Here is a 230686-nt window from a genome sequence, read left to right as displayed (position 1 = left end):
AAATACCTGACTTCCCTTGCGCAGATACTGGCTGGCAATTTCGCCCAGTTTGCCAAACAGCGTGATATTGTGCCATTCAGTTCGGGTCTGGCGCTCGCCATTACGGTCACGCCATTGTTCATCAGTAGCAATGGAAAAATTGGTTACGGCATCGCCACTAGGCATATAACGCGTTTCAGGGTCTCGACCCAAACGGCCAACCAGGATGACTTTATTAACAGACATGGTGGTTTCCTAATAATAAGTGCAGGCTGTCTTACAGGACAACCCATGTTAAAAGTAAATATGTGCTATTGCAGAATGGGTTCACGCCCATTGCCAGTGCCGCTGCCAAGCGCTGATAACCGCATTTGAATAAGTAGTCCGTCCTAAACTACCATTATACCGCGCAAGCGCGCGAGCCATATTACCATTCTCACGATTGCGATAATATCGCAGAATGGTACAACCATAGCGTAAGTTAGTGCGAATATCGAATAAGTTATGTTCCGGCCGACCAATCTGTCTGACCCAGAATGGCATAACCTGCATTAAACCGCGTGCGCCAACGCCGGAAATTGCATATTGACGGAAACGGCTTTCTACTTCTATCAGACCGAGTATTACCTGCGTATCCAGACCGGCGCGCATGGATTCGTATTGAATATTAGTCAGTAAACGTTTGCGCGCATAATTATCTGGAACATATGGCGTCAGTCGTGTTGACATCGCGTTTAACCAACGACTGGCCTCTGCCGCAGAAGCAAATATAAGCCGTGGCGGATTAGCATTGCTCACTGCATTCCGCATTACAGAAGCCACATCGTCAGAAAGTGTTTCCTCGCGTTGTGCACCAGCCATAGCAAAGCGAGGTAGAGTTGCTCCAAATACCGCTGCACTGCCTGCTAGAAGCAAATGTCGACGCGATATTGACTTACTACTGTACTGCATATGGATAAATTCCGAATCTATACGGTGGACAAACCGTTTTGAAATTTTGGGTATACATTAGGTGTGATATTTTAAATCATGTTATTAGGATTAAAGTATTGGTAAGAGAATATAGTTTAACAGATAAGCAAAAGGATTTTTCAATACAACAGAATAAGGGCTGAGAACAGTCAGGGAATGCAAAAAAGCCGATGCATAACATTGGCTTTTTTAATAAATGATTTCTCTAGTTTAATTTAAGGTAATTGGTACAAAAGCTTCTCGTGCCAGTTCTTCCTGTGCTAAATCAGTGACTACTGTGGAAATTTTTATTCCAAACCAGCTTTTGAATATCTCCAGATTTATGGCTGGCCAGAGATTTTCATCCTCACACCAGTCCGCCAGCTCTGCAGCAAAGATATCCTGATAACGCTCTTCTATTTCCACCCATAAGTCATCTATATTTTCACAGGCAGAAGTCAGATAAGCATTTGCGTCCTGCTGTAATACTTCAAGTGACAATTCATCCAGATCTATATTCGGCAGATTTTGAAGCCATATCCAAAAAGGATCAAGCGGTACAAGCAAAAATACACTGCGGTTAACTTCATACATATTTGTATTCCTGTTGTGCTATGAGCTGAATTTCAATTAATAACTGGCGTTTTAAAAAGACAGTATACAGCTTTAGTGTATATCCCAGTAAGATGAAACAGATGTCGCTGCACTATCTGGTTGAGTTTTATCGGCTGATTCATCTGAAATAGTTTCAGCCTTATCAGCAGCAGTGTTGTCAGTAGAAACAGCTGCTTTATCGGCTTTCACAACCGGAGCTTGGTCAACCTGTTTTGCAGATTGCGGCTGAGTATTAGCTGCATCACTGTCAGGAGCGACCAGAGTATCGATATCATCATCATCGTCATCGTCATCATCTGGAAACAGTGTTCCGCCTACCTGCTTATTGCGTAATTTCATATACACATCACGCATATAAGTGTATCGATCTAACGCAGCATCATTCAAACTGTCAGTTACATCCAGTAAGCTTTCACGAGTGGCAACACCATTCAATCCGGCCAGACTCCAACGTACTGCATCATCCTTAAAAATGGCATTTTCAACAGGAAAGGCGTCTGTAATTGTGCTGCCAATACTATCGCGCACAGTAGACGGTCCAAATATCGGATAAACAAAATAATTACTGTTTTTCCAGCCCCAAGAAGCAAATGTGTCACCAAGAGTATTTTTATTATTTGGAATTTGGCCTGCGTCAGCAATATCCAATAATCCACCCAAACCAAAAGTAGTATTGATCCCTACTCGAACAAAATCTGTACTGGCTTTCTCAATATCCAGTCGCAGCAGATTACTGCCGAAACTAACTACATCTCGCAGATTATTGAAAAAGTTGTTCACTCCGGTTCGTACCGGAGAAGGTGTAACTTTACGATATCCACGTGCAACAGGTGTCATGATGTATTGATCCAAGTGATCATTGATATTAAACATCACTCGGTTATAACCTTCATACGGATCTTTATAGGGCTGATCTTCAGCCCAGCCCGCCTGACACAGAAACAACAACAGTGTGGTAGCCAGTAATTTTTTTTTACTCATTGTAACGATTCCTCTACACCGTACAGTGCCATTAGGGTAATCAGCCCTGCCGGTACACCTGCGATGTGCAACATAAATTTCTGTCTGTGTGCCAATCTTTTAGCAGCCACGAGTAAAGCTACACAGGCTGAATCGGCTTCGGTCACCCCACTGACATCCACTTTTTCAACTTTACCACTGCGGATACAGTCACTGAACTGCTTATAATCGTTTTCTCCTACTGTACTCATGGTGACTTTGTCATGAATCATCAGGGTTTTTCCCTGCACAGTGGTTTGCATAATTATCTACCGTTTTTAGCGCGTAACTCAGCTACCAGACCATCGATACCTTTCTGGCTGATGGTCTGATTAAATTGGTTACGGTATACAGTAACCAAGCTGGCTCCTTCTACAGCAACATTATAAATCCGGTACATATTGCCAGACTGATACATTGTGTAATCCATACGTACTGGCTTACTGTTAGGAGTAGTGACATCCACACGTACAATAATTTCACGCCCTTTTTTATTAACAACAGGATTGTTGTAAACATTCGCTTTTGCGTTTCTGAATTTGAGCATGGTACCGGAATAGGTACGAATCAGTAGTGTTTTAAATTCTTTTGTCAGATCCTGTTGCTGTGCAGGTGTAGCAGTACGCCAAGGTGCTCCGACAGCCAGAGCAGTCATGCGTTCAAAATCAAAATAAGGAATGGCATAATTTTCCGCCTGACGCCGTACCTGCTCGTCATTTTTACCATTAGCGGCCCCCAGTATATTCAGTACTTGAGTAGCATTCTCCTTTAGCTGGCTTACAGCCTGTTGTGGCGAAGCAATAGCCATGCTGATACTCATGATACAAATGCTTAATGCACCCAAAAATTTAGATTTGTTTAGTTTCATTATAGATAAGCCTTAAAATTAAATTTTATTAGATTTACAACTTCAATTGCTTTTATTCACTGGCAGCAGTACTGTTAGCTGTTTTTTTGTGATCATCTTTAGCGTTGCCTTCAGCAAAATTGGTCATAAATTTTCCAATAAGCTGTTCCAGTACTAAAGCAGAGCTAGTAATGGTAATGGTATCTCCGTCGGCAAGATTATCTGGATCTCCACCCTGCTCTAGCCCAACATACTGATCACCGAGTAATCCGGAAGTCAGAATTTGCGCAGAAGTATCTGTACTAAATTGGTACTGTTTATCAATTTTTAAAGTTACTTTTGCCCAATAGGTTTTTGGATCAAGTACTATTTTGTCTACCCGTCCTACCACTACACCAGCAGCTTTAACTGGGGCCTGTGCTTTGAGCCCGCCAATATCACTGAATGATGCAGATAAAGTATAAGTAGGCTGTGAAGAACCGATACCATTTCCACCTGCTACACGAAAAGATAAAAACAATATTGCCACGATGCCTATTAAGACAAATAGACCAACCAGCATTTCTAGACTGTTTTTTTTCATATCATTATCCTGTTAATCCATATCTTATTTGGTAAACATCAGTGCAGTCAGCATAAAATCCACTGCCAGAATGGTCAGGGAGCTGGATACCACGGTTCGCGTATTGGCACGCAGAATACCCTCTGAAGTCGGTTGTGCATAAAAACCCTGATAAACTGCAATCAGTGTGACGATCACACCAAATACCAGCGATTTAATCAGGCCGTTTACCACATCATAATAGAAATCCAGATTATTCTGCATCTGCCCCCAAAATACACCGTCATCCATACCAAAATATTTTACGCCGATCAGATATGCACCATAGACACCGGCTACATTAAAGATGGAAGCCAACAAAGGCATGGAGAGCACACCTGCCCAAAACCGTGGTGCCACAACTCTAGCCACTGGATCAATGGCCATAACATTCATGGCTTCCAGCTGCTCTGTTGTTTTCATTAGCCCGATTTCACTGGTCATGGCACCTCCTGCGCTGCTGGCAAATAGAATGGCTGCCAGTACAGGTCCCAGTTCGCGCAGCATAGCAGCAGCTACCATATATCCCAATATATCAGCAGATTTAAATTTCGCCAGCTGTGTATAAGCTTGTAATCCCAGCACCATACCGACAAATAGGCCAGATACGGCAATGATGATAATGGAAAGTACCCCAGAAAAATACATTTGCCTTATCATCAGTCCCGGCCGGCGTAACACTGTTCCGCTGCGCAACAACGCAGCAAACAGAAATAAAGTGGCGCGCCCAAGGTGCTGGACAAAACTGAGGGTTTTTGCACCCAGTTCTTCTATAGCTTTCATCACGCGATGTCTAAATCCTGTTGTAAGGTAGTGGTTGCCGGATAGCGAAATGCCACCGGCCCGTCAGCCTGACCATGTATAAACTGATTTACCCATGGTGAATCCAGTTCACGCATTTGGTGTGGTGAACCGGAAAAAATAATTTCCCCATGTGCCAGAAAAACCACATGGCTGGCTATATCCAGTGATTGCTGTATATCGTGTGTCACCATTACACTCGTGGTTTGCAAAGCTTTGTTTACTTTACTTACCAAGCCTGCTATTACGCCCAGCGAAATTGGATCCAGACCGGTAAATGGTTCATCATATAGCAATAAGGCCGGATCAAGTGCGATAGTGCGTGCTAGTGCCACTCGACGGGACATACCGCCGGAAAGTTCGGACGGCATTAATTTTTCTACGCCACGCAAACCTACCGCATTCAGCTTCATGATTACCAGATCATGAATCATGCTTTCGGGTAAATCAGTGTGTTCGCGCATCGGAAAAGCCACATTATCGAAAACCGACAAATCTGTAAACAGCGCACCAAACTGAAACAGAACACCCATATTGCGGCGATGATGATACAACTCTTCGCGGCTGAATTTAGCAATATCGCGGCCATTAATCAGCACCTGTCCCTGCTGCGCGGTAATCTGACCAGTAATCAAGCGTAGCAAGGTGGTCTTACCGCTACCAGAACTGCCCATGATTGCGGTAAAACTGCCTTGCTCCAGCTTAAAATTTATGTTTTTAAGAATGGGGCGATCGCCATACGCAAAAACCACATCCTTCATTTCAATAAACGGCGTAGCCATATCAATATTTTCCATGCCGTACGTTAATCTGATTTTATGATGTCTGCCCGTATTTATCAATTACGGATAAGTGCATTATTCGAACTTACTTCTGTGACACATTTCAATCGCACTGCTGACCGCGGCAAATAAACTGCCGCTGCTGGCTTTCCCCGTCCCAGCAAGGTCCAGAGCAGTGCCATGATCTACTGAAGTACGTATAAATGGTAACCCCAGAGTGATATTCACTCCTTCGCCAAAACTGGCATATTTTAATACAGGCAGTCCCTGATCATGATACATAGCCAAAACCGCGTCTGCTTCTTTAAGCATAAATGGCTGAAATAGTGTATCTGCTGGAAAAGGGCCGCTGACTTGCATATTTTGCTGTTGCAACTTCTTAATCACAGGAATGATAATAGTATTTTCTTCATGTCCCAAATGACCATTTTCTCCGGCATGCGGATTGAGTCCGGCAACAAGAATACGTGGTTGTGTCAGACCAAATTTATGCTGTAAGTCACGATGCAGGATAATAAGAACTTCTGTCAATAATTCAGCCGTCAGCGCATCAGCTACTTTTCGCAATGGTAAATGAGTTGTAGCCAGAGCTACTTTCAAACCACCTCCAGCCAGCATCATAACCACTAAAGGCGTATCACTTTTTGCTGCCAAATATTCGGTATGTCCACTGAAAGGTATACCGCTATCATTGATGATACCTTTGTGTACAGGTGCAGTGACCATGGCCGCAAATTCACCCTGTTCAATACCTGTATATGCTCTATTTAGCAACTGCAATACATAATCTGCATTGTGAACATCCAATAAACCGGCCTGAACTGGTACTTGCACGGGAATATGACAAACTTCCAGCATCCCTTTTTTCGGTTGAGTATCTCGCTGATAAGACTGAATGAAAATATGTTTACCCAATAATGCAGCCCGCTGCTCCATCAGCTGTTTGTCACCCAGAACTACAATGCGTACCGGCAAATCAGCGCCAGCCAGATCCAAACAGATATCCGGACCAATTCCTGAAGGCTCGCCACTGGTAATGGCAATCACAGGCTGCTGATGAGAAAAATTCACCCCTCTCACCATTTTCAGTCCTGAGGTCGAACATTGATATATGCCTGATCCTCCAATTGCTTCAGGAAATTCTGTAATAATAGTTCTCGTTTTTCCTGCACCAGCACTGCACGCATGCCATTACGCTGACGTTCTGGTGGAGTGTCATTGCTTCTGACATCAATCAATCGAATTACATGCCATCCGAATTGAGTACGAACTGGCATCGATATCTGTCCCGGCTGTAAAGATTTAACAGCCGCCTCAAACGGCGGGACAGTTTCACCATCTATAATCCATCCCAAATCACCACCATTTTGAGCACTGCCATCTTGAGAATACTGGCGAGCTAACTGTTCAAACGATGCACCAGAACGTGCCTGCTGGGCAATCTGCTCAATCAGTTTGCGAGTAATATCATTATCATTTTTCAAAAGAATATGTTGCACATGATAAGAATATGCTGTGATAGGAGGTGGTAAAGGACGACCCTCCTGCTGAGCACGGGCAATGGCATCATCAATTTCAGCATCACTTACCTGACTTTTACCCATCACTTCACTCTGCTCTATTTTTTGAGCTAAAAGATTTTCAGTCATGGTGCGTCGCAGTTGATTTTCACTGATACCTTCTTTGGCAATACGCTGAATTAGCTCTTTAGCCGTCATATGGCGCTGAGCGGCAAATTGTTCAATTGCTTCATTTACATCGGCATTACTCAAACGAATATTGGCACGTTTGGCCGCTTGTACCAATAAATCTTTGCGTATCAATTGTGCCAGTGCCTGCTGCTCTAAATCAGCTGCACTAACTGATTTGCCTTTAGGCAGTTGTGAACGCATCTGATTAGTCACCAAATCCAGCTCTTGCTTAGTTATTACATCATCATTGACGACGGCAACAATGTTATCAACCGGTTTGATATCTAGTGCCAGTGCAGAAGGTATGGCCACGGCCATTATGCTTGTTGCCAACCATTTATGTATGCGCTTCATTAATGTTTTACCTCGTAAGTATTGCTGTAACCGGGAATTTGTGAGCCAAGCTGGCTAAGAGGACCGTTACCCACTCCGGTCAGGTCTCGCAACTGTAATTGAAATAATACGGCGGTTTTACGTTTTTTATAGTCATCTGTATAGCGAGTACCAACTAGGCCCGCACTCCAGCAATGGCAAGGACTCTGATATTCCAGACCAATGGTCTGATTAAGAGTGACACTGTGAGCAAAATCATAATTCTGACGTGCAACAAGATAATAATTGCGGCTTACCGGCCACTGCACTCCTACATCAATAGAACGCATTTTGCCATAAACATCATCATAGAGATTTTCATCACGACCATATTTGTAACGAACACTAACGGTTTTACCAGGCTTTGGCGTATAACGGATGCCAAAATTATAACTTTCAGATGTTTTCAGATCCTGATTGTAATGCCATTTAGATTCAGCTGTAATGTGATTACTCAGAGCCGCACGACCAAAAGCCACCATGTCTGAGCGTTTGCGTTCTTTGTTTTTCGGAGTGTTTTCATTCAGTTTAACATTATCATCCTGAAAATAAAAACGCTGACCAATACCAGCCGCAAATCGTTCAATGCCAGTAGTACTATCATATACACGTGATTGCAAAGCAGTAGTCAGAAAATTAGCCGCATTGATTCTATCCTGACCGGAATACCGGTTTTCACGGAACAATTGATCATAAGTAAAACTGTTTTCAGCTGTATCAAATAAGGGCATATCTTCTTGATTGCGTCGTGGTATATATGTATAGAACAAGCGTGGTTCCAGTGTCTGAATAAACCCTTTATGCATGTTTTTAGTTTTCCACAACCGCTCAAACGTCATACCTGAATCTACGCTGAGCAAAGGAACTGCACGATCCATGCTGCGTTTATCCTGATTATTCTGTTTGCTCATATCGTAATGTGTGGCATGGAAACTCAGCTTAGGCCGTACATATCCCCATGTGGTAGAGTAATCAGCAGTCAAAGATGGAAATAATACCAGCCGCGTACCATTCGGATATTTATTCAGCCAATCTTTATGACCCGTTTCTTTGCCTTCAAATCGGGTAGCTTCTGCATATACATTTACGGCGTAATGGTTGCCAAAGTAACGGTTCCATGTGGCAGATAGGCGTGGCAGGCGTGAATAAGGTTGATCTTTATAGCCACTGGTAGAAGCCAATGTCTGATATTTTTGCACCATCAGGTTACCGTCAAATGTACCACCCCATATATCTTGATGATAATTTAGCCAAGCCTGTCGGTTCAGATTTACACTACCACTATCACCGCTCCAGAAATCTCGGCGATAATCATCATCTGAAACCTGATGATAATCAATGCCACCGCTTAAGCCTTTTGCTAGCTGTTGTGTGTGGGTGAAATCTACTTCAGCACGATTTTTGTGGCTACTCTTCTGGTCACTGGGTACCCAGTCAGCACTAAGCTGTCCCTGATATTTCGGTTGTAGATAGCGAAAATCACCTCCGAGTTGGATACCACGGCTACTGATTAAATGGGGTCGGATGGTAGCATCATAATTTGGAGCCAGATTCAGATAATAGGGGGTCATCAGCTCAAAACCATCAGAACCGCCCTTAATGGTTGGAGCAAGAAAACCGCTCTTACGGCTGCCATTTAGTGGAAAATCAATCCATGGTGTATAGAATAGAGGCACTCCGCCAAACACCAGTGTTGCATTACGAGCCACACCAACGTTTTTATCGTAATCCAAATCAATACTACCGGAACGAATATACCAGCTGTCATCACCTGGATTACAGGTATTGAACTTGGCACTTTGCAAACGATAGCGATTTTTACCGCCCATCTGTATTTCGTCACCAACGCCTTGTAGACGACGGTTGTCCTTTTCCATTTCAAAGCGGCCGGCATCACCCACTCCGGTACTTTTAGCCATGTCATAAGTTACATGCTCGCCGCTGACGCGGCTTTCACCATTATCAAGTGTAAAGTGGTCTCCAGCTTTGATAATCTGGCTTTGCTGATCATAATCAGCCCAGTCTGAGTTCAGGGTGACATCATTACGTTCTATAATCACATTGCCTTTGGCATGCACTTGCACTTGTGATTGTCCATTGACGTCATCAGCCACAACCCGCGTTACGTCTGTACCCGGATCGGCTTCACCACTGCTTTGCACAGGTTTGACAAAGTGTTTCGGACGCTGAGGTGCGGTACAGACATTACCCTCACCCATAGAAAGAGGAGAAGCAGCCAAAGCTAGTGCTGGAAAGGCACAAAACACAGTCGTTAAGGCCAAGGCCAATGGTTTGGGGGAAAATATGTAGGACAAAGTATCACCTAAACGGCTTTGCCAGTTAAAATAGCGTTTATTTTAACCTGAAAAATGCCATGCAACGAGAATCCGAACTAAAAAAATGGTTACATACATGTTATCCGCAACAGGATTTTGTTCTTAGCTTTGCTGCTGCTGATGCTGATTTCCGCCGTTATTTCCGAGCTGTTTTCAAGGATAACCACAGTGTAATCTGTATGGATGCGCCACCTGATAAAATGAGCATTCAGCCTTATATCAAGGTCCAGCACCTTTTTCAGGCCATAAATGTACCCAAAATCTATCATGCAGACGCGCAAAAAGGATTTATGGCACTGGAGGATTTCGGACATACGCCCTATCTGGCAGCACTATTGCAAGATAAACGTCCAGAAGTGCATAAAATACTATTACTGGAAGCAGTTGATGAGTTAATTACCCTGCAAAAGGCTAGTCTACCAGATCAACTACCAATATATGATGAAACGGTCATGACACGAGAAATGCAACTGTTTCCAGAATGGTATGTACAAAAAGAACTTGGCTTATCTCTGACTGAAAAACAGAAACATCTGTGGCAACAGGCTGTATCTGCCGTTTTACCGGTCATTCTGGCTCAACCACAGGTTTATGTACACCGTGACTACATTGTACGTAATATTATGCTTACTCGTGGCCGCCCCGGTATTCTGGATTTTCAGGATGCATTATACGGTCCAATTACTTATGATTTAGTCTCGTTGCTTCGCGATGCTTTTATTGAATGGGATGAAGAATTTGTACTGGACATCGTTATTCGGTACTGGGAGAAGGCTCGGGCTGCCGGACTACCGGTTCATAATGATTTTGACCATTTCTACCGTGATTTTGAATTGATGGGCGTGCAGCGTCATCTGAAAGTAGCCGGTATTTTTGCCCGATTGTATTATCGTGATGGTAAAGACAAATACCGTAGTGAAATTCATCGCTTCCTAAAATATTTACGTAATACTAGCCGACGTTATCATGAATTGCGCCCATTATTGCAATTAATCACTGAATTGATCGGAGCTGAAGAAATTCAGACTGGCTATACTTTCTGAAAATATTTTGCAATAATCAAGCAAGCTGCTAAATGATTAGCAGCTTTTATTAATTATTCAATGGGTATTTGTAACAAAAACTTTAGTCTCTGCCAAAACCCCATATTCAAATAATGATTTAAACGGGTATTCAAACTCCATTCTCTTTGCTGCATATTACTCATCATTTGATGCAGATTGGACACATTGGCTTGCAATTTTTCATATTCCTGATTCAGCTGTACATATTGATCAAATAGCTGAATATTATTCAGATGTTTTAACTGTTCTAGTTCAAGTAAAGTCTGTTCATATAAAATTTCAAGATTGTTTATTTCATTTTGATGATATTTTTTTGATACAGGATCCGAACGGATTTTGCCATACACTTTTTTTGCAAATATTTGTTTCAGCGCATGGTAATATTTTTTAACTTCATCAACTGTAAAATTTATTTCTCCACAAAATTCTGTATCAAGTTTTAGTTTTTTTGAGATGCTGACTTCGATAATGGGAATATGATTTTTCTCAAATGATTTTATTTTTTTCTGATAACAGGGATTAGTAAAAACTACTTCAATCGCCAGACATCCATTCCATTTATCGTATAATTCACAGTCTTCACTAAAATAACCGACTAAATCCGGATAATATTTTTCTTCATTTTTATCAAAATGTTGAAATTTCAGGCATGGTTCAACTAGGAATTTTGAAAAACTAAAATGATAATTATCATTATCAATTGTGAAGTTTATTTCAGACATTTCCTGCAAAACCAGCATTGCTGTTGAATGATATATTGATTCTTGCCTGTTCTTATCAACTTCATCCGATTGATATCTGAAAAATCCATATTCTGTTGGTATTAATTCCTGCCGGTTGATTTCATCAAATTCGGTTGAATAAAACTTGAATCCTGAATAAGCTTCAGGGTGTTGCTGTTTTAATTTCAGCACATCCCAGATATAAAAGATTTCAAGCTTTTCCAATTGCTTGTTGTAAACAAATTTCTCATGTTCATCTTTGGCGTAGGCCCATATTTTTCTGGCCATTTAATATTCTCCCCTATGCTACAAAATTGCTATATTAGTGACTCTTTTCTAAAAAATGCTGCCTAAATAAATTATAATGGAATATACCCATCAAAACGCGTGGTTTTGCCTAAATACTGAAAAGCTGGCTGTTTTTCTGCCAAAAATCTACCATTAGCTGGCCGTTTCACAATCACTCGTTTACAAGCAAGTTGTTGTGCTGCCAGTAATAAATCCATATCGTTATTCTCATCAGCAGTTCCCAGCAGCTCATGGAAATAAGCCATTTCCTTTTTTACCGCCGCTGATTTCTGCTTCTGGGGGTACATTGGATCCAGATATATCACATCTGGCAAGGAATCCGTTTTTTTCATTGCCGCTTTACTAGTAATACTGCCATATTTCAGATCAATCCGCTGTGCTATCTGAGCTGTATGATGATCTGCTAGTGCTCTTTGCAAACCGTCTGCCAACAAAGCATAGACATAAGGATTGCGTTCAAATACCACCACCTTTAATCCCATAGAAGCTATTACAAACGCATCCCGACCCAGCCCACCAGTAGCATCCCAGACCAGCGGCTGAGTTTTAGCCTGTACGGCACGAGCCAGCAGCTCACCACCACCAAACAGGCGCCGGTGCCTAGCTGTTCCCTGCACAAAATCCACACGTACAACACCCTTATTTCCGGCTTTAGCCAGAGCAAGGCCGTAATCATCATAATATAAGTACAAACCATGCTCAGGTGGCTGCGGCTGATAGTGCAGTTTTTCTGTCTCTAATAGATTTTGCAGAGGCATGCACAACTTAGTCAGGTTTACAATCTGCCCAGTTAAAACCATTGCTTGTATCATTAGGCAATACCCAATCGTTCCATCCGATAACGCATTGATCTAAAGCTGATTCCCAGTAGTTTTGCCGCTTGTGTACGGTTATAACGGGTTTGTGCCAGCGCCTGCTGCAGAATATGACGTTCTACATCGTCAAGATAGTCCTGAATCTGGGTGTGACCAAACTGAAAATCTGTCCTTGCGGGATTTTCCCCGGCAGAATTACGGACACTATCTACTGATAAATTACGCTGATTATCAAATGAGAGACTTTGAATCTGTAAATCATCAACTTCGATAATATGATTTTTTGATAAAGCAATTGCTCGTTCTAATATATTTTCCAGCTCGCGGAAATTGCCGGGATAGCTATATTGCAATAAAGCTTGCTCAGCTGCCGGGCTCAGGGTCATGGTTTCATCACGTAGAATACGTTGCAACAAAACCTGAATCAGTTCTGGTAAATCATCACGTAATTCACGTAAGGGGGGCATGGTTATAGAAACCACATTTAGACGGTAAAACAAATCCTGCCGAAATTGTCCCGATTCTACCAAAGCATTCAGGTCTTTATGAGTAGCACAGATAAGACGGACATCAACCTGCTTTTCTTCCATTTCACCAATCCGGCGAACAGCTCGTTCCTGAATGGCACGCAAAAGCTTTACCTGCATGGATAATGGCAAATCAGCCACTTCATCCAAAAATAATGTTCCACCGTCTGCATGCTGAAAAAATCCTGCTCTGTCACTGTCTGCGCCGGTAAAACTCCCTTTTTTATAACCAAAAAACTCACTTTCCATCAATGCTTCAGGAATCGCCCCGCAATTGACTGCAACAAATGCTTTATCTTTACGAGCTGATTGTTCATGAATACTGCGTGCTGCTTGCTCTTTTCCACTACCGGATTCCCCAGCAATATAGACGGGTACATTGGATTTAGCCAGTTTGCTTATTAATTGTCGCACTTCAGCAATTAAAGGGGAGTGACCAAGCAGTCGCTCTTGAGCAGCACTTTGGTTCCCTCTACCGGGCTCAGAAACATTCTGGGATTTCACTTCAGTTTGTTTAGTGGTTGTAGCTGCTTTAGTGATGGTGTCGGTATCAGAGCTATGGTTGATTGTCAGCACAGATTTAACTAATGTGCGCAGTTGTGCCAGAGTAATGGGTTTTTGCAGATAATCAAAAGCACCATTTTTTAGTGCCTGCACTGCTTGCACTGCATTACCGTAAGCAGTAATCACAGCAATCGGAATATCCAGATTGTGTTCGGTTATATAATCTACAATTTCCAGACCAGATCCGTCTGGCATGCGCATATCAGTAAGTACCAAAGAGAAAGCATGATTACGTAATGCTTTTTTGGCTTCAGCCACTCCGGCAGCGGTCTGGACAGATAAACCCATTTTTATCAGGGTTAATTCCATTAAATCACGAATATCAGCTTCATCATCTATTACCAGCACTGGCTTTTTTAATTCTACCTGACTATTCATCAACCATCCTTGGCAAAGTCAATTCAAATCCATTTAATTGCGGACTGTAATTTAACTGTCCGTGATTGGCTAAAGCCAGTTCACGCGCCACATACAGCCCCAGCCCCGTACCACTGGGCTCAGTAGTAAAAAATGGCTCAAATAGATGTAACTGATTCTCTGCACTCACACCCGCACCATTATCTATCACTATAATTGAAATTTTCTGCTGCAATTCTTTGCGCATGACAACCCGAATAGCCTCTTTATTCTGCCGGCTGTGTCGCCAAGCATTATTCATTAGATTCCACATTATCTGTTGCAAATGTATTGAGTCACAGCTGACTACCAAAGGTTCACTGTCGGCTTCAAGCTGAATACAATGCAAAGCCTGAGGTTTAATCAGTATGAATTCCTGTACAAACGCAGACCAGAAAACACGCAAATCAATAACCTGCCTGTTTTTCTTATCACGTTTATTTAAGACGCCGATGTCTTCAAGCATTTTATCAATCCGACTGATATTATTGTCTACAATATGAAACAGTTTCAGCCGTGCCGGATCGTTTTCTTCCTCCTGCAATAGTTCATTGGCCTGACGTACAGCTGACATCGGATTGCGTATTTCATGCGCCAGATTAGCGGTTAATTGCCCTAGAGATGCCAGTTTGAGAGCCATAGCCTCCTGATCTATTTCAGTACGGGCACGCATAGACAACATCAATAAAGGCGTATTGGCCTCCTGTAGCAGTCGCGCATGTACCCGCATCGGCAAACCATTGAGAGTACAGTTGATTTCAAATATATTTTTCTGCTCTGTGTGCCAGTAATGCATAATCTGACGAAAAATAACTGTGCGAGTATCCACTACCAGCGTAGGAAAATATTTCTGTGCTTTACGGTTAATTAACCATATCATGCCACTTTCATCTAATACCACTACCCCTTCCTGCACATAATTAAAAGCACGATCCAGCAGGTGGCGATAACTGTCGAGCATCTTTGATTGCTGATATTGTAGATTTTGCGAGCGGGCTAGTGAAGTGGCCACATAAGCGGTCAGCCCAGCCACAAGGTAAACAGCTGCAATCAGCATGAACGCGATGGTACAAATCCGCATACTGATATTTTCAAAACCATTACGGCTAATTTGCAACCAAGTAATGATTACAATCAGTAAGGTGACATATCCTGCATATATTAGCGGATAACGACCACGGCTAAACAAGCAAGCGGCAGCCACAAATGGCAACAACAAAATACCAAAGCCGCTGTCCACACCACCAGCCATACTCATCAGCCATGCAATCATGGTGATGTCTACAGCCGCATTAACATTAGGTAGAGCGTCCGGCTGATTTTGCCAACGCGGTACCAGCATCGAAAACAAAATAAGAAAACCGTAAAGTGCCGCCCAGCTGTAGAGCTCAGGTTTATTGAATATTGGTACGCTTAGTCCCGGTTCATCCATGTTTCGAGTCAGGACGTAAAAAGTCATGATAGAAAACAACAGGCTCATGCGGGCAATATTAAGTAAGGCAGAAAGCCTGTCCAGATATTGCGGCCAGCCATGAATACGGGTTTTCATACTGGCTTAATTTCCATTATTCAAAGTAGCGTATATAGCCAGAATTGCGCCCGAAACGTTTAATTCTTTACCTTTGTGTCCTCTTCTGTTACTGATATCCTGTACACGCAGTGTTTCCTGATGACGGCCACCTCGTTTACCTTGAGTTTCCAACGTAAATTCTGGTGAGTCTGACAGCACAATGAAATTTAATGTCTCATCAGACGGCAAACTCATGATTTGCAGACCGCGCCCTTTAGCCATCACCTTGAGTTCAAGTAAAGGAAAAGCAAGCAGACGGTTAGCACTGGAAACAGCAATCAGCTCGGTTTGGCTACCGGCAGACAAGGATTTGGCCGGCACCGGCAGAGGTGGCAATAATGTTTCATTATCATTAACCGTCATCACCACTTTGCCGTTTTTAGTACGGCTAACCAAATCTTTGAAGGCAATCAAAAAACCATAGCCACCACTGTTGGCCAAAAGGTAATGCTGCTGAGGTAAGGCAGTGAGCATTGCAACGATTGTGGCCCCTTGATCAAGCTCAACTAGCGAACCGGCCGGCACGCCATCACCGCGACCACCAGGAATGCTGGCTGCATCAACGCTGTAGGCACGTCCGTGCGAGTCCAGCAGGATAACCGGCCATACCGTACGACCTTCCACGGCCTGCATTAGTCCATCGCCCTCTTTAAATGTGGTCTGGCTCAAATCCAAATTATGCCCAACCCGCGTTTTCAGCCAGCCTTTCTTTGATAATACCAGCGTAACCGGCTCATCAGCTGTCATCTGAGTAAGTGTAGCGCGCTCTGCCGGCTGAATCAGAGTGCGGCGGTTATCGCCATAAAGTTTGGTATCAACCTCAATTTCCTTAATTACCAAATTTTTCTTGGCAATTTCATTTTCCAGTAACGAAACTAATTGCTCACGCTCCTGCTGCAGTTTATTCAATTCTGTTTCTAGTTTAATCCATTCCAATCTGGCCAACTGACGCAAACGAATTTCCAGAATATCATCCGCCTGTATCTCACTTAAGCCGAATGCCGATATCAATTCTTGTTTTGGTTCATCTGATTCACGGATAACGCGAATAACTTCATCTATATGCAGGAATACAGTCTGCCTGCCTTGCAAAATATGAATACGTTTCTCTACCTGCTCTAACCGATACTGTAAACGTCGTGTAACAGTCAGAATACGAAAATCAAGCCACTCACGCAGAATCTGAACAAGGTTCTTTTGCGCAGGTTTATTATCCTGCCCCATCATTACCAGATTAATCGCTACATTTCCCTCAAGACTGGTTTGAGCCAGTAATGTATTCATGAATTCATCCGGCTGAATGCGACTGGATTTCGGTTCGAATACCAGCCGCACCGGAGCCTGTCCATCTGATTCATCTCGCACCCTTTCCAGCAGCGAAAGCATCAGTGTGCGCGTATTCATTTGCTCCTGAGTCAGATTTTTTTTACCGGTTTTAGGTTTAGGATTAGTCTGTTCTTCTATCTCTGCCAAAATTTTTTGCGCAGACGTACCCGGAGGTAGCTCGGTTACTATTGCCCGCCAGTGTCCCCGCGCCATCTTTTCTATTTCGTACCGTGCCCGTACTCGAATACTGCCTTTACCCTGAGCATAAATAACCTGAATATCCTCCGGTGAAGTAATAATCTGCCCGCCGCCAGCGAAATCAGGGCCAGGTAGATGCTGCATTAAAGCTGCAGTATCTAAAGTAGGTTGTTTTAATAATGCTATAGCTGCCGCGCTAACTTCACGTAGATTATGTGAAGGAATTTCTGTGGCCAGACCAACTGCAATACCAGAAGCGCCATTCAACAAAATCATCGGCAGTCGAGCTGGCAAAACCGTAGGTTCAACAAAGGCACCATCATAATTGGGAATGAAATCCACCGTGCCCATGTCGATTTCGGACAGCAGCAATTCAGCAATCGGAGTTAAACGTGCTTCTGTATAACGCATGGCAGCAGCACTATCACCATCGCGTGATCCGAAATTACCAATACCGTCAATCAATGGATAGCGTAAAGTAAAATCCTGAGCCATGCGTACCATCGCATCATAAGCAGATGCATCACCATGCGGATGATATTTACCCAGAATTTCACCTACCACGCGCGCCGATTTCACTGGCTTGGAGCCATGTACCAAGCCCATATCTTTCATGGCATACAGAATGCGCCGCTGTACCGGTTTTTGACCGTCTGCCACATCCGGCAATGCCCGACCTTTCACCACACTCATAGCATAGGCTAGATAAGCACGCTCAGCATACTGCCCTAAAAGGAGATAATCTTCACCGTGGTCTGATTGTTGGATTACGTCACTCATATTATTCTGACTTTACTAATTTTTTATCTGAAACAGATTAATTTAGCTATCTATTGTAAGGGATTTCAGGTTTCCAGCCCAACCTACATATTTCTGACTATATAATTTAAAACTCTTGAATTTCCTTACAAATAAATTATTGCTTTGTTTCGTAGTTTTAGATCACACCCTACAAATTATGTCTGCGATCAAAAACATTTTTGCAATAAATTTTTTCGGTTTATTTAGCTAGAATCAAAAATAGCGTTTCTTTGAATTCAAGAAAACAAAAAGCCGTCCAGAATTTCATTCTGGACAGCTTTAATATTTTTATAAATATTAATCTGCCTGTCGACGAATCACAGCCGGAATTTCAAAATCATCCAGAACGGACTGATTAGAAAAATCAGCAGCAGCCAGATTCATACTTCGTGCACTGCGGCCAGAGCGTACAACGCTACCAATATCCGGATAGGCATCTTCGGTACCAGTAGCCTGTACCGTTTGCAAAACACGCAGATTGCTTTGCTGCTGATGATGCAAAACTTTCTGTTCTTGTAATCCAGTAGCAATAATGGTAACGCGTATTTCACCTTCTTCCATGCTGGCATCTTCAGAAGTGCCATATTTCAACGCAGCTTCGTCATGAGCATATTCATCAATCATGCTCATGATTTCTTTGTATTCTGACATTTTCAGACAACCTGGAGCAGTAGTAATGTTTACCAGCACACCCTGCGCACCATCCAGTGTCACGTCATCAAGCAGCGGGCTGGCAATAGCCTGCTCAGTAGCAATACGGGCACGATCAACGCCATGAGCACTGCCTGAACCCATCATTGCCATACCCATGATGCTCATCACATTTTTCACATCAGCAAAGTCAAGATTGATGATACCCGGATTGGTAATAACCTCAGCAATACCAGCCACCGCATTGCGTAATACATTATCTGCGGCACGGAACGCTTCACGCATGCTGACATCTTCGCCCAATGCTGACATCAGTTTATCATTCGGAATCACAATCAGAGAATCAACGGTATTTTTCAGAATTTCTATGCCATTGTTCGCCACCTGAATACGCTTACCTTCATATTCAAACGGGCGGGTCACCACTGCAACGGTCAGAATACCCATTTCCTTGGCCAGCTCAGCCACAACAGGTGCTGCGCCTGTACCAGTACCACCACCCATACCAGTAGTGATAAACAACATGTTGGCACCGCGGATAGCATCTGACAATGCTTCACGGTCTTCCATGGCTGCATTGCGACCAATTTCTGGATCAGCGCCAGCTCCGAGACCCCGGGTTAGATTGTTACCCAGTTGAATGCGTTTTGAGGCTTTACTGTTTTGTAAAGACTGTGCGTCAGTATTAGCACTGATAAACTCAATACCGGCAACCGCATTTTCAACCATATTGTTAATAGCATTACAGCCACCACCGCCAATACCAATGACTTTGATAACGGCAGCACCGACTACTGTCTCCACAACATCATATACCAATTGCATTTATGTCTCCTGACAAAACATGCGCATAATCATTTTAAACCCTTGTATAACTATCATTATATCGACAGTTATACACAATGCGCAAAAGTTCTGTCATTTATTGTGTTAGATAAGTTAAAAATTGTTTTTAAACCAAGCTTGTAATTTGGAAAGCCATGACTCTTTCGGTTCGGCAGCAGTGGCAACAGGCAGGTCATTTTTACTGTCATCTTCACATGCTGCCTGCAATAGGCCAATTGCGGTGGCATAACGCGGGTTGCGAATCCGCTCGGATACACCGCCCATTTCCTGTGGAACGCCAATACGCGCCGGCAGATTGAATACATCTTCAGCCAGCTCTACCATGCCGGGTAATAATGACGCACCACCAGTTAATACCACACCGGACGTGAGCACATCTTCCGGAAAGCCAGAACGACGTAATTCATTTAATGTCAGCTCCAGAATTTCTTCCACACGCGGACCAATAACACTGGCCAATGTCCGGCGTGAAATCTGACGTGGATTGCGATCTCCAACACTGGGCACTTCAATCATGTCATCCAGTCCATCCATTGTAGCCAGCGCTACGCCATGGTTGATTTTGATGTATTCAGCAGCACTGTGCGGTGTGCGTAATGCCTGAGCCAAATCCTTGGTAATCAAGTCTCCCGCAACAGGAATGACAGCTGTATGCCGGATAGCTCCGTTGGTGTAAACAGCAATATCAGTGGTACCTCCGCCGATATCAATTACACAGACGCCAAGATCCTTTTCATCTTCAGTCAACACCGCTTGTCCGCTCGCCAACGGCTGAAGAATCATTTTGCTGATTTGCAAACCGCAACGATTGACGCATTTCTGAATATTCTGCATGGCAGTGACTGCACCGGTGATAATGTGAATGCGTGTATCCAGACGCACGCCACTCATACCGATCGGTTCGCGTACACCGGGCTGATTATCAATAATAAATTCCTGTACAACAGTATGCAGAATATCGTGGTCAGGCGGAATATTCACTGCTTTAGCGGTTTCAATCGCACGGTCGATATCGGCCTGACTAACTTCACCATCCTTGATTTTTACCACACCCTGCGAATTGAAACTACGGATATGATTGCCCGCAATGCCGGTGGTAACGCTTTCTACCGGTACATCAGCCATCATCTGTGCTTCTTCCATGGCCTGCTTGATAGCCTGTGCTGTGGTTTCGATATTGGTCACCATCCCTGCCTTCAAACCGCGAGACGGCGCTTGTCCCAGACCAACAATGTGGATTTCGTTGTCTTCCTGTACTTCACCAATCAGGGCGATTACTTTTGACGTGCCGATATCCAACGCACTGATGTATTTTTTACCTTTAACCATGGTCATCACTTTAAATTCAAATTATCAATCGGTCTGTCCGGATCAATCCAACTGTGCTTCCTGCTGATCCATTGTTGCAGCATCTTCTGAAAGATTAACGTCAGCAGAAGCTGATACAGCTTTGTTTTTATAACGTATTGCAAAACCATCTGGATAGCGCAAATCCACATAGTCAATAGCAGCGGCCTGATTGTGCAATACCTGAGGCCATGCCCAGACAAAATGCGACAGACGCTGCTCTACTTTTTCCCGCCCCAGTCGCAGTGTCATACCATTAGTCAGTTTCAACTGCCAGGCAGAACGGTCACTCAGCTGTAATTGCTGAATATGCAAGCCGGTTGGTTGTAGCAAACTTTCGAATGTTAGCAAATGTACAGTCATGTAGCGAGCGGAACTGTTGGTTCCAGTAAATAATGGCAACTGTTGCTGACTGGTTGCAGTAAATATTTGTCCATCGTTGTCCACCAGTTGCTGAGCATTCCAACGTGCCACAGGTACCCGCTCTTTAATCTCCAGCTGTACAGTATCAGGCCATATCCGCTTTACCTGAACTTTGGCGACCCATGGCAGTTTAGCTAAAGCCGCCTGTGCAGCACTAACATTCACGGTAAAAATATTACCACGCAAATACTGCTTACTGATTTCTTCAATTTCGGAAGACTGCAAATTTTTCAACGGCTGTAACACTTTTATTTGCCGTACCGGAAAGTAAGGTGAGTGAACCAGCCACGTTCCGCCTGCACCAAGCAGACAGAACAATACACAAACATATAACCAGCGATAAAGCCGTTTTAAGGCCTGCGCATTATCCCAAAGTCGCATGACTTAAAATTTCAACACACAAATCTTCAAAACTCAAGCCAATTTCACGTGCCGCTTTAGGCACCAGACTGTGACCTGTCATGCCTGGCACAGTATTGACTTCCAGAATATAAATCGTTCCGTCTGCATCACGGAGAAAATCTACTCTTCCCCAGCCGCGCCCCCCCAGAGCTTTAAATGCTCGGGCTGTCAGATCCCGCATGTGCTGCTCATCTGGGGGTGTCAGATCTGCGGGACACAAATAAACGGTATCATCACGGTGGTATTTGGCCTCATAATCATAAAAGTCAGTTGCCGGAAGAATACGTATACTGGGCAACACCTTCTCACCCAAAATAGCACAGGTATATTCTCCACCCTCAATAGCACGTTCTGCCAGAATTTCACCGTGATATTGTTTAAGCTCCTGATAAGCCTTAGCCAGTTCACCCGTCTGTCTGATTTTCATCACACCTACACTACTGCCTTCGGCTGCCGGTTTAACAAACAGAGGCAAACCCAGTTTTGCTTCTACATCAGCAAAATCACTATCGTCATGTAATACAATAAAGGGTACACAGGGTAAACCAACACCCTGCCAGATAAGACGGCTGCGAAATTTGTCCATACCTATAGCACTAGCAGCTACGCCGCAACCCGTATAAGGTATACCCAAGGCTTCTAGTGCGCCTTGCACCACACCGTCTTCCCCAAAGGAACCATGCAAGATATTGAAAGCATGTTTAAACTTTTCACTGACCAAGTCAGACAAGGGTCGCTCAGCTGGGTCAAAAGCATGTGCATCCACACCTCGGCTTTTGAGCGCTGTTAAAATTGCCGCGCCACTGGCCAGTGACACCTCACGTTCACTGGAGAAGCCACCCATCAGTACGGCGACTTTACCAAAATTATTCATTACTTTATTTTTTCCTGTATTTCTTTCAATTATTACTATTTTTGCACACGATATAGATTGCCATACCTAAATAGCTGCGGCCATTTCTGTAATCATGGCTGGTACTTTATTGATACTACCAGCACCCATATTGAGCAAAACATCACCATCTTGCAACACATTTAATAAAGTGGGTGCCATTTCATCCACGTTTGCTACATAAATCGGTTCAACTTTGCCTAAAACCCGAATAGCTCGCATTAATGCTTTACTGTCTGCGGCCACAATTGGATCCTCACCTGCTGCGTATACTTCCGTTAACACTACGCCATCAGCTTTAGTCAGTACCTGTACAAAATCTTCAAAAAGGTCACGGGTTCGGGTATAGCGATGCGGCTGAAAAGCCACTACCAGCCGGCGGTCTGGATAGGCACCACGCGCCGCAGCAATAGTAGCAGACATTTCCACAGGATGATGTCCATAATCATCAATAAGTAATGCTTTACCGCCATCCGGCAAAGAAATATCACCGTATTGCTGAAAACGGCGACCAACACCGGCAAAGCTTTCTAGCCCAATCTGTATTGCGGAAACAGAAACACCGATTTCCAGTGCTACACCGATTACAGCAAGTGCATTTAAAACATTATGCTGTCCCGGCATATTGACCGTTACACTGAATGGATTAATACCTTTTTTGCGCGTATGAACATCAAAACGCATCTGTGCACCGCAGGCTTCTATATTGCTAGCATATAAATCGGCACTGTCATCCAGTCCGTAAGTAACAAAGGGTTTCTGAATCAGCGGCAATATCTGACGCACATGTTCACTGTCAATACATAAGAAGGCTTTGCCGTAAAATGGCATTCGATGCACAAAGTCAACAAAAGCCTGATGCAGTTTTTCAACATCATGATCATAAGTATCCATGTGATCAGTATCTATATTGGTCACAACTGTGAATAGAGGAGTGAGATATAGAAAAGATGCGTCGGATTCATCAGCTTCAGCAACAATATATTCCCCTTTACCCAGCTTGGCATTGCTGCCGGCAGCAGTTAAGCGTCCGCCGATAACGAAAGTCGGATCCAGTCCGGCAGCGGCGAGCACAGAAGCAGTTAGGCTGGTAGTTGTCGTTTTTCCATGTGTACCGGCAATCGCAATACCCCGTCCAAAACGCATGATTTCAGCTAGCATCATGGCACGAGGAATAACCGGAATTTTTTGTTCCAGTGCAGCCACCACTTCGGGATTGTCTTTCTTTACCGCGGTTGAGGTCACAACCACATCAGCACCACAAATATTATCTGCACTGTGACCACAGCTAATCTGCACGCCGATAGCACGCAAATGTTGAGTAGCAGCATTATCAGCTAAATCAGAACCACTAATCTGATAGCCTTCATTATGTAAAACTTCAGCAATACCGCACATACCCGTACCACCAATACCCACAAAATGTATGTGACGGATACGGTCTTTCATATTTTCTTTCATACTATATTTACTTTTCCGGCCGGCTCAGGCTATACAACATCTTCCGGCCATTCTTTAATCATTGTTCAAAGCACACTAGCCACTGCCGCTGCTGCAACTTTAGCCGCACTATCCGGCTGAGCCAATGCCCGAGCTTTCTCTGCCATCTGCAAACATTGTTCGCGTGACAAATCAGCCAGTACCGTTTGCAGGGACTGGGCATTTAGGCTAGTTTGAGGCATTAGCACGGCCGCGCCATCCTTAACCATATACTGTGCATTAGCAGTCTGATGGTCGTCAACGGCATGCGGATAAGGCACCAAAATCGCGCCTAAGCCAGCAGCGGTTAGTTCAGCTATAGTCAGAGCACCAGCACGGCATATCACTAGATCAGCTTCACGGTATGCAGAAACCATATCGGTGATAAATTCCACACATTCTGCTTTAACACCATATTCAGCATATTGATGCTGTAACTGTGTTAATTTATTGCGTCCAGACTGATGCAGCAGATTCGGACGTTGCGATTCCGGCAATAAAGCCATAGCCTGTGGCACAACTTTATTTAATATATCGGCTCCCAGACTACCGCCCACCACCAAAATATTCAACACGCCCTGCCTACCAGCAAAGCGTTGTGCTGGAGGGGTTAATGCTGCAATATCTGCTCGAACAGGATTACCCACCAGCCCGTTTTGGTTGGTAAAAACATGCGGGAATGCATACATCACCTGACTGGCAAAATGAGACAGTACTTTATTAGATAAACCGGCAATAGCATTTTGCTCATGTACAATCAACGGCAAGCCGCATAATCTGGCAGCGATGCCGCCGGGAAAAGTAACAAATCCCCCAAAACCGATAACTGCATCAACATTGTACCGACGGATAATTCTCCGTGCGGCAGCAATGGTTTTTACTAAAGTAAACGGCAACAGTAATTTTCTCTTAATTCCGTTACCGCGAATGCCTTTTATAGACAGAGTTTCTAACGGAATGTTGTATTGCGGTACCAGACGCGTTTCCATTGCACCTTCACTACCTAGCCAGACAATACGGTGTCCCTGCGCCAGCAACTCCTGAGCAACAGCAAGTGCAGGAAATATATGCCCGCCTGTACCGCCTGCCATAACCATAAAGGTTTTTACATTCATTGAATATCCGCTTTACTCATTATGTTTGAGGATAAATTAAACTTTAAAACCACGCATGACCCGTCGGTTTTCATAATCAACTCGTAATAGCAAGCCCACGCAAATAAGAATAATCATCACCGCAGAACCGCCATAGGAAAGCAAAGGCAAAGTTAAGCCTTTAGTTGGTAGAAGTCCAATATTGACACCAATATTAAAAAAGCTCTGGATACCCAACCAAATACCAATACCTTTGGCAACAAATGAACCATAAAACAACTCTAGATCACGTGCCTGCTTGCCAATTGAAAAAGCTCTGATCACCAACCAAATATAACAAAACATTAGTACCAGAATACCAACAAAACCGAATTCTTCTCCAATTACCGCGAGGATAAAATCGGTATGAGCTTCTGGTAAATAAAAACGTTTTTCCAAACTGGCTCCAAGCCCGACACCAAACCAGCCACCACGACCGATGGCCATTAATGAATGGGTCAACTGATAGCCTTTACCAAGCGGATCAGCCCACGGGTCAAGAAAACCGGCCACGCGCGCCATACGGTAAGGTTCAAACAGCACCAGCAAAATCATGGCCAGCAAACCGAAACCAACAACCGCCATAAACCAACGAAAAGGTAAACCAGCCAGAAACAGCAGGCCGACAGCAATAACGGATACTACAACAAATGATCCAAAATCCGGTTCCAGCATAATCAGCCCAAGACCAAGACCGACAGGAATACCAGCAAACCAAACCTTTTTGAATTCTTTTAATATTTCCGCTCGACGGGTAAAGAAACTAGACAGATACAGAATAATAGCCAGCTTGAACACTTCTGTAGGCTGAATATTGACCATACCTACATTAATCCAGCGGCGGGCACCGTTAATTTCACGCCCCATCACCAGTACCAGTATCAACAACAGAATACTGAGCAGTAATACTAGTGGTGTAAGTTTTTTCCATGTACGTAGAGGAATACGCGCGGCAATACAACCAAGCAGCCCACCGCACAGCAGAAAAACTGCCTGACGTACTAGATAAAAATAAGTACTGCCGCCATCATGTCTTGCATAAGCAATAGAAGCCGAATACACCATAATCAGGCTAAAACTGGCCATCAGCACTACCATCCATAGCAGTGACTGGTCGAATGTATCGCCGCGGCGTAATAATTTACGGTCGAGTAAACGTGATTCGGTAATCATGCTTGGCTACCCTGCAGCTGTCGCACACTGGCAATAAATACTTCACTTCGGTGGGCATATCCTTTAAACATATCATAACTGGCACAAGCTGGACTCAGTAGCACAATATCACCCGCTTTAGCCAGTGCAAAGGCACGCTGAGTAGCCTGCGGTAAATCATCACAGTATTCAACCGGATAATTTTCTCCGTCCAGAACAGATCCTAGCTGATGTGCATCTACTCCAATAAGCAACACTGCCCGAGCCTTATCACGTAAAGCTGTTTGCAACGGCGAAAAATCCTGTCCCTTCCCTTGTCCACCCGCTATCAACACGATTGGTTTATCCAGACCAAACAATGCTGCACAAGTTGCACCGACATTGGTTCCCTTTGAATCATCAATAAATGTGACACCATTGACTTCAGCTACTTTTTCAACCCGATGCGGCAAACCCTTGAAAGCACCAACATTGTGCAGCAGTTGAGCTCGCGATAAACCTATGGCCTCACATAAAGCAAACGCAGCCAGCACATTGGCAGCGTTATGTTTACCTTGCAGAGGTAATGCATCAAAGGATAGTAGAGCTTCATTACCAGCAGAGAGCACACCTTGATTCAGCCAGTAGTCGGTATTTTTTTGTAAAGAAAACCATTTCACATTATGTTCGTGGCGCAGCATGGCACAACAGAATGTGTCATCAGCATTCAATACCTGCATGGCGTGACCACGAAAAATCCGGTCTTTACTGTGTGCATAATCAAGTAAATCATCATAGCGATTCAAATGATCTTCAGACACATTCAGCACTGTAGCCACAGTGGCATTGAGACATGGAGTGGTTTCCAGCTGAAAACTGGAAAGTTCCAGCACCCACACATCGGCGGTTTTGCCGTCGCGTGCTAGATAAGCTTCAAGAACCGGTGTGCCTATATTGCCTGCAACGACGGTATCCAGACCACACTTTTCACATAAAAATCCTACCAGACTGGTAGTGGTGGTTTTGCCATTTGATCCGGTAATTGCAATTACTTTGCTACCGCTACCAGCCAGTAGTTCAGCTAAAATAGCTACATCGCCAACTACTTGCCCACCGGCACGTTTAAAAGCAACAATTGCTGTATCACGTTGGCTTATACCTGGGCTTAATGCCAGCACATCAAAATGATGCTGATTCAACACTGCCGCCAATTCACCTGTATGAATGTCAACCTGATAATGATTGAGAACTGACTGACGTGTTGCCTCATCCGGCTGCATATCATATGCGGACACGTTAGCGCCAGCTTGAGTCAAAAATGCCAGCATTGAAACACCGGTACGTCCCAACCCTGCAACCAAAACTTTTTTATTACGCCAGTCAGTCATGGCTTAGTCCTACATTTATTTTTCAGTTACACATTCAAGGCCTGAAACTAATATTTTAAGGCCATTATCGTATTTTCAGAGAAGAAAGTCCCACCAGCACCAAAATCATGGTGATAATCCAGAAACGTACCACTACCTGCGTCTCTTTCCAGCCTTTCTGCTCAAAATGATGGTGAATCGGTGCCATCAGAAAAATACGTTTACGCCGTAATTTATATGAACCTACCTGTAGCATCACTGACAAAGCTTCTACAACAAATAAGCCGCCCATAATCACCAGCACAATTTCCTGACGCACTATCACCGCTATCGTACCCAAGGCGGCACCCAGAGCCAATGCACCGACATCTCCCATAAATACCTGTGCTGGATAAGCATTAAACCATAGGAAACCCAGACACGAACCACAAATGGCTGCACCAAATATCATGACTTCATTGGCGCCGGGCACATGAGGCAACTGCAAATAATGTGCAAATTCTGCATGTCCACTCACATAGGCAAAAATAGACAAGCCCGCAGCCACCAGCACTACTGGAAAAGCCGCCAACCCATCCAAACCATCCGTCAAATTAACCGCATTGGATGTGCCAACAATCACAAAGTAAGTCAGCACCACAAAGCCTATACCACCTAAAGGATAAGCAATTTCCTTGAAAAACGGCACAATAAACGTAGTTGTTGAACTTAAATGCGCAGCATAAAACAGCACCACTCCAGCAATTAGCGCTACGGTAGATTGCCATATCATCTTGAATTTGGCCGATACACCATGCGGGTCTTTGTAAACGACCTTTTTCCAGTCATCATAAAAGCCCAGCGCTCCGGTACTGAGCATTACTAGCAACAGCACCCAAATATAAGGATTAGCCAGATTGGCCCATAATAATGTTGTAACCGTAATTGCCAATAAAATCAGCGTTCCGCCCATTGTGGGAGTACCGCTTTTAATTAGATGGGTTTTGGGTCCATCATCTCGAACGGCCTGTCCGACCTTGAGTTGAGTTAATTTGCGGATCATCCATGGCCCAAATGCAAGACTTAGTCCCATAGACGTAAGCGCAGCCATTACAGCACGGAAAGTAGTGTATTGAAATAAATGAAAACCACTTATCCAATAATGAAAAAGTTCAGCTAACCACAAAAGCATGGTTGTTTTTCCTTGCCACAGCTCAGGCCATGACGGTTAATCAAATAATCACTGCTGACGGAAATAATTGTTCCGACAACCTAAACCGGTAACGAAAGCATCAAACAATCAAACCGGCAATCAATGGTTACCGCATTTTATTCTTGCGTTAAAGCCGCAACCACATCTTCCATGTGCATAAAACGTGAACCTTTCACCAGAATAGTCGCCGTTTGCTGATCCCAGGCGCGTAAATCCTCAATAAGCCGGTTTCTGTCCTGATAAAACGCTTCTTTAGCGCCATAAGCTTCGGCAGCATATTGACTGTTATCACCGATAAAAAACGCAGCCTCAATACCTCGTTCACGCATGTAGGCACCAACTTCAGCATGCAAAGCAGGAGCATTATTGCCAAGCTCACCGATGGCACCCATAACAATGACCCGTGGTGCCGGAAAAGCTGCCAGTACATCAATCGCAGCCTTGAATGCATCAGGATTGGCATTATAAGTGTCATCAATAACCAGCGCACCATTCAAACTGTGCTTCTGCTGCAAGCGGCCTTTGGCGTTTTGAAATGCATTCAGTCCATGCAAAGCTGACAAAGGTAAACCTGCTGCCAGCGCCATCGCGCAGGCTGCTACCGCATTGTGTACCATATGCAATCCGGGCACCGGTATATTTATATGTGTCTCACCTTGCGGGCTATGCAGGTCAAAAGCAATGCCTAATGGCTGCAAAACAATATTTTCAGCATGCACATCACCCAGCTTTGTACCAAAGCGAACACATCTTTTACCATGCAAAGCTTTGATATAAAGCTCAGACTGTCCGTCATCAGTCGGAACAAAGCCAATCCCATTAGCATTTAAACCTTGGTAGATTTCACTTTTAGCACATGCAATATCGGCCACATCTGCAAAACCGCAGCCAATGTGAGCACGCAAAGCATTATTAACCAGAGCAAAATCTGGACGCGCCAAACCAGTTAAATAACTCAATTCGCCGGCATGATTCATGCCCATCTCAATTACGGCGTAGCGATGCTGCAGCTTTAATTGCAGCAATGTTAATGGCAATCCTATGTGGTTATTAAAATTACCAGCAGTTGCCAAAATCGCATCTTTACCCGCGTGGCAACGCAGAATAGTAGCCAGCATTTCCTTTACAGTAGTTTTGCCAGCCGAACCAGTCACACCGAAAACCTGTAATTGAGGATTAACAACCATACGCCATGCATGAGCCAGCTGGCCTAAAGCCTGTTGTGTATCAGCCACCACTAAACAACGTGCATTAGTTTTCCAGTCAGAGCAGCTGACAATGCACAACGCTGCTCCTTTTGCCAGCACTTCATCAATAAAATCATGGCCATCAAAGTGTTCTCCCTGAATGGCCACAAACACATCTCCCTGCTGAATCAGGCGACTATCGATAATCACCCTATTTACCGGCTGGTTATGGCTCGGTAATACCTGTCCAAAAGTTTGATAAATAAAATTTAGATCTAAATTCGACATGTTATTTCAATATATGCATTTCAGCAGCCACGCTGCTGTAAAGCTGCCTGCGCTACTTCAAAATCAGAAAAATGATGCTTGTGGCCACCGATATCCTGATAGGTTTCATGCCCCTTACCAGCAATTAGTACAATATCGCCTATGGCAGCATGCTTTACCGCATAATCAATTGCCTTGCTGCGGTCGGCTTCCACCAATGCCGGTTCAGCCACTGCCGGTAAAATATCATTGATAATCGCCTCTGGATTTTCTGTACGCGGATTATCACTGGTTACCACCACATAATCTGCTCCTACTGCTGCAGCCGCGCCCATTAGTGGTCTTTTACCTGCGTCACGATCACCGCCACAGCCGAATACACACCATAAATGTGAACCTGCCGGTTTAATTTCTTGTAAGGTAGCCAATGCCTTTTCCAACGCATCTGGCGTATGTGCATAATCCACCACTACTAATGGCTGTTTATCGCCCATCAAGCAATCCATTCGTCCGGTAGCTGGCCGAATATGCGGCCAGACCGCAAGTACATCTGCGAAAGCAAAACCGTTGGCACATAATACCCCGACACAGGCTGCCAGATTCTGTGCATTGAAACGCCCGAGTAAATGGGTATGCACAAGACCTTCTCCCCAGGGGGTGCTTAATTGTACTTGCATACCATTAGCTGAGGCCTGAAAGTGAGCAATGTGAATATCTGCTTGTGCATGAAAACCATAAGCCAGTACAGTTAACTGCGAACAATCACGATGCAATTGCTGCCATAACTGAAAGCCGAATTCATCATCAATATTAATAATGGCGTGTTTTAGACCCTGCCAGTAGAAAAGTGAAGTTTTACAAGCACCGTAATTCTGCATGCTATGATGATAATCAAGATGATCACGGGTTAGATTAGTAAAGACAGCGCTGGTAAAAGGCACACCCACTACACGATCTTGATCCAAGCCATGACTGGATACTTCCATGGCCACTGCAGAGGCATTTTCTTGTACAAAGCGGCGCAACCAAGTCTGATTGGTTACCGCGTCCATGGTAGTATTGACAGTATCATGTAGCTGCTGCCAATACCCATTGCCTACCGTACCCATAATGGCACATTTCTTACCCAGAATATCTGATGCCTGCGCCAGCCATTGGGATACCGAGGTTTTACCATTGGTACCGGTCACCCCCCAGATAGCTAGTTTGCTGCCCGGATTATCATAGCAGGCAGCTGCTACCAGACCGGCACGCTGGTCTAAATTTGCTACCGGCTCATTTTTTACTTTCCAGCTTTCCTGCCACTGAAAATGGCCATCATCGTCCCAGAAAACAAATTCTGCCCCATTATCGATAGCAGACTGAATAAAATTGCGACCATCGGAATACTCTCCCTGACAAGCCACAAACACATCGCCTGGCTGAACCTGTCGACTGTCCGCACGCAAGTTTCTTCCTGCAACTATCGCGTGTGTTTCAGCCGATAAATGATACTCAGGCAAAGGCTTTTTCAGGGAAAACATAATACTGCCGTTTCAAATATTTTTATTTATAAATAGAAAACAATCTGTGATGACACAGATTGTCTAAAGATTAATGTTTTTCAGTGTGCGCACTTGTCTTAACTGGTCTTGTGGGTGAAACTCCAAGCACATTCAATGTGCCGACCATCACATCATGGAATACCGGACCGGAAACCGGACCACCATAATAGCCATTGGCAGTAGGATTCTGGATATTTACTGCTACAATTACTCGCGGATTGTCTGCCGGTGCAAAACCAATGAATGTAGCCATGTGCTTGGAATCTGAGTAATGACCATCAACAAGCATACGTGCAGTACCAGTTTTAGCTGCAACATCATAGCCATCAATCGCACCTTGCAGACCGGTACCACCTGGTTGGGTAACGGCAATCATCATATGCCGTACTTCCTGCGCCGTTTTCGGCTGGATGATGCGCTCACCCTGCGGTGCTTTGTCCAGTTTCAGAAAACTTACCGGCAATAGTACCCCATCATTAGTAAATATGGTGTATGCACGTGCCAACTGGAGCAAACTCATCTGAATGCCGTATCCAAAAGACATGGTTGCCTGCTCAATAGGGCGCCAGCTATGCCAGTCGCGCACGACCCCTGGTGTTTCACCGGGAAAACCAGAATGCATGCGATGGCCAAAACCGATAGAAGTATACATGTTGTACATTTCTTCCGGCGTAAACATAGCAGAAATTTTACTTGTACCTACATTAGACGACTTCTGAATAATGCCGCGGACATCTAGGTAAGGGTAATTATGTGTATCCCGCACTGTGGCCGGACCAATTTTATACGGTAGAGTATTGAAACCGCTGCTAGGTCTGATTTTACCGCTGTCCAGCCCTTTAGCAATGGTAAACGGTTTCATCGCACTGCCCGGCTCAATCATATCGGTTACCGCACGGTTACGGCGGGCATCACTCTCTGTGGCTCCAGGATTGTTAGGGTCATATCCCGGTGAATTTACCAGTGCAAGAATTTCCCCTGTTTTACCATCCAGTACCACTACCGAACCCGCTGAAGCTTGATGGAATTGCATTGCTTTATTTAAAGACTCATAAGCAATAGACTGAATACGCTGATCAACGGACAGTACCATATTGGTACCATTTCTGGGCGGCTGGTTACGTGGTGAATCCAGACTGTCAACTATGTTGCCTTTGTTATCGCGTAATACCACTTTAGCACCGTCTACACCGTGCAGAACACTTTCGCGGGACAGCTCCAAGCCTTCCTGTCCTTTGCCGTCAATATTAGTGAAACCAATAATATGGGAAAAAATCGGCCCCATAGGATAATGACGCTTACTTTCATGTTGAAATGCCAGGCCTTTTATATTAAGCGCAGCAACTTTTTCGGCAACTTCTGGTGGCAGCTGACGTTTCAGATAGATAAAGTCTTTATTACGGCTGAGACGGCTTTTAATCGTTGCCAATGGCACATCTATCAAAGCTGACAATTGCTGTAGTTGCGCATCGGTCGGCATTTGCTCCATGGCTGAAGGCACTGCATACAAAGAATCAGCCGGCGCACTGATAGCCAGTGCCGCGCCATTACGGTCAGTAATTGTGCCGCGTGTGGCCACCAATGGCAGAGTACGCACAAATCTCTGGTCGCCTTGTTCTTTTAAAAATTCGTGTTTTTCAGTCTGTAAATACACACCGCGTCCGATTAGCATGGCGAAGGCCACAGCCAGAGCACCCAGCACCAATACTATTCTTCCGTTCGTGGTCACAGGTTTTACCTGCTGCACTTCGCGGGTCAGCATGCGTGGCTTATAATCGTTTTTAATTAACATAGTAGTTTGTTCCACTGCTGGATAGTGCTGCCAGTTAGCAGCGTTTCCATTAATCTGTGACCTTTTATTTCATCATTTAACAGGCCGCGGAGCAGCCAGCATCCGTGTCTCGGCCAATGATGGTGAATGCAGATTCTGGCGTGCTGAAGCGTCCTGAATCAGCTGATGATTGGATAGCCGCGCCTGTGCCAATTTCAGCCGGCTGAAATCTTCATTTAAAAGATTCTCCCCTTTTTGAGCCTTATCCAACGCTATAAAAAACTGGCGCGAACGATCTTGTACTGTTACAACAGCAAAAGCTGAAGCCAGTACTAATATCAGCAAAATAATGTTGATTTTATTCATAGCCAATCAACCATAAATCTTTTCCATCAACTACGTTCTGCTACACGCAATACTGCCGAACGGGCGCGTGGATTAGCTGCAATTTCAGCAGCAGCAGGCTTCTGCGCTTTACCAATTAGACGTAGCGGAGGCTGTTCACGCTCCGCTTCCTTAAGCACAGCCCAGCGTGGCAGAGGCGCTGGCCGACTATTTTGTTGCATAAAATGTTTTACAATTCTATCTTCAAGTGAATGGAATGAAATCACTGCCAGCCGGCCGCCAGTATTCAGGCTTTCCAGTGCCTGTGGCAGCACCCCGCTTATTTCTTCCAGTTCACGGTTAATAAAGATGCGAATGGCCTGGAAGGTACGTGTGGCCGGATCCTGTCCGCGCTCACGAGTACGGACGACTTGTGCAACGAGACGCGCCAGCTGGCCGGTTGTGGTAATTGACTTCTCTTCTCTCTGTGCCACAATTGCCCGTGCAATCTGGCGACTAAACCGTTCTTCACCATAATTTTTAATTACCTCGTGTATCGCCTGCTCCCCAGCCACCTCCAGCCATTCTGCAGCCGATTGCCCGCGTGTGGTATCCATGCGCATATCCAACGGTGCATCGAAGCGAAAGCTAAAACCTCTCTCTGCTTCATCAATTTGCGGGGATGAAATTCCCAAATCAAACAGCGCTCCGTTGATCTTGTCGATACCCAACTGCTTCAGTGAGCTGTTTAACGCTGAAAAGCCTTCATGTACTACCTGTACCCGATTATCCAGCTGTGCCAGCTGCCTCGCCACAACTATTGCCTGTGGATCCTTGTCAAACACCACCAGCCTACCATCATTTCCCAGCTGCGACAGTATCTGGCGCGAATGGCCGCCACGGCCAAAAGTTCCGTCAACATAGACACCGTTAGGTTTCACATGTAAAGCAGCAACTGCTTCATTCAGCAGCACTGTTATGTGGCCGCCATTACTCATTGATTTATTCATAATTGCAGCTGGGTCTTGCCCAGCTCTGCTGCCAGCATGTCTTCATCCATATCCAATGCGGCATTATTTTGTTCTTCCCACAGTGCCCTACCCCATACTTCGATGCGATTAGCACGACCTACTACATATACTTCACGCTCAAAATTCACCAACCGACGCAGATGCGCCGGCAACAATACTCTGCCTGCACTATCCAGCTCCATAGTATCTGCATTATGCAAGAGCAAATTCTGATAAGCCTGCAATACCCTGTTACCCGCCACTGGTAGCTGCAAGAGCTGCGCCTCTACACTTCGCCATGATGATTCAGGATAAAGTAATAAATGTGTGCGCTTTTCAAGCGTAGCCACCAGTACTGGAGTGAAATGACGCGCCAGCAAGTCGCGAAACTTAGCTGGTATTGCCAGTCGCCCTTTGCTGTCTATACTTAATTCATACGCGCCGCCAAACATTATTAGCTCCAGTTGAGTGATTCGGGATTATCCCCCACTTTGCCACACCTTTACACACTTATTCACACTATAAGTCAATTTTGCTTGCAGGGTCAATGCAATCAAGTCAAATTTTAGCCACTCAGAAAAACCACTATTTAATGAAAAAATCATCTAATTCAATACATTAATTAACTATTCTTCTAAGCCATAACCATTGTGCCGTTTAGGCATATTGATGCAAGACAGCACAGGCTGAAGGGAGCGTTTATAATGCTCTTCTGTTTACATATTCACCATATAACCTATGGATAATTTACCTATCCCGGATAAACTTGCTGCGGCTAACTCAGCAACACTCACTTCGTTAATTCAGCAAAAAATCAACCAGCAGGGTGGTTGGCTTTCTTTTGCTGATTACATGCAGATGGCACTGTACACACCGGCTTATGGTTATTACACCGGTGGTGCACAGAAATTTGGACAAGATGGCGATTTTATTACTGCTCCTATACTGACTCCGCTTTTTGGTCATACACTAGCACAGCAATTAAATGCATTATTGCCACAAACGGCTGGCAATATTTACGAATTTGGAGCTGGTACTGGCCAGCTAGCTACATCTGTACTGACTGCATTAGATAGTGGACAACTTAAGCATTACTACATCATCGAACTATCCGCCGAGCTGGCCGAGCGTCAGCGCACATATATTCGGACCCATATCCCTGATTTGGCCGATAAAGTTGTTCATTTAAGCTGTTTACCGGCACAGTTTGACGGCATTTTGCTCGGTAATGAGGTATTAGATGCCATGCCGGTACCGATATATCAGCGTGTGGGAAATCAAATAGAAGAAATGGGCGTGAGCTGGCAGGATAACCGTTTGTGCTGGTCTCTTCAGCCCGTCAAAAATCAGCAGATAAAGCAACAGGTAATGGAAACTTTTCCTGTCACTAGCGAAATGTATCAGTCTGAACTGCATCCGCAACAACATGCTTTTGTGACCACTCTGGCGCAGAAACTGCACCGTGGCGCCATGATTTGGATAGATTATGGTTTCGATGCGGCGCAGTATTACCATCCGCAGCGACGGCAAGGCACTTTAATCGGCCATTATCGCCATCACACCATCCATGATCCTTTTTATTATCCCGGCCTAACTGATCTAACCGCGCATGTTAATTTCACCCGCATAGCCGATGCTGGGGTAGAAAATAAGCTCGATTTAATTGGCTATACCACTCAGACAACTTTTCTGCTGAATCTAGGTATTACCGAACTTTTAGCACAAACAGGCCTGCCGGATGAAACAGCGTATATAAAGGCAGCAGCGGCCTGTCATACCCTTCTTGATACACAGGAAATGGGCGAATTATTTAAAGTGATTGCTTTTGGAAAAAATATTGATGTTGACTGGCTGGGTTTTAGATATGGCGATCTGTGCCATAAATTATAGCAATAAATAATTTAAGCATTCTTAGCCAGCACGAATTGGAAAGATACTGTATTAGGAAAAATTTTCAAATTATATCAATCATTTAAATTATAACTCCGATAAAAAAGATACATTAATTAATAAGCTGTGATTTTTATAACTATTTATAAACTGGATTTTAACCTTATCTAAATATGGCTACAGACAAACAGTTCCAGAAAATCACGCTCATGTAGGAACTTAAAAAAAGGAAAACATAATGTCAATCTTGTTATCCCCTATTACCATTGGACAATTGTCACTGAAAAACCGCGTTGTTATGGCACCAATGTGCATGTATGAAGTTAAAAAAGAAGATGGCATTGTCACGCCGTTTCATTTTGCTCATTATGGGGCACGAGCCATTTCTAATGTAGGCCTGATTATGATTGAGGCCACTGCTGTACAGCCTGAAGGACGTATCACCAAACATGATTTAGGTTTGTGGGATGATAAGCAGACTGAAAAATTCACTTATTTGGTGGATTCGTTACATTATCTGGGCAGTAAAGTTGGTGTACAGTTGGCTCATGCCGGACGCAAAGCCGAAGACGCACTCCAGCCACTTGCACCCAGTGCCATTGCCTTTAATTCTAGCTCCAAAATCCCAAAAGCGATTACTCAGGACGAAATCAAACAAATCCGTTCTGACTTTATTGCATCAGCTCGGCGAGCACAGCAAGCAGGCGTAGATGTGATTGAAATTCATGCCGCACATGGTTATCTAATCAGTGAATTTCTATCACCATTGAGTAATCATCGCAGCGATGACTATGGTGGTTCTTTAGCCAATAGATATCGTTTATTGCATGAAATTGTTACCGATATCCGTGCGCATTTTTCTGGTTCACTATGGGTACGTCTGTCTTTATCAGACTACGACCAAAGTGGTCAGCAAAACACAATTGCCGACTGGCAGCAAATAGGCCAGTGGTTAGAACGTGACGGCATTGATGTAATTGATGTATCTACCGGTGGCGTAATGGATTACGCTCCTGATTTACCTTTACACGGCGGCTATCAAACACCGTTTACTACCGCTATGAAGCAAGTTGTTGGAATTCCAGTGGCAACAGTGGGCTTACTGGATAGTCCGGATTTAGCAGAATATATATTGCAAACCAAACAGGCCGACTTGATTATGGAGGGAAGGGTATTGCTCCGCAATACAAACTGGTTGGCTGATGCTGCTCAGAAACTTCACGACCACAACTTCAAGCCTTTTAATGATTCTTATCAGCGTGGACAACTGAAATAAATGTTCACTTGTAGCAGAACGCACAGGCCAGACCATTATTCGGTTTGGCCCGTATACTAATTAATATTTATTCTGTTTCTGTAGCCACGTGCACCGATTGTGGTTGCAGACAAGCCAAATACTGTGGCTGTATTTTTACAAGAAATCCGCGTTTGCCGCCATTTATATAAATCAGTGGCAAAGCATAGATACTCTCTTCAACATATATCGGTAAACCCGCCTTATTACCAAAAGGACTGGTACCACCTACCAGATATCCAGTCCATTTACTGGCCTGCTGGGGACTGGCCGGTTCGATATGTTTCATGCCGAGCTCTCGTGCCAGCTGACGTGTAGAAATATGCCGGTCACCATGCATCAGTACAATCAGTCCCTGTTTCTGCTCATTTTGCAGAACAATGGTTTTAATTACTGCATGCTCATCTACACTAAGCGCCAAAGCAGATTGTGCTGTCCCTCCATGCTCAACGTAAGCATACTCCATTGGTTCATATGGTATCTGATGGTCGCGCAGAAAACGAATTGCAGGCGTGACTGGAAATTTACTTTTACTCATCCGTACACCTCATCCTTTCAGACCAAAATAACTGTGCTAACATCATTTATTTACCTTCATCAGGAACCTGTATATGAGTATCAAATTTTACCAGAGCGGTGACCGCCTTGCTGAAGCCACCATTGCCAATGGTCTGATATTTCTGGCCGGACAAGTACCCACGAATGAAGAAGCAGACATCACCGCCCAGACTGCCAACGTACTGGCACAGATTGACAGTATCCTTGCCGCCTGTGGCAGCGACAAACAACATATATGTGAAGCCGTAATCTACTTGAGTGATTTACAGGATTATGCAGGTATGAATCAAGCGTGGGATAAATGGGTGACTCCTGGCCACACGCCGGCACGAGCCTGTGTGCAGGCTGCACTGGCCAATCCGCAATGGAAAGTAGAAATCAAAATTACTGCCGTACAAAAATAAATAAACAGCCATCAAGCTGATGTTATATCGGCTTGATGGCTAGAATATTACATACATTATATTTAACTGCGGTAATCCGCATTAATGGCCACATACTCTTTAGATAAATCACAAGTATAAATCTTCGCTTGAGCTTCACCACGAGCCAAATCAATTGTTACCGTTATTTCGTCCTGTGCCATAACTTGTTGTCCGGCTTCTTCAGTGTAGCTTGAGGCGCGCCCACCTTTTTCGGCTACCAATACATCACCTAAATACACTTTAATAGCGCTAACATCAAGGTCAGTAATACCGGCATAACCAATGGCACACAAGATACGACCAAGATTAGGATCACTGGCGTAAAAGGCTGTTTTTACCAGCGGTGAACGGGCTACTGCATAACCCACCTGACGGGCTTCAGCCTCCGTTAACGCATTACGCACATCAATAGTAATAAATTTGGATGCACCCTCACCATCACGTACGATAGCCTGCGCCAGCTCCAGTGCCACATCAGCCAGTACCGTTTTAATTGCAGCATAATCCTTGCTGGCTTCAGAGTCGATCCGACCAAGTTCAGTTTTTCCGGTAGCTACCACCACAAAACTATCATTAGTAGAAGTATCTCCATCTACCGTTATGGCATTAAAAGAAGTATTTGCTACTTCAGCCACCATCTGCTGCAACAATGGCTGAGCGATATCAGCATCGGTAAACACAAATCCCAGCATTGTAGCCATGTTCGGATGAATCATGCCCGAACCTTTGGCAATACCGGTGAAATGTACCTTATGTCCATCTATAGAGACTGTACGGCTGGCCATTTTGGGAACGGTATCGGTGGTCATAATCGCCGCTGCTGCCTGCGGCCAGTGTACTACTTTCACTTTAGGTAGTGCCGCCACGATCCTGTCTACCGGCAATGGTTCTAAAATCACGCCAGTTGAAAACGGCAGCACTTGTGCTGCTGCACAGCCAATTTGTTGAGCCACTTTTTCACAGATAAATTCAGCATCGGCCAAACCTTGCCGGCCAGTGCCTGCATTGGCATTACCCGTATTAATCACCAGCGCACGCACACCTGTATCCGTAGCCAGATGCTGCTTAGCAATTTGTACCGGTGCGGCACAGAAACGGTTTTGAGTGAAAACAGCGCCGATGCTGTTGACGCCATTCAGTACTATCAGAGTTAAATCATCATGCTCGGGCTTTTTAACACCCGCTTGTCCCACAAAGACCTGTACACCATCAATGGCTAGAACCTGCCTATCATTTGGCACGGCCAGATTAACAGCCATAGCTATCCTCCTTTATTTCGAATATACCAGCTTATTGTTGTTCCCTTAGTAAATTATTTTTTATTACGATTCGGGCTGAATCTTGCGTTTCGTCAATAAGCGCCAGATAAACATCACATATCCAGACAAACTATAAAGCAAGAAAAAGGCAAACAGCACCACTGATGGTTCCCACGTCACTACCAGCAATGCAATCACCGCCAGAATCATTACAAAAAAGGGTACCTTACGATAGGCATTAATTTCTTTAAACGACCAAAAAGGTATCTGCACCACCATGGATAAACCGCCAAACAAAGTAATAATCAGACATAACCAGTCCAGATGAGGCAGTCCTTGAAAAGTATGACTTACCCAAATCAGGCCAATTACTAGTGCAGCAGCCGTCGGACTAGGAATTCCGATAAACCACTTCTTGCTTACTTTACCTATCAATGTATTAAATAAAGCCAAACGCAAAGCAGCACAGGCACAATAGATAAATGCTACCGAATAGCCAATTTTACCAAAATGGAATAATTGCCATTTATAAGCAATAAGTGCTGGAGCCACACCAAAACTCACCATATCGGCCAGACTGTCTAGTTGTTCGCCAAATGCACTCTGGCTATTGGTGAGACGCGCTACCCGTCCATCCATACCGTCCAGCAGCATAGAAATAAAAACAGCAATCGCCGCAATTTCATAATGCCCATGCATAGACTGAGTAATCGCGTAAAAAGCGGCAAACAGTGCGGCTAAAGTAAACGCATTGGGCAATAGATAAATACTATTATCACGCAGGCGGCGTCGGTACGGCCGATTTGGACGGTTAGATTTCATTACATCAGCTTGTTGTGTCATATTTAGTTTTATCCTCGACAGGCTTCACCAACCCGTCCTGTTCATGATGTGGTGTATGCTTCAGACTGGCCAGTTCTATCATAGCCATACGTAAATCAGTTAGTCCGCTACCATCCTGTACCGAAATATATACAGCCTGAGGGCGCCCGCGAATGTCACGTACTATTCCCTTCGGCCGCTGCTCTGCAGCCAGTCTGTCAATTTTATTATAAATAATCAATTGTGGTATGTTTGCTGCATCAATTTCCGTCAATACAGTATTTACATCATCGATTTGGCGTTCGAACTCAGGATGCGTCACATCCACCACATGCAGCAGCACATCAGCCAGAGCTGTTTCCTCAAGCGTTGCCGCAAATGCAGCCACCAGACCATGCGGCAAATCGCGAACAAAACCAACAGTATCCGATAAAAGCACACTGATCTGCTCATTCAGATACAAGCGACGCACCGTATTATCCAGCGTCGCAAACAACTGATCCTCTGCCACCACTTGCGCTTTAGTTAGACGGTTAAATAAGCTGGACTTGCCCACATTTGTATAACCGACCAACGCAAAAAGCGGTAATTTTCCTTGATTCCGGCTTTTACGTTGCGTAGCCCGCTGCTGTCGAACTCGCTGCAACTCATGGCGCAAGCGCGTGATTTTCTGCCTAATCAGGCGTCGGTCTGTTTCCAGACGAGTTTCCCCCGGCCCGCGCAGTCCTATACCACCACGCTGACTCTGCAAATGTCCGTAACCACGTACCAGCCTGCTGGATAAATGCACCAGCTGCGCCAGCTCAACCTGCAGGCGCCCTTCTTGACTTTGTGCCCGTCGAGCAAAAATAGCCAGAATCAGACCAACGCGATCTAACACTCGACATTGCAGCAATCTTTCCAGATTACGTTCCTGTGTCGGTGTCAGAGCGTGATTAAAGACAACCAGATTAGCTTCCGTCTCAACTACCTGCTGAGCCAGTTCTTCTGCCTTGCCTTTACCTACAAACAATGCAGCATTTGCATGCTGACGTCTGCATGGCACCACAGCCACTAGTTCTGCTCCGGTAGCTCGTACCAACTCCTGCGCCTCATCTAGCGCTGCTTCAAAGAGACTGGTTCGGCGCTCAGCCGTAACCGGAAAATCTTTGTCCAGCAACACACCCACCAGCAGCACTCGTTCAGGTTCTAGTCGAGCAGATAAACTGGCTTTAGATAATTCTTTCATAGACTAGCGTTTGTACAACAACAGGCTGCCTGAACCCGTAAAGAACAGACAGCCTGTATAACCATTAATAACATCATTCCTGAGACAAAACATGCTGTGCTGCCGCAGCAGCCTTAGTGGTCGCATCTTTCACCATATCAGCCTGCTCTCCCGTATTTTGTTCAGCACCCTGTCTTTCTGCCACATCCGAACCTTTTTCAGGTGCCGCTAACGGCAACTTAGCCAATACTGTACTGCTGGCACGAACCTTATCCCCGATGGCCACCAGCGGTGTAGCATCTTCGGGCAGATACACATCCACACGCGAACCAAAACGGATAAAACCATAACGGTCGCCACGGTGCAATAAATCATGGGCATGCACATAACACAGAATACGCCGTGCTACCAGCCCAGCCACCTGCACAAAAGTTACCGGCCGGCCTGTCTTTGTGACCGCCAGTACCGCATTACGCTCATTCTGCACACTGGCTTTATCCACTGCCGCATTCAGAAAACTACCTTTGAAATAATCAACCCGTTCTACCTTGCCATCAATCGGACTGCGATTGGAGTGAACATTAAATACATTCATAAACACACTGATTTTCAGCGCATTCACCCCTCGATAAGGATCAGAGGTTTTTTCTACCACAACAATACGTCCATCCGCCGGACTCAGCACATCCTCAGGATCTGCAGGAATATCACGTGCAGGATCTCGAAAAAACTGCACCACAAATACTGTGATTACCCATAATGGCAGCGACCACCAGCCGCACCAGACAACAGTTAATATGCTCAGCACGAGACTGCCGATAATAAACGGCCAGCCTTCCTTTGCAATCAAAGGATAAGGATACATACGCGACACAAGGCTACTCCTTTACAGATAATCTACTGCGGACAGGTCGCAGCGAAAAACAAACAGAATACTTTGCTGAAATCCACACCATCAAGTCCTATAACTATAAGCAGATTTCACAATCTCAACAATATAAAAACTGCACCAACAATTAATTGAGGCGCACACAAATCACTTAAACACAAACACAGCCAGCAGAACCAACGCAATCACTGCAAGCCAGAAGTTCTGCTGCCGCTGCGTGCGCAGCAGATGAACATAAGCATCACGCCATTCCAACTGGCGCTTTTCATCCACCAACGCATTCAGCTTGCGCGGTAGCGCCGGCAGCATCTGTGCCCAATCCGGGGCTTCCTGTCGCAGCGTTTTCCACAAAGCCTTTATACCAATCTGATTATGCATCCAACGTGTCAGAAAAGGTTTAGCAGTTGCCCATAAATCTAACTCTGGATCAAGCTGCCGTCCCAAGCCCTCAATATTCAGTAAAGTCTTTTGTAGTAACACCAGTTGCGGCTGAATCTCCACATTAAAGCGGCGGCTGGTCTCAAATAGGCGCATCAGCACCATCCCAAAAGAAATCTCAGCCAGCGGCTTATTGAAAATCGGTTCACATACCGCACGTACCGCTGCTTCCAGCTCTTCCACTCTGGTGTCAGGCGGTACCCAACCGGATTCCACATGCGCTGTTGCCACACGATGATAATCCCGATTAAAAAAAGCAAGAAAATTAATCGCCAGATAGCGTTTATCGTAATCAGTCAGCGTACCGACAATACCAAAGTCCAAAGCGATGTAACGACCATCATCCGCCACCATAATATTACCCGGATGCATATCTGCATGAAAAAAGCCGTTATCAAAAACTTGAGTAAAGAAAATTTCCACACCATAACGGGCAAGCTGATGTAAATCAATATTTTTTTCACGCAACCTGTCTAAACACGCTACCGGAATACCATCCATCCACTCAATAGTTAGGACACGGCGGGCACAATAATCATAATAAACTGCAGGGATAATCAGCATCGAACTGTCAGTAAACTGGCGCCCGAGCAGACTGGCATTAGCAGCCTCGCGCATCAGATCCAACTCATCATGCAGATAATTTTGAAATTCTGCCACCACCTCCCGAGGTTTCAATCGCTTGCCATCAGCAAAGAGCCACTCTACCCAGCGTGCGCCCACTGCCATTAGGGCTAAATCCTGATCAATTACTGGCGCTATGTTCGGACGTAATACTTTAACTGCCACTTTCTGGCCTACCCCGCCATCAGCAGCAAACAAATTAGCCTCATGCACCTGCGCAATAGAAGCACTGGCAACTGGCTGCGGATTAAAGTGAGCATAAATAGCATCCAGTGGCTTACCCAGTTCTGCTTCAATCACCTTAATGGCCACATCACTGTCAAAAGGCGGCACTCGATCCTGCAATAATGACAGCTCACGCGCGTAATCAGCAGGTAGCAAATCCGGACGAGTTGATAAAACCTGCCCAAACTTTACAAATATTGGCCCCAGACTCTCCAGCGCCAAACGCAATCTTACCGCAGGCAACTCTTGCCGGTACTGGCGTCCGCGCGGAAACCAGCGTGCCAGTTTTTGCAACCATAACGGTCGAATATGTGGCTGCACCAAATCCAGCAAACCAAATACGTATACCGTATGAATAATTACCCATATTCGTTTAGGCCAACACCACATGCACGCAGCTCCGGTATATCCGCAGAAAACGGCTATTGTACGGGATTTTATCTTTCTTTACCGGCCAATAGCCACGTACAAAAGTATCACACTGTTTTCGCATTCTTTTCCGTTAACTGCACGGCACCAGCCACATCACCTGGCGTAAACACAAAAGCACGTCCAAAACCAGTTACCAGCCGTGCCTTTTCCAGCCGCAACCGGAACAGCATAAAATCTGGCAGTCCACTGAGCACATCAACAGTATTGCCCAGCTTGGTCTTCATTGCCTCCAAAGCGGCAATACCCTCAGTAGTATCTTTTTCAACAGTCGTCACAGCGGCAGCATAATTCATACGTGCACGTGCAAAAATATTGCGCGCAGAAGCTTCATCTTCTATTAGCAGAACATTTGCCTGCTGTTGCTGTTGCAAATTCTGTGTATGCAAAGCCAGACCGGACAACAGAACATACAGATAGCCATCATGCTCGGCAAAAGGTGCATAACTTGCATGCGGTTCACCATCCTGCCCTACCGTAGCCAGCACCAGAGAATCCAGTTGCTGTAACCGCGTGACTGCTGCCTGAAGTTCAGCTACATCGTATTGTTCACTCATATATTGCCCTAAAAAAATTATCCAAAATTAATGATAATAATTTTCATGTTAAAACTCAAATACCATTTATACTCATTACTACAAAAGCAGCAAGCTACCATTACCCCAAAAAGTACCGTACCATAAAAAAAATAAATTCAATTCGAGCATAAAAAACACAAAAACCTACAGTCAGTACTGTCCGCTCCAGACTATAGGTTTTCACCAAACCACAAATAAAATTCAGCTTCAGCACAGTCAGAAATTAGGTAAAATCACCATCCGGATCACAGTCAAGCTTACGGCCAGCTCCAAATAAACCACAGTGGTACAGCACATCATGAATAATCAGCCTCATTCCGCAACCCATTCTTCCACAACCCAGAAACGTCCGCGCCAGTTGAAACAGCGCATACTTAAATTAATATTATTCTGTGGTTTCTGTATTCTGTATATCTTTATCCTAGCCACAATAGATAGCCGCACTGCCAGCAACCACAAACCGTGGCATTCTGATTTAACCATTGCTGCATTTAATCCAGATGGTTCATTTCTAGCCTTACCCTATTCCTATATTCAGCAGCACCCATTGGCCGGCACATCTTTTTTGGCCAAAAACACAGAAGGCAGCAAACAGAAAAATGACAACGATACCTTCAAATACACAATCATCGAGCAAACAGCCCAACATCAGCAGATACGCACTAGCCTGCGTACCAACCGCAGCATGACCATTGCAATCTATCAAGCAACAGCACATACCGTTACACCCATCAAATCCATCAGCTACAATATAGAACAGATATCCATGGCAGCCGTAATGGCTCTTATCAGCGTTTTAATTCTTCAATTTGCATACCGCTTGCTAGGCCGCCGTACTGCTAAAAAGCAGACAAGATAAACATACATTTTCTTCATACAAAACAAATTCCATAAAAAAGCCACCTGCAACAGGTGGCTTTTTGCAATTATGGCGAAGTCATTCCGGCTGGATTAAACTATTAGATGGCATAATCTCAGTTACAGCCTCATCTGAATCCTGTAACTCTGCTTGTAATTTATGCCGCGTATCCTGATACCGCTGAATAGTCTGCACTAACTCCTGAGTGCCCTGATGTGCCAAAGCACTGATTTCAAATACCCGCGGCACAGACAGGTCAAATTCATACTCATCATCCGGCTGCGGATAATCCCAGCCAATATCAGCAAGAAATTGCGCCACCCGTGCTGACCGTTCATCTTCAGCCAGCATATCGATTTTATTCAACACCAGCCAGCGCGGCTTATCATGCAATGTTTCATCAAAACGGCGCAGCTCTTCTACAATCGCCAGCGCCTCGGCTGCTGGATTCACTCCATCATCAAATGGAGCCAGATCCACCACGTGCAGCAGCAAACCAGTACGCGAAAGATGTTTCAAAAAACGGTGTCCCAGACCAGCCCCCTCAGCCGCGCCTTCAATCAAACCTGGAATATCAGCCATCACAAAACTATGATTATCATCACTACGCACCACGCCCAGATTCGGATGTAATGTAGTAAATGGATAATCCGCCACCTTTGGTCGCGCTGCTGAAACTGCACTGATTAAAGTGGATTTACCCGCATTGGGCATACCCAGCAAACCCACATCAGCCAGCACTTTCAATTCCAGCAGCAAACTGCGTGCTTCACCCTCTTCTCCCGGCGTCGCCTGCTTTGGCGCACGGTTAACTGAAGATTTGAAATGAATATTTCCTAAGCCACCCTTACCACCTTTAGCTAAGCATACCCTTTGGCCATGATGAGTTAAATCAGCCACCACCTGCTCCGTATCCGCATCACGAATCAGCGTTCCCACCGGCATTTTTAGCTCAATATCATCGGCACCACGCCCATAACGGTCAGATCCATGGCCTTTTTCACCATTTTTAGCCTGATAGCGTTTAACAAAACGATATTCAACCAGCGTATTGATATTCTCATCTGCCACTGCCCAAACACTGCCACCTTTACCGCCATCACCACCATCTGGGCCGCCTTTAGGCACAAATTTTTCGCGCCGGAAGCTGGCTGCACCATTGCCGCCACGGCCGGCAACTACCTCAATTTTTGCTTCATCAATAAACTTCATAACGTTCTCAGTCTGCAATATTTATGCTCAGGCCAAAACCACATGTCTCAGGGCTAGCGTCGTCATACGATTATAACCAAACTCCAGCAGAATAGCGCTAGCTGTAAATTCCCTGCTGCGTCCCAACAAAAAAGCCCTGCCAGACAGGCAGGGCTTGATAGCTGTAAAAACTTACTCGTCTGCGCCAGTATACGGACGCACACTTACGGTTTTACGGTTCAACGCGCCTTTGACAGCAAATTCCACATAACCATCCACTTTCGCGAATAGAGTGTGATCTTTGCCCATACCTACGTTTTCACCGGCGTGAAAACGAGTACCACGCTGACGAACAATAATAGAACCAGCCGGAATCAGCTCATTACCAAAGGCTTTAACGCCCAAGCGTTTGGCTTCTGAATCACGACCGTTACGGGAGCTACCGCCTGCTTTTTTGTGTGCCATTCTGTTATTCCTTCACTCAATTAGGCAATCGCCACGATTTCAATCTGGGTAAAATTCTGGCGGTGGCCCTGACGTTTCTGATAGTGTTTACGACGACGCATCTTGAAAATGCGTACTTTATCGTGACGGCCATGTGCAACCACTTTAGCGGTTACTTTAGCGCCTTCAATAAAAGGCGTACCCACCTTCACCGCTTCACCGTCAGCAATCATCAAAACTTCATTCAGTTCGATCTGGCTGTCGAGTTCTGCTGGTATCTGTTCTACTTTTAATTTTTCGCCAACGGCAACTTTATACTGTTTACCGCCGGTTTTTACGACCGCGTACATACTCAACTCCAATAGGAATTCAATTAAAAAACAAAAACTAAATTTCCGCACAAAACGGAATTGGCGATTATAACAACCACGGAATTAACTGTCAAAACAATAACAACGTTGTATAAGCGCAGAAGATGGCTACCGCAGCAGGTTTCAGTAAACCATAATACATAGTATTACCAATCATAAAGCAGTGACAAAAACCAGCAACCGTTATTAACTTAAATTTTAAAAGAAATAAACACAAACTGAATAAACAAGCACCTAAAGCAACCGCAAAAAGATTGCTTTTAAAATGAATTATAAGCAATTGAGTAAAACTAAATTCTTTTATTCTTAAAGCCTTGATTAATCACCGCACAGCAAACTATGTTAGCTCAGAATTTCATAGCAAAATGGTCAAAAGAAACGTCAGTTGGCCCTCGTTAAACCTATCGATACCTACAGAAAAACTGCTGTAAGCACAGAAGAAACAAAAAATACATCTTTCCAATCAAAAAGAAAGATGTATTTAAGATTTCTATTTCTAAAAATTTATGCCACCGACAAAATTAATAGGCCACAGGCGGCTGAGGTTCCAGAGGGTCGATAACTTTTGTCGGACCATTTTTGAAAGCACACCAATTAACTCTCAATAAATCACATGGCAGCCACTTTGAAGGCGGTAATTTAACAATCGGATTAGCGATAGATGGTGATTTAAACAAGCTGATATGCACGCCACCCTTATCAGGTGGATTACCTGCATAACAAGAAAAAGAAGCAACACTCAAACTTAAAATACCCAAAACAGTTAACACAGATTTTTTCACAATGATACTCCTTTGGCTAAAGTAAAGAGTTTAAATAAACTCATTGATTACAATACATTTTTTAATATATGTTGTAAACTTTTTATTTAAAGAAACAAAAAAATTGTCTGATTAACACAACCATAAAAAATTCAACCAGCCAGCCCGTAATTTAAAAAAATTTATATATTCCACGTAGCCAACCAATACCAAAAACATAAAATCAATAAAAAGCTTTCCTTTCCTTCACACCAGCATAAAACAAAACCTAAGACAAATACGTTCAAACTACATATACATAAAGATATACAGTCCTATAGCAAGATTGATTTATCTAATCTCACTCACAACCAAAGCCAACAAAAAATATTCAGCGTTGAAATAAATTAATTTTAATCACAACTCACAAATCCTATTACTTTCTTAGGAATACAGATAGATAAATGAAAACTCTACTCAGAAAATAATGAATAAACATACCCTGATTGATCTAGACAGCATTAGCTGGCTTCAGTTCCAGCCCAATTTATCCGAATTCTCCCTAAGCAAGAAATCATCAGAATTTACCCAATCTAACTTTTCTATCCCCTAAATTAATTTCAAGTATAATATTGAGCAATAGTGCTCAGTAGCAAACAGCACATTTTGATTAAAACACACCACCAAAATACGTTGCAGAAACACATACACATGCTTGAAAACCTGCCCTATTTCCAAAAACACCTGCCCGAAGACCTAAGCCGCGTTAATGCTGTCATCAACCGTGCTATCGAATCCGAAGTCGTTCTTATCTCCCAAATTGGCCAGTATATAATTAGCGCCGGCGGCAAACGCTTGCGTCCAATCATCACCATTCTGGCCGGCAAGGCACTGGGCTATGATAAAGACCCACTATTTTCCCTTGCTGCCATGGTGGAATTTATTCACACTTCTACCCTGCTGCACGACGATGTAGTAGATGAAAGCGATCTGCGCCGCGGCCGTGAAACTGCCAACAATCTATTTGGCAATGCCGCCGCCGTACTGGTAGGCGACTTTCTCTATACCCGCGCCTTTCAGCTGATGGTAGGTTCCGGTAGCCTGCGTATACTGGAAGTCATGGCTGAAGCCACCAACATCATCGCCGAAGGTGAAGTGATGCAGCTGATGAATATCGGCAATATTGACGTCACCGAAGAGCAGTATATTCAAGTAATTGAATACAAAACCGCCAAATTGTTTCAGGCGGCAGCACAAGTGGGCGCCATATTAGCCGGCGCCAGCGACAAACAGGAATTGGCACTAAAAAACTACGGTACCTATCTGGGCACTGCCTTCCAGATTATTGATGATGTACTGGATTACACCGGTGATGTAGACACCATCGGCAAAAATGTCGGCGATGATCTGGCCGAAGGTAAACCTACCCTACCCCTGATTTACCTGCTCAACCAAGGCAGCCCTGCTGCCGCGGCCGATGTGCGCCACGCACTGGAACATGCAGACCGCAGCTACTTCGACAAAATCCACGACCACGTACTGAATTCAGATGCGCTGGCTTATTGCACTACGCAAGCCAAAAAAGCGATAGATACAGCCGTAAGCTGCCTAAATGATTTACCGGCTAATGAAACCACACAAGCTATGCGCGATTTAGCATTGGCATCTTTAGCCCGAATCTCATAAAATAGCGGGCTATAGCCGCTTTTGACTATAGCCCTTCATTGTACAAGTCTCGCCGTAGTTCAACGGATAGAACACATGCCTCCTAAGCGTGCGATACAGGTTCGATTCCTGTCGGCGGGACCAAATTTATTCAAATTTTATAAATTTATTAAATACTTAGCAAGTAGAATCATATCTTTTACCGTTTTCTGTACTGCTTAAAACATTATAAGAAACCCAGCAAAGCAGCGACGACACTAAGTTTTTTAAGCATCAGTTTTCTTCCTGATAATAAATTTTGTAAAATTTACGTCCATCTTCATCTCGCCCTTTTTCAATCATATCCTTACCACCGTGTATATAGATATGAAAGTTTTTATCCAGCTTCACTACACTTTTAAAATATTTCTCCTGCTTTTTTACAGCTTTCGGAGAAATATCAAAATTTCTGACGGGTTCCAACTGATTTTCCTGCGCATAATTCTGACTAAAATCCTGATATTTTTGAATCAAATCATCTTGCGCAAATACCTCCTGTTCAAATTGCTGCAAATCGAACTGTTGATTATTTTTAAAATAATCAACAGACCTATTCAGCAATCCGATTTTTTCTGATTTACTGGCCTCATCATCAGCATCTATGGTCTGAGCAATAAATTGCTTAGCTGATTCCATAATATGGGTTGTCTGATGATAGTCGTTGTTAATGGGTCTAATACTTAGAAAATCATCAGTCCAGTATTTAGCTTCCGCACGCCGGTTTGTATTATCCACAATAGCTACCAGATAGCCTTGCTTTGAATGCACATTGAAAATCAGACAACCCTTATCTAGCTTATGAATACTTAACCCCTCAATATCCGCCAAATCATAACCAGTCTGTTTGTCCTCAACCTTCAGAATTTTCTGTTTGTTTTCTGATTTAAAGATACCGATACAATCGACTATTTCATCATCAACCGTACAATCAGCGAGATTAAATACACTCAACTCTCCGGCCTTAATTTGCGGGTGGTTACTTTTTTCATACAAATAACGCCCCATATTTTTAGACTGATTAATAAAATCATCAATATCAGTGTACTCAAACATGGCTTTGATAATGGTATAAACCGGATTGAGCGCCAAATCGGGGAAAAAATGAAACTGATACAATTCATCAAATTTAAAATTGGAAGTGATTAACTTATTAAGTGTTTCTTCCACATTTTCATAATTACTTAACTCATCACACAGCCGCACACCGTCTGCAGTACTTTTATTGCCTATACTGTGTATTATTAATCTGCTGATATTTCCAAGAACAAATTTCGGCATAGATTTAACCATTTTTATAAGAGCTCATTTGGTATAAGAGCATTTCCATCAATAAATTCAGCAATTAATTTAAAATTCGGTAATTTATCCCAATCACTTGGTAATGCATGATCAGTTAAAATGATTTGAAACGAATTTTCATTTTTTATAACCATTTTATCAATAAAAGAATTTAAAACCTCAAAAATTGTATTCAACATTTCTTGGTCTTTTTTATAACTTAAAAATGGAGTACTAGGCTGATCAATGAAAATAATTTGTGGAACATAATCAAGATTCATTTTAGCCATATGCATATGCAATCCCAAAAACATGCATAAATGCAAAAAAACATAATTAGCCTGACTGCCAGTTTCGCTAATGGGCAAAATTGCCGGCATATTTGGTGGGAAAATATCTAACATCAAGTTTTCTTCATTTAATGCTATACAGTATCCTTTATACTCAGTACCTTTATTAAGCCAATCATACACTTCCTGTGCAGCTTTATTAAATGATTTTATATTTTCCAATTTTATACTTTCAAATTGAACAGTATCAGATTGTGAAAATAATGTTTTTTCCTGTTCATTTAATATTTTTAATCGATTTGAACTATCAATTAATTCACTTTCAATTTTTTTAATTTCTTCAGCAGTTAAAATAGATTTTAATTTAGCTTCTATATTACCAATATTGATATAATTTGTATGATTAAACTGAAATTTATCTGATGATTCATTTTTTTCTTTAATTATTTTGTTTATATTGCTTAATTGCTCCTCAAATTTTTTCAAATCCTCAGAAACATCTAAGGGTGAAATTTGTTGTTTTATATTATTTTTGATTGTGTAAAAAGAATCTCGTAAAGTTTGTAAAAATATTTGAGTTTCATAAGATTGGACTAGTTGATTAGATAAATTATTATATAAAAATTCAATTGGCTGTAGACTATCTGCTGATTTTGTTAAATTTTTTTGATACTGATTATATTCACGCTCGTATCTATTCAGCTTGTCTATTTCTAGTTCAATATCATTTTTTTGTTGATTAAGTATTTCATTTTCTTCATTAAATATACACTTACCTTCTGCCATATTTTTGGCGGTACTAATAACTTGCTCAATAAATAATATTGCTTTATCTTCATTTTCAAAAGATTGTGACAAATCAATAAAATTATAATTTTTCGATTCTTCTATTAAAAATTTAACTTTATCTTTAAAGTCTTTAATTTTATTCTCCCCTTCTTGAATGTTGGCTTTAATTTTCTTAATTTCTCTTTCTATTCTTTTTCTAGCTTTTTTTGTGTCTTGTATTTCAGGCTTATCAGCACCTATAATTAATTCAAATATTTGATTTAACATTTTACCTGTAGTATTGTTTTTATAATCATCTTTAAAAAAATGTAGATCAAAATATCTATCTGGTTGAGCAATAACTTTTTCTGTTAAAGAGCAGAAAATTAAAAAATGCCTATAACATAATAAATTGTTATAAGCTTGTTTTAATTCACCAGAAAAATTAAATAATTTATTCAAGCTTGATTTAACTTGTGAAATAGTCTGATTACTCGACGGCATTTCAGGCAAAGGGCCTAACCCAAAATATACATCTTGAGAAACTATACTTTTTTCAGGAGAACTTCGAGCTATTGAAATTTCTTGCTCATTGATGATAAAAGTAATACCAAACCATGAGACAGCATTAGCAATTTTATCTGCAATTTGTGTAATACCAGATAGTAAACAATAATCAACAATGCGCCAGATAGTTGATTTACCGGTGCTTGAAGCTCCTGTTATAACATTAACTTTATTTTTTTCAAAAAAATAGCTTTTCGGTGCTGAAGAGTCATTTTTAAACCAAAGTTTAATTTCGAGCAGTATAAAGTTCATAATTGTATTTTAAATATAAAATATAAATCAGAAAGGGAATAATTTTTAATCAATGCAACAAATTTAGGTATAACATGTTCAATTTTTGTGAATCTTAATCCTAATTCATTAACATCAAATTCAAATTCTTTATTGATTGTTATTGAATCTGTTATATTAATGACATTACTTTTTTGAAGAATCATTAACGAATTAACAGTAACAGGCAACAATGAGAGAAATCTGTTATTAAACGAAGTAAAATATAAACGTTTAGATTGGATAAATTGTTCTATATTTTCATAGTTAGCTTCATCTTTTAATAAATGATTAACTATGCGATTATCTAACAAAAATGGTAAAACTAAAGGGGCTGAAGCAATATCCATGCGTTTTAACTTGGTAATAACAGACATTAAAACCGTGGTAGCAATAGCTTCATTATTATAAATGTAATATAATATTTTCATAAATTTCTATACCTATTTTTCCAGTCATAATGCCAACCTATTTTTAATTCATCTGAAAGTAAATATAAATAACCATTACTTGTATAAATACTAAGAGGAAAAGTATTACCCGGTACAGTCATTTGTTTTTTTCTTAATTCATCAAGAATACCAATCGCTAAAGACTTAATATCTTCTTCTAAATCTTTTATTAAACATCCTTCATTAATCTTTTTTTTAATTTCCCTATATTTTTCTTTAGAGACGTTTCTCCAAGTACCCATAATATTTTCTTCAAACATATCCAAATCAAATTGGTATATTTCATTATTTTCAATCCAATCTGATAATATATTTAATGTATGAAGTTTTTGGAATGTAAAGTCTCTTATTTCGTCAGAATCATCTTGATAAATATCTCCTATATCCAGTAATTGTTGAATAAATATCTGGCTTTCTAAATTGTCTAGAAGATCCATTTCCAATCTTCTTTCAGGTAATGGACAGTTTTTATACATTATTCTCATACACTGACCAAAATCTTTTAAAAAATCATTAAAACTTATTTCATATTTTCCTTCAGAACAAATTTGAATATATTTTTTCTCTTGAAGTTGAGAACAAAAGGAATTAAAAATAGTTTCAGTATATTTATCATTCATGCATTTTTTTAAGATTTCATCTTTTATTTTTTTTATTACATCATTATTTCCAGTTTCAATATTCAAATTATTAAGAAATAGTCTTAAATTGCTTGATGATAATTTTTTAAATTCCGTAATACAATTTGCTATTTCTGGGTTATTTGTAGAAATAGAACTAATCTTGTTTAAAAATATTTGTGTATCGTTATCTTCTTTTGATTTAAAAGCCCTTAAGGCATCTTGAAATTTATTTTCTTTTTCTTCCTTATTTGTTATCAAAATAAATTTACACTTTTCAAGATTTTCAAAATTTGGTAATTGGATTAGCTTTAACCAATTTAATAATGTTTTCCATAAGTCCTTATCAAGGGTAGTAAGATTAACTGAATTTCCTTGTGCCGCTTTTTGTATTGTATGTTTGATTTGAATAAATTCAGTAGTACCATCTGCTTTTTGAATATGTATATCTTCTTTAACTTCGAATCCAATTTTTTCCCCAACTTCCATTCTCAGTAAAAGCAATAAAAAATAGTAAGAATGATAACTCTGGGCTGCATCTTGAGCACCAGCCCCATGATTTTTATAGAACTCTTCAATTTCATTCATGCTGATATACTCTAAATATTATACGGTTAAATCATTATTTCCCAAAGAAAGTTAAAAAAAACAAAATATTTTCTTTTATTTTAAAATATTTTATTTTTTTCATTGAAAAAAATTATTGTATATAAATACAATTATATATTAAATATTTATGTAAAATTTCTATACTATACGCAAATTTCCAGTGGCATTTAAACCACATTTTTTTGATTCAATCACCTCTATAGGCTTTATTCAATTTAACTGAAATAAAACCTGACTGAGATATTAATTTAATAAACTTTATTATCTGCTTCACAATTGTATACTTACTGTATATTTACCTAGATAGTCTATTCTTACTTCGATAAACATTAATGAAAATTATTTTCAAATTTTTAGGAATATAAGCATGTCTGTATCTTTACTTCCCATCACCGAAGTCGCCCGCAACTGCGGCATCCCCGAACAATACCTGATTCCTTACGGCCGTGAAGTGGCCAAGGTAGATTTGAGGGTAATCCAGTCGGAAGCCAAGCAGGGCAAGCTGGTACTAGTGTCGGCAATTACACCAACGCCTTTGGGAGAAGGTAAAACGGTGACAACCATTGGGCTTAGTCAGGGGCTAAATTTTATTGGGCAGAAAGCTATAGCCTGTATCCGTCAACCTAGTTTGGGACCGGTATTCGGGGTAAAAGGCGGTGCGGCTGGCGGTGGTAAGGCACAGGTGTTGCCGATGGAAAAGTTGAATCTGCATTTAACCGGTGACATTCATGCGATTACAGCTGCACATGATCTGGCTTCGGCAGCTTTGGACGCGCGTTTATATCATGAAGAACATCTGGGCGAAAATTTTACGGCACAAACTAAGCTGCCACGGTTGAATATTGATAAAAACCGTATTGTCTGGAAACGGGTGATTGACCATAACGACCGTGCTTTGAGGCGGATTAAGGTTGGCCTAGGTGGCGGCGCCAATGGGGTGGAACGCGAAGACGGATTTGAAATTTCAGCCGCTTCGGAGCTGATGGCGATTCTGGCACTGGCGACAGATTTACAGGATATGCGCCAACGTATCGGCCGCATTATTCTGGCTTATGATACCCAAGGCAAGCCAATTACGGCGGAGCAACTCGAGGTAGCCGGTGCAATGACGGTGCTGCTGAAAGATGCTATTAATCCGAATCTGATGCAGACGGCAGAGCAGACACCGGTGCTGATTCATGCTGGCCCGTTTGCCAATATTGCCCATGGTAATTCTTCGGTACTGGCAGATAAGGTGGGCTTACAGCTAGCTGATTATGTGGTTACCGAGGCAGGGTTTGGTTCGGATATGGGTATGGAGAAATTCTTCAATATCAAATATCGTCAGACGGGTGTAGCCCCATCCTGTTTGGTGCTGGTAGCCACAGTACGCAGTCTGAAATCCAATAGTGGGCGCTTTAATATTAAGCCGGGTCAGCCTTTGCCGGATGAAGTTAGCCAATGCAATGTGGCGCTCTTGGCAGAAGGCAGTGCCAATCTGGGCTGGCATATCCGCAATGCGAAAAGCTATGGTCTGCCGGTAATTGTGGCAATTAATCGTTTCCCTTATGACCATGAAGAAGAGCTGGAATATGTGCGCCAGTATGCACTGGAACAAGGTGCCAGTGCCTGTGAAATCAGTGAAGCATTTACTCAGGGTGGAGCGGGTACGCAAGCTTTAGCCCGCCACGTGGTGGCGGCATGCGCACAGAATAATACAGTTACCCTGCCCTACGCGGACAGTATGCCGCTGGAAGAAAAAATTCAAACTATGGCGAAGAAATATGGAGCACGGCAAGCAAATCTGTCGGAGCGGGCTCAACAGAATATGGCGGAAATCCGTCAACTCGGACTGGATCATTTGCCTTTGTGCATGGTGAAAACGCCGTTGTCTATCAGTGCTGACCCAAATCTAAAAAATGTGCCTATTGATTTTGATATTGATATTGCGCGCTTGCAGGTATCAGCCGGTGCAGGTTTTATTCGTGTATATGCGGGTAATGTGATGACGATGCCGGGTCTGGGTACTTTACCGGCTTACCGTCAGATTGATATTGATGCTGAGGGTAATATAGTTGGTTTGCATTAATGTTGTCTTAGTCGAATAATATTCAGTTGTTTGATTAATGTTATCAAAGCCATAATGGTTACTATGCTGTTGTGGCTTTTTAATTTGCAACTAATAAACAATAGGATGGTATTGTGCAGATAAATCTGAGTGAGGATTTCATCTTTTGTATCAAATAAGTATAAATTTTTAGATGTATTTATATTTAAAGATGGAATAAACATAACAGATACAGTTTGGCCAATGACAAATCTGTCCTGTTATGTTTTCAAATCAATGCTTAAGCCAGTGGTTGTAATAAAGCGTCAAAGGCATCAACAAATTGCTGCAAGCCTTCCTGTTGCAATCTGCTGGCAAGTGATTCGAGGTTGATACCTAGTTGTTCGATTTCAATCAGTACGCTTTTGGCCTGTTGTACTTCCTGAGTAAGGGTAGCTGCTGCGCGGCCGTGGTCAATAAATGCTTTCAGGGTATTGGCTGGTACTGTATTGATGGTATCTGCTCCGATAATGTTCTCTATATAGCAGACATCTGAATAAGCCGGATTTTTGGTGCCAGTAGAGGCCCAGAGCAATCGCAATGGCGCAGCCTGCTGTGCCGCCAGATCGGTAAATTCACGGCTTTGAATAAATTCCTGCCATTCGGCATAAGCGGTTTTAGCCAGTGCAATAGCGGTTTTTCCCTGTAAGGAAGCTGGCAAAGTGATATCCAGTGCACTATCAATGCGTGATAGGAAGAAGCTGGCCACTACTTGAATGCGGTTAACAGGCAAATTCTGTGCCAGTCGCTGGCGCAGGCCTGCTGCGTGTGCCTGCCATGCTTTCTGTAGCTGATCTTTGGAGAAAAGCAGGGTCAGGTTGACATTGATACCTTGTGCCACAAGTGTGGGTAAGGCTTGTATGCCACTATCTGTAGCAGGTACTTTTATCATGACATTGGGGCGTTCAAGCTGCTGCCAGAGGCGTACGGCTTCAGTAATGGTGGCCTGTGCATCATCGGCCAGATCGGGCGCCACTTCCAGACTGACCAATCCAGCTTTGCTATCACTACGTTCATACAGTGGCAGGCAAACATCACAGGCAGCCTGCACATCAGCCACTGCCAGCTGCTCGTAGCGCTGTTTTGGGGTGAGCGCTTGTTGTTTGAGGTGGTCGATGTCGCTCTGATACAGGCGGTCACCCGCGAAAGCTTTCTGAAAAATGGCCGGATTGGAAGTCACGCCACTGATACCGCTTTCCAGCATTTGTGCTAGCTCTCCCGACTGAATCAGACTCCTGGAAAGATTGTCCAGCCAAATCTGCTGTCCCAGTGTGTTGACTTGTGCTAATACGGCCATATTTATTCCTTGTGGTAAATATCTGTTAGATATGTTTTGTTAAGGTTAATCAATTGATTGAACCAGTTACGTTTACGTTGAGGTTTACTCTAACGAGGCTTGGCTATTTTGACAAGTTCCTGATGCAAACAAAATGACCGTTATCAGGTTATAATCAGGTTAAATTTGTTGTGTCTTTGTTTGCGTTTTTCTGCTGCAGATGGTGTTATGAACATTCAGGATAAATATTTGGACTGGGGCAAAGAAGTATTTGCTATTGAAGAACAGGCTGTACGCGAAGTTGCAGCCAGTCTGGATGAGCATTTTACTGCGGCTGTGGCCACGATACTTGATTGTCGTGGCCGTGTGATTGTCACCGGTATGGGTAAAAGTGGCCATATTGGGCGCAAAATTGCTGCTTCGATGGCATCTACGGGTACGCCTGCTTATTTTGTTCATCCGGCCGAGGCGGGACATGGCGATCTGGGTATGATTGTAGATGGCGATGTGTTGATTGCACTGTCTAATTCTGGTGAAAGTGAAGAAATCCTAGCTTTGATACCGGCAATCAAACGCAAACATGTACAGCTCATTTGCATCACCGGCAGAAATGATTCGAGTATGGCCAGACATGCTGATATACATGTGTGCGCTCATGTCTCACAGGAGGCTTGTCCATTGGGGCTGGCTCCAACGTCTAGCACAACAGCGGTAATGGTATTAGGAGACGCTTTGACGGTAGCTCTGCTACGGGCGCGCCAGTTTACGCCGGAAGATTTTGCACTGAGTCATCCGGCCGGTAGTCTGGGTAAACGGCTATTGTTGACAGTGGCAGACGTGATGCATGCTGGTCCGGAAATGCCGCTCGTTCAGGAAAATACTCTGTTGCGACAGGCAATCGTAACCATGAGCGAAAAAGGCTTGGGTATGCTGATTGTGGTAGATGGTAACGGGCAACTTAGTGGTTTGTTTACAGATGGCGATTTACGCCGTCTGTTTCAAAGCAATCAGCAATTGCAAGACTGGGTGATGGCCGATGTGATGGGCCACGCACCAAAAACCATTACGGCGGATCGGCTAGCGACGGAAGCTTTAAAAACCATGCAGACAAACAAAGTTAATGGTTTGGTGGTGATTGATAAACTGAATCATCCTGTAGGCGCGCTGAATATGCATGATTTATTGCAGGCGCGTATTGTTTAGGCGCGTTGAGGAGTGATATTAAGGGTATGTTGATGAATGCAATGATGTCGGCTACTGCACGATTACAGGCTGCAAAGCAGATCAGGCTGTTTATTATGGATGTAGACGGTGTACTCACTGATGGCCGTATCTTTATCAGAGATAACGGAGAAGAAATCAAAGCATTCCATACTCTAGACGGGCATGGGCTGAAAATGCTGCACCGGCACGGAATTCAGACCGCTATTATAACCGGACGCGATGCCCCCTCGGTTGGCATTCGTGTCCAGCAACTGGGTATTAAACATTACTTTAAAGGAATTTCTGATAAACGCAGTTGTTATCAGCAACTGCTCGAACAACTGCAACTTTCAGAACAGCAATGTGCCTACATTGGAGATGATGTGGTGGATTTACCGGTGATGAAGCACTGTGGTTTGGCTGTGGCTGTGCCAAATGCACATGCACTGGTATTACAGCATGCTGACTATGTCACTGAGGCTGCCGGCGGTGCTGGGGCAGTACGTGAAGTATGTGATTTACTGCTGGATGCACAAGGGTTTATGGCAGCGGAAATGGCGGGGTATCTGGCATGAGCGTGCTTCGCAGCCGCGGTAACTGGGCGTTTCCACTGATTCTGGCAGTGGCGCTTGGCGGTGTAAGTTTCTGGCTTGACCGCATTACTGAAGTTAAGACAGTGGAAATCCCGCTCAATCCGAAAGAACCGAAATACGTTATCAATACTATTCACGGTGAAAGATTTGATGATAACGGCCAGCTGAGTGAATCCATCCAAGCCTCTGCTGCACGGCAGTTTCCTCAGCAGACGGTGATTTATATCGATAATCCCGATATGAGTCTGTACAAAAATGGTACTGAGTTGTACCGGATTCAAGCCAAGAGCGGCCAATATTACACCGACAGCCGTAAAGTAGATTTGCTTGGTCAAGTAAACTGGCTCAAACACCAAGTGGGTGATGAACCGGAAGGACATCTGCAAACGAGTATTTTACATGTAGATACTCAGACTCAGGTAATTAAAACTGATGCGCCGGTTGCGTACCGGTATGGTATGTCGAGTGGGACATCACAAGGTTTTGAATATGACAAACAGCGTGGTTTTTTAAATCTTCCCGCGCGTGTAAGGGCTATTATTTATGATCCGCATTCACATTAGTGGTAAAGTTCTAGCAGCCATGATGCTGCTGACTGGCAGCATGCCCCTCTGGGCTCTGGACAGTGACCGGCAACAACCAATACAGATTGAGGCTGATCAGGGCTCTCTGGACAAACAGAATCAGACAACGGTATTCACTGGTAATGTTAAGATGCGTCAGGGCACGATGTATATGAATGCTGCCCGTGTTACCGCCCACAAAGATAATGCCGGCAACCAAACCATCATTGCAGACGGCAAACCGGCAACTTTTGGTCAGCAGCTGGAAAAAGATGGCATGGTATTTGGTCACGGCGATAATGTCCATTACGAAAGCCAGAGTGGCATTGTTACTATTACAGGCAACGCTCAGGTAAACCGCGGGGGAGATATGGCTCGTGGTGCTGTGATTGTTTATAACACCAATACCGAGGTTTATACGGTGAAAAGCGCGCCTAAAGGGCGGGTACACGTGATTATCCAACCGCAACAGAAAAAGAAATAAGCCAATCCCATGAATGAAACTCCTACTGCGCCGCAAAGCCAGCTATGTGTCAGCGGCCTGAAAAAAAGTTTTAAACAGCGACAAGTAGTCAACGATGTTGCTTTGGAAGTAAACAGTGGTGAGGTAATCGGCTTACTGGGACCAAATGGTGCCGGTAAAACCACTAGCTTCTATATGATTGTGGGACTGATTGCAGCTGATGGTGGCTGCATCACGCTGGATGGTCAGGATATAACACATCGGCCGATTTACGAGCGCGCCCGTTTGGGTCTGGGTTATCTGCCGCAGGAAGCTTCGATTTTCCGTAAAATGACGGTAGCACAGAATATCAATGCAATTCTGGAAATCAGCTATCCGCCGGAAAAACGTGCAGAACAGCTGGAATTACTACTGGCAGACCTGCACATAGAACATTTACGTAATAATACTGCTCTTTCGCTGTCTGGTGGTGAACGCCGCCGTGCAGAGATTGCACGGGTGTTGGCGATGAATCCGCGCTTTATTCTGCTGGATGAACCATTCGCCGGAGTAGACCCAATTGCACTGATAGATATTCAGAATCTGATTTCTTTCCTGAAACAACGCGGTATCGGCACCCTGATTACCGACCACAATGTACGTGAAACACTACGTATCTGTGACCGAGCTTATATTATCAATCAGGGTAGCGTTCTGGCTTCCGGCGTACCGGAGGAGCTGGTTAATAATGAGCAGGTACGCGCTGTTTATTTAGGTGAGCATTTCGAGTATTAGGTGCGTATGCAAAAGCCTGCCGCTCAACTCAAACTCAATCTTACCAATCGTCTTAGCCCTAGACTGCAACAATCTTTACAGGTGTTGCAATTATCTGCACTGGAATTACAGGAACTGGTATCAGGCTGGTTGGCTGATAACCCTTTTCTGGAAGAAATTGAAAATTCAGCTGAAGATATTAGCCCTCAGACTCAATATGTACAGCCACCTCAACATGGCTTTATACAAAATGAAAGCGATATCTGGGAAACGCTGGCAGATGAACCCGATATGTATACGCTGCTGCGCCGGCAGGTATGCGAGTTTGATTTAGATGTAGACACAGCAGCACAAGTTTATTTTTTGATTGATAATTTAAATGAACAGGGATATCTGGATTGCAGTCTAACTGACCTTGTAGAAAATTCACCACTGGAATGGCGGCTGGATGAAACCGAGCTTGCTCATGCTCTTTCTATTCTGCAACAGTTTGAACCAGCCGGTGTGGGCGCACGTAATTTGCAGGAATCACTACTATTGCAGGTGGATAACCTGCCAGACTCCCACGATGCAAATAAAAAAAACATTCAAAACTGTGCACGGTTACTAATCCGCGACTATTTCGGACAATGGCTAAGTACCCATCAATTCAAACAACTATGCCGGCAACTACCACAGTTTTCTACCGCCACACTCGAAGCAGCCTGCAAACTGATTAGCTGCCTCAACCCTTTCCCCTGTTATGGTTTACCAGATGGCCACGGTATTCTCGCAATACGCCCAGATATGGAAGTATTTGCTGATAACAATGGCTGCTGGCAGATTCGTATTCTGCGTAATGCGTTTCCTCAATTGCGGATTGAGCCAGCTGCGGAAGATTTGTTACAACAGCCGCATCCGGAAATTGATACCATGTGTAAAAACAAGTGGCAGGAAGCTCAAACTTGTCTACATAGTCTGCAGATGCGCAAAAACACCCTGCAACGTCTGGGAGAATGGATTGTGCAGCAACAGCAGGATTTTTTCAGTTTCGGTTCGCTGGCTTTGGTTCCGTTAACCATTAAGGAAACGGCACAGACACTTGAGCTTGCAGAAAGTACCATTTCCCGCGCCATTAATCAGAAATACCTTACTTGCTCTCAGGGTGTTTTTCCTCTGCGGTATTTTTTCAGCCAATCAGTAGCCGCTACGGATGATGGTGCAGGCAACAGCCAAACAGCAATTAAGTCTTTGCTGCAAAGCATGATAAACGAAGAAGATGCAAAGCATCCCTATTCTGACGCCTATCTGGTCAGCCAGCTAGCCAAGCAAGGAATTAAACTGGCGCGGCGTACAGTGGCAAAATATCGTGAGGCCTTGAAAATTCCGCCGGCGCACCAACGTAAAGTAAAGTTTAAGAATTACTAATTAACTGTTTACCTTCTTTAAAGTTTGTTTGGTCTTCACTAAAACCTTTTATTAAAAGGAGTCAGGCTATGAATCTTAAATTTGTTGGACAGAATCTGGATGTAACCCCTGCTTTAAAGGATTACACACTAAACAAGCTAGAACGCATTAGCCGCCATGCGGATCAGGTAATCAGTGCCACCGTTACATTTTCAGTATTAAAAGTTCAGAAAAAAGCAGAAATCAATTTACATCTTTCTGGCAAGGACATTCATATTGATTGTGTAGACAATGATATGTATGCAGCTATTGACTGTCTTATGGATAAACTAGATCGCGCCGTGATTAAATATAAGGAGAAAAAGCAGCCTTCCCGTGAGACACCAGAAATCGTGGCTGACACTATTAAAAAAACAGACTAGCTGGCCGCCACTCTTTCTCTATCAGAAAACTGCATTATTGTTAATAATGCAGTTTTTCCACCAGACTGTCTTCTCACTGATATAATTAATACAGTAATAATATATTGTTGACTTTCTATACATTCGCCAGCAATATAGCAATATAATGAAGAGTTAATACACACGATAAATCTATTTTCTTACAAAGAGGCATATATATGAAATCTAAAATGAAAACATTAGCTGTAATAGCCGCAGTAGCAGCATCTCTTTCTGCCTGTGCAGATATGACTCCGGCTCAGCGTCACACTGCCGAAGGTGCAGTAGTAGGTGGTATAGCTGGTAACCTGATGGGCAAAGACACAGGTGCCACCTTAGGTGGTGCTGCATTGGGCGGCGTAATTGGCAGCCAGATTAAATAAGCAAGTACGAAATGAAAAAAGCCTGCTGTACTAGCAGGCTTTTTTTATATTCTGATAAATTCAGATTATTCTGATTCAGGAGGTTCAATTTTGCTGATGCGTACTCTTTCCAGCCGATGTCCGTCCTTACTTAAAACCTCAAAACGATAACCGGCATAATCAATGGTATCCCCCACATCCGGAATATCCTGCATTTCTTCCATTATCAGTCCGGCTACTGTGTGATATTCGGCATCTTCCGGCAAAGTTGGCAAATGCAGATGCTGAGCCAATATTGCATATTCAAGGCTGCCATCTACCGTGACACTTTTGTCAGCATTTTGCTGAATACTTGGCGCATCAGCACGCTCATACTCTTCTGGAAAATCACCGGCAATGGTTTCCATCAAATCCTTCATGCTCACAAGTCCGAGTACGGCACCAAACTCATCCACCACGAGCGCAATATCGGCACTGCGTGAGCGGAACAATTCCATGGCATCCAGCACAGTACTGCTGTCTGGTAAAACCAGTGGTTGACGCAGTGCGGCCTGTATATTCAGTGCTTCACCTTTGAGTAGCTGATTCAGAAGATCTTTTTTATTAACAAAACCCAGCGGTTCATCAATACCGGCTTTGCCAACCACCACCAGTCTTGAAAAAGGTGTGTCTTGTAACTGCTGATGCTGCTGCTCACGCGTTTGCGATAAATCCAGCCGCTCGATATCACTGCGCGGCGTCATCACACCCATGATGGGGCGCTCGGCCAGCGTCAGCACACTCCGAATCATGGATTTCTCATTTTCTTCGAAATGCTCATCATCTTCGGTTGGGGTACCATTCTTGGCCAGCTCCTTTTCACGCAGCCCCATCATACCCAGCACACTGTCTGCGGTACGGTAGCGCCACGAACGGCCGATCATATCGTTACGACGGGTATTTCGCGTAGAAATCTGGTTGAAAATCTCAATTAGTATGGAGAAAGCAATGGCCGCATACAAATAGCCTTTGGGAATTTCAAAATGTAGACCTTCTGCAATCAGACTGAAGCCAATCATCAGCAAAAAACCAAGACATAACATCACCACAGTAGGATGGCGGTTTACAAACTCGGTAAGCGGACCACTAGCCCATATCATCATCCCCATCGCGATTATCACAGCCATCATAGCCACAGTGATATGTTGTACCATCGCGACAGCAGTAATCACAGAATCAAGTGAAAAGACTGCATCCAGTACCACTATTTGTAAAACCACACTCCAGAAACTGGCATAGACAGCCACATTGGTAATCGAAGCCATAGCGGTATGGCCTTCAAGGCGTTCATGTAATTCAGTGGTGGCCTTGTACAGCAAAAACAATCCACCGCCGAACATAATCAAGTCCTTAACCGATATACCAAAACCTCCGATATGCACAAACGGCTTCGTCAGGGTGATGATAAATGACATCAGTGCCAGCATCACAATCCGTATCAGTACGGCTAGAGTAAGGCCGGCGATACGAGCATGGTCGCGCTGTTTCGGACTGGCTTTATTCGCCAAAATAGCCACAAATACCAGATTGTCGACACCTAAAACAATTTCCAGAATTACCAGGGTAATTAGTCCCACCCACGTGGCCGGTTCTCCCAACCAGCTAAAATCCATTTTCTTTTCCTATACGTTAAACGGAAACAGGCAGCCTGCTGCACGAGCAAAGCTGCCTGAAAATCAGAGAAAACCAGTCTACACGCACACTCTTGCGGCCCGAGACCCCGTCTTTCATCTGAACATTTCCTAAAAATAAACTTCTTATCAGTTTAGCAGTATGCAACAAAAAATCAAGTACCACACCATTAATCTGGCGTTAACATCTGTTTTCGAAGCCGAATCAGACTTAAAAACATGGTATGCTACAGCCTTATTTTCATATTTTGTTGCTCATGAATCTGTTTCGTCACGCCCGTTTCTATACTACTGTTAATCATTTAAAAGACCTGCCAGACACTCGTGCAGAAATTGCTTTTGTTGGCCGAAGTAATGCAGGCAAATCCAGCGCCATTAATACCCTCACTAACCACACGCGTCTGGCCTACGTTTCCAAAACGCCAGGACGTACCCAACACATAAACTTTTTCGAACTGACAAACGGCGGGTATATGGTAGATTTACCCGGCTACGGTTATGCTCAGGTGCCAGAAGCAATACGCAGACACTGGGTCAGTTTACTGGGAGATTATCTACAGACACGGACTCAGCTTATTGGGCTAATTCTAATTATGGATGCACGTCATCCTCTGAAAGAGCTAGACAAACAGATGCTGGATTTTTTCGCTGTAACCAATCGTCCCGTGCATATTCTTTTATCCAAGGCTGATAAATTATCCAAAAATGAGCAAATTAAAACTTTAGCCTGTGTCAGAAAAGCGTTACAACCATACATTGCTCGCCAGCAGGTTTCGGTACAACTATTTTCCAGCTTAAAAAAGCAAGGTATGGAGGAAGTTAATCAGATTGCTGCAAGCTGGTTTGCTCAGAATGCTACCCTGCCAGCGATTGAAACCGAAACACCTGCCTCCAAGGCAGACGAGTAATTGATGTGCTTCAAGACAAATTTACACTAAAGCTAGAGAATGCTTCAGCTCAACCAGAAATGTTGAGCAATTAGACAGAAAACCGGATAAAGACTATTACTTTATCCGGCTTGATTCTTCAGTAATTTATTAATCAATTCTTATTTTTCTGCCGATTCCGGTTTCTACTTGGCGTAAATTTAGGCAGCAAAAAATGCATACTCAGGCCTTTTGGCTGTTGATTATCTGCGTATATCTTACCATGATGGCGATCAATAATATGTTTGGTTAGAGCCAGACCAAGCCCCGTTCCTGGCTTATTGGCACTGCTGTCCGCCCGATAAAAAGCAGTAAAAATATGCGGCAGCTGGTTTTCAGCAACCCCCGGACCATTATCACTAATATCCACCTGCCATTGCTGCTTACCGCCCTCATGCAGATGAATTTTGATTTCACTACCATCAGGGCTGTAATTTATTGCATTACGAACAACATTATCAAAGGCGCGGTACAAATAGCTTTCGTTCGCCTTCACCATTGCCGTATCCGGAATATCACACTGCCAAGATAAAGTCTGCTGATGCTGCATAGCTACCGCCTGATTGTCTTCAACAATCTGCTTGATAACTGGCACCAAGGCTAGCGGTTCCAGCGTTATAGGTAAATCAGACGTTTCCAGTCGAGACAGAGTGAGTAATTCACCAACCAGCAAATCCATACGTCCAAGTTCACTTTCCAGCCGCTGTAAATGCTGTTCTTGCTTCTGTGGCTGCACCTGTATCAAGCCAATAATTGCCTGCATGCGAGCCAGTGGCGAACGCATTTCATGCGAAACGTGATGCAGCAAATGGCGTTCTTTTTCCACCAGCTTCTGCAATTTATCCGCCATATTGTCAAATTGCACTGCCAATGAATAAAGTTCATCACGTCGTTCTGATAGCTGATGTGACACACGTGTCTGTAGATTGCCATGAGCCAGCCGATCCATACCCCGCCACAACACACGAATTGGCTGGGTAATATTATTGGCCAAAATATATGCCGTAAGCAGACCAACAATAATAATAAAGCTGAGAATTATAAATTCGTGCCAGACCGGTGCAATCGGCAAACCGGGAATAAAAAACGGGCTAGGCGGACGTGGTGTACGCTCATGATTCCAGCCGCGAATCATAAACAGATATTCCTCGCCAAGAGAATTATAGGATATCTGCACCAGTTTCGAATTAGGATGCGACAAGGCAAACTCATGAGCCTTATCAATGTCCTCAGGGTCTATAGGACGTCCAAGAATATCATTTTTGTTATCACCGGTAATAACATAAAGATTTTCACCGCCCGGACTGTTTCCCCATTCCAACAATTGCTCACGAATACCGGCATCACCACGTGCTTGAAAGGCATTCATGGTACTGCTGAGCAAATTTTCTTCAAAATTTCGCTGTTGCTTGAAGCGGGTCTCAGCAAGCGTATTCTGCACCAGCCAAAAAGAAGAGCTGGCCACAAAAATCGCACAAACAATCACTGCGCAGAATGTAGCAAATATACGGGGAAACAGTTTCATAATTTAAAACAGGCTGTTTAACAACAGCCTGTATTCTGGTTCAGTTTTTAACAAACAGATAACCCAGACCACGTACAGTCTGAATCAGACTAGCATTGCCCAGCTTATGCCGGATACTAGAAATATGTACATCAATACTGCGGTCAAATTTGGCCAGTTTGCGATCCAGCGCTTCCAAAGACAAAGTTTCCTTACTTACCACTTGTCCTGCGTGGCGCATTAGTACTTCAAGCAGATTGAATTCTGTGCTGGTCAGCTCTAGTGGTTCTTCATCAATGGTAACCTGACGTTTGGCCGGATACAGCACCACCCCACTGGCTGAAATACTGTTAGGAATTCCATTCTGATCATTGTCTTGACTCTGGTGTGTACGACGTAAAATGGCATTGATTCGAGCCAATAATTCGCGAGGCTGGCAGGGTTTTGGTACATAATCGTCTGCACCCATTTCCAGACCTATAATTCGATCAATATCGTCGCCTTTAGCAGTCAACATAATAATTGGAATCTTACTTTGTACACGTACCGTTTTCAGCACATCCAAACCGTTCATTTTCGGCATCATGGAATCCAATACCACCACATCGTACTGACCGGTTAAAATTTCTTTCACACCTGCTTCGCCATCGGCAACACGACTCACTTCCAGCCCTTCAGCTGTCAAATATTCAGTGAGTAACTCTGTCAACAAATTATCGTCATCTATTAATAACACACGATTCATATCATCCTCCTAAATGGAAGTGCACATTCTGTATTGACTACAGACGTATTTACTATATTTACACTTGATATCTTAACATGTAGGTTGGAATTATCTTTACAATAGCAAGGCTTTTGCTCACTTTTTCATTAAAAACCACAATGTTAAATATCTGTCTGAACACTACATACAATTCATTTTCAGCGCACTTTGCTGCTGATATTTCAGGCAATCCTGCTGCATTTGTTGTATTGCTGCGACGGAATATGGTTGATTTCTGATTCTGCTTATAAAACTAGGAATCATTCCGGGATAGTAATGACTTACCTCTGTAAACCAGTCATTAGCAGCCGTTTTTTGCTGTGCCTGCTCAAGGTAAAGTCCACGTATAAATGTGTTGCTGTAAGGTCGATATCTTCCCGCCAACAATGCCGCTTGTTTACCCCATAATGGTAAAAAAGAATCAGTAACATTCAGTTTTTCGATAACAGCCATGTCAACATAATAACGCATAAAGTACATATGCTTACGCAAATTATGCAATCTGCTCATTTGCTCAGCCTGCGCTATCTGACCATTAGCACGAACTTTTAAAAATTGTTGATACAGCAGCATTTGCCAGATCATCATCAACATGGCGATTAAAGCCAGAATCGCTCCAGCTTGATTGGAGAACTTAGAAACAGGCCGACAGGATTTTGTTAATTGAGCGCTCGTAATCGGTGTCAATGCCATAAATAGAACAAATATAGCAAGAAAATAGCTATACCAAAGCGGATATTCCAACATACTGTGGCATAAAGAAACCAATATCATACTTACTAAAACAATTGAAGCCGGATTAAATCCCTTGCGTAGATGTGGCCAGATCACCAAAGCAAAACAAGCCAACACAATTAACAGACCAGTAACACCGGTTTCTGCCAATAGCTGTAACACCAGATTGTGGCAGTGTGTAAATAGCACCGTGTTTTCATATTGGCGGAAACCATTCGGATACACATCTGCAATTGCAAATCCCTGATAGGCATAGCTACCCCAGCCATAACCAAACCATGGGGCACTTTTAAAAATTAACCATGCCTTATGCCACTCCATATGGCGCCCTGACTGAGCAAACCCACCCTGCTCCAGCCGAGCAGTACCAGACTGAAAACTAATATGAAGAAAAAAATCAAACAGTGGGCTCAATACCAGTTGAAACAGCAATACCAAGCCAATGGCAATAGCCAGTTTCATTAAAAAACGATTAGCAGCAGAACCCGCACGCCAACGCCAGAAAAACAGTGATAACCCGATAACCAGCACATACAGAATAATCGTACGAGAACCAATCAGCCCCATTACACCGGTAAACCAAAATAGCAATGGCCACACCACCCATTTCGGCAGGCGTCGCTGCTGCCACAAAAAACACAAAGCCAGCACGCCCCACATCAGGTAATGTCCTAGATGATTGCGCTGAGCTAGCTGACCATAAATATAATGATTTCCTGGTCCACGCAATATTCCCGGAATCCAGCTATTTACACCCACAAACTGCATTAAACATACTAGAGACTGTAATAGCACCCCCAGTACCAACGCCATAGCCAAAATCGTAACAGCCTGAGTCTGGCCGATGCGAATAACCCATCCACGCGCCGCCCAAGCAAGTATAGCCATTACCACAAAAACTAATGCGGTCAGGTCGGACTGACTAGCATATGTAAGATTCATTACTCGTGCCTGAATCACAAGCAATAGTGCCAACACCAACAGTACAATACTACTGTTGGGCAATGAAAATCTGGTTTTGCGAGTCAGTACCGTCAGCCCAGCAAGACATAGCACAAAAAATAATGTTCCTGTTTCCAGATAAAAACTAGACAGGGTACCCACGCGCCAGCTCGACATAAACGGCACAATGCACAGCGACAACATTCCCAACCACCAGACCCATGTAGCAGAGCGGTAAATATTCGAACACGAATCAATTGGCGACTGATCCATACAATTCTCCATCGAACAACGTCGTTAACTGTCTTGAATTTATTTATAAACAGGCTGCCTGAAAATGTTCAGGCAGCCTGTTTATTTCAGTATAAAAATTAATTTATTGTCTTTGTACCGGATATGATAAAGAGGACTTTTTCTTATCACTGCCAACACAACGACAAAACAAAATCCCGATTTCATAAAGAAAAATTAAAGGGATCGCAAGTAGCGTTTGTGACAGAATATCTGGCGGTGTAACCACTGCCGCCACGACAAATGCACCAACCACAACATAAGGGCGAGCTTTTTTCAACTGAAGCACAGATACTACCCCTATTCTGTTTAACAGAATTACCAGTACCGGAACTTCAAATGTTACTCCAAATGCCACAAACATACCTAATATAAAAGACAGATATTTGTCGATATCGGTAGCCATGCTTACCCCAACAGGTGTAATACCAGTCAGAAAACGGAAAATAACTGGGAAAACCAGATAATAGGCAAATGCCATTCCCAGAGTAAACAAAAAGACACTGGCAATTAATAGAGGCAGTATCAAACGTTTTTCATGACGATAAAGGCCAGGAGCTATAAAGGCCCAGACTTGATATAACGTATGTGGCAATGTTAGTAAAAAAGCAGCCATCATTGTCACCTTCAAAGGTACAAAAAATGGCGCAATCACTTCGGTTGCTATCATATGCTGTCCAGCTGGCAGATTCACCATCAAGGGTTCAGCAACAAAAGTATATATTTTCTGTGCAAAAGGCACCATAATCGCAAAGCATAACAATAGAATAGCCAGAATCCACATCACACGGCGACGTAATTCCAACAGGTGATCTATCAGTGTCAATTCAGTATTTTCATCTACCGGCATTACTATTACTCTGCTCATTTATCCGTGCCGGCGTATACGCAATTTAGGCGTAATACGATGTCGGGGACGCATATCGCGCCGGCGTTGTATCGCCTGCCGATGCAGCGAAACCCGATGCACCAGCGGAGCATCAGACAAATTGGTACCACTGTAGTGCAGTGGCTCGGAAAGGTTCATCTTGGTTTCGGTCTCTGCTGCTTCATCAGTAGCGATCTGACGTTTTAATGCATCTACCTCACCACGTATACTACGTACATTATTATTAACATCAAGCTCAAATGACCGCGCAGCGGCCTCAATACTGTCACGTGCTTGTCTAAATTCTGCTACCCCAGTCTGCTCGCTTAGTTCGGTTTTAACATTATTGATGAAATTCTGAATACGCCCCACCCAGAGACCAGCACTGCGTGCCACCTTAGGTAGACGTTCCGGCCCCAGAACCACCAGAGCCACTACCGCAATCAGCAGAATCTCTCCAAAACCCAAACCAAACATAAATACCTTCTAAACTTTACTATCGTCTTTATTATGTTCGATTACATCATCTTTTTTCTGTGCTTCACGATCACTTTCATTCAGACCCTGTTTAAAATCATGTACAGCACCGCCCAGATCTTTACCAATATTACGTAACTTTTTGGTACCGAAAATCAGTACTACAATCAGCAATACCACTGCCCAGTGCCAAATTGAAAAACTACCCATGATGCTTTTCCTTTACCTCAACTACTTAAAAAACATGCGCCCGCCGTATGAAGACAGCAGCGCATATTAAGAAATTTGGTTGCAATTACTGCGGCTGACGACTGGCTTTTTCAGCCAATCCAGACACATGCTGTCGCTGTTGTAACTCCTGTAAAACTTCTTCTACGCGAATCTGATGATAGGTCAGCAATACCATAGTATGAAACCAGACATCAGCTACTTCCTTAATCAAATGATGCTTGTCACCGTCCTTGGAAGCCATCAGCACCTCGCCTGCTTCCTCGATAACTTTCTTCAAAATTTTATCTTCACCACTTTGTAATAACTGAGCTACATAAGAAGTCTGTGGCGAAGCCCCGCGTCTGGAATCCAGCACATCAGCTAATTCAGTTAAAATCATGGCTACATCTGCTGCAACCGGCTTAGTTGTCATCATGTTCTCTTTATTTTATTTATGTTTCTGAGCGCACTCAGACTGGGTATATATTTCATTTTCTGATTTAATAACAGGATCGGTACTTATCCAGTCATTATTCCGATAAATGCGGTAAAAACAGCTAGCATGTCCGGTGTGGCAGGCAATACCACCCTGCTGTTCAACCAGCAAAACTAGCGCGTCACCGTCACAATCCAAACGCAGCTCATATACCTTTTGCGTATGCCCAGACTCTTCACCTTTCATCCACTGCCTCTGTCGTGAGCGGCTGTAATAATGTGCAAAACCAGTAGCAACAGTCTGTCTCAACGCTTCGGCATTCATCCATGCCACCATCAGCACGCGCAAAGTGCGCCTGTCCTGAACCACAGCGCAGACCAATCCTTTATCATTCCACTTTACCGCATCCAAAAGCGTATTGATCACAACTATTGTCCTTATTTTCTAACAGACATTCAACCTATATATAGACAAATTAAATACGCATTTCAATACCAGCCTGCTGCATGGCTAATTTAGCGTCATGAATCCGTACTTCACCAAAATGAAAAATGCTTGCTGCAAGTACCGCATCAGCATACCCCATCTGTACACCTTCAATCAGATGCTCAATATTGCCAACACCGCCCGAAGCGATTACTGGCACACTGACAGCATTACTTACCGATTGGGTAAGTGGTATATTGAAACCAGCTTTAGTCCCATCTCTATCCATGCTGGTTAGCAAAATTTCCCCTGCTCCACGCATGGCCATATTTTTCGCCCATTCCACTGCATCAAGTCCCGTTTGACGCCTGCCACCATGGGTAAAAACTTCCCAGCGTGAATTTTCAGCATCCACTGCTTTAGCATCCACGGCCACAACAATTGCCTGATTGCCAAAAAAAGCACTGGCCTCATTAACAAGGTCTGGATTGCTGACAGCGGCTGTGTTAATTGAAACCTTATCTGCACCGGCATTCAGAAGGCGGCGGATATCTTCAACACTGCGCACACCACCTCCTACAGTCAGCGGAATAAATACCTTACTAGCTACAGCTTCGATAACATGCAAAATCGTATCGCGATTATCTGAGCTAGCAGTGATATCAAGAAAAGTAAGTTCATCCGCCCCCTCATCATTATAGCGCTGGGCAATTTCCACTGGATTACCGGCATCGCGCAGAGAGATAAAATTAATCCCTTTCACAACACGCCCATTGTCCACATCCAGACACGGAATAATGCGTTTGGCTAAAGCCATAATGCCATCTTTCTCAGCTAAACTATATGGTAATTATTTTATCCAGTGCTCAACCAGAGCAGGAATATTTAATTGTAAATAGTAATAGATAACGCCGACTACAATCGAATAAATAAGCGCACTGATAGTACCCAGTGCAACAATATCAAACAGCCAAATTGCGATAAAGACAAAAAACCATTGCACAATCCAGCCTAAAAGCCATGCACTATTCACATCCGGCCATGCATGCTGCATAATACAGTTAATCCCTATCATCGCAATGATATAAATGCTGGTTTCAAAAAAAATCTGCCTTGACCGATTCATGCTAAGAACCAACCACAATGCCAAAATCAGGGAACTTAATATATTAATCATTACTCGGTCTCCATAAGTACTGTAAGGTTATTGTTAAATAAAATATTCAGCTTATCTATCACCTAGCAACTCTGATCAAAATATACAGATACTTTACAGCTACAGCATAAAACTGAATGCAGATATTTTGATACACATAAAATGAGAACTAGTGTTCGTACTGATCCGCTATTTTCTGTGCTGTTGCCAAATCGAGCGTACCTTCATAAATAGCACGTCCAACAATGGCTCCGGCAATGCCATCCTTTGCGACAGCACACAGGGCTTCCACATCGGACAAATCAGTTACCCCGCCAGAAGCAATAATGGGTATAGATGTCTGTTGAGCCAATTTGACTGTGGCATCAATATTGACCCCGCTCATCATGCCATCACGTCCGATATCCGTATAAATAATACTATTTACACCATCATCAGCAAAACGTTTGGCCAGCTCTGTTACCTGAAAATCTGTTATCTTCGCCCAGCCGTCTGTTGCCACCATCCCATTTTTTGCATCGATTCCAACAATAATTTGCCCAGGAAAGGCAGCACATGCCTGACGCACAAATTGCGGGTTGTTTACCGCAGCAGTACCAATAATGACGTAGCTCAAACCCAGCTGCAAATAGCGTTCTATTGTCTGCAAATCACGAATTCCACCGCCAAGCTGCACCGGCACATTATCTGCCACCTGTTTCAGTATATCTTTGATTGCGGTCATGTTTTCTGGTTTTCCGGCAAACGCCCCATCCAAATCCACCAGATGCAAGCGGCGAGCTCCTTGGGCACACCAGCTCAAAGCCATCTGTGCAGGATCATCAGAAAATACGGTGGCCCGCTCCATCAGGCCTTGTTGTAAGCGCACACACTGTCCGCCCTTTAAATCAATTGCAGGAATCAATAACATATTAAATTCACATAATCTAGACGAGTTGAAAACAGATACTTGAAGGACACTACTGCGTACCCTCCCACTTTAAAAAATTACCTAGCAACTGCAAACCCGCCACATGGCTTTTCTCTGTATGAAACTGTGTGGCAAATACATTATCTCTGCCCACGATACAGGCAAAATCTTCACCATAATCTGACATACCCAATACAAGAGATGATTCCTGCGGCGCCAAATAATAGCTATGTACAAAATAAAACCATTCATTCTGCGATATACCGGCAAATAGAGGGTGCTGCTGAGTCTGATGAACACGGTTCCAGCCCATATGCGGTATTTTCAGCGGCCGATTATTCACAGCTACAATGGATTGAAACCGCTTAACACAACCAGGAAACCAGCCCAAGCCGGATGTATTACCTTCTTCGCTGTGTTCAAACAGTAGCTGCGCACCAACACAGATACCGAAAAACGGTTTACGCTGCAATCCATCCATTAATGCTTCTGCCAAACCGCTTTTCAGCAAAGCTGCCATACAATCTGGCATGGCACCTTGTCCGGGAAAAATTATTTTGTCTGCTGCATAAACCTCATCCGGTTCAGACGTCAGCATAATTTCAGCCTTAATCTGCTGTAACTGACCAGCCGCCTGAACTGATTTCAGCACCGAATGCAGATTACCCATACCATAATTGACAATAGCTACTTTCATTTTCACATCTTTATCAAAATTTACTGTATTAACTTTAAGCAAGGTAATCCGGAATTTGGTTAAAAATAACGGGCTGTATGCAAATAAACAGCCCGTTATCATACCTTAAACCAAGTTAACTGAAAATCTGAAACCAAACCATTCTCATTATACGTAGCTAAAATTCCAAAGTGGAAAGAAACCACTTTCTTCCTTTAGCATCTCCATAGGTTCGGCTTCCACATTACTTTCTACATTATTATCTTGTCGACAAGCCAATTCTTTCACATCCAGCTCACTGGCTAAAACCAGTCCATCCATCAGCAATACTTTCATTACTGTCTGCAAATCAACATCTCTGTCTGCTTCAGCATGCTGCTGCATCGCTTTATTCAACAAAATGACTTGTGGCCGCACACATAAACTGCGCGCCACCGCTACTAGAAACTGTTCACCAGCGGATAAATCTGCCGGAAATTTCAATGCCTGACGATATAAACCCATCTGAGACAGATAATTTAATGCTTTACTATGCGCTTCTAAACGATCCAGATGCAATACCTTCATTTGCATCAATGTCAGATTATCGACCACATTCAAATGCGGAAACAGATCAGCATGTTGCCACACTCTCACTATCTTAGTTGTAGCATCTTGAGACTGTTCAGTTTGCAAATCGACCTGCATTAATTTGTCTAAATAATATTCAGATTCAAAATCAGGCAGAAAACTAACCTGAGTTTCATAATTCATATTCTCAGCATCGTTGTGCTGCCAATATTGGATAGGCCTTACATCAATTACCATTACATCATCATTCATTTGTCTACCTTGCTCTAAATCAAGGTCGTTACATATTCCAATCAGCTTATCCATATCCGAACCTGTCAGACTGGCAATAAAAAAATTACTAAAACAACCATCAGACCCGACAGATACACACTATCACAAAAAAACAAAAAAATACACAAATAAAAGAATATTCATAAATGTTAATTATAAAAAATTTTATTTGCACAACAAATTGAATAAAAACATTATTATACTTATAACGATGTTTACAATAACACCTTATCTGTTCTTTCAAAGCAGTAAATCACATAAGCAAGATTAAAAAATAATCCGCTAATGTACACTCATTAACGGATTATTGAAATCAACCTAATATTTATGCAGTCAAAGTACCCTTAGTAGAAGGCATTACTCCAGCCATACGCTCATCCGCAGCTACAGCCATACGCAGAGCACGACCAAACGCCTTGAAAATTGTTTCAGCCTGATGATGCGCATTCACACCACGCAAATTATCAATATGCAGCGTGATCATTGCATGATTGACCAGCCCGTGAAAAAACTCACTAAACAAATCAACATCAAAGCGTCCTATTAACGCACGACTATATTCAACGTTATACACCAGTCCCGGTCGTCCCGATAAATCAATCACGACACGGCTTAGCGATTCATCCAGCGGCACATAACTGTATCCATAGCGGGCAATCCCACATTTATCGCCTAACGCCTGCTTCAGCGCCTGCCCCAGAGCAATCCCAATATCTTCAACAGTATGATGGTCATCAATATGTACATCGCCGCGACAGCGGATATCCAAATCAATTAAACCATGACGGGCAATCTGATCAAGCATATGCTCCAAAAAGGGCACTCCCGTATCAAACCTGCCTACACCAGTACCATCAAGATTTAAACTTATCTGAATTTTCGTTTCACTGGTATTTCGTGTGATCTTCGCAGTTCGCATGCAATTTTCCATCCGCAGAATCATTGATAAGCTTGCGGGCGTCTATTGCCAGCAGCATCCCTCTATTTACCGCCACAATCTATACCAAGTACTGTCCGCAGGCAAGGCCAATCAGCCATTTTTAAATAGCCAATCAACAATTCAGCCCCTGTAACAGCAAATATTATTATCATCAAGTTACCCTTGCTTTCGCCCAGCTTGACTACATATTAAAAATTGTTCAATTGTATTAAGTCTAACCATGAGTCAAACCAGCCATTACCAGCTCGAACCCATAGATAACACTGCCTTGCAACGCCTGTGTGGCGTTCTGGATCAACATATTGCCAGTCTGGGCAAAGCACTGAATCTGGAAATTACCCGCCGCTTTGACCATTTCACTTTAACCGGCACTCAAATCACACAAGGAATCAACGCATTGGAGAGTCTAGCCACGATTGCACGCCAACGCGACCTAAATGACAGCGATATCCAGCTGGCTGCTGTAGAGGCCAAAACCACCACCCAGCCTGAAACCAATCATCAAGAACCCAAAACTTGGACCCTGCGTACTCGCCGCGGTAACATTGGCGGCCGTACCCCGCGGCAGAACGGCTACATACAGGCCTTATTAAAACACGATGTAGTATTCGGATTAGGTCCTGCAGGTACCGGTAAAACCTATCTGGCAGTAGCAGCAGCTGTCGATGCCATCGAAAAACATCAAGTAGAACGAATTGTACTGGTACGGCCTGCTGTAGAAGCAGGTGAAAAGCTCGGTTTTCTGCCCGGTGATCTGACACAGAAAGTCGATCCCTATCTGCGCCCCTTATATGATGCTCTTTACGACCTGATGGGCTTTGACCGCGTCACTAAACTACTTGAAAAAGGCTTGATTGAAATTGCTCCTCTCGCTTATATGCGCGGGCGTACACTAAACGGAGCTTACATCATTCTGGACGAAGCACAAAATACCACACCGGAACAGATGAAAATGTTTCTTACCCGTATTGGATTTGGTGCCAAGGCTGCTATAACCGGTGATACCAGCCAAATTGATTTACCTAAAAATATCAAAAGCGGCCTGAAAGATGCCCGTGAAAAGCTCAGCAATATTGACGGCATCTATTTTCATGTATTCACCAGTGAAGATGTTGTACGCCATCCATTGGTACAGAAAATTGTCGATGCCTACGAAGCCGCTGCGGAAAACGAACTCCGATAAGGTCATCACATGCAAAAAAACATTCTGATTACCGGCTGCTCCAGCGGCATTGGCTACGCCACCGCCAAATTATTACGCCAAGACAACTGGCGAGTTTATACCAGTTGCCGCAGCGCTGAAGATGTTGCACGTTTACGTGCAGAAGGTTTTCACTGCCTCCAGCTGGATATTACCAGCGATGAACAAATACAAACCGCTTTTGATACAGTACTGAGTGAATTCGGACATCTGGATGCGCTATTCTGCAATGCCGGCTACGGACAAACTGGTGCCGCTGAGGACATCAGCCGCACAGCTTTGCATGAACAGTTTAATACCAATGTATTCGGTACATGGCAATGCATCAATGTTGCCATGAAAATATTTCGGCGTCAGCAATACGGCCGTATACTGGTTAATTCCAGCATACTTGGATATGCAGCTATGCCGTGGCGTAGTGCCTACAACAGCTCAAAATTTGCACTGGAAGGACTATGCGATACTCTACGCTTGGAAACCCATGCGAGCGGTATTTATATCAGTCTTCTCGAACCCGGACCTATAGCCACACGTTTTCGACCCAATGCGCTGGTTAAATTCAAACAGTACATTGATGTAAAGAACAGCGTTCATCGTGCTGCCTATCAGGCTCAACTCAACCGCTTGCAAGCTACAAGCAGCGTCGCTCCCTTTACATTAACGGCGGAGCAATGTGCCAGCGTTTGTGCGCGCGCCCTGAATGCCCACAAACCTAAAGCTCGCTATCCGGTTACCGTACCGGCACATCTTTTCTGGTATTTAAAAAAAATTTTTCCTATCACGTGGCTGGACTGGCTTTGTCGTAAAGCCGTCAGCAAACAGGGGAAGTAACAGCTCTTCAATCTGCCTGAAACAGGCCATACCAAAAATTCAGAACAACACAATAGTACGATGACAGAACCAGCTACAACGCCAACATTATCCCGTAAAGGCCGTAATACCAAAATTGCGCTTATCCGCAGCGGCGTAGAAGCCATGACCACATACGGCTACATCAGTGCGAATATTGAAAGCATACTTAAAAATGTAGGCGTCCCCAAAGGCTCTTTTTATTATTATTTCAAAAGCAAAGAAGAATTTGGCTATGCCATACTTGATTACTACAACAGTTTTTTCACAAAAAAACTACAGCAGCATTTACTCAACGAAAACATTTCTTCTGCACTTACCAGAATCAAGGCATTCTGTACAGATGCCAGAAACAGCATGTCTGAATACCATTTCAACCGCGGCTGCCTAGTTGGTGAGCTAATGCATGACGAATGCTTGCTTCCGCCAGATTACCCCGCTTTACTCAGCAATATTTTACACAACTGGCAGCACCTCATCGCCAGCTGCTTACGGTTGGCCCAGCAGCAACATGAAATAAACCAGCAAACAGACTGCAACCAACTGGCATGTTTCTTTTGGCTGGGTTGGGAAGGAGCAGTCAGCCGAGCCAAACTGCTGAAAAATGCCACACCACTAGACACATTTACCCAACAGTTTTTCAATTTAATCAAATCCGCCTAACACACCCCAGCTGCTAGCCACATTAGCTACTTCAACACGTCTTTTTCGCTTTAACCAAACCAACCGCATTGACCAATTAACCAATTGCTCATTACTGACAACCAGCCTATAATCAAAATTAGACCATCCGTCTAGTTACCCCCTAAAAGGCATAATGTCATGTTATCCAAGGCCATATTCTTAGAAAAAACTGAAAACGATTTTTCCTGTAGCATCCAACAAATCAGAGAAGAAAATCTGCTACAACAAACAGGCGATACCCTGATACAAATTCAGTTTTCTAGTCTGAACTATAAAGATGCTCTGGCCATCACTAATAGCGGCCCCATAGTAAGGCAATGGCCGATGGTACCCGGCATAGACGGTGCCGGTACCATTATTCGCAGCGGCAGCGAGCTCTTTAAAGCTGGAGATCGCGTCATCTTAAACGGCTGGGGCTGTGGCGAAACCCATTGGGGCTGTCTGAGTCAGTATGCCTATCTTAAATCAGACTGGCTTATCCCCTTACCAGCCGGCTTAAGCACCCAGCAAGCCATGATGATCGGTACGGCCGGATATACAGCCGCCCTTTGTGTTCAACGCATCATCAAACATGGCATTACTCCAGAACATGGCAACATTCTTATTACTGGCGCCACAGGAGGTGTCGGTTCCGTTGCCATTATGTTACTGGCTCAATTAGGCTATACCCTCACCGCTGCTACCAGCAAAATCAGTAACACCGATTATTTGCAACAACTAGGCGTACACCACTTCATTGACAGTAAAACACTGGCCAATGCAGAAAAACCATTACAAAAACAACAATGGGCAGCTGCTATAGATGTACTCGGTTCACACAGCTTGGCTAACATCTGTGCCCAGACCAAATATGGCGGTATCGTCACCGCATGCGGTCTGGCTCAGGGCATGGATTTACCGGCCACAGTGGCACCTTTCATACTTAGAGGCATTACTCTAGCCGGTATCGACAGCGTTATGGCACCTTACTCTCAACGCATAGCAGCATGGGATTTTCTGGCCAAACATCTGAATACACAGCAACTGCAGCACATTGCCCACACTATCAGCCTGAATGAGTGCCCTGAAACCGCTCAAGACATCATTAAAGGCAAAATCAGAGGTAGGTTTATCGTTGATGTAAACCTCTAACCAGACAAAACCAGCCCGCTGCTCGTAACTGGATCTAGACCAAAATCCAGCCGCACCGATATCCAGAGAAAAAAACCATTTTGCGTAAGGCAATGCTAAAATAACCACAATCAACCGATAACATACACACCCAACACACTATTCCTTATCAATGAACCCGCCTACCGTCTACCTTGCTTCCGGCAGCCCCCGTCGGTATGAAATCCTCACCAATCTTGGCTACCATGTATTGCGGTTGCCCGCAGAGATTGATGAAACGCCCTACCCAGACGAAAACGCCACTAAATATGTGCAGCGCATGGCACGTATGAAAAACAGCGCAGCACTCAGTACATGGCACCAGACACAGCAACAGCCACCGGAATTTCCGCTGATCAGCGCCGACACCACCGTTAGCCTGAATAACCTCATTCTGGGCAAACCAGTCAACACCGACGATGCGGCACGCATGCTCAAACTACTTTCAGGCTGCCAGCATCAGGTACATACCGCTGTTTCCATCTACTGGCACAACCAAACCCTACACAGCCTGCAAACCAGCACTGTACACTTTGCACCCTTACAGGATGAACAGATTACTGCTTACATTGCCAGCGGTGAACCACTGGACAAAGCCGGAGCCTATGGCATCCAGGGGCTGGGCGGAATGCTGGTTCAACACATCAGCGGTAGCTTTACCGGTATCATGGGCTTACCCGTTTATGAAACCACCCAGCTACTCAACCAATGCGGCTGCACTCCACTTACCAATCCAGATTAATCCACACAATATCTATATTCATCATGAAAATACTGCCTTTACTACCTATTTTCGCCATTACCAGTCTGGCTGCCTGCTCACACCATGAAAATTATCGCAGCGCCAGTGAAGCTGCAGCCATCACCGCCTCCGATGTCCAAAACGCTCACCTTGAAGCTACCACTACTCTCGACCGGATTGCTGATGAAACTGCCTCAGATAGCATTATCCCATCAACCTCTGTCAATTCTTCCCGACCAGCCTCTATACCTCAGCAACCAAACTAGACAACTCCCAGCTATACTTACCCACCTAAAATTATCCAAACGCATATTGACTGCGCAACGATCTCACCCATTCACCTGCAATTAATAACAATGATTCAGAATAATCAAAAAATCACAAAACCGGTTAGCTTACATCAACAGAAGTAATATCCAACAGCATAACCCACATAAAAACAAATCATTATCAGCAAGCTACAGCTAGATACAATTGACGCAGAAAAATCACAACCCTACCATTCTTGATTAAATAACTTAATCAAGATGAGCATATTAGTGGTTGATACAACAGCAAAATCCAACACACACGGTGGTAGCAGAACCGGCGCTGGACGCAAAGCCAGAATTGCCGGACCAAAAATAGTTAAACGCATCCCCGTCAGCCTAATACCAACAGTAGAGCACCTGATTGATCAGCTGGCTGACAGTCCATTACAACCAGCACAACATCTACCACTCGACTGCTGGAAAATAGCCAGCGACCTCAGCCAGCTAAGCATTCCACTGGCCACAGAAACTATTCCTGCCGGCTTCCCCAGCCCGGCAGAACCATACATCAGCGACTATCTGGATTTCAACCAGTACCTGATCAAAAATCAGGCCGCTACCATTGCCGTACGCTGCGGCGGAGACTCCATGCACGATGCCGGCATCAGTCGTGACGACCTACTAATCATCGACCGCTCCCTCACCCCTAAACACCGCGACATTGTCATGGCCGATTTAGGTAACGAATTCACCATCAAACGCCTGCACAGACTCGACAACGGCAACGTCGAACTGCATTCCGAAAACAGCAGCCAATCCTATCCCAACTTCAGCTTTAGCGAAGGCGACACCCTCGCCATCGTCGGCGTCGTCACCTATGTCATCAAACACGTCCGCTAACCCATAAACCATGTACTCAGATCAGCAACTCGCCTTTGTCGACATCGAAACCACCGGCGGCCGCACCACCAGCGACCGCATAACCGAAATCGCTGTCGTCTATACTGAAGCCGGCCAACAGCAGCTCTTCCATACCCTGCTTAACCCCGGCACCAGCATTCCACCTTTTATTCAAGCGCTCACCGGCATCAGCAACCAAATGGTAGAACAGGCACCATACTTTAATAACGAAATTGCCAGCCAGCTTGCCACCATCTTCAAAGATCGCATCTTCGTTGCCCACAACGTACGCTTTGATTACGGCTTCATTAAAGCCGCCTTCAAACGACTCGGCCACACCTTTAATCCGCAGCAACTGTGTACCGTCAAACTGTCACGCCTGCTCTATCCCGAACACAAACATCACGGCCTAGACAAAATCATCGCCCGCCACAAAATCGACATGCACAACCGTCACCGTGCCTTTGCCGATGCCCGTGCCATCTACGACTTCTGGCAGCAACTCAAACACAACTTTTCAGCCGACACCCTGCAACAGGCCTGCAAAACCATCATGCAGCGCCCCAGTCTGCCCGCCCACCTCCACAGCGACATCCTGAAAAACATCCGCGACGATTACGGCGTATACCTCATATACGGCGACAACGACCTGCCCCTGTATATCGGCAAAAGCAAACAAGTCAAAACCCGCCTGCTGAGCCACTTCAACCAGGATGTGCACAACAGCAAAGAAATGAGCCTGTCACAACAGGCCAGAAAAATAGACATCATCCCCTGTAGCGGCGAACTGGATGCCTTGCTAACCGAATCAGCACAAATCAAACAGCGTCAACCCATCCTTAACCGCCGCCTGCGCCGCCAGAAAGACCTGTTTAGCTTCAGGGTCGACACCAATGCGCACGGCTACGACACCTTGAGTATCGTCCCCATGCGCCATGTTCTACTTAACCAGCAGCAGCGCTACTACGGCCTGTTTCACAGTAAAAGCGATGCCCAGAAAACCATCAACAGCACCATCAGCAGCACCGACCTGTGCCTGCAAACCCTCGGTATCGAAAAAGGCAGCAGCAACCGCCCCTGTTTCCGCCACCAGCTACACCAGTGCAGCGGCGCCTGTGTCCACAAAATCAGCGCCGACATGCACAACCTCAAACTGGCATTGGCCTTACAAAAAATCAAACTGGCCGCTTGGCCATTTAATCACTACGCCTACGTCAAAGAAAAACAGAAATACCACATCTTCCATCACTGGATTTATCTGGGTAGCGCCAGCAATAGCGACGAACTGCACACCATCCTCAGCCAACCACAAGGCCAGCTGGATCGCGACGTCTACCAGATCATCCAGCAACACAAACACCGCCTGCAAACCCTGAACCCCTCCCATGTTTGCCCTGATTGACGGCAATAACTTCTATTGCTCCTGCGAAAGAGTTTACCGCCCCGAGCTCAGACAACAGCCCATCATCGTACTCAGTAACAACGACGGCTGCGTCATCTCACGTTCCAACGAAGCCAAAGACATAGGCATCAAAATGGGCGTACCCTACTTTCAGATTCAGCATCTCATACAACAAGGCAAACTAACCGTTTTTTCATCCAACTACGAACTGTATGCCGACCTATCACGGCGCATGATGAGCACCATCGCTTCCCTTGTGCCCGCCATCGAAATCTACTCCATCGACGAATGCTTTGCCGACCTGCAAGGACTAAGCAACCTGCACCAGATTGGACACAACATCCGCAACCGCATCCAGCAATGGGTTGGCATACCCACCTGCGTCGGCATTGCCCCCACCCGAACACTGGCCAAATTCTGTAACCACCTAGCCAAACGCCACCGCCACCATTTCAACGGCGTTGTCGTCTGGACAGACTGGAGTCACAACATCCAGAAACGTGCCCTTGCCAGCGAACCCGTCACCGAAATCTGGGGTATTGGCCGCCGAATCGGCCACAAACTAGCCGCACAGGGTATCCACACCGCCCTTGACTTCATCAACGCCCACACTCCCACCCTGCGCAAACAGTTTGGCGTTGTACTCGAACGTACCCAGCGCGAAATGCAGGGTATCCCCTGTAGTGAACTTATCATTGAAGAAGCCAACCGCCAGAACATCGTACGCAGCCGCAGCTTCGGCAGAATGGTCACCAGCCTCGAAGGTCTGCAAGCAGCCATCAGCCACCACATCACCGCTGGCGCCGCCAAACTGCGCGAACAGCATAGTCAGGCACATATCATCGGCGTATTTATCTACACCAACCGCTTCCGCCACGACCTGCCCCAATACAATGGCTACCAATTCATCAAACTGCCACATGCCAGCGCCGACAGCATCACCCTAAATCGCATCGCCCAAAATTTACTGCGCCGCATCTACCGCCCCGGCTACGAATACAAAAAATGCGGCATCGAACTAGGCGGCATCGAACCAACACATCACTTCCAACAACTGGATTTACTCTGCCCCAGCCAACACAACCACCGCCCCGAACTGATGGCCGCATGGGACAACATCACCAACCACTACGGCCGCAGTAGCATCCAGCTGGGTAGCGAACTGCAATCCAACCACTGGCTCATGACCCGTGCCCAGCTCAGCCCCTGCTACACCACTCAATGGCAAGGTTTATTAAAAATTTACATCTAATTGAAAATAAATATTTTTTTAAAAAAATAATCTAATACCTATAATTTATATTTAATTACCTTTAAAATGTATTAGTATACTAATAAAGGATTCAGGATTTGTGACTTTAGAATTTTATGGAGAAAAAATGATTTATAAAGCAAATTTCATTAGTGCAATAAAAATGTAAGAGTTAAAGCTATTTAGGTTCCATTAGTTTTATTTAGACTTAAACATTAATGCTATAAATTAATTCAAACTATTGAGTTATTCTATTTAGCATATACGATAAATTTTGCCAAATTACAGAAATATGTTTACATCAATCGAAGTCTTTCAATAAACTAAAAATTCAATGTCATTTCAATTCAAAAATATAATTAAAATATATAGTTAATTAAGGCGTCTAAAATGGCTTCTAAAAGCAAAATCGAATGGACAGAAAAAACTTGGAATCCTGTAGTAGGCTGTACAAAAGTATCCCCAGGTTGCAAACATTGCTACGCAGAAGCAATGGCCAAAAGATTAAAAGCCATGAAAACCCCAGGATATGAAAATGGATTTAAGTTAACTATCTTACCTCAAAGATTATTTGAACCCTTAAAACGTAAAATACCTACGGTCTATTTCGTAAATTCAATGTCAGATTTATTTCATGAAAATGTACCTTTCGCCTATATAGAACAAGTTTTTGATATAATTGAAAAGTCTGAATGGCATACATTTCAGATTTTAACCAAACGAGCAGAACGAATGGCAGAATTTTTTGCAAAACGTTCCATACCCAAAAACGCTTGGTTAGGTGTAACTGTTGAAGATAAAAAATATGGGCTACCAAGAATAGATTATCTTCGTGATATTGAAGCTTCAATTCGTTTTTTATCGGTTGAACCATTATTAGAGGATTTAGGTGAAATTAATTTATCCAACATTCACTGGGTAATAGTCGGAGGGGAATCAGGACCTAAAGCACGACCAATGAATAGAGAATGGGTAGAAAACGTCCGTGTCCAGTGCGAAAAATATGGCGTAGCATTTTTCTTTAAACAATGGGGAGGATGGGGTGTAGATGGGATAAAAAGAGCCAAAAAAGAAAATGGAAGAGTTTTGAATGGTCGTACATGGGATCAAATGCCGGCCCTACCAGAATAAAAATTATTCAATTACAAAGAGATAATTTAAATGCGAACGCAAAATAAATTTAATTGGGGTGAACGCATTCCTGAATTAGATGAACACAGCAAAGCCAAATTAAAAATTTTGGAATCTTACTTAATATTATATTTTAAAACATTATCAATAAATCCTAGAATGGATAATATTAAAGTTACTATTGTGGATGGGTTTGCAGGCGGAGGGCTTTATCAAGATGCAAAAACAAAAGAGGAAATAAAAGGTTCACCGTTAGTATGCTTAGATTCAGTAAAATTAGCCGACTATGAAATTAATCATGAACGAACTAAAAGGATTAATTTAGATGTTGATTTTATTTTTAATGATAAAGAAAAAACACATATAGATTCACTAAAAAATATTTTAAAAATAAAAAATTATTTACCAAATAAAAAAATACATTTCTTAGAATCAGAATTTGCAAGTCGACTAGATAACATAATTGATTTTATAAAAAATAAAAATCCAAAAAATGGACGTTCTATATTTATTTTAGATCAATGTGGATATGCAAATGTTTCTTTTCAAGCAATAAATAAAATATTTAACAAATTACCCACAGCGGAAATTATTTTAACTTTTGCAGTAGATGCAATTCTTAATTATGCAAGCGCAAATGGAACTACTGCACAAATATTAAATAATATTGGAATAAACAATAGTAGTGACTTATTGGCGGAGGGTTTACAAAAACGTAGATTATCAAAAAAAAATTGGCGATTTGAAACACAATTTGGATTATATAAAAACATGCGTGAGTCATGTGTCGCCAAATATTTTACTCCTTTTTTTATACGCAATAAAACAGGACACGGATATTATTGGCTAATTCATATGTCTCAACATCCTAAGGCTAGAGACGTAATGATGAATGTTCATTGGGAAAATCATAATTATTTCATTCATTATGGAGGAGCAGGGCTAAATATGTTTGATATGCTAGGATACGATCCAGATATAGATGTAGAAGCTACAAATCAACTTGGATTTGAATTTGATAATAAAGCAGAAGAAAAAAGTATAAACGAACTGGTAGAAGACTTACCTAACCTTATCTATCAAAATAAAAATGGTATAACTTTTGAACAACTCTTCACAAACACATGCAATACCACACCCGCAACCTCACAAATATATCGTAGATCATTAAACTTAAATCTACAAAATAAAGAAATTTTGATTGTTAGTAAAGATGGAAAAACGTATAGAAGATCTGCTAATTCAATTTCTGACTCAGATATAATTTTGCCAGCTAAGCAAATGATACTTTTATAAATAGCTAATAGTTAATATTAATTTTTTTACAAAGTGACTATTAAGTTTAATACAATGACGAATCTGTTTTTATAAAATAGAAATATAAACTGTAAAATTGATGAGTGAGCAAAAATTAAATCTGTTTTAAAATTTCACATTTGCCGAGCTTTACCAAGAATCATATGAAAGCACTAATTTCAATAGATTACACCAATGACTTTATCGCTAATGATGGCGCACTGACAACCGGCTCAGCTGGACAATCAATTGAAAGTGCCATAGTAAATCTGGCCAGCAGCTTTATTGAGCAGGGAGAATATGTAGTATTTGCTATAGATGCACATCAGGTAGATGATAACTATCATCCTGAAAACCGACTGTTTCCGCCGCATAACCTCATTGGCACCACAGGGCAGCAGTTATTTGGTGCATTGAGACAATTGTACACACAACATCAGACTAATCCACAGGTATATTGGCTGAATAAACGCCACTATTCCGCTTTCAGCGGCACCGATCTGGATATACGCTTGCGCGAAAGAAATATTACCGAAATACATTTAACCGGTGTCTGCACCGATATCTGCGTGCTACATACCGCCGTAGATGCCTATAATCTGAACTATAAAATAGTCATTCATCAGAGTGCCGTTGCCAGCTTCGACCCTATCGGTCATGAGTGGGCATTAAAACATTTTCAAAACACTTTAGGTGCAACTATAGAATGATTTACAGTAAAAACTGGTTCAACCACAAAAGAAAAACGTCTGCCTTTTATAAAAAAATGAGCAATGTTCAATTAAGACCATGTTATTAAAATCTAAAGCAAATACGGCGCATTCAAACTACCTTTCTAAAGTGGTGATATCTTTAATTACTACCTCATCTAATTTACTGTTCAGCAACTAAACAAACATACAGTATTTTTTAAATATCTGATTAACTTTAGTCATAAAGGTAACATTGAGCAGGAAAACTGGATAGGTATCTAACTAAAGATAAAAGTTACCTAAATTTTTCATTGAGATATAAAATCAACAAACTAAATATCAAAAAATAAAAACCAGATTTTTTAAAAATCATATATTTAGAAATGAGAAAAATATTATGATTAAAAATAATATTTTTCACATTACTTTCTAAACTTTATCTGGCTACACCACCGTGTCTTGAACAAGCACCTCTTCCTGCTTTAGAAGAAGTACCATCTATACATCTGACCCTATTAGGGAAATTTTTAGGTTGTTCAGTATTCGGTTGTTTGATTTTTGGTGTTTTATTTGATTTTCTTTTTGCAGGAGCATCATCATAAACCACCCCACCATGATGGGAACAAGTTCCTCTTCCTACTGATGTGGAATATGTACCATCTGCACATTTAGACTTTACATCTGGATCATTTGCATTAGTCGTTATTCTTGCAAAACCAAATTGTGGAAGATAAAAACATAAAAAAAGCAGAGTAATATTAGTTGTGATTTTCATGAAAACTCCTTTCAACTATGTAGTAAGAATTACAAGATTTTTACCACATTTTTTTCACTAAAATCAATATGTTAAATAATTTACTTAAAATTTTTAGATTTATTTTCGAAAAGTCATTCATGGAAAGTTTATTAGTTTCTTCAAAAATATAAATATTATTTTTGAAAAAATTTATTTTACGCAACCATATAAGTTAATGAAATACAGTCTTTCCATCACAAAATTATTTAATTGTTTTTTTTAAACCTTAGAAGCAGAGTTTACCAATAACAAAAAACCATCTAATTTTATATAAAAAAACCTTTAAATTATTAAAATAAAAGTTTAATATTTTTTCAATAAAATAAGTTAATTAATTTATAATAATGTAATATACTGTGTAGTGAAAATTAATATTGATCACACTACCCTTGAGACCAAACATTTGTTGTATTTTTGACAAAATACATTATCGAAATGATGAAATAGCATATTAAACAAACTTATCAAATGAACAATCAGAAAAAACATTTAAACAGTTTTTCAGTCGTGTCCAACCTATCCCAATCAAAGTTAGATACGGTCTTGAGAAACTGAAAGCAAACGAAATTTTATTTAGCATTACCTAATAGAATATTTTCAAATTAAAAATAGCAATAAATGAAATATTTTCTTTATGTATAGAAATTTCAAAAGTATTAACCACCTAAAAAAATAAAAAAATCACCGTTAATAAACAACATTTTTTAGATAGTTAATTTAATATGATTATATCTATTACTGGATAAGTTCGAATAGAAAAATAATACTGGTAATTAAGTTATATATAGCTTTTTTAATTTTACAAAAAGAAATTAAATCTTATCTGCCATAGGAAACAAAGCTATCAATGAAATAAATAGAAAGTTGAACATGATAAATTATTAAAAAAACATATAACTAGTTATCAGAAATGATAAACAAGGTATAAAATTAGGCATAAAAATAATTATCAGTAATTTGTTTTACATTGCTTAGAGCAATTGTCTATTAAAAAAAGCTCTCAATCAACATAAACTTAATTATTGCATTTTTTTAAAGCTATTTTAAATTCTTGATATTAAACCGCTAACAAATATTATTAAAAGTCATATAGGAAAAAACAAAATGGTACTGTTATCAGAACATAAAACATCCAATTAAAATACTAACGAAATTTCTTGATCAGACTAAAAATAGCAAAGGCAACAAGTAAAGGCATACCAAATATAACCCATAATCCAGCTGGATCAAATTCACCATCAGCAAGTGCAATGCCCGAATAATTAAGAAAATCATCAATAAGATATGAAAATTTTTCAATTAATCGCCAAACGGGACGAACTAAAAATACAATAGCCTGACATATAATATAAATTAAAATGAATAAACCAAAAGACCGTAAGCGTCTATTTGATTTTGCAGTTTTCATAATCTGTTCTTCCTTTAACTATTACACGCCCATAAGCTTTAACGCCAGCTTTAACTGTAGTCATATTTGTAGAAAGAAGTACTTTTCGAAGTATCTGAAATTGGGAAATATGGCGAAACGTGATACATCCCCATGACTCTCCAGAACCATCAGAACGCAATGGATGTAATCTAAATCCTCCTCTATTAACTCCATTGACAAAAAGATGGTCACTCATGGTCGACTCGCTATATAACCCAAACCATTCGCTATGATTAGTGCCATTTATAATATCATTTATAGAACTCAAGACACGATTAGCAAAACTGCCCATAGGACGAGGCACAATCCAGTAATTGCCAGGTGGTAAAGCTGCCTTTTCTTTAAAAGCACATTCTGCTATATTTGTTGTTGGTTTAATACCGGAAAAAACTTCAAATGTTCCGACCCCATAGCATATTAACTTAACTGTCTGCCCATCTGTACTGGTTTTGCTATAATCCATTTCGCAATAAATCATTTATAACTCTTGCACTAAGATATGTAATATTATGTAATTTTAGATTAAAATATCTTTTTCATCAAGTTAATAAAATAATATTACTAGAAGATTTAAATAAGCTCTCAATTTTATATAGCAATATCAATATTTTTAATGGAAAGTTACTTTGAACTCTCCATAAGAGGGAAAATAGGGAAGCTTTTGAAATATCAAAAAAATTTTTAATTGATCGAGTCAAATTCATCACTTGCAAGAGCAATACACGTATAATTTAGAAAATTATGAATTATTTATAATTTTTCAATCATGTATTAAACTAAAAATAATAAAGAATTTCTACGAAGTCATGAGTAATGAAAATCTCAAATAGATTGAAATATATTTTCATAATTCATAATTCATAATTCATATTTACTCTATAATTATATCAGAAATATTCAAAATAAGCGTTTATATATGCATATAGGTTAAAATTTTTGGTAACATTACTGTTTTACCTTTAATTTCTAAATAAGTATTCAAATGGCTCATCAAAAGCTGCCGTATAATTTATCATTACTTTGTTTAACAATAAAGTAGATAAAGCTTTAATATATGAATATGGAAATTATAGCTTGCATAAATGTTTAGTTAATTAAAACTTTTATAGAATTAATTCACCTAATATTCAACCATGCAGACCGGCATTAATTATATTGGCAGGAAATACTCTAAGGGAAATTAAAAGGCCAAGAATTTTGTTTTTAAACAAATTTATAATTTAAATATAAAGCTTTAGAATAGAAATTTGATAAAATATAAAACTGGACATCAAGAATGAATGGTGGGTCGTGAGCGATTCGAACGCTCGACCAACGGATTAAAAGTCCTAATACTGCGATACAACCCATTGATTTAATTAAATAGTGATGCTTGCAAACTTAGTCATAATTAGCCACATTACATGACTTTTCGTCACAATTTGGGCACATCAAGAACGATTATCTAAACACTTTACAGAGCGTTTAGATAATCGTTTTTTTATGGAGATTTGAAGAAGCTTGACATCATGGCGATTAATGCACGAGTTGCTCAAAATTAATGCAAAACATACGAATCACGTCTAAATAAACATATTCACTTAAGAGGGTTTCATTCATATGACTACTATTAACAAAGTTATCTTAATTGGAAGATTAGGTCGAAAACCTGAAATACGTTATAGCTCTACGAATGACGCTATGGCCACTTTTACATTGGCCACAGAGGAAAAATGGAAAGACCGCACTGGAAATAAACAATCTCAAACAGAATGGCACAATATTACAATGTTTGGAAAATTGGCTGAGATAGCTAACCAGTACCTTGAAAAAGGTAGTTTAGTATTTATTGAGGGCCGCATTCAAAGTAAGAGATATATAGATACAAATCAAATCGAACGTTTGGCTTATAACATTATTGCAAATGAAATGCGAATGTTAACTTATAAAAATAACAATTCAACACCAATACAAAATTCAGCAGCAAATGCTAATAACTTATCACAGAAAACAGAATTATCTTCGAATCCCTCGCCGAATCAAAATGTTTCCCAATTCGCAGATGATGATATTCCGTTTTAATCCTAATAAATAATAATTTGTAATCTTAAAAATAAAGCTGGTCTCAAAAATTTATAACTATAAACAAGGGAGATTTATTTTTATCTTTTGCTACTGTCATTTGGTCACTAACGATCTGGCTTTTATTAATAGGAAGTTATCTTATGAATCAAGTAATAACTAATCTAGAATTGAATTCGACTTGGTATCAACTCCTTATGGATAAAGTGGATGCTTTGCCATGGTATTCAACACTTTTGTATAGTATTCCAGCTTTGAGTATTTACACTCTGTATTTTATTATTATTGTAGTTATATCTCTCATCAATCCCAAATGGATACTGAGACCAACTATTAACAGTTTAAGTATCTTTAGTTTAATAATTTTGCTTGTCAGTTTAATCTATGCGTACTCATTATCCAGATTTAATGTATTGAGAACATATGATGAAAATAGCTTTTACTCTGATATGAACGAAATTGAAAATTCCCTAAATGCTAAATTAACAAATGAACAAATCCTTGAGAGTAAAAAACTGTTTATAGAGTGTCAGTTGAATAAAAACCTACAAAATTGTTACGTTGACAGATTAAGATTAGATGTCCTCAAAAAGCTTCAACATAGCTAAAAATTAAAGGGGCCAATTATGAGCCACATTTGTCTTTGACAGTAAAAGCCTTGGTACTTAATTCCAAATATTTCCTTTAATTATCTTTTAATTAATCTAGATGGCCCGCTAAAAGCAGGCTTTTATTTTATCTAAGAAAACATTATGACTAATACTAATATACAATATCCCAGTATGACTTTGTCTTATAATGAAAAAGGTGTATTGCAATTATATTATGGTGCTTATGCTGGAGCTTTCCCCAGCGCCATCATTGATAACATGAATCAAAAAGAGTTTCTTGCATTAAAAGCATTAATTGATATTGAAATAAACGAAAAACGAAGTTGTGAAACACTTAATGTTGCATACAAAGAGAGCAGACTACTTGTAGAAAAACAATCTATAAGCTCTGTTCTTAATGCCTTTATCACGAGTCTTAATATTGATGAGGAACGAATTATTGAACATAATTTACTGCCAGTAATTAGCCGAGCTTATGTCTCAATAGACAGCTCAGGCAAGGCGATTGTTGCCGTTGGCCAATCCCTACAATACGGGGCAGGAGTTAGTTATGATAGAAAGTATTTTGTTCATATTATCTCATTCGTAAAATTCTTTTATGCGAAATGGGGAATAATACACATTAATAATAATAAAAAATTACACGAAGTACTTGAGTTATTTTTCAATCAACTTGCACAGCATATTGGGCATAAAGGACGAATTTATACAAACAAACCACCGTCTGAATACCATTGAAAAGATAAATTATTATGAATCTATCAAAGGTATGGTTGAAAAAAATTTGCGATACGTCCTGATAAAAACATATGTTTTTAAGGTTGAAGCCAGATATGAAACTTTTAATAATCTTATTACTCTTTTTTCCATTCTTAGTTACAGCATCGACAAAACTCCAGAATATCGAAAATCAACAACCCGCTGCTACATCTGTACAGCGGGTTAATTTTAATCAGCTAGCCCAGCAATGCGCTAATAATGTTCATCATGACACATTACAGGCCATTGCCCGCGTTGAAAGCGGCTTTAATCCCTTTGCTATAGGTGTAGTCAGGGGTTCCCTTAAACGGCAGCCTCAGTCCTATACCGAGGCTGTAGCAGCAGCCAAGGCATTGCACAGTGCTGGTAAGAACTTCAGTATGGGACTGGTTCAAGTAAATAAAAATAATCTGGCTCGCTATGGCCTGACCTATGAAACGGTATTTGACCCCTGTAAAAATCTTGCTGCTGGAGCCAAAATCCTTACCGATTGTTATACGCGGGCCAGCCTTAATGATGGTGGCAAACTGAGCCAAACAACTCTACAGAAAGCTTTCAGTTGTTATTACTCTGGAAATTTTAATTTCGGCTTTAAAAGTGATTTTCCAGGGCAGCCATCCTATGTTCAAAAAGTGGTTAATAGTGCTGCTCTTAATTCATCAAATACAACTTTACGTGTGCCAGCCATTATCCCTGCAGTGCAAACTGTTAAAACAATTCAACGCAGTATTCCCGTTATACCTTTCTCAAAAGTTCAACAGCAAAATGCTACTCAAGAGAACTCACCGGTGCCTCTTCAACGTACCAGCGCAAGCTGGGATGTTTTTAAAGAATTCTAGGTACTACCCCTATTAATCCAGGCTTTATGCCGTTTTTTAAAGCTCGCCTTGTGCGGGCTTTTTTTGTCGTTTCTGAAAGGAAGTTCATATGAGTTAAATATTCAATCTATATAGCATATTTCAATCGTTATACCGGCTTAAAGCCGGTTTTTTTTCGTCTGCAAAAACATATTTATTTAAGGAAATAATATATGCCTAGTAAATTAAAGCCCAAATTATCATGGCTGATGATTTTATTCTTCGCCGGATTTGCACAATGTGCTATGGCGACCGGTGGAATGGCTGCACAGGGTGTAAGCATGGCAACCGAAGTACGGACAGCTATTTATACTGTAGTGGGCGTAATAGCTGGTTTATGCCTGTTATGGCAGTTTGTGCAAGGATGGGGTGGCCGCAAAACCTGGACTGATGTATTGGAAACAGGCCTATGGATATTCTGTGCCGGCGGTGCGTTTGCAATTGCTGGCTGGTTCTTTACTGGCGGCTCGAAGATGGTTTTCGGCTGATAAAGGAATTTTATGGCTTATGAACCCTCACATGAAACCATTGATACCGAACAATTAACGTTTAATGGTCTTGCACGTCAGGCAATGGTTATAGGCATACCTATAACTGCATTGGCTATATGTGGATTTGTAGGGGTAATAGCTGTAATGATTGCAATGCCTTTTCTTCAAGGAAAGGCATTTTTATTCATTCTGTTACCTACACCCATAATCGCATTTATGCACACTGCCTGTAAAAACGATGATCAGGCCCTAAGGATAATTCTATATGAATGTAAGTGGTTTTTACGTAGACGTAATGCGAAGTTGTTTAACAATACAACAACAATCCTGTCAACAAAATTTGGGAGACAGATAGATGATTATCAGCGATTTTTTGAGCAATATACTGCGAAATCAACCATCCGGAGTAGACTTTCTACCAAAGATATGCCAACACGTAACCAATAATATTGTCTGGTATAAATCTGGTCATTTATGCTTTGTGATACGTATGGAGGGCTTACCTTTTGATGGTGTAGACGATAAAGTTTTGTACCAACACTTTATTGGTTTGCGTACCATATTGGCTGCATGTGGCAAATCGTTTGGTGACAGGCTTGCGCTATGGTGTACATTACAACGCAAGAAAATCAACTTTAATCGTGACTACGACTTTCATACACCATTCACTAAAGATTTTGCAGCTAAATATTTAAAACGTTTTGAAACTGATGATTACTTTGAAAATGTGTTCCATCTTGCTGTTGTGATTAAGAATAGTGATATGGACGCGGGTATTAGAGAAGCAGAAGAACAAATAACCAGTCTGATGCATTCTCTTCAGCCATATGAACCAACGCTACTGACTGTATATAAAAACAGAGAAAACATAATTTTTTCTGAAGTATATGAATTTTTCAGTAGTTTGATTAATGGTAATAAACAGCAAATACCTTTATCTGACGTTGATGCCTGCCAAACCATACCAGGTGCAGATATACATTTTGGTACAGATGTGTTTGAAATCCGCCCCCAGTGTGGCAAACCTAAATTTGCGCAGGCTTTTGATTTAAAGGATTATGGTCTATCTAAACCGAAGATACTTAATGATATTCTTACATTACCGTTTGAGTTCAACTTAATACAAAGTCTGATATACATTAATCCATATACCATGCTGTCTAATGTTCGCAAGCAACTGAACAATATGAAATCAGCTAATGATCAGGCTAGCGAACAACAAAATGAATTATATGTTGCTCAGGGTAAGCTGGTTTCAGGTGAATTGATGTTTGGCGATTATCATGCAGCATTGATTGTCTTCGGGAATAGTGCTAAACAGGCTTCTACTAATGGCTCGCGCGCTTACAGTACATTTCTGAACGCAGGCGGATTTCGATTTACTAAAGCAGGCCTATCCGCTCCATCCACATATTTCAGTCAGATTCCCGGAAGCAATGAACGTCCGCGGTCGTACCCAAAAACCACGACTAATCTAGCCACGACATTTGGTATCCATAATTATTCGCATGGGAAAAAGTATGGCAATCCATTAGGTGATGGTTCTGCAATTATGCCTTTAGCAACTGTATCTAATACTATCTTTGATTTTAACTTTCATTTCTCCAGAGATGGTGAAGATAATATTGGTGAAAAGGTAGCTGGCCATACTCTTATTCTGGGTGCAACTGGTACGGGTAAAACGACGACTCAGTGCGCACTTATGGCTTTTACTGAACGTTTTAATCCTGCTATGTTTATTATGGATTTGGACAGAGGCATGGAAATATTCGTACGTGCTGTAGGTGGAACATATTTCAGTCTGGAAGCTGGTCAGCCAACAGGACTAAATCCATTTCAATTACCAGATACTCCTGCAAACAGAGAATTCCTGTACTCACTGGTTGGCATTTGTGGTGCAGATGAAAACGGCAAGCTTACTGCAACTGAGGAAAAAGAAATTCAGTTCGCTGTTGATACTGTACTAGGCCTTGATTTTGATAACCGCAATTTCAGTCATTTGCTACAAAGTATTCCAATGCACCCAGATGAAAATTCGTTGCGTGTGCGTCTGAGTAAATGGTGTAGAAGCGAAGGTGGCAGGTTTGCCTGGTGTCTGGACAATCCGAGCAACCTATTCAACCCTGAAGATTTTTTCAGAATTGGCATTGACCTGACAGATATACTCAAAGTGGATTATCCGCCAACTGCTCCGGTATTGGCCTATCTGTTTCATCTACGTGAAATAATGATGAAAATGATTGCTGAACAAAATGGTATTCTGGCTACCATTATTGAAGAGTTCTGGTACGCAGCTCGCTATGAAGTACTACAGGAAAAAATGCTGAAAATGCTCAAGGCAGACCGAAAACTTGGTGGCTGGCTGATTCTGGTTTCACAATCCCCAGAAGACGCTATTAATTGCCCAATTTTTGCAGCCATTATTCAGCAGACTCCTACCAAAATATTCTTGCCAAATCCAGATGCAGAATATGACGGTAGTTATCAGCGATGTGGTATCACTCGTAAAGAATACGATGAACTCATGGCATTGGGTAAGGAAAGCAGAACTTTTTTGATTAAACAATCAAAACAGTCTGCTTTTGCCAAACTGGATTTATATGGTTTTGAAACTTTAATGCCATTTCTGTCCGGTAGTTCAGATACAGTCGAATTACTGCATAAAATCATGGCCACATACGGTGATGAAACTGAACATTGGTATCAACCATTCTGTAATGCGGTACGTGAACGAAACTCTGAACGCAAACGCAAACAGGCAGAACTGTTAACTGCATAAGAAAGCTTAACCCAACTCACCGCCCATTCGGGCGGTTTTTTTATATCAGGAGATATTATGAAACTTTTAAATAAATGGCATGCCTCAGTTTTGACGCTTATGCTTGCCGTAAGTGCGGTGAATGTTAATGCTACAGGTATTCCTGTCTTTGATGGAGCCGCCGCGGCCAACATGTTGCAGCAAATTGTCCAAAGTAAAACGCAGATTGATAATCAAATTCAACAAATAGTTGAATTGAAAAATCAAGTTTCAGCTCTTAGTGGAACACGTAATATGGGGCAAATACTAAACAATGTTAAGGAACAGCTGCCGAATGAATGGAAAGCAATTTATGGCAATGCTACAGCAACCAATTACAAAGACCTGTTGAAAGGTAAAAAATACACCCAAGAACAGGCAGCTAAAGCTTTATTTGCCAATTTTGACTCAACCCTGAAATCCTTTCAGGATACAAAAAAGCGGCTAGATAATATTCAAAGTTTGATGACCAAAATTAATTCGACTCAGGATATTAAAGCAGCAGCTGACCTGCAAAGTCGTATTACCGCAGAACAGGCCATCATTCAGAACAATCAGACAAAGCTGGACATGATGTCAAAAATGTTCGAACTGGAAGACAAAATGGCTCGCATGCAACGTAGCCAGCGTGATGCGTGCCTAGCACGTCACCTTGTAGATCGCAATTACAGTAGCTGCAACTAATCAACCAACCGGATACCTTTAGGGTATCTGGTTGTATAGGAGATAAATATGGATAGCGGCTATTTTTCAGCTATAGCAGAAACGTTATTGAATGGCATGGGCACTAATCTATTTAGTAAGACAGGTTCATTAATCGCTGCCATTAGTCCTTTTTTTTCTGTGTGTTTTGGTATTTATATCCTACTGGTAATAATAGATGGGTATAACAGAGGGTTTGATGAAAATTTTTTAGATTTGGCTAAACGGGCTTTTGGCTGGCTGATTATTATCAGCTGTGCGTTTAACGCAGGGCAGTACATGAAACTTGCTAATATGGCTTATACCCTACCTGATGAATTAAGCAGCCTGTTTGGTAACGGTACATATACTGTAAGTGCCATTGATACAGGGCTGAATAATGTTATGGAAATGTCTGGCAAGGCTTTTGCCATAGGCAATGAATACAGTATGACGGATTTTGCGGAAAAATTGACAGCTTGGGGTATTGCTTTGGGCATCGTTATTTTCGGAGGGCTTTTTTTTGTAGTAACCGCAGCTTTCTACCTTGTCGCTAAATTATCTTTAGCAATGGTGATTATGGTTGGCCCTCTGTTTATAGGCTGCTTGTTGTTTCCCAGCACAAGACAATGGGGTATGAACTGGATTGGTCAGATTCTAAACTATACAATCACAATTTGTTTTTATACAATATTAGGCGTATTACAACTTGATTATTTTAATAATAATCTGAATAATTTAATTGGAGGTGGTGAAACTTCTCTTGTTTTGCTGTTACCAGTTTTATGCATGTTTTTTATATCAACAGTAATATTTATTATTGTTGCATGGAATGTGCCTAGTATTGCTTCAGCGCTTACAGGTGGTGCAAGTGTGAATGGGTTTTCACGTACCATTATGTCTATAGCAAGATTTTCAAAAACTGTTAGATTACCTGGGGGAAGTGGCAGTGGTGGCAGCATTTCAAAATAATACTTATATGGAGAAGAGATATGGTGGATATGGTTGTAAGAATATTTAATAAACTATGGAAATATTCCTTTTGGGGTTGTGTTTTATGTCCTTTTATATTTGCGCTGCTCCCAATCATACCTATGAAAATTAGCTACACTGTAACAATTTCTTTTGCAGTTGCATTTCTATTTTTGACTATTGTCCGTTTATTATTTGCGATGGCTGCTCCTCCAGTTGTTACCGTTAGAATTGAAAGAGATGACTAAAAATTATATTCAGCCATTTACACAAGCTACCTGATTAGGTGGCTTTTTTATTGCCACGTACAACTTCTTTGCAGCCACTATCTATTGAGATCAGTGGCTTTTAATTTGTCCGCAATTCAAGGAACTATTATGAAAAATGTATTGTTATGCCTGATTACTGCTCTTGTATTAGTGGGCTGTAATTCTTCAAAAGTCCCTGTACCGCATGGTTCAGAATTTCCTATCAACAATGAAGCAAAGGGAATTAAATGAGTAATTTTAATAACAGTAAGGCGACCTTGAATAAACAAGCTCATGAATTTATACAGTCAGCCGCAGCATTTAACAAATCTGAAATTGATATGGTCAGACGCAACAGTAAAATTGCCTGGCGCATTGCAATAGGCTGTCTGGTCATTACCGGCATGGCAATCGGAGCTGTTGCCGCCCTCACCCCTCTAAAAACGGTTCAGCCTTACGTTATCAGAGTTGATAACAATACAGGTGCTACTGATATCGTTACCACTCTGAAGCAGTCCGAAAAAACCTATGGGGAAGTGATAGATAAATACTGGCTCGCACAATACGTGAAGTACCGCGAAAGCTATGACTGGCAAACCATTCAAAGTACCTATGATGCAACCATGCTATTAAGTGCTGTGCCGATACAAAAAGAATTTGCCAATATCTACAGCGACAATAATCCAAACGCGCCTCACAAAATGCTAAAAGATAACTTCAAGGTTATTGTTACAGTTAAGGCAATATCTTTTGTTGGTCAAATGGCTCAAATACGTTTTGATAAACAACTTATTCCAATATCTGGTGACACAAGTAAGACCACACCACCACAGCAATTGATAGCCACTGTCGCATATGAATACACCAATCAACCTACGCAGGAGAAAGACCGCTTAATAAACCCGCTAGGTTTCCAAATTACCAGCTATCGTGTAGATCCAGAGACTACGCCTTAACAGAAAGACTCTCCATGAAGATACAATTTAAATTTTGCCTTGCAGCCGTTATGGCTGCTTTTATTTTGCCCGTATTTGCTGAAGCCATACCGGCAGGTTCATCACGTGATAGTCGGATTCAGACTGCGGTATATCACAATAATCAGGTGTACCACATTCGTGGTCAGGTCGGCCGAGCTGTACTGGTACAGCTTGAAGACGGAGAAACGCTTTCAGGTGAAAGCTCAGCTTTAGGTATGGGAGATTCGGACGCATGGAAAGTCGCCGTAAAAGGCAACAACATCATCTTTAAACCTACCGTATTAAAACCAGCTACCAATATGCTGATAGTCACCAACAAAAGGACCTATGCATTCACTTTGTCACTGACCAGCGACCATAAAAAACAGGCTCCGACGTACATTCTTAGATTCACTTATCCAGATACCATCGCATCTAAACAGATTGAAGAGATGGCCAGAAATAGAAAAGTAGCCAGCCTTTTTAATCAAACTTCAGACACTGCACTGCTCCAAAATAAAAACTACTGGGGCTATGGAGATAAAGGATTGGCTCCTACGGCCATGTGGGACAACGGCCTATTTACCTATTTACGCTTTAACAATAACAAAGATCTCCCGACGATATATCGGGTAACTGCCGATGGTACCGAAGCGTTGGTCAATTCTCATATCGAGAAAGACACGATTGTTGTACATGAGACTGCTCCGCGTTTTGTTTTAAGACTAGGACGTTCCGTCCTTGGTATCAATAACCGTGGATACGATGCTGTTGGGAAATTTAATCGTACAGGCACATCCAGCACAGATAGTGTACGAATAGTGAAATAAGGAGTTATAAATGTTTATTAAGAAGCTAATTAAACGGTTCAAGCCGAACAAATTTGATGGAGACAATCAGATTGAACCAACGGAGCAAGCAACTGAAGAGAGCCTAGCGGAAATCATCCAAGATGATGAGGTGGAACGCGGGGTGCCGTTGAATGAAAAAACCAACAGTAAAAGCAATGTTACTAAAGTGGCCATCGCTGGTATGGGATTGATTGCAGTAGGTGCTATAGTTGCCGGAATCATCTCTTTTTCTTCTTCAAATCAAGAAGAAAATGTCGCCAATACCGCAAGTGCAGCAAGCGATCCAGTAAGCAACCTTAATCCAAAAGATTTTAATAAAGATAAGCAGGATATTGTTTTGTCTCAGGTAATAGCAGCATCCGAAGCATCTGAAACTAGCTCTTTAGCTGATTCAGAAGCCTCTACAGCTTCAGGGACAAACATAGAAGCAGTTGATAGCAATGCTTCTGTAGCCACAACAAATAATACCAATTCTGGCTCTCCGGATTTTCAGCAACCAGGTAACAGTCCGACTATGACCAATCGCAGTCGCCGTTTAGGTGGTGAAGTGGTTTTAGGACTGGATGGGAATAACTTTAAAGGTTCATTACAGCCCGTATCGGGTGAAAGTAGTAGTGATTCAGGTTCAACTGTTTCCGGCTCCGATAGTGGCAGCGGATTGGCCAGTAAGCTAAATCCGACTGTAACAGCAAAAACAAGGGCTATACAGCGAGGCAATCAAGCACTAGTCCTGACTAAAGGTACTGGTATCCGTTGTGCACTGGAAACCCGCATTGTGACTACGCAGCCTGGCTTTACGCGATGTCAGGTAACCCGAGATGTTTACTCAGCTGATGGCAAAGTTTTGCTGTTAGAGCGTGGCAGTCGAATTATAGGAGAACAAACAGCTGCACTTTTGCAAGGTCAGGCTCGGGTATTTGTACTATGGAATGAAGTGGAGACACCAAATGGTGTAAAAGTTTCATTAGCCAGCCCTGGAGCCGGACCACTGGGAGAGAGTGGACATGGAGCTAAAGTGAATTACCACTTTTGGCAACGTTTTGGCGGAGCCATCATGATAAGCATGATTAGCGATCTGGGCGATAGCCTGAGTAATAAATCTTCCAGTGGTGATAACAACAATATCACCTATGAAAATACAAGCCAGGCAGCACAGGAAATGGCCACAGAGGCATTAAAGAATAGTATCAACATACCTCCTACGGGCATCGTTAATCAAGGCAGCATTATTAACGTTTTTGTGGCTCGTGATGTTGATTTCAGCAATGTATACGACGTAGTGAAGCGGCCGTTCATTTTTTAAACCCTGCCTGCAAGGGCAGGCGGGTAATTTTAGGACAAATTTATGAACACTATCAGAAATGATACTTCTGCCCGCAATATGCTGGATAAGCTCAAAATAACTGAATATTTGAATATGGACGGGATTACGGAAGTAATGATTAACCGGCCTTATGAAGTGTTCACAGATGGGGCCAATGGTATTAGCCGCTATGAAAATCCACTGCTGGATTATTCTTCACTACTGCAATTGGCCAACATTCTTGCTATCTTAAACAAAAAGCATATCTCGTTTGAAGAGCCCATTCACTCAGTCACTCTACCAGATGGTGAACGCGGACACATCATGATACCGCCATCATGTGAAGACGATACATTAGTATTGTGTCTGCGCAAACCATCTTCCACACGTTTTTCTTTGAATGACTACATTAATACGAGCCGTATTACGGCTTTTAAAGATGTTAGTAAATATGGTAGTTCTTGTCCTGAACGAGCAGAACATTTCATTGACGGTCAGAAATTCCGTGATGTAAGCGATAAGATGAAACTACCAGCCGATGTGCATCTTGCTGATTGGCAATATGAGATGTTGGATGCCAAAGCTAACCGTGACATGAATAGGTTTTTCCAGCTGGCGATTGAACATAAGCTAAATATCTGTATGGTAGGAGGAACCGGTTCAGGTAAAACCACTTTCACTAAAGCCATTGCAGATCTTGTGCCGACTCAGACCCGCCTTATCACACTTGAAGATACGCATGAACTGGATTTACCCAATCATCCCAATCATATCCATCTGTTCTATAAAGCTCATATTACTGCCAAGATGCTTATTGCAGCCTGTATGCGTCTGAAGCCGGACAGAGTATTTCTGACCGAGCTTAGAGGCGATGAAGCGTGGGATTACCTATCATTGCTCAATACCGGCCATCCAGGCGGACTGACTTCAGTTCATGCCAACGATGCCCGTTCGGTACATTACCGTATTGCTCAGCTGGCGAAAGAATCAGCGACCGGTCAGACCATGGAGTACGACTACATTCTGGGCACAGTCAAATCAACAATTGATGTGATTGCTTTTTTCTCGCATACGCATATGACAGAACTTTATTACGACCCTGTAGAGAAATTCCTTGCCATGCAGGGTAAAAACTAGCACGCCATGCGTGCTTTTTTATTGTACAAAGCCAGGAGACACATTATGAATAACTAAAAGTTAATTCAATACCTTAATCTTATCTTTCACCGGTTACTTACTCAGTAACCGGTTTTTTTTATCAAATATATTTACAGGTTTCACATGCAAAAATTCAGAAAACTAATGATTTCTACTTCTTTATCAATTATATTCATCAATTTTTCCTATGCTGAAGGTGGAAGCGATTCAAATGTGCCTTGCGTAAGTACTGGACAGGGACTTACAAATGAAATAGTAAAACCCGCTGTTGGAAATCCCTATTGCATGGTTTCAATTACTGACAAGGTTATGGATAAAATTAACCAAGCTAAAGTAGGTTCAGATACAGCACAAAATACTGCTGATTCAGCTATCAATATCGCTAATGACGCGCTAAGCAAGGCTTCTAAGAACAAAACTACGAATAGTGCCGGTAATAATATTAAAGTTAACAGCACCACCAATGCGGATGGAAGTACAAACTATGAAATTACCACAGCTGACGATGTGAACTTTAATGGTGTGAACAGTAACCATCTCCAGTCAGGATCAGTCACCATTGACAAACAAAGTACGGATATTGATGGCCACACCATTATTCACGGCTTAGGAAATGGAAAAGTTGAAGCGGAATCAAACGATGCCATTAATGGTGGCCAACTGTGGCAGGTACAACAAGCTGCTCAAGAGGCCGCAACCAAAGCCAAAACCACTGTCAGCTCAGGCAATAATATCAAAATCAACAGTAGCACTAATGCGGATGGAAGTACTAATTATGAAGTTAGTACAGCTGACGATATCAATCTGAACAGCATAACAAGCAACAATATTCAGGTTGGTTCCGTCTTAGTGGACCGACAGAAAGCTGATACTAATGGCCACACAATTATTCAGGGTGTGGGCAATGGTTTGGTAAGTAACGGATCTACAGAAGTAGTTAATGGTGGCCAGCTGTGGCAGATACAACAAGCTGCTCAAGAGGCGGCAACCAAAGCCAAAACCACAATCAGCTCAGGCAATAATATTAAAATCAACAGCAGTACCAATGCGGATGGCAGCACCAATTATGAAGTTAGTACAGCTGACGATATCAGCCTGAACAGTATAACAAGCAACAATATTCAGGTTGGTTCCATCTTAGTGGACCGACAGAACGCTGATACTAATGGCCGCACAATTATTCAGGGTGTTGGCAATGGTTTGGTAAGTAACGGGTCAACAGAAGTCGTTAATGGGGGTCAGCTGTGGCAGGTACAACAGGATACTAATAATGAAATCAACAGAATTAAAACTGGCCAAGCCGGACTTGTTTTAACAGATGGTAAAACTACCACAATTGATAAATCAGGTACTTCAACTGTAATCAATATCAGTGGTGCAAATGGTGACCGAGTTCTTACAGGTGTAGCCAATGGGGTAAATCCCAATGATGCTGTTAATGTGTCACAGTTACGTGAATATCAAAATCAAAACAGTACTCACCTAAACGCCCTTAACAACAAAATTGAACGAAACCGTAAAGTTTCATCTCAGGGTATTGCCAGCGTGGCCGCCATGAGCATTGAGTACCCGGAACAGGAACCGGGACATGTGGCCACAGGTTTCGGATTCGGTACTTATGATGGTGAAAATGCAATCGGCTGGGGCATTAATTATCTAGCCACCACAGGCAAAACAAAACTGTATGGCGGCGTTGCACAGGCCTTTGGCTCCAGTACCCGAGCGGTAGGAAAAATCGGCTTCAGCTTCGTATTTTAAATATCAGTTCACAACCTGCCCTTTGGTAACAAAGGGCTTTCTATTATACACATGAGAATATGATGAACAGATTTACAATTCCATTGCTTTTACTAATCTGTACCACACCCTCTTTTGCCTCCACGCTCACTTGTAACGTCATCAAAATTAGTGATGGAGACACTGTACGGTGCCTAGATAAAAACAATACGCAACACCGTATCCGATTTGCCGGTATTGATGCTCCTGAAAGTAAACAGGCATTCGGTCAAAAGTCCAAGCAAGCATTAGCAGGTATGATTTTTCGCCAGTCGGTACAAATTGATATCAAAGGTACAGATCGTTACGGCCGCGAAATCGGCACCGTTTATTTGAATGGTCAGGATATCAATCGTCAAATGGTAGAAACTGGCTATGCCTGGTCTTATCGGCGTTATCCACAGAAAGACTATAACGAAGTTGAAAAGGTAGCCCGTAAGCAAAAACTGGGGCTATGGAAAGATGCCCACCCTATTTATCCAGAGGATTATCGCCATCTGTTCAAAGGTAGATATTAAAATGAATACTTCAAAGAAAAATTCTCAACAATCTAGTATTTCAAAAAATACGGCACTTCAGGACAGCTGCAAGCACCGCACTTTAGAGAAACTAGGCAATAACTTTAATTCTGACAGCAAAAATGTGGAAATGATTAAACGCAATCTGCGAAGCAAATTCAAAGACGGTTGCGACAAAGATTATCAAGCCTAAGCCAGAAATTATCATCATCAAACAATTCACTCAGCTCACTAGCTTCACCCAGTAGATTATCTAAAGACCGTTTTTGTTCTTTTGAAATAGGCTGATCTGGTGAGCTGGACATAACTGCCAGTAATAATTCTTGCAGTCCCCTTTTCAAATTTTCTTGTTCCTGTCGTAGTTGAGTTATCTGTAATTCCAATTCTTTAATTTTTTCATCAGGTAGAATCATATGAATCCATATTACAATTGCATTGAGATTATAGGCAATCTGGGTAAAAAGCCGATAGTAGCTTACACTAATGACTCCGTTGCAGTCACCCGAATACAAATTGCTGTCAATGAAAAATACACCAATCGTGAGGGAACTGTACAAGAAAATATTTATTGGTTTACAGCCCTCCTTTATGGTGAATTGGCTGAACGAGCCAATCAATATCTTGATAAGGGTGATGCAGTATTTGTCCGAGGTCCATTACGCATGCGATCCTACGAAGTCAATGGAGAAAAACGTTCTGTGTGGGAAATCCACGTTGACAAAATGGTTATGTTGTCTTCAAGCAAGGAGAAGCCATGAAGAAGCTACTCGGATTGCTGATATTTTCTGTCATTTGCAGCCTGATATTTGCTTTAGGTGGCCAATACCTTGCCAGCATGATATTTGTTTTATGGACGCATATTAAGGCTGAACCCTCTATCAGCATGATGTATCACCTCTTTCAACACAGAAGTGAAATAAGTCCCCATTACATTATGCCATTCAGGGTAACAGGCGGTGTTTCCCTTGTACTGCCACTGATACCATTCATTATGATGGTTGCTGTTTTGTTATATAAACCCAAACGAGAGCTGCACGGTTCTGCACGTTTTGCAACAAAAGTAGAAATCAATAAAGCCGGTTTACTAAAAGATAGGTTTGACAAACAAGATCCACCCGACATACTTCTTGCCAAATTAGGCAAGAATTTTTTACGTTGGTCGAGCACCGCTTTTGCATTTGTTACCGCAGAAACCCGCGGGGGTAAAGGTATAGCTGTTGTTATCCCAAATCTATTACATTATTCCCATAGCCTAGTAAATACAGACCCAAAGCTGGAAAATTTTGTCATTACTTCTGGCTTTCGCGAAAAAATACTAAAACAGAAAGTTTACTTGTTTAATCCTGGTGGCAGAACGCCAGAACACGCAATCAAACCACAAGCTCCCCTGGTTTCGCACCGCTATAACCCTTGTACTTATATCCGTCGTGATCCTCGCTATATGTACAAAGATATTCTCATTATGGCAGAAGTACTGATTCCAAAGCCGGTAAAAGACTCCAGTGGCACATCTGGCTTTTTTGCTGATTCAGCCCAAAAGCTATTTACTGGGCTAATGCTATATATGATTGAAACTGAGAACGAACGAGACCTGTCGGACATCACGCAAAAAACAACTTTATCCAACCTTTTCCGCCTGACTGCTCCGAGTAATGGGAAAACATTGGGCGAATGGATTAAGGAAGAAGTTATGCTACGTGAACAACAAGAAACAACCAAACTAAGCAATAACTGTAAAACCCTATTGCTTGGATTTGCCAATGGTAATGTTAAAACTGGCGCAGACATTTTGGCCACATTAACGGCACCACTGGGTATTTTTCTGGATCCAGTGGTTGAAGCAACTACCTGTGAAGATGATTTCTATCTGACTGATTTGAGAAAACAGCGCATGACAATTTATTTAGCTGTTTCTCCGGAAGATGTATCACCGCTTTCACGCTTAATAAATCTTTTTTACAGCCAGCTAATAGCCGTCAACCTCCAACAAGGATTACCTGAAAACAATCCGACACTGAAATATCAGTGTTTACTGTTGATGGATGAATTTCCATCTATGGGTTATATGAAAGCTGTTATTAACGGTGTTGCTTATCTAGCTGGTTATGGTCTGCGATTACTAATCATTATGCAATCACCAGCACAGATTGCCGAACTGTATGGAAAAGAAGCAGCAAGGACATTTTTTACTAATTTCAATACACAAATTGCATTTACGTGTTCTGATGAAAGTGATGCAGAAGCACTAAGTAAAATGATAGGTTATGAAACATTTAAGTCCAAATCAAAGTCACACTCTTCTGGACGAGGCAGCAGTAATAGTCAAAGTATATCCGACCAGCGTCGTGCACTCATGATGCCTCAGGAACTTAGAACAATGCCTTATGAAAAATGTGTTATTAAACAATCCGGTCAGCTTCCTATTCTTGCAGATAAAATTATGTACTATAAAGATGATGTGTTCATAAGGAGAGCTAATCTGCATGCACCACATATACCAGTATTAAATGTTACGACCAAAACACCTTTACAGACACACAAAACACCCGTAGCGCAATATATTCCTACGGAAGAACTCTCACAGACAGACTGGCGAGACACAACAAACGCAGAAGATATCGGCAAGACACTGTTAGGTAATCTGATTACGCCGGACAGTACACCTGAATTCATTAACGAACTTAGTAAATATATTGATGCTAATCTTGGCATTGACTCAATGCCGATTTTCAAAGCAGTGCTGAATAATTCGTAGTGATAATCTAACAAATAAAATCCATCCGCCAGCTGGCGGTTTTTTTTTGCTTATAAGGAGTTCCTGATGAGTGATATTGATGAAATCAGAATTGCACTCAATCACCTTGATGCACATTCACGCGAAATGTGGGTAAAAATGGGTGCAGCCATCAAAGACGAACTGGGCGAACAGGGTTTTGACATTTGGGACAAATGGTCACAGAACAGTGACAATTATAGTGCCCGAGCAGCAAAAGACGTATGGAAAAGCCTCAAACGCGGCAATATACATATTAATACCCTGTTCTATGAAGCCCGTAACGCTGGATATAAGCCAAATAAACCTTATATTCCACCCTCAGCTGAAGAAGTGGCCATACGCAAGGCTGAAGCCGAACAACGTAGACTGGCCGAAGCAGAGGCAACCCGAAAGGCTCACTCAAAGGCAGAAAAGTCCGCACAGCAGATTTGGGCGAAAAACAAACCGGCCTCTGCCAGTCATCCTTACCTGGTAAAAAAAGGCATTACCGATCCTGCAATCATTGGCCAGTTACGTCAGGGTAAATACAAAGGTAATGATAACCTGCTGATACCGGTACTACAGGATAAAAAAATTGTTTCCATGCAGTTTATCAATCAGGATGGTGCAAAACGGTTTCTGGCTGGCGGGCGGATGCAAGGCAGTTATACATTTATCGGTGATACCAGGCGCATGAATCAGGGCGTGGTAATGGCTGAGGGAGTGGCCACAGCAGCCAGCATCTATCAGGCAACAGGTATTCCTGTGATAGTGGCTTTTAATGCAGGCAATCTGCAGCCAGTTGCCAAAAAACTAGTGCAGTCACTACCCCCAGAAACGCCGGTAATCATTGCAGCTGATAACGATGCCAGTAAAACCGGTATCACGCATGCCATGCAGGCTGCTAGCATCTTCGGACCACGGGCCAAAGTTATCTTGCCTGAGTTCAGTAACGAACAAATAGCAACGTACCAGGCACAAAATGGTAAAGACTCCTACCCATCTGACTTTAACGATTTACATGCTCTTGCCGGTCTGGATAGCGTAAAACAGGTATTATTACCTGGTCAGAAAATAGAATCTGAATCTCTATGGCCAAAACCCGCACGTACTGCCTGGAATGATTTTCCCCCAGTAATCCGGAACGGCAATATGGGCGAACTTAAAAACGAGACTGAATACACCGCTGCCAAGAGCGGCGATGAGCAGGCCGCAATGCAGCTGGTGGCCAAACTGATTACCGCTGATACCCTAGCACAGGTTAATGAAATGATAGATGGCCATGAGGTCACTATTGTACCGGTAAGTGCCATTGAAGCCTCCGGCGAAAACCAAATACCGCGCGCAATGGCCACGGTATTGGCCAAAGAACTTGATTTACCTGTGGACCACAATATCTTACAGGCCAATAAAGTAAATCGCACCGGTTCAGGTATCGATCATCGGCTGGCATTTCAACCCCTGTTTACTGGTGAAGTTACCGCAGGCAAGGAATACTTGCTAATCGACGATACTTTATCAGTGGGTAGTACGTTGGCTAACCTAAGAGGTTATATTGAAATCAATGGCGGTAAAGTAGTCGGTGCAGCTGTCATGACCGCTCATGAGGGCGCATTGAATATTGCGATTAAACAAGATATGATTAATGCTATTTCCCGTAAACACGGGAACAGCATGGACAACTTTTGGAAAAAGGAGTTCGGATTTGGAATTGACAAACTTACACAAGGCGAAGCTGGACACATCAGAAAAGCCCAGAATGTTGAGCAAATCAGAGATAGAATCATTGCAGCAAAGCACGAAGCTAAGCCTGGAATGGATGAGCAACAATTACACAAAGCAATTCAGGTTCAGCAGGAACAGCAAATAAACCCAGAAGCCAGCTCACAGGAGCTGGCTTCAGTTCTTTCTGAACCACCTACTCCACCAGACACAGCAATTAAAACCACCGCCCAACAGGCGGTTTTTTTTCGTCCAGAGGAAGAAGCAACCATGGCCACAACAGCAGAACAAACCATTAACAGTATTGAACTGGATAACCGCCAACAACCTGATATAGAGGTGACAGCAAGCCAGCCTGAACTGATTCCTGAACAACGCAATCCTCAGCCCAAAATAAAGCAAGCTGCATCCGAACCAGAACAGGAAACTGCCACAGAACCAAACAGAGAAAGCCCAAAGGCAAAACAGACAGAAAAGAATCAGACGCAAACCAGTTCAGCTTCAGAGAAAAAACAGCCGATTACTGACCTGAAATACAAAGCTCCTCCTGATCATCTTGCTGACCGCTATATTGTGGCCAATGGCCAGTACCTTTCCATGAAAAACGGTACTACCGTGCTGTTCGAAGACAAAGGCAAAAAAATCAGTACTGCGCGTACAGATGCGCAAACTGTTAAAGATATGCTTGAAGTGGCCAAAGTAAAGGGCTGGGACAGCATCAAGCTATCTGGCACGCCTGAATTTAAATCTTTGATGTTCGTAACAGCAGAAAGTCAAGGCATTAAAACACGTGGATATAAACCAACACCTGCTGATCTAGCTATGGTTCAAAAGCTTCGCGGTGAATATTCTCTAAACAGTATTGAACCAGATATGCCTAAGCATGAATTGGCAAAAGAACCGCAGCAACAAACCACAATCAAAGCAGATAACACACCAGGTGAACGTTTAATTGCCCATGGCTCTGCTCCCTACATGCACGTTAGTACCAATCAAGATAGTTATTACGTTACCGTGGAAAAAAATGGCAAAGAACAAACATTTTGGGGTATTGGTCTGGCTGAAGCAATTAAAGAATCTGGCGCAAAAATCGGGGATTTAATCAGACTAGAAAAACAAAAGAAAGAAGCAGTCACAATCCAGGTTCCTGAACGTGACCAGAACGGACAAATAATTGGACAGATTCAAAAAGAAGTTAACCGCAACATATTTTCAATAGAGGTATTGCAACAAGCCAACTTACAACATGGACAAGCTAATGAACCAGCAGCTGTACCACAGCCGGAAATTTCTCCACATATGCAAGATAAACCCGAATTTCCTAATCATACTTCTGAAAACGAGGTGATGAATTCAAACAATGAAAGGGCCAGTTATCAAGGAAACCAAAGTACAGCTGAACAGGAATCGATTCATTACGAACCAATCCAATCCGAAATAGAACCAGAAAGAAATATTGATTTTCAAACAGCCAAACAAGAGTATCTTCAAAAAGCTGCCAATCTCAGCCGTGATGCAAAAGCACAGTTAGAATTTTATGAGCGCGCCACCTTGGATGCTTTACGCGGGGTAAAAGAACCAGAATTAAACCAGGCACTGAAAAATTTTTATGTAAACACAACGAAAGCTATGGCGGGGAATAAGCTAACGTTACCCAAACCTATTCAGATCCCATCGCCAGACTTGTTGCAAAAATCACAACCTGAGCAAACAGCCACACCATCTACTGAACCAGAAATTGAGAGGTAAATTATGGCCAGCACATCAACAACAGAACTGATTGACGATGGAAGCGGAGAAAGCACATTAAATCAATTTTTAACACCACTGGAGCAGCAGCTGATGGTTATTTTAAGTGAAGAGGAATTTGATAGATATTTGCAAGCATCTGCTAGCAGAGAAACCCTACAGCAATATCTATTAGATCCAAGGGTCCCAGATCATGCAAAAGCACTGTTCAATTCAATGAATCAAACTCGATAAACTACCCATGCCCCGCCAGAACAACTGTGCGGGGCTTTTTTTACGTATCTGGAATCTATCTTTATTGCAGATAGTTTTATATTCATTCTGATTTTATTTCCCGTAACCATATAGCCCGCCAGCATACAACTGAGCGGGCTTTGCTTTTCTCTACACATTGACAGAAAACACATCATGAACGAAAAAAAAACGCCACAGCAAAAGCAACTAGATTACGCTAAAACCATAGCTAATGAACTTATTGAAATGATAAAAGCCGGTACGGCTCCATTTCAGCAACCATGGGAACCAGCATTTGGAACCGATGTGCCTTACAACTATGTGACTGGTAAGCCCTATTCTGGTAGTAATGAAATTTATCTAATGATGCAAAACCGCAGTGATCCCCGCTGGTTGACCTATTGGCAAGCACAATCAATAAATGCCCAGGTTAGAAAAGGAGAACGAGGCATTGGCCTGATTAGATTAATAACCCATTCTGAAAAGATTGAACGCGACGAAAACGGAAAACCAGTCTTAAATGATCATGGTGAACCAGTAATCATCCGTGGCCTATTAGAAAAACCTTATATTAAGAATTTTACCGTTTTCAATGCTGAACAGATTGATGGCCTGCCACCTTTGATAAAAAAACCGCTACCAGAGTTAACCTGGTCAAGTGACAATGCGGCAGAACGCATTCTAATCGCATCAAAAGCAGAAATTGAACATCAACACGGTAATAATGCATATTACAGCCCGATAAAGGACAAGATTGTATTACCTGAAAAGACACAGTTTGCCGACGCCGGTTCTTACTATGCTGTCGCCTTGCATGAGCTTGGGCACTGGACAGGACATGAATCAAGACTGAACCGACAGCTGATGAATCAATTCGGCTCTGATGACTACGCTCGCGAAGAGTTACGCGCAGAAATCGCATCAATGATGATTAACCGAGAACTAGGGATGCCACACGCCCCAGAACGTCATGCAACTTACGTGAATAACTGGGTAAGTGTTCTGGAAAAAGACCCTACAGAGATTCTGCATGCATGCCGCGATGCCCAGAAAATACAGGAATATGTCCTCAGCTTTCAGCAACAGCAGCTGATCACTCCTGAAACGGTACAAAATAAACTAACGCCGGAAGAAGAACTACTAAACCGAGCCAAAGAAATCTATCTGAGCCAAAACTCCCTACTGTCCAAAACTGAGCATCACCACCGCCAGATACGGTTGTATGCGGTCGAAAAAGTGCTGGAAAAAGTACCAGACAACCTGAAAGCAGAAGCCTTAACTAATTTCTATAAACAGGAAATCAAAGCAGCAGGCATCAATGTCGAATACCCACAGGACAAAGGTATTTTGGAAGAATATGAACGCTAGGAGAACTGACCATGAGCCAGCCTAAAATCTGGGGCTTAACCGAAAATGTAAAGAAAAAACTGAAGGACGTTGCACTGGCCAAACTGGGTAAGCCCAGTATATCCGGACTGGCCAAGCACCTTTTACTGAAAGAACTGAATACCCCGACACCAAATATTCAAAACGGAGGGAATATCAGCCAGACGTGCAAAAAACACCGGCTAGAATTACAGCTTACTCCAATACAGTATAATTATCTTCGCACCTCTGCTGAGCAGCATTCAATGACAGCAAACGCTTATGCCGTCGATATTCTAAACTATCACATCACACATCACCCTACTCTATCCAACAGCGAAGCAGAGGCCCTATATCAATCAAATTACCAGCTGCTAAGGATTGGCCGCAATCTAAATCAGATTGCCCGTCAACTTAATATTGGTGAATCGTCTAGTATAACTGCTGAAGAGATTCGTCAACTGCTAAGTTTCATAGAAAAGCATACAGAAAAAGTGAATGATGTAATGCTTGCAAGCCAAAAGAGGTTTGAATGAATAATTCAATCGACAAGTGGCTTTTAGGCCACAAAACTAGAGCCGTCAGAACCAAAGATTCTGGCGGTTTTTTTGTTGGTAAAAAAAAATCCGCGCCGCCACTCAAACCAGGATACGGATTAGCCAACTTACGCGCAGCAGCAATGAAACAACCAGAAGTCATGGTTAAAATTACTAGGCGTTTAAGTAAAGGCAACAATGGATTAAAAGGAATTCGTAATCATCTTGATTACATTAGCCGTAACGGTGAAGTTGAAGTCGAAAATCAGGATGGCGAAAAATTCCAGAGCAAAAAAGCATTGCGTAATCAGATAAACGACTGGAGGAAACTTGGCATACCAGAACAAAGCAAAAGGCGCGAAGCAATCAATATAGTGCTTTCAATGCCCCCAGGAACGCCCCCACAGGCCGTAAAAAATGCGGCAAGGGAATTTGCCACGGAACAATTTCAAGGCCACCAGTATGCCTTTGCGTTGCATACTGACAGTGATCGTCCCGATGAGCCAGCACACCCACATGTTCATCTCTGTGTACTAATACGTGATGAGTTTGGTCAACGGCTCAATCCACGAAAAAACGATCTGTATGAATGGAGGTTAAGATTTGCGGAAAAAATGCGCGAGCAAGGCGTGCCTTGCGCAGCCACACGCCGACAGCTTCGAGGCGTCACGATTAAAGAAAATAGTACACTTAAAGCCATGGAGAAACGCGGTTACGTGGGAATAGTACATAAACGTCAGGCACAAGAACTTATAAAAGCTATTCGGAAAAACAAAAGGCCTGCCCACCTGTACCTAAAAGAAGCCGTACAAACTCGTCATGAAATCGTACAAGCATATGCTGAAATATCGAAAGAGCTGTATAAAGCTGGCCATAAAACAGAAGCTAGGTTATTAAGTAAATTTGCCAAAGAAATCATAGACGCTGGTTTTAATACTCAAGCACAAAATGTGTTTGATAAAACTGTTAAGGATATCAAGCACAATATTAATCAAAACACCCATCAAGAACGATAATAATAACCTAGCAGTAGGGGGCAAAGGCATCAGACGGTCCGTTTAAGCAGCTCTGTTGCAAACGGGTTGTTTGATGCCTTTGGGGGCGTGGGGACGTTGTACGCATGTGCAACGGGGCTACTGCGGCAGATTTTCTGTAACGTAATTCATTCTTTCTTTTGATACTGGAGAGGTATAAACACCCTCTCCTATTCTTCCTTATATCCACCACTCCGAAGAAAACAGTATCACATATCCTTCATTTATCTTCTCTCTTGCCAGCTGAACAAACTTCAGCATATCTAATACCATGTGCTTTTCGTTATCTGGATAGCCATGGAAAAAATATTCCCATACAAACTCATATGGTGACAATCTATCATCATAGATAATACTAAATTCCAGCTTATCCAAATCTTTCAAATTGACAATTACATTCGTATCGTGAAATTGCCCTTGTCCGCCTTTCTTATGGTATAAATCAACAAAGAAACCATGCAATGGATTGTATTCGTTCCAATTGGCGATTTTCTTTGCATTTGTTGGTAAAGGTATATCTAGTTTCAAATTCCCAACATATTCTTTCTCTACCGCGTATACAAACATTTCAAGCTGCATTATGATTGCTTTCTAACACTAATAACTATCGAACAAGCGGAAGAAAACTTCCAGTTTGCTATTGTTATGTTTATCAGGAGAGGTTCACCCCTCCTCTCCTGACTTTTTTATCTAGTTACCACCACGAATAATATAAAATTACATAACCTTGAGCTAAAAATTGCCTTGCTTTCTCTATAAATCGGTACGTTTCTTCTACATCTTGAATCTCTAATTTGTCATCACCCCAAAAAAAGCCTTTCCTTGGTTCAAGCTGATTATTTTTCAACTTTTCTTCCAAGCAATCCAAATCAGCTAATTCCACTTGAACAGTTTTACAGTTAAATTCTTGAAATCCCCCTTTTTCGTAATATAAATCTTCAAAGAATCCATGCAGGTGGTTAAATTTCCACCAAGAAGCGATTTTTTTGGCATCCTCTGGTATAGGTATATCAACTTTCAGTTCACCTGTTCCTTGGTGTTTAAGCGCGTATGCATACATATCAAGTCCCATAACAATATCCTTTCAATGTTAATTATTATCAGAACATCGGAAGCCAGAGCCGCCGTGTTGTGATGTCGTAAGAAATTGACCGCTAGCCAAAGTCCAGACTGGCTTTGTGCGGATTTCATCTTTGTTCGGTGCTTTAGCAATGAAAAAGGGGAAATACGTGCAAAGACACTTGCTTGGTCTGGACTTTGGCTAGCGGTCAATTTAGACATCAACAAACAACACGGCGGCTCTGGCTTCCGATGTTTAGTAATGCTAGCCGCAGGCGTTTCAGCGTAGCTGAATATGGCTAACCGCCCCGCTTTACCGGTGGTTGCCTATCCCGCGTTTAGTTTAAAAACCGTATCCCTTATTGCAAATCCATTGCTTTACAGGAAAGGCTCACGCGGAATCAACTGCAATACGGCATATATATAGGAATAAATCGGAAAATAATAGGAATAATATAGGAATATTTTAGAATTATAGGAATATATAGGAATTATTGATATAATATTGGAAATTTTTAATAAATAAATGGTATTTATTGAGAAATTTATAATAAAATATTGGATACTTTAAGCAAGGAAACTACTGGTAATGGCTATCTCAGCTGAAGAATTTTTAAAAATTGCCAAGAGAACTTCCAAACTGGATGCATTTAAGGAAGACATCATTAAATTGAGACAAGCCAAGGTATCCTACAAGGAAATCGTTCGTTTTCTGGAAATGAACGACGTAAAGACAAGCGTTTCTAACCTTGGCCACTTCATCAATAAATTAGAAAGTGAGCAGGCTCAGATCACACCTAAATCTAAAAAGACAGATGCAGTAATGGATACGCTCAAAACAAGTTCGTCAGCTGAGGGCCATCCTAATGCACAAACTAAACCTCCAGCTGCGGGGCATTCTAATGAGCCTGAAAATAGACCCAACTGGGCCACTCAAAGAAGTTTAAAGGATATATGTGGTGGATAAAATTTTGATTCCTTTATATGACTCTAATCATGGCAATCAGCTGATCAATATTCAGCAATATCTGATTGAAAACCAACCTGCGACAATCGCTGTAAAGTGTGGCAACCAATCCATGTACGATGCAGGTATCAGCACAGGAGATATCCTAATAGTTGATAGATCTATTGATGCAGGAAACAATCATATTGTAATGGCTGATATAGGCAATGCTTTTGCCATCAGAAGGCTAGTTACGATTGATGGTACCAGCTGGCTAAATTCTGAAAATTCATCTGCCAGTTTTGATAATTACATCTTTCAACCCGACAAAAACATGGAAATTGTCGGAGTTGTAACATTTGTCATTAAATCACTTAAATAGATTTTATTCCAAATAAATAAAAAAAGATTAACCGCATTGCGTATAACTATATGAAGAGTTCTATGTAGAACTATATGTATATAGCTTGTACCTTGTGTACATTCTTTTTTGCTCCTTTAGTACATTCTTTTTTGCTCCTTTAGTACATTCTTTTTTGTACTAAATGTACAAACATATGATTTATATAGTTTTTATAGATTTACTTTATTGATTAAATTTTGAGCAAAAAAGAGAATTTATGCTGTGATTTGTTGATAGCAAAATGCGTTTGGTTTATTAAAAGCTTTTATGGCCAGATTTTGGCATTTATGTAAGAAAAAATTTAACCCATAAAGCATATTTTTAATTTAAGACAAAAAAAGGCCTGACTAAGTAATTAGTCTGAGCCTTTTATATTTAATTTTGACCTTATTTCTTTCCTGATACTTTCAATGTCTTCAGGTGAAATGGTTGAATTGTCAGGTGGTTTGGATTCTGACTTATGTTGGGCCTGTATAGATCTTCTGAAGACAGCTGACTGCGAATTAATTACATCATCCCACTTAACTGATGGATGCACGATAAAGTTAGCCCATCCATGATTAGCTACATAAGTTATAAATTCAGGTATTTCAGCGTATTCTTTGATTAGTTTTTCCAGCTGATTGACCCATTTACGTTTCATTTGAACAGACTGATGCAGGCGGCCTGTTTTTTTGGTACGAGAATCCAGAAACAAGTGCCACTGTTCCAACGGTATTGATTTAGGCAACCAGAACCCATCTCTGTCTTTATGAAAATTAGATTCAATAGGAACAATACATCTTCCACGTAATCGGCTCAGCTGAGCCTGTAATTTCTCAGCATTGACGCGCCAATGCATGCGCCCAAAAAAACCAGCTCGTCGGTATTCAATAACGCCGAGCTGCTCAACTAAAATTTTCCGTGCTTTTTCATAGCCTCTACGCCTTAATGTGAATTGTTCTAAAAAATCCTTATGAGTTTGATAAAACCATCCATTCCTCTCAGGATGTTTTCTTTCACATACCTGTGCCCACCAAATGAATTTGGCTAAAACAACAGCGACTTTAGGACAATTACAAAGCCTTAGAATATCATTGTGAACAATGAAATCAGGACTTAAAGTTTTAGCAAGATCCGCAATTAACATAATCAATTAATAGAAGAACGTTTTTTTTTGTAGGCATCTGCAATTGATTTAACGGAAACCACATAACCAGTCAATTCCGAAATACGAACAGCTGTTTCTAAAGGTGCTTTTCGATAGCCATTAGCAATTTGGCTAATCCATGAATAGTGTGTATTAAGCTGTCGAGCAATATATTTAACTCGTCCTTTTTCCATACTCAACCATTCTTTTAATGTACATCCCTCGGACATCTTTTACTCCTTTATCGAATTTATTAGAGAAAAATTTTTGCAATGTTACCTATAGCTAACACTTGGAGTCAATATTTTCTATAAATTTTATTTCCCATAGGAAATATAAAGTTTTAGATAATAACAAGATGAAAACACTTTCAGAACGCATTAAATTCCGCTTAAAGGCTCTTAACAAATCGCAAGCTGGGCTTGGTAAATATTGCAAAGTAAAAGCGCCGTCTGTATCAAAATGGACTAGTGGCATGACAAAGACTCTAAAGGGAGAAAATCTTTTGCGTGCAGCTGAGTATTTAGAATGTGATCCTGATTGGTTGGCAACTGGTAAAGGATTTTGGCATACTGATGTTTCCATGACTTCAGAATGTACTTCTGAACACGAAGATATAGAACATCAAGCACTACCGGAATTTGAATTGTTAGCTATCAGCCCTTTATTTCTGAATGATTTTATTATAAGTACATCCGACATTGAATCTTCAATAGCATCGATTCACTATACTGAAGAACAATATAGAAGAATGTTTGGCGCTAAGGAACCACACAATATCAGAATTACAAATATAAAAGTCGACAACATGTCTGGTACACTCGAACCAGGCGATTTAGTTTTTGTGGATACATCTACCACTAAATATGATGGTGACGGTATATACCTTTTTGTATTTTCAAACCACTTACATTTAAAAAGAGTGCAAATGGTTGGCCATACCCTTAGGATTATTTCAGACAACTCAAGATACCAAACATGGTCCATTTCTCAAAAAGATAAAACCAATATGACCGTTTTGGGAAAAGTTTTGATATCACAATCACAGATTTTTCAACGATTCTAATATCAAATTATTTAAATATTTGCCAAAAAGATACAGAATTATTTACAAAGTTAGCTATGGCTAACAAAAATGCTTGCGTTAATAGTTAGCCATAGCTAATATACGTATATAACTTCTGTTCTTTAACAACTTAAACCGAATAAATCCGTATTTTCAACAGTCTATTTCTTTCCAATTGATTTTGAGCTTAGCTGTATGCAACTTTTGAATTCCACTTAAAAATATGTGGGAATTAAAGAAATAGTGTTGATCGGTAATAAGGTAAATAGTCACTACCTTTATACGAGGGTGGTGTGGCGCGACATTCTGCACGTTGCGCAATCAGGGAAAAGCCCGACCAGTAGAGACAAAAATCTCCGACGGGGAAGCAGAATCGCCTAACTGCGAAATGCTTGTAACTGATGTTGAGAATATCCACTGTTACAAGAGACGTGGCGACAATAACGGCAGTCAAGATTTAAAACTAAGCAGCTTGTTTATCAGGCTGCTTGCATTTTAGATTTTATATAACAAGGAGAGTTTTATGGTAATTAATATAATTAATCTGTTTAACCATGTTTCCTGGCTAATCAAGACAAAGAATATGCAAGTTGAGCTCAGACTATTTAAAGCGCTTCAAAACGATTACGGATTTAATTTAACCGTAAAAGTAGATGGCCAAGAGTATACACGCTATTTCTCCATGATTGATAATGAATTTTTTAAATCTGAATCCATAAAAGAGGCTGAAGATGCAATAAAGTGGATTAACCAGTTTTGCGATCCATTGGATTGCGAAATACCTAAAAACAAAGATTTTGATTTGCTTATTTATCTTGTTGATGTAATGAATTTTCCCTATGGGCATACTGTTAGTTTAGAACTAAACACCATTGATAATAATAGTGAATTATTTATCAGTGTTAGTAATACTCAAATTAAATGTAACTCTCCTACATATATTTGTCTTCCGTACTCATCAGAAGGAATTGACCAGGGTTACAGCTTTCTTATGGAAAAACATTTCGCTTATGCTACCAACAGTTAAGGTCTACTTTAAATCAAAAGTGAATAGAAAGATATTTGATAATACTTTCAGCACCTGAAAGTGGTGTGGCGCGACATTCTGCACGTTGCGCAATCAGGGAAAAGCCCGACCAGTAGAGACAAAAATCTCCGACGGGGAAGCAGAATCGCCTAACTGCAAAATGCTTGTAACTGATGTTGAGAATATCCATTGTTACAAGAGGCGTGGCGACAATAACGGCAGTCAAGATTTAAAACTAAGCAGTTTAGTAAATTGAAATATGTTCATGTAACCATTTTTTTAGAAAAATAACTTTTAACAATAAATTATGATTGGGAGTCTAAAATATGAGTAATCAAAAGCAACCTAATCTTAGCAATGAAGAATTTTATATGTTATGTTGCAAAGCTATTTTGCAAAGAATAAAACTTCCATTTATAGCTAAAGTAAAGTTTTACTTTTCGGGTGTATTGTTAATGCATACGCAAGTTCTACTTGGCATTATAGTTTACTCAATTGGTAATAAGGAACTAACAATTAACATTTTTTCTGCAAAAGAATGGCTTATTGTAGAATCAATGTATTTAGTTTTACCGTTTATTGCGTATTATTGTCTTTCTAGAGCTTATGGAAATATGAATTATACATCTGATAATATTAAAATAAGTATGGATTATATTTACAATTATGCTCGAAAAAAAAATCTATCAATCAATTCAAATCAGATAGAACAATTCAAAGAAATAGTACGTAATTGTATGATTAAGCATACATCGAGTTGTACTTATCAGGATATTGCTGATGCCTTGTGCGATGAAAGGAATCCCCTACAAAAGGCAATAAAAAAAGATAAGGAAGACGAGATTAATCGTGAATTTAATAATGCATAAAATTTAAGAAATAAACTATTTTTTTACGTAAAAATTCCAGATTTATTCTAAGCATTATTTTTGAATATAAACATGAACTTCCTAACCAAAAAGGAGAACAACATGTAAACAAAATCTCGGCATTCTCATTTGCAATGCCCCTGAAAAAGTTATCAGCATCATTGCACACTCTTATTGCTTATTAAACGCTTAGAGAAAAGCAGAGCAGCTTTGATTGTAAGTGAGTGGACTAAAAATCAATCCGGGAAGCATTGATGATGTCAGGATGTAAAAGATATCATCTGCGATCGTTAGGCACATAAATTATTTCTCCAATCTGACACGCCCAAAGCCGAGGGCACCTTTTAAAAGAAATCGTCAAACGTAAGACGTTGACAAAGCGGAAAAGAGTGTAATTAGAGACGCTTGGCAGCCTGGACAGACAGGCAAATTCATCAAGTTATGTCCATTAAATCCTCAAGATAGTAAATAATCCGATTTGAATATATTAAATAATTAAGTTCATTTACTTGGTTGAACTCGTTTAAACAGTTCAATCTATTGCTTTACAGTATTCAATCAAAAATATACTAGAGGTCAAAATATGAATAATTCAAACAAAAAAAAGCCTTCTAAAGAAAAGCTCACCCTGCTCATTAAATATATTAAAATTTTTTTCTTTCTTTTTTTCATTTTCAGCATTCCGTTTATATTCGGTCTCGTAGTCGTCAATATTATGATGTTGATTTGTTTGCCATTTGATGTATGTACTTCTGATTTATTGACAAACCCAGGCCATACAAACAAATTGTTATTTCTAACCTGTAGACCGATGATATTGTTAAATATAAATATTGCATTTATTTTTACTTTATTTGTATCGGTATCTGAATGTGAGTAGACATGAATAAAATCTATATAGTACTAGCTGGATGTTTATTTTCAACTTCTTTAATGGCTAAAACCGAAAGCCAAGATATTTTAACCGGTGATAAACGTCTTTCGTGCGAGGCCATACTTTGTCTATCGTCTGGAGATAGACCCAACGAGTGTAATCCATCCCTTAAAAAATATTTCTCTATTAGCGCGGAGAAAATGAGTGAGACTATTAGAAAACGTAAGGATTTTTTGAGTATTTGCCCCTCCAGTAAAGAAAAAGGCATGCCAGAACTCGTAAATGCAATTGCTAATGGTGCTGGCCGCTGTGATGCGAAAGAATTAAATAGGGTAATGCAAAGAACCAAAACAATCAGAAAATGTGAAAAAACGGGTTTATGGAAAAAAGAAACCACGTGTACAGATATAAAAATAATTTATATCGAGCCAAAGAAACCAAAATACTGTACAGCATATGAACAGCAAGGCTGGACCTACAGAGTTGATCAAGTGAAATATGTTGGAAATCCTGATCAGGGTGGCCGCTGGGTAGACACTAAATAGTTGCTTTTTTACCTCTCTCGAGTTTTCCCCTGCTATCTTTTTTACTCCCCCTTGTGGATAGCAGGGGCTTTTTACAAACAAAAAGTCATTTCTAGAATTGCGCGCAAAGTGGCTTTTTCTTTGTAAACAAGATAATTAGGACGAAATCATGAAAACAGTTCATTTTTTGCTGCAAGGCAAAGGCGGTGTTGGTAAAAGCTTAGTGGCCAGCTGGCTGGCTCAATATTTACGCAAAAATATTGGTAAAAATAAAGTTAGCTGTTTTGATACAGATCCAGTTAACCAGACTTTTTCCCGTTATATGGCACTTAAACCAGAAATCGTTAATATTCTTGATGAACGAAAGAATATCAATTCTCGTGTTTTCGATGGACTTATCGAAAAAATTATTGCCAGTTCAGCAGAAGCAACCGTAATCGATAATGGTGCGGCAACCTTTGTTCCACTGCTCAACTATATGAAAGAAAATAAAATTGCCGAACTTTTAGAAGAATATAAGATTAAAGTTTATTTTCATGTAGTTGTTACAGGTGGGCAGGCAATGAACGATACACTCATCGGATTAACAACAATTCTTGAAGATCTCAATGGCCTAGTTCAAATCTGGAGTAATAAATTTTTTGGGGAAGTTAATTTTGAGGGAAAACAACTTGAAAATTTCTCTATCATAAATGAATTTCAAGATAGAATTGTAGGTATCATCAAGATGGAAAATTATAATCCCGATACGTTTGGTAGGGATATTCAAATGATGACTAAAGCGCATCTGACATTTGATGAGGTACAGAACTCTGAATTATTCTCTTTGATGCCACGTCAGCGGCTGCTTCAAGTTGAGCGCAATATATTTGACCAACTGGACCAGCAAACATTCTCCGGTAATGTTTTACCACAGGAGAAATAGTATATGGATGCGGAAATCAAACACATCATTAACAAGGTGTTTGAGATTACAGGCGTAAAGCTAGAATCAACAGATCCTTTGCTAGCTGTACTGCTGATGCAGTACAGCTATTTTGATGATGCTGTATCCAAACTTAAAACAGAACGGCAGCAATCTTATGAAGATTATCTAAAACAGTTTATTGCCAAAGCCGATGAGTTAATAAATGCTGTTAATCGTCTTGAAACTAACCGTAAGGCCTTGCTATTGGAATTACTACAACAGAATGAGGAACAGGCCAGTCAAAACGAAGAACACATTTATGCAAGGCTAAAAGCAAATCTAAACAACATATCAACAAATAGCAAAGAAATTACTTTTGTTCTGCGTCTCTCTATTTTTGTGGCGATATGTTGTACGGCTAGTATGATTTTTTCAATCATAAGATTGTTTCTATAAAAATATTGGTTCAGAGTCTATAAGGCAAAAACATGGATAGTAATATTCAAAGTGTAATAGAAGATATTTATACTGTCACTAAACAAAGATTTAATGCTAATGATCCACTGGTTAGAGTTATATACAGTAGTTTATCTTTAGCTGAGAAAAATCAAAATAATTTTGCGGATATTCTAAAAGAAAATGTAAAGCGTTGTCCTGAATATAAACAATTGGACAATGAACGTCTAAGTATGCTGCCAGATATTCTTTATATGTTGATAGAAAGATTTAACAAAGAGTTAGTAAAGTTTATAGATAACAAAGAAATTAATAACTATAACCTAGAAAATCTTGAATTTATTTCCGACGAAACCATAGATTTATGTGAGTTTTTGTTTATGATTTCTGGGTTAGTTACAGTATTACTGATTATTAATATTCCATTTATCATATTTTTTAATTATATCCATTAATTTGATACTCCAATTTTTTCTACTTTGTTTATGCAATTTTAGGCTTTAGGTGATTGAATGTTGATTAATGAAATAAGGACTGTGGAAACAGATAAGATATCAAGTTCATATAGTCCAAAAAAATTCCCATGTTACAAACTAATACCAACCATAACAGATACAGGCAAAAAATACTGCCTGTTTTTTTATGTGGATAAGAACAATTACTTAATACTTGCTACTGGTATACCTCGACATAAGGCCATACAGAATCTAAAACGCTTATTAGAAACGGCTAAATATCAAGTATATGAAGTTCGTTATTGAAGATAAAAATCTGGAAGATGTACATATGCAAACCTATACGGTAGCTGAGGTTGCGGAAATTTGCCAATGTCACAGCCAAACCATCCGAGAATATATCAAAAATGGGCAATTGCGTGCCAGTAAACCTGGTCGTGCCTATTGCATTAAACAAAGTGATCTTGACGACTTTTTGCATCGCCTTGAAAATGCACAGTTGCAAGCATCACTCGAACGAGAGAGTGAAAAAAGATGTCATTATATAAACGAGAAAGCGGTATTTGGTACTACGATATTATCCTCCCAAACGGTCAAAGATCTCGAGGCAGTACTCGCACCAAAGACAAAACACAAGCCGAAGAATTGCACGATAAGTTGAAGTATGCATCATGGCGTCAGTTTAGTTTTAGTGAAAAACCAAAAGTTCTTTGGGATGAAGCTGCACTCAAATGGATTAAATCAAACGAACATAGAAAAAAGAGTATAGATGACGATATAAGCCGTCTTCGTCAATTACCAGAACTAAGAGGAGTTTATTTACATGAAATAAATAAAAAAATGATTATGTCCATAGTTGATGCAAAAAATTGTTCTGATAGTACCAAAAACAGATATTTAGCATTAATCCGTTCAATATTAAACGTCTGTGTAGATAAATGGGAAATACTGGATAAAAAAATTACACTCAAATCATACGCAGAATCTCCGCCACGAGTTAAGTGGATTCGTCCAGAAGAAGCAAACGCGCTGATAACTTACCTTGAGCGATATCCGTATATGGCTGCGATAACTAAGTTTGATCTGGCAACAGGTCTAAGACAAGCGAATGTTTTTGGCTTAAAGTGGCCACAAATAGATTTCAAAAGGCGGATATGTGAATATTATCCTGAAGATATGAAAGCCAATAAACCATTAGTTATTCCTTTGAATGATACTGCTATGAAAGTTCTAACAAGGCAAATGGGTATGCATGAAAAATTTGTTTTTGTGCATTCTCGCCATAAACAAATAAAAAGATTGAATTATAAGTGGTGGGATGAGGCTAAATGTGAAACTAATATTGATGAGGATTTTAACTGGCATGATTTACGCCATACATGGGCAAGTTGGCTAGTCCAGAATGGCGTGTCACTTTACGCATTAAAAGAACTCGGTGGTTGGCAAACTTTGGAGATGGTTCAAAGATATGCACATTTAGCGCCAGAGCATTTAATCAAAGATGCATTAAAGATTGATAATATAATGACAACTTCATGTCACAATCTAGACACACCCTACGATACTGGAAAGGAGGTTGTAACAGTTGAAATGATGCGTAAAATATTGAAAGATTTAGAAGAAAAATGGTGGGTCGTGAGCGATTCGAACGCTCGACCAACGGATTAAAAGTCCGCTGCTCTACCGACTGAGCTAACGACCCTTTGGCTCCCCGACCAGGGCTCGAACCTGGGACCTGCGGATTAACAGTCCGTCGCTCTACCGACTGAGCTATCAGGGAAAGGAAGAGCGAATTATAGGTGGCGTTGCGCACTTCGTCAACCCTTTCGTTCTAAATAGACATTATCTTTAATGCAAACCACTGGAAATAATATACATTTAATTTTTGCATTCATAAAACATGGGAAGTATTCATGTGTAAAAGCTGATGGATTAACTGAATGATTATTAAGTATGGTTTTAAAAATGTTCAGAAAGAAATTCAGCCAGTTTATGATGGCAGATTCCAAATTTATACAGTATTGTTGTTTAAATATATTGAATTGATTTGGTTCAGAATAAAAGATTTTTGCCAAGCTGAAATTTTGGACAAATATAAAACCGGCTGTAACAATACGTTCTCAAAATCAGCAAAAATTAACTTTGGAATTCTAATACTCTATTGTGTAATAATTTTGCTATTTTTTTGAAATTAATATGAATAGTCAGCAAAGCCGGTTCAGTAAAGGCAGAATACAATTTCTATATGTGGGTTAATGTTCCAATTATTGAGACATTAGATAACGATGCACTGAGACCAAACCAATTTTCTTTTTCCAGCCACATACATTTTACTCTACAAATAACTAAACTTTTCGCATTCTATTATGCTAATACTATGGATAGGCGTAATCCACAATCAGAGGAGCATGATCAGAAAACTTAACATCTTTGTAGATGCTTGCTTGCTGCGCACAGGCTGCCAGATTTGGGGTGGTCAAATGATAGTCTATACGCCAGCCTACATCTTTTGCATAAGCCTGCCCTCTATTGCTCCACCATGTGTAACCGGGTATTTCCGGATACAAGGTGCGCCAGATATCGACCCAGCCCAGTTCATTGATTACTTGACTTAGCCACTGGCGCTCTTCCGGCAAAAAACCTGAATTTTTCAGATTACCCCGCCAGTTTTTTATATCAATATTTTGATGAGCTATATTCCAGTCACCGCAAATCAGAATATCTCGTTGTGATGTCTGCAAGTCTCGCAGTATTGGCAGAAATTTATCCATAAAACAAAACTTAGCCTGCTGCCGCTCTTCTGAACTACTGCCAGAAGGCATATATAATGAAATAACTGTCAATTGACCAAAATCTGCACGCACGTATCGGCCTTCTTGGTCAAAATCCTCCCAACCTAATCCAATTTGAATAGCATCCGGCTGCTGTTTACTATATATAGCCACACCACTGTAACCTCGTTTAAGAGCAGTATGCCACGCCCCATGCATGCCCAGTGGATGCTTCATCTCTTCTGTCATATCAGCTTCCTGCGCTTTTAGTTCCTGTACACACACGATATCTGCCTGAGCCAGAGCAAGATAGTCAATAAAACCTTTACTGGTGGCAGAACGTATTCCATTAACGTTGGCAGAGATGATGCGCATCCGCATGTCCTTTCGTTTGATGATAAAATTTAATGCTTAAGTTTTTGTACTCCATTTTATCATTAAGGATAGTCATGTCTGATTTTCGTCAGGATTTTCTGCATTTTGCCTTGCAACAGAAAGTTTTAAAATTTGGCCAGTTTACTACTAAAGCGGGCAGACAAACGCCCTATTTTTTCAATGCCGGTCTCTTTAATGATGGCTATAGTATTTTGCATCTGGCACGGTTTTATGCTCGTTCTATTCTGGAAAGCAAAATTGAATTTGATATGTTGTTCGGACCAGCTTATAAAGGCATTATTCTGGCTGCGGCAACGGCGATGATGCTGGCAGAACAAGGACGTAATGTACCTTACGCATATAACCGTAAAGAGGCCAAAGATCATGGTGAAGGTGGTGTATTAGTCGGTGCACCCTTGCAGGGGCGCGTACTGATTATTGATGATGTCATTTCAGCTGGTACTTCGGTTCGTGAGTCGGTAACAATTATTCAGCGTGATGGGGCAACTGCTGCCGGAGTAGCCATTGCACTAGACCGAATGGAAAAAGGCCAAGGTATGCAATCTGCTGTTCAGGAAGTACAGCAGCAATATCAGATTCCAGTGTTGGCTATCGCTACTCTGGATGATTTGCTGCGTCTACTCGAAAATGATTCAGCTTTGGCTAGTTTTCATCAACCGGTGACTGAATACAGACAGCAATATGGTGTGTAAAATTTGTCTGGTTCTAGCAAAAAGGATTGCGTGAATGATTTATACAATCTTATGTTTACAAATTGATTATCTTTAGCTGGTATTGACCAGATGAATGTTGAACAATTACTTAGTCATTATGGCTATATGGCCATCTTTATTGGCAGTATTCTTGAAGGTGAAACCATTTTGACCTTGGCTGGCTTTTTTGTGCATAAGGGTTATCTGCTATTTTTACCTTCTATATTATGTGCTGCCGGTGGTGGTATGCTGGGAGACCAGTTGTGTTTTTTTCTTGGTCGCTATTATGGTACGCGTCTAATACAACATTTTCCTAAATTGGATCCAATGGTACGGAAAACTGACCGACTTCTTTGTAAACATAGTTCATTGATTATTGTTGGGGTACGTTTTATGTATGGACTGCGGATCGCTGGTCCCATAGCCATTGGTATGAGCAAAGTACCTTTCCGCCGCTTTATTCTGTTTAATTTACTGGGCGCATTGATCTGGGCAACTATAATTGTGAGTTTCGGCTATGTATTCGGACAATCTGCACAGTGGTTGTTTACACAGTTTGAGCAATATACTGAAATTGCTTTAGTTGTTGCTCTGTTGATAGCTGCAGTCGTTCTGGCTGTTTATCTTTATATTAAACATCGGCACAGTAAACAAGACTGATTTACTTTTCGTTAAGCAGGTGTATGCAACCTATATAAAATGTTTAACTTGAATAATTGATTGATTCAAATTTTGTTTTTTTCAATATAAGTAAGTAAGAAAAAAACCCGCTGATGCGGGTTTTTTTCTTCTAAATTCAGATTCTAAACCTGGATTAGAATGTGTGTTTTAAGCCAATACCAAAGGCGGTAGTTTTGTCTTTACCATTACTTTCGCCGTTACCTTCGCGCAACCAGCCTGCTTGTACGTTAGCGGTTGTACTTTTAGAGAATGCATAGTCAGCACCAAGTACAACCTGATCGTATTTGGTATTTTTCTCTTTGGTACCGTTGATTTTTACATCCCAGCCATGGACATAGGAAATTTTCGGGAAAATATTACCAAAGTAGTAGCCTACTGTCAGAGCAGCTTCCTGACCCTGATTGTCCATAGTCAAGCGATGGTCACCAACATCAACTTTTTCTTTTGTAGCCGGATCTACGATACTCAGATTGTTCAGGCCACGGAAGTAAGAGCTGGTATTTTTGGTGTATTGATAGCCCACACCAACAAATAAGTTGTTAGCATCGTAACCGCCTTCAATACGGTGTACCTGTCCATCTTTCATATCTTTTTTTAGACCATCTACTTTAACAGCAGAGTTTTTCAGGTAATCAAAACCATATTTGGCAAAATAACCAGCATTCTGATAATTCACTCCAACACTATATTTATCGCCGGAGCCGATACCATGATCGTATTCCGCATTGCGATCGCCGCCATTAACGTTATCGCGTGGAGAATATAAAGCGCTTAATTTGAAGCCAGCAAACTCTGGAGAATTGTAAGCAATACCTACATAACGTGCTCCAGTACGGGTAAATTTACCCAAACCTAAAACCTGGTTGTTGTATTCCCACGGATCTACAGCATCCATATTGGCCTTCATGGCATTACTGATGCGACCAGCTCGGACCGTACCGAAATCCCCTTGCAATCCTATGAAAGAATCACGGTTAGCCCAGCCATCAGCTTTACCATCATTGTTACCCAAATGAATAGCAGATTCTACCTGCCAAATAGCTTTCAGACCGTTACCTAAATCATCAGAGCCTTTAAAGCCAATTCTTGAACCATAGTCAGCAATACCATTCTGGTATGGACCACGGCTTTCTCCACTGGTTTTAGTGGAAGAAGTTTCATAGCCTGCTTTCATTTGGCCGTACAAAATAACCTCTGCCATAGCAGCAACCGGTAATGTAGTTAAAGCTAAAGCAATCAGGGTTTTTTTCATTACTGTATTCCTAGTTTCAACGTCAATAATACAAACCTCAAAAACCAAATGAAGCACTTTTGAAGTTTTAGATCAATCGTCAAAATGACGAGTGTGCGGAATATAAAGGTCGGATATTAAAAAAGCAAACCTTCAGATTTGATTTCGAGCATGAGAAAATTTTACTTGTAACTGATTAAGTAAAATACGTATAAATAAATATCAGAAATGTTTTTAAAAGGTCGTAATAACCTTTGAATTGATATTTAGATGCACTGATTCATGCATTATGTTCACACTAATCACCATCTGAAGTATATTTTTAGATATTTGAAAATTTTTATTTAGAAAAGTCAGTTACAACACTTTTATTACGGTTTTGGATAAGCAATATTGAATCTTTAGCTGATACTTAGGCATATATTAAAACTACAAAGTGCTTATCAGAAAATTCTTATATATAAATCGTTGCTGATGATTAACTATTCAACATAAATTTGTAGATTGCAATTTTTATTATATATTAGTAAGTAAAATCGATTGAGGAAGAAATATATTCTCTTTAATTGACAATATAAAAATTAAATATCCCAGTACAAAAGATAATGACCATTCAGATGAAAGATTTACAAGAAAAATCATTAAATATATAGATACTTTCTTATTGTACTAATGATTTTATATTGATGTTACAGTACAGCCTTTAAGTGTGGATAAGCTTTTCTATTTTCTAAAATTCTAATCAATATTTGTTCTTATATAACTTGTTGAATATAACAACTACTAATGAATAATTAAACCATTCGATCTACTATGCTATTCAATAGATATTCTGACTAATAAATTTTAGATAAATTAATCCCCGACTAAGAACAGTTTTTAAGTGTTCTACTGTCGGGGATTAATTTTAAATACTAATCAGTATGTATTAACAACCAATTAGAAAGTGTGTTTCAAGCCAACACCAAAGGCAGTAGTTTTGTCTTTACCAAAGCCTTCGCCGTTACCTTCACGCAACCAACCAGCCTGTACATTAGCAGTAGTGCGTTTAGAAAAGTCATAGTCAGCACCTAACACAACCTGATCGTATTTAGTGTTTTTCTCTTTAGTACCACTAATTTTTACATCCCAGCCATGAGCATAAGAGATTTTCGGGAAAATGTTACCAAAGTGGTAACCAACAGTCAGAGCAGCTTCCTGACCCTGATTATCTTCAGTCAGTTTGTGATCACCAACATCAAGTTTTTCTTTAGTAGTAGAGTTGATGATGCTCACATCATTCAAACCACGGAAGTAAGAGCTGGTATTTTTGGTGTATTGATAGCCAACACCAACAAACAAGTTGTTAGCATCGTAGCCACCTTCAACACGGTGAACCTGACCATCTTTCAGGTCTGATTTCGCACCATCAAATTTAACAGCAGAATTTTTCAGGTAGTCAAAACCGTATTTAGCATAGAAACCAGAGTTGTGGTAGTTCAAACCAGCACTATATTTGTCACCAGAACCAATACCACGTGCGTATTCGGCATTACGATCACCACCATTCACGTTGTCACGTGGAGAGTACAAAACGTTGAAGCTGAAGCCAGCCCATTCTGGAGAGTCATAGGCGATACCAACATAACGGGCATCGGTACGAGTGAATTTACCCAAACCTAATGCTTCATTGTTGTATTCCCATGCATCTACAACGTCCATATTTGCGTTAATGGCATTGCTGATACGACCAGCACGAATAGTACCGTAATCAGTTTGCAGACCCAAGAAAGAGTCACGGTTAGCCCAGCCATCAGAACCGCCATCACTATTACCCAAATGAATACGGGATTCTACCTGCCAGATAGCTTTCAAACCATGGCCAAGGTCTTCAGAACCTTTGAAACCAATACGTGAACCATAGTCACCAATACCATTCTGGTATGGGCCACGTGATTCGCCACTAGTTTTAGTAGAAGAAACTTCATAGCCTGCTTTCATTTGGCCATACAAAACAACCTCAGCCATAGCGGCAACCGGCAAAGTGGTCAAAGCCAAAGCAATCAGGGTTTTTTTCATTGCTGTATTCCTTTTCTATGTCGAAAAAACAAACTTCAAAAACCTAATGAAGAGCTTTTAAAGTTTTGCATTAATCGCCGCGTTAGCGATTTCATGGCTGTCAATATAATGCTTTAGTTGCAAAAAAACAAATTCATTTGCAAACACACAACACTTTTAGCAACCTGCACCGCGACAAATAACAGTTAACCCACTATATAATTCAATAAAATCATATATTTATTTTAATAATAATACATTAAAATAATTTATTATTCTTTTTTAAAGTGTTGTAGTTTTTCAACACATTAATTGAAATAAATAATTATATTGGGCAGTTGGCATGTTATGAATCAGACAAATCTTATGTATTTTGCTACTGATTTTATCACTAGGTAGTTTTTACCATACTTTTAACTACCAAAATCGTCAACCCATAAAGACATGCCGAAATTCTGCCCGCTTCGCTAAGTCTTATTAAACGAGCAGAATTAAGATTATCAAGTTCAAGATAAACAAATCTATATTCTAGTTTCAATCTGTTCTAGTTTGACAGGTGTACCTTGCACTGCATCTGGTTGACTCTGTAATCTATCTTTGCGTCGTAATTTAGATTGAGTAGAAATTTCACTATTATCGGAGACAATAATATTTGTACTGGTTTCAACCAGTATCAGCCCACCCAATTCGGCAATTTGAGACAATTCTATTTCTGCTGTTTCAGGGATGCTGACAATCAACTGATCGGCTTCTGGCTGTTTAGTTTGTACGGTAGATACTGTGCCTAACTTTACCGGTTTATCAGTGGTCGCAGAATACTGAACTGACTCCATCTGAGCTAGAACATGAGTAATCACATTCTTTGCTTGTGCTACTGCCTGCTGTACCAAGATATTGTCATCTATATACGGATGAGCTGGCTGAACTGAGCAATCAGCAGCTTGATTTCCAATATTTTCAGGATGAAGTACGTGCTCAGTAGTCTGCTGCACTTGCGCTGCAATGGCATGGATATCAATATTGCGGCTGATTTTACGTGCTGAAATGATGTAGCTGCGTTTTTTCTTACCATTCTGTCGCCGGCTGTTTTTATCATGCCGCGATTTATGGCGTTCATTTTTTGCCTCTCCGCCCGACAAGGTAATAATCAAGGGATCAGTTGCCTGATTTTCATCAATTAATTCAATATTATTTACTTGCTGGGCTGGAACTTCATTTTTGCCAGAAGTACGCTGACGGCGGCGGCGAGAATTATTATGCTCCTGCCTGATACTACTGCTTTCCTGACTGACTTCAGTTGCTGTTTCCGTCTGAGATGCATCATATTTGTCAGAACGTTTTTCTTCACGACGATTACGCTGCTCATTTGTAGTACGAACTGCTGCTATGTGAGTTGCTTGTATTTTATTTTCAGAATGATGCTCGCCTTTTTTAGCTGTTTCGGCATTTTTAGATAGACGGCCACTAGTGCGCGACTGTCGGCGTTCGTGTGGCTGATTTTTCTGCTGTCTGGATTTAATAGTTCTTTCAGCAGAAGAAGCGTTTGGCGAAACTGGATCGGCTGATTTTGCACTGAAAAGATTACCCAGCCATCCTGAAAGTTTTTTCCACATACCCGGTGCAGTATCTTTTTCTACAACTACCTTCTCAATAACCGGAGCCGGCTGGGTATGATGTATCCCTTTCACTGCTGCTTCAGGCCTAACAGGTTTGTTCCGACCAATTGAAAATGGTAGTTCACCAATGTTTTCTGGTTCTTGTACTTGATGGTAACTGGGAACTGTATTTTCTTCTATGTTATCAGTACGTACACGTATAACACTGTAATGCGGATTTTCCAAATGAATATTCGGAATCAGTAACACGCATACATCCAGCCGCTCTTCCAATCCGAATAACTCAGCACGCTTTTCATTTAAGAGAAAAGTAGCCACATCCACCGGTACCTGTACGCGTACTTCGGCAGTGTTATCTTTCATTGATTCTTCCTGAATGATGCGGAGAATATGCAATGCTGTTGATTCAATACTACGAATGGAACCAGTACCGGCACAGCGCGGGCAAATGGTATGGCTACTTTCACCAAGAGAGGGCTTCAGACGTTGTCGCGATAATTCCATTAAACCAAAACGCGACAACTTAGCCATCTGTACCCGTGCACGATCTTTTTTCAAGGCTTCGCGCAAGGTGGTTTCAACGTCACGCTGGTTTTTACTATTTTCCATGTCTATGAAGTCAATCACAACTAATCCGCCAAGATCACGTACACGCATCTGACGGGCAACTTCTTCAGCTGCCTCCATATTAGTTTTGAATGCTGTGTCTTCTATATCCGCTCCACGGGTGGCTCGAGCAGAGTTTACATCAATGGAGACTAACGCTTCAGTATGATCAATGACGATGGCACCACCGGACGGGAGGGCAACTTCACGGGAAAAAGCAGACTCAATCTGCTGTTCTATCTGAAAACGAGAAAAAAGCGGAGTATGGTCAGTATAATGACGTAAGCGACTGATATATGCCGGCATCACATAGGACATGAACTCACGGATCTGATCATATACTTCCTGCGAATCAATCAGTATCTCTCCAATATCAGGCTGGAAGTAATCGCGTATGGCACGAATAAGTAGTGAGCTTTCCATAAACAGCAGATAAGGTTTGTTGTGCTGTTGTGCGGCCTGCTCAATGGCTCGCCATAGCTGTACCAGATAATTTAAATCCCATTGCAGTTCTTCTGTACTGCGACCAATACCGGCAGTACGTGCAATCAGACTCATACCACGCGGGGTATCCAGCTCACTCATAGCCTGCTTGAGTTCCTGCCGATCTTCACCTTCAATACGGCGTGACACACCGCCACCACGAGGATTATTGGGCATCAATACCAGATAGCGTCCGGCCAGACTAATAAAAGTGGTTAGCGCTGCACCTTTGTTCCCTCGCTCATCCTTTTCAACCTGTACGATGACTTCTACGCCTTCAGACAATACATCCTGTATACGCGCCCGTCCACCTTCATAATTCTGAAAATAGCTGCGCGATATTTCCTTGAAAGGTAAAAAACCATGGCGATCTGTGCCATAGTCAACGAAACAAGCTTCCAGTGAAGGTTCAATGCGAGTAATGATACCTTTGTAGATATTGCCTTTGCGCTGTTCCTTACCCAGTGTTTCGATGTCAAGATCAAGTAGACTTTGTCCATCTACAATGGCCACGCGCAATTCTTCTGCCTGCGTGGCATTGAATAACATTCGTTTCATGAATACCTCGTTATGTGCACTGACGAGGCGTTGTAATTAGTATTTGACACCCGTAGCCTTGCCGATTGTTTTATACACGGCAAATTAAGCAGGCTTTCATCATAAAGAAGGTATAAAGAGCGTTTTGACTATTCAGTATCATTATGCTTTCTGAACAGCATGTACCGGATAATTTTACAAACAATCCAAGCACTTAATCAGGGTAGCCAGTCTTCTGTTATTCAGTCAGGTGCTTGGGCTCAGTAGCGGCTGCGTTATCCGGTTTTGTCATGCCCGATGACGTCTGAAGCCGTGGCTTGCCACCTGATGGAGTCAAACTTAATCACTAACCCTTGCTGCCGAGGGCTGGTCAGCAACATGGGGAAATACGCCTGCAACAGTGCGTTTTTCCAGTAAATACGTTAACATTTCATTGTTTGCAGCCAAAAAACGATTACATGCGTTTTTCAGCTCCGGGCCAAATGCGCCTTTTTTATGGTTCAGTTTTGTTTGCCGTCAATACTTACGGCGAAAACAACTGATGACTTTTATTTATTTATAAAAGCTTACGGATTATAAGCAATATGACGGTTTTAAGCAAAGATTCAGTGCAGTTTTTATCTGTCGGTGCCGAAAGTGCTGGACAGCGACTGGATAATTATTTGATACGGGAATTAAAAGGTGTGCCAAAAAGTCATATCCAGCGCATCATCCGCAGTGGTGAGGTTCGTTTGAACAAAAAACGCTGCAAAGGAACTGACCGAATTGCTGTTAACGATGAAATCCGTTTACCACCCATTCGTGTTGCTGACAGAATGGCTTGTCCTGATTATTTAGCAATTCCTGCAAATGAGTTTGAAATCATTTATGAAGACGATGTTTTGCTGGTTATAAACAAACCATCCGGCGTAGCGGTTCATGGCGGTAGCGGCGTTAGTTTTGGTGTTATTGAGCAGCTGCGCCGTGCTCGTCCTGATGCACGTTATCTGGAACTGGTACACCGGCTGGATAAAGACACTAGCGGATTGCTTATGATTGCGAAAAAACGCAGTGCTTTGGTTAAGTTGCACGAATCAATCAGACAAAACCATCCACACAAGGTCTATCAGGCACTTTCGGTTGGATTTTGGCCAGAAAAAGTACAACATGTAAAACTCCCTCTTATAAAATACACTGGGGCTCAGGGTGAAAAAATGGTACGTGTTACCGGCAATAATCAGGAAGGTCAGCGTGCACTTACTCTGTTTCGTGTATTGCAAAGGTTTGCAGGACAGCAGCTATACACTACAGGAATTAAATCTCTTACATTGATGGAAGCTACGTTGAAAACAGGCCGCACTCATCAAATACGTGTACATATGCAATCGCAACAGTGTCCGATTGCTGGTGATGAGCGCTATGGAGATTATCAAATAAACAAACGCCTGCAAAAAGCAGGGTTGAAAAGAATGTTTTTACATGCATCTGAATTAACACTGCCTCATCCGGTCAGTGGCGATATATTACACCTTATCGCCCCTTTACCAGATGAGTTACAACAGTTTTTGCTTAGCTTACCATCTGCTCCAGATTAGAATTATCCGCCCACATTTAAACCGACTTCGGTTTTTAAAATGTTTGCTGTTGTAACCAATTTTTAAGCTGAGCACCGCATTTGTCATGTCGCAGGCTATATTCTATAAATGTTTTCATATAACCAAGCTTATCGCCGCAGTCATGTGAATAACCCTGTATAACAAATGCATCTACTGCTTCCTGCTGCATTAATGCAGCTATAGCATCAGTCAGCTGAATTTCACCACCAGCCCCAGGCAATGTTTTTTCCAGTAGCGGCCAGATACTGGCAGAAAGCACGTAGCGGCCCACGACAGCCATATCAGATGGAGCCTCTTCCAGCGCAGGTTTTTCAATAATGGCTGTCATAGCTATACTACATCCCTCCTCGGCCTGTTGCTGATGACAATCCACTATACCGTACTTATTTACTTCACTCATCGGCACGCGCTCAACCATAATCTGGCTACGTTGTGTGTCTCTGAAATGCTTTACCATCGCTGCCAGATTATCTGTTGCCAGATTGCAGGCACTTTCATCTATGAGCACATCCGGCAGTAAGACGGCAAACGGTTCGTTACCAATCACAGAACGCGCACACAGCATAGCATGACCCAGTCCTTTTGCTTCACTTTGTCGTACCTGAATAATTTGAACATCAGGAGGCAGCACGGCACGGGTTTCTGCCAGCAACGCAGTTTTACCCTTGTTCTGTAACTGCGTTTCCAACTCAAACGCAGTATCGAAATGATTTTCAATTGCGGTTTTAGAAGCATGGTTAACCAGCACAATTTGCTTAATTCCTGCTTGTGCACACTCCTTTACGATATACTGAATTAACGGTTTGTCTGCCACCGTTAGCATTTCTTTAGGGATGGCTTTTGTAGCCGGCAACATTCGAGTTCCTAAACCAGCAACTGGGATAACTGCTTTCATCTCTTTTTCCATTCTTGCAAATCAATCACATATATGACGTTCACGAGGATAACGATTTGTATTAAACTTACAATATAAATACTGTTATATATTATCTGAATAATAAGTAATTTTTATTGGTTGAAAATTTTTCGCGGTTAAATATATATAGTTCGACTATTTATTATCCAATTCAGTCAATACAGTAAACACCTCAGCCACAGCCACTGCACCCGGATCAGGTACACTGACTAGATTCTGTTTGTTAACATAAGATGAACGCCCAGCTCCGGCTTTATGCATATCTGCGGTTTTATCAGCACCCTCTCTAGCAGCCTGTACCGAAGCCTTAATACCATGTTGTTGCCAGCTTTGCAAAGCCGGCTGTAAAGCATCAATCAAAGTACGGTCACCTAAATCGGCACCGCCATAATGTTTCATCTGTGTCAGCCCGTTTAACAATGCTTCTATCAGCGTATTTCCCTTTTGTAAATGCTGTCCGGCAGCAGTGAAGAAAATCGACATCAGCACCCCACTTGACCCCCCCATGACTATTGCAAGTCGCTCACCGATACACAGTAATAACTGGGACAAATCGTTAAGTGGCAACTGCTGCTGTGTCAGCTGCTGTGCTATAGCATGAGCACCATGCGCAAAAGTGGTACCTGTATCACCATCACCTACTTTAGCATCCAATGCATTAAGTCGACTTTCCAGTCCAATCAGTTTATCTGTTATGGCTGTAATACAAGCAGCAGCCAACGCATTTTCAGATGGCTTGTATTCAGACTGCCTTAATACGGGCTGGCAGGCAAGCTTTTTTAAAGGTTTTAAAGCAACCGGCTTCTGCCATCCTTGTGTTTCTACCGGAGCATTCAGAGCCTGAACAAAATAATCATTTAATCTGAGTATAGAAAGGGAGAAACCTTTCATATCCAGCGATGTAACCATCGGAGCAGGACCAATCAGCCAATCAGTCTGCTCACTGATTGAGGAATGTGCTACTTCACGCGTTAGCAAAGCCATTTCCAGAGATGACACTCCACCGAGATTATTGATCAAAACGGCAAAACGCCCCTTACCAGCCGAATGCTGTAAAGACTTCACCAAATTATCGATAAGAATTTTGCTGTTTTGAGTATTAACCACCGACGCACCGGGTTCACCATGTATACCTAATCCAAGCTCTACCTGACCGTCTTTGATCCGTGTTTCTTCCATATAGTCTGGCAGATGACAGGTTTGCATGGCCAGACCAAGACTCCAAAGATTATCACAAGCCTGTTGAGCCAATGCGCGAACCTGTGCTAGTGACTTTCCTTCCTCAGCAGCATAGCCTGCAATTTTGTGAACGAGCACCGTGCCTGCCACACCGCGTGGCTGGCGATTTTCCGGCAGGGAAATATCGTCAGCCACAATGACCATTTCCACTTTCAAGCCATGGCTTTTGGCTTTTTCTGCTGCCAGTCCAAAATTTAATCTGTCCCCAGTATAATTTTTCACAATCAGCAAACAACCCTGTTCACCAGTGACAGCTACAATGGCGTTAAACACAGCATCAACACTCGGGGAAGCAAACAAATCACCGCATACAGCCGCCGTTAACATACCTTTGCCCACAAACCCAGCATGAGCCGGTTCATGTCCCGAACCACCGCCGGAAATTACAGCTACACGGCTTTTATCCCAGTCATTGCGAGCCACTATTCTGATAGCCGGATCAGTATCCAGCTTGACAAGATTGCCATGTGGTGCAGAAATCACCAAACCTTCAATGGCTTCATCAATTAATTGTTTACGATTGTTAAAAAAGAATCTGGACATGATTTTCCAAAATGATTATGAGTATAGACAACAGGCAATATTCGAATCAAAAAATTCATAAGGTCGAAAAAAAATAATTACTGCTTTCCTTATATCAAACTTCATCGGCATTTAAAGCAAGATTCTTATCAAAGATTAGATATATAAATTTAATATACTGAATCCATTATTTTCTGCCACAGTAGTATCTTGCTTTAATTTATATTGCCTTTTTTAAGCGGCGGTTCCAAATTTAACTGTGCTGACACGCTGTTTGCAAGACTATTATAATGTACGGCGATAGCAGGATAAAGTTTAGCCTGCAATCCAAACACGACAAAAGCATACTAAAAAAATAAAATTCGGCTATAATTTTACTTATAACTGATTTAAATGATTGGATAATAGTGAATGAAACGGCTTAGCCTAATCATTTAACTACACATACATCAGCACCAAAACCTGAGAATAAGCAGATGAAAATCAATATTAAAGGATCAGAACCAGCTGGTTCAACGCCCGAGGGCAGCAGCTGGGAACGCAATTTACTAGAAAAACTATTGCTTGAAGTATATCGTGAGCAGCGGCGTAATCGAATCTGGCGCTGGTTCTGGCGTCTTCTATGGCTTCTGATTTTTATCTTGATAATTATTGCTTCTTCTGGCAGCAGCAAACCAACCGGTGCCCATACAGCGGTTATTAATTTGGAAGGCACCATCAGCAGTGACAATAATCAGGCCGATTTATTACGTAAAAGCCTGAAAGAAGTGTATAAAAACAAAAATGTCAAAGGAATTATTATTCGTGCCAATAGCCCCGGCGGCTCCCCGGTTATTTCCAGCATCGCATATGAAGAAATTCGATATTTTAAAGCCAAACATGCCAGCATACCTTTATATGTTGTAACTGAAGATATGTGTGCTTCCGGTTGTTACTACATTGCCAGTGCCGCAGATAAAATCTATGCAGACCCGTCTAGTTTGGTCGGCAGTATTGGAGTAATTGGCAGCAGTTTTGATTTTACGGGATTGATTGACAAACTGGGCATTAAACGCCGAGTTAAAATTGCCGGCAGTAATAAAGATATGGGTGACCCTTTTGTTCCCGAAACACCGGAACAGGCACAAATCTGGCAACAGATGTTGAGTAGCATTCATGAACAATTTATTCAGGCTGTACAACAGGGAAGAGGCAAGCGTTTGAAAATTGCTGAAAACCCAGATATCTTCAGTGGCCGTGCGTATACTGGAGAAGAAGCCAAAAAAGTGGGACTGATAGACGATTTTGGCAATGTTTATACTGTCGCACGTGATGTAATCGGTGCACCTGATTTAGTAGATTACACTGCTGAAACCAGCTGGGAAAAACGTTTTAGCAAAAGTATTGGCAGCACTATGCTGCAAAACATCCGCGGCATGACTGATCAGCCTTGGTAAATGCCATTAGATATAATTGCAATTCTTTTGTAAAAAATTATACCCGTTTATGTTCGCCACAACTATTGAGAAACATAAACGGGCAATTTTTTAAGCGTATCCTGATTAATACAACAGGCAATTTCTTTTTCAAACATGCGCTTTGTATCACCAGCCAGCTAACTTGAAATATACCTAATTAAATGATTTATTTCACCAACACATACTGAATTTTATTGTTTTCCACTCGAATTGATAGAGTTGTTGGTTATAATATTTCTCCACCTTATCCAGCATCAATATCATGTATTCGCTTATAAAATCTTTGTTATTCCGACTGGATCCGGAAAAGACCCATTATCTGTCATTGAAATGTTTACAGCTGCTACATCGTTATCACTGCGGTTTTTTGCTGAGAGACGGACAAGCTTCAGCAAATAACAATCAAAGCACCGGAACAGACAGCAATTTAATAGACTTAATGGGTTTGACTTTACCCAATCCGGTGGGATTAGCGGCTGGTCTGGATAAAAATGGTGAGTATATTGATGCACTGTCAATGTTGGGTTTTGGCTTTATCGAAGTTGGCACCGTTACACCGCTACCACAGGCAGGCAACCCCAAACCCCGTTTATTCCGGTTACCAGAACATCAGGCTATCATTAATCGCATGGGCTTCAATAACTATGGTATCGATACCCTGATTGATAACATTGTAAACAGCCAATATCGTGGCATACTAGGAATTAACATTGGAAAAAATGCCGCCACGCCCATAGACAAAGCCACTGATGATTATCTAATCTGTCTAGAAAAAGCCTATCCTTATGCTAGTTATATAACTGTAAATATTTCATCCCCCAATACACGCAATTTACGCAGTCTGCAAAGTGCCAGCGAATTGGACAGACTCCTGAATCATTTAAAAAACCGGCAGGCGCAGCTAGCAACGCGTCACAGTCGTTATGTCCCCATTGCTGTTAAAATTGCACCAGACCTGATTGAAGACCAAATTACTGCATTAGCAGATGTAGCATTAGCCACCCAGATTGACGGCATTATTGCCACAAATACCACTATAGATAAAACGATGCTGGGTAAGCATCGATATGCACAAGAAACTGGAGGATTATCCGGTCGTCCAGTGCAACCACAAAGTAATCAGGTATTACGCCACCTATCTGCGCTGCTTGAAGGGAAGATTCCTCTTATCGGTGTAGGCGGAATTAACACTGGCGCCGATGCAGCTGAAAAAATCAGCCTTGGTGCCACTGCAATACAGCTATATTCCGGCCTGATATTTCGTGGCCCCAAGCTCATCAATGAATGTATTCGTGCGTGCAGTAAGCTAAATTAGAGACCCAACAGATTAATATTATTTATTTCGCTTCAATATGTATTCTTGTTTTACATGTTGGTAAAGCACGATCACGAAAACCTGCTCTGCCCCATTACAGAATTATGTCGTTTTCGTGCATTGAATTTGCTGATAGCTATCTTTATGCAGCTGCGTTTGGCATGACGCTTGTGCTGCGCTATGATATTAGTCATAAGCAAGTATTCGCCCAGATTACTTTGCACAGTCCTGTAGACAATTATCAGGACTGTACAAAGTGATTTGATTAAATTGAAAGCCCTATCATGCATAACAGCGACATATCGCTGCCGAAGGATATCCAGCGGCCGGCTGAAGCGGTATTGGTAAATATTACTCCGAAAGAAACCCGTGTAGCCGTTATGGAAGAAAGCAGCTTGTGTGAAATTCACATTGAGCGCAACTGTGGTCATGGCCTGGTTGGTAATATTTATAAAGGAATTGTGCGCCGCGTATTACCTGGCATGCAAAGTGCTTTTATTGACATTGGCCTTGAGCGAGCAGCTTTTCTGCATATTGTCGATGTACTGGAACAGCGCCAGAAACCTGAACAACCTTTACGCATCGAACATATGTTGCATGAAGGTCAGAATATAGTGGTACAGGTTATTAAAGACCCTATCAACACCAAAGGAGCACGCCTGTCCACACAGATATCATTAGCTGGACGCTTTCTTGTACACCTACCTCAGGATCAGCATATCGGTATTTCACAGCGCATTGAGGATGAAGAAGAACGTAATCAATTAAGAGAACGTTTGGAAAATTTGTTACCGGATGATGCCGGTCATGGCTACATTATCCGTACTAGTGCAGAAAACGCTACTGATGCAGAATTGCAGTCTGATATCAATTATTTAACCAAACGCTGGCAAAATATTCAGCAACTGGCTAAAACCAGTGCGCCCGAAACATTGTTATATCAGGATCTGCCTTTGTCACTGCGTGTACTACGAGACATGTACAGCGAAAATATTGATAAAATAATTGTTGACTCGAGAGTCAATTATGAGTTGATGTGTGAATTTGCTACCAATTATTCTCAAGGTGCACTGGATAAACTGCAATTATTCCAGAATGATAGCCCCTTGTTTGAAGCTTACAATATTGAAGCAAGAATCACACAGGCTTTGCAGCCACGCGTTAACCTTAACTTTGGTGGTTATATCATTATTGAGCCTACCGAAGCCATGACCACTATTGACGTAAATACCGGCGGATTTGTCGGTGCACGCAATTTTGAAGAAACTATCTTCAAAACCAATCTTGAAGCCTGCCATGTTATCGCACGCGAACTGAGATTGCGCAATCTAGGTGGCATCATTATCATAGACTTCATTGACATGGCTGATGAAGCACATCAGCAGGAAATTCTCACTGAGCTGGCACAAGCACTGGCGTACGACCGCACCCGTGTCACTCTGAATGGTTTTACCAGTCTGGGACTGGTAGAACTTACACGTAAGCGCACGCGTGAAAATCTGGCACAAATCCTGTGTGAACCTTGTCCTACCTGTCAAGGGCGCGGCCGCCTGAAAACTGCACAAACTATTTGCTATGAAATTCAGAGGGAAATTATACGGGAATCCCGACGCGTGAATGCACAGGAGATACGTATACTGGCCGCTCCGAGTGTAATTGATTTGTTTCTAGATGAAGAAGCACAGTCACTGCAATGCTTAAGTAAATTTATCGGCCAACCGATTACGCTAGCTGTAGAGACCACATACAATCAGGAACAATATGATATTGTTCTGCAATAGAATTAATCTGCAAACGAGAAATGAGAAGTATGAACTTACCTGACGCTGAACAGGCAGAAACCCTGTGGCAAACCATTCGTCGAGAAACTGAACATGCAGTACGCAACGAACCAATTTTAGCCAGCTTTCTGCATCTGAGCGTATTGCGACATAAAAACTTTGCCCGCATGCTCGCTTTTCATCTGTCCACCAAAATGTCCAGTGCGGTGATGGATGCGCGTGCATTGTTCGAAATATATTTGGAAGCCTTACAGCAGGATTCGGCCATTATTCATGCAGCATTGGCGGATATCGTAGCCTATTATGAGCGCGATCCGGCCTGTGACACCTATTCCTTACCCTTACTATATTACAAAGGTTTTCATGCCATTCAAACACATCGGATAAATCATTGGCTCTGGCAGCAAAACCGCCACACCCTTGCCTATTTCCTGCAAAACCGAGCTTCGGAAGTACTAGGAGTGGATATCCATCCCGCAGCATCAATGGGCTATGGCATTATGATTGACCATGGAACCGGAGTGGTAATTGGTGAAACGGCTGTGCTCGGGAATAACATTTCCTTGCTACATGGCGTCACACTAGGTGGTTCCGGTAAAGAAAGCGGTGACCGGCATCCGAAAATCAGTGATGGGGTAATGATAGGTGCCAATGCATCAGTATTAGGCAATATTCGCGTACATACCTGTGCCAAAGTCGGAGCTGGCAGCGTGGTGGTCAACGATGTACCTGAATACTCTACCGTTGTTGGCGTACCTGCACGGGTTATCAGCAAAACCGATAATCATGAGAGTCCAGCACAGGAAATGGATCAGCGGATTTAATATTCAGTTTACTAGTTCTTGTTCTGCTTAGACGATAATAATTATCCGAAAAATATGGGTTTAATTTAGTTTTTGCCTTGACGATAGTTGAATTTCATATAAAAAAATTTATAGGATCTTCGATAAATCACTTTAGTAAACTTGAATAGTCAATATTAAATATATTGAGAGGAGATGTCAGTTAGTCCAGATCAAATCAGCTTTTTTCATTTTATGAATGTATATGATAAAAGCTGGTTTATTTAGATAAATTTAAGCCTTAAGTATTTATTTAGTATAATAAAAGCAAGACATAAAAAAACGCAAACACTGTATAGAGTTTGCGATTAATATGGTGGCGAATCAGGGATTCGAACCCCGGACACAAGGATTATGATTCCTCTGCTCTAACCGACTGAGCTAATTCGCCGTATCTCGTTTTAAGAGAGACGCAATTATACGATATTTTTTTGCGCACGCAAGCATCATTTAAGCAAAAACTATCAAATTATTGTTTTAAAAAATAATTTTATTAAGCTTAAAGGCTTAAATTTTCTTATACCTGAAAAATTCTTGCATTGTTTGTTTCAGCAGACTTTGCCATTCTGGTCAGTGCCGCATAGGTGCAGCAAAGCTTTATGTTACAATTCAGCCATTTTTATATTCTGCTATTTCAAGGAATATCATGAGTTTGAAATGTGGCATTGTGGGTCTGCCCAATGTAGGCAAATCCACCCTGTTTAACGCCCTTACCCAGTCTGGCATTGAAGCTGCTAACTATCCTTTCTGTACCATCGAACCGAATGTCGGCATCGTTGAAGTTCCGGACGATCGTATGGCTGAACTGTCCAAAATTGTGAATCCGAAACGGACTCAGCCGGCTATTGTAGAATTTGTTGATATTGCCGGACTGGTAGCTGGAGCCAGCAAAGGTGAAGGGCTGGGTAATCAGTTTCTGGCCAATATTCGCGAAACCGACGCCATTGTGAACGTAGTGCGCTGCTTTGACGACGACAATATTGTGCATGTTGCCGGTAAGGTTGACCCGATTTCTGACATAGAAGTGATTGGTACGGAACTGGCACTGGCAGACCTGGCCAGTGTGGAAAAAACTATTGTTCGCGAAAGCAAACGTGCTAAATCCGGTGATAAAGAAGCACAGAAACTGGTAGCCGTCCTTGAACGTTTGCAGCAACACTTGCTAGAAGGCAAACCAGTACGCGCAGCCGGTCTGGATCAAGATGAATTAGCTCTGATTAAACCTCTGTGCCTGCTCACGGTTAAGCCAGCCATGTATGTGGCCAATGTGGCAGAAGATGGTTTTGAAAACAATCCCCATCTACAGCGCCTGCAACAACTGGCCACTGAAGAAAATGCACCTGTCGTAGTTTTATGTGCGGCCATGGAAAGCGAAATAGCAGATTTGGATGAGGCAGACAAAGCAGAATTTTTAGCCGAAATGGGCTTGAAAGAACCAGGATTAAACCGCCTGATCCGCGCCGGCTATGAATTACTTGGCCTGCAAACTTATTTCACCGCCGGCGTTCAGGAAGTTAGAGCGTGGACAATCCATAAAGGCGATACAGCACCGCAGGCAGCCGGTGTAATCCATACAGATTTTGAACGCGGATTTATTCGTGCACAGGTCATTGCCTATGATGATTTTATTGCCTGTGGCGGCGAAGCTAAAGCCAAAGAAGCCGGTAAAATGCGTGCCGAAGGTAAAGAATATATTGTCAATGACGGCGATGTTATCCATTTCTTGTTCAACGTCTGACATAAATTCATAACCATTCACGAACAGCCCGTCAGGGCTGTTTTTTCGACCAGCTAAAACGCGGTCCATCAGATAGACATTAGCTGTTTTAACATGTCTCGCTAGCAACAATAATGAAATATACTTTTATCAATCATACTCAACTGAAGAATAATCAATTTATTGTAGGCACAAATGCACTGGCAAACAAATCGTGTAAAATAATGCATCATTATTAATCAGCTAATCAGAAAACAGGCTGTCTGGCCAAACTGGGCATATTCGATTAAAGATATTTGCCATTTCGAAATTCAGATAACCAACATTTTTCTGTTTCGGACAACTTTTATTTGAAAGTATAAATTTTTACCATGACCAGTGTTGTATACGATTTACAGCAACGTGGCCTGATTGCTCAGACCACTGACGCAGAAGCGCTTGATAACTTATTAAACCAGCAAAAAATCACCTTATATTGCGGTTTCGATCCCACTGCAGACAGTCTGCATATCGGCCATCTATTACCTATCTTGGTTCTGCGCCGTTTTCAACTTGCCGGACATACCCCTATCGCCCTTGTAGGCGGAGCTACAGGCATGATTGGCGACCCCAGCTTCAAAGCACAAGAACGTTCACTTAATACACTGGAAACGGTACAGGAATGGGTAGCCAAAATCCGTGCCCAGTTAGAACCATTTCTCAGTTTCGATGGCAATAATGCGGCAATCATGGCCAATAATTTTGACTGGTTTGGCAGCATGAACTGTCTGGATTTTCTGCGCGACATCGGTAAGCACTTTTCTGTGAATGCTATGCTGAATAAAGAATCAGTGAAACAGCGTTTAAGCCGTGATGATGTCGGTATTTCATTTACGGAATTTGCCTACGCCCTGCTTCAAGGCTATGATTTTGCTGAATTGCATCGCCGTCATGGTGCCGTATTACAAATTGGCGGTTCAGACCAGTGGGGTAATATAACAGGCGGTATCGATCTGTCACGTCGTCTGCATCAAGCTACCGTTTACGGATTAACCCTACCTCTCGTAACCAAAGCCGACGGTACCAAATTCGGTAAAACCGAAGGTGGCGCAGTATGGCTCAGCGCTGAAAAAACCTCTCCTTATCAGTTCTACCAGTTTTGGCTGAAAGTTGCAGATGCCGATGTCTACAAATTCCTCAAATACTTTACTTTCCTCAGTGTGGCCGAAATAGAATCCATTGAAGCTCAAGATAAGGCCAGCGGTACCAAACCGGAAGCTCAGCGTATTCTGGCTGAAGAAATGACAAGACTGATTCACGGGGAAGAAGCGCTGGCAGCGGCGGAGCGAATTTCTACAAGCTTATTTGCAGAAGACCAAAGTGCGCTTACAGAAAGCGATTTTCAGCAATTATCTCTGGACGGTTTACCCACTTATACAATCAGTGAATCCATCAATATCGTACAGGCATTAACCACAACAGCACTGGCCAAATCCAACAATGAAGCACGCGGCTTCATCAGCCAAGGAGCGGTCATGGTAAACGGACAAAAAATCAACACTGCTGACTATATTTTCAGTGACAGCGACAAACGTTTCGGCCGCTATACCATTGTACGCCGCGGCAAACGCAACCACGCCTTGCTGATATGGCAATAATTCTACAGCTTCAGTAAGCACATCACTCAAGGGAGTCAATATGAGTAATCACAGCACCATTTTGCAACACCTGCCCGTTGGCGAGAAAGTCGGTATCGCTTTTTCCGGTGGGCTGGATACTTCTACAGCTTTGCTGTGGATGAAACTGAAAGGCGCATTACCTTACGCCTATACAGCCAATCTAGGACAGCCGGACGAAGATGATTATGATGCCATTCCTAAAAAGGCACTAGAATATGGTGCAGAAAAGGCTCGCCTGATTGATTGCCGCACACAGCTGGCACATGAAGGAATCGCCGCTATTCAAAGCGGTGCCTTTCATGTTCACACCGGCGGTATGCCGTATTTCAACACCACACCATTAGGGCGTGCAGTGACCGGTACCATGCTGGTAGCGGCCATGAAAGAAGATGACGTGCATATCTGGGGAGATGGTTCAACCTACAAAGGCAATGATATAGAACGTTTCTATCGCTACGGACTGTTAACCAATCCCGCTTTACGCATTTATAAACCGTGGCTAGATCAACAGTTTATAGACGAGCTGGGCGGACGACATGAAATGTCTGAATTTCTCATTGCTCAGGGCTACAACTATAAAATGTCTGTAGAAAAAGCCTACTCCACTGATTCCAACATGCTGGGCGCAACCCATGAAGCCAAAGATTTAGAAATGCTCAACAGCAGCATGAAAATTGTGCAGCCCATTATGGGCGTAGCATTCTGGGATGAACAGATAACAATTAAACCTGAAGAAGTAAGTGTTCGTTTCGCAGAAGGCGTACCAGTGGCATTGAACGGAATTGAGTTCAATGATCCTGTAGCACTGATTATGGAGGCCAATCGTATAGGTGGGCGCCATGGTCTCGGTATGACCGACCAGATTGAAAACCGCATCATAGAAGCCAAATCACGCGGCATCTACGAGGCACCGGCAATGGCTTTGCTGCACATTGCCTATGAACGCCTGCTGACTGGTATTCACAACGAAGACACCATCGAACAATATCGTATTAATGGTTTGCGTTTAGGCAGATTACTGTATCAAGGGCGCTGGTTTGATTCACAAGCACTCATGCTGCGCGAAACAGCTCAGCGTTGGGTAGCCAAAGCCATTACTGGTGAAGTGACATTGGAACTGCGTCGCGGCAACGATTATTCCATACTCAATACTGAATCTCCGAACCTTACCTACCAGCCGGAACGGCTTAGCATGGAAAAAGTTGATAGTGCCGCTTTTTCTCCTGCTGACCGTATCGGCCAGCTCACTATGCGCAATCTGGATATTATTGATACACGCAATAAACTCGGTATTTATACACAAAGTGGGCTGTTATCAGTTAATCAAGATGCATTGCTACCGCAATTAACCGATAAAAAAGACACGTTGTAATATTTATTAAGCTTTAAACCGGATAGTGTTGATTCACTATCCGATATTTATTTTTTACCTGCAATCATTTGCACCAGAATAGAACCTAGTATCTTAACCAACATAATTTGAAGATATAAAATTTTTGTTTTTAATACATTAAGACATTCAATTTCTGTGAGTAAATGTTTAAAATCAAGCTTGCAGCACTTCATAAGCTTATAGACTTACATTTGAGAGATAAAGGGAAAATTACGCTTCAGAACGAAGCATTATCAATAATGATAGATATGTATCATTACCGTATGAATCGTTATATTATTTGTATAAATACATAATGATGAGTTGATTAGTGGATAAAACAGATAATTTTAGTCGCCATGGCTTTACCATCATCGAAGGGCTGATAACAGAAGACCAGCTAGCTAAAATCGAACAGCAACTAATACAAATTAAATTAACTAATGCTGGAAGCCGGGAATTACTCACCCAGCCGTGGTGCCAGCAGCTAGCTGAAACATTAAAAATGAATGCTCAGCTTGCGCCTTTGCTGCCAATAAATACTGTAGCCATACAATGTACATATTTTAAAAAAACGGCTGAAAAAAACTGGTTGGTGGCTTTACATCAGGATTTAAGCATTCCTGTCAGACACCACTTATCCGCAAAAGGGTTTAGCGGCTGGTCTCACAAACAAAATATGCTGTTTGTACAACCGCCCATACAATATATGGAACAATTGGTCGCAGTGAGAGTACATATTGACGATTGCTTACATGAGCATGGGCCACTGAAAGTGGTTGCAGGTACACACCGTGATGGAAAAATAGCAGAAGCAGATTTGCCTCGGATTCGCGACCAAATAGGTGAGCAGGAATGTACAGTAGTGAAAGGAGATGCAGTAATAATGCGTCCACTTATCGTACATTCATCCTCTAAAGCAATCCAGACCAATGGAAGAAGGGTGTTACATTTTTTATTTGCGCCCGCCACACTGGCTGAAACCATTCCGTTTCAATTCTGTGTCTGAGCATTGATTAATCACAAAATAAAGCAACCAAATTAATGCAATAAAATTTGATTTTTGTGCAGTAAATACCAGACCCATTCTTTTATTTATTTTCTACTCTTCATAATCAGCCTTGATTAAGCAAAAATATTGTATTTATTTCAAAAATACAATTTGAGTATGCTAATCAACAAAGATACACCATTGCTGATAAATTATTTACAGCCGCAGTATCTTTCATCTGTAGGTGGGTTCAGAACAGCCCATAGTTTTCTGGATTAACCATAACAGCATAAATTTTCAGATATCCGCTAGGGTACAAGTGCGTTGCCATAAAGATGTTTTACAGCGTAAATGGCCAACATAATGCAAAGGATAAATTGGTACGACAGAAGGTATATCACCACTACGCATATGAAGTAAATCTGCAGGCGCTACCCATTCAGCAGGCGTATTGGTTAGCGGCAGCCCAGCATAACGATACGCTGCTACCACAAATTGGGAGCAGAAATAGCGGTCAGAAGAAAAAGGGGTGACCTGCACCACTGCCATAGTATTCAAGCATAAATGGCGAAAGGCACGAGGTATAACGGGCAGCTCACATACTTTGCGAGTAATAGTATATGGGGTCTGTTTGGCAATACCTAGATAATTGTATTTACTACCCGCTTCAGCCTGAGCAAAAGCACGAATTTTTTCTGCCTGCAACCCAGTTAATTGCGGATGGCGATAAACCACCAGTAAGGGGCTTTCATCCACACTTTCCGCAAGTGACATAATATGCACACCACTGCCAACAGCTTCGGCAATTTCACCCTCTCCCAAGTATAGAAAGGCATGACTAATCGATGTATTACCAAACAGACGTAATACGCGCGAATTAAAACTGGAATCGGCAGAAAATAAAATATCACCCACTTGCAAATCCATTGGCTGCACTAGAACTACGCCAGTTTGCGGAGCCGTATTCTGGCGCTGAAACTTTACTGCTACATATTTTTTATCTCCTGTTGCATCAGGAACTCGCTGAAACTGTGCCGCACACGCCGCCAGCACACAACAGCAAATACATAAAAACAGCAATTTTGATTGTTTGAGTCCAGAACAGATTAAATATAGTTTTTGTTTTAAATTTGCCATTATGATGCGCAGAATTGTTCCTGAAGCATTACTTATCAATGCTACTTCCCCAATATTTATGCTTGATCAAAGCCAATCTGAATAATACTTTTAAACAATACAATTAAAATCTATCAATTCTTAGTAAATACTGATTATTTCCCTTTTCATAATAACATATATTTACATAAATATTTTGATTCACTGCAAGCATTAGTTCCAATAAGATTTTCCTTAAAGGATGGTTACACGGATCATTTTTTTATCGTTAAAACTTCATTGCTTAATTCAAACTCAAACAAAAAAACCCTGCTCATAGCAGGGTTTTTAATTACCAAAGAAGCTAAAATTATTTAACTTTTTTAGCTACCATGGTGCGGATTTTAACGTCTACACGACGGTCAGGTGCGATACATTCGATCAAAGCAGCACGTTTCTTAGCAGCTGAAACTTTTTTACCCAGTTTAGCTACTTCAGCCTGACAAGATTCGGTCATACGAGCTTCGGATTTACCCAAGCCAACAGCAGAGATTTTCTCAGCAGGAACACCCTTAGAAACCAGATATTCAGCAACAGCATGAGCACGACGATCAGACAGAGTTTTGTTGTAAGCTTCAGAACCTTTAAAGTCTGTGTGACCTTCAACACGTACAACCTGTACGCTGCTGTCAGCCAGACGGGTAGCCAATTGATTCAGAGTATCAATAGCTTCTGGACGAAGAGTAAATTTATCAAAGCCAAACAAGAAGTTAGCTGATAAAGAAACAGTTTCATCAACAAATTTCGGTGCTTCTGGAGCAGCCTGAACTACAGGGTGACCACAGTTGTTACCCAGAGTAGGATCTTTATCGTCGTTGAAACGGTTTTTCACGCACTCAGGGGTACCATCAGCACCATTTTCACGAGTGACAAGAATTTCGCCAGTACCTTTTTCAGGAGCAGAACTGGTAGTATAGCCATTGTAAGCACCAGCAGGTTCACCGGTCCAGTCGGCACCCGGTACAACACCATTGGCAAAAGCGGCAGTTGAAGCAGCCATAGCAACAATCAATGCGCTCAATTTTAGCTGTTTGGTCATGTTATTCCCTCATCAAAAAATTTGTTATGTGTTGATTCAGCCAGAAATAAGCCTGATCAATACACAAATACCATTTACAGGCCGCTCAAACCGGGCGGGTAGCTTGGTAAATCAGGTCTATACTATAAAAAACCGCAGCATAAACTGTCAATATGCAAACTACCAAGGCTAAGCTGCTAGACGACCCGCTTCCTAACTGTGCATCATGCCTAAAAAACAACTTTGTGTCACTTATTTACAACTAAATTCACACCATTACGCTAATTAAGTTGCATTAAAACAACAAGGAAGCCATAGCCTGCCTGATAGGCCGCAGCAAACGGATTAAGCTGAGAAATTGTTAAGACAACAATAAAAGTGTCTCATGTCAGAATGGGTAAATTGAGTTATGATGCAGATAAAGAAGCTTTTTTGTTGTATTTGAGCGACAGTAGATAATGCCAAACTTAAAGGGGCAGAAACAATATGAAGCTGCAACAGTTGCGCTATGCGGTAGAAGTATATCGTCAGAATCTGAATGTATCGGAAGCAGCAGAAGTACTGTTTACTTCCCAGCCAGGGATTTCAAAACAGATTCGCATGCTGGAAGAAGAACTGGGCGTGCCACTGTTTATCCGCCATGGTAAACGCATGGTGGCGGTAACAGCTCCGGGCAAAATTGTACTGGAAACCGCCGAGCGTGTATTGCGTGAAGTACAAAATATCAAACGCATCGGTACTGAATTTGCTGACCAAAATATTGGTTTTCTTACGATTGCCACCACTCATACTTTGGCACGTTATGCATTACCAAAAGTTGTAGCGGCGTTTGTTGAACGCTATCCTCAGGTACAGCTGAGTATTCATACTGCTAGTCCGAAAGCTATTAGCCATATGGTATTGGATGGCGAAGTGGATTTTGCAATCGGTATGGAAATGGAAGTTGAACACCCTGAACTTCGTAAACTAAGTTGTGAAGCATGGAATCGCAGTGTAATTGTTCCAGATAATCATGCGCTGCTGAGTCTCAACCGACCATTACGGCTGGAAGACATTGCTGCATATCCTTTGATTACCTATGATATTGCGTTTAGTGAACAATCTAAAATTGCCCGCGCTTTTACTCAGGAAGGCTGTAATATACCTAAAGTAGCACTGGCTTCGGCTGATACCGACGTAATCAAAACCTATGTTAAACAAGGATTGGGGATTGGACTGATCGCCAGTATGGCTTTTGACAGCTTACAGGACCAAGGTCTACAGATACTGAGTGCCGAACATCTATTTGAGCCTTCATTTTCACAAATTATTCTCAGACATGATGTTTATCTTCGAGGCTTTGGCTACGAGTTTCTGACTCTGTATGCACCGCGGCTTACTCGCTCGCTGATTGAGTCTGCGCTGTATTCACCTTTTGAAGAAGATTTTTCAATTTAAGCAATATTTTAAGTCAAAAGCCATTTTATACAGAATGTATAAAATGGCTTTTTAATCACTATAATCAGCGATTATGGCATCAGCATGCCTCCGTTGACATGTATAGTTTGTCCAGTGATGTAGCGTGCTTCTTCGCTAGCGAGAAACAATACCGCTGCAGCAACATCTTCAACAGTACCGAAATGATGTAATGCAGTTTGTGCGACAAAGGAATCTCGTTGTTCCTGTGGCAGTGCCTGTGTCATATCGGTTTCAATAAAGCCCGGAGCCACACAGTTTACGGTAATACCACGCGAACCGACTTCCCGTGCCAATGATTTGCTAAATCCGACCAAACCAGCTTTGGCCGCCGCATAGTTTGTCTGACCGGCATTGCCGGTGAACCCGATTACCGAAGTCACATTGATAATACGTCCCCAGCGGGCTTTCATCATGCTGCGAGTGACAGCTTTACTGGCACGAAAAGCAGATTTGAGATTGATCTGCATGATCTCATCCCATTCGGTTTCTTTCATGCGCATCAGAAGGTTGTCACGAGTTATACCGGCATTATTTACCAGTATGGCAATATTGCCGATATTACTTTCGATATCTGCTATCAGATTTTCAATACTGTTTTCTTCAGCGATGCGTAATTCACGCCCTTCTCCACCAAATTTAGACAGTGCTTGATTAATACTGGCTACTCCTGAAGCAGATGTGGCAGTACCAATGACTTTTGCACCTTTTTCTGCCAAAAAGCGGGCAATTGCCGCTCCAATGCCACGAGTAGCTCCAGTTACCAGTGCGACTTTTCCTTTTAAATCCTGATTCATTATTTTTCTTTCAGCTAGCTGCATGTGCAGTAATAAAATTTTCTATGGTCTCAACAGTCGTAAATGCAGTACAGCTGGCAGTTTTATCTATACGCTTAGCCAGACCGGCCAGTACTTTACCCGGACCACATTCTGCAAATTCGGTAATACCCTCTGTGACCAGTTTGCTCACGGTTTCTGTCCAGCGTACCGGTGAATACAACTGCTGCACCAATGCCTGCCTGATTGCTTCCGGCTCACTATGCACAGCCACATCCACATTATGTAAAACTCGAATTTTTGGCGTTTTGATTTCTGTTTGTGCCAACGCGGTAGCAAGTTTAGCCGCAGCAGGCTTCATAAGGCTGCAATGTGATGGTACAGAAACCGGTAATGGCAAAGCACGTTTAGCGCCAGCTGCTTTAGCCAGTTCACAAGCGCGGTTAATTGCTTCAGTGCTACCGGCAATCACTACCTGTCCGGGCGAGTTAAAGTTCACTGCTTCGACAACAGATCCGGACAGTTCGGTCTGTGCCTGCAGACATACTTGACGTACTCCATCATCATCCAGTCCTAGTATAGCGGCCATTGCACCTTCACCGGTCGGTACAGCTTCCTGCATCAGCACGGCACGCAAACGCACCAGTTTCACAGCATCTTCAAAGGCCAGACTACTGGCTGCAACCAAAGCTGTATACTCACCCAGACTATGGCCAGCTAGCATAACAGGATTTTGGCCATGCAGCTGCTGATAAACACGCCATGTAGCGATACCTGCTGTCAGCATTAGTGGCTGGGTATTGATGGTTTCATTCAGAGCAGCAGTATCTTCGCCATTAATCAGCGTCCATAAATCCTGCTCAAGCACTGCTGAGGCTTGGTCAAATGTTTCTTTAACCACAGGCATGTCATTGAAACCGGCCATCATATTGAGACTTTGAGACCCCTGACCGGGAAAGAAAAAAGCAATACTCATTGTTTTCCTTGATATGAATAAAACTGACTTCTGATTAATTATAAATGTGGCGGTAGGTTGGCTTGCAGAGGCTGATTATGATGCAGATACATTTTAGCTCCAGCCGGTGCACCTATTGCATAAGCCAGATTGGCTTCTAGAGTCTGGGTAAACGGCCCTTTATAGATTTTGTTGCCCATATGAGTGAGATTAGATTGCGCATCTATGTAGACTTTGCCGCCTAGCTGATTCCATAAACGGCAAAAACTGAAATCCTCAGATAAGTAACGTTTGGTCTGCGGATCAACCAAACAATCGTAAAAACGGTAGTGATAGCCCTGATTGGCAACACCAAGCGAATCAGGCTGATATTGCAGCTCGGGATAAGCTTCCATCAGACGAGTAAAAACCTGACGTTTTATCACCATAAAACCTGTCGGTGCTTCTGGTAATTCAATAAACCCTTCGTCATCAACCTCTACATGCACTTCACGATTCTCATCTTCGCGAGTGATATTAATGGTATAGCGTGTATAAGCAGCATTAAACTGCTGCTGGGTCATATGCGCATCAATACCATCAGGCGGCCAAGATTCTCGCTTGAGCGGATACACGCCGGCAACAATATCACGATCAGACAGAAGCAGGCGCTGAAATGCTTCGGTTGAAAATCCGATGTCCGTATCTATCCAGCACAGATGCGTCCATTCGGAATGAGCCATAAACTCAGCAACACAGTTATTACGGGCTCGTGTAATCAGGCTTTCACCCTGATGCATGAATACCTGAAGGGGAAAACCGGCACGACTATGTGTATCCACTAAAGCCAGTAACGATTGCACATAATTGCCGAAGTAACGGCCATCATGGCTGGGAGACATGACAACTGGATACATACTTGCTAATGCAGTTTGAGGTAGCATAATCCGACTCTGAAAAACAAGGTTAGTATTTCAGGGTAATGGCTCCCCAGGCGAATCCGCCTCCTATTCCTTCAAGCAGCAATGTCTGGCCATGGCGGATTCGTCCGCTTCTAATACCTTCATCAAGAGCCAGTGGGATAGATGCTGCTGAAGTATTACCCTGCTCTGACAGCGTAACAATTACTTTATCCATAGGCACTCCCAGATGGCGTGCTGTGGATTCGATAATACGCAGATTAGCCTGATGCGGAATAATCCAATCTATATCAGCTGGTTGCAGATTGGATTCTTCGATCACTTCTCTAGCCACATTGGCCAGTGCTTTAACTGCGAATTTATAAACTGCCTGTCCATCCATGTAGAGATATGGTGAACCTTCTATAGAACCGGCAGCAATCTTTCCCGGTGTTTGCAGAATTTGGCTATAACTGCCGTCTGCCTGTAATTTGGTACTAATGATACCACCTTCCTGTTCGGAAGCACCAAGAATCACTGCACCGGCACCGTCACCAAACAGAACACAAGTGCGCCTGTCATTCCAGTCCAGCAGCCGGCTAAATGTTTCGGCTCCGATTACCAGTGCGCGCTTCGCCATTCCACTTCTGATATAAGCGTTGGCTGTAGCCATGGCATACATGAATCCGGCACAAACTGCCTGAACATCAAATGCCGGACAGCCGGCAATACCAAGTTTGTTTTGTACGATACAAGCTGTAGCCGGAAATGTCATATCCGGTGTGGAGGTGGCCACGATGATCAGATCAATGTCTTTTGCACTTATGGCTGCATCGGCCAACGCTGCTTTGGCTGCAGCAACGGCCAAATCACTGGTCTGTTCATTTTCTGCGGCGATATGGCGCGCTTTAATTCCTGTTCTAGTAGCAATCCATTCATCAGAAGTGTCGACGATTTTGCTCAGGTCATCATTAGTCAGCCGGCGTGCAGGCAGATAACTGCCTGTACCCAGAATATGAGCATTTAGCATGGCATAGTCTTTATTTACAACAAAGGCCACATTTTAAACAAAGTCATTTAACTTGTCTGCCTTTGTCACAGAGTGATTATTCTTCCAGTGCAGCCAGCTGCTGCGCCACACCAGCCTGAATTTTGGTGATTGAATCTGCTTTAATGGCTTTGTAAGCTTCCTGCAAGGCAAAACAGAAACCAGTAGCATCGGTACCACCATGGCTTTTGATCACCACACCACGCAGGCCCAGAAAAATAGCACCGTTAAAGCGGCGCGGGTCGAGGCGGCGTTTAAATCCTTTGAGGGTAGGTAAAGCAATCAACGCAGCCAGTTTGTTGTATATGCTCCGAGTGAATTCTTCCTTCACGACTGTACCTACAAATTTAACCGCACCTTCAATGCTTTTAAGCATGGCATTGCCGGTAAAGCCATCGACTACCAGCACATCCACCTCAGATGTAAAAATAGCGTTGCCTTCTACATTACCAACAAAATTCAAATCGCTGCGCTGTATTAGCTGGTGCGTTTCCTTTACCGTGGCATTACCCTTGATATCTTCTGTGCCCACATTGAGCAAGCCTACCCGAGGTCGAGTGTTTTCAGGCGAAAGAGCGGCTACTTGCTGGCTACCTACAATGGCAAACTGTAAAAGCTGAGCACTGCTACAATCAACGTTGGCACCCAAATCCAGTACCAGTGTCATGTGGTTGTTGCGGCCAGGTAAAAACTTAGCTATTGCCGGCCGGTCAATACCGGCAATGGTTTTCAGTACAAAGCGCGCAGTTGCCATCAGAGCGCCGGTATTACCGGCTGACACAGCAGCCTGTGCTTGCCCTTCTTTAATCTGGTTGATGGCCACACGCATGGAAGAATCTTTTTTATTCTTAAGTGCTGAAGTTGGCTCTTCATCCATACCGACGACTTCACTGGCCGGACAGATTGTAATCCGCTCCAGTGAAGCATTGGCTTTGATCAAAGCACTTCTGATTTTGGTTTCATCTCCGACCATAATCAGGGCTGCATCAGTCTGCTGCTGTAAAAATGTCAGCGCTCCGGGAATGGTCACATCCAATCCGAAGTCACCACCCATTGCATCTACTGCGATGGTTTTTAAGGTCATAACCTATGCCTCAGGAGTTGTCTGCGCAGCTACATTTTCATAGTGCTCATCAATATCAAGGGCATCCCATGGATAGTTAATCCACCAGTCATCAACCTGAATGGCACTGTAAAAAGGTAAATCTGCTGGCAACACCCCTTTTTTGGGTTTGCGTTTTTCATGCAGCACGGCTACACCAAGCTGCTGAAATCCTTCATGCTGTAATTCACGAACACAGTATTCGAGCGTGGCTCGACTGTCGTCCACTTCGTCAACAATCAGCAGTTTTTTGTCTTTCATTTTCTCGTCAAAGCCATTTGTCCATTGAATTTTCTGCGGACAGTCAGTTGGACGGTCATTGATATCGTAATAAGACAAGGTAACGGTATAAACAGGAATATTCAGAAAACTACGTAAGATACGTGCCGGAATGAATCCGCCGCCGCCAATAGCAATCATTGCATCGAATGATTGTCCTGATTTCTGAATTTTTTCGGCCAATTGCTTGATGGCACGATGTATGTCTTCGTAGTTATACCAGATTTTTTTCATGGGAAACTCGAGTCAATATACAGCAGGTCGCTGATGGCTGCTGGTAAAGTGGAAGTATTATTTTAGCTGGATAATATATCCTGCTAATTATGGATACAAAAAAGCCAGTGATTGCACAAGCAATGTCTGGCTTTCATAAGCTATGAATAATCACAGATGTGAGTTATTCACCTTTGGCTTTAATTACCTTGCGTCCACGGTACATACCATTCGGGGAAATGTGGTGACGCAGATGTACTTCGCCGGTAGCGGTGTCAGTAGACACCTGTACAGCGGTCAGTCCATCATGGGAACGGTGCATACCACGTTTTGAAGGTGATTTTTTGTTCTGTTGTACTGCCATGTTAAAGCTCCTGGAAAATTAGGTAAATTCGTTAGTGGCCGCTTTTCAGTCCTGCCAGTTTGGCAAATGGATTGCCAGCGTCTTGATTGGTTTTGGTTGCCAGAGTGTGATCACAGTCTTCATGTCGCGGAGCTACCGGAATGGCCATTAAAATCTGGTCTTCCAGAAGCGCAGTCAGATTATATTCTGCACTCCATACCATGCCTTCGAGTGTTTCATCAGCGGCCATGGCCTCGTCCAATAGCTGTTCGCTGGCAAAGAGCACCACACGCGACTGGTCATTCAGCGTCCAGGAAACAGCCTGTAAACAGCGCTGACACACCAGTTTTAGTTCACCTTCTATACTGATATCGATAAAAGGACGCTGCCAACGGTCAATACCTCCGCTGACTTTATACTGGATAACGCCATCGCGTTGTGCTAAAAGTTCATGTGACCAGACCCGCCGATCCAGTGCTTGAAGCTGCAATTGACCGCTGAGTTGTTGCTGTTCACGAGTGAACGTCGCCGTATCAATCAAAATAGGGTCTAACATAAACGGCGGATGATATAATTTAAGCTTTATCATGTCAATGAGTTCGCACTTATGCCGAATGAGAAAAAGCTGATTCTGGCTTCTAGTTCACGTTTTCGTCAGCAGCAGCTTAGGCAGTTGCATATCCCTTTTGAAGCGGTTAAACCTGATTTTGAAGAAACACCACTTGCGGCAGAAACCGCACCACAGACTGCATTGCGTCTGGCTGGAGGTAAAGCACAGTCACTGGCTGAGCTTTATCCGGAAGCACTGATTATCGGCTGCGATCAGGTAGCTTGGTGCCGTGAACAGCAATTAGGCAAACCTCTGACCGTGGCAAAAGCACAACAGATGCTGAAATATTTAAGTGGTCAGGAAGTGATATTTTATAGTGCGCTAACTCTGCTAAATGTAGCTGAAAAGCGTCAGCATCAGCATATTGATGAAACTCGCGTGCAAATGCGCGCTCTGACTGATACACAAATTAATCATTATTTAACACTTGAAGCAGATGCAGTGTACTGTGCAGGAGCTGCCAAAAGCGAAGGACTGGGAGCACTGTTGATTAAACAGATTGACACCACTGACCCAAATGCATTGATTGGTTTACCAATTTTTCGTCTGGTGGATTTTTTGCTGGCAGAAGGAATTAATGTTCTATGAGTAATCCGGTGCTTTATCTGATTCCTACACCATTGGGTACAGCAGATACGCCTAGCCTGCTGGCACATGAACGGGAATATATTGTTGATTTGACTGATTTTGTGGTTGAAGCAGAAAAAACTGCACGGGCGCATTTAAAAGCGTTTGGTGTACATACGCCGATTCGGGAGCTGAATCTGCGTACTTTAAATGAACATACTCTAGAACGCGATATTGCTGTTTTATTAGAGCCTTTACAGGCTGGGCGTAGTATGGGCCTACTTAGTGAAGCCGGCTGTCCAGCTGTGGCCGATCCGGGCGCACAACTGGTTGCACTGGCTCATCAGGCAGGTTTTACGGTCATACCGCTAGTAGGCCCTTCCAGTATTATGCTGGCACTGATGGCTTCAGGAGCAAATGGTCAGTGTTTTGCGTTTAAAGGTTATCTGCCGGCTGAAAAAAATGCGCGGATTGAACGGTTGCGCGTTTTGGAAAACCGTTCACGCCAGGAAAATGAAACTCAGCTTTTTATTGAAACGCCTTACCGTAACGATGCTTTGCTTGCTGATGCTATTGCCAGCCTGCATCCTCAAACTCGTCTGTGTATTGCCGCGGATTTAACGCTGCCTACTCAAACTATTATTAGTCAGAATATTGCTAAGTGGCGCAGCATGAAAACCTTGCCAGTGCTGAAAAAAAGACCCTGTTTGTTTGTGTTGTATGCGAGCTGATAGCTGATAGACATTTTTTATCAAATTATTTCTTCACTACCCTTGTCAAGGTACATATGGCTGCCTATAATGCACAACTTATTTCGGAGTGTAGCGCAGCCCGGTAGCGCACCTCGTTCGGGACGAGGGGGTCGAAGGTTCGAATCCTTTCACTCCGACCAGATTTCTAAAACCGTCTGTACCAGTGTACAGACGGTTTTTTATATATACTACAACATATGCCGATGTACTTTTATTGTAAATAATTAATCCTTCTATTTATACCAAAGTAAATTATATTATGCTGTATGGTAATAAATTTTTTCAAATTATTGTTTTTAAATTACTATTTATCACCCATTCTACTTAAGTAGCATATAACTGTTATTTAGTAATTAATAATGCTTTTCTGTTAAGTTATGTTGGCTTTATAATCAACAAATTATGTCTCTTATGGCTCATAATAAATTCTATACTCTGTAGTTTTTAAACACAAACCATCGAAAGATCAGTATGTTACCACTCGAAATTGAGGAAATGAATCCGCCACCGAAAAAACAGCGGTGGTATCAGGTTCTTTATGTACAGGTAATAATTGCCATTATTATTGGTATTTTACTTGGCAATTTTTTCCCCAGTGTTGGCGAAAGCATGAAGCCGTTGGGAGATGCTTTTATCAAGTTAGTTAAAATGATCATCTCACCGGTTATTTTCCTTACTGTGGTAACCGGCATCGCTGAGATGACCAATATGAAAACCATGGGACGAGTGGCCGGCAAGGCCATGGTTTATTTTCTGACCTTTTCTACGCTGGCTCTGGCTATCGGTTTGATTGTGGCCAATATTGCTCAGCCAGGTCATGGTCTGAATATTGACCCGAGTTCTTTACAAAGTGCAAAAGTACATGAATATGTACAGAAATCACATGAATCCAGCCTGACTGGTTTTCTGATGGACATCATTCCAACTACAGCGATGAGTCCGCTTACTAATGGCAATATTTTGCAAACTCTGTTTATTGCCATTCTGTTTGGTATTTCACTGGCATTGATTGGTGAAAAAGCCCGTCCGCTGATTAATATCTTTCAGGATTTATCGGCTCCGGTTTTCAAAATGGTGTCTATTCTGATGCGTGCGGCTCCAATAGGTGCGTTTGGTGCCATGGCGTTTACTATCGGTAAATACGGTATTAGTTCGATTGGTAATCTGCTCTATTTGATTCTGACTTTCTATATTTCTTCGGTATTGTTTATTCTGATTGTGTTGGGTGCAGTAGCACGTTACAACGGTTTTTCGATTATCAAACTCGTGAAATACATTAAAGAAGAACTGCTGCTGGTACTGGGTACTAGCTCTTCCGAAGCTGCTTTACCTACACTGATGCAGAAAATGGAAAAAGCCGGCTGTCAGAAATCAATTGTGGGGCTGGTGGTACCAACGGGCTATTCCTTTAATCTAGATGGTACTAATATTTACATGACAATGGCTGCGCTGTTTATTGCACAGGCATGTAATATTGATCTTACTCTGGAACAGCAGGTTCTGCTGCTGCTTGTAGCCATGCTCAGCTCTAAAGGCGCAGCGGGTGTGACTGGCGCTGGCTTTATTACACTAGCTGCTACATTATCTGTTGTACCATCTGTACCGGTAGAAGGCATGGCGCTTATTCTAGGTATTGACCGCTTTATGTCTGAATGCCGCGCCCTAACTAATCTAGTAGGAAACGCCTGTGCCACGATTGTGGTGGCTCGCTGGGAAAAAAGTTTGGATTCAGAACGCCTACATGAGGTATTGAACAAATAGCTCTTTCGGAGCATCACAGCTCATGTCAGACAATAGTAGGTAATAAGTGATGGAATAAGTATTTCGTCACTTATACTAATACATCCAATAAAAAAAAGACCCGTTAAATTAAACGGGTCTTTTTTTATAGCTTAAATCAACCGACTTTCATACCGGGTTTGGCACCACTATCCACATCCAGTAAAAACAATTTGCCATTTCCGGCGGCAGAAGTAATCATGCCTTCTGACATACCGAATTTGGCCATTTTACGAGCTGCGAAATTGGCCACCACAATAACCATGCGGCCGACCAGTTTTTCCGGCTCTGGATAGCTGGCCGCGATACCAGAAAAGATGGTGCGTTGTTCAAAACCAAGGTCTACCTGAAATCTCAGTAATTTGCTGCTACCTTCCACTTTTTCACAGCTCATTACTTTGGCGACGCGCATATCAATTTTCATAAAGTCGTCAAATGAAGCGGTGGCAGCCACTGGTTCATACGAGGCTGCCGGAACCTCTGCTGTCGGCTGGATATTCTGACGATTGGCGGCAATTAGGTCATCTATCTGTTTTTGTTCAACACGCTGCATGAGATGCTGATAGGTATTAATGCTGTGGCCGGCAGGTAATACAGAAATACTATCAGACCATTTTAACGGAGCCACATTAAGAAAGGCAGCCGCTTCAGCGGCCAGTCGCGGTAATACAGGTGACAGATACACTGTCAGGATACGGAAAGCATTAATCAGCTCGCTACATACCTGCTGTAACCGTGCTTCCTGCCCTTCCTGCCGTGCCAGTTCCCATGGTTTGTTGGCATCGACATATTCATTCACCACATCAGCCAGTGCCATGATTTCACGTAGAGCGCGTGCATATTCGCGTGCTTCATAGCTGACGGCAATGGCTTCACTCTGTGCCTGCAACTGCGGCAGTAATGAACTGGTGCTGACGTCTGTTAATTTACCTTGAAAACGCTTGCTGATGAAACCAGCTGCGCGGGCGGCAATATTGACATATTTGCCGACTAAATCGCTGTTCACGCGGGCAATAAAATCATTCAGATTTAAATCCAGATCTTCAATTTTGCTGTTGAGTTTGGCAGCAAAATAATAACGCAGCCATTCTGGATTCAAGCGTTGTTCTAGATAAGAACGTGCAGTGATGAATGTACCACGGGATTTAGACATTTTCTGCCCGTCAACGGTAAGAAAACCATGAGCAAATACACCGGTTGGTGCGCGCAGATTGGCATATTTCAATGTAGCCGGCCAAAATAGTGCATGGAAATAGAGAATGTCTTTACCAATGAAATGATACATTTCGGTATCAGTATTAGGTTGGAACCATTGCTCAAAATCAACGCCAATACGATTACACAGATTTTTAAAGGAAGCCATATAGCCAATTGGGGCATCTAGCCATACATAAAAATATTTGCCCGGTGCATCCGGAATTTCAAAACCGAAATAAGGAGCATCCCGACTGATGTCCCAATCACTCAGATTGTCATCATCCAACCACTCTTTCATTTTATTCAGGGCTTCTGCCTGTAGGTGCGGTTGCATGCGGCCATCTGCCAGCAGAGTACTGCCGGCAGTCCATTGCTTCAGATAATCAGCACACTCGCCAAGTTTGAAGAAGAAGTGTTCTGATTCTTTCAGTACCGGTGTAGCACCGGAAATCGCTGAATACGGCTTAATTAACTCAGTTGGGCTATAAGTCGTGCCGCAGACTTCACAATTATCACCATATTGATCTTGTGCATGGCATTTTGGACATTCGCCCTTTACAAAGCGGTCTGGCAGAAAAAGATTTTTTTCTGGATCGAATAGTTGTTCAATCGTACGGCTTTCAATTTTGCCATTGGCTTTTAAGGCCAGATAGATGCTGCGTGATAAAGCTTCGTTTTCTGGAGAATGGGTGCTGTAATAGTTATCGTAGCCAATGCCGAAACCACTAAAGTCGGCCAGATGGTCTTCCCGTACTCTGGTAATCATTTCTTCTGGCGAGATGCCTTGCTTTTGTGCCGCCAACATTACCGGAGTGCCGTGAGTATCATCAGCGCAGACGTAATAACATTCGTGGCCACGTGCTTTTTGAAAACGTACCCAGATATCAGTCTGGATGTGTTCTACCATATGTCCCAGATGTATGTTGCCATTGGCGTACGGCAAAGCTGAGGTAACCAGTATTTTGCGTTGTTGTGTCATGATTTGCTGTATCGTTGAAATTCACTAAAAACTACTGAAATTATACCAGAGCCTTTTTGCTGCAACAGTAATGACCGCTGGCAGCTTAATGGGTATTATTTCGTCTGTTGTTGCAAAAGGCTGAGGCGGGCTGCAAGGCGAGCTGTATCGTCGCGCAGCATTTCAACCTGTGCGGCAAACTGCTGCAACTGAACTTTGCTCACAACCACTGCATCGCTTTCCTGTGCATAGTCAGCAATCTGTGCTGCAATACTCTGACTGATGCCACACCCCTGCTGATATAGATTTTCCAGCTCCAGCGCTGCTTTCCCGCCGATGGCATCGCCAAAAAGCCGCGCCAAATCATCACGCCAGTCATACTGTAATGCCTGTATCAACGGCAGAATAGCCATGCCCAATGCACGGTCACCAGTAATTGCAATATCACCAACTCCCGGTTGCTGGCCAATGAGCATTTTAGTCAAAGCGGTGGAAGCAATGGTAATGGTAGTTTCAGCTTCAATGTTGTCTTCTTGCCAGAAACCCTGAGCATCGATGCGGCCTTTGAGTGTCAGCATTGGTAGCACCAGTGCTACTACCCGTTGCTGGTATTGCTGCCAGCTGGCTTTCAGTTCAACATTTTGCTGAATAAGGTGATTCAGTACTGCCAAAGTCAGCATAATGTATCTCTTGTCTGCTGCGCCCATTGCGGAGTCACCCATTTCACCGCATCACGCGGCTGCCAGTGGCGTAACTGATCTAATAACGCTGCAGGTGTTGTGGCTTTACACAGTAAATCCATGTTTTCTGGAGGCATGAAACCGGCGGTAACTGTGTTTTGCAACATTTGAATCAATGGATCAAAAAAACCGGCTACATTCAGAATCCCTACTGGATGCGGATGCAGCTTGAGCTGTGCCTGTGATAAGACTTCAAATAATTCTTCATAGGTACCCAGACCACCGGGCATGGCAATGAAGGCATCAGCCAGTTCTATCATTTTGTTTTTGCGCTCTGTCATATTAGAAGTTTCATACAGTTCGCTTAGCCCTGGATGTGCGCCTTCAAGATTTTTCAAAAAGCTAGGAATTACGCCTATGGCTTCTCCGCCATGGTCGAGCACAGATGAAGCGATGGTACCCATCAGACCAATATTGCCACCTCCGTAAACGAGACGATAGCCTTGTTGTGCCATTTCTTTGCCCAGTTGCTGTGCTGCATCAAAATAGGCTTTATTCTGTCCCAGATTGGAACCACAATAGACAACGATATTTTTCATGCTTGTTTTGTCTCCAAGTCAGAGGCGAATATTATCTGTTAGTATCAATTATTAGCTTTACATTCATATTACTGCCTGCGGATAAGAACCGATTATTTTTAGGAATGCTGAACGTTGCTGCAAGGCAGTCAATGCGGCGGCTACATCAGCATCTTGCTGGTGACCCTCGATATCAATAAAGAACACATATTCCCATAATCCACCACGACTGGGGCGGCTTTCAAGTTTGGTCATGGATACATGATGGTCTGCAAAAGGCTGGAGCAAATCATGTACGGCACCTGCTTTGTTGGGTGCAGCTACAATCAATGAGGTTTTATCGCGCCCACTGCTAGTGGTGACATTGCGCCCAAGTACGAGAAAACGGGTTGTATTGTTGGGTTCGTCTTCGATATTCTGAGCCAGTATCCGCAACTGGTAATGGTCTGCTGCCATTAGAGAAGCAATGGCGGCAGCGCTACTGTCAGCAGCAGCCAGCCGTGCTGCTTCGGCATTACTGGCAACCGCAATGCGAGCTGTTTGCTCGGGCAGATTTTTATCCAACCAGCTTCGGCACTGTGCCAGTGCCTGCGCATGCGCATAAACTTTAGTAATGTTTTCTGTGGAATCGATGATACGCAATAATTGATGATGAATGCGTAGATTAACTTCACCACAAGCTTTTAATGGTGTGGTTACCAACAAATCTAGGCTGCGCCCGACGGAACCTTCGGTCGAATTTTCAATTGGCGTGACAACATAATCGGCTTGTTGTGCCTCTACCAGACGAAATCCTTCGTCTATTGAAGTGCATGGCTGTGTCTGCGCGGCCTGACCAAAGTGTTTGATCGCTGCTTGCTGGGTAAAGGTACCCTGCGGACCAAGATAAGCAATGGTCAACGGTCGTTCCAGCGCCAAACACTCACTCATAATGGCTCGCTGTAAACGGGCAACCGCCTGACTGGATAATGGTCCAGGATTCTGCTCCTGTATACGGCGCAAAACAATTGCTTCGCGTTCAGGACGATAGACGATTCCTTCTCCTTTTAAAGTACCGATAGCCTGAGCGTGGCTGGCACGCTGGTTCAGTAAGCGCAAAATTTCGCTGTCTATCTGGTCTATGGCATCGCGATGTGGTTTGAGTTTATCGTTATCAGACATAATTAGTAGTGTTTTAATTGTTGTTCAGAAAAACATGAAAAAGGCAGCCTGCTGCGGCTGCCCGAAATCAACGGTGCTTTTTCTGCCACGCAGTGCGCGACAGAGCCCATAGTAAAATGGCACCGCAACTAGTAGAAATCAGCATCATGGTAGGCATCACATGAGTCGAACCATTATGCAGCAAGGTAGTCAGCCAGCCAACAGTAGCGGCGATCAAAAATTGCATGGTTCCGAGTACGGCATTGGCACTGCCACCGATTTTACGGAAATAGCTCATAAAACAAGCCTGAGTATTGGAACCAATCAAACCCTGTGAACCGATGGAAAACATAATCAGACCCAATAGCAGAAAAAATGGTGGCCGGTTCATGCTCCACACCACGATGGTCAGCAGTAAATTACAGCCTAGTTGTAGCAGCACACCACTAAGCAGAATATTGCGTGCCGGCGTCGTACGCAGACGGTAAGCTGTGATCCGATTAAAGAGCATCATGGTAATCACATTAGCACCGAATGCCCATGAATACTCATGCGGACTCAGGCCGTAGATATTCATATATAAGAAAGACGATTCGGTGAGAAAAACAAACATCGCCGCAAACGCAGCAGTCTGAAAAAACATGAATCCCAATGCCTCACGCTCATGGAAAACCATTGAAAAATTCTGTTTTATCTTATGAAATACCTGACTATCTAACGGCTGAATATCCATTTTTACCTGCGGCATAAAGCGCCACACGCATAGCAGCACAATTAGAGCATAAAGCAGCAGAAAGATAAAAATAACACGCCACCCACCTAATGCCGCCAGCGCCGTACCCAGCATCGGTGCAGCTAATGGAGCAGCAAGGGTAATGATACCAATGGTGGCAAACATTTTTGCAGCTTCATTACCATGGAAAAAATCACGCACGGTTGCGCCAACAGTAACCGTGGCCATGCCGCCACCAATGGCCTGAATCCAGCGCCAAAACAGCAGCTCATCTGCTGAATCAATGAATACAATGGCAATGGCTGAAAGCAGGTAAACGCTCAGGCCAATCATGGCAATGACCTTACGTCCTTTAATATCGGATATTGCTCCCCCAAATAGTTGTCCCAGTGCCACGCCAAACATAAAGCTGGCCAAACTGCGTTCAATCTGATCGATAGGCGCATGCAGAGAAGAAGCCATTTCCGGAACAGAAGACAAATAAATATCTGTAGAAAATGGCATAATGGCCACCATCACTGACAATAAAAAAGCCAAATGATGCGGATTGATTAATAACTGATTGGAGGTTGCTTTCATAACCATTCTCTCCGTTGACAGCAGGCTAAACCTTTCAGGTACTCAGTAATGCCACCAGTACAGCTTTGATGGTGTGCATACGATTTTCTGCCTGCTCAAATACGATAGATGCATTACTTTCAAATACATCCTCACTCACTTCAGCACCATCCAGAGCAAACTCTTCAAAGAGCCACTGACCTATGCCGGTATCACGATTGTGAATAGCGGGCAAACAGTGCATGAATCTAACATTGGGATTGTGACTAGCAGCCAGTAACTGTGAATCTACGCGATAAGACTTTAGCTGCTCTATCCGTTCCCGCCACACTTCTTTGGCCTCACCCATCGATACCCAGACATCAGTGTGGATAAAATCGGTTTGATCGACTGCGGCGGCTGCATCTTCGGTTAAAGTTATCCGCGCTCCAGTCTGCTCAGCTATGCTACGACACTGACTGACTAAATCATCGTTTGGCCAGAAAGCACGTGGTGCGCCGATGCGTACATCCATTCCCATTTTGGCACCGGCTACCAGCAAAGAATTACCCATGTTGTAACGCGCATCACCCACATAGGTATAAGCAATCTGGTGTAGAGATTTTTTACAGTTTTCCTTCATAGTCAGCAAATCAGCCAACATCTGTGTCGGATGGAATTCATTGGTTAATCCGTTAATCACCGGCACACCGGCAAATTCTGCCAGCTGCTCGACAATCTCCTGACCATAACCTCGGTATTCAATCGCATCATACATGCGGCCGAGAACACGTGCGGTATCACGAATGCTTTCCTTATGACCAATCTGACTGCCGCTACTGTCGAGATAAGTTACATGTGCTCCCTGATCGTGTGCTGCCACTTCAAAGGCACAACGGGTACGGGTAGAAGTTTTCTCAAAAATCAGAGCAATGTTTTTACCGCTTAGACGGGGTTGTTCCACACCGATTTTCTTTTCGGTTTTCAGTCTCGCCGCTAGGTCGAGCAGATTCTGAATTTCAGCTGGCGTATAGTCCAGCAGTTTTAAAAAATGTTTCTGGTTCACCGTACTCATTATTTTCTCCTTATTTATGTAGGCAGGCATCAGGCCAAGCCAGCTGCTGAAGCATGTTTTCATATATTGCCGATAACTGTGCCAGCGCAGTAATATCCACGCACTCATCAATCTGATGAATGGTCGCATTAACCGGCCCTAGCTCAATGAGTTCCCGAGCTATGTTTTTAATGAACCGGCCATCAGAAGTACCGCCCGTGGTAGACAGCTCGGCATCCACACCGCAAACAGACTTGATGGCTTTCTGCGCTACGTCGGTTAAACGACCGGCAGTCGTTAGAAAAGGCTGTCCGGACAATGTCCAGTCTATATCATAGTGTAAATTATGCTTATCTAAGATAGTGTGTACACGCTGACGTAGATTTTCGGCACTGGATTCAGTGGAAAAACGGAAGTTAAACTGCACAGTAAGCTCGCCTGGAATCACATTGGTGGCACCAGTACCGGCATGTATATTGGAAATCTGAAAACCGGTAGGAGGAAAATAGGTATTACCATCATCCCAGTGCATGGCAGTGAGTTCAGCCAGTGCTGCCGCTGCTAAATGGACAGGGTTGGCGGCCAGATGCGGATAAGCCACATGTCCCTGCCGGCCGTGCACCCGTAATGTGCCAGATAAGGAGCCACGCCGGCCGTTTTTAATCATGTCCCCCAGTGTATCTACAGCAGTAGGCTCACCAACAATGCAATAATCAATCAGTTCACCACGCTGTTTCAGGGTTTCGACCACACGTTTGGTGCCATCGTGTCCGTCACCCTCTTCATCTGAAGTAATCAGCATAGCCAAACGCAGTGGCAAATCCGGCTGTTGCAGTAGTAAGCGTTCGCAGGCAGTAATAAAAGCCGCGACACTGCTTTTCATATCAGCAGCTCCGCGGCCAAATAATTTGCCTTCACGCTCTGTCGGCGTAAATGGAGGCGAGTTCCAGCGGCTTTCATCACCGGCCGGTACCACATCGGTGTGTCCGGCAAAGCATATCAGCGGCCCCTGATTGCCCCATCGCGCATAAAAATTATCGGTCTCTCCAAAACGCATGGTTTCAATGTTAAAACCAAGTGCGCTGAGCCTGCTCATCAGCAGAGGCTGGCAGCCATGATCATCTGGTGTGACAGACGGCTGTGCAATCAATGCCTTGGCCAGTTTCAGTGTTTCTATTTCCATTATCATAAACTCAATAAAAAATAACTTCAGGCAGCTTGCACAGCTGCCTGAAAACATATTACATCTTTATAAACCAAATTTTCTGTCTTGCCAAACATTTACTTAAAAATTGACAAACCATGGCATCTTATTCATATACCATTTCAGCCCGTTTAACATTACACAGCAGCTCATAGGAAATAGTGCCGGCAGCAGCAGCCACCTCATTGACATTCACCACATCCCCCCATAATTCAACTTCGCTGCCAAGAGACTGGCGGTGGTCATCCAGCTGTACTGTCATCATATCCATAGAAACTCGCCCCAAAACACAGCTACGTGCTCCATCTATGGCCACAGGTGTACCCGTTGCCGCACGACGCGGATAACCGTCAGCATAGCCGCAAGCCACCAACCCGACGCGGGTTGAACGTGAAGTCACAAAGCTGGCACCATAGCCGATTGGCTCTCCCATCTGCAAAACACGCTCACCAAATACTTTACTTACCAGCCGCATCACCGGCTTAAAGCGGCTGTCAGTGCCACCCATCGGCGAAATTCCGTACAGCGCCAAACCAGCACGTCCCCAGCCGCATTGGGTTTGCGGATACGCCATAATCGCGGCAGAATTGGCCAAACTGACATCTCCAGGCAAATCGGCACATACCATCTCGAACGTGTGAATTTGTTCTGCAGTCATGGTTTTCATAGGTTCATCAGCACAGGCAAAATGAGTCATTTTAACCACTTCAGCTACCTTATCACTTTGAGCCAGTGCCTGATAGGCCGGTGCATAATCATGCGGAAAAAAACCAGTACGATGCATGCCCGAATCCATTTTCAGCCATACCGTTACCGGTTTTTGCCAGTTGTGCGCCAACAATGATTCCAGCTGCCATAAATTACCCACTACCGGCCACAATCGATATTGATCAACCAGTGCATATTCTTCCTGCGCAAAAACACCTTCCAGCATAACAATAGGTATTTCTATACCCGCATTACGCAACTCTACCGCCTCGTTGATGCAAGCCACTGCAAAACCATCGGCCACATCAGCCAGCGCCTGTGCACAACGTACCGCCCCATGGCCATAGGCATTGGCCTTCACCACAGCCAGCATTCTGCCGCCGCCATGCATCTGTTTCAGAGCCAGAAAATTATCACGCAAATGATTTAAACGAATATGCGCAACTAACGGACGCATTATTGATCCCCTGTATTGATGTCTGTCATATTATTGTTTCAGTAAAGCAATGCCGGTAAGCGGACCAAACTGTGCCAGTTTACACAAAGGCCCGCGCTGCTGTATATCATAACGCCACAGATTACCACCCAAATCGGTAATATAGATTAGCGAATGGACAAAATCCGCAGCCAGCCCGATTCCTTCCTGTAAACCGGTAGCCAATACCTGATGGTCTCTCAGCCCGTCTGCACAGATGGCTGCACAATTCAGGCTATTTCCCCCAGCAGCATCGAGACCTCTGTCCGTCCAGTACAGCATCTGGTTGACATGGTCTATTTCCAGATCAATAGGTTCGGGCAGATTATCCAGTACCGTCTCAATATCGCAGCGGGTCGCAGCATCAAATTCAGCTTCCGGCTGCAGATGGGCTCGCAGAATGCGACCTTCTCCGCCTTTCGGCCGCCCTTTCTGTGTCCAGTAAAAATAATTATGCTGCTTATCCAATGCAATGCCCACACAATGACGCGCATAATCATGCGCATCTCGCGGATATAACCCAGTTTGTACCAGTACATCCGTTTTTCCGCTTCGCAAATCATAGCGGCAGACACGCATTCCCTCACGGTCACACCAGTAAAGCTGACCCTCATCTTCATCAAACACCAGTTGCTTGCCGGTAACAAACAAACCATGTCCAACCAGCTCATGCCGCTGCTGTCCATCGAGCGAAACTTCAGCAATCATTCCATCGGCCTGAAAAAATTCCAGAGAATCCGGTTCTTTTATTCGACCCATACTAGAATAAAACAATCGTTGATGGTGGATATCAACAGCAATTCCATCTGGAAAATCATGCAGCTCATCAGCCAGAATCTGGTGTGCTCCCGTCTGAGGATTGAATTCGATTATCCTGCCAACAGGTGCAACTTCCAGCAACAAAATTTTATCGTCAGCCATATACAAACCTTTTCAACAGGATAACCTACATTTTCCGGCCGGAAAATTGGAGCCTGTCAGATTAATAATATATTAACCGTAATGATAAAACTTTTTACATCCTGTGTATGCCACAGACTGTTAACCAGACCGAACTATCTGACATATCTACACATATCGAGCTAACGACAAATCACCAGTTTCAATTTCCGGCTTCACTCCGCTAATGATATCTGCCAAAACTTTTCCCGAACCCAGCCCCATCGTCCAACCCAGCGTACCGTGGCCGGTATTCAGCGACAGATTCACAAACCGGCTGGCACCGATAATCGGCGTACTATCCGGCGTCATCGGCCGCAGGCCGCTCCAGAAAAAAGCTTCCGATGTATGGCAACTGCCAGGAAACAGATCATTCACCACTAAATCTAACACCACCTTGCGAGCCGGATTTAAATGAATACGATAACCCGATAATTCAGCCATTCCACCAGCACGGATGCGTTCATCAAAACGTGTCACAGCCACCTTATAGGTTTCATCAATCACCGTAGAAACAGGAGCTTTATCCTTATCAATGATAGGAATTGTCAGTGAATAACCTTTTACCGGATAAACAGGCAAATTTATTCCCAGTTTACGCATCATACTGCGGCTGAAACTTCCCAAAGCACAAACATAATGGTCCGCATTAAACCACTGACCATTTGCCTCTACCCCTTTAATCGAACACTTATCCTGCCGGATATCAGTAATCGCATGCCGATACAGAAATTTTACCCCCAGCGCCTCACATTTCTCAGCCAGACGGGTGGTGAATAAATGACAGTCTCCAGTACCGTCTTGAGGCAAATACAGAGCACCAGCTAACCTGCCGGCCATATGAGCCAATGCCGGTTCATACTGCGTACATTCCGTCACGCTGTTTAGTATCTGCAACGGCACACCAAAATCCTGTAAAACAGCAATATCCGAACGCGAATCAATCACTTCTTTTTCGGTACGGAAAATCTGCAACGTACCCTGCCGGCGTCCTTCGTACTGAATATTCTCTTCAGCTTCCAGCTGCCGCAACATTTCTCGGCTATATTCTGAAATACGAACCATACGTTCTTTATTGGTCGCATAGCTTTGCGCATTGCAATTGCGATACATCTGCCACAGCCAGCGTAGCTGAAACAGACTGCCATCAGGCCTGATCAGCAGCGGGGAATGTTCTTTAAACAACCACTTACTTATTTTGGCTGGTATACTTGGTGCAGCCCACGGCGTGGTATAGCCATAGGATAACTGGCCGGCATTAGCAAAACTGGTTTCCATTGCTGCTTGATCAGCTCGCTCCAGCACTGTTACCTCATGACCGGCCTTGGCTAAATACCAGGCAGTGCTTACCCCAACAATACCTGCCCCCATAATCAGAACTTTCATTACATTAGCTCCCTGAAAATCAAACCGGAATATCGCGGCTGTTTAATGGCAGAATCCTGAAAATAAACTGTTTAGTAACTTCTCCTAGTGTAAACAAAGAATGATAGTGAATTTCACTTTATTTTTACCAAAAAAAGGTGTATTTTAATAATTTATCACATTCAAACTACAAATTAATCATGCACCAGATTGATAAAGTGGACATGAAGATTTTGTCCTTACTGCAAAAAAATGCCCGCACCACCATGACCGAACTGGCCGATAAAGTAGGATTGTCTACCACTCCGGTTACCGAACGAGTACGGCGGCTGGAACGTGAAAACATCATTACGGGCTATCACGCTCGTCTGAATCCACGTGCCCTGAATCAAAGCCTGCTGGTATTTGTCGAAATCAAACTGCGTTCTAAATCCGGCAACATCTTCGAGGATTTCCGGCGAGAAGTTTTGACCATTCCGCAAGTACTGGAATGCCATCTCATATCTGGCGAATACGATTACCTAATTAAAGTGAGATTGCCCAATATGCACGCCTACCGCAATATGCTGGGCAATATATTGCTCCAGCTACCTGCGGCAGCCGAAAGCCGCAGCTATGTGGTAATGGAGGAAGTAAAAGAAGAACAACTACTACACCTAGAATAAAATCACAGCACTAGCTATTCTAAGACTGAATAATCGGTCGGCATTCATACTTTATCCTGAATCAGACTGACCAATAACGCTGTTTCATTGTCCAGCTGAGCCTCATCCTGATTCAAAAACAAATATACCGGCGTAGCACGCCGTGCACCATATTTTAATGGTAAGACCTGTAATTCCCCACTGGCCAACTGCACCTGAATCCGATCTTCCGGCAGCCAGCCATAGCCTACACCCTGAGTTACAGCCTCAATAGCCGTTTCAATTGTGGTAAACGTCCAGTTTTCTGCTGCACTTACTTGCCGGTAGGGTAGCTGCTGCTGTTCGCGGCTAACAATCTCAATCAACGGATAGCGAACCAGCACATCCTGACCCAGTGGTGCCGGCAAAGTCAGCAGCGGATGCTCACGCTGCGCCACAGCTACAAAGTTCACCTCCAGCAATAACTTTCCCTGACGTATCATTTCTGCGCTCGGCGTGATGATGTAGACATCCGCCTGTTGCTGTTGAAGCACAGCACAGCTTTCACTTCGTAGCACTTCAGTCAGATGAATTTGGGTAGAGGGATAAACCTGTTGAAAACGGCGTAAAACTGTAAACAGACGCGTTTTAGGAAAAATACTGTCCACCACCAAATCTAGCCGTGCCCGCTCACCGCGTTGCAGCGCACGGGAACGGTTTTCCAGCTTCTCAAACCCCTGCAACAGAGGCAAGGCCTGTGCCAGTAGCTGCTGACCAGACGCTGTCAGCTCTGCCTTGCGGCCAACAATAGTCAGCAACGTTACACCCAGCCGTTCCTGCATTAACGTCAACTGGTAGCTCAGGGAAGACTGGCTACGGTTAAAGGCTTCCGCAGCACGGGCAAAACTGCCATAGCTCACCACAGCCTGTAAAAGCTGCCATTGTTCCAGTGTTGTTTTCATCGCGAATCAATCGAAATTTTAGAACATTTTATCTCAAAAATAACGTTATTCATCTGGTCCATACCTGTTTAAACTTCACTTATCCATTTAATCAAAATATCTTTTAATTGAAAGGAAAAAAATGTCTGTATTTGATAAAAACGATCTGAGCAATATTCTAGGAAAACATTTGGTTTACACCTATGATAATGGTTGGAACTACGAAATATACGTGAAAAATGCCACCACAATCGATTACCGCATTCACAGTGGCATAGTGGGCAATCGTTGGGTAAAAAGTCAAAAAGTCTATCTAGTACGGCTGGCTGAAAATGTATACAAAATCTCATGGACCGAACCAACCGGTACCGACGTCAGCCTGAGCGTCAACCTGGCCGACAAAATCTTCCACGGCACCATCTTTTTCCCACGTTGGGTAATCAACAATCCGGAAAAAACCGTTTGCTTCCAGAATGAGCATATTCCACAAATGGAAGCTTACCGAGAAGCTGGTCCGGCCTATCCTACGGAAGTAATTGATGAATTTGCCACCATTACCTTCATCCGTGATTGTGGTGAAAATGATGAAAGCATCATTAACTGTCCTGCCAGCGAACTGCCAGCCAATTTTCCGAATAATCTTTAATTAATATCTTCAGAAAACAGGGCGGAAATTAAATTTTCCGCCCTGTTTTTTCATCCTCAAGCCAGTAACAACCATTCGCAGCAATACTTTTTTTAAATATTCAGAACATCTCCATCACACTGCACACTACTTTATTTTTGCTGGTAAAACATGCTTTCAAATATCGAACATATAGATTTAGAAGCTTCAGCACATAGCAGACCTAATTTTTATCAAATAGTATGTAAATCAGAATGAAATTGTACTAAGGCCGAGACAAAGCCTTGAAATTGAGAATGAAATTAAGCAATCCATATAACTATTTTCAAGCAACTAAAAATATTGATAAACCCGACCTATGTTAACAAATTAACAAAATCGAAATATAGTCAAATCATGATTTTTGCCAACGCAAAATCATGATTTAAGCCGGTCATATATTATTATTATGCTTTGTCCAAATGATTGAGAATATCCAAAGCCGGTGCTACATCAGTTTCTGCAACAAAAATATGATCATGATAATAGCCGGCCACAACATTACAGCTGATATTCTGCTGTGCCAGAGCGCGAGAAAAAGCGGCGGTAAGTCCTACAGCAGACAGAGATGAATGCACCTTCAAGGTAATCCAGCCGGCAACATAGTCATAGCTTAGCTGATGCTCATCAGCCACAGCCTGAGGCAGAATCAGCGTAGTTCCCTCACTTTCCTGCACAGTAGCCACAGCAGCAGACAGCAATTCAGCCACCGGCTGCTTTACGGTACAGAACACATATTTGCCCGCATTATGCTGCGGCGCTGCCGATTGGAGCAAAACATGCAAATTACTTTCACCAGACATAATCTTCCCCTGAGTCTAAATATAAAACAACTATCCTAACAGCATTCATATACCAACAAAAGCTTAGGCGTATATTTTTCTGGCTTTCCGACAACACTTCGCTATTTAAAACCAAATATCCGGAATGCACCTCTTTAGTAACAAACAAAATACAGCTAAGAGGCGAGTCGAATATGACTTATAAAAATTCCGTTAGCATAATAAAAAACAGATAAAAAAATGCGCACACGGTTAAGTGTGCGCCAAGTCTACAAAGGAGAAATAGAGGAGAAACTGTTAAACCAACTAGGAGCTGATTTAACGAAGCGAATTATGCCTCAACTACGCCTGCATAGCAAGTCATATTTTGTATTAATTCGACAAAATAAGGTTATTTTAATTAAAAATACCGCAAAATTCATTAACTGCATCTAACTTGTGCTGAAAAAATATCAAAAAAGACTTTATCTTACTATCACTTAGCTATACCAAGGTATTATCTGCCTGCCGGCACACCTGCTGTAGCCTGAATTTGCTCATTTTGCCAGCTTTCACGGATTTTCTGAGCCTTTGCAAAAAAAGCCGTGAGCTTCTGCGCATCACCATCTTGCAGGCATTGCTTCAAATATGCCAGCTCCTGCTGTTGTTTCTCAAGCAGACCAGCCAGCACCTGTCGGTTCGCCAAACAAATATCCGTCCATATCTGCGGATGACTGGCAGCAATTCGAGTGAAATCCCGAAAACCGCTACCAGCAAATTGTAACAGCTCATCCGCATTAGCTGCTTCCGCCAGCTGATGCACATAGGCATAAGCCAGCATATGCGGCAAATGGCTTACAGCAGCAAAAATCGCATCATGTCTGGCTGCATCCAGATGATAAATTTGCGCCTGCACCGCTTGCCACATTGCTTCCACAGCCTGCAAAGCCGTTTTATCCTGCTGCTCATGAGCACAGATAATACATTTTTTTGCAGCAAACAAGCCAAACTGTGCCGCCAGCGCCCCATGACGGTCGGAACCAGCAATCGGATGTGCCGCCACACAGCGCTCATAATGCTGTGGCAACTCAGCAGCAAAAGCCTGCAAAGCCAGCTGCTTAGTACTGCCCACATCAGTGACAATACATCTATCTGGCAAAAATGGCGCAAGCTGGCGACAGATAATCGGCAAAGTATTAACTGGCGTAGCGATGAGCACCATATCGGCATCAGCCATACTTTCTGCATTAATGCATTCGTAGGCACAATCAATTACACGTCGCTCTAAAGCCCGCGTCAGATTGTCAGCATCAATATCAATGCCAACCACCTCTTCCACCCGTGCCGCCCGTTTTAAATCCAGTGCCAGCGAACCACCTATCAGCCCTACCCCAATCAGCACCAGCCTATGCATACTTATCTCAGCAATCATTCTATCCACAACATCATTACCGTGTCCGGCTTATCAGCTTTCATCATCAGAGTGGCCGTCCCCATGCATCCAGAAATTCCTGCCAGTGCGGCGCCTGCAATCCTTTCAGGTAAACCTTCAGACCACGGATTTCCTGTTCGTATTCATCGGCATTCAGAAAACCACGCAACAGATTAAAACGCAGATACATTAAATAAGTATTAGCGGCATCTGTCTCACAGTACTGCCGAATCTGGGTTAATTCTCCCTGCTGATATGCAGCCCAGACCTTACTACCATCCATCCCCAGCTTACCTGGAAAACCACACAGCTTAGCCATATCATCCAACGGAACACAGGCTCGCGCTTGATAGAGAGAAAGCAAATCCATCAAATCACAATGACGTGCATGATAGCGGCTGATATAGTTGTTCCATTTGAAATCTCGGCTGTCACCAAAATCCCCTTCCCCCATATCCCAGTAACGGGCGGCACTGATACCATAAATTAGCGCACGATAATGCAACACCGGTAAATCAAATCCACCACCATTCCAACTCACCAATTGCGGCGTATGTGTTTCAATCAACTCAAAAAAACGTGCAATCAGCGTTTCTTCACTATCTTCTGGCGTGCCAATACTACCAACATGAATTTTTTCTGCCCCCCAGCGCATACAGCATGAAATGGCTACTACCTGCTGCAAATGCAGCTGCATAAAATCATTACCGCCAGTTTTTGCCCTTCGCTGCTGCAAAGCAAACTCCACCACATCGGCATCACTTACTTCCGCCGGCAAATGATGAAGTACCCGGATACCGGCCACATCAGGCACGGTTTCAATATCGAAAGCCAAAATCGGATTCATGGCAATGGTTCACATTGATTAACGAAAGAGTATTGTGGCATGAAGCAAGAAGACGCGCCATACGTTTTAGCCTCAAAACAGTATTACAACACGGTCAGGATTGTTTTATACTCACAATCAGTCAGAACCAGTGAAAAATGCAGAAAACCCTAAACTCAGAATCATTTTTCTAGCAGCCAAACAGATTTACTTGCCGTATGATTTAAGCCTGTTTTAGCAACAAAATAGCAGCATTTTTCACGCTCATACTGACACATACTTCTCAGGCTGGGCATAATGGCCACAGATTATCAATAACCCCTTATTAACTCATTCTCAGACATTTATGATAAACAAAATCCGCTTATGGCAATGGCTTGTTCCTTTACTGGCCATACCTGTCCTCGCTTCTTGCGACGGTACTCCCGTTCATAATATAGACAAAACCGCCAGTGCCAAATCCGGTATCAGTGACTCAGCATCAGCCAATAAAGCTGCTGCAGTTGGTGCGGCAGTAGATGACGCAACCAATAAAAAAATTAGCGATAATCTGTCCAAAAACATGCAAAAAGCATTTAAAAGCTCAGAGTTAAACGTTCAGAGTATCTATACCACTCCATTTAAAGGTATATATGAAGTGGTAATCACCGGTAATCAGATTATCTATACTGATGAAAATGCCGATTACATCATGCTGGGTAATCTGATTGATCTCAAACACCATCAGAATCTGACGGAGCAACGTATGAGTGATTTATCAAAAATAGATTTTGACCAGTTACCACTGGATAAAGCAATCAAAGAAGTACGTGGCAACGGCACACGGGTAATGGCAGTATTCTCCGACCCAGATTGCCCTTTCTGTAAAAAACTGGAAGAAGAAATCGCCCAGATTGATAACCTCACAGTTTATACATTCCTCATGCCGGTACCCGATCTACATCCAGGCGCACAGAAAAAAGCAGTACAAATATGGTGTCAGAAAGAACGCACCACCGCCTGGACAGAATGGATGCGTCATGGCAAGGAACCAGCCAGCGTAGCCAATTGCAGCAACCCCGTAGAAGACACCATGAAATTAGGCAATAAATTTGGTTTTGATGGTACCCCCACCATGGTATTTCCGAACGGCAAAACCATTTCCGGCCTAATGCGTAAAAATGAACTGGAGCAGGAATTAATCAAAAATCAGAAATAAAAACTGGTCACACGCAAAAGCAGCCGTAAACGGCTGCTTTTTTATTCTGTTTTGAAAAAGTAGTATCCATTTATTCAGCAAAACAGTCTGAAAAGAGCAGTGAGCACACTCAGATCTTACTCTAATCAAAGCTAGCACATCATCTTGTCAAAACAAGCTATTATATCTATTATTAATTAAATTTAGCTTCTCTTTCAGCAACCATGTATAACATTGAGCGGGTTTACACCTATCAGCAACAACAGCCAGCTGTATTGATTGACCGCCTGTGGCCGCGTGGTATCAGCAAAACCAGAATGAACAATGTTTTATGGCTAAAAACCGTTGCACCTTCCAGCCAGCTGCGACAGTGGCTACATCAGCAGCCCGATACCCGCTATGGTGAATTTTGCTTACGCTACCAGCAGGAACTGAAGCAGCCACAACAGCAACAAGACTTGCAGAAGCTACAACAACTGCATAAGCAGCACCAGCAATTATGGCTGCTAACCGCTGTTAAAGATATTACCCACAGCCATGTACCAATATTACTGGCACAATTACAGAATAGAGACAGTTAGAAAACAGTAAAAAGCTGTCTGATATATGGACACCGCCATTGATCCAAGATTGTCGTGAGATTTCAAAAGAAATTCACTGGGCGGCAACAGTAATTTCACACACAGGCTTTGGGATTCCAGATGGTTTTCAGTTCGTCATGCGGAGCAGATTCAAACATGAGTAAACAGACTCAAAAATCTGAAAGAAGACCATAAAAATATTGTGTTAGTAAATGAAGATCAATAATTTAGAATAAATCCCATTAAGAAAATATTTACCGGGATTTTATAAGAAAAAATAAAATTTTTTACATCAATAAAATATTGAGCAAATTGAATAAAGAAATAAGAAAAAGAATTTTGTTAATACCCTATAAGATGGGAGTTGATTCCAAATAGTGTCTTGGATTTGAAATATGTTTATAAAAAAATTCTTGTAAAAACTAATCTTGAAATGCGAAATTTATTACGGCGTAGTTGCTGTAGATTATGTCATTGCCTTAATACAAATACTCCTTTGCCATTTTATTATTATATTCATGGGTTTATTGGTTATATATCAATAAGCATAATCAAGGTATAGACTCTTAAGATGCAGCCAATTCTTTTTTTCATTTGATTAAAGAAAAATTAGAAAAAAACCTAATTTTTTAATATCAAACAAAGATAAAGTTTTAATGACAATTAATTTCTAATGGATAATCAATCTTCATTTTGTATAGATGTATAAAATGACAAGTCGAATTTGCGTCAAAATACAATTATATCTATGAAAAACTGGAAAAAATGCAATCTGAACTGCTTAACTGTGGTACCTTTTCCCAGTGACAGATCAGATATTATTATTGAGCTGATATAGCACATATTCGGGAAGTCAGTTCATGTGAAACATAGATAACCTATGTCTGAAACAAATACCCGGCCGAAAATTACTTTCTGACCGGGTATTAAATTATATTCTTGTATTAAGTTCCGTCGCTCAGGCTGCATTAGCACCAGACTGCGAACGTAACAGTTGAATCAGGCGCACAATACGTTCTTTCATTTCTCGCCGGTCGACAATCTGGTCAATGGCACCCTTATCCAGCAGAAACTCTGCCCGCTGGAATCCCTCCGGTAAAGTCTCACGCACTGTCTGTTCAATCACACGCGGACCGGCAAAGCCAATCAGTGCATTCGGTTCCGCCAGTACCACATCACCGATAAAGGCAAAGCTCGCAGAAACACCACCCATAGTAGGATTGGTCAATACCGAAATAAACGGCAGCGATTTATCCGTCAGCAGATGCAGAGAAGCACAGGTTTTGGCCATCTGCATTAGCGAATTCAAGCCTTCTTGCATCCGTGCCCCGCCAGAAGCAGCCACACAGATAAAAGTACAGTTATGTTTTACCGCTTCACGCACACCACGCACAAAACGTTCACCCACAACTGAGCCCATAGACCCGCCGATGAAATTGAATTCAAAAGCAGCTATTACCACCGGTACGCCATTCATAGTGCCACGCTTCACCACCAGCGCATCATCCTCTTGCGTCAGTTTGCGAGCAGTACTCAGACGGTCTGTATATTTTTTGCTGTCTCGGAACTTAAGAATATCAATCGGTTTAATATCAGCACCAATTTCATACTGTTTACCTTCATCCAGCATCAAGTGAATGCGCTCACGCGCTGAAACCGGATTATGGTAGCCGCACTTTGGGCACACTTCCATGTTTTTCTTCAAATCCGTGGCATACAAAGTCGCCGCACAAGACGGACATTTTTGCCATAAACCTTCAGGAATACCGCCGGATTTGGCCACAGGATCTTTTTTAATCTTGGGTGGCAGGATTTTATCTAACCAACTCATACTTTCATTCCTGGTTATTACCGTCCGCATACTTCTTACGGGCGGCAGAATTAGGATTGCACGCAGATTATTCCAGCGCCTGTCTCAGCTCGGCCACTACCGGTGCGAGCGCCTCAGCTTCATGGCCTGCATGCTCAGCAATCGTCTGTACAAAGCGGCTGCCCACAATCACTGCATCAGCTACTGCACCGATACGGCGGGCACTTTCAGCATCGCGGATACCGAAACCCACACCAACAGGCACCTTAATAAACTGGCGTAAATGATCAATTTTACGCGAAACTTCAGTTGTATCCAACTGTGATGAACCAGTCACACCTTTCAGTGACACATAATAAACAAAACCACTGGCCTTACTGCCAATCAGTTTAATCCGTTCATCAGTTGTAGTCGGGGCAATCAGAAAAATACAATCCAGTCCGTGTAATTTCAGCTGTTCATGCAAATCATCAATTGCCTCTGCCGGACAATCTACAGTCAACACACCATCTACACCAGCCTGAGCAGCCGCACGGGCAAACGATGCATAGCCCATATGAAAGACTGGATTAAGGTAGCCCATTAATACCACCGGTGTAGTCTGATTATCCTGTCTGAACTGTGCCACCACTGCCAATACATCTGTCAGTGACACATGCTGACGCAAAGCCCGTTCTGATGCGGCTTGAATAACCGGCCCATCTGCCATCGGGTCGGAGAAAGGTACGCCTAGCTCAATAATATCCGTACCATTGGCAACCAGCGTCTGCATTAGCTTTACGGTAGCAACCGGATTAGGATCGCCACAGGTAATATACGATACCAGAGCAGTACGACCATGCAACTGCTCAAACGTCTGTTGAATTCTACTCATTTTTCTTATCTACCCTTTTCGGAGTGTGCCAATGCTGCTGCGACACCAGACGGACATCTATTCTAGCTGCCTCTAGCAACAGCGGGATTCCTGCTAGACTGCAATACCCGCTGTACAGTTAATCTCAACTTAATCATAGCATGCACCACAGCACATCCTTTAATTTTTCATCGACTGCACTGGTGCCGGCACGCGACCGCCGCGATTGATAAACACCTCGCAAGAACCAGATTTTACCGGCATCACCGGCGCCCGTCCCAGCAGACCTCCAAACTCTACGTAATCACCAACATCTTTACCGCTAACAGGAATCACCCGCACTGCCGTGGTTTTACTATTAATTAGTCCGATTGCCGCTTCATCAGCAATAATACCGGCAAGCGTACTCGCCGGTGTATCGCCCGGTACCGCAATCATATCCAGACCTACCGAACACACTGCGGTCATCGCTTCCAGCTTATCCAGTGTCAATACACCTGCTTCTACAGCGGCTATCATACCTTCATCTTCCGATACCGGTATAAATGCACCACTCAGACCGCCTACAGCACTAGACGCCATCATACCGCCTTTTTTCACGGCATCATTAAGTAAGGCCAGTGCGGCTGTGGTACCGTGGGTACCGCATACACTCAACCCCATTGCTTCCAAAATGCGTGCCACACTATCACCCACTGCCGGAGTAGGCGCCAGTGATAAATCCAGAATACCAAATGGAATACCGAGCATTTTGCTGGCTTCGTGCCCAATTAACTCACCTACGCGAGTAATTTTAAACGCAGTTTTCTTCACCAGCTCGGCCACTTCGGTCAGAGAAAGTCCCTGCGTATTCTGTAATGCCGCACAAACCACACCCGGTCCGGACACGCCCACATTAATCACGCAATCCGCCTCGCCGGCACCATGAAAAGCACCGGCCATAAATGGGTTATCCTCCACAGCATTACAAAACACAACGAGTTTGGCACATCCAAAGCCCTCTGGCGTGATTTCAGCAGTCTGACGGATGGTTTCGCCCATTAACCTAACGGCATCCATATTAATACCGGCACGTGTAGAACCGATATTTACCGAGCTACACACCACATCAGTACAGGCCATTGCCTTAGGAATAGAACGAATCAATACCTCATCGGCCGGACTCATACCCTTATGTACCAGAGCGGAAAAACCACCAATAAATGAAATACCAATGGCTTTGGCAGCCTTATCCAGCGTCTGCGCAATTGATACATAGGAATCCGCACCAGTGGCAGCACCAATCTGTGCAATCGGTGTGACCGCAATGCGTTGATTTACAATAGGCACACCATATTTGGCAGAAAGTTCTGTTGCCGTCTGCACCAAATTTTTTCCCACCCGCGTAATCTTGTTAAAAATCTTTTCATTGAGGCGGTTAATGTCTGTATCAATACAATCATGCAGATCAATACCAATGGTAATGGTACGCACATCAAAATGCTGGTCAGAGACCATACGCACTGTTTCCAGAATTTCATTATTCTGAATAGAAAACGACATAGACAACTCCTAAATCCGATGCATAGCATTAAACAGAGCTTCGTCCTGCACACGGATATGCAAACCCCGCTTTTCACCTTCACTGTCCAGAAATTCACTGAACTGCAAACGCGGCATTGTGCATCGCTCCGTATCCAGCAGAATAATCATAGTGAAATAATCATCCATAAGCTGCTGGCTAATATTCATAATGCTTACCTGATGCTCTGCCAGCAAAGTGGCAACTTCAGCAACAATACCAATACGGTCCTTACCAATTACTGTCATCACAGCATGACTAGACATACTCAATCCTATTCACAATAACGATTTCAAATCAGAAGAGCGCAAACAGCCTTAAGACATTTGCTCACATTTAAACAAAAGCGCACACAGCAGAATTAAAAGAGCAATTCCGCCCCCAAGCATTGCCACTCCATTCCAGCCGACATGTGCATAAGCCATAGCGGAAGCGAGCGAACCAAGTACACCGCCGATAAAATACATACTCATATAGCCCGATGCAATACGGCCTTTTAGCGCCGGATCAGAACGATAAATTAATGACTGATTGCAGATATGCAAAGCCTGAATAGCAAAATCCAGCAGTATTACCCCGCCAATCAGCGCCCACAGATACTGGCCACCGGCATACAGCAGTACCCAGCTGAAGAGAAACAGCAGCGCACACACCACGGTCATTGCATAACTGCGGCCTTTATCAGCCGCCCAGCCTCCGACATTGGAACCGAATATACCCAGCGCACCAAACAGTCCGAACAAACCAATCGTACTTAAACTGAAATGATACGGAGCGTTACTGAGCAACAGCGTCAGCGGCGTCCACAACACAGAAAATAGACAAAAATCCAGCGCCCCCAGCACACCACGCTGACGCAATAACGGCGTACGCCACAACAAAGACCACACCGATACCAGTGTCTGCCAATAGCCAAAAGATCGGCTGCGCTCACGTTGTACATGCGGTAACTTCCATTGCAAAGTCAGCGTCATTAACATCAGCATGACCGCGCCTAATACATACACCATGCGCCAGCCCCACCAATGAGCCACCAAACCGGAAAAAGTGCGCGACAGCAGAATCCCCAGCAACAAACCGCTCATCAACGTACCAATCACCCGCCCGCGCTGCTCAGGATCAGTTAGGCTGGCTGCTAGTGGCATCAGTATCTGCGCAACCGTACAAAAAGCACCCACCAGCAACAGTCCGGCTACAAATAAATATATATTCGGCGCCAGTGCAATGAGTAGTGCACTAATACTGACTACACCGTACAGAGAAACGATTAGTTTTTTGTTATCCAGCAAATCACCCAAAGGCACCAGAAACATCAGACCCAGCGCATAGGCCAACTGTGTGAGTGTAATCAGCATTCCGCTACTGTCCACATCCAGCCCAAAATAGCGAGCCATGACCTCAATCAACGGAAAAACAAAATAATTACTAGCTACCGCCAGACCGATGGCCAACGCCATCACAAAAATCTGTACAGAAGACAGCCTGATACGATTATTCATACACCACAAACAATATTCAAACAATTACAGCACAGTGGCCTGCATAATCACAGGCTGATACCATCCAAACGGGCAACCGTATTGATATCCTTATCACCGCGGCCGGAAAGATTCACCAGAATCACTTCATCCGGACTCATTTTCGGCGCATTGGCCACAGCCCATGCCAGAGCGTGGCTAGATTCCAGCGCTGGTATGATTCCCTCTTGATGACAGAGCAGATGGAACGCTTCCATCGCTGCCTCGTCACCCATAGCTTCATACTGAACACGACCAATATCATGCAGCAAGCTGTGTTCAGGACCGATTCCTGGATAATCCAGACCGGCAGAAACTGAATGCGTGGAAACCACCTGCCCGTTTTCATCCTGCATCAAATAACTGCGGAAGCCGTGTAAAACCCCTACCGGACTATGTGAGCTGATGGGCGCAGCATGCTGATGTCCAGTCAGACCCAGACCACCGGCCTCTACTCCTACCAGACGCGTTTCAGGGACATTAATATAAGGATAAAATAGCCCGATCGCATTCGAACCACCACCAACACAGGCTACAGCTACATCCGGCTGTCGCCCGATTGCTTCTTGCATCTGCTGCTTGGCCTCATTGCCAATCACGCACTGAAAATCGCGTACCATTTCTGGGTAGGGCATCGGACCGGCAGAAGTACCAATAATATAATAAGTATCATCTACCCGTGCCACCCACTCACGTAAAGCCTCATTCATGGCATCTTTCAGCGTGCATGAGCCTGAATCCACACCCACCACCTTTGCCCCTAAAAGTTTCATCCGGTACACATTCGGTGCCTGACGCTGAATATCCTCTGTGCCCATAAACACTGTGCATTCCATGCCGAATCGTGCTGCCACTGTCGCTGATGCCACGCCATGCTGGCCAGCGCCGGTTTCGGCAATCACTCGCTTTTTACCCATGCGCTGTGCCAGTAAAGCCTGACCAATCGTATTGTTGATTTTGTGCGCACCGGTATGATTCAGGTCTTCCCGCTTCAAATAAATCTGTGCCCCACCCAGATGGGCAGTTAGGCGGCGGGCATAGTACACAGGACTAGGTCGTCCCACATAATATTTCAAATCTTCATGGTATTGTGCCCAGAACGCCGGATCAGCCTTCGCTGCATAATAAGCCTGTTTTAACTCAGTTAGAGCCGTAATCAGTGTCTCTGATACAAACAGCCCGCCATGCTCACCATAAAATCCCTGTTCATCCGGATAATGATAATTTTCCATATTTTTTTCCATTGAGCGACTAAATACCTAGAGAATAAAACTATTCGGCCATATTAACATTTTTTAAATACATTATCCTGTAAACTGTCTAACCTACAGAATAATTGCACTCAAAACTTTGCTTTCATCTGTCTATGTCGCAATTTCGGGTATCAAAAAAACAAACATAAATAATTACCAAAATGACGCCGATGCAGACTTGTGTTCTGAATAACCTGTTTCGCAGTATCAGAAAAAAACGTCATATAAGAATGTTCGTTTATTCAATTATGATGAATAATTAAAAACCATCGTTAGATAAATTGATTATAGCGACACGATAAAATCATATTTTTAGTAAATTACTTTTCGTATCTAGACATCAGAACCACTTTGAAAATCTTGTACCATACCATTCACACTTAACAACGAGTTTATTACATTGAAATTTTCCATCAAAATCTGAAATAAAACACAATACTCAGACAGACAGGTAAATATCGTTCTATTAAAAGAAAACATTCGTTTTATTTTAGTCTGATAGAAAAATTCAGCTTTAAAGCATCATCCATTTCAGCTAATTTAACCGAAACTCCTTAATACCATCGCTAGTAAAAGTCAAAATCAGCACAGATTTGGAAATCTTTAAAGCCCAAAATAAAAATTCCACGTTCGCAAAATTTATTTAAATAACTAATTGTTTTATAAAAATAATATTATCATACCGTACAAACAAAGGTATTATTAGCACCTAGAATCAACACTCCAAGTAGAAAAAGTACTAATTGCAGACATCAGATCCTGCATCTTCTGCTTATCCTTGATACCAGGTGACTGCTCCACACCACTGCACACATCAATGGCCAGCGCATTACTTTGTCTGATTGCAGAGACAATATTTTCCGGTTTCAAACCACCGGAAAGCACCCATGGCCGTGCCAGCATGGACGGCAAAATTTGCCAATCAAAACTCTGCCCAGTACCGCCATATTGTCCACTGACCGCAGCATCAAACAATAAAGCACGTGCATCCGTATGCACAGCAGCAGCTGTTTCAATATCAGCCCTGTTTTGTACCCGTACAGCCTTAATATATGGACGCTGGAATTGGCGACAGAATTCCGCATTTTCATCACCATGAAACTGGAGCACATCCAGCGGCACCTTCGCCAGTACATCCTCTATCTCAGCAGCCCGTGCATTCACAAACAGCCCAACCACCGTAACAAAAGGTGCTATTGCACGCACTATCGTCTGAGCCTGCGCAATCGTGACACAGCGCTTACTGCCAGCAAAAAATATCAACCCAATGGCATCTACCCCTAATTGTGCAGCAAACTGTGCATCTTCAACCCTCGTCATGCCACAAATTTTCGTACGAATGTTCATATTTCACCTTTTTTACAGCCAGCTAGTGCTCACCTAAATTAATCTAGATTCGGCCACAGCCATACTGGCAAAGACTGTGTAGCCACATCCCAGTGCACAGGATAATCAACACCGGTAAGGTACAGCCCGTCCGGCATAAATGTTGGCGGAGCCAGTTGCCGGCTTTTTGCCGCCAGCAATTGTGCAAATCCAGACACACTTAGCTTACCCGCTCCCACATACACCAGCGCACCTACAATATTACGCACCATATTGTGGACAAATGCACTGCCATGGAAATCTATCGCCATCAATTCAGGACTACCACTGAGTCTCAGTGCATACAAAGTTTTTACTGGTGATTTAGCCTGACAGTCACTGGAGCGAAAACTGGAAAAATCGTGTTCACCAACCAGCAATGCAGCTGCTTCACGCATCAATTCCATATTGAGAGGATAATGAGTCCAGCCGACGCGGCCACGCAGCTGCGGCATTCGGACACGGCTGGATTCAAGCATATAACGGTAACGCCGTCCGCAAGCATCAAACCGTGCATGAAATTCAGCAGCAACCATCTGGGCTTTAAGAATCCGGATATTCTTATCCATTGCCGTATTGCTTCCACGCAGCCATGCCTCTGCACTTCGTCTGGCATGCGTGTCGAAGTGTACAATCTGACCGGTAGCATGCACACCAGCATCAGTGCGCCCTGCCACCACCACCTCTATTTCTTCCGCCGCTACAGAGCTTATTGCTTTTTCCAACACCGACTGAATGGTATATAGTCCGTCTGGCTGTTTCTGCCAGCCATGGAAAGCCGTACCATCATAAGCAATTGTTAATGCCCAGCGCTGCTTATAGCCAATATCATCCTGCATATTTTCTGGACGCTTTCCCACAATACCTACCATTACTTTTCCAAATCCACACTAATACACACTGTTATATGGCATTATTATCGCATAGCCATCATTTGCGTTCATATTTATAACGAGTTGCTTACCAAATAAACAGGTAAGACAAACAATTTAGCGGCCGGCACACTCATCCAAATCATTAGACAGATGCTGATTGATGATAGTATCCGTTTTTGTTACCAGACTTAGCAAAAAGCTGTTTACAGACAATAGCAGTTGGATAACATACCAAAGATTTTGCAAATACATTTTTCAACACCTGCCGCATATAATCTATCTAAATACAGCATTTTTACTGCTTCCAAAATATCGTCATATAAATCAAATCTAGATACAAACTCGAAATAAAAAGACTGAATCCTGATACAGGATTCAGTCTTTACCAAATACGAACTGTCATTTAGCATGTTCTGTACAGATTAGCCACCTAGCTGTTGTAACAGATTCTGAGCTTCCGCCAAAACTGCGCCATTAGCTTCATCGACCAATTCTCGTAAAGTCTGGCGTGCAGTCACCGCATCATCCATCTCCAGATACATCTTAGCCAGCTCCAGCTTGGCCTGTAACGGAATCGCCTGCTGTTCAGGTGTCAATGGCTTATCAGTTTCTTCTTCCTCTTCGGCCGACTGTTCCAGCCAATCCTGTGCACCGTTGCCAGTTGCAAAAGAAGAAATTGGAGCTGGAGAAGGGGCAGCGCTACTTTCAGTAGCTGTGGATTCTGCCTGATTATCATCCAGTGTAAAGTCCATGGACGAAACATCCACCACATCAGCATCAGTCGGTTGTGCTGAAGTAGATGGAGCAGCTTGTGAATCCTCATGCTCATCACTAATACTTAATGCATCCCAATCAATATCATTTGAAATCGCTTCATCTTCAGCAACAAACGCATGTTGATCCTGAGATGACAAAGCCTGATCAATTGTAGAGGATGTATCCTCTGCCACAGCAGCAGATTCGTTTTTGGACTCTTCATCAAACTTAAAGTCCTCGTCCCATTGCAAATCAGCCAGAGCATTAAGTGTATCCACTTCAGCTGCCGCCGGTTTAGATTCCGGCTCAACAACAGCAGGCTCCTCCTCTGGGCTGAAATTCATATCTAATGATGGCAAATCATCAGTATCTGTGGCTGTTTGCTCAGCCATCACTGCATCAGAATGCGCAGCCGATTCATGCTCATCTTTACTAGCATCATCAGCCACCACCCATTCAAAATCCGCGCTGTCTGCTTCTTCTTTTTCCGGCTCAGTTACAGGAGATTCTTTAGAAGTCAGCACTTCCGGCTGTTCAGTTTCATCAATTTGATCCAGCCAAGATAAATCGTCGCCATTATCCATCTCTGCTACTGATGGGGCTGTTGTATCTGCAGGAGCAGCTGGCGTATCATCGGTGAAATTAAAATTCAGCCAGTCAATATCATCTTCTTCAGGCTTGTTTGCAGCAGCCTCCGGTTTTGATTCGGGAAGCTGAGTAGTAACGGCAGATTCGGAAACATTGTCAGCCGGCGCGTCAGCTTTCTCGGAGCTGTCAGAAGACTCATCATTCAGCCACGACCAATCATCTGCATCGGCTGACGCTGATGAGGCTGCCACTGCAGTAGATGCCTGATTAGTTGCAGCTGGCGATGCCGGTTCTGACTGTTGAAGTTTCGGTGGTTCATCATTGAATACCACATCATCATCGTCTTCATCATCAGATGAATAATATTCCTCAGCTTCCTCAGCATCGCGTTTTTTACGTCTCTGCCATATAAATGCGGCAATCAGCAGCACACCAGCGAGACCAACCAAAGCATAAGGCCACCAGGATGGCAACAACGATTCTTCTGGTGCAGGTTCTACAGGCTGTACAGGTGCTGGAGTTGGATTGACCTTAGGCTGCACTGGTTTCGCTTTCACCACAGAAGCAGCAGAAGCGGCTGGCGCAGATGCGGAGGCAGCAACAGCTTCAGTTTTACCTGCATCTTGCGTTTTAGCTACTTCTGGCTTAGTTGGAACTATAGGTTCTGAAGCAGCAGCCTTCTGAATTTTGTTTGCAGATACATCAGATTTGGTTGGAGTAGCAGCTGCAGTATTTTCAGCAGCCTTAGCATCTGGCGCAACAGATACAGGTGATTTACTCTGTGCAGTCACCGGCTGTTGAACCGTTTTAATTTTTACTTTAGATAATTTATACAGCTGGGTAGTAGAAGGAATATTCAGACTGATATTCCGATACATCAAATCCGGATTACCATTACGAAATGCCTGTGGATTGGCCACAAGCAGAGCATGCATTGTCTGCTCTATTGTCATATTCTGCGGCCGTACCTTACGTGCAACATCCATCAGTGTTTCATTATTGTCTACATTATATTTCACTACCGCATTGTCTGAAGCAAGCCTGTTTTGCAAAGCTGCAGTAGCCCGTGCAGCGGATTTGTTTCTGACAGAGTGTGCCTGCTTATGATGTTTACTGCCATTTCGAGCAGAAGCAGATGAACCATGCCCATTTTCCGGCGGATCCAGTAATGCTGTATATTGCCTACCCTGACTACCTGAAACGAGGCTAAAAGACATCATCGGATCACTAATTGGCTTACTGGATCGCAAATGAATCACTGCATTCTGCCCTTGCGGTGTCACCCGCACCTGTAGCGGTGCGCCTGAAATTGTCGGCCGACCCTTTAAAGCGGCTCTGGCTTCATCACCAGTTACAACCACGCTACCTGAAAATGGCTCTCCCAAAGCAGAGTTAACCTGCAGGCTGCCAAGTCCTGCCCATGCAGGTGCACTGGCCGAAAAACATAAAGACAGTGCGATGATTTTTAAATTATATGCGTTCTTCAATCCCGTACCCTCACCGGTAATGCACCATTGCCATCAGGCTCGTGCCTATTCATTTGAAAATTTCTGCAAGTACTTAAAATGCAACTGGTGTTTAACGTTCACTAAACCTGTTTTTATATTATCTCACGCTATAATAGCTTTTGCGACCATTTAATGCCAAATCACCTTGACCTATTTTGCTCCTAGAACATGCATAACTGTGGATATTTTCAGACGAAACATCATCCAAAAAACACTAAACCAATATACAACAATGGTTAAATTTTGTTTAATACCTTGCTTTAACAGGTGCCAAGTGTAAAAACTCAGGGTATCATGGAGATTATTTCATACCCTACAACAACAAACCTGAAAAAAGATATACAGTCCTGAATAATGAAAGCAGTATTCGAATTTCTGGTAGTTATTCTCTTCTTTGCTACCTATGCCTTAACCAAAAATATTATTCTGGCCACCGAAGTGGCTATCGCAGCCGGCTTGATTCAGGCCGCATGGTGTTTAATTAAATACCGGCGTTTGCAAACCATGCAGTGGGTAAGCCTGCTTTTGGTTGTAATACTGGGTGGTGCAACCATAATATTAAAAAACCCGCACTTCATAATGTGGAAACCAACAATCCTTTTTTGGGTAATGGCTATAGGCCTGTTGATTTCACATCTATGCGGAAAAAACGTGCTAAAAAGCACAATTGGCAAAGAAATTAGCCTGCCAGCTCCGGCATGGCGTAAACTTACGTATGCTTGGGTAATATTTCTACTGGCACTGGGTACACTCAACTTGTGGGTTGCTTATTGCTTTACCGAAGCACAATGGGTTAATTTCAAACTTTTTGGCAGTACCACCATTTTAGTTCTGTTTACCATCGGACAGACGGTATATATTAGCCGATACATTAAAAAGGATGAGTTGTAATGCTGTTTATGCTGATGGCCACTGATGCCGACAATAGTCATGAAGCACGTATCAAGGCCAGACCCAGACATCTGGCTCGATTGCAAGAGCTACAAGCACAAAACCGTTTGGTTTTGGCCGGTCCTAATCCTCTGCCAGATGATGACAGCCATTTTTCTGGCAGTCTGGTCATTGCCGATTTTGAATCTTTAGATGAAGCACAGGCATGGGCGGAACAAGATCCTTATGTGGATGCAGGCGTCTATGAAGAAATACTGATTCGGCCTTTTAAAAAAGTTTTGCCTGATGACTGACATCCAAACAGCCATCCGTATGCGCCTGCAATCACTGAATCCGGTACAACTCGAACTGATTGACGACAGCCATCTGCATGCAGGGCATAAAGGTCATCATGGCGGGGGACATTATCGTTTGCTGGTGGTCAGCGATGCATTCAACGGTTTATCGCGTCTGGCTCGTCAGCGGAAAGTTCATCAGCTACTGAAAGATTTATTCAAGGCTAATACCATCCATGCCCTCAGCATCATGGCATGTACAAACAGCGAATATTTAACCAAGCAATAATCTATTTCTATCCACTTAAATGAGAGAGTTAACCATGAAAAAACAATTAATTGCTGCTGCCATTTTACTGGGACTAACCGGTATTGCTACTGCCCAGACGGTTGCGACCGTAAACGGAACCAAAATCGACAGTAAAGAGGTCGATAATCAGGTAGCCGTATTGGTTCAGGAAAGCCAGAACCAGATTCAGGATACACCCGAATTACGCAAGAGCATCACTGGCCGTCTGGTGACTCGTACCTTACTGATTCAGGCCGCCAAAAAGCAGAATCTTGATAAAGATCCAGAATATTTGAATGCATTGAATCAGGCAGAAGCAGAAGCTAAACGTCTGGGCGATGATAAAAAGCCTGGTTTCAAAGAAGAATGGGCTTTCTTTAAAGATAATCTGCTGACTCAGGCTTATCTGGCCAGCGTTGCCAAAAATAACCCTGTAAAACCTGAAGATGTGCGCAATGCCTATAACGACATGGTGAAATATTACAGCGGCACTCAGGAAGTTCAGTTAGGTGAAATTATCACACGTGATGCAGACACGGCCAATAAAGCCATAGCTAAACTAAAAGAGAAAAAAAGCTTTGCGACCGTAGCCAAAGAGTTCACAATTGATCCGGCCGGCCGTGAAAACGGAGGTATTCCAAAAGGCTATGTTGCCATGAAAGACCTTCAAGAGAGTGCCACACCCGTTTATAACGCCATTAAAGATTTGAAAAAAGGTCAGTACACTCCTGCTCCGGTACAGGGTAACGGCAACATTTACGCTGTATTCTACGTAAACGACAAACGCAACCTAAAACTGCCAACCCAGAAAGAAATGGAACCAATCCTGTCACGCCGTCTGCAAAGTGCCACTCTGGCTCAGGCTATTGACCAGCTGTACAAGAATGCAAATATCAAATAATTATTTTTTCCGACTTTAATAAACGGATCAGATAACAAGGAATTTACGATATGAAAAAAAGCATTACCTGGCTGGCCGGCTTCAGTATCATGGCCGCTGGGCTCGCTTTTGCCGATGCACCCAAAATTGATTCACAGCGCATTAATGTCATGCTAAAACAGTATGAGCGTCAGATGCAGGCACAGCCGGGTGCTCCAGCGCCGAATAAAGCAGAGATTCAGAAAGAAATCACGTTGCGCCTGCAAACGGCCGATATATTGAAAGCAGAAGCCCTTAAGGCCGGTTTGGATAAACAACCAGACACACAGGCCGCTTGGCAGAACATGCAGGCTCAATTCTATGCAGCCCAGTATGTAGACCATCTGGCTGCCAGCATTGAAGTAAGCGACAGTGATTTGCGCCGGCAATATCAACAGGTTAGTCAGGAAATCAACTTACTGCCCATTGTTTTTCCAAGCGAACAAGCAGCTGAAGAAGGTTTAAGCAAACTGAAAAAAGGACTGGCTTACGAAACTTTGCTTAAACAGGTAAACCCAGAAGCACCACAAAGCAATTGGATGAACCCACAGCAACTGCCTCCTGAATTTGCCCAACTGGCCTCACAACTGAAAAGTGGTCAGATTTCACCTAATGTGATCACGATTGACGGGCATTACATCCTGTTGAAACTAGCTGGTACGCGTCAGGCACCTGATGCTCCCGCATTTGACCAGATTAAAGAGCAGCTTCGCAATCAGGCCAAACAGGAAAAAGTATCCCAACAAATCAATCAAATTTTGAAAAACAATGGCATTAATCTAAACAATTAATAGCCTGAATATAAAAAACCGGTACTAAAGTACCGGTTTTTTATATTCAGCTCACCTAAAACACGAGAAAAACTAGCTAGGAAATCATTCCGGCTGATATAGCATATCTACAAAAGGGATACCATCCGTAATATACGGCGCTCCTTGTATTTTAAAACCATGCTGTTGATAAAATTTAAGAACCTGACGGCTCGACTCAATTTTAATCGGATACTCTGAATAGTGACTTTGCGCATAATGCAGGATTAATTTAATCAGCTGGTCTCCTAAGCCGGTACCACGAAAATCAGAGCGGGTGACAAAGCGACTGAATGTAAAATGCACACCAGCTAAATACATTCTGGCATAAGCCAGAATTTGCCCGTCTCGTTTATAGTAAACATGCTTGGCCAACACATCCCAGTCATCCAGCTCTTGATATATCCGCTGCTGCTCTACCACAAAAGTGTCAATACGCAATCGTGCAATGCGATAAAAATCTTGTGACGAAAGTTCATCTAATTTTTTGATACACCACATAAAACTTTCACACTCCTCTTAACCACAAGACTGATTTCATTTGTTACTGGTTATTACTAAAATCAAATAGGCATAAATTTAAAACACTGTTTTCTCAAAATATTTTGAAATTACATTATGCCGGCATGTTATGTTTACACTTAAAACAAACTCAGTATAAAAACAATAAGACAAATAATCAAATAACAATCTTAATTCTGGCAAAAATAAAAATACCGCTTTAACCTAAACCAATATATAGAGAAACGGATTACCCAAACTCAAACAAGGTAATCCGTAGCTAAGATGATTGAAGATTATTGTTTTGCCGCTTCTACCTGAATATTCAGCTTAACATAGCGACTTGCCGGCATAACCGGCACATACTCATTAATTCCCCATTGAGTACGATCAATAACAGCTTCAAAATCACCACCACAAACTTGTGATTGTGTCATCGGGCTTTTATAACAATTGAATTTAGTAGCACGCAAAACTACAGGGTGTGTTTGCCCTACCATTGTTAATTGGCCGCGCAAAGCCCTAACTTTTCCATTTTTATCGAAAATCCAGTTCTGCGAAACAAATCGCAGTGACGGATATTGTGCCGCATTAAAAAAAGCTTTACTTTGCAGATGTTGAGTAAATTCACTGCGGCCCGTATCCAGCTTAGCCAGTGGAAGAGTAATATCTACTGCACCGGTTTTAGCTTTCGCATCATATTGCAACTCACCCTCAAGATTATAAAATCCCCCTACATTGCTGGAAGTGGCAAAATGATCTAAAGTGAATCGTGCGTTGGTATGCAAGGGATCAAGTTTATAAGTTGCAGCCATTGCTGGGACACTTATACCCAGCAATGTGGCCATCAAAATACGGGTAAATCGGCTCATCATTTATTTCCTTTGTCCATTTGGCTAACAAATTAATAGTAGCCTGAATATACCTACGGACAAATCCCGCAGAGTAAATATATTTTTTCTTTTAAAGAAACAATTAAACATATTCAGGCATGTTCTTACCCAATATCCCCTCCCTAATTCCTATCCAAAGCTTAAGCTACACTCATCTGTCAAACACTGCCATAGATTCTAGATGTGCTGTTTGTGCAAATAAATTCATAATGCCGCCGGCACGGTACTGGTAACCACGTTTAACCAGTAAACCAGCATCACGTGCCAGCGTAGCCGGATCACAGGACACATACACAATCCGCTTAGGCAGAAACCGTTCTTCAAGCTCATTTAAAGCCAATATCAAAGCTTGAGCACCTGCCCGCGGCGGGTCGAGCAGCCATTTATGCGCATATCCAAACTTACGTAAACGTTGCCCATTCATTGCAAAGAGATCAGCCTGCTGAAAATGGGCTAAATGTTTTAGGCCATTATATTGGGCATTGGCACTGGCACGTCTGCACATGGCAGCCATCCCTTCCACACCCACTACTTCAGCCTGCATCCGCGCAATCGGTAGACTGAAATTACCCAATCCGCAGAACCAATCTATAATTCTTTCCCCGGCTTGCGGTTGTAGCCATTGTATGGCACGCTGAACCATTAAAGCATTAGTCAGCTGATTAACCTGCGTGAAATCTTCTGGCTGGTAAGGAATCACTGTCTGAAATTCAGGGAGATGATAGCTTAGTTTGTACATGTGCTTAGCGGTCTGCAACGCCGTGGTTCGGCCTGTTTGTAACCACCATTGCCATAGCTTTCCGGTTTGTTGCTGCAATTGCAGCAACAAAGAATCAATCTGTTTGCGCTGATTATGGTTTATGGCAGAAGCCTGCAATGTAAGAGCATTTACCTCATTGCCCTGATGCAGCATCACACCGGACACACTACCCTCCGGCCAGCTTTGCAATAATGTTTTAATCGGCTTTAATGCTTCTGACAACACTTCCGACAACACCATACATTCATCAATATCTACAATATTATGGCTGTGTCTGGCCTGAAAGCCCAGTTTCAGACGCCCAGCCTGATACACAGCGCGCAAACGTACCCGTTCACGATAACGCCATGGCAGTCCATATATTGGTGCCATCAGCTCGTCTGGTTGCACCTTTCCTAAACGCCGCATCTGATTCATCCACGCACGTTGTTTCAGAGCTACCTGAGTTGTAAACTCAATATGCTGGCTGTTACAGCCACCGCACCGTCCATAGTACACACAAGGTGGCTGTATACGTGCATTAGCAGCGCGCAGCAGTTTGCCAATTTTGCCCTCAGTGTAGGACTTTTTTTCCCGTACCGACTGCCACTGCACCACCTCACCCGGTAAAGCATCTTCAATAAATACAGCCTTACCGTTTACACGGGCAACGCCGCGCCCTTCCTGATTCCAGTCAATAATATGTGCTGTCAACTGTTGTTCCAAACTGAACCCTCAAGCCAGAAAAAGACCGCAAATAATCTTAATTGTGTATATTTTCTCACATCACAGACAAATTACGTTATGATTATATTCATATTGCCATACCGGATTTTCAGAATAATGTTGAAACCTATACTTTATGCACTCACCACTTCCATCATATCTGCTAGTGCATATGCTGCCATCCCCATGCCAGATTATGCCGTACCTAGTAAGGGGCAGCAGGTCATACTGAATATTCCGCAGCTACGGCTGTTTTTGTTTCAAGATGGCAAGTTAATCAAAACCTATCCCATAACTGTCGGTAAAACGAGCACACAAACACCGCTAGGTGAATACAAAATTGGTGCTAAAGTGGCCAATCCCACTTGGAGCGTACCACGTAGTATTCAAAAAGAAATGGCGGCCAGTGGAAAAGCGGTACAGAAATCAGTGCCGCCCGGCCCCAAAAATCCGCTTGGTCCGGTATTTGTCCGTCTTGGTGAACCCAGACTCGGTCTAGGCATTCATGGTACAAATGTACCCAGCAGTGTACCCGGCGTACGAAGTCATGGCTGTGTTCGGCTGCAAAGCCCCAACGCATTGGATTTTGCTGCAACTGTTCAAAGCGGTGCAGATGCAGCGGTAATCTATCAGCAAGTTTCAGTAAACATCGACGAACAGAACGATATTTGGATTGCGGTTTACCGAGACCCCTATAACAAACGCAATCTAAACAAAAAACTACTTAATCAGAGTATTAGTTCTTGGGCAAATCAGCATCAGCAACAGGTAGACCAAAAGCGTCTAGCTGCTGCCCTGATTAAACCGGCCAACACATTAATCTGTCTCACATGTACTGCCGGCAAAACTAAAGTCAGCGGTGCGCTCAGCTCGTTACAGTGGACTAGTGGTAAGGGTGAGCTGGTTGAACTAAAACACATCAACACTATAAACTCACAACCTAAACAGGAAATTGCTCCAGAAAGCAGCAACGTAGAAGTGGATGAGGATATGGATGATACATCCAAACAAGACATAACCCCGTTAAATCCCACCCCCACAGTACCAGAAAAAGTACATCCAGCTCCGGAAAAAAATATTCCAGTTAACAAAATTCCGGCCTCATCCGATCCGGGATTTGACGCATTGCTATAAGATATCAGCAACGAATTAATTGCACAGAAATTAAATTCGTGTCTGAAAATCGGGCAACAACTGCCACAATGTACTTTTTTCTGCCACCTTTAGCCGCTTAAGCCGAAATTCACATCTGGCTGCCGCGGCTTTATTTATACCCACGCACACCAGCCGCATCTGCACTGGAGTATGCATACGCGTATACTTTGCCCCTTTCCCCGAACAATGCGCCAGCCAGCGCAGCAAAGGCCGGTTTGAGATTCCACAGTAATACGCACCATTATCACAAAGCAGCATATACACTGACCAATCAGCGTGAAACTGTGGCAACGGAGGTAGAGCGGCCAGAATAGAAGCAGATAAATTCAATCGCAATACTCAATAAATTTAAATACAGTAGATAGTTAAAAATATCTTCAATAAATTTCATTAGCATTGTGAATAAAATTAGAGAAATCAATCACATTTAAAACTTAAACATAAGATTTGATCATTATCTTATGAATTAAATATTTCTAACTTACGTAAATTACATGAAAAAGCAATTAAATCCTAATTAAAAGCTTACATGTACCGCTTCATCCCCTAGTAAAGAATACAAGCTATCAAACAAAACAGCTTCTGGCCTAATCAGCCAGCTTTTATCTGCGCGTAGCTCGCCATAAGCATGTTGGTGGCGGCAGCAGAATTTTAGCGGTACATGCGCCTGTTCTCCGCAATAAGTCTTTAGCAAATCAGCTAGCTTTTGAATTGGCGCATCAGCAGCAATATATAATTGCAGACTGCGCGCATAACGCGCACTGGCCTGAGCCAAAGTAAATGCATCATCTGCGGTGATACGCAAACCATCACCGCCATTGTATTCATCTACCGCTACCTTACATTCCATTATCAGCACCTGATCCGCTTTGAGACTGGCGCCGTATTCTTCCAAGGCCTGTCCTGCTACCACCACCTCCTGCTTATCAGTGCCGTCTTCCAGCTGCACCACAGCAAACTTACCACGTTTTCCCATAATATAGCGTACACCGGTAACAAATCCGGCTACCTTCTGTTTATTATTGGATGGTTTTAACGCAGAGAGCTTAGTACCCACCAGTGCACGCACCTTATCAGCATAAGGCTCGAAAGGGTGCCCAGAAAAATAAAAGCCCATGGCCTGTTTTTCTTCTGCCAGCTTCACAGCCAGAGACCATGGCGCCACTTCTTCCATCTGCAAGGGTTCTATCGCATCCTCCACCAGATCAAACAGCCCACCCTGATTGGCATTGGCTGCCACCTGTTCAGCATTTTCCATAGCCAATCCTATATTGGCCAGCAACTGAGCCCGATTCGGATTCAGTTCATCAAAGGCACCGGCACGCACCAGCGCTTCAATAGTACGACGGTTGAGATGCTGGCGGTCAACTCGCTGACAAAAATCAAACAGGTCTGTAAATGGCCCGCCTGTTTCACGTGCTCGCACAATCGCTTCTACTGCACCCTCACCAGTACCTTTAATCGCACCCAATGCATAGCGTATCTGTTTTTGATTGTTCGGAGTAAACCGATAAAAAGACTGATTAATACTGGGCGGCAAAAAGGTAATACCATTTTCAATGCCATCATCGACAAAGATTTTTAGCTGGTCAGTATTGGTCAACTCACTGGACATCGTACCAGCCAGATATTCCGCCAGATAATGGCATTTCAGCCATGCCGTCTGATACGACACCAGCGCATAAGCGGCCGCATGAGATTTATTGAAACCATAACCAGCGAATTTTTCCATATAATTGAAAATTTCGTTGGCAGTATGCTTATCAATGCCCTTTTCCGCGGCTCCGGCTTCAAAAATGGCACGATGCTTCACCATTTCCTCAACCTTTTTCTTACCCATAGCTCGCCGCAATAAATCGGCGCCACCTAGTGTATACCCCCCGCAGACCTGCGCCGCCTGCATCACCTGTTCCTGATACACCATTACACCGTAGGTAGAATTAAGCACCGGTTCCAGATTTGGATGCAAATATTCCACTTTTTCTTCACCGTGCATACGCCGGATAAAGTCCGGAATCAGATCCATCGGACCCGGCCGATACAAGGCCACAAAAGCAATAATTTCCTCAAATTTAGTCGGACGCGCGGTTATCAGCATTTTTTTCATGCCCACCGACTCAAACTGGAAAACAGCGGTGGTATTACCCTTAGCAAAAATGCTGGCGTAAGTAGCCGCATCATCTAATGGAATATGATTAACATCAACTTTCTGGCCGGTCGTCTCCAGAATAAATTTCTGCGTCATTTCAATAATGGTTAAATTCCGCAACCCAAGAAAGTCGAATTTCACCAGCCCTATCTGCTCTACATCATCCTTATCAAACATGGAAACCGGTGATGCATCTTCACCGCTGGCCTGATAAATCGGGCAGAAGTCAGCAATTTTACCCGGTGCCATTAACACCCCACCGGCATGCATACCCAACCCACGCGTCAAATCCTCCAGTTTTAGCGCCAGCGTCATCAACTCTTCAGCCTCTTCTTCACGCAATAACTGCTGTATCTGAGGTTCTGCTTCCATCGCCTTAGTTAAACTTAACGGCTTATTGGCCTCCACAGGTATTAGCTTGGATAAACGGTCACACAAACCAAACGGCAAATCCAATACCCTTCCCACATCACGTACCACCGACTTGGACGACATCGTGCCAAAAGTCACAATCTGACTAACCGCAGGCACACCATATTTATGCCGGACATACTGAATCACACGCCCACGGTTTTCCTGACAAAAGTCGATATCGAAGTCAGGCATCGATACCCGCTCCGGATTCAGAAAGCGTTCAAACAGCAAGTTATAGCGCAGCGGATCCAAATCAGTAATCTTCAGCGAATACGCCACCAGTGAGCCCGCACCCGAACCACGCCCCGGTCCTACCGGACAACCATTCTGTTTAGCCCAATTAATGAAGTCCTGCACAATCAGAAAATAGCCTGGAAACTGCATCTGAATAATAATACCCAGCTCATAATCCAGCCGCTGCTGATATTCCGGCATTTTCTGAGCCCGCTCAGCCTCATCCGGATACAGAAACGCCATACGCTCACGCAACCCTTTATTACTAAGCTGCACCAGCAAATCATCCAGTGTCATTCCTTGTGGTGTCGGAAACAAAGGCAGATAGTGCTCGCCCAACGTCAGCGTCAAATTACAACTTTGTGCAATTGCTACGGTATTAGTCAGCGCTTCCGGAATATCGGCAAACCGCTCAGCCATTTCCTCAGGCGTCACAAAATACTGACTCGGAACAAAATCATGCGGACGCCGTTTATCAGCTAAAACATAGCCGCTGGCAATACATACACGGGCTTCATGTGCCTGAAAGTCTGCTGCATCCATAAACTGCACCGGATGCGTCGCCACCACCGGTATCTGATGTGTAGCAGCCAGCGCAACGCTACCGGCCACCACTGCTTCCCATTCCGGCCGTTCAGGCAAACGCTGTACTTCCAGATAAAACCGTTCTCCAAACCATTGCTGATATTTAGCACACACCTGTGCAGCCAGCTCCGGCTTCTGCGACAGCAGAGCCTGACCGATTTCACCATACTGCGCCCCAGACAGACAGATCAGACCACTATTATCCCCATCAGCCAGCCATTGCTGGCGGATAACAGGCTGATTCGGATTGCGGTCTTCCCCTACATAAGCGTCAGTCAATAACTGATTCAAACGCAGATAACCACCATGATTCTTTACCACCAGCATTAGACGAAAAGGTTTATCCGGCTGCTCTGGATTTTCCACCCGCACATCCACTGCCATAATCGGCTTAATACCCGCATTGCGGCAGGCTTTGTAAAACTTCACCATGCCGAACACATTCATCAGATCACTGATACCGAGTGCCGGCAAACCGAGCTTACTGGCACGTTTCACCGCTTCTTTAATCCGCACAATGCCATCTTCAATAGAAAATTCGGTATGTAGCCGCAGCGGAATATAAGGAGAATTGTCAGACATAGCACTTTTCACGCCAGTACATTAACTGTCTGGCTCAAGAGAATTGAATTAAACACTCACCGTTCACATAGAAAGCGACAACAGATGTGAAACAAGGTGATAAAGCTTCAGCTAAAACAGCCGGTTTCAGGACAGAACACAGCCACCATAATTCTACCTGATTTGCACATTCCATCGCCGGGATAAATACAATGATAATAGCGCAATCTCAAAAAAGATTGAAAAACGTACTTCTGAAATAGCGAAACATCTTAGCGCAGATTGACGTACTCATACTCAATCCAGTCAGACCAATATATTTTCAAAAAACATGAAAATAGCAGTAAATAATGAATTTTATTATAAAAAAGCAGATTTTTATCGCAAATAACAACTTTTCATATGCAGCTATGACTGGTATTCCACCCGATCAAACGCGAAAGATTAATCCTGAACAATGTGATTTAGCGATACACATTTGGCAATAACTGAAAACAGGCTGCCTGAAATATCAGACAGCCTGTTCAAATGGGTTTCCCCCACATGTGCCGTTTTGGACGCTATCCGCTTGAACCTTGAGGACAAGGCTGGCAGTATCGAATGGCTTCGGGTTCATTCTCACAGAATGCTCACGCCCACCATTACCCAACCGCCAAAAAAGCGAATTATTGGTTCAAAGGAATATATGTCCTTGCGAACACAGCAGGGGAAGAAAAAGTTATTTTACCACAAGAGTGAGGGTACTTTCACACAGCTGAATCATATCCTGCATTTTACGCTCAAAATCACCGATTTCCAAATTACCATGTACCGTAAGCTTGAGTAAATCATGAGCTAAATTCAGCGCAGCCATAATCACGATTTTATCTGTTTCAACAATTCGTCCGGAACTTTGAATCGCAGCAATCTTTTCATTGAGCATTTTTACCGCCTGCATCAATGTTTCATGCTCACTTTTGGGCGTACCGATATTAAAAGGACGACCAAGAATTTCCACACGAACCTGTTGAATTTCATCCATTAGGATTCCTCCTGCGCCTTAGGCAAGCGTTTCAGCAATTGCTGTAATTCATCACTGGATGCCTTAATTACCGAAGTATAACGGTTTTTTTCAGCAATTAATCCATCAATCGTTGTCTGCATGCTTTCCTGCAAGTGTAATTTTTCCTGCTCGTGCTGGTTTCGTATCCGTTCACGTTCAGTCTGAAATTTTTCATTCTGCTGCTGCATTTCTTCTTTTACCGATGACAGTTGCTGTGTCAACTGCTGCTTTTCAGCCAGAAGAGAATTAAAATGTATTACCAGCCGCTTAATGCAATCTTCCAGTTGTTCTAATTGATTTTCCATTCCCTACCCGCTTCCATCCTCAGAATACACAGCATGAATGCCTGAATTTCCATGCTGCCACTTTAAATTGTTATTCATTATTGAATTTGATTATTATTCCGCCTTCGGTGCACGTTCCATTAATATTTCAGCCATTTCCTGAACTTCTATGCAACCATCAAACAATTGCTTGAGAATACAGGCTACTGGCATATCCACCCCGAGCGAAGCAGCCTGTCGGCAAACTTCCTCGACAGTATATACACCTTCCGCCACATGTCCAAGTTCAGTAAGCGCTTCCGGCAGTGATTTACCCTCTGCCAGCAGCAACCCTACTCTGCGATTGCGCGACAGCGAGCCGGTACAGGTCAGAATCAAATCTCCCATACCCGATAGTCCCATCAACGTCGCAGCCTGACCACCCAGCGCCTGATTCAGACGGGATATCTCCGCCATACCGCGCGTCATTAACGCAACACGCGCATTAATACCATAGTTCAATCCGTCAGCAATACCTGTTGCAATCGCCATGACATTCTTTACCGCACCACCAACGGCCGCCCCAATCACATCTGCATTGGCATACAAACGCAAAACGGTATTATTCAAACTCGCCGCCAGCGCCTGAATCCAAACAAAATTTTCTGATGCCAGTGTTACCGCACAGGGCAGCTGCTGTGCCAGCTCCTGAGCAAAACTCGGGCCGGATAAAACACCGATACATGGATTCTTAGGCATCACCTCCGCCAGCACCTGCTGCGGCAGTAAACCTGTTTGCTGCTCGAATCCTTTGCAAGCTGCAATAATGGGTACATCACTCAAGCCAGCATCCACCAGCTTCTGCGCACTTTGCCGTAAAGCTGCCACCGGCGTAGCAATAATAATTAACTCGGCTGAGGTCAGCTCTGCCACAGCAGCTAAATTTTCCGGTAAATCAAAACCCGGTAGATAACGCTGATTCTGCCGCTGCTGCTGTAATTGCTGCACATGCTGTATATTATGGGTCCATAGCCATACTTTATGCGAATGTAGGGCAAAATGAATGGCCAGCGCAGTACCCCACGCTCCCGCACCCAGTACACCAATATTCATGACAAATATTCCCTATAACAAACTTCCGCCAAACCCTGGCCGGCTTAGAGCACTGCTGCACATCAATAATCACTGAAATATCTGGATTAAGGCTGCAACAGGCAGCACATTGTATCCAAAAAACCAAGCTCAAGCTGCAACATCTATAGCAAAAACTGGTAATCCACATTGAATATCAGCAAATTTATCTGATTGTCGCGCAAATTCTTTACCGTAGCCGACATTATTCTGCAGCTACCCAGATTACCGTCGGTCGGCTAATATAAAAACACAGGCTGCCTGTTAATCAGACAACCTGTGTGTACATTGCGGACTTCAAAAGCGCTTAATCTTCAAAACGCTTAAACGCCAGCGACCCATTGGTACCGCCAAAACCGAATGAATTGGAAATAGCTGCACGAATCGGCAAATCCCGTGCTTCATTAGCACAATAATCCAAATCACAGCCTGCCTCAATATCCTGCTCAAAAATATTAATCGTAGGCGGAGATTTCTGCGTGTGAATAGCCATTACAGTGTAAACGGCTTCCACACCACCAGCACCGCCCAACAGATGGCCAGTCATCGATTTAGTAGAATTCACCACTAGCTTTCTGGCCTGTTCGCCTAAAGCCAATTTTAATGCGTTGGTTTCATTCACATCACCCAGCGGAGTGGAGGTACCATGCGCATTTACATAATCAATATCTTCTGGATTCAGGCCACCATCTTTTAGAGCACGCGTCACCCCCAGAGCCGGACCCTCAGTATTCGGAGCAGTAATATGATATGCATCAGAGCTCATACCAAATCCAACCAGCTCAGCATAAATCGTGGCACCACGCTTACGGGCATGTTCATACTCTTCCAGCACCATTACACCAGCACCTTCACCCATCACAAAACCATCACGATCCTTGTCCCATGGTCTGGATGCTGTGGCCGGATCATCATTGCGAGTAGATAGTGCTTTCATGGCAGCAAAACCACCCACACCCAACTCACAGATGGCACCTTCGGCACCGCCAGCAATCATAATATCCGCATCGCCATACTTAATCAGGCGTGCAGAATCACCGATACTGTGCGCACCAGTAGTGCAGGCAGAAACCATACCGTAGCTTGGTCCCTGATAACCTTTTAAAATCGTAACATGGCCAGATATCAGATTAATCAGTGAGCTGGGAATGAAAAATGGATTGATTTTACGGGCACCCTGCTCCACTACAGTACGTGCAGTGGCTTCAATTGCCGGCAGGCCACCGATACCCGCACCAATATTTACCCCTACTCTGGTTTTATCCAAACCCGGAATATCATCCAGCCCTGCATCGGCTATCGCCTGAAGAGCAGCAGCCACACCATAATGGATGAAAGAATCCATCCGGCGTGCCTCTTTCGCACTGATGTACTGCGTTACATCAAAATTCTTAACTTCACCAGCAATCTGGCAAACTAAAGACGAAGCATCAAAATGGGTAATCGTGCCAATGCCGCTTTTACCTGCAAGTAAATTCTGCCATGCTGTGGTGATATCATTACCCACAGGAGATACTTGACCCAGGCCGGTAATGACTACTCGTTTTTTACTCATAATTTGCTCGTAAGAAAAAAACCTCTACCGAATCAGGCGATACTTGGCACCTTAGTTCGACAGAGGAATTTGAATTTGACCAACACTACACGGAATTAATTCAGGTGTGCGCCAACAAAGTCGATAGCTTGTTGCACAGTAGTGATTTTTTCAGCTTCTTCATCAGGAATTTCGCAACCGAATGCTTCTTCCAGAGCCATTACCAATTCAACGGTGTCCAGCGAGTCAGCACCCAAATCTTCCTGAAATGAAGATTCGTTTTTTACTTCAGCTTCGCTCACGCCTAATTGTTCTGCAACAATTTTTTTCACGCGTTGTTCGATATTGTTATCCATTGACTGATCTTTCTTTTCTTTGCCCGCTGCGATACGGACAGGGTTAATTGAATTAATCAACTTTTTAGTTGTTGATATTATTGTACCTAATAAAAATAGAGTTTACCATTCAAATTGTTTTTTGCCGTATTTTCTATGGTTTTCAGCGATTTTCAGCGCATTTTTACTTATCACCCTGCGCAGATTACACGACAAGCGGCAGCCATATTAGCACAGCCTGTTTTTTTGCCACAAGTTATTAGATTTAGATTGAATCATCGTCAGCAATCGTTTTATATAAAAAATTCATAATCAGCGCCAATTCTGCTGCGATATTTTCCTGAGTCGCACCCCCTGCATGCCCACCTGTGTCGGGTACAGCCAGCCATACTGGCTGTCTGGACGAACGCAAACGTGCAAAAAACTTCAGTGCATGGGCCGGATGTACACGGTCATCATGAAGATTAGTCGTAATTAAAGCAGGTGGGTAGTGTTGCAATTTGCCCAAATTATGATAGGGCGAAAGTTGAAGCAATGCATTTTTTTCAACTGAATCAACAGGATCACCATACTCATCTACCCATGAAGAACCGGCTGAAAGATAAGGATAGCGCAACATATCCGTAAGCGGCACCTCGCACACCATCGCCCCCATACACTGCGGTTGGCGGCAAAATGCAGCAGCCACCACAAGCCCTCCATTACTACCGCCCTGAATTGCTGTATGCATCGCACTGGTTCGCCCATGAGAATACAAATCATCTAGCACTGCCAATAAATCATCTACACTGACATGCTTATGAATACCGCGGGCTGCCTCATGCCATTGAGGTCCAAATTCACCACCGCCACGAATATTTGCCAGTACAAATGCATAACCTTTTGCCAACCAGTACCGACCAATACTACCTAGATAATAGGGTAGCTGAGGCATACCAAAGCCACCATAAACATAAACAATAGTGGGCATTTCCTTATTCATATGTTTACCAACATGAAAATAAGGAATAAACGTCCCATCAGATGCAGTAGCACTGAACTGCTTCACCTGCATCCCTGCCGCATCAAACTGCTGCGGCTGTCGCCGCATCACACACAATTCTCCCAGATGCACATCAAGCGTATACAGTGTCAAAGGATCCAAAAAACTACTGATTGCCAGATAGACCACATCGCCGCCCCAAGGCTGGTCTGTAATTTCAAGCGCACCATCCGGCAGATTGGGCAATGAAACTTCCTGCCAGCCATTGCCACCAAATTGCCACGCCAGCAAACGGCTGCGTACATTATCTAGTATCGACACCAATACAAACCGCCGTGTGGTTTCAATGCTTTCAATTGCCTGAGTGGCCTTAGGCTGAAAAATCACTTCAGCAGCACCCAGCTCACCTTTATGTAATTTCACTGCAATCAGACTACCGGCGGGATAACTCCGGTTCGCACGCTGCCAGCCACTGCGCAACTGCACCAGCAACTGCCCGTATAGATAGCCCATCAGTTCACAATCATCAGGCAGTCCCAGCGGTTTGGCACTTAAATCCGCCATAACTTGATAATATTGCTTGTGATAAAAGCCGCTTGCCGCCTCAATTAAATCAATCGGTGCGCCCTGACTATCTAAATAACGCCATGCATTCACCATCATGCCATCAGCTGGCATTTCTAGCACTGGCTGCGCCTGCGCAAAGGTTTGCCCGCGTTGCATCAGCCATACCTGCCGTGGATAGCCAGCCTGAGTCAGCTGCTGCTCATCCCATGCCGGACATATCCATACACTTTCTGTATCACGCCAGCTAATGATGCTTTTACTCAGAGGAAAATGAAAACCTCCCTCAACCACTTTGCCTTCGTTTAAATTAAACTCAATGGTATAGGCTGCATCAGCACCGCCGGCACTCAGACTGATAAGCACATGCTCGGGCGCCTGCACATAATGTGCCACACCCTGCAAATACACATCATCTCCAAGCAGTTCATCAAAATCGGCCACAGAAAACAGAATTTTCCATTCAGGCAAACCAGCACGATAACTGGCAGCAGAACATACCCGATACACACCTTTCGGAAATTCAACCGATTGATAAAAATGATACATGCGTGCACGATGTTCCTGACAAAACGGTATTTGCTGCTCATCACGCAGTATTGTCACCATATCATCACGTACTGCTTCATACTCAGCATCTGTTGCAAACTCAGCCTGAGTCGCTGCATCCGCCTGCTGAATCAATGCCAGAGTGCGCTCATCGTTTAAGTCTTCTAAATAGGCAAAAGGATCAGTATTGGTCATCAGGATTTTTCCATAAACTAAGGTTCATTCCAAACAGGTAAACAGACAGACAATCTTTACAGTCTGATACCTCTGTATAAACATAATTAATCAACTCATCCTACCCAATCACGTTCAGATATATTCGCCATAAATAAAAAGGGCAGCCCCTATAGGCTGCCCTATCATCCAATTGAAATCAACAATACATATTAGCTCAATTGTTTAGCTAACCTGCATACCTGAATATACCTGTTGTGTATCGTTTGTTTCTAATATGGTGCCGACAACGAGAATCGAACTCGTACGACCTGAGGTCACCACCCCCTCAAGATGGCGTGTCTACCAATTTCACCATGTCGGCATGTAACTGTAAAAAAATTCCTATTCCGGTATCAGCGGCTTCTGTGCCGGTTTCACCGGTACCGCCGGTGCACTGGCAGCTGCTGGCTTAGCCGGTACCACTACTTGCTGTTGCTTCACATTACTAAAATCCAAGCCGCTGTGGCGGTGCGTGGAAATATAGCCTAAAGCCAAGCAAGTAATAAAAAATATAGTGGCCGCAATCGCTGTGCTGCGGCTGAGAAAATTTGCATTGCCCGCAGCACCAAATACACCCTGAGCACTACCGGAACCAAATGCTGCGCCCGCATCCGCACCTTTGCCCTGTTGCATTAGCACCAGCACAATAACACTCAGCGCCGCGAAAATATTCACGATTAAAATAAGGGTTTTGAATGCTTCCATGATATCAACTTTTATCAAGCAGGCGCATATGCAGCCTGAATAATAGCGGCAAAACTGTCAGCCTGCAACGAGGCTCCGCCAACCAGCGCACCATCAACATGTGGCACAGCCAGAATTTCAGCCGCGTTGCCAGCGTTGACGCTACCGCCATAAAGGACGCGGATTTTAACATCTTCACCACACAAAGACAAGATTTGCTGATAAATCAGCTGATGCATCGCAGCGATCTGCGTTACAGACGGCACTTTGCCGGTACCAATTGCCCATACTGGCTCATAAGCCACCACCACTTCTCTCATCCCAAGACTGGCGAGCACATCCAGCTGTGCACTTACTACTACCTGCTCCTGTCCTTGTTCACGTTCAGCCAGTGTTTCCCCCACACACAGCACCGGCAGCAGGCCTGCTGCCATGCTGTTTTGCAGCTTAATCAGCAATTCTTGATTATCTTCGTGAAAATACTGCCGCCGCTCAGAGTGTCCGATCAGCACAAACTGCGCACCCACATCTGCCACCATTTGCGCACTAACCTCTCCAGTAAAAGCACCGTTTGCAGCAAAACGGCTCACATCTTGTGCCCCTACCGCCAGCGATGTATCACGCGTGAATTCATTCACTCCGGCAAGATAAACATTCGGCACCGCCACACCACAGTAAACATAAGCCGCAGCTACATCTACTGGTTTCAGCAATGCTTGTAGCAGTTGCCGGCTTGCCGACTGACTGCCATTCATCTTCCAATTGCCGATTATCCATTTCTGCTGCCACATATTTTTTCCTTACTGACTATAGATTGGCCAACACTGAACAAAACAGTATATAGAGTATTTATTACACATACTGCAAACTGAAAGAGCTTGCAAACGGCGGCATTGTAACGGAAAACCACTACTTGCGTCCTATTAATATAATAAGTCAAAACCTACCGATTACCCCCTGTGCAGAGCCGCACTGCAGAAGATAAACAATAGATCTCTTCCGACTCCAAAGCTAAACGTTGCAGCATCACGCATCATTTATCTGACAAACCACTACAACCTGTACTTTTTCGACATGTCGACATAACCTTACCCAATCACAATGAGCCTGCTCGTAGATATTCGTCTACACTGCAACTGCCTTTGCCCTATTGTCACAACGTAAATAGTTTTATAATCTTTCTGGGTCAAATTCATGTGGTGTACCCAATCCAACATCACATAACAATGTTTTTATAATACAAACCTACTTAATTACCCACCCGCCGCGCGGGTAATCAGCCTTTCGGAGCAGACATGGATTTCAATACCGCCCGCTATAACATGGTTGAGCAGCAAATCCGTCCATGGGACGTATTAAATTTCGACTTACTAGATGTATTATCCGATATTCCGCGTGAACGCTTTGTTCTGCCACAGCAACAGGAAGTAGCCTATACAGATCAGGCACTCGGACTGGCCAATGGTGGCAAAATGCTTGAACCAAAAGTAGTCGCACGCATGATTCAGGCATTACAACTCAACCTCACCGATACCGTAGTAGAAATTGGTACCGGTTCTGGCTACGCCACGGCCATACTGGCAAAAATGGCCGGCAAAGTCATCTCTGTAGATATAGATGCCGAACAACAGCAGCGTGCTCAGTTCGTTCTCAGCGACCTTGACTACACCAATATCAGCTACAAAACCTGCGACGGATTAGCAGATAAGCTACCTGGCGCTCCATTCAGTGCCATTTACGTAGGCGGTTCTCTGCCTACCCTGCCAGCCACCCTACTTGAGCAACTGGCTGAAGATGGCCGCATGGTAGCCATTATTGGTGAAGCGCCAGTAATGCGTGCCATACTGTTTGAGCGCCAGAATAATCAGCTTAAAGAAACCGTACTGTTCGAAACCGTAGCACCTGCATTACACAGTCTGGAAACACCGGCACCCAATCAATTCAGATTCTGATTCTATCGTTTTCTTAAAAAGCAGCACTTGTAGCCATTACGGCAACGGTGCTGCCTGTGCATTCTCAAATTCAAATATTGCAGTACACTAACTTCTACGCCATATCTAGCACTTAGCTTTCAGCCAGCAAATCAACAGTCCAATCAGTATGCATACATACGCCAAACAACATGTTTGACTTCTCTTGCCTATTGGTATCGGCCGCATACAGTCCATCCATCTGTCCGTCATCTTCGCTCTTTAAGTAATAAAAAATTAAAACCTAGTTAAAACAAAAACATAATTAGAAAAACTGATTGCATTAAGCCACTTATTGCGATTTACTAGGCTATAGAAACAAAATCGGGAGCAATATCATGCCTTATCAGCACCGTAGTGATCTACCTGCATCAGTCCGGAACGCTTTACCGGAACATGCGCAAGACATATTCAAAGAAGCATTTAATCACGCCATAGCAGAATATCAGGATCCGAAAAAACGCCGCGATAATAGCGATGCAGAAACCATTGCGTTCCGAGTAGCATGGGCTGCTGTCGAAAAGGTTTATCATAAAGGCAATGATGGCAAATGGCAGCCTAAGTAAGCGCCCAATCAGCATACTGCGAGACAGAGTTTGCACATAAATCCAAACTCTTCGATACTGCCTCTACAACCAAACTAGCCAATAGTCTGAGCTACAGCCAGTTGTGCTGCATTGGCATATTCAGATAAACACAGGTATCATTTGATCCGGCTAGCAAAGCAAATGCCAGCAGGCATACAGCCACATTATCAAATTAGATTAATATCCATACACATCACACAGAATCAATTTATTAATATGACCATTCAGACAATAAATGCAGCACAATTGCAGCAATGGCAGCAGCAAAAAAAAGATTTTGTCCTCCTTGACGTACGCGAAGACAACGAAGTCCAGTATGCAGCTATTCCTGGGTATCTCCATATTCCGATGAATATGATTCCCTTGCGCCAAAACGAATTACCGGACGATAAACCAATCGTAATTTACTGCCATCATGGCATGCGCAGCATGCAAGTAGCATTGTATTTACAGGATACCGGCTTCGAAAATCTTTATAATCTCAAGGGCGGCATCGATGCATGGTCACGAGAAGTAGACAGCAGTATACCCACCTACTAATTTCAGATTCGTAGCCTCGAAATCATTGGCTTTCAAAAAAGGCACGCTTTAATTGAGCAACAATTATCTATACAGCATAATGATTATTATTGCCTTAACTTGCTATCTATTAACAACACGCCAGCCAGCGTAAGTATCGTATCGATAGCAGCAATTGCCTTGAAAGATTTATGTAAAATAACCACCGCTGTAATAATCATAATAGGTGGTACCAGTTGTACACTCAATTTAGCAAAAAATATCAAGATCAAATTTTGCTTACAGATAGTAAAAATTTCAGAACTGATTAGAAAAAAATCTAGCAACAGTACAAATAGCCACGTTCCGCTTCAGCCTTAATCATAATATTACGAATGATTCAAACTAGACGCTATGTAGGCCGCTCCCTACTGATACACAGCCACAATCAAACCTGAATCCTTACAACCCTTACCAGCGCATTAATTACAATACAGTACAGTTTTTCATGTAGCACTGTCTAAACACTGCGTGATTAAAACTTATATTTTGTTTGAAATTTTGTTTTAAACAAATGTACAGATAGCAAAATTTAAGGGTTTCAGCCATCCTGAAACCCTTAAATGCTAACTTGGTGCACCCAACAGGGATCGAACCTGTGACCTCCGGCTTCGGAAACCGACACTCTTCCAACTGAGCTATAGGTGCAAATATACTAAAGAGGCCAGATTTTAGCTGAAATCAAGCAGCTTGGCAAAATCATTTACCAGCAAAAGCAATCAATCACACTAACAACCAATACTACTCAAAATAAACAATTGAAATTAATATTTTAATTTCAGCAATAATAACGACAATCCGAACACATCACGGATAATGGGTTATATAGAGACATTAAATGCCAACGCAAATAACCGTTACCTTATCCACATGCGAATAGCGGCCAACACACTATCGTACAATTGCTGTTAAACATGCCCATATCTTCATCGGCTCATTTCCAGAAAACACTAATAAATATATGCATATTGCAAAATACGTTATTGCCAGATGTTAGAGCACGATATGCCTTAATACTTTATTAACAATAAATATTTTGTCTGAATTGCCCAGAATGTTTCTAAACATCAAACAGGGACACAAACGGAAAATAGCAGACTGGTAATAGCAATGAGTAAGCGAAAGACCTCCCAGCCAATGGTCAGTTTAAGGTACTCATGGCATTGGAAACAAATATAAACGTTTAATGGAGTTATCAAGAACACCTAAGTAGCTATTATTGAAAATAATACATTGAATTTATTCGTTTTTTTAAGTACAAAACAAACAGCCGATACGAGCGGATAAGTTTTCGTTTCTGGATATCTGCTCAGTAAATAATCTAACGGTAAATATCTAATTTTTAGTCAGCTCCTTAATTATTGAATATTTATAGCCAAATCATTTCCATACACTTTTACTGACATTAATCATACATAAAAGGACATTTATAGCGGGGAATTGGCATACTTGAATATTTTGTGCTATGTTAATTGGATTTAGTTGATTAAATATTGTTTTTAAAATAATAAATATTCGCACAGACAGCAGTCAGGTCTGTTAACACAGGCCATTAAAATGAAGTATTCTGACTTAAGTACCTTTATCCGCCCCTTACCCAACACCGCGCTGGACGTGATTGGTGATGTTCATGGCGAGTGGGAAGCTTTACAGCAGTTATTACACTTTCTTGGCTACGATGATTACGGTCGCCATCAACACGGACGTAAACTCGTGTTTGTTGGCGATTTGTGCGACCGTGGGCCAAACAGCCCTGCTGTTCTTGACTGGGTGATACAGGCCGCCGCCTCTGAAAACGCATTTACCATCATCGGTAATCATGAACTCAACTTATTAATTAACGATCCTAAAGACGGAGCTGGCTGGTATTTTGATAACCGGCCACAGGATGAAGCACGGTTCGCGCCATGGCAGCATTATCCCGCTGCTCAACGCAGGCAATTACAGGAAACCATCGCACAATGGCCATTAATTCTGCAACGGGACGATTTGCGCATCGTTCACGCTGCGTGGTTGCCGGAAAGTATTGATAAATTACTAGAATGCAGTGAAACTTCACTGGTAAAACAATATCATTACTGGGAAGACCGCTTTTTAGATGATTTCCGAAATACGCAATGGTTTGAACCATACCAGCAGGAGCAGCGGCAATTAAATAAAGACCTGGAAAATGAGCACTATCCGATGACGTTTCAAGCAGGTACAGCCCATTATGATCTACTACGCAGCTGTCACAATCCAATACGTGCGCTCACCAGCGGCATTCAGGCCATCACACAACAGCCTTTTTACATCAACGGCCGCTGGCGCTTCACGGTACGTAAACCGTGGTGGCAGCAGTATACCGACCCTGTGGCGGTAATAATCGGCCATTATTGGCGCAGCTGGTATGGCACCGGCGTAGCCGAACACCGCAAAGAACTATTTCAGGAGCCTCCTACACATTGGCTGGGGCAGCAACGTCAGGTATTTTGCGTGGATTTTTCCATTGGTGCACGCTGGCGGGAACGCAAAAAGGCCATTGCTGTAGCAGACAGCCAGATGCATCTGGCTGCACTGCGCTGGCCCGAAAATATAATTATGCTGAATAATGGTAAATATTATCATGGAGAGCGTTACCTCTGAATTCTCATGCCAGTAACGCATACAATTTGTTATAATAAAGACTTTTGCAACAAAACCCAGTATGCAAAAAGGATAAAAATATCCGGCATACACTATTAAACCCTAAAATAGACAATCCATTCCGGTATGTCACACCGTACCTCCGGTGCGCGCCTGAAGTTGGCCGCAAGGTAGTACAGTTCTGCTCAATTACAACATACCGGCGCATATAATTACACATTATCAGAATGACAGACGCCAATTCCTCTTCCAACCAAGTTAAACGCCATCTGAAAACCCGTCATCTCTCGATGATTGCCATTGGCGGCAGTATTGGTACAGGCTTGTTTATGGCCAGTGGCAGTGCGATTCACGATGCCGGCCCTGGTGGCGCCTTACTGGCATACATGGCCATCGGAATTATGGTGTATTTTCTCATGACCTCACTAGGCGAAATGGCCACTTACCTGCCTACTTCCGGTTCATTCTCCACTTATGCAGCCCGCTTTGTTGATCCGTCGCTGGGTTTTGCACTGGGCTGGAATTACTGGTTTAACTGGGTGATTACCGTGGCTGCAGACATCTCCATTGCCTCATTGGTAATTACCTATTGGGAACCATTGCGCTTTATGCCGGCATGGAGCTGGAGTTTGCTGTTCTTTGCTCTGGTGTTTCTGCTCAATATACTGTCTGTACGCGCCTATGGTGAATCTGAATACTGGTTTGCTCTGATTAAAGTAGTCACAGTAATCGTGTTTCTCGGCGTTGGCGTGCTGACCATCTTCGGTATTCTTGGCGGTCAATATGTCGGCCTGAGCAACTTCACCATTGGCGACGCACCGATACTCGGACATGGCTGGTCGGGTGGTTTCTTTACCGTACTCGGCGTATTTTTGATTGCCGGATTTTCATTTCAGGGCACCGAGCTCATCGGCATTACCGCCGGCGAATCAGAAAACCCGCAGGAAAGCATTCCCAAAGCCATCAAACAAGTGTTTTGGCGTATTTTGATTTTCTATATTCTAGCCATGTTAGTAATTGGCCTGCTGATTCCTTATAACAGTGATGCCTTACTCGGTGCTGACGTGGATCAGGTTGCCAAATCACCGTTTACACTTGTGTTTGAGCGCGCTGGGCTGGCTTTTGCCGCTGCCGTGATGAATACCGTTATTCTCACTTCCATCCTGTCTGCCGGTAATTCTGGCCTGTATGCTTCTACCCGTATGCTGTACGCTATGGGTAAAGACGGCATGGCACACCGGCGCTTTTCAGCAGTCAACCAGCGCGGCGTGCCCGTATTGGCTTTACTGGCTACAGCCATTGTCGTATTGGCAATTTTTTTGCTGGAAAGTGTGGACGAAGGTGCCTACGAGTACATCGTAGCCGCTTCCGGTCTAACTGGTTTTATTGCCTGGCTAGGCATAGCCATCAGTCACTACCGTTTCCGCCGCGCCTTTGTGCAGCAGGGTAACGACATCAATTCACTGGTTTATCGCGCTAAATGGTTTCCATTTGGCCCCATTCTGGCGCTATTACTGTGTATTCTGGTGATTATCGGACAAGACAGCCAATTATTACTACATGGTGATTTCAAATGGCAGCGTTTTGCTATTACCTATATGGGTCTCCCAGTATTTGCTGCCTTTTACCTGTATCACAAACTTCGCTACCGTACCCGCAAAGTACCACTGACACAGGTGAATCTAAGCAAACACCTTGATTAGGATTAATTTTCGCCCTAATCATCGTAGCCACAGGCAGCCTCATCTGGCTGCCTACTGCATTTTCCGCTAACATAAAGCCTATATCACACCCTAAACAGCTGTTAATCACCTATGCTCACCTATACACCCAGCAAACCCAGCTCACAAAGCATGAATAAAAAGCGTTCATGGCTTTGGTTGTTACTGGTATTCGTGTGGCTGTGGCCGGGGGTATTGCATCATGATTTATGGACACCAGGTGAACCTTATCTGTTCACCACCGCCAGCCAGTGGCACAAAGCACACTGGGCAGTTCCCACTATTTTTGGCGAAATAAACTGGGAAGCCTCCCCACTCTACATTTGGTTGTCTGCCCTATGCCAACATTTATTTAGCCCCAACCAAATGGACGCCTTTGAAGCCACGCGTCTAACCAATGTCATTTTGATTGTTTGTACGTTTGCCTGCATCGGCGGCTCCGGACGCCAGTTTCTTGGCCGTGGCTACGGACGCATCACCATTCTCATATTACTCGGCTGTACCGGCATTCTAATACCAGCTCATTTTATCAACGACAGCATTATCCTATTTCTTGGTTCTGCCATGTGCTGGTATGGTTTTTCCCTGTCAGATCGTCGCATCATGATGGCCTGCATGATGCTGGGCGGTGGCTGGGCTGTACTGTCTCTGACCGGCAGCCTATTGTGGCCATTACTGCTGATGCTGGTAGCGTTCAGCTTGCTTTTTTACCCTCAGTGGCGTCGCCGTCGCTATTATCTAGTTTTACTGATATCCCTGCTCTGTGCCCTACCTCTAATGATAGTTTGGCCACTTGCTCTGCATCAGACCGCTGCCAATATTTTTAATCTGTGGTGGCAGTATCATGCTCTCGCCCCTTTTGGTGGTTTTCAACATCAAGAAGTACACTTCTCGCTTGGATACTATTTAAAAAATTTGCTTTGGTTTGCCTTTCCTGCATGGCCTCTGGCCATCTGGACTGCTACGCGCGGCAAGTTAAAAAAACAGCGCTGGGGCGTGCTTGCTATCGTATGGCTAAGTCTATGCCTACCAGTTTTTGCCTTGCTGCCGCTGCAATATCAGGATTTATTGGTAATCGTGCTGCCACCTATGGCCTTACTCGGAGCCGCCCAGCTGGATGCATTGCGTCGCGGAGCCATCGCCTTCCTCAACTGGTTTGGCATCATGGCTTTTGGCTTTCTGGCACTTTTCCTCTGGCTTGGCTTCATCGCCATGAATTATGGCTGGCCGGCCAAACTAGCTGCACGTGCCGTTTATTTCAGCCCCTATTACCGCTACGATGTCAATTACTTTCCCTTGATTGTCGCTTGCGTGTTGACTCCACTATGGCTATGGGCCATTACCCGCCAGCATATTCGAGGCCGACAAGCAGTAACCAACTGGGCAGCCGGAGTTTTATTAGTATGGTCACTGCTATTGACCCTGTTTTTGCCTTGGCTGGATGCGGCCAAATCGGCACGGCCAGTGGTTCAGCAAATGGAAAACAGCCTGAGCAAACAGCAGTTACAGGCATTCAGCGATCGGCATGCCTGCATCAGTATCAATCACGACAATTTCAGTACCCGCATTGCCTGGCAGCAATATAGCTGGATACCTTTGCAGGCAGACAATCCTGAGTGTGAATACCGTTTAGTGACCCGCGACCCCAAAGCCGAACCTCCGCAACCATGGCACGAAATCTGGTCGGGAGCACGCCCGCGTGAAAAAAACAATATCATTGCCTTGTGGGCTAAAACCACCGCAACCAAGGAAAAATAATCATGAATACCCCAACTCAGGAACATACTCATCTACCGGAGGCCCCGGCCAACGTTGATGCTAGCGAAATTGACAAATTCAGCCAGCTCGCGCACAAATGGTGGGATAAAAACAGTGAATTCAAACCATTGCACGACATTAATCCATTACGTCTCGAATTTATCGACCGCTATGCTCGACTGGCCGGCAAAAAAATTCTGGATGTAGGCTGTGGAGGCGGTATTCTAAGCGAAGCTATGGCCAAAGCAGGCGCCAGCAGCGTGACTGGCATCGATTTAGCCGGAAAATCGCTCAAAATAGCCCAGTTGCACGCCATGCAGGAGCAAATCAGCAATGTAAGCTACCGTAAAGTCAGTGTAGAAGATTTAGCCGCAGAAATGCCGGCCAGCTTTGGTGCCGTTACCTGTATGGAAATGCTGGAACACGTTCCTGATCCTGGCAGCGTAGTCAGAGCTTGTGCTGAACTGACGGAACCCGGCGGAGTTGTTTGTTTCTCCACCATCAATCGCAACACAAAATCCTATTTGCAAGCCATCATTGCCGCCGAATACATTTTACAACTGATGCCCCGCGGCACCCATAATCACCACAAATTCATCACACCGGCCGAGCTGGCGCGTCTGTGCCGGCAGGCTGGTCTCGAATGGCTGGGCAGTAGCGGTTTCACATATAATCCGCTAACCAAACACTACCATCTTACCGAAAACCTAGACGTCAACTACATGATAGCCTGCCGTCGTCCGGCGAACTAACCATCTGCTTTAAAACCACAAAGCCGGTATCGACATGATACCGGCCACAGAATTATCTTCATTACATCAATAAAACAAACTCATTGCTTTACCAATGATTTCATCATCGGAATAGTCGACCAATCTATACTATCAAGCAAATTCTTAACAATCAGCCCAAGCTCCGTGTCACCCTCAATTTTTAACCGGCGATTAAAAAACAGCGTATCCGGGTCTTCCTGCCGTAACAACATCTTCATAAAATCAGCAGTATTTGCGCTCAGACACAAATCCACGTCAGTACTAACATCCGAGACCATAAACCGCTGCTCCGAAGCACTGAAAAATAGATTTAATCCTAAGTCAGCCACGTCAACCCGAAATAAACGTCCGGCTAGCAATGACATATCAGCCAGCAAAATTTCTCTTTTTAGCAGCTGATTCAACGTCTGTACCAGCAACCATGCCGGCGGTTTAGACGGCAACCTTTCCACCACATTTTTCAGCAATCCCGGCATTACCCTGTCAGGTATTTGCATACATCACCTCTTTACATTGATTCATTCCAGCCTTACCCTGCCAGTAGCCATTTACCAGTGCACCACCGGCATACCCTTTGAGCTCAGACAAAGCCGTTTCTGGCTCCAGCGCACCGGCTAACACCTGCTGATGTAGCCGTATCGTATCCACCATATGTTGTGCTTGTGGAGAAAGCCTAAAACGGTTTACCCCGATTGCCTGCAATTGCTGATATTGTGCCAGTAAAGAATGACAACCAGCAGACATCGTCTGTATACCATTAATCGTCAAAAAAGCCTGCTGCTCACGCGTGAGCAATGGTAAACCGTCTGCATGCTCCAAGCATTTAAATTCACAACTGTCCTTTTTCAGATTGTAATGGCGCGCCGTAAAACAGCGAGAAGAATAGGCCAGCGGCATTCTCCCCCAGCCAAACACCTCACAGTTTACATCCGGTACCGCCGCAATCATCTGCTCCAGCCGACCGGCTGACAGCTCAATTGAAGCCACCCAGCGTTTAGCGCCAAGCGACTGCATCAACGCCAGCGTTTGCTCGTTATAAATATTCAATGCCTGTCCGGCGACAAAAGGAATTCCTTTAGCATGCAACAACCGTACAGCAGCAAGGTCATTTGCCTCTACACAGAAATCTTCCTGCTCCACCAACTTACGCAAACGTTTTAAATCAGACTCACTTTCCAAAAGCACCTGTGAAGACAGCACCACTTCACAGCCACCAGCCGCCACATCGCGCGCCAAATCAATCCAGTCTGCTACTTTCAACTCCTGCCGGCGCGAGCATACCGTTTCACCCATATAAACCGTGGCTAGCGGTTCACCAATCAGCTGCTGATAAAATTCCACAATCTGCTGCTTGTGCCAAAAAAACAAAATCGGCCCTAGAGACAAAGCCAGCTTATCCCGTTGCATCACTCACACCCCTTCATTACTTCCACGGCCGGTTATACGCTCCAAGCGTCACCTGCTGTCCTTCAGAAACCTTAGCCAACGCCTGCTGCCACTGCGGCTGCACCGTAAACGATTCAGGACACTGTACCGCCAAATCAAGCGCCTGCCGCAATACCTTCGTTACCTGCGCCGTATATGCCGGACTGCGCTGCCGTCCCTCCACCTTAATCGCCGCCACACCCATGGCCAACAACTGCGGTAAAATCTCCAGCACATTCAGGCTTGTCGGCTCTTCCAATGCATAATAAGTTTCATCATTTACCTGAAAACGCCCTTTGCACAAAGTCGGATAACCAGCTGGCTCGTCTGCTGCATACTGATCAATTAGAATATTATTTAAGCGTGCGTTCATTCTTGCTGCCTGCTGCTCCCAGCGCACATATTTTGCCGGTGAGCACACCCCAAACGTATTTGGAGATTCACCCGTCACATAACTAGACAGTAAGCAGCGCCCCTCCACCATCACACATAAACTGCCAAAGCCAAATACCTCAATTTCTACTGAAGTATGCTTAATCACTTGCTCCACCTGCGGCAGTGTCAGCACTCTCGGCAACACTACCCGCCGGATACCAAACAGCTCTTGGGCCAGATTAATTGCTTCATAATTAGTTGCCGAACCCTGCACAGACATATGCAGCGCCAGTTGTGGATGCGTCTTGTGTGCATAATTCAGCAATCCAAAGTCCGCCAGAATCACCGCATCCACGCCAATTTCGGCAGCCGTATCCACCGCCTGCTGCCATTTTCTTACTTCTCCTGCCTGTGCATAGGTATTTATCGCCATCAACACCTTACGCCCACGCCGGTGCGCATATGTAATTCCCTCTACCGCAGACTTAGAGTCAAAATTTAGACCAGCAAAATTTCGCGCATTGGTTGCATCCTTCAGCCCCATATAGACCGTATCCGCGCCATGATCTATCGCCATCTTCAACGCCGGCAGATTACCAGCCGGACACACCAGCTCTGGAACCTTAACACCCATCCGTTCTCACCATCCCAATCAACAGTAATCCAATCAGCTACCCATAATCAGTCGCAAATACCCAGTTCGCCTTGCGCCTTCCCAGCAGCCCACAAAACACCGGATTAAAACATCTAAGCCAAACGGATTTATTGACACGAAACAAGCAAAAACAGAAAAAAATTGAACTTTAATACCAATTTAAAACAAAAAAACACAAAAAAGTCTAAATTTAACAATGCTAACATTTACATACATCTATCAACTTACCCCTGTTTAGCCAGCCAAAACCCAACTCTCAAAACCGATACTTTCAAGAATATCTCCCCAGCTTTCCCACAACCTATTACCAATATCCATACCAATCAAAATCTACTCAATTCAAATTATTAAGTGCATAACAATCAAATTAATGACATAATTCACATAAAAATCATATAACTTAAACAAAACTAACATTAAATTACATGATTCAACCCAAACTAAGAAGATAACCACAAACTCATACTTAGATAATATCGCTAAAAATCTAGAAAATTAGCACTATCAAACAATGAATTAAAAGATTTTAAAGGGGTTCACACATGGCAGATACCTACTGGGCCGCCCGAGAGGGAGACATCCTTTTACATACTTCAATATGGGCTGACATAGCCGGCGCAGCAGTAGAACTTGCGTGCTATGGAGCAATAGGCCTTATCCCCGGTGGTTTTATAGTGTCTACACTTGTTGGTGTCGCTGTCGCAGCTTCTGGACTTAATGACGTCATATCAGACTTATCTGAAGAGGTCAGTAATTTATTTCCCATGGCTGAAGATGGCGTCATTATTTCTGGTTCTCCCAATACCCGCACCAACAGCAAAGCTTCCGCCCGCGCCGCAGGTACCGTAGATCAAAGCATTGAACTAAGTGACAGCAGCGAAGAACCACAGCAGCCCGAAAGCTTTATCGATATTGCTTCAAATGCACTAAATGACTTTGTAGAGTTTGCTGAAAACCTTCCCATGCAACTATACAGGCCTACTGTAGCCTCGCCGGATCCCAGAACAGTACCCAGAGATGACGACAAAATCACCTGCGCCAAGCATCCATCTCCTGTTTCCAGCCCTGAATATCTAGCCGAAGGCTCCAGCAAAGTCTACATCAACAGCCAGCCGGCCGTACGCAGCAACGACCGCAGTACCTGCGAAGCCAAAGTCACCGACGACCATGCCGGCGGCGTCAAAGTATCCAACAACGTTCGCATCGGTGGCGAACCCATTGTCGTGCGTGAAATCAGAAGCGGCAAACATCCCGTTGCCCTAGCGGCTAGCCTTTTTACGATATTCCTCAACCCTAAAAAAATTTGTAACAAATTTGTTTGCTTTGCCACTACCTCGGTTGCCGTCGGCTATCTATCTTCTAAAATTACGGCAGCCACAAGGATCGGCCACCCCGTCCACCTTCCCACCGGCGCCAAACTCCTCTTCGACACCGAAGAGCTCGACTTCACCCTTCCCGCCCATCTGCCCCTCCAATGGCAACGCTTCTACAGCAGCGTCGACACCCGCTCCCACAACATGTTCGGCGCCGGATGGAGCGTCAGCTTCGAAGTCGAAATCGAAATCTCCCCCCAGCCCGATGGCTCCTGTGCCGCCGTCTATATCAACGAACAAGGGCGCCGTCTCGAAATCGACCCCCTGCAACCCGGCGAAGGCATGCGCGGCATCAACGAAAACCTCACCATCCGCCGTGGCCAGCACAACCGCTGGGTTATCGAAGACGACGACGGCCTCTACCGCCTCTTCGAGCCCGACCCCAACCAACCCCACCGCCTCTACCTCACCGCACTTCAAGATCGCAACGACAACCGCCTCCTTCTTCACCGCGACAGCCACAGCCGCATCATCGAAATCACCGACAACGACCGCAGCACCTGCCTCTCCCTGCACTATCAGCAT

Annotated in this window: 221 protein-coding genes, 8 tRNA genes and 1 other RNA gene (1 of these 230 cut by a window edge); 97 read left to right on the top strand and 133 right to left on the bottom strand. The window is 42.9% G+C overall.

Annotation, left to right across the window (positions count from 1 at the left end; genetic code table 11):
* From ACQP6D_RS04765 to ACQP6D_RS04710, 12 genes are all read right to left on the bottom strand, one after another.
* Positions 1–225: the 5' portion of a single-stranded DNA-binding protein gene (locus ACQP6D_RS04765; RefSeq protein WP_427857577.1), read on the bottom strand. It extends 306 nt beyond the left edge of the window; 225 of the gene's 531 nt are visible here — the first part of the coding sequence; it begins with the start codon at positions 223–225; its stop codon lies off the left edge, out of view.
* 81 nt (positions 226–306) lie between these two features.
* Positions 307–930 (bottom strand): lytic transglycosylase domain-containing protein, encoded by a 624-nt coding sequence (locus ACQP6D_RS04760; RefSeq protein WP_427857576.1) that lies wholly within the window; start codon positions 928–930, stop codon positions 307–309.
* A 231-nt stretch (positions 931–1161) separates the two neighbouring features.
* On the bottom strand, positions 1162–1524 hold the full coding sequence (locus tag ACQP6D_RS04755) for a VacJ (RefSeq protein ID WP_100140369.1): 363 nt from the start codon (positions 1522–1524) through the stop codon (positions 1162–1164).
* 72 nt (positions 1525–1596) lie between these two features.
* Complete coding sequence (locus ACQP6D_RS04750; RefSeq protein WP_427857575.1) at positions 1597–2526, bottom strand: MlaA family lipoprotein; 930 nt, start codon at positions 2524–2526, stop codon at positions 1597–1599.
* Positions 2523–2807, bottom strand: a complete 285-nt coding sequence (locus tag ACQP6D_RS04745) for an STAS domain-containing protein (RefSeq protein ID WP_267390608.1) — start codon at positions 2805–2807, stop codon at positions 2523–2525. Before ACQP6D_RS04745 ends, ACQP6D_RS04750 begins: the two co-directional genes overlap by 4 nt.
* Before the next feature lie 2 nt (positions 2808–2809).
* A complete protein-coding gene (locus ACQP6D_RS04740; RefSeq protein WP_367645048.1) occupies positions 2810–3412 on the bottom strand; it encodes an MlaC/ttg2D family ABC transporter substrate-binding protein in 603 nt (200 codons plus the stop codon).
* Positions 3413–3464: 52 nt separating this feature from the next.
* A complete protein-coding gene (gene mlaD / locus ACQP6D_RS04735) occupies positions 3465–3974 on the bottom strand; it encodes an outer membrane lipid asymmetry maintenance protein MlaD (protein WP_427857574.1) in 510 nt (169 codons plus the stop codon).
* Positions 3975–3998: 24 nt separating this feature from the next.
* On the bottom strand, positions 3999–4775 hold the full coding sequence (mlaE, locus tag ACQP6D_RS04730; RefSeq protein ID WP_100157254.1) for a lipid asymmetry maintenance ABC transporter permease subunit MlaE: 777 nt from the start codon (positions 4773–4775) through the stop codon (positions 3999–4001).
* Positions 4775–5575 (bottom strand): ABC transporter ATP-binding protein, encoded by an 801-nt coding sequence (locus ACQP6D_RS04725; protein ID WP_100157255.1) that lies wholly within the window; start codon positions 5573–5575, stop codon positions 4775–4777. Before ACQP6D_RS04725 ends, mlaE begins: the two co-directional genes overlap by 1 nt.
* A 75-nt stretch (positions 5576–5650) precedes the next feature.
* A complete protein-coding gene (gene pdxA / locus ACQP6D_RS04720) occupies positions 5651–6658 on the bottom strand; it encodes a 4-hydroxythreonine-4-phosphate dehydrogenase PdxA (RefSeq protein WP_427857573.1) in 1008 nt (335 codons plus the stop codon).
* A 2-nt stretch (positions 6659–6660) separates the two neighbouring features.
* The gene (locus ACQP6D_RS04715) at positions 6661–7620 is read right to left on the bottom strand and encodes a foldase protein PrsA (protein ID WP_427857572.1); all 960 of its coding nucleotides are present in this window, start codon (positions 7618–7620) and stop codon (positions 6661–6663) included.
* Positions 7620–9953, bottom strand: a complete 2334-nt coding sequence (locus tag ACQP6D_RS04710) for an LPS-assembly protein LptD (RefSeq protein WP_427857571.1) — start codon at positions 9951–9953, stop codon at positions 7620–7622. The genes ACQP6D_RS04715 and ACQP6D_RS04710 overlap by 1 nt, the downstream gene beginning before the upstream one ends.
* A gap of 59 nt (positions 9954–10012) precedes the next feature.
* On the opposite strand from ACQP6D_RS04710, the gene amgK reads away from it, so the two are divergent.
* Positions 10013–11017, top strand: a complete 1005-nt coding sequence (gene amgK / locus ACQP6D_RS04705) for an N-acetylmuramate/N-acetylglucosamine kinase AmgK (RefSeq protein WP_427857570.1) — start codon at positions 10013–10015, stop codon at positions 11015–11017.
* Between the two features lie 53 nt (positions 11018–11070).
* Here the strand turns inward: amgK and ACQP6D_RS04700 are convergent, their stop codons facing one another.
* From ACQP6D_RS04700 to mraZ, 20 genes are all read right to left on the bottom strand, one after another.
* Complete coding sequence (locus ACQP6D_RS04700) at positions 11071–12048, bottom strand: hypothetical protein (RefSeq protein ID WP_427857569.1); 978 nt, start codon at positions 12046–12048, stop codon at positions 11071–11073.
* A 71-nt stretch (positions 12049–12119) separates the two neighbouring features.
* The gene (locus ACQP6D_RS04695; protein ID WP_427857568.1) at positions 12120–12881 is read right to left on the bottom strand and encodes a class I SAM-dependent methyltransferase; all 762 of its coding nucleotides are present in this window, start codon (positions 12879–12881) and stop codon (positions 12120–12122) included.
* On the bottom strand, positions 12881–14353 hold the full coding sequence (locus tag ACQP6D_RS04690; RefSeq protein ID WP_267390617.1) for a sigma-54-dependent transcriptional regulator: 1473 nt from the start codon (positions 14351–14353) through the stop codon (positions 12881–12883). The genes ACQP6D_RS04695 and ACQP6D_RS04690 overlap by 1 nt, the downstream gene beginning before the upstream one ends.
* Positions 14346–15920, bottom strand: a complete 1575-nt coding sequence (locus tag ACQP6D_RS04685) for an ATP-binding protein (RefSeq protein WP_267390618.1) — start codon at positions 15918–15920, stop codon at positions 14346–14348. The genes ACQP6D_RS04690 and ACQP6D_RS04685 overlap by 8 nt, the downstream gene beginning before the upstream one ends.
* Positions 15921–15926: 6 nt before the next feature.
* Complete coding sequence (gene parC / locus ACQP6D_RS04680) at positions 15927–18245, bottom strand: DNA topoisomerase IV subunit A (RefSeq protein WP_370386887.1); 2319 nt, start codon at positions 18243–18245, stop codon at positions 15927–15929.
* A gap of 318 nt (positions 18246–18563) precedes the next feature.
* A complete protein-coding gene (gene ftsZ / locus ACQP6D_RS04675) occupies positions 18564–19742 on the bottom strand; it encodes a cell division protein FtsZ (protein ID WP_267390621.1) in 1179 nt (392 codons plus the stop codon).
* 114 nt (positions 19743–19856) lie between these two features.
* Positions 19857–21092, bottom strand: a complete 1236-nt coding sequence (gene ftsA / locus ACQP6D_RS04670) for a cell division protein FtsA (RefSeq protein ID WP_100140535.1) — start codon at positions 21090–21092, stop codon at positions 19857–19859.
* A 42-nt stretch (positions 21093–21134) separates the two neighbouring features.
* A complete protein-coding gene (locus tag ACQP6D_RS04665; RefSeq protein WP_367421546.1) occupies positions 21135–21914 on the bottom strand; it encodes a cell division protein FtsQ/DivIB in 780 nt (259 codons plus the stop codon).
* The gene (locus tag ACQP6D_RS04660; RefSeq protein WP_267390624.1) at positions 21898–22809 is read right to left on the bottom strand and encodes a D-alanine--D-alanine ligase; all 912 of its coding nucleotides are present in this window, start codon (positions 22807–22809) and stop codon (positions 21898–21900) included. The genes ACQP6D_RS04665 and ACQP6D_RS04660 overlap by 17 nt, the downstream gene beginning before the upstream one ends.
* A 66-nt stretch (positions 22810–22875) precedes the next feature.
* Complete coding sequence (gene murC, locus ACQP6D_RS04655; protein ID WP_267390625.1) at positions 22876–24276, bottom strand: UDP-N-acetylmuramate--L-alanine ligase; 1401 nt, start codon at positions 24274–24276, stop codon at positions 22876–22878.
* 77 nt (positions 24277–24353) lie between these two features.
* The gene (murG, locus tag ACQP6D_RS04650; protein ID WP_371687721.1) at positions 24354–25421 is read right to left on the bottom strand and encodes an undecaprenyldiphospho-muramoylpentapeptide beta-N-acetylglucosaminyltransferase; all 1068 of its coding nucleotides are present in this window, start codon (positions 25419–25421) and stop codon (positions 24354–24356) included.
* Positions 25422–25457: 36 nt separating this feature from the next.
* Positions 25458–26612, bottom strand: coding sequence for a putative lipid II flippase FtsW (ftsW, locus tag ACQP6D_RS04645; protein WP_100140387.1), 1155 nt, complete (start codon positions 26610–26612; stop codon positions 25458–25460).
* Positions 26609–27958, bottom strand: coding sequence for a UDP-N-acetylmuramoyl-L-alanine--D-glutamate ligase (gene murD, locus ACQP6D_RS04640; protein ID WP_267404245.1), 1350 nt, complete (start codon positions 27956–27958; stop codon positions 26609–26611). Before murD ends, ftsW begins: the two co-directional genes overlap by 4 nt.
* A gap of 64 nt (positions 27959–28022) precedes the next feature.
* Positions 28023–29108 (bottom strand): phospho-N-acetylmuramoyl-pentapeptide-transferase, encoded by a 1086-nt coding sequence (mraY, locus tag ACQP6D_RS04635; RefSeq protein WP_100140389.1) that lies wholly within the window; start codon positions 29106–29108, stop codon positions 28023–28025.
* A gap of 137 nt (positions 29109–29245) precedes the next feature.
* Entirely contained in the window at positions 29246–30604 is a 1359-nt protein-coding gene (locus tag ACQP6D_RS04630; RefSeq protein ID WP_427857567.1) for a UDP-N-acetylmuramoyl-tripeptide--D-alanyl-D-alanine ligase, read from the bottom strand.
* A gap of 20 nt (positions 30605–30624) precedes the next feature.
* Positions 30625–32106 carry a UDP-N-acetylmuramoyl-L-alanyl-D-glutamate--2,6-diaminopimelate ligase gene (locus ACQP6D_RS04625; protein ID WP_427857566.1) on the bottom strand — a complete coding sequence of 494 codons (1482 nt, stop codon included), beginning with the start codon at positions 32104–32106 and terminating at the stop codon, positions 30625–30627.
* 70 nt (positions 32107–32176) lie between these two features.
* Entirely contained in the window at positions 32177–33919 is a 1743-nt protein-coding gene (locus ACQP6D_RS04620) for a peptidoglycan D,D-transpeptidase FtsI family protein (RefSeq protein WP_427857565.1), read from the bottom strand.
* 72 nt (positions 33920–33991) lie between these two features.
* Positions 33992–34264, bottom strand: coding sequence for a cell division protein FtsL (gene ftsL / locus ACQP6D_RS04615; RefSeq protein WP_427857564.1), 273 nt, complete (start codon positions 34262–34264; stop codon positions 33992–33994).
* 26 nt (positions 34265–34290) lie between these two features.
* Positions 34291–35232 carry a 16S rRNA (cytosine(1402)-N(4))-methyltransferase RsmH gene (rsmH, locus tag ACQP6D_RS04610; RefSeq protein ID WP_427857563.1) on the bottom strand — a complete coding sequence of 314 codons (942 nt, stop codon included), beginning with the start codon at positions 35230–35232 and terminating at the stop codon, positions 34291–34293.
* The gene (gene mraZ, locus ACQP6D_RS04605; RefSeq protein ID WP_037404983.1) at positions 35229–35684 is read right to left on the bottom strand and encodes a division/cell wall cluster transcriptional repressor MraZ; all 456 of its coding nucleotides are present in this window, start codon (positions 35682–35684) and stop codon (positions 35229–35231) included. The genes rsmH and mraZ overlap by 4 nt, the downstream gene beginning before the upstream one ends.
* A gap of 286 nt (positions 35685–35970) precedes the next feature.
* Between mraZ and ACQP6D_RS04600 the strand changes: the two genes are divergently transcribed.
* Together ACQP6D_RS04600 and ACQP6D_RS04595 are read left to right on the top strand one after the other, a co-directional pair.
* Positions 35971–37122, top strand: coding sequence for a class I SAM-dependent methyltransferase (locus ACQP6D_RS04600; protein WP_427857562.1), 1152 nt, complete (start codon positions 35971–35973; stop codon positions 37120–37122).
* Between the two features lie 238 nt (positions 37123–37360).
* Positions 37361–38398: an oxidoreductase gene (locus ACQP6D_RS04595; protein ID WP_427857561.1), complete on the top strand. Its 1038-nt coding sequence runs from the start codon at positions 37361–37363 to the stop codon at positions 38396–38398.
* A gap of 67 nt (positions 38399–38465) precedes the next feature.
* On the opposite strand, the gene ybaK is transcribed toward ACQP6D_RS04595, so the two are convergent.
* Positions 38466–38954 (bottom strand): Cys-tRNA(Pro) deacylase, encoded by a 489-nt coding sequence (gene ybaK / locus ACQP6D_RS04590; RefSeq protein ID WP_367432543.1) that lies wholly within the window; start codon positions 38952–38954, stop codon positions 38466–38468.
* Between the two features lie 73 nt (positions 38955–39027).
* On the opposite strand from ybaK, the gene ACQP6D_RS04585 reads away from it, so the two are divergent.
* Positions 39028–39378: a RidA family protein gene (locus ACQP6D_RS04585; protein ID WP_100140399.1), complete on the top strand. Its 351-nt coding sequence runs from the start codon at positions 39028–39030 to the stop codon at positions 39376–39378.
* A 62-nt stretch (positions 39379–39440) separates the two neighbouring features.
* On the opposite strand, the gene argJ is transcribed toward ACQP6D_RS04585, so the two are convergent.
* The 6 genes from argJ to ACQP6D_RS04555 all read right to left on the bottom strand — a co-directional run bounded on the left by argJ (position 39441) and on the right by ACQP6D_RS04555 (position 45849).
* On the bottom strand, positions 39441–40658 hold the full coding sequence (gene argJ / locus ACQP6D_RS04580; RefSeq protein WP_427857560.1) for a bifunctional glutamate N-acetyltransferase/amino-acid acetyltransferase ArgJ: 1218 nt from the start codon (positions 40656–40658) through the stop codon (positions 39441–39443).
* A 63-nt stretch (positions 40659–40721) separates the two neighbouring features.
* The gene (pssA, locus tag ACQP6D_RS04575; protein ID WP_100140537.1) at positions 40722–41480 is read right to left on the bottom strand and encodes a CDP-diacylglycerol--serine O-phosphatidyltransferase; all 759 of its coding nucleotides are present in this window, start codon (positions 41478–41480) and stop codon (positions 40722–40724) included.
* 4 nt (positions 41481–41484) lie between these two features.
* Positions 41485–42708 (bottom strand): GTPase HflX, encoded by a 1224-nt coding sequence (gene hflX / locus ACQP6D_RS04570; RefSeq protein ID WP_427857559.1) that lies wholly within the window; start codon positions 42706–42708, stop codon positions 41485–41487.
* A gap of 73 nt (positions 42709–42781) precedes the next feature.
* Positions 42782–43561 carry a phosphatidylserine decarboxylase gene (locus ACQP6D_RS04565; RefSeq protein WP_427857558.1) on the bottom strand — a complete coding sequence of 260 codons (780 nt, stop codon included), beginning with the start codon at positions 43559–43561 and terminating at the stop codon, positions 42782–42784.
* 162 nt (positions 43562–43723) lie between these two features.
* Positions 43724–45253, bottom strand: coding sequence for a ubiquinone biosynthesis regulatory protein kinase UbiB (gene ubiB / locus ACQP6D_RS04560; protein WP_369608508.1), 1530 nt, complete (start codon positions 45251–45253; stop codon positions 43724–43726).
* A gap of 86 nt (positions 45254–45339) precedes the next feature.
* Entirely contained in the window at positions 45340–45849 is a 510-nt protein-coding gene (locus ACQP6D_RS04555) for a HugZ family protein (protein ID WP_267390643.1), read from the bottom strand.
* 319 nt (positions 45850–46168) lie between these two features.
* On the opposite strand from ACQP6D_RS04555, the gene ACQP6D_RS04550 reads away from it, so the two are divergent.
* Positions 46169–46729, top strand: a complete 561-nt coding sequence (locus tag ACQP6D_RS04550) for a hypothetical protein (protein WP_427857556.1) — start codon at positions 46169–46171, stop codon at positions 46727–46729.
* Between the two features lie 78 nt (positions 46730–46807).
* Here ACQP6D_RS04550 and obgE read toward each other — a convergent pair whose 3' ends face one another.
* From obgE to ACQP6D_RS04530, 4 genes are all read right to left on the bottom strand, one after another.
* Positions 46808–47941 (bottom strand): GTPase ObgE, encoded by a 1134-nt coding sequence (obgE, locus tag ACQP6D_RS04545; protein WP_427857555.1) that lies wholly within the window; start codon positions 47939–47941, stop codon positions 46808–46810.
* Positions 47942–48112: 171 nt separating this feature from the next.
* Complete coding sequence (rpmA, locus tag ACQP6D_RS04540) at positions 48113–48385, bottom strand: 50S ribosomal protein L27 (protein ID WP_025331257.1); 273 nt, start codon at positions 48383–48385, stop codon at positions 48113–48115.
* A 20-nt stretch (positions 48386–48405) separates the two neighbouring features.
* On the bottom strand, positions 48406–48714 hold the full coding sequence (rplU, locus tag ACQP6D_RS04535) for a 50S ribosomal protein L21 (protein WP_025331258.1): 309 nt from the start codon (positions 48712–48714) through the stop codon (positions 48406–48408).
* Positions 48715–49256: 542 nt separating this feature from the next.
* Positions 49257–49517, bottom strand: a complete 261-nt coding sequence (locus ACQP6D_RS04530) for a hypothetical protein (protein WP_100140407.1) — start codon at positions 49515–49517, stop codon at positions 49257–49259.
* A 669-nt stretch (positions 49518–50186) separates the two neighbouring features.
* Between ACQP6D_RS04530 and ACQP6D_RS04525 the strand changes: the two genes are divergently transcribed.
* Positions 50187–51161 (top strand): polyprenyl synthetase family protein, encoded by a 975-nt coding sequence (locus ACQP6D_RS04525; RefSeq protein WP_427857554.1) that lies wholly within the window; start codon positions 50187–50189, stop codon positions 51159–51161.
* Positions 51162–51209: 48 nt separating this feature from the next.
* Positions 51210–51284, top strand: a tRNA-Arg gene (locus ACQP6D_RS04520).
* A gap of 129 nt (positions 51285–51413) precedes the next feature.
* On the opposite strand, the gene ACQP6D_RS04515 is transcribed toward ACQP6D_RS04520, so the two are convergent.
* Genes ACQP6D_RS04515 through ACQP6D_RS04500 form a run of 4 tightly spaced genes read right to left on the bottom strand, consistent with a single transcriptional unit; the run spans position 51414 to position 56012 of the window.
* Entirely contained in the window at positions 51414–52457 is a 1044-nt protein-coding gene (locus ACQP6D_RS04515; protein WP_427857553.1) for a nucleoid-associated protein, read from the bottom strand.
* 14 nt (positions 52458–52471) lie between these two features.
* Positions 52472–54334 carry a DUF3732 domain-containing protein gene (locus ACQP6D_RS04510; RefSeq protein ID WP_427857552.1) on the bottom strand — a complete coding sequence of 621 codons (1863 nt, stop codon included), beginning with the start codon at positions 54332–54334 and terminating at the stop codon, positions 52472–52474.
* A complete protein-coding gene (locus ACQP6D_RS04505; RefSeq protein ID WP_427857551.1) occupies positions 54331–54783 on the bottom strand; it encodes a three component ABC system middle component in 453 nt (150 codons plus the stop codon). The genes ACQP6D_RS04510 and ACQP6D_RS04505 overlap by 4 nt, the downstream gene beginning before the upstream one ends.
* Positions 54780–56012 (bottom strand): dsDNA nuclease domain-containing protein, encoded by a 1233-nt coding sequence (locus ACQP6D_RS04500; RefSeq protein WP_427857550.1) that lies wholly within the window; start codon positions 56010–56012, stop codon positions 54780–54782. Before ACQP6D_RS04500 ends, ACQP6D_RS04505 begins: the two co-directional genes overlap by 4 nt.
* A 388-nt stretch (positions 56013–56400) precedes the next feature.
* Here ACQP6D_RS04500 and ACQP6D_RS04495 point away from each other — a divergent pair, with 388 nt between their 5' ends.
* Positions 56401–58101: a formate--tetrahydrofolate ligase gene (locus ACQP6D_RS04495; protein ID WP_427857549.1), complete on the top strand. Its 1701-nt coding sequence runs from the start codon at positions 56401–56403 to the stop codon at positions 58099–58101.
* Between the two features lie 259 nt (positions 58102–58360).
* On the opposite strand, the gene tal is transcribed toward ACQP6D_RS04495, so the two are convergent.
* Positions 58361–59416, bottom strand: a complete 1056-nt coding sequence (gene tal, locus ACQP6D_RS04490) for a transaldolase (RefSeq protein WP_427857548.1) — start codon at positions 59414–59416, stop codon at positions 58361–58363.
* 207 nt (positions 59417–59623) lie between these two features.
* On the opposite strand from tal, the gene ACQP6D_RS04485 reads away from it, so the two are divergent.
* The 8 genes from ACQP6D_RS04485 to ACQP6D_RS04450 all read left to right on the top strand — a co-directional run bounded on the left by ACQP6D_RS04485 (position 59624) and on the right by ACQP6D_RS04450 (position 65179).
* Positions 59624–60598: a KpsF/GutQ family sugar-phosphate isomerase gene (locus ACQP6D_RS04485; RefSeq protein WP_267408504.1), complete on the top strand. Its 975-nt coding sequence runs from the start codon at positions 59624–59626 to the stop codon at positions 60596–60598.
* Between the two features lie 41 nt (positions 60599–60639).
* Complete coding sequence (gene kdsC, locus ACQP6D_RS04480) at positions 60640–61173, top strand: 3-deoxy-manno-octulosonate-8-phosphatase KdsC (RefSeq protein WP_267404400.1); 534 nt, start codon at positions 60640–60642, stop codon at positions 61171–61173.
* Positions 61170–61754 (top strand): LPS export ABC transporter periplasmic protein LptC, encoded by a 585-nt coding sequence (gene lptC, locus ACQP6D_RS04475; RefSeq protein WP_100151757.1) that lies wholly within the window; start codon positions 61170–61172, stop codon positions 61752–61754. The genes kdsC and lptC overlap by 4 nt, the downstream gene beginning before the upstream one ends.
* A 19-nt stretch (positions 61755–61773) precedes the next feature.
* Positions 61774–62238, top strand: a complete 465-nt coding sequence (lptA, locus tag ACQP6D_RS04470; protein WP_370387856.1) for a lipopolysaccharide transport periplasmic protein LptA — start codon at positions 61774–61776, stop codon at positions 62236–62238.
* Positions 62239–62247: 9 nt separating this feature from the next.
* Positions 62248–62991: an LPS export ABC transporter ATP-binding protein gene (gene lptB, locus ACQP6D_RS04465; protein WP_100140416.1), complete on the top strand. Its 744-nt coding sequence runs from the start codon at positions 62248–62250 to the stop codon at positions 62989–62991.
* Between the two features lie 6 nt (positions 62992–62997).
* The gene (gene rpoN, locus ACQP6D_RS04460; RefSeq protein WP_427857547.1) at positions 62998–64377 is read left to right on the top strand and encodes an RNA polymerase factor sigma-54; all 1380 of its coding nucleotides are present in this window, start codon (positions 62998–63000) and stop codon (positions 64375–64377) included.
* Between the two features lie 68 nt (positions 64378–64445).
* On the top strand, positions 64446–64778 hold the full coding sequence (hpf, locus tag ACQP6D_RS04455; protein WP_427857546.1) for a ribosome hibernation-promoting factor, HPF/YfiA family: 333 nt from the start codon (positions 64446–64448) through the stop codon (positions 64776–64778).
* 197 nt (positions 64779–64975) lie between these two features.
* Positions 64976–65179, top strand: coding sequence for a glycine zipper 2TM domain-containing protein (locus tag ACQP6D_RS04450; RefSeq protein WP_100140418.1), 204 nt, complete (start codon positions 64976–64978; stop codon positions 65177–65179).
* A 65-nt stretch (positions 65180–65244) separates the two neighbouring features.
* Here the strand turns inward: ACQP6D_RS04450 and ACQP6D_RS04445 are convergent, their stop codons facing one another.
* Entirely contained in the window at positions 65245–66810 is a 1566-nt protein-coding gene (locus tag ACQP6D_RS04445) for a TerC family protein (RefSeq protein WP_427857545.1), read from the bottom strand.
* A 275-nt stretch (positions 66811–67085) separates the two neighbouring features.
* On the opposite strand from ACQP6D_RS04445, the gene yihA reads away from it, so the two are divergent.
* The gene (gene yihA, locus ACQP6D_RS04440) at positions 67086–67736 is read left to right on the top strand and encodes a ribosome biogenesis GTP-binding protein YihA/YsxC (RefSeq protein WP_427857630.1); all 651 of its coding nucleotides are present in this window, start codon (positions 67086–67088) and stop codon (positions 67734–67736) included.
* A 133-nt stretch (positions 67737–67869) separates the two neighbouring features.
* Here the strand turns inward: yihA and ACQP6D_RS04435 are convergent, their stop codons facing one another.
* The 14 genes from ACQP6D_RS04435 to hisB form a co-directional block, all read right to left on the bottom strand.
* Positions 67870–69279, bottom strand: coding sequence for a sensor histidine kinase (locus ACQP6D_RS04435; protein ID WP_427857544.1), 1410 nt, complete (start codon positions 69277–69279; stop codon positions 67870–67872).
* A gap of 40 nt (positions 69280–69319) precedes the next feature.
* Positions 69320–70003, bottom strand: coding sequence for a response regulator transcription factor (locus ACQP6D_RS04430; RefSeq protein ID WP_100140421.1), 684 nt, complete (start codon positions 70001–70003; stop codon positions 69320–69322).
* Positions 70004–70165: 162 nt separating this feature from the next.
* A complete protein-coding gene (locus ACQP6D_RS04425) occupies positions 70166–71974 on the bottom strand; it encodes a Wzy polymerase domain-containing protein (RefSeq protein WP_427857543.1) in 1809 nt (602 codons plus the stop codon).
* Positions 71975–72077: 103 nt separating this feature from the next.
* Positions 72078–72860 carry a twin-arginine translocase subunit TatC gene (tatC, locus tag ACQP6D_RS04420; RefSeq protein ID WP_427857542.1) on the bottom strand — a complete coding sequence of 261 codons (783 nt, stop codon included), beginning with the start codon at positions 72858–72860 and terminating at the stop codon, positions 72078–72080.
* On the bottom strand, positions 72861–73337 hold the full coding sequence (gene tatB / locus ACQP6D_RS04415; protein WP_267404223.1) for a Sec-independent protein translocase protein TatB: 477 nt from the start codon (positions 73335–73337) through the stop codon (positions 72861–72863).
* Positions 73338–73346: 9 nt separating this feature from the next.
* The gene (gene tatA, locus ACQP6D_RS04410) at positions 73347–73547 is read right to left on the bottom strand and encodes a Sec-independent protein translocase subunit TatA (RefSeq protein WP_100140424.1); all 201 of its coding nucleotides are present in this window, start codon (positions 73545–73547) and stop codon (positions 73347–73349) included.
* A gap of 85 nt (positions 73548–73632) precedes the next feature.
* Positions 73633–73980, bottom strand: coding sequence for a phosphoribosyl-ATP diphosphatase (locus ACQP6D_RS04405; RefSeq protein ID WP_370389287.1), 348 nt, complete (start codon positions 73978–73980; stop codon positions 73633–73635).
* Between the two features lie 15 nt (positions 73981–73995).
* The gene (gene hisI / locus ACQP6D_RS04400; RefSeq protein WP_267390671.1) at positions 73996–74409 is read right to left on the bottom strand and encodes a phosphoribosyl-AMP cyclohydrolase; all 414 of its coding nucleotides are present in this window, start codon (positions 74407–74409) and stop codon (positions 73996–73998) included.
* Between the two features lie 49 nt (positions 74410–74458).
* Entirely contained in the window at positions 74459–75226 is a 768-nt protein-coding gene (gene hisF, locus ACQP6D_RS04395) for an imidazole glycerol phosphate synthase subunit HisF (protein WP_267404221.1), read from the bottom strand.
* A 33-nt stretch (positions 75227–75259) separates the two neighbouring features.
* A complete protein-coding gene (locus ACQP6D_RS04390) occupies positions 75260–75535 on the bottom strand; it encodes a hypothetical protein (protein ID WP_267390673.1) in 276 nt (91 codons plus the stop codon).
* Positions 75536–75734: 199 nt separating this feature from the next.
* A complete protein-coding gene (hisA, locus tag ACQP6D_RS04385; RefSeq protein ID WP_427857541.1) occupies positions 75735–76475 on the bottom strand; it encodes a 1-(5-phosphoribosyl)-5-[(5-phosphoribosylamino)methylideneamino]imidazole-4-carboxamide isomerase in 741 nt (246 codons plus the stop codon).
* Between the two features lie 49 nt (positions 76476–76524).
* Positions 76525–77172: an imidazole glycerol phosphate synthase subunit HisH gene (gene hisH / locus ACQP6D_RS04380; RefSeq protein ID WP_427857540.1), complete on the bottom strand. Its 648-nt coding sequence runs from the start codon at positions 77170–77172 to the stop codon at positions 76525–76527.
* Positions 77173–77319: 147 nt separating this feature from the next.
* Positions 77320–78027 carry an ATP-binding cassette domain-containing protein gene (locus ACQP6D_RS04375; RefSeq protein WP_427857539.1) on the bottom strand — a complete coding sequence of 236 codons (708 nt, stop codon included), beginning with the start codon at positions 78025–78027 and terminating at the stop codon, positions 77320–77322.
* A gap of 292 nt (positions 78028–78319) precedes the next feature.
* A complete protein-coding gene (hisB, locus tag ACQP6D_RS04370; protein ID WP_370389381.1) occupies positions 78320–78913 on the bottom strand; it encodes an imidazoleglycerol-phosphate dehydratase HisB in 594 nt (197 codons plus the stop codon).
* A gap of 241 nt (positions 78914–79154) precedes the next feature.
* On the opposite strand from hisB, the gene ACQP6D_RS04365 reads away from it, so the two are divergent.
* The 12 genes from ACQP6D_RS04365 (at position 79155) to ACQP6D_RS04310 (ending at position 90501) form a co-directional block, all read left to right on the top strand.
* Positions 79155–80117 (top strand): PhoH family protein, encoded by a 963-nt coding sequence (locus tag ACQP6D_RS04365; protein WP_267408516.1) that lies wholly within the window; start codon positions 79155–79157, stop codon positions 80115–80117.
* A gap of 9 nt (positions 80118–80126) precedes the next feature.
* On the top strand, positions 80127–80966 hold the full coding sequence (locus ACQP6D_RS04360) for an SDR family NAD(P)-dependent oxidoreductase (RefSeq protein WP_427857538.1): 840 nt from the start codon (positions 80127–80129) through the stop codon (positions 80964–80966).
* 60 nt (positions 80967–81026) lie between these two features.
* The gene (locus ACQP6D_RS04355; protein WP_427857537.1) at positions 81027–81647 is read left to right on the top strand and encodes a TetR family transcriptional regulator C-terminal domain-containing protein; all 621 of its coding nucleotides are present in this window, start codon (positions 81027–81029) and stop codon (positions 81645–81647) included.
* Between the two features lie 159 nt (positions 81648–81806).
* Positions 81807–82799 carry an MDR family oxidoreductase gene (locus ACQP6D_RS04350; RefSeq protein ID WP_427857535.1) on the top strand — a complete coding sequence of 331 codons (993 nt, stop codon included), beginning with the start codon at positions 81807–81809 and terminating at the stop codon, positions 82797–82799.
* A gap of 151 nt (positions 82800–82950) precedes the next feature.
* Positions 82951–83559 (top strand): Maf family protein, encoded by a 609-nt coding sequence (locus tag ACQP6D_RS04345; protein WP_100157293.1) that lies wholly within the window; start codon positions 82951–82953, stop codon positions 83557–83559.
* Between the two features lie 23 nt (positions 83560–83582).
* Entirely contained in the window at positions 83583–83825 is a 243-nt protein-coding gene (locus ACQP6D_RS04340) for a hypothetical protein (protein WP_100140436.1), read from the top strand.
* Positions 83826–84086: 261 nt separating this feature from the next.
* Complete coding sequence (locus ACQP6D_RS04335) at positions 84087–84710, top strand: LexA family protein (RefSeq protein WP_370389290.1); 624 nt, start codon at positions 84087–84089, stop codon at positions 84708–84710.
* Between the two features lie 10 nt (positions 84711–84720).
* Positions 84721–86112, top strand: a complete 1392-nt coding sequence (locus ACQP6D_RS04330; RefSeq protein ID WP_370389291.1) for a 3'-5' exonuclease family protein — start codon at positions 84721–84723, stop codon at positions 86110–86112.
* A complete protein-coding gene (locus ACQP6D_RS04325; RefSeq protein ID WP_427857534.1) occupies positions 86096–87364 on the top strand; it encodes a Y-family DNA polymerase in 1269 nt (422 codons plus the stop codon). Before ACQP6D_RS04330 ends, ACQP6D_RS04325 begins: the two co-directional genes overlap by 17 nt.
* Positions 87365–87754: 390 nt before the next feature.
* On the top strand, positions 87755–88495 hold the full coding sequence (locus ACQP6D_RS04320) for a DUF5131 family protein (protein ID WP_367432467.1): 741 nt from the start codon (positions 87755–87757) through the stop codon (positions 88493–88495).
* A 30-nt stretch (positions 88496–88525) separates the two neighbouring features.
* A complete protein-coding gene (locus tag ACQP6D_RS04315) occupies positions 88526–89791 on the top strand; it encodes a three-Cys-motif partner protein TcmP (RefSeq protein WP_427857533.1) in 1266 nt (421 codons plus the stop codon).
* 164 nt (positions 89792–89955) lie between these two features.
* Positions 89956–90501 carry a cysteine hydrolase family protein gene (locus ACQP6D_RS04310; protein WP_367432463.1) on the top strand — a complete coding sequence of 182 codons (546 nt, stop codon included), beginning with the start codon at positions 89956–89958 and terminating at the stop codon, positions 90499–90501.
* Between the two features lie 418 nt (positions 90502–90919).
* Here ACQP6D_RS04310 and ACQP6D_RS04305 read toward each other — a convergent pair whose 3' ends face one another.
* The 4 genes from ACQP6D_RS04305 to ACQP6D_RS04290 form a co-directional block, all read right to left on the bottom strand.
* Positions 90920–91258 (bottom strand): DUF3761 domain-containing protein, encoded by a 339-nt coding sequence (locus tag ACQP6D_RS04305; protein WP_427857532.1) that lies wholly within the window; start codon positions 91256–91258, stop codon positions 90920–90922.
* A gap of 1165 nt (positions 91259–92423) precedes the next feature.
* Positions 92424–92687, bottom strand: coding sequence for a hypothetical protein (locus ACQP6D_RS04300; protein WP_100140442.1), 264 nt, complete (start codon positions 92685–92687; stop codon positions 92424–92426).
* Positions 92665–93186: a DUF2778 domain-containing protein gene (locus ACQP6D_RS04295; protein WP_427857531.1), complete on the bottom strand. Its 522-nt coding sequence runs from the start codon at positions 93184–93186 to the stop codon at positions 92665–92667. Before ACQP6D_RS04295 ends, ACQP6D_RS04300 begins: the two co-directional genes overlap by 23 nt.
* Before the next feature lie 803 nt (positions 93187–93989).
* Positions 93990–94056: transfer RNA gene (locus ACQP6D_RS04290), tRNA-OTHER, on the bottom strand.
* A 251-nt stretch (positions 94057–94307) separates the two neighbouring features.
* Here ACQP6D_RS04290 and ACQP6D_RS04285 point away from each other — a divergent pair.
* The 16 genes from ACQP6D_RS04285 (at position 94308) to ACQP6D_RS04210 (ending at position 108747) form a co-directional block, all read left to right on the top strand.
* Complete coding sequence (locus ACQP6D_RS04285; RefSeq protein ID WP_427857530.1) at positions 94308–94769, top strand: single-stranded DNA-binding protein; 462 nt, start codon at positions 94308–94310, stop codon at positions 94767–94769.
* Positions 94770–95521: 752 nt separating this feature from the next.
* The gene (locus ACQP6D_RS04280) at positions 95522–96118 is read left to right on the top strand and encodes a hypothetical protein (RefSeq protein ID WP_427857529.1); all 597 of its coding nucleotides are present in this window, start codon (positions 95522–95524) and stop codon (positions 96116–96118) included.
* A 95-nt stretch (positions 96119–96213) separates the two neighbouring features.
* Positions 96214–96978 carry a lytic transglycosylase domain-containing protein gene (locus ACQP6D_RS04275; protein ID WP_427857528.1) on the top strand — a complete coding sequence of 255 codons (765 nt, stop codon included), beginning with the start codon at positions 96214–96216 and terminating at the stop codon, positions 96976–96978.
* A 191-nt stretch (positions 96979–97169) separates the two neighbouring features.
* On the top strand, positions 97170–97484 hold the full coding sequence (locus tag ACQP6D_RS04270; protein WP_427857527.1) for a TrbC/VirB2 family protein: 315 nt from the start codon (positions 97170–97172) through the stop codon (positions 97482–97484).
* Between the two features lie 12 nt (positions 97485–97496).
* Entirely contained in the window at positions 97497–97934 is a 438-nt protein-coding gene (locus ACQP6D_RS04265; protein ID WP_267390696.1) for a VirB3 family type IV secretion system protein, read from the top strand.
* A gap of 43 nt (positions 97935–97977) precedes the next feature.
* A complete protein-coding gene (locus tag ACQP6D_RS04260; RefSeq protein WP_267390697.1) occupies positions 97978–100266 on the top strand; it encodes a conjugal transfer protein in 2289 nt (762 codons plus the stop codon).
* A 57-nt stretch (positions 100267–100323) separates the two neighbouring features.
* The gene (locus tag ACQP6D_RS04255) at positions 100324–100968 is read left to right on the top strand and encodes a type IV secretion system protein (RefSeq protein WP_267390698.1); all 645 of its coding nucleotides are present in this window, start codon (positions 100324–100326) and stop codon (positions 100966–100968) included.
* Between the two features lie 48 nt (positions 100969–101016).
* A complete protein-coding gene (locus ACQP6D_RS04250; protein WP_267390699.1) occupies positions 101017–101937 on the top strand; it encodes a type IV secretion system protein in 921 nt (306 codons plus the stop codon).
* Positions 101938–101957: 20 nt separating this feature from the next.
* Positions 101958–102185, top strand: a complete 228-nt coding sequence (locus ACQP6D_RS04245) for a hypothetical protein (protein ID WP_267390700.1) — start codon at positions 101958–101960, stop codon at positions 102183–102185.
* Positions 102186–102314: 129 nt separating this feature from the next.
* Positions 102315–102437 carry a hypothetical protein gene (locus ACQP6D_RS04240; RefSeq protein WP_267390701.1) on the top strand — a complete coding sequence of 41 codons (123 nt, stop codon included), beginning with the start codon at positions 102315–102317 and terminating at the stop codon, positions 102435–102437.
* The gene (locus ACQP6D_RS04235) at positions 102434–103141 is read left to right on the top strand and encodes a virB8 family protein (protein ID WP_267390702.1); all 708 of its coding nucleotides are present in this window, start codon (positions 102434–102436) and stop codon (positions 103139–103141) included. Before ACQP6D_RS04240 ends, ACQP6D_RS04235 begins: the two co-directional genes overlap by 4 nt.
* A 50-nt stretch (positions 103142–103191) precedes the next feature.
* On the top strand, positions 103192–103971 hold the full coding sequence (virB9, locus tag ACQP6D_RS04230) for a P-type conjugative transfer protein VirB9 (protein ID WP_427857526.1): 780 nt from the start codon (positions 103192–103194) through the stop codon (positions 103969–103971).
* A 10-nt stretch (positions 103972–103981) separates the two neighbouring features.
* Complete coding sequence (gene virB10, locus ACQP6D_RS04225; RefSeq protein WP_427857524.1) at positions 103982–105295, top strand: type IV secretion system protein VirB10; 1314 nt, start codon at positions 103982–103984, stop codon at positions 105293–105295.
* Positions 105296–105337: 42 nt separating this feature from the next.
* Positions 105338–106432 (top strand): ATPase, T2SS/T4P/T4SS family, encoded by a 1095-nt coding sequence (locus ACQP6D_RS04220; RefSeq protein ID WP_267390705.1) that lies wholly within the window; start codon positions 105338–105340, stop codon positions 106430–106432.
* Positions 106433–106762: 330 nt separating this feature from the next.
* A complete protein-coding gene (locus tag ACQP6D_RS04215; RefSeq protein WP_427857523.1) occupies positions 106763–108211 on the top strand; it encodes a YadA family autotransporter adhesin in 1449 nt (482 codons plus the stop codon).
* 62 nt (positions 108212–108273) lie between these two features.
* Positions 108274–108747, top strand: a complete 474-nt coding sequence (locus ACQP6D_RS04210; protein ID WP_427857522.1) for a thermonuclease family protein — start codon at positions 108274–108276, stop codon at positions 108745–108747.
* A gap of 158 nt (positions 108748–108905) precedes the next feature.
* Here ACQP6D_RS04210 and ACQP6D_RS04205 read toward each other — a convergent pair whose 3' ends face one another.
* Complete coding sequence (locus ACQP6D_RS04205; protein WP_427857521.1) at positions 108906–109160, bottom strand: hypothetical protein; 255 nt, start codon at positions 109158–109160, stop codon at positions 108906–108908.
* Here ACQP6D_RS04205 and ACQP6D_RS04200 point away from each other — a divergent pair, their 5' ends adjacent.
* From ACQP6D_RS04200 to ACQP6D_RS04170, 7 genes are all read left to right on the top strand, one after another.
* On the top strand, positions 109161–109505 hold the full coding sequence (locus ACQP6D_RS04200) for a single-stranded DNA-binding protein (RefSeq protein WP_267390709.1): 345 nt from the start codon (positions 109161–109163) through the stop codon (positions 109503–109505).
* Complete coding sequence (locus tag ACQP6D_RS04195) at positions 109502–111502, top strand: type IV secretory system conjugative DNA transfer family protein (RefSeq protein ID WP_427857520.1); 2001 nt, start codon at positions 109502–109504, stop codon at positions 111500–111502. The genes ACQP6D_RS04200 and ACQP6D_RS04195 overlap by 4 nt, the downstream gene beginning before the upstream one ends.
* A gap of 66 nt (positions 111503–111568) precedes the next feature.
* A complete protein-coding gene (locus ACQP6D_RS04190; protein ID WP_427857519.1) occupies positions 111569–114973 on the top strand; it encodes an LPD7 domain-containing protein in 3405 nt (1134 codons plus the stop codon).
* Between the two features lie 3 nt (positions 114974–114976).
* The gene (locus ACQP6D_RS04185; RefSeq protein ID WP_427857518.1) at positions 114977–115207 is read left to right on the top strand and encodes a hypothetical protein; all 231 of its coding nucleotides are present in this window, start codon (positions 114977–114979) and stop codon (positions 115205–115207) included.
* Between the two features lie 174 nt (positions 115208–115381).
* The gene (locus ACQP6D_RS04180; protein WP_427857517.1) at positions 115382–116575 is read left to right on the top strand and encodes an ArdC family protein; all 1194 of its coding nucleotides are present in this window, start codon (positions 115382–115384) and stop codon (positions 116573–116575) included.
* Between the two features lie 11 nt (positions 116576–116586).
* Positions 116587–117108, top strand: a complete 522-nt coding sequence (mobC, locus tag ACQP6D_RS04175) for a plasmid mobilization relaxosome protein MobC (protein ID WP_427857516.1) — start codon at positions 116587–116589, stop codon at positions 117106–117108.
* On the top strand, positions 117105–118124 hold the full coding sequence (locus tag ACQP6D_RS04170; RefSeq protein WP_427857515.1) for a relaxase/mobilization nuclease domain-containing protein: 1020 nt from the start codon (positions 117105–117107) through the stop codon (positions 118122–118124). Before mobC ends, ACQP6D_RS04170 begins: the two co-directional genes overlap by 4 nt.
* Positions 118125–118322: 198 nt before the next feature.
* On the opposite strand, the gene ACQP6D_RS04165 is transcribed toward ACQP6D_RS04170, so the two are convergent.
* Together ACQP6D_RS04165 and ACQP6D_RS04160 are read right to left on the bottom strand one after the other, a co-directional pair.
* The gene (locus tag ACQP6D_RS04165) at positions 118323–118721 is read right to left on the bottom strand and encodes a hypothetical protein (protein ID WP_267390717.1); all 399 of its coding nucleotides are present in this window, start codon (positions 118719–118721) and stop codon (positions 118323–118325) included.
* A 115-nt stretch (positions 118722–118836) separates the two neighbouring features.
* Entirely contained in the window at positions 118837–119214 is a 378-nt protein-coding gene (locus ACQP6D_RS04160) for a phosphoglycerate kinase (RefSeq protein ID WP_427857514.1), read from the bottom strand.
* Between the two features lie 576 nt (positions 119215–119790).
* Between ACQP6D_RS04160 and ACQP6D_RS04155 the strand changes: the two genes are divergently transcribed.
* A complete protein-coding gene (locus tag ACQP6D_RS04155; RefSeq protein WP_267390719.1) occupies positions 119791–120168 on the top strand; it encodes a hypothetical protein in 378 nt (125 codons plus the stop codon).
* Entirely contained in the window at positions 120161–120529 is a 369-nt protein-coding gene (locus ACQP6D_RS04150; protein ID WP_427857513.1) for a LexA family protein, read from the top strand. Before ACQP6D_RS04155 ends, ACQP6D_RS04150 begins: the two co-directional genes overlap by 8 nt.
* Before the next feature lie 376 nt (positions 120530–120905).
* Here the strand turns inward: ACQP6D_RS04150 and ACQP6D_RS04145 are convergent, their stop codons facing one another.
* Both ACQP6D_RS04145 and ACQP6D_RS04140 read right to left on the bottom strand, forming a co-directional pair.
* Complete coding sequence (locus tag ACQP6D_RS04145; RefSeq protein WP_367577523.1) at positions 120906–121679, bottom strand: hypothetical protein; 774 nt, start codon at positions 121677–121679, stop codon at positions 120906–120908.
* Positions 121680–121681: 2 nt separating this feature from the next.
* Entirely contained in the window at positions 121682–121909 is a 228-nt protein-coding gene (locus tag ACQP6D_RS04140) for a helix-turn-helix domain-containing protein (RefSeq protein WP_367577522.1), read from the bottom strand.
* 128 nt (positions 121910–122037) lie between these two features.
* Here ACQP6D_RS04140 and ACQP6D_RS04135 point away from each other — a divergent pair, with 128 nt between their 5' ends.
* The 9 genes from ACQP6D_RS04135 to ACQP6D_RS04095 all read left to right on the top strand — a co-directional run bounded on the left by ACQP6D_RS04135 (position 122038) and on the right by ACQP6D_RS04095 (position 129525).
* Positions 122038–122745, top strand: coding sequence for a S24 family peptidase (locus tag ACQP6D_RS04135; protein ID WP_427857512.1), 708 nt, complete (start codon positions 122038–122040; stop codon positions 122743–122745).
* 523 nt (positions 122746–123268) lie between these two features.
* Complete coding sequence (locus tag ACQP6D_RS04130) at positions 123269–123772, top strand: hypothetical protein (RefSeq protein ID WP_427857511.1); 504 nt, start codon at positions 123269–123271, stop codon at positions 123770–123772.
* Positions 123773–124098: 326 nt separating this feature from the next.
* Positions 124099–124641 carry a hypothetical protein gene (locus tag ACQP6D_RS04125; protein WP_427857510.1) on the top strand — a complete coding sequence of 181 codons (543 nt, stop codon included), beginning with the start codon at positions 124099–124101 and terminating at the stop codon, positions 124639–124641.
* Positions 124642–125523: 882 nt separating this feature from the next.
* On the top strand, positions 125524–126060 hold the full coding sequence (locus ACQP6D_RS04120; protein ID WP_267390729.1) for a TrbM/KikA/MpfK family conjugal transfer protein: 537 nt from the start codon (positions 125524–125526) through the stop codon (positions 126058–126060).
* Between the two features lie 148 nt (positions 126061–126208).
* Positions 126209–126964, top strand: a complete 756-nt coding sequence (locus ACQP6D_RS04115) for a conjugal transfer protein TraL (RefSeq protein WP_267390730.1) — start codon at positions 126209–126211, stop codon at positions 126962–126964.
* Between the two features lie 3 nt (positions 126965–126967).
* Positions 126968–127402, top strand: coding sequence for a hypothetical protein (locus ACQP6D_RS04110; protein WP_427857509.1), 435 nt, complete (start codon positions 126968–126970; stop codon positions 127400–127402).
* A gap of 32 nt (positions 127403–127434) precedes the next feature.
* Positions 127435–127857, top strand: a complete 423-nt coding sequence (locus tag ACQP6D_RS04105; RefSeq protein WP_427857508.1) for a hypothetical protein — start codon at positions 127435–127437, stop codon at positions 127855–127857.
* A gap of 331 nt (positions 127858–128188) precedes the next feature.
* Complete coding sequence (locus ACQP6D_RS04100) at positions 128189–128518, top strand: helix-turn-helix domain-containing protein (protein WP_370387519.1); 330 nt, start codon at positions 128189–128191, stop codon at positions 128516–128518.
* Between the two features lie 179 nt (positions 128519–128697).
* On the top strand, positions 128698–129525 hold the full coding sequence (locus ACQP6D_RS04095; RefSeq protein WP_370389972.1) for a tyrosine-type recombinase/integrase: 828 nt from the start codon (positions 128698–128700) through the stop codon (positions 129523–129525).
* Here the strand turns inward: ACQP6D_RS04095 and ACQP6D_RS04090 are convergent.
* The 3 genes from ACQP6D_RS04090 to ACQP6D_RS04080 all read right to left on the bottom strand — a co-directional run bounded on the left by ACQP6D_RS04090 (position 129484) and on the right by ACQP6D_RS04080 (position 131003).
* Positions 129484–129559: transfer RNA gene (locus ACQP6D_RS04090), tRNA-Lys, on the bottom strand. The genes ACQP6D_RS04095 and ACQP6D_RS04090 overlap by 42 nt on opposite strands.
* Before the next feature lie 2 nt (positions 129560–129561).
* Positions 129562–129637 (bottom strand) — tRNA-Asn (locus ACQP6D_RS04085).
* Between the two features lie 595 nt (positions 129638–130232).
* Positions 130233–131003 carry an exodeoxyribonuclease III gene (locus ACQP6D_RS04080; RefSeq protein WP_427857507.1) on the bottom strand — a complete coding sequence of 257 codons (771 nt, stop codon included), beginning with the start codon at positions 131001–131003 and terminating at the stop codon, positions 130233–130235.
* A 74-nt stretch (positions 131004–131077) separates the two neighbouring features.
* Between ACQP6D_RS04080 and pyrE the strand changes: the two genes are divergently transcribed.
* A complete protein-coding gene (gene pyrE, locus ACQP6D_RS04075) occupies positions 131078–131716 on the top strand; it encodes an orotate phosphoribosyltransferase (RefSeq protein ID WP_427857506.1) in 639 nt (212 codons plus the stop codon).
* Positions 131717–131806: 90 nt separating this feature from the next.
* Positions 131807–132376, top strand: a complete 570-nt coding sequence (locus ACQP6D_RS04070; protein WP_427857505.1) for a DedA family protein — start codon at positions 131807–131809, stop codon at positions 132374–132376.
* A gap of 154 nt (positions 132377–132530) precedes the next feature.
* On the opposite strand, the gene ACQP6D_RS04065 is transcribed toward ACQP6D_RS04070, so the two are convergent.
* The 3 genes from ACQP6D_RS04065 to ACQP6D_RS04055 all read right to left on the bottom strand — a co-directional run bounded on the left by ACQP6D_RS04065 (position 132531) and on the right by ACQP6D_RS04055 (position 138928).
* Complete coding sequence (locus tag ACQP6D_RS04065) at positions 132531–133649, bottom strand: porin (protein WP_370389388.1); 1119 nt, start codon at positions 133647–133649, stop codon at positions 132531–132533.
* Between the two features lie 918 nt (positions 133650–134567).
* Complete coding sequence (locus ACQP6D_RS04060) at positions 134568–135686, bottom strand: porin (RefSeq protein ID WP_427857504.1); 1119 nt, start codon at positions 135684–135686, stop codon at positions 134568–134570.
* 500 nt (positions 135687–136186) lie between these two features.
* A complete protein-coding gene (locus tag ACQP6D_RS04055; protein WP_427857503.1) occupies positions 136187–138928 on the bottom strand; it encodes an Rne/Rng family ribonuclease in 2742 nt (913 codons plus the stop codon).
* Between the two features lie 563 nt (positions 138929–139491).
* On the opposite strand from ACQP6D_RS04055, the gene ACQP6D_RS04050 reads away from it, so the two are divergent.
* Positions 139492–140481, top strand: coding sequence for an RluA family pseudouridine synthase (locus ACQP6D_RS04050; RefSeq protein WP_427857502.1), 990 nt, complete (start codon positions 139492–139494; stop codon positions 140479–140481).
* A gap of 34 nt (positions 140482–140515) precedes the next feature.
* Here the strand turns inward: ACQP6D_RS04050 and galU are convergent, their stop codons facing one another.
* Complete coding sequence (gene galU / locus ACQP6D_RS04045) at positions 140516–141397, bottom strand: UTP--glucose-1-phosphate uridylyltransferase GalU (RefSeq protein WP_267392169.1); 882 nt, start codon at positions 141395–141397, stop codon at positions 140516–140518.
* Between the two features lie 156 nt (positions 141398–141553).
* On the bottom strand, positions 141554–143200 hold the full coding sequence (locus ACQP6D_RS04040) for a dihydroxyacetone kinase subunit DhaK (RefSeq protein ID WP_427857501.1): 1647 nt from the start codon (positions 143198–143200) through the stop codon (positions 141554–141556).
* A 455-nt stretch (positions 143201–143655) separates the two neighbouring features.
* Between ACQP6D_RS04040 and sppA the strand changes: the two genes are divergently transcribed.
* The 4 genes from sppA (at position 143656) to cysE (ending at position 148556) form a co-directional block, all read left to right on the top strand.
* Positions 143656–144615 carry a signal peptide peptidase SppA gene (gene sppA / locus ACQP6D_RS04035; protein WP_367418954.1) on the top strand — a complete coding sequence of 320 codons (960 nt, stop codon included), beginning with the start codon at positions 143656–143658 and terminating at the stop codon, positions 144613–144615.
* Positions 144616–144898: 283 nt separating this feature from the next.
* Positions 144899–145951 (top strand): quinone-dependent dihydroorotate dehydrogenase, encoded by a 1053-nt coding sequence (locus tag ACQP6D_RS04030; RefSeq protein ID WP_267392166.1) that lies wholly within the window; start codon positions 144899–144901, stop codon positions 145949–145951.
* Between the two features lie 284 nt (positions 145952–146235).
* Complete coding sequence (rng, locus tag ACQP6D_RS04025; protein WP_427857500.1) at positions 146236–147732, top strand: ribonuclease G; 1497 nt, start codon at positions 146236–146238, stop codon at positions 147730–147732.
* 29 nt (positions 147733–147761) lie between these two features.
* Complete coding sequence (gene cysE, locus ACQP6D_RS04020; RefSeq protein WP_267408534.1) at positions 147762–148556, top strand: serine O-acetyltransferase; 795 nt, start codon at positions 147762–147764, stop codon at positions 148554–148556.
* A 332-nt stretch (positions 148557–148888) separates the two neighbouring features.
* On the opposite strand, the gene ACQP6D_RS04015 is transcribed toward cysE, so the two are convergent.
* Positions 148889–148965, bottom strand: a tRNA-Met gene (locus tag ACQP6D_RS04015).
* A gap of 255 nt (positions 148966–149220) precedes the next feature.
* Between ACQP6D_RS04015 and ychF the strand changes: the two genes are divergently transcribed.
* The 4 genes from ychF (at position 149221) to ACQP6D_RS03995 (ending at position 154330) form a co-directional block, all read left to right on the top strand.
* On the top strand, positions 149221–150312 hold the full coding sequence (gene ychF / locus ACQP6D_RS04010) for a redox-regulated ATPase YchF (RefSeq protein WP_100140458.1): 1092 nt from the start codon (positions 149221–149223) through the stop codon (positions 150310–150312).
* Positions 150313–150662: 350 nt separating this feature from the next.
* Complete coding sequence (gene tyrS / locus ACQP6D_RS04005) at positions 150663–151928, top strand: tyrosine--tRNA ligase (RefSeq protein ID WP_100151789.1); 1266 nt, start codon at positions 150663–150665, stop codon at positions 151926–151928.
* Positions 151929–151968: 40 nt separating this feature from the next.
* Positions 151969–153321, top strand: coding sequence for an argininosuccinate synthase (gene argG, locus ACQP6D_RS04000; protein ID WP_427857499.1), 1353 nt, complete (start codon positions 151969–151971; stop codon positions 153319–153321).
* 331 nt (positions 153322–153652) lie between these two features.
* The gene (locus tag ACQP6D_RS03995) at positions 153653–154330 is read left to right on the top strand and encodes a phytanoyl-CoA dioxygenase family protein (protein WP_427857498.1); all 678 of its coding nucleotides are present in this window, start codon (positions 153653–153655) and stop codon (positions 154328–154330) included.
* A 279-nt stretch (positions 154331–154609) separates the two neighbouring features.
* Here the strand turns inward: ACQP6D_RS03995 and ACQP6D_RS03990 are convergent, their stop codons facing one another.
* Positions 154610–155365 (bottom strand): hypothetical protein, encoded by a 756-nt coding sequence (locus ACQP6D_RS03990; protein WP_427857497.1) that lies wholly within the window; start codon positions 155363–155365, stop codon positions 154610–154612.
* A gap of 412 nt (positions 155366–155777) precedes the next feature.
* Positions 155778–156506, bottom strand: coding sequence for an OmpA family protein (locus tag ACQP6D_RS03985; protein WP_100140463.1), 729 nt, complete (start codon positions 156504–156506; stop codon positions 155778–155780).
* 465 nt (positions 156507–156971) lie between these two features.
* Here ACQP6D_RS03985 and ACQP6D_RS03980 point away from each other — a divergent pair, with 465 nt between their 5' ends.
* Complete coding sequence (locus tag ACQP6D_RS03980) at positions 156972–157922, top strand: LysR substrate-binding domain-containing protein (RefSeq protein WP_100140464.1); 951 nt, start codon at positions 156972–156974, stop codon at positions 157920–157922.
* 71 nt (positions 157923–157993) lie between these two features.
* Here ACQP6D_RS03980 and fabG read toward each other — a convergent pair whose 3' ends face one another.
* From fabG to ACQP6D_RS03940, 8 genes are all read right to left on the bottom strand, one after another.
* Positions 157994–158740, bottom strand: coding sequence for a 3-oxoacyl-ACP reductase FabG (gene fabG / locus ACQP6D_RS03975; RefSeq protein ID WP_427857629.1), 747 nt, complete (start codon positions 158738–158740; stop codon positions 157994–157996).
* Between the two features lie 7 nt (positions 158741–158747).
* Complete coding sequence (fabD, locus tag ACQP6D_RS03970; protein WP_427857496.1) at positions 158748–159692, bottom strand: ACP S-malonyltransferase; 945 nt, start codon at positions 159690–159692, stop codon at positions 158748–158750.
* Between the two features lie 38 nt (positions 159693–159730).
* Positions 159731–160594 (bottom strand): hypothetical protein, encoded by an 864-nt coding sequence (locus ACQP6D_RS03965; RefSeq protein ID WP_267404168.1) that lies wholly within the window; start codon positions 160592–160594, stop codon positions 159731–159733.
* Positions 160595–160616: 22 nt separating this feature from the next.
* A complete protein-coding gene (locus ACQP6D_RS03960) occupies positions 160617–161579 on the bottom strand; it encodes a beta-ketoacyl-ACP synthase III (RefSeq protein ID WP_267392155.1) in 963 nt (320 codons plus the stop codon).
* A gap of 76 nt (positions 161580–161655) precedes the next feature.
* A complete protein-coding gene (plsX, locus tag ACQP6D_RS03955) occupies positions 161656–162681 on the bottom strand; it encodes a phosphate acyltransferase PlsX (RefSeq protein ID WP_427857495.1) in 1026 nt (341 codons plus the stop codon).
* A 3-nt stretch (positions 162682–162684) separates the two neighbouring features.
* Positions 162685–163212, bottom strand: a complete 528-nt coding sequence (locus ACQP6D_RS03950; protein ID WP_100140469.1) for a phosphoribosyltransferase — start codon at positions 163210–163212, stop codon at positions 162685–162687.
* Positions 163213–163375: 163 nt separating this feature from the next.
* The gene (gene rpmF / locus ACQP6D_RS03945; protein ID WP_100140470.1) at positions 163376–163555 is read right to left on the bottom strand and encodes a 50S ribosomal protein L32; all 180 of its coding nucleotides are present in this window, start codon (positions 163553–163555) and stop codon (positions 163376–163378) included.
* A gap of 31 nt (positions 163556–163586) precedes the next feature.
* Positions 163587–164090 (bottom strand): YceD family protein, encoded by a 504-nt coding sequence (locus ACQP6D_RS03940; protein ID WP_367487032.1) that lies wholly within the window; start codon positions 164088–164090, stop codon positions 163587–163589.
* 51 nt (positions 164091–164141) lie between these two features.
* On the opposite strand from ACQP6D_RS03940, the gene ACQP6D_RS03935 reads away from it, so the two are divergent.
* From ACQP6D_RS03935 to ACQP6D_RS03920, 4 genes are all read left to right on the top strand, one after another.
* Positions 164142–164732 carry a Maf family protein gene (locus ACQP6D_RS03935; protein ID WP_100140471.1) on the top strand — a complete coding sequence of 197 codons (591 nt, stop codon included), beginning with the start codon at positions 164142–164144 and terminating at the stop codon, positions 164730–164732.
* Entirely contained in the window at positions 164729–165442 is a 714-nt protein-coding gene (locus tag ACQP6D_RS03930) for an SAM-dependent methyltransferase (RefSeq protein ID WP_427857493.1), read from the top strand. The genes ACQP6D_RS03935 and ACQP6D_RS03930 overlap by 4 nt, the downstream gene beginning before the upstream one ends.
* An 84-nt stretch (positions 165443–165526) precedes the next feature.
* A tRNA-Pro gene (locus tag ACQP6D_RS03925) sits at positions 165527–165603 on the top strand.
* 331 nt (positions 165604–165934) lie between these two features.
* Positions 165935–167224: a dicarboxylate/amino acid:cation symporter gene (locus tag ACQP6D_RS03920; protein ID WP_100140473.1), complete on the top strand. Its 1290-nt coding sequence runs from the start codon at positions 165935–165937 to the stop codon at positions 167222–167224.
* Positions 167225–167360: 136 nt separating this feature from the next.
* On the opposite strand, the gene metG is transcribed toward ACQP6D_RS03920, so the two are convergent.
* The 10 genes from metG to ACQP6D_RS03870 all read right to left on the bottom strand — a co-directional run bounded on the left by metG (position 167361) and on the right by ACQP6D_RS03870 (position 178831).
* On the bottom strand, positions 167361–169418 hold the full coding sequence (gene metG, locus ACQP6D_RS03915; RefSeq protein ID WP_427857492.1) for a methionine--tRNA ligase: 2058 nt from the start codon (positions 169416–169418) through the stop codon (positions 167361–167363).
* A 95-nt stretch (positions 169419–169513) separates the two neighbouring features.
* On the bottom strand, positions 169514–170077 hold the full coding sequence (locus ACQP6D_RS03910; RefSeq protein WP_370388291.1) for a ubiquinone biosynthesis accessory factor UbiJ: 564 nt from the start codon (positions 170075–170077) through the stop codon (positions 169514–169516).
* Positions 170071–170676 (bottom strand): TIGR00730 family Rossman fold protein, encoded by a 606-nt coding sequence (locus ACQP6D_RS03905; RefSeq protein ID WP_367645115.1) that lies wholly within the window; start codon positions 170674–170676, stop codon positions 170071–170073. The genes ACQP6D_RS03910 and ACQP6D_RS03905 overlap by 7 nt, the downstream gene beginning before the upstream one ends.
* A gap of 63 nt (positions 170677–170739) precedes the next feature.
* Positions 170740–171816 (bottom strand): prephenate dehydratase, encoded by a 1077-nt coding sequence (pheA, locus tag ACQP6D_RS03900; RefSeq protein WP_100151801.1) that lies wholly within the window; start codon positions 171814–171816, stop codon positions 170740–170742.
* Between the two features lie 67 nt (positions 171817–171883).
* Entirely contained in the window at positions 171884–173107 is a 1224-nt protein-coding gene (locus ACQP6D_RS03895) for a multidrug effflux MFS transporter (protein ID WP_267392144.1), read from the bottom strand.
* Between the two features lie 34 nt (positions 173108–173141).
* Entirely contained in the window at positions 173142–174140 is a 999-nt protein-coding gene (gene argF, locus ACQP6D_RS03890; protein WP_427857491.1) for an ornithine carbamoyltransferase, read from the bottom strand.
* Positions 174141–174150: 10 nt separating this feature from the next.
* Positions 174151–175308 (bottom strand): succinyl-diaminopimelate desuccinylase, encoded by a 1158-nt coding sequence (gene dapE / locus ACQP6D_RS03885; RefSeq protein WP_416384981.1) that lies wholly within the window; start codon positions 175306–175308, stop codon positions 174151–174153.
* Between the two features lie 121 nt (positions 175309–175429).
* Positions 175430–176488, bottom strand: a complete 1059-nt coding sequence (gene alr / locus ACQP6D_RS03880; protein ID WP_267404150.1) for an alanine racemase — start codon at positions 176486–176488, stop codon at positions 175430–175432.
* Between the two features lie 30 nt (positions 176489–176518).
* Positions 176519–177427: a hypothetical protein gene (locus ACQP6D_RS03875; protein WP_267404148.1), complete on the bottom strand. Its 909-nt coding sequence runs from the start codon at positions 177425–177427 to the stop codon at positions 176519–176521.
* Between the two features lie 147 nt (positions 177428–177574).
* The gene (locus ACQP6D_RS03870; protein WP_100151806.1) at positions 177575–178831 is read right to left on the bottom strand and encodes a D-amino acid dehydrogenase; all 1257 of its coding nucleotides are present in this window, start codon (positions 178829–178831) and stop codon (positions 177575–177577) included.
* A 179-nt stretch (positions 178832–179010) separates the two neighbouring features.
* On the opposite strand from ACQP6D_RS03870, the gene ACQP6D_RS03865 reads away from it, so the two are divergent.
* Positions 179011–179475 carry an Lrp/AsnC ligand binding domain-containing protein gene (locus ACQP6D_RS03865; RefSeq protein WP_100140483.1) on the top strand — a complete coding sequence of 155 codons (465 nt, stop codon included), beginning with the start codon at positions 179011–179013 and terminating at the stop codon, positions 179473–179475.
* A 44-nt stretch (positions 179476–179519) separates the two neighbouring features.
* Here ACQP6D_RS03865 and ACQP6D_RS03860 read toward each other — a convergent pair whose 3' ends face one another.
* Positions 179520–180395, bottom strand: coding sequence for a LysR family transcriptional regulator (locus ACQP6D_RS03860; protein WP_267408542.1), 876 nt, complete (start codon positions 180393–180395; stop codon positions 179520–179522).
* Between the two features lie 121 nt (positions 180396–180516).
* On the opposite strand from ACQP6D_RS03860, the gene ACQP6D_RS03855 reads away from it, so the two are divergent.
* Positions 180517–181020, top strand: a complete 504-nt coding sequence (locus ACQP6D_RS03855) for a phenolic acid decarboxylase (RefSeq protein WP_267408543.1) — start codon at positions 180517–180519, stop codon at positions 181018–181020.
* A 425-nt stretch (positions 181021–181445) separates the two neighbouring features.
* Here the strand turns inward: ACQP6D_RS03855 and ACQP6D_RS03850 are convergent, their stop codons facing one another.
* The 3 genes from ACQP6D_RS03850 to ACQP6D_RS03840 all read right to left on the bottom strand — a co-directional run bounded on the left by ACQP6D_RS03850 (position 181446) and on the right by ACQP6D_RS03840 (position 184078).
* Complete coding sequence (locus ACQP6D_RS03850) at positions 181446–181841, bottom strand: ACT domain-containing protein (protein WP_267392138.1); 396 nt, start codon at positions 181839–181841, stop codon at positions 181446–181448.
* A gap of 475 nt (positions 181842–182316) precedes the next feature.
* Positions 182317–183231 carry a prephenate dehydrogenase gene (locus ACQP6D_RS03845; protein ID WP_180296745.1) on the bottom strand — a complete coding sequence of 305 codons (915 nt, stop codon included), beginning with the start codon at positions 183229–183231 and terminating at the stop codon, positions 182317–182319.
* Positions 183232–183277: 46 nt separating this feature from the next.
* Positions 183278–184078: a 3'-5' exonuclease gene (locus tag ACQP6D_RS03840; protein WP_100157322.1), complete on the bottom strand. Its 801-nt coding sequence runs from the start codon at positions 184076–184078 to the stop codon at positions 183278–183280.
* A 325-nt stretch (positions 184079–184403) separates the two neighbouring features.
* Here ACQP6D_RS03840 and ACQP6D_RS03835 point away from each other — a divergent pair, with 325 nt between their 5' ends.
* Together ACQP6D_RS03835 and ACQP6D_RS03830 are read left to right on the top strand one after the other, a co-directional pair.
* Positions 184404–185255 carry a DsbC family protein gene (locus tag ACQP6D_RS03835; protein WP_267408546.1) on the top strand — a complete coding sequence of 284 codons (852 nt, stop codon included), beginning with the start codon at positions 184404–184406 and terminating at the stop codon, positions 185253–185255.
* 203 nt (positions 185256–185458) lie between these two features.
* On the top strand, positions 185459–185815 hold the full coding sequence (locus ACQP6D_RS03830) for a DUF488 domain-containing protein (protein WP_267408547.1): 357 nt from the start codon (positions 185459–185461) through the stop codon (positions 185813–185815).
* A gap of 958 nt (positions 185816–186773) precedes the next feature.
* On the opposite strand, the gene accD is transcribed toward ACQP6D_RS03830, so the two are convergent.
* From accD to ACQP6D_RS03785, 9 genes are all read right to left on the bottom strand, one after another.
* On the bottom strand, positions 186774–187646 hold the full coding sequence (gene accD / locus ACQP6D_RS03825) for an acetyl-CoA carboxylase, carboxyltransferase subunit beta (protein ID WP_100151813.1): 873 nt from the start codon (positions 187644–187646) through the stop codon (positions 186774–186776).
* A 67-nt stretch (positions 187647–187713) separates the two neighbouring features.
* The gene (gene trpA / locus ACQP6D_RS03820) at positions 187714–188499 is read right to left on the bottom strand and encodes a tryptophan synthase subunit alpha (RefSeq protein ID WP_427857490.1); all 786 of its coding nucleotides are present in this window, start codon (positions 188497–188499) and stop codon (positions 187714–187716) included.
* A gap of 159 nt (positions 188500–188658) precedes the next feature.
* Positions 188659–190020, bottom strand: a complete 1362-nt coding sequence (locus ACQP6D_RS03815; RefSeq protein ID WP_100140492.1) for a PFL family protein — start codon at positions 190018–190020, stop codon at positions 188659–188661.
* Between the two features lie 9 nt (positions 190021–190029).
* Complete coding sequence (locus ACQP6D_RS03810) at positions 190030–190305, bottom strand: ACT domain-containing protein (protein WP_100140493.1); 276 nt, start codon at positions 190303–190305, stop codon at positions 190030–190032.
* A 51-nt stretch (positions 190306–190356) separates the two neighbouring features.
* Positions 190357–191538, bottom strand: a complete 1182-nt coding sequence (locus tag ACQP6D_RS03805; RefSeq protein ID WP_427857489.1) for an MFS transporter — start codon at positions 191536–191538, stop codon at positions 190357–190359.
* 47 nt (positions 191539–191585) lie between these two features.
* A complete protein-coding gene (trpB, locus tag ACQP6D_RS03800; protein ID WP_100157328.1) occupies positions 191586–192788 on the bottom strand; it encodes a tryptophan synthase subunit beta in 1203 nt (400 codons plus the stop codon).
* A gap of 723 nt (positions 192789–193511) precedes the next feature.
* The gene (locus tag ACQP6D_RS03795) at positions 193512–194156 is read right to left on the bottom strand and encodes a phosphoribosylanthranilate isomerase (RefSeq protein ID WP_427857488.1); all 645 of its coding nucleotides are present in this window, start codon (positions 194154–194156) and stop codon (positions 193512–193514) included.
* 38 nt (positions 194157–194194) lie between these two features.
* Positions 194195–195046, bottom strand: a complete 852-nt coding sequence (gene truA, locus ACQP6D_RS03790; protein WP_427857487.1) for a tRNA pseudouridine(38-40) synthase TruA — start codon at positions 195044–195046, stop codon at positions 194195–194197.
* Between the two features lie 425 nt (positions 195047–195471).
* On the bottom strand, positions 195472–197880 hold the full coding sequence (locus ACQP6D_RS03785; RefSeq protein WP_427857486.1) for a FimV/HubP family polar landmark protein: 2409 nt from the start codon (positions 197878–197880) through the stop codon (positions 195472–195474).
* 375 nt (positions 197881–198255) lie between these two features.
* Here ACQP6D_RS03785 and ACQP6D_RS03780 point away from each other — a divergent pair, with 375 nt between their 5' ends.
* Genes ACQP6D_RS03780 through ACQP6D_RS03760 form a run of 5 tightly spaced genes read left to right on the top strand, consistent with a single transcriptional unit; the run spans position 198256 to position 201066 of the window.
* On the top strand, positions 198256–198792 hold the full coding sequence (locus tag ACQP6D_RS03780; RefSeq protein ID WP_100140499.1) for a septation protein A: 537 nt from the start codon (positions 198256–198258) through the stop codon (positions 198790–198792).
* The gene (locus ACQP6D_RS03775; protein WP_267404123.1) at positions 198792–199085 is read left to right on the top strand and encodes a YciI family protein; all 294 of its coding nucleotides are present in this window, start codon (positions 198792–198794) and stop codon (positions 199083–199085) included. Before ACQP6D_RS03780 ends, ACQP6D_RS03775 begins: the two co-directional genes overlap by 1 nt.
* Positions 199078–199356 (top strand): BolA family protein, encoded by a 279-nt coding sequence (locus ACQP6D_RS03770; RefSeq protein WP_100157332.1) that lies wholly within the window; start codon positions 199078–199080, stop codon positions 199354–199356. The genes ACQP6D_RS03775 and ACQP6D_RS03770 overlap by 8 nt, the downstream gene beginning before the upstream one ends.
* Positions 199357–199390: 34 nt before the next feature.
* Positions 199391–200257 (top strand): SurA N-terminal domain-containing protein, encoded by an 867-nt coding sequence (locus tag ACQP6D_RS03765; RefSeq protein WP_267404121.1) that lies wholly within the window; start codon positions 199391–199393, stop codon positions 200255–200257.
* 50 nt (positions 200258–200307) lie between these two features.
* Positions 200308–201066: a peptidylprolyl isomerase gene (locus ACQP6D_RS03760; protein ID WP_267404119.1), complete on the top strand. Its 759-nt coding sequence runs from the start codon at positions 200308–200310 to the stop codon at positions 201064–201066.
* 84 nt (positions 201067–201150) lie between these two features.
* Here the strand turns inward: ACQP6D_RS03760 and ACQP6D_RS03755 are convergent, their stop codons facing one another.
* From ACQP6D_RS03755 to rlmD, 3 genes are all read right to left on the bottom strand, one after another.
* Positions 201151–201585 carry a GNAT family N-acetyltransferase gene (locus ACQP6D_RS03755; RefSeq protein ID WP_100140504.1) on the bottom strand — a complete coding sequence of 145 codons (435 nt, stop codon included), beginning with the start codon at positions 201583–201585 and terminating at the stop codon, positions 201151–201153.
* Positions 201586–201881: 296 nt separating this feature from the next.
* Positions 201882–202457, bottom strand: coding sequence for a YceI family protein (locus ACQP6D_RS03750; RefSeq protein ID WP_267392122.1), 576 nt, complete (start codon positions 202455–202457; stop codon positions 201882–201884).
* Between the two features lie 172 nt (positions 202458–202629).
* Positions 202630–203931, bottom strand: a complete 1302-nt coding sequence (gene rlmD, locus ACQP6D_RS03745; protein WP_427857485.1) for a 23S rRNA (uracil(1939)-C(5))-methyltransferase RlmD — start codon at positions 203929–203931, stop codon at positions 202630–202632.
* Positions 203932–204060: 129 nt separating this feature from the next.
* Here rlmD and ACQP6D_RS03740 point away from each other — a divergent pair, with 129 nt between their 5' ends.
* Positions 204061–205077 (top strand): L,D-transpeptidase, encoded by a 1017-nt coding sequence (locus ACQP6D_RS03740; RefSeq protein ID WP_427857484.1) that lies wholly within the window; start codon positions 204061–204063, stop codon positions 205075–205077.
* 30 nt (positions 205078–205107) lie between these two features.
* On the opposite strand, the gene ACQP6D_RS03735 is transcribed toward ACQP6D_RS03740, so the two are convergent.
* The 12 genes from ACQP6D_RS03735 to tpiA all read right to left on the bottom strand — a co-directional run bounded on the left by ACQP6D_RS03735 (position 205108) and on the right by tpiA (position 217132).
* Complete coding sequence (locus tag ACQP6D_RS03735) at positions 205108–205356, bottom strand: GIY-YIG nuclease family protein (RefSeq protein ID WP_427857628.1); 249 nt, start codon at positions 205354–205356, stop codon at positions 205108–205110.
* A gap of 259 nt (positions 205357–205615) precedes the next feature.
* The gene (dnaE, locus tag ACQP6D_RS03730) at positions 205616–209062 is read right to left on the bottom strand and encodes a DNA polymerase III subunit alpha (RefSeq protein WP_427857483.1); all 3447 of its coding nucleotides are present in this window, start codon (positions 209060–209062) and stop codon (positions 205616–205618) included.
* Positions 209063–209573: 511 nt separating this feature from the next.
* A non-coding RNA gene (gene ssrS, locus ACQP6D_RS03725) (6S RNA) lies at positions 209574–209753 on the bottom strand.
* Positions 209754–209759: 6 nt separating this feature from the next.
* Entirely contained in the window at positions 209760–210062 is a 303-nt protein-coding gene (locus ACQP6D_RS03720; protein ID WP_100140509.1) for a cell division protein ZapA, read from the bottom strand.
* The gene (locus ACQP6D_RS03715; RefSeq protein WP_100140510.1) at positions 210062–210388 is read right to left on the bottom strand and encodes a hypothetical protein; all 327 of its coding nucleotides are present in this window, start codon (positions 210386–210388) and stop codon (positions 210062–210064) included. The genes ACQP6D_RS03720 and ACQP6D_RS03715 overlap by 1 nt, the downstream gene beginning before the upstream one ends.
* 93 nt (positions 210389–210481) lie before the next feature.
* Positions 210482–211459 carry an NAD(P)H-dependent glycerol-3-phosphate dehydrogenase gene (locus ACQP6D_RS03710; protein WP_427857482.1) on the bottom strand — a complete coding sequence of 326 codons (978 nt, stop codon included), beginning with the start codon at positions 211457–211459 and terminating at the stop codon, positions 210482–210484.
* Positions 211460–211784: 325 nt separating this feature from the next.
* Complete coding sequence (gene fabF, locus ACQP6D_RS03705) at positions 211785–213032, bottom strand: beta-ketoacyl-ACP synthase II (protein WP_100151825.1); 1248 nt, start codon at positions 213030–213032, stop codon at positions 211785–211787.
* 95 nt (positions 213033–213127) lie between these two features.
* On the bottom strand, positions 213128–213367 hold the full coding sequence (gene acpP, locus ACQP6D_RS03700) for an acyl carrier protein (RefSeq protein WP_025331393.1): 240 nt from the start codon (positions 213365–213367) through the stop codon (positions 213128–213130).
* Positions 213368–213611: 244 nt separating this feature from the next.
* The gene (locus ACQP6D_RS03695; RefSeq protein WP_427857627.1) at positions 213612–215639 is read right to left on the bottom strand and encodes a prolyl oligopeptidase family serine peptidase; all 2028 of its coding nucleotides are present in this window, start codon (positions 215637–215639) and stop codon (positions 213612–213614) included.
* A 254-nt stretch (positions 215640–215893) separates the two neighbouring features.
* Positions 215894–215979: transfer RNA gene (locus ACQP6D_RS03690), tRNA-Leu, on the bottom strand.
* Between the two features lie 20 nt (positions 215980–215999).
* Complete coding sequence (secG, locus tag ACQP6D_RS03685; protein ID WP_100151827.1) at positions 216000–216362, bottom strand: preprotein translocase subunit SecG; 363 nt, start codon at positions 216360–216362, stop codon at positions 216000–216002.
* Positions 216363–216376: 14 nt separating this feature from the next.
* Positions 216377–217132, bottom strand: a complete 756-nt coding sequence (tpiA, locus tag ACQP6D_RS03680; protein ID WP_370386828.1) for a triose-phosphate isomerase — start codon at positions 217130–217132, stop codon at positions 216377–216379.
* 504 nt (positions 217133–217636) lie between these two features.
* Between tpiA and ACQP6D_RS03675 the strand changes: the two genes are divergently transcribed.
* The 3 genes from ACQP6D_RS03675 to ACQP6D_RS03665 all read left to right on the top strand — a co-directional run bounded on the left by ACQP6D_RS03675 (position 217637) and on the right by ACQP6D_RS03665 (position 219438).
* A complete protein-coding gene (locus ACQP6D_RS03675; protein WP_267404102.1) occupies positions 217637–218293 on the top strand; it encodes a protein-L-isoaspartate O-methyltransferase family protein in 657 nt (218 codons plus the stop codon).
* 356 nt (positions 218294–218649) lie between these two features.
* Positions 218650–218877, top strand: a complete 228-nt coding sequence (locus ACQP6D_RS03670) for a ChaB family protein (protein WP_267392110.1) — start codon at positions 218650–218652, stop codon at positions 218875–218877.
* 237 nt (positions 218878–219114) lie between these two features.
* Positions 219115–219438 (top strand): rhodanese-like domain-containing protein, encoded by a 324-nt coding sequence (locus ACQP6D_RS03665; protein WP_267392109.1) that lies wholly within the window; start codon positions 219115–219117, stop codon positions 219436–219438.
* Positions 219439–220028: 590 nt separating this feature from the next.
* Here ACQP6D_RS03665 and ACQP6D_RS03660 read toward each other — a convergent pair.
* Positions 220029–220104 (bottom strand) — tRNA-Arg (locus ACQP6D_RS03660).
* A gap of 909 nt (positions 220105–221013) precedes the next feature.
* Here ACQP6D_RS03660 and ACQP6D_RS03655 point away from each other — a divergent pair.
* From ACQP6D_RS03655 to ubiG, 4 genes are all read left to right on the top strand, one after another.
* Positions 221014–222081, top strand: a complete 1068-nt coding sequence (locus ACQP6D_RS03655; RefSeq protein WP_427857481.1) for a metallophosphoesterase — start codon at positions 221014–221016, stop codon at positions 222079–222081.
* Between the two features lie 290 nt (positions 222082–222371).
* Entirely contained in the window at positions 222372–223784 is a 1413-nt protein-coding gene (locus tag ACQP6D_RS03650) for an amino acid permease (RefSeq protein WP_323811394.1), read from the top strand.
* A 111-nt stretch (positions 223785–223895) separates the two neighbouring features.
* The gene (locus ACQP6D_RS03645) at positions 223896–225560 is read left to right on the top strand and encodes an ArnT family glycosyltransferase (protein WP_267392106.1); all 1665 of its coding nucleotides are present in this window, start codon (positions 223896–223898) and stop codon (positions 225558–225560) included.
* Positions 225561–225562: 2 nt separating this feature from the next.
* On the top strand, positions 225563–226312 hold the full coding sequence (gene ubiG / locus ACQP6D_RS03640) for a bifunctional 2-polyprenyl-6-hydroxyphenol methylase/3-demethylubiquinol 3-O-methyltransferase UbiG (RefSeq protein WP_427857480.1): 750 nt from the start codon (positions 225563–225565) through the stop codon (positions 226310–226312).
* An 80-nt stretch (positions 226313–226392) separates the two neighbouring features.
* Here ubiG and ubiT read toward each other — a convergent pair whose 3' ends face one another.
* Genes ubiT through ubiU form a run of 3 tightly spaced genes read right to left on the bottom strand, consistent with a single transcriptional unit; the run spans position 226393 to position 228767 of the window.
* Positions 226393–226830 carry a ubiquinone anaerobic biosynthesis accessory factor UbiT gene (gene ubiT / locus ACQP6D_RS03635; protein ID WP_427857479.1) on the bottom strand — a complete coding sequence of 146 codons (438 nt, stop codon included), beginning with the start codon at positions 226828–226830 and terminating at the stop codon, positions 226393–226395.
* Entirely contained in the window at positions 226817–227740 is a 924-nt protein-coding gene (locus ACQP6D_RS03630) for a U32 family peptidase (protein ID WP_427857478.1), read from the bottom strand. Before ACQP6D_RS03630 ends, ubiT begins: the two co-directional genes overlap by 14 nt.
* 16 nt (positions 227741–227756) lie before the next feature.
* The gene (ubiU, locus tag ACQP6D_RS03625) at positions 227757–228767 is read right to left on the bottom strand and encodes a ubiquinone anaerobic biosynthesis protein UbiU (protein ID WP_267408566.1); all 1011 of its coding nucleotides are present in this window, start codon (positions 228765–228767) and stop codon (positions 227757–227759) included.
* Between the two features lie 563 nt (positions 228768–229330).
* Here ubiU and ACQP6D_RS03620 point away from each other — a divergent pair.
* A partial coding sequence (locus ACQP6D_RS03620) for a DUF6531 domain-containing protein (protein WP_427857477.1) occupies positions 229331–230686 on the top strand: 1356 nt, incomplete at its 3' end.

This window comes from Snodgrassella sp. CS2 (genome assembly GCF_050310315.1).
GTDB lineage: Bacteria > Pseudomonadota > Gammaproteobacteria > Burkholderiales > Neisseriaceae > Snodgrassella > Snodgrassella alvi_E.
This window is presented reverse-complemented; position numbering and strand designations above follow the sequence as displayed.

Coding starts and splice junctions, on each gene's coding strand:
- accD (WP_100151813.1), bottom strand. CDS start 187,646: ATGAGTTGGTTAGATAAAATCCTGCCACCCAAGATTAAAAAAGATCCT.
- ACQP6D_RS04305 (WP_427857532.1), bottom strand. CDS start 91,258: ATGAAAATCACAACTAATATTACTCTGCTTTTTTTATGTTTTTATCTT.
- tyrS (WP_100151789.1), top strand. CDS start 150,663: ATGACCAGTGTTGTATACGATTTACAGCAACGTGGCCTGATTGCTCAG.
- dnaE (WP_427857483.1), bottom strand. CDS start 209,062: ATGTCTGACAATTCTCCTTATATTCCGCTGCGGCTACATACCGAATTT.
- ACQP6D_RS04165 (WP_267390717.1), bottom strand. CDS start 118,721: ATGCAGCTTGAAATGTTTGTATACGCGGTAGAGAAAGAATATGTTGGG.
- mlaD (WP_427857574.1), bottom strand. CDS start 3,974: ATGAAAAAAAACAGTCTAGAAATGCTGGTTGGTCTATTTGTCTTAATA.
- ACQP6D_RS04235 (WP_267390702.1), top strand. CDS start 102,434: ATGAGTAATTTTAATAACAGTAAGGCGACCTTGAATAAACAAGCTCAT.
- ACQP6D_RS04300 (WP_100140442.1), bottom strand. CDS start 92,687: ATGAAAACTGCAAAATCAAATAGACGCTTACGGTCTTTTGGTTTATTC.
- hisF (WP_267404221.1), bottom strand. CDS start 75,226: ATGGCTTTAGCCAAACGCATTATTCCGTGTCTGGATGTGGACAATGGG.
- ACQP6D_RS04585 (WP_100140399.1), top strand. CDS start 39,028: ATGAGTATCAAATTTTACCAGAGCGGTGACCGCCTTGCTGAAGCCACC.
- ACQP6D_RS04450 (WP_100140418.1), top strand. CDS start 64,976: ATGAAATCTAAAATGAAAACATTAGCTGTAATAGCCGCAGTAGCAGCA.
- ACQP6D_RS03655 (WP_427857481.1), top strand. CDS start 221,014: ATGAAGTATTCTGACTTAAGTACCTTTATCCGCCCCTTACCCAACACC.
- mobC (WP_427857516.1), top strand. CDS start 116,587: ATGAGCCAGCCTAAAATCTGGGGCTTAACCGAAAATGTAAAGAAAAAA.
- ACQP6D_RS03650 (WP_323811394.1), top strand. CDS start 222,372: ATGATTGCCATTGGCGGCAGTATTGGTACAGGCTTGTTTATGGCCAGT.
- ACQP6D_RS04495 (WP_427857549.1), top strand. CDS start 56,401: ATGTCTGTATCTTTACTTCCCATCACCGAAGTCGCCCGCAACTGCGGC.
- ACQP6D_RS04265 (WP_267390696.1), top strand. CDS start 97,497: ATGGCTTATGAACCCTCACATGAAACCATTGATACCGAACAATTAACG.
- ACQP6D_RS04070 (WP_427857505.1), top strand. CDS start 131,807: ATGAATGTTGAACAATTACTTAGTCATTATGGCTATATGGCCATCTTT.
- ACQP6D_RS03870 (WP_100151806.1), bottom strand. CDS start 178,831: ATGAAAGTTCTGATTATGGGGGCAGGTATTGTTGGGGTAAGCACTGCC.
- hflX (WP_427857559.1), bottom strand. CDS start 42,708: ATGAAAGAATTATCTAAAGCCAGTTTATCTGCTCGACTAGAACCTGAA.
- ychF (WP_100140458.1), top strand. CDS start 149,221: ATGAGTTTGAAATGTGGCATTGTGGGTCTGCCCAATGTAGGCAAATCC.
- ACQP6D_RS03940 (WP_367487032.1), bottom strand. CDS start 164,090: ATGTTAGACCCTATTTTGATTGATACGGCGACGTTCACTCGTGAACAG.
- ACQP6D_RS04690 (WP_267390617.1), bottom strand. CDS start 14,353: ATGAATAGTCAGGTAGAATTAAAAAAGCCAGTGCTGGTAATAGATGAT.
- ACQP6D_RS04345 (WP_100157293.1), top strand. CDS start 82,951: ATGAACCCGCCTACCGTCTACCTTGCTTCCGGCAGCCCCCGTCGGTAT.
- ACQP6D_RS03930 (WP_427857493.1), top strand. CDS start 164,729: ATGAGTAATCCGGTGCTTTATCTGATTCCTACACCATTGGGTACAGCA.
- ACQP6D_RS03735 (WP_427857628.1), bottom strand. CDS start 205,356: ATGCTGCTTTGTGATAATGGTGCGTATTACTGTGGAATCTCAAACCGG.
- rpmF (WP_100140470.1), bottom strand. CDS start 163,555: ATGGCAGTACAACAGAACAAAAAATCACCTTCAAAACGTGGTATGCAC.
- ACQP6D_RS04715 (WP_427857572.1), bottom strand. CDS start 7,620: ATGAAGCGCATACATAAATGGTTGGCAACAAGCATAATGGCCGTGGCC.
- ftsA (WP_100140535.1), bottom strand. CDS start 21,092: ATGGTTAAAGGTAAAAAATACATCAGTGCGTTGGATATCGGCACGTCA.
- hisA (WP_427857541.1), bottom strand. CDS start 76,475: ATGTTATTGATTCCTGCAATTGATTTAAAGGGCGGACAGTGTGTGCGC.
- rsmH (WP_427857563.1), bottom strand. CDS start 35,232: ATGAATAAATCAATGAGTAATGGCGGCCACATAACAGTGCTGCTGAAT.
- pdxA (WP_427857573.1), bottom strand. CDS start 6,658: ATGGTGAGAGGGGTGAATTTTTCTCATCAGCAGCCTGTGATTGCCATT.
- ACQP6D_RS04430 (WP_100140421.1), bottom strand. CDS start 70,003: ATGAATCGTGTGTTATTAATAGATGACGATAATTTGTTGACAGAGTTA.
- ACQP6D_RS03675 (WP_267404102.1), top strand. CDS start 217,637: ATGGATTTCAATACCGCCCGCTATAACATGGTTGAGCAGCAAATCCGT.
- ACQP6D_RS03910 (WP_370388291.1), bottom strand. CDS start 170,077: ATGCTGACTTTGGCAGTACTGAATCACCTTATTCAGCAAAATGTTGAA.
- ACQP6D_RS04200 (WP_267390709.1), top strand. CDS start 109,161: ATGAATCCATATTACAATTGCATTGAGATTATAGGCAATCTGGGTAAA.
- ACQP6D_RS04295 (WP_427857531.1), bottom strand. CDS start 93,186: ATGATTTATTGCGAAATGGATTATAGCAAAACCAGTACAGATGGGCAG.
- tatB (WP_267404223.1), bottom strand. CDS start 73,337: ATGTTTGGTTTGGGTTTTGGAGAGATTCTGCTGATTGCGGTAGTGGCT.
- ACQP6D_RS03720 (WP_100140509.1), bottom strand. CDS start 210,062: ATGGATGAAATTCAACAGGTTCGTGTGGAAATTCTTGGTCGTCCTTTT.
- ACQP6D_RS04350 (WP_427857535.1), top strand. CDS start 81,807: ATGTTATCCAAGGCCATATTCTTAGAAAAAACTGAAAACGATTTTTCC.
- amgK (WP_427857570.1), top strand. CDS start 10,013: ATGCAACGAGAATCCGAACTAAAAAAATGGTTACATACATGTTATCCG.
- ACQP6D_RS04405 (WP_370389287.1), bottom strand. CDS start 73,980: ATGACAACTAAGCCGGTTGCAGCAGATGTAGCCATGATTTTAACTGAA.
- ACQP6D_RS04340 (WP_100140436.1), top strand. CDS start 83,583: ATGAAAATACTGCCTTTACTACCTATTTTCGCCATTACCAGTCTGGCT.
- ACQP6D_RS04595 (WP_427857561.1), top strand. CDS start 37,361: ATGTCAATCTTGTTATCCCCTATTACCATTGGACAATTGTCACTGAAA.
- parC (WP_370386887.1), bottom strand. CDS start 18,245: ATGAGTGACGTAATCCAACAATCAGACCACGGTGAAGATTATCTCCTT.
- ACQP6D_RS04625 (WP_427857566.1), bottom strand. CDS start 32,106: ATGTTTTCCCTGAAAAAGCCTTTGCCTGAGTATCATTTATCGGCTGAA.
- ubiU (WP_267408566.1), bottom strand. CDS start 228,767: ATGGGTGTTAAGGTTCCAGAGCTGGTGTGTCCGGCTGGTAATCTGCCG.
- argF (WP_427857491.1), bottom strand. CDS start 174,140: ATGAGTACGGTGAACCAGAAACATTTTTTAAAACTGCTGGACTATACG.
- lptA (WP_370387856.1), top strand. CDS start 61,774: ATGATGCTGCTGACTGGCAGCATGCCCCTCTGGGCTCTGGACAGTGAC.
- mraY (WP_100140389.1), bottom strand. CDS start 29,108: ATGCTTTTGTGGTTAGCTGAACTTTTTCATTATTGGATAAGTGGTTTT.
- ACQP6D_RS03985 (WP_100140463.1), bottom strand. CDS start 156,506: ATGACCAAACAGCTAAAATTGAGCGCATTGATTGTTGCTATGGCTGCT.
- ACQP6D_RS03780 (WP_100140499.1), top strand. CDS start 198,256: ATGAAAGCAGTATTCGAATTTCTGGTAGTTATTCTCTTCTTTGCTACC.
- ACQP6D_RS03905 (WP_367645115.1), bottom strand. CDS start 170,676: ATGAAAAATATCGTTGTCTATTGTGGTTCCAATCTGGGACAGAATAAA.
- ACQP6D_RS03920 (WP_100140473.1), top strand. CDS start 165,935: ATGTTACCACTCGAAATTGAGGAAATGAATCCGCCACCGAAAAAACAG.
- ACQP6D_RS04310 (WP_367432463.1), top strand. CDS start 89,956: ATGAAAGCACTAATTTCAATAGATTACACCAATGACTTTATCGCTAAT.
- ACQP6D_RS03815 (WP_100140492.1), bottom strand. CDS start 190,020: ATGTCGTTTTCTATTCAGAATAATGAAATTCTGGAAACAGTGCGTATG.
- ACQP6D_RS03855 (WP_267408543.1), top strand. CDS start 180,517: ATGTCTGTATTTGATAAAAACGATCTGAGCAATATTCTAGGAAAACAT.
- ACQP6D_RS04515 (WP_427857553.1), bottom strand. CDS start 52,457: ATGCCGAAATTTGTTCTTGGAAATATCAGCAGATTAATAATACACAGT.
- virB9 (WP_427857526.1), top strand. CDS start 103,192: ATGGCTGCTTTTATTTTGCCCGTATTTGCTGAAGCCATACCGGCAGGT.
- ubiB (WP_369608508.1), bottom strand. CDS start 45,253: ATGTGGTGTTGGCCTAAACGAATATGGGTAATTATTCATACGGTATAC.
- ACQP6D_RS03835 (WP_267408546.1), top strand. CDS start 184,404: ATGATAAACAAAATCCGCTTATGGCAATGGCTTGTTCCTTTACTGGCC.
- ACQP6D_RS04140 (WP_367577522.1), bottom strand. CDS start 121,909: ATGTCCGAGGGATGTACATTAAAAGAATGGTTGAGTATGGAAAAAGGA.
- plsX (WP_427857495.1), bottom strand. CDS start 162,681: ATGACCTTAAAAACCATCGCAGTAGATGCAATGGGTGGTGACTTCGGA.
- hpf (WP_427857546.1), top strand. CDS start 64,446: ATGAATCTTAAATTTGTTGGACAGAATCTGGATGTAACCCCTGCTTTA.
- ACQP6D_RS04105 (WP_427857508.1), top strand. CDS start 127,435: ATGGATAGTAATATTCAAAGTGTAATAGAAGATATTTATACTGTCACT.
- ACQP6D_RS04170 (WP_427857515.1), top strand. CDS start 117,105: ATGAATAATTCAATCGACAAGTGGCTTTTAGGCCACAAAACTAGAGCC.
- ACQP6D_RS04315 (WP_427857533.1), top strand. CDS start 88,526: ATGCGAACGCAAAATAAATTTAATTGGGGTGAACGCATTCCTGAATTA.
- ACQP6D_RS04050 (WP_427857502.1), top strand. CDS start 139,492: ATGACGGTTTTAAGCAAAGATTCAGTGCAGTTTTTATCTGTCGGTGCC.
- kdsC (WP_267404400.1), top strand. CDS start 60,640: ATGATGTCGGCTACTGCACGATTACAGGCTGCAAAGCAGATCAGGCTG.
- ACQP6D_RS04275 (WP_427857528.1), top strand. CDS start 96,214: ATGAAACTTTTAATAATCTTATTACTCTTTTTTCCATTCTTAGTTACA.
- murC (WP_267390625.1), bottom strand. CDS start 24,276: ATGAAAGACCGTATCCGTCACATACATTTTGTGGGTATTGGTGGTACG.
- ACQP6D_RS04335 (WP_370389290.1), top strand. CDS start 84,087: ATGAGCATATTAGTGGTTGATACAACAGCAAAATCCAACACACACGGT.
- ACQP6D_RS03760 (WP_267404119.1), top strand. CDS start 200,308: ATGAAAAAAAGCATTACCTGGCTGGCCGGCTTCAGTATCATGGCCGCT.
- ACQP6D_RS04190 (WP_427857519.1), top strand. CDS start 111,569: ATGAGTGATATTGATGAAATCAGAATTGCACTCAATCACCTTGATGCA.
- obgE (WP_427857555.1), bottom strand. CDS start 47,941: ATGAAGTTTATTGATGAAGCAAAAATTGAGGTAGTTGCCGGCCGTGGC.
- ACQP6D_RS04260 (WP_267390697.1), top strand. CDS start 97,978: ATGGAGGGCTTACCTTTTGATGGTGTAGACGATAAAGTTTTGTACCAA.
- ACQP6D_RS04095 (WP_370389972.1), top strand. CDS start 128,698: ATGATTATGTCCATAGTTGATGCAAAAAATTGTTCTGATAGTACCAAA.
- lptB (WP_100140416.1), top strand. CDS start 62,248: ATGAATGAAACTCCTACTGCGCCGCAAAGCCAGCTATGTGTCAGCGGC.
- rplU (WP_025331258.1), bottom strand. CDS start 48,714: ATGTACGCGGTCGTAAAAACCGGCGGTAAACAGTATAAAGTTGCCGTT.
- ACQP6D_RS04145 (WP_367577523.1), bottom strand. CDS start 121,679: ATGTTAATTGCGGATCTTGCTAAAACTTTAAGTCCTGATTTCATTGTT.
- ACQP6D_RS04115 (WP_267390730.1), top strand. CDS start 126,209: ATGAAAACAGTTCATTTTTTGCTGCAAGGCAAAGGCGGTGTTGGTAAA.
- ubiT (WP_427857479.1), bottom strand. CDS start 226,830: ATGCAAATACCTGACAGGGTAATGCCGGGATTGCTGAAAAATGTGGTG.
- ACQP6D_RS04130 (WP_427857511.1), top strand. CDS start 123,269: ATGGTAATTAATATAATTAATCTGTTTAACCATGTTTCCTGGCTAATC.
- ACQP6D_RS04365 (WP_267408516.1), top strand. CDS start 79,155: ATGAGTCAAACCAGCCATTACCAGCTCGAACCCATAGATAACACTGCC.
- mraZ (WP_037404983.1), bottom strand. CDS start 35,684: ATGTTTGGCGGCGCGTATGAATTAAGTATAGACAGCAAAGGGCGACTG.
- ACQP6D_RS04055 (WP_427857503.1), bottom strand. CDS start 138,928: ATGAAACGAATGTTATTCAATGCCACGCAGGCAGAAGAATTGCGCGTG.
- ACQP6D_RS04505 (WP_427857551.1), bottom strand. CDS start 54,783: ATGAAAATATTATATTACATTTATAATAATGAAGCTATTGCTACCACG.
- ACQP6D_RS04695 (WP_427857568.1), bottom strand. CDS start 12,881: ATGATACAAGCAATGGTTTTAACTGGGCAGATTGTAAACCTGACTAAG.
- fabF (WP_100151825.1), bottom strand. CDS start 213,032: ATGAGTAAAAAACGAGTAGTCATTACCGGCCTGGGTCAAGTATCTCCT.
- ACQP6D_RS03830 (WP_267408547.1), top strand. CDS start 185,459: ATGTATAACATTGAGCGGGTTTACACCTATCAGCAACAACAGCCAGCT.
- metG (WP_427857492.1), bottom strand. CDS start 169,418: ATGACACAACAACGCAAAATACTGGTTACCTCAGCTTTGCCGTACGCC.
- ACQP6D_RS03960 (WP_267392155.1), bottom strand. CDS start 161,579: ATGCTAAATGCTCATATTCTGGGTACAGGCAGTTATCTGCCTGCACGC.
- ACQP6D_RS03740 (WP_427857484.1), top strand. CDS start 204,061: ATGTTGAAACCTATACTTTATGCACTCACCACTTCCATCATATCTGCT.
- ACQP6D_RS04285 (WP_427857530.1), top strand. CDS start 94,308: ATGACTACTATTAACAAAGTTATCTTAATTGGAAGATTAGGTCGAAAA.
- ACQP6D_RS04155 (WP_267390719.1), top strand. CDS start 119,791: ATGGCTATCTCAGCTGAAGAATTTTTAAAAATTGCCAAGAGAACTTCC.
- ACQP6D_RS04060 (WP_427857504.1), bottom strand. CDS start 135,686: ATGAAAAAAACCCTGATTGCTTTGGCTTTGACCACTTTGCCGGTTGCC.
- ACQP6D_RS04270 (WP_427857527.1), top strand. CDS start 97,170: ATGCCTAGTAAATTAAAGCCCAAATTATCATGGCTGATGATTTTATTC.
- ACQP6D_RS03770 (WP_100157332.1), top strand. CDS start 199,078: ATGACTGACATCCAAACAGCCATCCGTATGCGCCTGCAATCACTGAAT.
- ACQP6D_RS04330 (WP_370389291.1), top strand. CDS start 84,721: ATGTACTCAGATCAGCAACTCGCCTTTGTCGACATCGAAACCACCGGC.
- ACQP6D_RS04255 (WP_267390698.1), top strand. CDS start 100,324: ATGAAACTTTTAAATAAATGGCATGCCTCAGTTTTGACGCTTATGCTT.
- ACQP6D_RS04065 (WP_370389388.1), bottom strand. CDS start 133,649: ATGAAAAAAACCCTGATTGCTTTAGCTTTAACTACATTACCGGTTGCT.
- ACQP6D_RS04240 (WP_267390701.1), top strand. CDS start 102,315: ATGAAAAATGTATTGTTATGCCTGATTACTGCTCTTGTATTAGTGGGC.
- murD (WP_267404245.1), bottom strand. CDS start 27,958: ATGACTGACTGGCGTAATAAAAAAGTTTTGGTTGCAGGGTTGGGACGT.
- ACQP6D_RS03795 (WP_427857488.1), bottom strand. CDS start 194,156: ATGAACATTCGTACGAAAATTTGTGGCATGACGAGGGTTGAAGATGCA.
- argG (WP_427857499.1), top strand. CDS start 151,969: ATGAGTAATCACAGCACCATTTTGCAACACCTGCCCGTTGGCGAGAAA.
- galU (WP_267392169.1), bottom strand. CDS start 141,397: ATGAAAGCAGTTATCCCAGTTGCTGGTTTAGGAACTCGAATGTTGCCG.
- ACQP6D_RS04180 (WP_427857517.1), top strand. CDS start 115,382: ATGAACGAAAAAAAAACGCCACAGCAAAAGCAACTAGATTACGCTAAA.
- ACQP6D_RS04135 (WP_427857512.1), top strand. CDS start 122,038: ATGAAAACACTTTCAGAACGCATTAAATTCCGCTTAAAGGCTCTTAAC.
- ACQP6D_RS04435 (WP_427857544.1), bottom strand. CDS start 69,279: ATGAAACTGTTTCCCCGTATATTTGCTACATTCTGCGCAGTGATTGTT.
- ACQP6D_RS03710 (WP_427857482.1), bottom strand. CDS start 211,459: ATGAATATTGGTGTACTGGGTGCGGGAGCGTGGGGTACTGCGCTGGCC.
- ACQP6D_RS04205 (WP_427857521.1), bottom strand. CDS start 109,160: ATGATTCTACCTGATGAAAAAATTAAAGAATTGGAATTACAGATAACT.
- ACQP6D_RS04185 (WP_427857518.1), top strand. CDS start 114,977: ATGGCCAGCACATCAACAACAGAACTGATTGACGATGGAAGCGGAGAA.
- ACQP6D_RS04700 (WP_427857569.1), bottom strand. CDS start 12,048: ATGGCCAGAAAAATATGGGCCTACGCCAAAGATGAACATGAGAAATTT.
- ACQP6D_RS04160 (WP_427857514.1), bottom strand. CDS start 119,214: ATGGGACTTGATATGTATGCATACGCGCTTAAACACCAAGGAACAGGT.
- ACQP6D_RS04485 (WP_267408504.1), top strand. CDS start 59,624: ATGAACATTCAGGATAAATATTTGGACTGGGGCAAAGAAGTATTTGCT.
- ACQP6D_RS04220 (WP_267390705.1), top strand. CDS start 105,338: ATGAACACTATCAGAAATGATACTTCTGCCCGCAATATGCTGGATAAG.
- acpP (WP_025331393.1), bottom strand. CDS start 213,367: ATGGATAACAATATCGAACAACGCGTGAAAAAAATTGTTGCAGAACAA.
- ACQP6D_RS04755 (WP_100140369.1), bottom strand. CDS start 1,524: ATGTATGAAGTTAACCGCAGTGTATTTTTGCTTGTACCGCTTGATCCT.
- ACQP6D_RS04320 (WP_367432467.1), top strand. CDS start 87,755: ATGGCTTCTAAAAGCAAAATCGAATGGACAGAAAAAACTTGGAATCCT.
- secG (WP_100151827.1), bottom strand. CDS start 216,362: ATGGAAGCATTCAAAACCCTTATTTTAATCGTGAATATTTTCGCGGCG.
- ACQP6D_RS04360 (WP_427857538.1), top strand. CDS start 80,127: ATGCAAAAAAACATTCTGATTACCGGCTGCTCCAGCGGCATTGGCTAC.
- ACQP6D_RS03630 (WP_427857478.1), bottom strand. CDS start 227,740: ATGCAACGGGATAAGCTGGCTTTGTCTCTAGGGCCGATTTTGTTTTTT.
- ACQP6D_RS04215 (WP_427857523.1), top strand. CDS start 106,763: ATGGATAAAATTAACCAAGCTAAAGTAGGTTCAGATACAGCACAAAAT.
- ftsZ (WP_267390621.1), bottom strand. CDS start 19,742: ATGCAATTGGTATATGATGTTGTGGAGACAGTAGTCGGTGCTGCCGTT.
- pyrE (WP_427857506.1), top strand. CDS start 131,078: ATGTCTGATTTTCGTCAGGATTTTCTGCATTTTGCCTTGCAACAGAAA.
- ACQP6D_RS04685 (WP_267390618.1), bottom strand. CDS start 15,920: ATGAAAACCCGTATTCATGGCTGGCCGCAATATCTGGACAGGCTTTCT.
- murG (WP_371687721.1), bottom strand. CDS start 25,421: ATGAATGTAAAAACCTTTATGGTTATGGCAGGCGGTACAGGCGGGCAT.
- ACQP6D_RS03805 (WP_427857489.1), bottom strand. CDS start 191,538: ATGAATAATCGTATCAGGCTGTCTTCTGTACAGATTTTTGTGATGGCG.
- ACQP6D_RS03965 (WP_267404168.1), bottom strand. CDS start 160,594: ATGCTACCTCAAACTGCATTAGCAAGTATGTATCCAGTTGTCATGTCT.
- ACQP6D_RS04195 (WP_427857520.1), top strand. CDS start 109,502: ATGAAGAAGCTACTCGGATTGCTGATATTTTCTGTCATTTGCAGCCTG.
- ACQP6D_RS03715 (WP_100140510.1), bottom strand. CDS start 210,388: ATGGAAAATCAATTAGAACAACTGGAAGATTGCATTAAGCGGCTGGTA.
- rpoN (WP_427857547.1), top strand. CDS start 62,998: ATGCAAAAGCCTGCCGCTCAACTCAAACTCAATCTTACCAATCGTCTT.
- ACQP6D_RS04620 (WP_427857565.1), bottom strand. CDS start 33,919: ATGTTAATTAAAAACGATTATAAGCCACGCATGCTGACCCGCGAAGTG.
- virB10 (WP_427857524.1), top strand. CDS start 103,982: ATGTTTATTAAGAAGCTAATTAAACGGTTCAAGCCGAACAAATTTGAT.
- ACQP6D_RS03775 (WP_267404123.1), top strand. CDS start 198,792: ATGCTGTTTATGCTGATGGCCACTGATGCCGACAATAGTCATGAAGCA.
- ACQP6D_RS04500 (WP_427857550.1), bottom strand. CDS start 56,012: ATGAATGAAATTGAAGAGTTCTATAAAAATCATGGGGCTGGTGCTCAA.
- alr (WP_267404150.1), bottom strand. CDS start 176,488: ATGCGTCCGTTAGTTGCGCATATTCGTTTAAATCATTTGCGTGATAAT.
- ACQP6D_RS03950 (WP_100140469.1), bottom strand. CDS start 163,212: ATGAAAAAAATCTGGTATAACTACGAAGACATACATCGTGCCATCAAG.
- sppA (WP_367418954.1), top strand. CDS start 143,656: ATGAAAATCAATATTAAAGGATCAGAACCAGCTGGTTCAACGCCCGAG.
- ACQP6D_RS04040 (WP_427857501.1), bottom strand. CDS start 143,200: ATGTCCAGATTCTTTTTTAACAATCGTAAACAATTAATTGATGAAGCC.
- ACQP6D_RS04740 (WP_367645048.1), bottom strand. CDS start 3,412: ATGAAACTAAACAAATCTAAATTTTTGGGTGCATTAAGCATTTGTATC.
- hisB (WP_370389381.1), bottom strand. CDS start 78,913: ATGCGAACTGCGAAGATCACACGAAATACCAGTGAAACGAAAATTCAG.
- truA (WP_427857487.1), bottom strand. CDS start 195,046: ATGGTAGGTATTGTGGGAAAGCGTCCAGAAAATATGCAGGATGATATT.
- ACQP6D_RS04110 (WP_427857509.1), top strand. CDS start 126,968: ATGGATGCGGAAATCAAACACATCATTAACAAGGTGTTTGAGATTACA.
- ACQP6D_RS03645 (WP_267392106.1), top strand. CDS start 223,896: ATGCTCACCTATACACCCAGCAAACCCAGCTCACAAAGCATGAATAAA.
- ACQP6D_RS03895 (WP_267392144.1), bottom strand. CDS start 173,107: ATGAAAGCAACCTCCAATCAGTTATTAATCAATCCGCATCATTTGGCT.
- ACQP6D_RS03980 (WP_100140464.1), top strand. CDS start 156,972: ATGAAGCTGCAACAGTTGCGCTATGCGGTAGAAGTATATCGTCAGAAT.
- ACQP6D_RS03860 (WP_267408542.1), bottom strand. CDS start 180,395: ATGAAAACAACACTGGAACAATGGCAGCTTTTACAGGCTGTGGTGAGC.
- ACQP6D_RS03875 (WP_267404148.1), bottom strand. CDS start 177,427: ATGGCTGACGATAAAATTTTGTTGCTGGAAGTTGCACCTGTTGGCAGG.
- trpA (WP_427857490.1), bottom strand. CDS start 188,499: ATGAGTAGAATTCAACAGACGTTTGAGCAGTTGCATGGTCGTACTGCT.
- ACQP6D_RS03670 (WP_267392110.1), top strand. CDS start 218,650: ATGCCTTATCAGCACCGTAGTGATCTACCTGCATCAGTCCGGAACGCT.
- mlaE (WP_100157254.1), bottom strand. CDS start 4,775: ATGAAAGCTATAGAAGAACTGGGTGCAAAAACCCTCAGTTTTGTCCAG.
- ACQP6D_RS03810 (WP_100140493.1), bottom strand. CDS start 190,305: ATGTCTAGTCATGCTGTGATGACAGTAATTGGTAAGGACCGTATTGGT.
- ACQP6D_RS03935 (WP_100140471.1), top strand. CDS start 164,142: ATGCCGAATGAGAAAAAGCTGATTCTGGCTTCTAGTTCACGTTTTCGT.
- ACQP6D_RS04445 (WP_427857545.1), bottom strand. CDS start 66,810: ATGGATTTTAGCTGGTTGGGAGAACCGGCCACGTGGGTGGGACTAATT.
- hisH (WP_427857540.1), bottom strand. CDS start 77,172: ATGAAAGTAGCTATTGTCAATTATGGTATGGGTAATCTGCATTCGGTG.
- ACQP6D_RS03750 (WP_267392122.1), bottom strand. CDS start 202,457: ATGAGCCGATTTACCCGTATTTTGATGGCCACATTGCTGGGTATAAGT.
- ACQP6D_RS04355 (WP_427857537.1), top strand. CDS start 81,027: ATGACAGAACCAGCTACAACGCCAACATTATCCCGTAAAGGCCGTAAT.
- ACQP6D_RS04600 (WP_427857562.1), top strand. CDS start 35,971: ATGGATAATTTACCTATCCCGGATAAACTTGCTGCGGCTAACTCAGCA.
- ACQP6D_RS04510 (WP_427857552.1), bottom strand. CDS start 54,334: ATGAACTTTATACTGCTCGAAATTAAACTTTGGTTTAAAAATGACTCT.
- ACQP6D_RS03755 (WP_100140504.1), bottom strand. CDS start 201,585: ATGTGGTGTATCAAAAAATTAGATGAACTTTCGTCACAAGATTTTTAT.
- ACQP6D_RS04280 (WP_427857529.1), top strand. CDS start 95,522: ATGACTAATACTAATATACAATATCCCAGTATGACTTTGTCTTATAAT.
- ACQP6D_RS04120 (WP_267390729.1), top strand. CDS start 125,524: ATGAATAAAATCTATATAGTACTAGCTGGATGTTTATTTTCAACTTCT.
- ACQP6D_RS04080 (WP_427857507.1), bottom strand. CDS start 131,003: ATGCGCATCATCTCTGCCAACGTTAATGGAATACGTTCTGCCACCAGT.
- ACQP6D_RS04030 (WP_267392166.1), top strand. CDS start 144,899: ATGTATTCGCTTATAAAATCTTTGTTATTCCGACTGGATCCGGAAAAG.
- ACQP6D_RS03865 (WP_100140483.1), top strand. CDS start 179,011: ATGCACCAGATTGATAAAGTGGACATGAAGATTTTGTCCTTACTGCAA.
- dapE (WP_416384981.1), bottom strand. CDS start 175,308: ATGATAATGGAAATAGAAACACTGAAACTGGCCAAGGCATTGATTGCA.
- ACQP6D_RS04375 (WP_427857539.1), bottom strand. CDS start 78,027: ATGGATAAGCTGATTGGAATATGTAACGACCTTGATTTAGAGCAAGGT.
- ACQP6D_RS04525 (WP_427857554.1), top strand. CDS start 50,187: ATGCTTGAAAACCTGCCCTATTTCCAAAAACACCTGCCCGAAGACCTA.
- ACQP6D_RS04665 (WP_367421546.1), bottom strand. CDS start 21,914: ATGCGACTTTGGGATAATGCGCAGGCCTTAAAACGGCTTTATCGCTGG.
- tatA (WP_100140424.1), bottom strand. CDS start 73,547: ATGGGTAGTTTTTCAATTTGGCACTGGGCAGTGGTATTGCTGATTGTA.
- argJ (WP_427857560.1), bottom strand. CDS start 40,658: ATGGCTGTTAATCTGGCCGTGCCAAATGATAGGCAGGTTCTAGCCATT.
- fabD (WP_427857496.1), bottom strand. CDS start 159,692: ATGAGTATTGCTTTTTTCTTTCCCGGTCAGGGGTCTCAAAGTCTCAAT.
- ACQP6D_RS04555 (WP_267390643.1), bottom strand. CDS start 45,849: ATGAGTGAACAATACGATGTAGCTGAACTTCAGGCAGCAGTCACGCGG.
- tpiA (WP_370386828.1), bottom strand. CDS start 217,132: ATGTGGCAGCAGAAATGGATAATCGGCAATTGGAAGATGAATGGCAGT.
- ybaK (WP_367432543.1), bottom strand. CDS start 38,954: ATGAGTAAAAGTAAATTTCCAGTCACGCCTGCAATTCGTTTTCTGCGC.
- ACQP6D_RS04390 (WP_267390673.1), bottom strand. CDS start 75,535: ATGAATCGGTCAAGGCAGATTTTTTTTGAAACCAGCATTTATATCATT.
- ACQP6D_RS04245 (WP_267390700.1), top strand. CDS start 101,958: ATGGTGGATATGGTTGTAAGAATATTTAATAAACTATGGAAATATTCC.
- ACQP6D_RS03850 (WP_267392138.1), bottom strand. CDS start 181,841: ATGTCTGGTGAAAGTAATTTGCATGTTTTGCTCCAATCGGCAGCGCCG.
- ACQP6D_RS04100 (WP_370387519.1), top strand. CDS start 128,189: ATGCAAACCTATACGGTAGCTGAGGTTGCGGAAATTTGCCAATGTCAC.
- rpmA (WP_025331257.1), bottom strand. CDS start 48,385: ATGGCACACAAAAAAGCAGGCGGTAGCTCCCGTAACGGTCGTGATTCA.
- ACQP6D_RS03840 (WP_100157322.1), bottom strand. CDS start 184,078: ATGAATCCGATTTTGGCTTTCGATATTGAAACCGTGCCTGATGTGGCC.
- tatC (WP_427857542.1), bottom strand. CDS start 72,860: ATGAGCAGAGTAATAGTAATGCCGGTAGATGAAAATACTGAATTGACA.
- ACQP6D_RS03665 (WP_267392109.1), top strand. CDS start 219,115: ATGACCATTCAGACAATAAATGCAGCACAATTGCAGCAATGGCAGCAG.
- pssA (WP_100140537.1), bottom strand. CDS start 41,480: ATGAAATCTAACCGTCCAAATCGGCCGTACCGACGCCGCCTGCGTGAT.
- pheA (WP_100151801.1), bottom strand. CDS start 171,816: ATGTCTGATAACGATAAACTCAAACCACATCGCGATGCCATAGACCAG.
- ftsL (WP_427857564.1), bottom strand. CDS start 34,264: ATGAATAAAATCAACATTATTTTGCTGATATTAGTACTGGCTTCAGCT.
- ACQP6D_RS04250 (WP_267390699.1), top strand. CDS start 101,017: ATGGATAGCGGCTATTTTTCAGCTATAGCAGAAACGTTATTGAATGGC.
- ACQP6D_RS04325 (WP_427857534.1), top strand. CDS start 86,096: ATGTTTGCCCTGATTGACGGCAATAACTTCTATTGCTCCTGCGAAAGA.
- ACQP6D_RS03845 (WP_180296745.1), bottom strand. CDS start 183,231: ATGATTGCTGAGATAAGTATGCATAGGCTGGTGCTGATTGGGGTAGGG.
- lptC (WP_100151757.1), top strand. CDS start 61,170: ATGAGCGTGCTTCGCAGCCGCGGTAACTGGGCGTTTCCACTGATTCTG.
- ACQP6D_RS04750 (WP_427857575.1), bottom strand. CDS start 2,526: ATGAGTAAAAAAAAATTACTGGCTACCACACTGTTGTTGTTTCTGTGT.
- ACQP6D_RS04660 (WP_267390624.1), bottom strand. CDS start 22,809: ATGAATAATTTTGGTAAAGTCGCCGTACTGATGGGTGGCTTCTCCAGT.
- cysE (WP_267408534.1), top strand. CDS start 147,762: ATGAACTTACCTGACGCTGAACAGGCAGAAACCCTGTGGCAAACCATT.
- ACQP6D_RS03765 (WP_267404121.1), top strand. CDS start 199,391: ATGAAAAAACAATTAATTGCTGCTGCCATTTTACTGGGACTAACCGGT.
- ACQP6D_RS04125 (WP_427857510.1), top strand. CDS start 124,099: ATGAGTAATCAAAAGCAACCTAATCTTAGCAATGAAGAATTTTATATG.
- trpB (WP_100157328.1), bottom strand. CDS start 192,788: ATGGAAAATTATCATTATCCGGATGAACAGGGATTTTATGGTGAGCAT.
- ubiG (WP_427857480.1), top strand. CDS start 225,563: ATGAATACCCCAACTCAGGAACATACTCATCTACCGGAGGCCCCGGCC.
- ACQP6D_RS04760 (WP_427857576.1), bottom strand. CDS start 930: ATGCAGTACAGTAGTAAGTCAATATCGCGTCGACATTTGCTTCTAGCA.
- rng (WP_427857500.1), top strand. CDS start 146,236: ATGCATAACAGCGACATATCGCTGCCGAAGGATATCCAGCGGCCGGCT.
- ACQP6D_RS04425 (WP_427857543.1), bottom strand. CDS start 71,974: ATGGATCAGTCGCCAATTGATTCGTGTTCGAATATTTACCGCTCTGCT.
- ftsW (WP_100140387.1), bottom strand. CDS start 26,612: ATGATTACCGAATCACGTTTACTCGACCGTAAATTATTACGCCGCGGC.
- ACQP6D_RS04630 (WP_427857567.1), bottom strand. CDS start 30,604: ATGTCGAATTTAGATCTAAATTTTATTTATCAAACTTTTGGACAGGTA.
- ACQP6D_RS04745 (WP_267390608.1), bottom strand. CDS start 2,807: ATGCAAACCACTGTGCAGGGAAAAACCCTGATGATTCATGACAAAGTC.
- ACQP6D_RS04550 (WP_427857556.1), top strand. CDS start 46,169: ATGAATAATCAGCCTCATTCCGCAACCCATTCTTCCACAACCCAGAAA.
- yihA (WP_427857630.1), top strand. CDS start 67,086: ATGAATCTGTTTCGTCACGCCCGTTTCTATACTACTGTTAATCATTTA.
- tal (WP_427857548.1), bottom strand. CDS start 59,416: ATGGCCGTATTAGCACAAGTCAACACACTGGGACAGCAGATTTGGCTG.
- ACQP6D_RS04210 (WP_427857522.1), top strand. CDS start 108,274: ATGAACAGATTTACAATTCCATTGCTTTTACTAATCTGTACCACACCC.
- ACQP6D_RS04725 (WP_100157255.1), bottom strand. CDS start 5,575: ATGGCTACGCCGTTTATTGAAATGAAGGATGTGGTTTTTGCGTATGGC.